Below are 230,686 nucleotides of genomic sequence, written 5' to 3' on the forward strand. Positions count from 1 at the left end.
TTAGCTGTTTCAGGTCTTAAACCAGTTAGAGTCACATGTACTCCGACAAGCTCCAATGCATGAACAACTTGATAAATATATGTTGCGATATATGTATCTATAAGAGGAACACCAGATACATCAATAAAAAGATAATCCAAATCTAATTCTGTACTTTGACTAAGAGAGGTCTCCATAATTAATTGGGCACGCGGGGTATCAATTTCTCCAACCAAAGGCAGTACAGCTACTCCCTCTGTAATCGGGACAACTGGAACTGAAAGCTCAGCCAAACGTGTGTCTCTACGCTCGGATTCAATACGAATGCTCTCAGAATATGTTTTACAAAATCGATTGGAGATATCATCTAATAAAAGGTTAATTGTTTTGCATACCTCAATAATTGTCCGCGAAGAGAATGCATCCTCCTCCAGTTCTTCTGCAAAAACCTCCCAAAGCGAACGTCTTACATAGTGTATGGTACGAAGAGATTGGTCAAGTTCAGCATCCTTCGTCACTTTATTTTCCGCTTCCCTGTCTGCCCACTTTTTCACTTTTTCAGCTGCTGATTCATCGCCTGATAAACTTTCCCCTATAAATGAGAATAACGCGGCCCAGTCAGCAGTGAACAGTGCCTCTTTTCCATACTCTTCTTTTTTTAATTTCTTTACTGACTTAGATAGATGCTCTTTATTTTTTATCACTTTATCAGCTATGTAGCCCATTTCTCTATTCATCTATACGATCTCCCCGTAACTATTATTTTTATATAATAAATGTAACATATCATAGATAAAAAATAATACTTTCACTATTACCTGATGAACTCTTTAATTTCATGGAGATACCAGGCTTACAAAGTAGACAATAAAAGCCCTCCCTAAGGGAGAGCTTTTTTTCAAGCATATCTTGGAAGGTCATATCGCCCAAACCATTGATGCCGGTGGGCTGAAAACCAGCGATATAGGGGGGAACCAATGAAATCAACCCCGGGTAATGACAGTATGATCCCGAAAACAGAAAATAACGGGAGGGCCAGAAGCAGTTTACGGATTGTCGCGAATCCTTCCTTAACCTCTCCCTGCTTGGTGAGCATATGGATTTCATCTAATGTGTTACGCCCTTCTAAGTACGGGTACTTCCCACCGCGTGTCGCTTCTTGGACAGAAACCCATTTGATTTGATCCAACCAATCAAATCTTCTAAATACTTTCTTTACATAAAAACAAAATGGACACTGAGCATCATAAAATACAATATGCTTCATCTCCCCACCCCTCCCATGATCTAAATTCCACATTCTTTCATACTGACCCTGACCCAACCACGGACAGCATTAATCATCCATATTTCTTCACATTGATTCAATTCATCCTTATGAATCACCTTTTCCTGAACTACTCCATCCTCGAGCAGCTTCTGCCTGTATGTACCCGCAAGCAAACCAGACGTAACAGGAGGTGTATAGTAATGATTGTTCTGTTTAACAACAACATTAGCAATGGTAAACTCAGTCAATTCCCCATTGGAATTCCACAATAGTGTGGAGGTGAATCCCGGGGACTGATGTCTTTCATACACTTCCCTGTGCGTCGTTTTATGAAACAAGAATGGATTCCCCTCATCCACTGGAGAAGCGGCCAACATACATTCAACATTTTGAGCAGGATGCTGTATGGGCTCCACTTCAATCGTCACTTCACCCGTAGATGCGATAAGAAGCCGGGTTTTATACAGACCGATTGAATAGGTTCCCGTTACTTGATGCAGCTGCTGTTCCAGCTCCTGCCGGGTTATCGGATATTGAAAGTATTGAGCTGATTTCAGCACCCTGTCTATATGATAAGACCATAGCGGAAATTCGCCTTCTTCCAATCTCATGGTTTCAAGAAGTTGAAAGGATGGACGATTTTCCGTCAGCACACTCGCTTTTGCATGCAGTTCCTCGAATTCTCCCTTAGGTGTAGAATCCCAGGTCACCCCTCCACCGGTTCCATATACGGCCTGCTTACTATTCTGATCAACCATCACCGTACGGATAGGAACATTAAATACAGCCTCTTTATCAGGCGTGAAAAACCCTATAGCACCACAATAAACCTCTCTTGGAGAATCTTCCAACCTGCTGATATAATCCATTGTCCTCACTTTAGGAGCCCCGGTAATGGACCCGCATGGGAATAAGGCGTGAAACAATTCATAGGTCGTGTAATGGTCAGGAAGGCTCGCTTCAATTGTCGAAGTCATCTGATGAACAGTCTGGTAAGTTTCTACTTCAAACAATTTTGGTACCCTTACGGTGCCGGGAACAGCAATTCTACCCAGATCGTTCCGAAGCAGGTCCACGATCATAAGATTTTCTGAACGCTCCTTATCAGAGGTACGAAGAAGTTCCTTTTGATGTTGATCTTCCTCATAAAAACGCCCTCGCTTTGCCGTTCCTTTCATTGGCTTTGTTCTTATTGCTTTTCCGTCAACCCTGAAGAACAACTCTGGAGAAGCAGATAAAAGACGGCGTACGCCCATATTTAGATAAGCTCCGTAGGAAGGCTGCTGGTTTCGAATCAACCGTCGGTAAAAAGAATAATCGTCTCCTGAAAAGAGAGCTTCAAGCCGGGTTGTATAATTCACCTGATACGTATCCCCGCGCTCAATCCCCTGCTTTACTTTCTCAATCCCCTCCTGGTAAACTTCAAAATCCCCTGTCATTTCCCATTTAGAGACGGAAAAATCTCCTTCATTAAAGTCTCTTATCTTCTTTGAGCAATCGGAAAAAATTCCAAACCACACAAGAGGCCACTGAGGGTCTGAGTGGACAGAAAAAGCATCATCAAAAGCAGGTGCCGCTTCATAAGAAACATACCCCGCTGCATAATATCCCTCCTCAAGAGCCTGCTCTACACGATCAAAAATACGTTTAATTTCATGTAGATCATAAGTCGTTAAGATTTCAACTGGACTTTCAAATACCCTCACATCAGGATTTCCTTTTTCATCTGTAAACTCATAAAGGAGGAAAGGCGCATTCATACCAGAACCCCCTCTTTCTGCTTCGAACGGAACTGCAGGGCTTGTTCATATTGATTCCATAACATTTCAAATCCATACTGGGTCAGAATGGACTCCGGGTGAAACTGTATGCCTTCGATCGGAAGTGAGCAGTGACGCACACCCATAATGACACCATCACCTGATGATGCACTCACTTCCAGAACCTCCGGTAAGTTCTGGCGGACAGCTTCCAGAGAATGATACCGGGTAACGTTTACCTGATTAGGTAAACCATGAAAGAGTGTACGGCCGTCATGAGTCATCTTTGAGACTTTCCCATGCATGGGACGTGCCCCTTTTTCAACTAACCCACCAAACGTTTCTACGATAAGCTGATGACCAAGGCAGATTCCAAGAATAGGGATGTCTTTCCCAAGGGATTGGAGCACTGCTTTACTTACACCCGATTCCTCCGGTCTGCCTGGACCGGGAGATAAAACAATTAAATCAGGATCGATGGCCTGAATTTCTTGAACTGACCACTCATCGTTTCTCTTCACGATGACCTCTGAGTCCATCTGCTGAAAGTATTGAACCAAATTATAGGTAAATGAATCATAATTATCGATGATTGTAATCATAGATGAGGCACCTTTCATCAAAATATATATACTTATTATACTATCCTGATCATTGAATACCATAGGGGGAGTCTCTGGAAATATACCACCCTGTGAACGCTGTAAAGGAAAAAAGGATCGAAAATAAACCTCGGATATATTAGAATGTAGAAAAAGATAGACAACTTCGAGGAGGGACAGCTGTGCCGGATCCTATTTTAAAATCAAAAAGCATATGGATTAAAACGGCTTTTATCCTCATAGGAATGACGATGCCTTTATGGTTGAGCGTGGAGCAGTCAGGATTAGCTGCCATTATTCATGATCTGGAAGAAAATCCTTCCGGCAGCACACTGATGATGGCTGCTTTTGGACTTGTTATGTTAAACACCGTCCGGGCTCTCCCCCATTACATAGGTGCTTTACTGCTCGGGGATGAACTTGGCCGGAAACTGCAGCGACCATGGTTGAAAATTGTTTTCCCACTTGGAATCATTCCCCTTGTATATGCAGTCATCAATGGGTATAATTCGATCAACTATCATTTTGGCGGACCCGCTGTATTTCTATTACTCTCTATTGCAGTTCTCCACTTCTTAGGAAAAGGACAGCTGAGGCCCGTATTTAAATCGTTTATCCTGGCTCAGTTATTATTCGGCTTTCAATGGCTCGATACGGTTCTATTTCTTGAGGCATTCGGTTTTGGCGGGGGATCGATATCTATGCAGGTGAAAGCCGCTGCCTTAGAGTTGGAATTTGGGAGTACATTAAGTTTTTATAGTCTTGTATTTTTTGCTGTATTTATTGTGAATGCTACATTTCTGGCTGTTTATTTAACAGTTTCAGAACAAAAGGCACGAATGAGACAGGACCTGGACATCGCCAGGCTGGATATGGTGGAGTCAAGATCCGGCAGGGAGGCGCTGCACCTGGTTCATGATTTAAAAACGCCTCTTTCCCTAATGGAAGGATTAAACTCACTTATTCAAATGAAGACTCAGGATAAGGAAATCCTTCAATATACAAATAAGATTTCTTCTTCTATTCAAGCAACGAGTGATATGGTCTCAGAGATTCTCTATCATGAGAAAAAGAACTGGTGTACCTTAAAGACATTGATTGAATATGTACGAGCGAATAAACTATCAGACTCTGAAACGATTTATTCTTTTCAATTAGAAGCGGACGAAGAAATAGAGATTTATATTAATAAGATCAGAATGACACGTGCAATCGTAAACTTAATTGATAATGCGAGCGACGCTGTTGAAGGTAATAAAGATGCCAAAGTAACCATCGCCACAAAAATTGATCAGGAAAGTATATGCATTGGAATCCAGGACAACGGTCATGGCATCAGCCAGGCCGATATCAACAAAATCTGGGCGGCCGGCTACAGTACAAAATCCCACCCGGGTGTCGGCTTGACATTCGTTAAGAATGTCGTTCGTGAACATGGAGCTGAACTGTCCATTGAAAGTGAGCAGGGCTTGGGAACAACTTTCTGGATACATTTACCGAAGGAGAGAGTAAGAAATGAAAATATTGATCATGGATAACGACGAATCCCTGCGCTATATGCTTACGGAGTTTTGCAAGCATGCTCAGTGGGATTCTGAAACGGCTTCAAACGGCCGCGAAGGTGTGGAAATGTTCTTAAAAGGAGATTATGATGTTATCCTTGTGGATTACCACATGCCGGAAATGGACGGCCTGCAGACAGTAAGAGAAATTCGAAAACATAACACAGTGGTGCCTATCCTCGTCCTTACAGTGGATGAAAGACAAGAAGTTGCTGACCGTTTCCTGGAAGAAGGAGCAACTGATTTCGCCCTTAAACCTGTGAAAGCTCCAGATTTAATCTCCCGCATTAAGCTGCATGCACAGATTGCGAATATGAAGAATGTTCAGGAAGAAGAGGAAGACGTCTTCACAGCAAAAGGAATTAGTAAAGGAACACTAAATTCAATCGCTAAGTACTTACAAGACCACCGTGAAGCTTATCCAGTGGATGTCATTTCAAAGGAAATCGGTCTCGCCTATCCAACCGTCTACCGTTATCTCATGCATTTGCTGGAAGAAGGAAAAGTCAAACAAGTCGTCAGCCACCAAAAAATCGGCCGGCCGAAGAAATTGTACAAATGGTACGCCCATTAGAGTTTAGTTACACATGTTTAATGGACGGGTAGTGTACAATAAATGTAAAGGAGGTTGATGATGATGAGAACCGGAAACCCTGTTCTTAAGAACGATACGTTCCAGCGCTCACGGGACGAAGGATCGTCCATGACTCTCAACGGAACCGTAGCCAAAATTTCACTTTTATTCTTATTCCTTATAGGAACAGCAGGATATACGTGGTACCAATATGCTCAAGGCGTAGATGTAACGATCATGATGCTGGCAGGCGCCATAGGCGGGCTCATTTTTGCACTTATTACTGTCTTCATTCCTAAAGCTGCACCCATTACCGCCCCTATTTATGCAGCATTAGAAGGTTTTTTTATAGGCGGGATCTCGGCTTTTGCAGAGAGTTCCTACAGCGGGATTGTAATCCAGGCCGTTAGTTTAACACTAGCTGTCATGGGTGCGCTGCTTCTCCTCTATGCAACAAGAGTAATTAAAGTGACCAGAAATTTCAGGCTTATGATCGTTTCGGCCACCCTAGGTATCTTTCTTGTTTACATGGTCAACATTGTACTGAATCTATTCGGCATGCAGGTTCCTTATCTTCACTCGAGCGGCCCTGTCGGGATCGGCATCAGCCTTTTTATTGTTGCAATTGCAGCTTTAAATCTTGTTCTGGATTTTGACTTTATTGAACAGGGAGTGAACCGGGGTGCTCCGAAGCATATGGAGTGGTACGGTGCTTTCGGCTTAATCGTAACTCTTGTCTGGCTTTACATTGAAATCCTGCGTCTATTGCAAAAACTTCGAAGGTAAAAAAACTGTCCCCAACTTAATGGGGACAGTTTTTTTATAAATTTAATATATAGCAGTCTAAGGGATCAGCAAACCCTACCAGAAGACGATCCGCACATGAAAGTAGACTTAAACACTTATTCGCTATGATAAAAGTTATGGTTCCTTAAAAACTTCACAACCTCTTCAACGAGTCCTTCTTTTAATGGCAGATCAGGATTTGTATAGGTTGCTAAATTTTCCTCTCTCTTTACTGGAGCGTCCTTCAACACGTGATTCATCCCTTCTAAAAGGACCAGTTCAGCCTCAGGCTTAGCTGCTTTCAGCCGCCTGGCCTCTTCTACTGATACTTGGAGATCATGCTCTCCATTAATAATTAATATGGGAACTTCGAGCCTGCTCAGTTGTTCAGAAGGATCATAAGCCATCCATGATCTAAGAAAGGGTTGAACATCTGGAGAAAATAATTGTTGCAAAGAGGAACGAACCTTGGTGACTTCCTCCCCTTTTCTCAGTTGTTCCAAAATCGTTTCACTCTCTTCATACAGATCCTCGGGCAGACTTTCCTTAAGCTGATCCTCCAAAACCCGATCAATTGGTCTACCCGCTCCAGCAAGGGAAACAAACGCATCTGTCGTCTCAGGTTCAGCAGCCATCATTCCGACAAGAGACCCCTGGCTATGACCAATGACAGCTATATTGGTAAAACGCTCCTCTTGTTTCAACCGTTCCAACCACTGTTCAGCATCGTTAACAAACACTTCGAACCTCATTTTATCCTCTTCCACAACAGCTTGAGCATTTCTACCTGCCCCTCGCTTGTCATATCTTAGAGAAGCAATCCCTTCCTCGGCCAACCCCTCAGCAAGAAGCTTCAGACTGTTATTTCCACGCGAACCCTGCGTATTGCCATTACGATCAGTTGGACCTGATCCTGGAATTATGAGCGCAACTGGAGCTTCCTCCACCCCATCAGGCATGAGCAGCTCTCCATATAATTTCCCTGTGGGCGTTTCAATGGATAGAAATGTTCCGGATTCACTTTCCTGCTTCTGTTTACCTTTCATCAAAGCGAAGGAATAACTCTGCCCCGCCTGTGTAAATGTACCGGATAACTTCTTCTCATTTACTGTGCCGTCAAACCGGAGGGCCTGCCCTGAAACCGGCATCTGAAACGATATACGATTTCCATCTATTTCAATATCAGCTAACGGATACGCTTCTACATTCTGTAAAGGGATACTAATCGTTCCCTCCCATTCTTCTTCTTTTTGAAACTGTACACTAATTTCCAATGGTTGATTCGGGACGTTAATTGTCCCTTCCCAGTATCCTTTCAGCAGCCCTTTCACCTCTCCTTCGGTTTGTTTCCCTTCAAGATCTCCTGAATTGCTGCATCCTGTCAAAAGGAAAATCAGCGTGATTATCATCCATCCCAGTTGCCTTTTCAATTCATACACATCCTCTCACCTCCTTAAATTTTACAATAAATAGAAAGAATATATAACACGCTCTCTAAAAAAACAGCCTCGTCAAATGTGTTGACGAGGCTGTTTTTTAACTTTGTGTCTGTGTGGATTTTTGACTGTTCATAAACAAGGTAGTGACAAACATAAGCGCAAGGAAAATAAGGACAATACTAAATCCGCCGGTTGTACCAAAAATCTCAGATGCCAGACCGACGATATAACCAGCAATCCCCCCGCCGAGCCCGGCAGCGATGTAAATCAAACCTAAGGCAGAACCGCTCGTTTTAGAAAGCTGCGTTCCAAAAGCTGTTGCGGTTGGGAACAAGGTGGAGAAGAACAATCCTGCACCCGCAAAAAGATATGGGAAATTTTCTGCTACTAGAAAGCTGATTCCCACCATAATAAGGGCGCCTGCAGAGAATGTTATAAGGATAATGCGCTCATTGATCCAATTCGTTAAATAGGCAACGCCGAGACGTCCGGCCATAAAGAAGATAGAGAAAACAGAAAGAATAGTAGCCACAAGGTCTTCCTTCTCGGCCTCTGGCATCCCACCTAAATCAAGCGACTTTAAATAAGTAGGAAAGAAGTTCGTAAAGGAGACTTCAGCAGATACCTGAAAGACTAGAAAAACCATTAAGAAAACGAACTGTGCATCTTTCAGCATGGGAATAAAGGCTTTCAAGTCAATCTTTTCTGCTTTGCCTGATGGAAAGGCTACACTTGTAATATAAATAATAACCAAGATTAAGGTCGCAGCAATTCCAATGTAAAAATACCGCCAGGAAGCAAATTGGAACATGTAGTTAAGGAATTGTGGAAACAGGACCATTCCAAGCCCATATACTCCCATCGCAAAGTTGAACATCTGATTCTGCTTATTTGGATAAGCAGCAGGTACAATCGCATTCGAAGCGACCCCCAATGCTCCAAGTCCAAAACCGACAATCATATAAAATCCAAGAAAGAACATGATGTTTGGAGCAAGTCCCGTACCAAGGAATCCCAGCCCCATAATGACAGCTCCAATAATTGTCATCGTTCGGAGCCCTTTTTTATCTGTATAATATCCAATCAGAACACTAGCCAATGTAAAACCGAGTTGAAAAATTAATACAACTAAGCCGAATTGACTCATATCCAGACCCAGGTCCTGCTCGACCTGATCGAGTACAATTCCTTTTGTATTTGTTACACCCCCGGATATAAACTGGGTGAACATAAGAATAATTAATGCATGTATACTTTTCCCCTTAGACATGATGGTACCTCCTGAAAATTTTATTGTTCGGGAACATTTTCAGGAAATTCCCCGGCTTTTTTTATTTAAAACTGCCTTTTTTTATGTAAACGTTTTTTTAATAAAACTTTTTCATGTAAGCGGTTGTCTGGGGTTTCTTAAGAAAATCATACAAGTGTGCAGGGGCTCTATGAGGGGAGTTTTTAAAAAGATTGGCTGCGAGGAAGGTACTTCGTGGTATGAGCTGCTTTTTCCGCTCAACAAAAAACAGGGGCAGTTCGATGCCAAACGTGCTGTACTTAATCAAACTTCATAAGGGAGACAATAGACCTGCTTCCAGCATCAAGGAAGATTGTCTCAGGCCCCCTCTAATTATAAGACCTCGTACACGTCTTAGACCCCTGTTTATTTGATCAACGAAAGGGTAAATTAAGACAAAGATTACAGGAGGCGGACTTTTTGGCTAAGAATTTAACGGTGCTCACCCTAAGTTACCTGACTGCGCTGATTGTTTTAACTGTACCTTTCCTTCTACCATAAGGAGGATTTCTTTCAAGTGATCCGCAGTGTCACAGGATTTGGACTAGCTCCTGCTGTTTTATTTTACGGAAACAGACATTCCCTGTGGTTCCGTCGTTCCTTCCGCTGGATGGTCAACTTGAGTCATCACTTATGGATATGTGCCGTTATTTTTGCAGCAGGTACACTTATAAGCTATGATTTGGCACTCCTTTTCCCCTACCAAATTGGGTTACCCTTACACTTATTCACACTGATCTGCTGTACGGTTATTTACTGGTCCCCTTTGCTGCTCCGATCATCTTTCCAACGACCCCTGCCTTTTATCCAACGTTTCGTCTACCTCATTCTTACGACTATGTTCTTTTTCATCTATCACGAGGCTGCTTACTCTTTCCATAACCTTTCATCAAGTCTTACTTTCATGACCACAGGTACTTTGGTTATGATTTTATATCTGTATCTATTTATTTCGGAGTGGACAAATGCAGAAAAGAAACCGGACCGCTTCCATGTGAAAGGGTACTTCGAGAAACTCACAGAAAAATAGCACACAAAAAAACAGAGATCATTGAGATCTCTGCTTTTTCATTTATCTTATCTTGGCGTCATAAACAGCTGGGTCCAGTACGTGTGGTAAGGTCCTTCTCCCTCAATGTAACCGACACCAATGTGGGTGAAGTCTTCGTGAAGGATGTTTTCCCGGTGGCCTTCACTGTTCATCCAGCCTTCAACCACTTCCTCAGGCGTACGCTGTCCTGCAGCGATATTTTCTCCCGCCGCGCGATATGTGAAGTCAAACTGGTCCATCATTTCAAATGGAGTTCCATACGTCGGAGAAGTGTGACTGAAATAACTTTTATTGGACATATCCTGTGATTTTATATCAGCAAGACCACTTAAAGAATTATGAAGAATTAGAGGTTCCAAACCCCGCTTCGCCCTTTCCTCATTGACAAGATCCACAACCTCTTTTTCATATTCGCCCGGTTCGTATTCAGCCAGGCTCTGCTGAGAAGCAGAAGGATCCTCAGAGGGTTCATCAGCTGTGGATTCATTCAATGGAGTTTCGTCAGGTGAAGTCTCAGGGTATTTCCATTCGATATCTTCCATAAACTCAAAAATAGACTGAAGGTCAGATGAAAATCCTTTCACTTCTTTTTGTATATCTGTGTCGGACACCCACCCTTGGATATGCTGGGAAACTTTTTCGTAGGAAGCTCTCGGTCCTTCTTTCCAGAAATCCTGGGCAGAGACTGGTGTCGCAATAACAATAATGACAAATAAGAAAATTAGAAAGAGAAAAAACTTTTTTATCATGATGGCTCTCTCCTCATTAAGACCAGTTGTTGTTTCTACTCTTTAGTATTCCACTCTCCCGTTCAGAAGGCAACTTCCAACTATTTACTATGATGATCACTTACTTCCCGGCGTTTTCTAATTCACCTTTGTAGATCATCTTTTTGTGAAGGGAAATGTTTAATTCACGGGCAAATTTTTTCAACCTTTTTTCTTCTACAGGGTTAACTAACGAAACAACCGTTCCTTCTGTAGATCCAATACGGCCTGTCCGCCCGGCTCTGTGAATATATGAAGTAACATCTTTTGGTACATCGAGATTGACGATATGATTAATTTCCTGAATATCTAATCCTCTAGCTGCTACATCTGTGGCTAACAGTAATGGGTATTCCCCTTTACGAAATTCTTTAATCGCTTTTGCTCGCTGTTCTTTCTTTGCATCACTATGCAGGAGTCCGATATCAAGGTTCTGATAGGATAATTTTTCAGCCATTACGTTTAACTTTGCAATGTCCTGCATAAAAGCAAGACCTTTAAAGCCAGCCATCCTGGCTAACTTCCGAAGGTTCTCTATTTTGTCGCGATCCTCACAAACAATATAGGTATGCGTGACTTCTGGTTTCTTCAGCTCTTCAGTTACGCGTACGACCTCTGCTTCTTCGTCCATAAAGGTCTGGGCTACATCAATGACTTCTTCTGGAAGCGTTGCAGAGAAAAGTAAAGTCTGCGTATCTCTTAAGGTACTTTTCAATATATTCTCTACCGTATTGATATGTTCAGGTACGAGAAGCTGATCAGCCTCATCCATAACAACACTTTTAATTTCATGTGCCTTCAGTTTCTTCTTCTTCTGCATTAATTCGTATATACGGCCTGGAGTCCCTATCACCACATGCGGTTTTTTCTTCAACTTATCAACCTGGCGTTTGACGTTAGCGCCGCCGATAAGCGTCATGCTTGTAATACCGCTTCCTTTCGTCCATGTTTGGACCTCCTGGTGTATCTGCATGACTAACTCATGAGACGAAGCCATAATTAATACCTGCGTATGCTTCTTCTCTGGATCTACCTTTTGAATAAGGGGAAGGACATAGGCAAGCGTCTTCCCGCTCCCTGTCGGCGCTTCTGCGAGTACGTCTTCTCCTTGTAAAATAAATGGAATCGTTTCTTCCTGTACTTTTGTAAGTGATTCATATCCAGAGGTCTGCCAAGCTTCTTTTGAAGAAGTCCTCAACTCCGCAAACCATGAATGATCCTTTTCAGTCATCTCAATCCGTCCCTTTCTTCTTTACAATATAAAAAATAGGCCTCTTCCCATATTGGATAACGGAGAGGCCTTTCATACATAATCCACAACTTATTTTTATTATATCACCATCAGCTTCAAGTTTCGATAAACTTCTTTAAGCGGCTTAAATGATCCTGGTCTTCCTTTTTTATGATTCTTTTAATTAATGGTTTCATAAGAGAGTTCCGAAGTCCTTGAGTGTAAAGCTCTCCCTTAAAATCTACACGGGTTCCGTCTTTCGTTTGTGTAAATGTATAATGATAACGTAAATCTAAATCGTACTGAACACTTCTTACTGAATATTGTTTATCCTTTTCATATGAGGTCACATTAATCGTAGAGGATACCTTTCTTCCTCTAATCTCCCTGGTCTCTTTAAATGAATACCCCTCTCTAACCGGTCCTTCGCTTAATAATTCAACCTTAACCACCGCGTCCATAATGTGGGGGCTGTTCCTGAAATCAGTCGCCATAGCAAACACTTCTTCCACTGGTTTCTTAATGATGATGGATTGATCCATAAAAGCCATACTACTCCTCCTCGCCTACTTCTTTTACCCTTTATTTCTTCATTTAAGATTGGAATCCTTTTTATCCCCTTTAGAATATATTTCTAAAAACGCACACATGCTACTAAGAGCATTCCACAAAGCGAGGTACACTTTTATGGGTTGGATTTCTGTTGTTCCCTTTGTTGTTGTAATTGTTGCTGCTATTTGGACAAAACAGGTGATTCCAAGCCTGCTTTTTGCTGTTGTCGTAGCTGGATACATCCTGGATCCTCATTGGCTCGGCGGGATGATTACCTCTTTAGGTTTCATCATTGAAGGTCTCACGGATAAAAACAATCTGAAGATCATCCTCTTCCTTTACGCTTTTTCCGCTTTGATCGGAATTATTAAAATGTCCGGAGGTATAAAGGGGTTTGTAAAAGAAGCTACCGAACGGATTGACCATAAGCGAGGGGCTTTTATTTTAACATGGCTCTCCTCTCTCGGTACTTTCAGTGCGCCAAGCTTCCGCATTGTTACCATCGGACCTGTGATGAAAGCTTTACGAAAAAATATTCCGATGACAAAACAAGAACTCGGGTTTGTCATTGAAACGACAGCCTCGCCTCTGGTTGTCTTAATTCCGATCGCTACTGCTTTTGTAGGCTATATGACATCAGTCATTGAGCTTTCCCTTCAACAGGCGAATACGGATGGAGACGCTTATTCTCTATATATTAAAAGCATCCCTTTTAATTTCTTTGCGTTTTCGATGCTGGCTGTAGGGTTTTATCTAAGTTTTTTTCATAAGAATAAAAAGCCTGCCACAGATGCAGAGAATATGGATCAGGAGAAAAGATCGGATGACGACCAGTGGGAAGACTGCCACCCAGCGGTGACAAAGGAACTCCCAGCTAAGCCATGGCACTTAATTATTCCTTTATTCAGTGTCATCCTTCTTACATTCTTCCTTATGTATAGACTTGGTGTGAAAAATGGAGAAACCGGCTGGGATGCCCTGATTAACGCGAATGTTCTCGATGCTATGGTATTAGCCGTGCTGATCACGTTAATTGGATTCGTCCTCTATCTAAAGCTGCGTTCACAGTCCTTGAAAAAAATGATGGACCACTTAATTGAAGGAGGAAATGAGATAATGGGCGTGATCCTCCTTTTAGCTATGGTATGGGGATTAAGCAGCGGCTCAAAAGCATTGAAATTTGCAGATACCATATCTTCTTCTTTTGACTGGATCCCTGCCGGGTATGTAGCTGTCATCACATTTGTAATTGGATGTGGTTTGTCTTACTTCATCGGCTCTTCCTGGGGGACATGGGGGATTCTTATGCCTGTTGGTGTTTCCGTCGCAGTCGCAGCCGGAAGTTCACTCCCTATGGTGATTGGAGCTGTTTTTGCAAGTGGAACCTTTGGAGCTTTTGCCTCCCCTTTAAGTGATGATACCAATACAACAGCGGGGATTTTGAACTTGAATCCTATCAAATATGCACGTTTTAAGCTTAAGCCTGCTCTAATTGCCGCAGGCGTGGCAGCCGCCCTGTACTTTGGGTTGTCCTTCCTTTTATAAAAGGTTTGTTCTAAATTAAACGCTGTTGTTACTTTGGAAAGACGCTGTGGTGATATCAGATCTTCTTCATCAAACAGAGTTTTTTTAGCTGAAAATGATCTATGACACACATTACAACATAGAAAATAAAAAAGCTTGCAGAGAAACGGTAGAGTTTCTCTACAAGCGGCAGGAAAGCACTCGTTTGCTTCCCTTTTATTTAATTGGTAAGTAAAGTCTGTAACTCGTCGAAGAACCTGTATAAGAGTGATATTCTTCAAAACCAAAACCATCCACATTGTCATATCCCTGATCTTTAATCCACTGATGCAGATAAGGATATGGGTTAAAATCATGAACAGAAGGATCATATTCAACCATTGCATACTTTTGAGCTGGTATTGTTTTTGTAATCATATCCTGAGGAATCTTCTCGAAGCTATCCACCTCTACAGCAGCAATCCAATAGAAAGCATCGTTCATCTCATCCCAATTCGGCGGGTCCACAAACATTCCAATTGAACGAGGAGCGTTTACTCGGTTCTTAACTTTCGATAACTTTGTCTTATGGAATTCTTCCATTAACTGCGGGATTTTAATTTCCCTTTCATCCATCATCGTTTGACAGTAAACACCGACCACCTTGAAATTCGATTTACGAACGACCTTAGGTTCCACAGCCGTTGTTAATTGCTCACTCATTGCATGGCCACTCCTTTAGTTTTTGATCACTCTCTCTTTCTAATTCAACATGAATCCTCTTTTCCCTTGTAAAAAATTGACGTTCGATGGTATTCGTAGCTTTTCGACTATCTTTTCAAGGAAATGACCCTGTTCCTTTATCATATTGTGGATGGCCCAGGAAATATGCTTAATTTTTAACCCCTCCCCATTGCAGCCTGCAGAATAGCCTTTTGGACATGCATTCGATTTTCAGCTTGCTGGAAAACAGCGGAGTGAGGACCGTCAATAATATCACCGGTCACTTCCTCCCCTCTATGAGCCGGCAGACAGTGCAGGAAGGAAACATCGTTTTTAGCTGTCATAAACAACTGTGTGTTTACCTGGTACCCGTCAAAGCTGCGCATACGCTCCTGTGCTTCTTCCTCCTGACCCATACTCGTCCAAACATCGGTGTAAATGACGTCCGCATCATGCACTGCTTTTTTCGGATCTTGTTCAATAACGACGGAACCGTTGTATTTCTCTGCCAGCTTTTTGGCTTCTTTAACAATGGAAGCTTTCGGTTCATAACCAGAAGGAGTAGAGATCACAACTTCCATTCCCATCATCGCCGCAAGAATCATTAGCGAATGGGCAACATTGTTTCCATCGCCAACATAGACCACCTTTACTCCAGCCAAGCGGCCCTTTAATTCTAAAATGGTAAAAAGGTCAGCAAGCGCCTGGCATGGATGATAAAGATCGCACAGTCCATTTATGACAGGCACTGAAGCATGAGCGGCTAATTCTTTTAATTTATCATGGGAAGTCGTACGATACATGATAGCATCCACGTACCCTGATAGAACCCGTGCTGTATCAGCAATCGTCTCTCCACGTCCTACTTGAATGTCTTTCGTATTCAAATAAAGCGCATGCCCCCCCATCTGCACCATACCCACTTCAAAAGAGACACGGGTCCTGGTCGAAGATTTTTCAAAAACCATCGCTAAATTTTTCCCTTGCAGAGCCTGCGAATACGGATTCTCTTTTATATGCTGAGCCCGGGCCAGCAAGTAAGAGATTTGAGACTGGTCATACTCAAGCCAAGTCAGGACATGTTTCCCCTGTAAGGAGGTATCGGTTGAATGCATCTGATCTATTAAGTTCATAACGAACGCACTCCTTCATCAATTTTTTTGGGTAACGGAAGAGGAATTACCTGCTCACATTCCAGTGATTGCAGATATGCTTTGTACGTCTTCCATTCACTAATCACAAAAACCCCATTCTTCACAGCCTGAATTCTCCGCCGGCGTGCCTCTTCTGTTTTCTGATCATTCACGTAGAGGCCGGATTCATCCAAAGTCAGCCAATCTTCAAAGGAAATGTCAGAAGAATGATCAACATCGGGATCATCCATTTCAATAAAACAGGAGTTACGATCCTGATAGAAATGAGGGAGGTGAGAAAATACTTTACGCAACGCTTCTTCTACCGTCCGCCCCAGACACATGCCCTCTCCTGTCGACTTCATGTTCGGGCCGAGTTTATGATCAATTTCCGTCATCGCATAGGATGAAAAAACAGGATATTTCACAGCGACATGTTCGAAGGAAGGCATTTCTAAATGGCCTAAAGGAAACGGATTGTCTTGAATCAAGGCTTTTACAGCCAGGTCAATCATCGGTACATCCGCTACCTTACTGACAATAGGGACGGTACGACTCGCCCGGGGATTGACTTCCAACACATACACCGTTCCCTTATCAATTAAAAATTGGATATTCATGATTCCCTTATAATGAAAGTGGGAAGAAATTCGGCGGCTGTAATCGGTAATTTTATCTTTAATGGCTGGTGAAATCCGGGACGGAAAAACAGCCAGACTGTCCCCTGAATGGACACCCCCGGGTTCAATGTGCTCCATGACTTCCGGCAGGAAAATATCGTGGCCGTCCGCTACAAGATCGACTTCCGCTTCCATTCCTTCCATAAATGAATCTAAAACAATAGGATAATGACGTTCATCTGTTTCGTTCAGGGCGTGCTCTAGTTCCTGCTTGTTCTCAATAATCATCATTCCCTGCCCCCCAATTACATAGGACGGGCGGCAGAGAAGAGGGAATGTATAGCTTTCGGCAGCTTCTAACGCTTCGATTTTCGTGTGGCAGGTCGTTCCGGTTACATGAGGGATGTCTAAACCTTTTAAAGCCTCATAAAACTTATCACGATCTTCGAGTGCATCCAGAACTTCGGTCGACACACCAGCTAAAGGTATCCCCATATCTTCCAAATCTGCAGCCATATTAATAGCTGTCTGACCTCCAAATTGAGTGAAGACAAGGTCAACATTCTCGTAATGAACAATAGAGGAAATGACTTCTTTTTGGATCGGTTCAAAGTAAAGACGATCAGCCGTTTCATAATCAGTGCTTACAGTTTCCGGGTTGTTATTAACCATGATCGTTGTCCATCCTTGCTGTTGTAAGCTCTGGATAGCTTTTACTGCGCTGTAGTCAAACTCTACTCCCTGGCCGATTCTTATAGGACCTGAACCAATAATTAACGCTTTCCTGGCCGCTTTCAAAGGCTCGATTTCATTGTTTCCAGCAAACGTGCTGTACACATAATTGGTGGCCGCTTCGAATTCAGCTGCGCACGTGTCGACTATCTTAAACGCGCGTTGAATTCCGTAAGCCTCTCGTTTTTCACTTATCTCTTCTTCAGAAACATTATGAATCTCAGCTATTTTCTGATCTGGAAATCCTGCAGTTTTTGCTCTTTTCAACAATGGTTCTGATAAGGTTTGAGCCGCCAGCTGCTTTTCAATATCCACAAGATTCTTTAACACTTGTAAGAAAAAGAGATCAATTTTGGTCACACGATGAATTGAATCCAGGGTCTCCCCTTGATGTAAAAGCTGCAGAATAGCGAAGTACCGGAGATCGGTAGGCTTTTTCAAATGGTGCCACTCTTCTTGAATGACAGGGATCTTCGTATCCAGTGATTGAATGGCTTTTTGGAAGGCTCCTTCTAAAGTCCGGTCAATAGCCATGACTTCCCCGGTCGCTCTCATTTTCGTTCCAAGGGCTCGATCAGTTTCAGAGAATTTATCGAAAGGCCATCGCGGAAATTTAACGACTACATAATCAAGTGCCGGCTCAAAGCTTGCATAAGTGTTTTGTGTCAGGGGATTTTTTAATTCATCGAGATTGTAGCCAAGCGCTATCTTGGTGGCTATTTTCGCAATAGGATAGCCGGTCGCTTTCGAAGCAAGTGCCGAAGACCGGCTCACCCGTGGATTAACTTCAATGACATAATACTGCTGACTGGATGGGTCGAGAGCAAGCTGAACGTTACAGCCCCCTATCACCTCCAGCGCAGATACGATGGTAAAAGCTGCTGTCCGTAACATTTGATACTCGACATCGGTTAACGTTTGAGATGGAGCAACTACAATAGAATCCCCGGTATGTACACCAACAGGATCGAAATTTTCCATGTTACAAACAGATATGCACGTACCATTTTTGTCACGCATAATTTCATATTCAATTTCTTTAAAACCTGCGATACTTTTCTCTACAATCACTTGATGGATCGGGCTTGCCTTTAAACCTGTCGGAATCAGTTCAATCAATTCTTCTTCACTGTGAACGATTCCACCCCCGCGTCCTCCGAGCGTATAAGCCGGCCGGCTGATAATCGGATACCCAACAAGGGACGCAAAAGCCTTGGCCTGCTCCAATGTTGTTATGACTTCACTTTCTGGAACCGGCTGGTCTAATTCATTCATTAACGAGCGAAACAGTTCTCTATCCTCACCCTGCTGTATAGAGTGGACACTTGTCCCCAGGAGTTCAACATTATATTTTGCTAAAACCCCTTCTTTTTCTAACTCGACAGCTAAATTCAGAGCCGTCTGACCACCCAGTCCGGCAAGTAGAGCATCTGGACGTTCACGTTCAATCACTCCAGCTATACTTTCCACTGTCAGAGGTTCACTGTAGACAATATCTGCAATATCGTAATCAGTCATAATTGTCGCTGGATTGTTATTAACGAGGACAACTTCACACCCTTCTTCTTTCAAAGCTAAACAGCCTTGAGTACCGGAATAGTCAAACTCAGCCGCCTGACCGATCATAATCGGTCCTGATCCAATTACTAAAACTTTAAGAGACATGTGTCTTCACCCCTTTGCTTTTTACCAATTTTATAAAATCATCGAACAACCATTCTGCATCCTTAGGTCCTGGGTGTGCTTCCGGATGAAATTGAGCAGACATGACTAATTTTGATTCGTGTATAAGCCCTTCAACGGAGCCATCATTGACGTTGCAGAATCTCTTAACTAAAGGTGTTCCTTCTAAACTATCTTCCATAACAACGTAATTGTGATTCTGGGAAGTGAGAAAAACGTTTCCAGTCAAGACGTCCTTTACCGGATGATTCGCTCCCCTGTGACCAAAATCGAGCTTAGTTGTATCTGCTCCATAAGCCAGCGCTATGACCTGATGGCCCATACATATCCCTAAAGAAGGATACTGTTCAAGAATGGCTTTATACTCAGGCAGCAGATCTTTTGTATCTTTCGGATCACCAGGGCCGTTAGATAGAATCACCGCATCTGGATTCAGATCATGTATAACACGAGCTTCAGTAAAAGGGATGACAGATACGCGGATATTACGATTTAATAAGGCATGAACAATTGATTTCTTCCAGCCGAAATCAATTAAACTGATATGAAGATCACCCTCACCATAAGTAGTGATATGGTCTTCCTTCACACCAAAGATCTGCTTATCCTCTGGATGCTCAAAGGTATAGTTTGAATGCTGACTAAGTGCTGCCTGTTGTGTGCCCTTCGAACGAATGGCTTTTGTTACTTCCCTTGTATCCACTCCCGTTATATATGGGACTTGGTTCTGATCCAGGTAGCTTCCTAATGAATGGGTCTTTTGATAATGCGAAGGGAAATCTGCACATTGATACATAACCACTCCGCTAACTTGTATCTCTTCACTTTCACCATCGTGATCATTCACCCCATAATTACCTATAAGAGGATAGGTGAAAACTACAATCTGTCCTTTGTAGGACGGGTCTGTAAGCACCTCCTGATAACCTGTCATTCCTGTAAAAAATACGATTTCTCCTTGGATATCATTGAAATGCGGAGAAGCCTCTCCTCTAAACGTTTGTCCGTCCTGCAATATTAAATTTCCGATCATTTGATCACCCCACAGAATGAATATTTATTAACTAATGCGTATTTTTATACATTCAATATCTACGAATGGCGGTGCATCATTAAAACCAATGTCACCGCCTCTTTATCTTAAGCTTTCTGTAAACTTTCTTCATGTTGTTGAATTGCCTGTTTTATTAAACGGACAGCTTGACTCATTTCTTCTTCCTCTACAGTTAGTGGAGGGAGAAGGCGCAATACATGTGGACCCGCAACGACTGCCAGCAGTCCTTGTTCCCTTAAAGAATGAACCAGCTGAATGGCTTCTGTATTTAAGGAGATGCCAATCATCAGTCCCTTCCCACGAACTTCATTGACGCTTGAGTAATCAAGGAGTTCCTCTTCTAACTTTTCTTTGAACTGAGTACCTTTTTCATCAACCCGGCTTAGAAAATCAGAAGTGAAAATCTGTTCAAGAGTTGCCTTCACAGCCGCTGAGGCCAGAGGATTTCCACCAAATGTGGATCCATGAGAACCTGCCGTAAACGTTTCTGCAAGCTCTGCTTTACCAATCATGGCACCGACTGGAAATCCACTTCCTAATCCTTTGGCAGAAGTTACAATATCTGGACTAAGTCCGTGATGCTGGAAAGCAAATGCCTTTCCAGTTCTTCCAATACCCGTTTGGACCTCATCAATAATTAGTAAGGCTCCTAATTCTCTGCACTTTTCTTCTACTGCCTGCAGGAATTCGGTCGTACCGGGAACAACACCACCTTCCCCCTGGATCACCTCTACCATGATCGCTGCTACATGACCATCGTGTACCTCCTCAATCGCCTGAACATCATTATAGGGAAAGTATTCAAAGGTTGGCAGCAGCTGGCCAAAGCCTTGATGAATTTTATCCTGTCCCGTCGCACTCATTGTCGCAAATGTCCGGCCATGGAAAGACTGTTTGAAAGAGATGATTTTGTCTCTTCCAGTATGCTTTCGTGCTAATTTGATCGCAGCCTCATTTGCTTCTGCTCCGCTGTTACAGAAAAACACATAATCTAATTCAGCAGCATTACTTAATTTTTCTGCCGCTTGTTCCTGAACAGGAATTTGATACAAATTAGATACATGCCACACCTGGTCTAATTGATTCTGGATTGCTTCCTGCACTCTTGGAGGGCGGTGCCCTAAATTACATACAGCAATACCCGATACAAAATCCAGATATTCTTTCCCCTGATCATCGAACACTTTTGTACCTTCACCGGAAACAATGGTTAAGGGGAAGCGGTTATAAGTAGGGAATAAACTCATTTGATTTTCTCCTTTCGTTTCGCTCTTATGGAAGTCCCTTTAATCTTATCTTCTTCAACTAAAGCGTCTTCCCCACTGACAATCAAGACCTCCTGCATATGATCAGATAAGGCATCAACAGCAGACTGCACTTTAGGAATCATCCCCCCGTAGATGATCCCTCCATCAATAAGACTCGAAATTTCTTCTGGAGTCGTATCTTGAATGACTTGATCGTCTACTAAAATTCCAGGTACATCAGTGACAAACAACAGCTTCTCTGCTTGAACCGCCTTCGCTATAGCCGCAGCTGCAACGTCAGCATTTATATTAACCGTTTGATGATCATCTGTTTTGCCAAAGGGAGAGACAACCGGGACGTAGTCTCCTTCAAGGAGGTGCTCAAGTAGATCAGCATTCACGTAATCCACTTTACCCACATAATCGAGTTTCTCACGATTCATATAGGTGGCCCTTAGAAGGGTCGTTTCGGATCCTTTGACTCCTACAGCCTTTACACCATGTTTCGCTAATTCACCTGTGATCTGGCCGCTGACCTTGCCTCCGAGAACCATCTCTACAACTTCTAATGTTTCCCTTGTTGTTTTACGAAGTCCCTCATGAAACTCTCCCTCAATATTTAACCGTCCCAACAGATCAGTGATTGAAGGTCCGCCTCCATGGACGACGATGCAGCGATAGTGTTTCAGTATATCTTGAAAGCTCGCATAGAAAGAGGTTGTCAGCTGGTCTAACATGCTGCCTCCAAGTTTAATTACAATGACTGGTTTATGTTCTGTAACTGGCATTGATTTTGATATAGTCATAGGTTAAATCACACCCCCATGCTGTCCCTGACCCATCACCTTCACCAAGATGAATGGCAATGGTCACTTCTTCTTTGTCCAGGTCTTCTGTTGCCTGCTCCTCTGAAAAAGAACAAGGGGTTCCGTTACTAAAGACCAGTTGATCTTCAATATATATATCACAGGCTTCAGCATTCACCTCTGCTTCACTGTGACCAATGGCTCCAACGATCCGGCCCCAGTTAGCATCTAAACCATAAACGGCCGTTTTCACTAAGCTGGATCCGACCACTTTCTTTGCTACAATACGCGCTTGTTCATTCGTTTTAGCTCCTGTGACATTCACTTCAATCAGCTTTGTTGCCCCTTCCCCATCTTTGGCAATCTGCTTTGCCAAATCTTCACATACAAGCTGAAGGGTCGATTGAAAAGCCCCCCAATCCGGGTGTTCTTCATGTAATTCCGAATGCCCGGCTTCCCCATTAGCAAGAGCCAGTACCATATCATTGGTCGACGTTTCCCCGTCCACTGTAATTTGATTGAAAGACTTATCAATCGAACGGCTTAATGCTTTTTGGAGAACGTCAGGTTCAATCCTGGCATCTGTTGTAATAAACCCAAGCATGGTTGCCATATTAGGATGGATCATACCAGATCCTTTAGAAGCTCCCCCGATAGATACCGTTTTCCCATCAATGGTCACTTGATAGCAAGCTGACTTTTGTCTGGTATCTGTAGTCAGAATGGCTTGTTGAAAACCTTCCTGTCCATCTTCGGACAAGTCAATCTTTTCGCACCCATATTCGATTTTATCCATAGGCAGCTGCTGTCCAATTACACCTGTAGAGGCTACCGCTACGAAATGATTGGGAATATCAAACCTTTGGGCAATCATTTCTCTCATGCGATAAGCATTAGCCAGCCCCTCTTCTCCTGTACAGGCATTGGCTACCGCGCTGTTGACCACAACTCCTTGAATTTTTCCCTGCTTTGCAATACTTTCTTGCGTTACTTTGAGAGGTGGTGCTTGAAAGTGGCTCTGTGTATACACGGCAGCAGCTGAGGCCGGTGTATCACTCATCACCAAGGCAAAATCTTTCTTACGGTACCTTAATCCACTGTGAATTCCTCCGGCTCGGTATCCTTTAGGTGTTAATATGGATCCATTTGCTACTTTTTCAATTTGATTCATTTCATCAGCTTGTATCAAGTCATCTCTCCCTCTCTTCCTTAAGGATAAACAGGTAAAGGTGTGAGCCCTGTTCGTTCATCTACATCAAATAATAGGTTCATATTTTGTACAGCTTGGCTAGCTGCACCTTTCATTAAGTTATCAATAACACTGACAATCGTGACCCGGTTCGTCCGGGGATCCAGCGTCAACCCAATATCGCAGTAATTCGAACCATATACATCCTTTGTGCATGGATAGCTCATGTCATCACGAAGTCTGACAAAAGGCTGGTTCCCATAATAAGACATGAAGATTGAACGCAGCTCTTCAAGCGTTTTTTCCTCTGTAAGCTGAAGATAGATGGTTGCCATAATCCCTTTTGTCATTGGGACTAAGTGAGTAGAAAAAGTCACGGGTTGAGAGCTTTCATTCCACTCATTCAACTGCTGCTCAATCTCAGGTATATGCTGGTGTTGATTCACTTTATAAATTTGAAAATTCTCCTGTACATGAGCAAAATGCGTGACAGGATTCGGATTTTTACCGGCACCGGATACTCCAGACTTTGCATCAATAACAATGCTCGATGGTTCAGCCAGCCCTTCTTTTACCAACGGACCAAGTCCGAGTAAAGTGGCTGTAGGATAACAGCCGGGGTTCGCAATAACATGGGCCGATTGAATTTCTTCTTTATTCCATTCCGGCAGTCCGTACACGGCCTCTTTTAACGTTTCCTCTGAAGCAGAAGGCTTTTTGTACCAATGCTCATAATCTTTCGCATTCTTCAATCTTAAATCGCCGGAGAGGTCAATAATCCTGGCTTTCCCTCCCCGCAATTGAGGAGTAAGTTTACTAGATACGCCTGCAGGTGTCGCTAAAAAAATGACATCCTGTTCCTGTACCATTTTCTCAGGGTCTAAATCTGCTAATCTATGAGATTCTTGATGATCCATTTGTGGATAAATATCTTCGAAGTATTCTCCTGCTTGAGAAGAAGAATAGAGTGTTAACTCATTGATAAGTGGATGTACAGTCAGAATACGGTATAATTCTATTCCACCGTATCCGGTCGCTCCAACAATTCCTGCCTTCAAACGTGATCACCTCTATGTATAAATATAATAACGTCTGTATATTTACAATATTATTAACCCTTAAACAGAATCTGTCAATAGGTTCCCCCCTTGACTTACTCTTTTTTTTCAGAGAATTATAATGAAATAGATACAAATCATCTTTTTCATATAAATTTGTTAAACATTGGTATATATTCGTCATAAGAAAGCCATCAAAATACTCTCATGATAGTAAAAGAAACTCTAATAGAACGGGACTGTTATAGTTATAAAATATGGGGTTCCGCCTTTTCTCTGCTCAGGTTTATAAAGTGAACGATCTATGTCAGACTAATAAATTCTTGTTACTTTCTTAGTCACATCGCTTAAAACAGCATTGTATAAAAAATCTAACCATAATATGAAAAGGATTTTATTTCATAAACCAGCTATTTATCATTGTTCTGTTTTGTGCGAAGTTTACCAGAGCCCTGCGTTTTGTATAGTGGGAGTATATATATACCCTTATACACATGTGGATAACCCATAAATCTGGTATAACTTGTCTTTTTTATTCACATATGCACACTTTTATACACATCATCCACATAAAAACTCCCCATGCGCAGCAGGTTCTGCGCATGGGGAGTTTATTTATACAGAAAACGTTTGAAAAATATTTTTCTCGTTCATTGGAAAGACTTCACGGCCGACAAGATGATTGATAATCACCTTATTTCGATGAATGGAAAGACCAAGGTTAGTGGATCCAACCCCGTGTGTATGAGAGATTCCGCTGTGAACGTATATCTCATTAGACGTTTCTTCATTTTTAACTAAACGATAATCGGCTGTTACTTTATAGCGGCCCTGCTCATCCCACTGAAGAAAATCTGCTAAGTGGTGAACAAAATCAGGCACATTGGGTTTATAACCGGTTGCAGCAATGACAAGATCACTTTCATGTGTGAACGATTCCTTTTGCTCATTATGAAAACACTCAAGCGCATATCCACCATCAGTCTTTCGATGGATGTCTTTTACTTCGCTTAATACCCGTAAACCCACATTCAACTCTTCGCGACCGACAGAATACTCATACAGCAGGTTATAAATATCATTAATGGTATGATTGCTGATCCCTTTGTAATAAAGTCCCTGTGTCGCAAAAATTTGATCCTTCTGTTCTTGAGGAAGCTGATAGAAATAGTTCACGTAATCCGGTGAAAAATGTTCAAGACTCAATTTAGATTCTTCCATAGACTCAAAGCCTGAAGATCGGGTAATCCAATCTAAACGATAGCCACATTCGCGCTGTTCTTTCAATAATTCACGGAACGTCTCTGCGGCACTTTGACCAGATCCGACAACCGTAATGGACTCAGCATTTCGACATCGCTCCTGATTGGGAAGGAAATCAGCTGTATGAAACACGCCCTCACCCGATACATCTTGGAAAGAAGAAGGCAGATTAGGGACACTTCCTGTACCCATAATTAAGTTTTTGGTACGAAGCCACTGCACTTGTCCACTATCTATATCTGTTACTTCTACTTCAAAATAATCATGGCTGTCTTTCTTATGATGGAGGTTCGTCACTCTCTTTCCAAACCTGCAGCTTTCCAGCTGACGTGCCACCCATTGGCAGTAATCATTGTACTCTCGACGCGGAATATCAAGTCTTTGTAAAAAGTAAAATTGGTACATCCGCTCGTTTTTACTAATATAGTTGAGAAAGCTGTATGGATTTGTAGGATCTGCCATTGTTACTAAATCAGCAATAAAAGGAACCTGCATTTTGGTTCCTTCAATCAGCATTCCCGGGTGCCAGTCAAACGTTTGTTGCTGTTCAAAAAATAAGGCTTCCACTTCATCTATCTGGTCCAATAATGCTGCTAAACTAAGGTTGAAAGGACCCACTCCAACCCCGATCAAATCATGAATTTTCTCTTGTTGTTCCATCCTCCACTACTCCTTTTCTGAAAAATACACGATTTCAGAAATCGATGCTCTTCCTCTATGGTATCATAACCACATCATAAGAATCATAGCCAATTGGAAAGGATGATACATGTGGCTCCAATTGAATTAAGGAATGTAGAAAACCGCGTTCCTTATCTAAACGATTTATTATTAGCTGATGAAGATGAATCTGTTGTAAAAACATATATTAATCAAGGAATCCTGTATGCGATAGCTTTAGATAAAAAAGAGGTCGGAGTCTGCTTATTTACTTTTCCCACCCCAAAGACCGTGGAGGTAAAAAATATTGCGGTACGGGAAGCCTTTAGAGGCAGGGGAATCGGTAAAGAAGTGCTCAAACAAGCTTTCAAGCGGTTTGCTCCTTCACACGAAAAGATGATAGTTGGAACATCCAACTCAAGCATAGATAATATTGCTTTTTACCAGAAAGCGGGATTTCGATTTCATCACATCAAAAAAGGCTTTTTCTTAAAATACTCAGAACCTTTTTATGAAAACGGGATCCAGGGAGTAGATATGATCGTTTTCTGTAAACAGCTCACTGAACTCAAATGAATCCATATGCGATCATACGCACACAAATACTTGTATTTCTAATTAATATAAAGCCTAGATTAAATGTAATGCTATTTACGGATAAACTTAGAATTAGGCATAACCTAAAACAAATGGACACTTATATAGTTGAGTCTAAAATATGGGTTTCATAAGACCCACTCTTATAAATACATATATGGGGATGATTTTTTGTCAGGGAAAATGAAATGGACTGTAATTATGTTAGGGGTTTTAACCTCAGTTGTAGTTGGAGCAATTTTAGGAGTAATACTCCATGATCCTTCAAAAATTAACTTGCTGTCACTTATTATTAATCTAGCAGGGACATTAATTGGGGCATTAGGCGGTGCCTTAGTAGGTGCAAAGTTAACTAGATTAGAGAATAAGAAATTTAAAACTGAAGAAGAAAAAAAGCAAGATACAGCTGTCTGGAATGCTTTAAGAGATGAAATAGATGTGAATTACTCTATCGCTAAAAGATGGTTAGGGAAAATAGAACAGGAATTGGAGCTTATAGAAACAAAAAAGGAAATAGATCTTCACACATTAGAGCCTTTTTATGAAAGTTTTTCTGAATACATGAGATTTCACATTCCTATGAAAATAAGAGATGACTATGATTTTTTCAAAGAATTGAGATATATAACTCAAATGTTTTACTCACTAAACATCCAAGGCCAAAGTAGGCAGAATTACAAAATTAGAACAGTTGGTATGGAAAACACTCTCACAGAATTAGAATCTTATAACAATCTTATTAAAGAAATGCTAATAGAAGTTATATTCAAAGTTGAAGAAGTAAGATTCAGATCCTACAAAGAATAAAACAATTTAATGTACTCATTATAATGAGAGTTGAGCAAAAAGACCCAATCAAATGAAAAAAATGGTGTATATCCCTTAATTAAGGACGATGAATACTAATATCCACTTTACATTATAAAAATAGCGGAGAACCATAAGTTCTCCGCTATTTTTATTTGTCTGATAACCCAGCCAATTAAGGACGGGAAGCCCGGAGGGTGAATTTATATTCATCGCTTTTAAAGTGGACTTCACTATATTCGAAGACGGTTCCGTCCGTAAATACACTATAGGATTGAATTTTCAAAACCGGCATCGTCTCTTCTACTGCCAAGGCTTCTGAGATATCAGGAGGAGGAAGTACTGGAATAACCTCTTGAAAACTATCTTTAATCTTCATCCCGATTTCTTTTTCAATATAATCATACTTTGATCCTGTCATAATCCCATAAGACAGATTAGGGAATAAGGAAACAGGCAGAAAAGTATCTTCAAGCACGTAGGGAATTCCGTCCACAAGCCGCTGCCTCCGCACATAAAATACTTTTTCCCCGTCTTCTAATTTCAGCACCCTTTTCACATGGGCGGACGGCTCCAGCAGCTGAAAGTCAAGCACCTTGTTGACCGGTTCTTTATCAAGGCTCCTCATTTCCTCAGTGAAGCTGATTAATTCAAAAATATTATGTTCGATCTTCTGCTCTTTTACATAGGTCCCGCTCCCCTGAACTTTTTCCAACAACCCCTCATCCACAAGCATTTTAACGGCCTGCCGGATCGTTACCCTGGATGCGGAATAGCGTTCTGATAAATGGTGCTCCGTGGGAATGGCTTCGCCCGCTTTCCAGTGGCCTTCCTCTATTTCTTCTTTTATTTTATGGGCAATTCTTCGATACAAAGGTGCTGCCATGAGTATTCCTCCTGTTTAATCACTATATCTATTATAACGAATCCATAAAAATCTGAAACATATGTTGACGCTTTCAGTTATATGTATTATATTCGTATTAAGTTAATTTTAATACAAATATAACACCTTTATGGAGGTCGATGTAATATGAATAAACAAAACCTTGTAGTTGTTGGTGGTGGAAGCACGTATACCATCGGAATGATCATGAGTCTTATTGCTGAAAAAGAACAATTTCCATTGAAAACGATTACCTTTTACGATACAAATGCTGAGAGACAGGAAAAGATAGCAAAAGCGTCTGAAATTATCCTTAGAGAAAAGTATCCGGAACTTGAAAGTTTCCGTTATACAACAGATAAGGAAGAAGCTCTTTCTAATGCGGATTTCGTTTTCGTACAAATTCGTACAGGCGGATTAGCCATGCGCGAACAGGATGAGCAGATTCCTTTGAATCACGGAGCTGTCGGACAAGAAACATGCGGTCCTGGCGGAATGGCTTACGGTCTTCGTTCTATTGGAGACATGATTGAACTTGTAAATGATATCAGGCACTATTCTCCGGATGCCTGGATCTTAAACTACACCAACCCGGCAGCCATTGTAGCGGAAGCCCTGCGCCGTGAATTCCCAGAAGATAAGAAGCTGTTAAACATCTGCGATATGCCTGCTGCAATTATGGTAAGTTACGCGGGAATTTTGGGAAGAGATGTATTTGACCTTGTACCAGAATACTTCGGTCTTAACCACTTCGGATGGTTTACAAAGATCTTGGACAAACAAGGCAACGATCATACGGATACCATTAAGCGGGCCATTACAGAAGACGGATTTATTCCCGAAGATGCTGAAATAGCAAATGACCCTTCATGGATCAAGACCTTTAAACAAGTGGAGCAAATGGTAACAGACTTCCCAGAGTATCTGCCGAATACGTATCTACAATATTATCTCTACCCGTCCCAAATGGTTGAAAAAGAGGATCCAGACAATACACGTGCTCGTCAAGTCATTAACGGAAGAGAAAAACGCGTCCACACGTTAGCAGATCAGATCATTGCAGACAACACGACCGAAAATGTCGAGCTTGAAGTCGACATTCATGGAAGATATATGATTCGAGTGGCTGCTTCTATGGCCTACAACAATGGAGATATCTTTATCGTAATGGTCGAGAACAATGGCACGATTGCAAACCTGCCGGACGACGCGATGGTTGAAGTTCCATCTATGATTACAAATCGTGGACCTAAGCCATTCTCCGTTGGAACGATTTCTACCTTCTATAAGGGGTTAATTGAAGGTCAGCTGGCTTATGAAAAACTTGTCGTTGATGCTTATTATGAGAACAGTTACGAGAAAGCCCTTCAAGCTCTAACCTTAAACCGTACAGTCATTGATGCCCCTCGTGCACGTAAGATTTTAGATGACATGATTGAAGCAAATCAGCAGTACTGGCCGGAACTTCACGCGAACAAACAAGCCGTAACTGCAAAATAGTCTTTGACCCCCGGCCCATTCCGGGGGTTTATCAAAACAAACAAGAAAGCGGTTACCCATGAGGAGGATCTAACAAGTGAAGAAATACTTTGGAAGCTTACAGAAGTTTGGAAAGTCACTTATGGTTCCTGTCGCTCTCCTTCCTGCAGCCGGTATTCTACTGGGGCTGGGAGCTGCACTAACAGGACCACTCGCTGAAACACTCACTTTTTTACAAAATGATATCATCCAACTTATTGGAAACGGCATGTTAGATATCGGAATTAGTATATTTAATAACCTTGCTGTTATCTTTGCTATTGGTGTTGCTATTGGTTTGACCGGCGGATCAGGTATCGCTGCACTGGCCGCGCTATTAGGATATATCATTATGAATAAAACGATATCCTTCGCTCTTGATATTACCCCGGATATGGTTAGTGAGAGCGGAGAATATGGAATGGCGCTTGGAATTCCTACGCTGGAAACCGGTGTGCTCGGAGGAATTGTTGTCGGTCTCCTTGCTGTTTGGATCTACAATAAATTCCATGAATTTGATCCTCCGGAGGTTCTTGGATTCTTCGCAGGAGATCGTTCTGTAGGAATTGCGATGGTCTTTTCTTCTATTTTCCTGGCTATTGCTATGATGATTGTCTGGCCGCCAATTCAGGGTGGAATTAATGCAGTGGCCAATATCATTGCTAACGGTGCGACAAATCCGCTTTATATTGGTCTATATGGCTTCCTTGAGCGTGCTCTTATCCCAACAGGACTGCACCATATATGGTATGCACCATTCCTTTGGACTTCTTTAGGTGGAACTACAGAAGTAGCCGGGGCGGCTGTTTCCGGTGACCAGTACATCTTTCTTGCTCAAATTGCAGAAGGCGTAGAAGTAACTGCGGGCCGTTTTATGGCTGGGAAGTTCCCTGTTATTATGTTCGGTTTATTAGGTGCTGCACTGGCTATGTATCACAGAGCAGATAAAAAGAACCAACCCGTTGTTAAAGGCATGCTGATTGCTGCAGCAGGTACGGCTTTCTTAACAGGAATTACTGAGCCAATTGAGTTCACATTCCTATTTGTGGCTCCCCTGTTATTTGTATTCCATGCATTTTTAGCTGGAATCTCGTTTGCAGTTATGTATATGCTTGATGTCCATCTCGGCTGGGCTGGAGGCTCAGGTTTGATTGACTACATTTTAGTTAATGCTCTTCCGGGTACAGGAAACTGGTGGATGAACCTTGTTGCAGGGGCTGTCTTCTTTGTCATTTACTATTTCTCCTTCTCGTTTGCCATTAAGAAGTGGGATTTAGCGACACCTGGACGCGGTGGACAAGAAAATAAACTATTTAAACGTGAAGATTTTAATGAACAGAAGAACGAGAAGAAAAAAGGTGGAAAATCCACACAGACGAAAGAAACGGCTGCTGCCATCATGGAAGCTCTTGGCGGTGAAGATAACTTAAAACATGTCGATGCCTGCTTCACACGATTGAGAGTCGAAGTTGGAGAAGTAAGTCAGATCAATGAAGATCGATTGAAGGAATTAGGGGCAGCGGGCGTTGTCAAAGTCGATCATAATATCCAGGCAATCTTCGGTGGACGTTCTGACCTTTATAAGAATGAAATCAACCGGATCATTAAAGAATCCAACGCTTCTTAACATGGAGTGTTAAAACGTAATAAAAACATATAAAAAAGCTCAGAGTTTCTCTGAGCTTTTTTATATGGGGAAAATACCCACCTCCCTGCCTTTCCTCACATAAGTGAGAAATGCATGATATTCCGTTCTATAAGAAATTCTCAGACCGGTCTGTTGTGGGAACATTTACTCTATCACATCCAGCCAGATTCTTTGAAGATCATCAGCCCCTGCCAGCCAAATTTCAATCCGTAATAAATTAACACGAGAGCTGCTGCATTCTGTACCCATTTCAGCACGGATAGTTTCATAAGGTATCTGCCAAAATGAACGAAGAAAGCAAGGTTCATATTCCATAGACCAATCCCGATAAAAACCATTGAACTAATTAAAAAAGACCGGAAAATATTCTCCTGCTGTAAAGCCCCACTAAGGACCGATCCATAAATACTTACCCAAAAGAGGATATTCATCGGATTGGTACATGCAATAACAGCCCCCTTCAAATAAGACGTGAGAGGAACGCCCCTTTGTTTTGTCCGCGCTTCTTCCACCGCAATCTCTGTGGATACCCTGCTCCATAAACTTGCTAAGCCTGAATGAACGAGTACAACACACCCCGTTAGCATGAGAACTACCTGCACCCACGTCCACGCTAAAATTGTCCCCAGTCCAAAGAACATAGCTCCCATCAAGAGAAGATCCGAAGACATGCCTCCTAAGCCTACACAAAGAGCCGGCCAAAACCCATAGGTAAGCCCCCTCCTCATTATTTCTACATTAATGGGTCCAACCGGCGCTGCAATGGATAACCCCAGGACAACCGAACTGACGATAAGCGTAATCATAAGCTTCCCCATTTCTCTTTTCGCTCTTTTTCAGTCCATTGATTCGTAGTTATAAACAGTGCCCGCTATGTTGAAGAATTATAGTAACGTGACCATCCACAACAAATTTCTACGCTTGAGTCTGCCTAAAAAGATTCTTATGTATGGGACCTCAAAAATCTACTAATCCACCTATTCCATTAAGAGATATGAAGAGAGACGAGTACTCGTCCCTCTTTAGGTCAGTCAACAACAATATAAGCGATCATCGGACCATCTGAGGCAATTTCTGAATGCGTGGTACAAATCATTCGATAAATTCCCTCTTCTTTAAATTGAAGATCCAATACTGTCTCCTTGCCTTGTTCTACTACACCTTTTATATCCGTCCCCTCGATATAAAACGGATGTTCTTTTCCATTCACACCATAAATACTTAATTTTACCGGCTCATCCTTATCTACAAATATCGTTCCAGGATCCCAGCGGTACGCCTCAATTTCCTTACCATCCGCAGTTTCTGCTTTAAATTCTCCTGTCACTAATTGAATAAGCCGCGGTTCACCATTCACGGGGGCCGTCGAAGTGGCAACCGCTCCTTTCCAAAAGAAACTCCCAATATAGTAGGCTGCAAATGCAATGATGATTGCCCCGATAATCAGCCCCATTTTCCGAGCAGAAAGAATCCATGCATCCAAACATATCCCTCCTCTGGTTTGTTACTCATGTATATGCACAAAGGGGAGGTGAACTTGTCTAATTTTTTTAGATTGTCTTTGTGACTGGCTGATCATGAGGCTGGGATTCACACGGTACAAATCATTCTTGAAAGGTCTTACAAACGACAAAAAAGCAGCCATCACCGGCTGCTTTTCTATTGACTCTATGACATCTTTCTGTTGATTTCATATAAGCCCACTTACCCTGAATATTTTATTTAGACATGCTTACAGCGTGTTAGAGCCTTTTCTGGAAGAACCTTACTAGAAAATCAGGAAATCAAACCTTCCTGAAGGTCCTTGTGTGGTTTCCTTTGAAGAATCACCAGAGCCTTTCTATTAATAAAACAGTTTCGGATCCAGCCACGCGTCATAATCTGATGAATCTTCGTCGTGGTCATTGATCAATAAAGATCCGCATGTTTGGTTAAAGTCAAAAGGAATGGCCTGCTGCTCATAGTCAGCTGGATGCAGATCTGCATTTTTGTAAACGGAAAATGGTAGATCCAAGCGTGATCCGCGTACCCTGTCTTTACTCAACTCGTCGACTACAATCTGGCCGATCTGCCGGCCAAGTCGAAGTCCCTCGTCGTTATCAACTGGATAATGCACCCCTGCATACAGGCGTGACTTTGCACACTCTTCAGCTAGGCTGCGGATTTTTCTTCTTTCAGCCGGGAAAAAGTAGCTTAAAATTACCTCAGCAGCACCTGAGATTGTTGCATGACCTGAAGGGTATGATGGATGCACAGGTGTACATATAACGGTAGCCAGTTTAGGATCTATCTGGTTCGGCCTTGGAACAAGCCACTTATACTTCAAATACCAGCAGACTACAAAAGCATCGTTCATTCCGCTGAATAAAGCCCCTAACATTCTCGCAGCACGAGGGGCTTCTACTCCATACGTATCAATCAAGCGATCGGCAATCGGGGACCATTGTTTAGAAGCAGCCCCCTCTCCCCAATACTTCGCTATTTTAATTTGTTCTTCAGACAGGTGTTGAAGTGTGTTCTTCACCTGCTGTAGTTCTTCCTGCCAGTTAATGGATTCAGGATTCCTGATGGCTAAACGAATCGGGCTTCCATCTTTCTTTTTAAACCCATAACGACGACTATGTTCAATAAAATACGTTTTCCATTGACCTGCTTCCACCTCTACAGCTGAATCCAGTGCAGGAGCACGCTCTTCACCAGCGTAAGGAAGCTCCGTCCATAATGGGTAGTTTTGATTTCGGGACATTTGTCTCTCCCCCTTTTATTACCTACCATATGTTACAAGCATCCCCGTGGTGTACGTACGATGGATTATCCCTGCTGTTTTATCCGAGCATCGTTTGACTGTGCATGAATGAATGCCGCATATTTCCCTCCTCTTCTCATTAGAACCGTATGATCTCCCCTTTCCATAATCCGTCCACCCTCCAATACGAGGATAATATCTGCTGAACGGATCGTATGGAGGCGGTGGGCGATGACAAAACTGGTCCGGCCTTTCATCAATGCAGTGAGTCCCTCATTAATCCTCATTTCAGTAACCGTATCAATACTGCTTGTAGCTTCATCTAATATCAGTAATGCTGGATCAGCTATCATCGCTCTCGCAATGGATATAAGTTGTCGTTGACCGTGACTTATACCTTTCCCGTCAGAATCCAATACCGTATCATATCCGTCTGGAAGGAAAGTGATAAAGTCGTGGGCCCGGGCAGCCTTAGCAGCTTGTTCTACTTCTGCATCGGTAGCATTCAAGCGGCCATACCGGATATTTTCCCTTATGGTTGTATGAAACAACGTTGCGTCTTGGAGAACCACTCCCATATGGCTTCTCAAGCTTTCCCTGGTTACGTTTTTCAAATCTACACCGTCTAATAAAATTGAACCTTCATCAGGATCATAGAAACGTGCCAATAAAGAAATAATGGTCGATTTACCAGCACCTGTCGGCCCTACAAGAGCAACCGTTTGACCAGGCTCAGCATGAAAGTTTATTTTTGATAAGATCTTCCTGTCTTCTTCATAAGAAAAGTCCACATTTTGAAAAGTAACCTCTCCTTTAATCCTTTGTATATCCATTGAATCATAATCATTCTTCTTTTCTACATCCTCATCCAATATTTGAAAAACCCTCTCTGCTCCAGCCACAGCAGATAAAATCATATTGAATTGATTCGCTAAATCATTTAATGGCCGTGTGAATTGGCGGGAATAGGTTGTAAAGGTTACGATCATACCAATCGTTAGATATCCATGAAGGGCCAAAATTCCTCCAGCCCCGACAATGATGGCAAAACTTATATTATTCAACAGATTCATGAGCTTGGGTATGAAACCTGTATAAACTTGAGCATAGTACCCTGAATGTTTAAGTGCACGATTTTTTTCTTCAAATTCTCGAATGACCCGGTGTTCTTTGGAGAACATTCGAATAATCGACTGACCGGAAAACATTTCTTCCACATACCCATTTAATACTCCCAAATTGCGCTGCTGTTGTTTAAAATACGTGCCGGTGCGCTTTGTAATCCATTTCATTCCCCCATACATCATAGGAATAATCGTTAAGGTTAGAAGCGTTAACAGCGGGCTGATCCAAAGCATAAAACCGATCGTCCCTAGGATAGTCAATACACTAGTAACAAATTGAACAATGGCGGAATTTAAAGTTCGGCTGATATTTTCGATGTCGTTGGTTAATCTGCTCATTAACTCCCCCTGCTGTATTTTTTGAAAAAATGGTAAGGGCAGAAGCTGAACATGTCTAAAAAGATGGGAACGGATTGCCTGAACGGTACTTTGAGCCATTCCGATCATCCAATAATTCTGCAGCCATAGAAAGAGAGAATGGAGCAAATAGATGGCGAAAAGAAGTATGAAACTTTTTAAAAGCCGGCGCGCTGAAGGATCACCCAGGACAAGGTCAACGGTTTGTCCTAATATATAGGGGCCGAGTAAAGAAAGTGATGAACTAACTACAATAGCTGAAAGAACCAGGATGAATGTCAACTTTTTGTCGGACATATACTGCCAAAGTCTTTTCATAGTAGGACGAATATGGTCTATTTTCTTATGCTTCAGTGACATTCCACTCGTGCTTGTATAATCCCGCCGGCTCATGGCATCACCTTTTCCTTTTGGGATTGATAGATTTCACGATAGTGCGCACTATCGTTTAATAGTTCTTCGTGAGTTCCCTGGGCTGCAATAGACCCCTGATGAAGCAGAAGTATTAAATCTGCACGTTCCAATGAACTAATTTTTTGGGCAACAATGAAGACCGTACATGGTTGATCATCCAATGTCGAAAGCAGCCGTTTCTCTGTATGAGCATCTAAAGCACTTGTACTATCATCTAAAATCAGGATGCGGGGCTCACGGATGAAAGCTCTCGCAATGGACAGCCTTTGTTTCTGTCCCCCGGAAAACACGACTCCTTTCTGCCCGATCTGTGTTTCATAACCTTTTGGTAAAGAGGTAATAAAGTCATGGATCTGCGCTTTTTTGGCAGCTTCGATTACATCTGAAAACGAAGCCCCCTCCTTCCCCCATTCAATATTCTCACGCACCGTTCCAGAAAAAAGGTGGGCTTCCTGTGGAACAAGGCCGATCTGATTTCTAAGGTGGTGGACCGGGATTTCCTCTACCGGAATTCCATCTACAAACAGCTCACCGGAGAGTTCCTCATACAGCCTGGGGATCAAATAAAGCAAGGAGCTCTTCCCTGAACCCGTTTCCCCTATAATTCCTACAGTTTTACCAGCGTCAATCTTAAATGAGAGATTGTGAAGTACCTTCCGGCCTGCTCTTTCAAAAGAAACATTCGAAAACCTGACTTTCCCTTTAATAGTAACTTTTTCAGAATTCGACTCTTCTGGTTGTACTACCTCCTGATTTAATACTCCTTCTATACGATTGGCAGATGCATACCCGCGGGAAACAATCATAACCAAAAAGGTAAACACGGAGAACGTAAACATTATCCTGGTCGCATAATTGATAACCGCTACAAGCTCCCCCGCTTCTACTGCACCCAGATTAAGAAACCGATTCCCTAAGAACAGAAGGAGCATAATGACCATATTCATCCCTAACATAACCGTAGGCATAGCCATCTCCATTAACCATAAAGCCCTCTTATTTTCTTCAACGAGAGATCGATTAACACCATTGAAACGCTGTTCTTCAAAAGTCTCTCGATTAAACCCTTTAATAAGACGGATTCCTGTTAAACTTTCTCTAATTTTGGTATTCAAACGATCAAGTTTGTGTTGAACTTTTCGAAAAGCCCGCACACCTCTTGTTAAGATAAAAAATAGAAACAATAAAAAAACAGGCACACTAACAAGAAGTACGAGAGCCAGCTGCTGGTTCAAAGTAAACACCATGGCGAGTGCAAAAATAACAAACAAAGGGGCTCTAAGACCGATTCTTACAAACATAAAAAGTAAGCTCTGCACCTGCATCACGTCATTCGTCATCCGTGTAACTAAGCTCGGGGTCGGCACCTGCTGAAAATTGTCATCAGAAAAGTACTGCACTTGTTGAAACAAATCCATACGCAGGTCAAACCCTGTCCCCTGACTTAGATGAGCAGCAAAGAATGAATTCGTCACCCCTGCAGAGAAAGCAAGCAAAGATAGAGCTAAGAGAACTCCTCCCCAGACAAATACAGCAGAGAAGTTTTCATCAAGGATACCGTTATCGATAATCTTCGCCATCAAGATCGGCTGAGATAATTCGATTACAAGCTCAATAAGCATGAGAAATACAGCTATAAAGGCGGACCGTTTATAGGGAAAAGTATAAGAGAAAATACGCCGCATTCAGAATTCCTCCAAACATCGTCCGGTGTATAATGAAGTGACCGCACAAGAGCTTAATTTAAGTCACTTTTTTCATTCTGCTCTTGATTAAAAATTATTACAGTATAACTTTTGTACAACATTAGGATAAGTCCATAACCTATCCAGAAAGCAAAATGCCGGTCTTATTGATTGATTGTCGGGTATATAATCAGTCATAATAGACTATGTAACAATAGCAAATGAGCACGCATTGGTGCTGTTAATGAAAAGGAAATAGAATAGCACTCCTATCATTTCCAGAATATTCAGGAAGGTGATCATTATATGGACGACATAAAACCTATTTTTCCCGTAACGGAAGAGTTACTCGAGCTCGTGGACTTATTAAACCAAGTCCCTGGTGCAGACGAGGGGCAGGTCATCCCACAAACGATGACTGTGCTTAATAAGGTTTATGCCCAAGGTATAATGGAAGGGTACGAGAAAGCCATAAAAAAACAGACGGCTAAAAAATAAACGAATGTGATGTGGGAAGAACTTTTCCGGAGTTGTTATTAATCACTGCACTCCAAGATATCACACACTATAAAGTAAACATGGCAGCTTAACGATTACACCGCTTCCTTAAAGCTTACATCTTCCTTTTTATCTACAATTTGAAGAAGCAAGGCAGGACAGTCCTTTTTCTTCAGACGTAACGATTACATTCGTACATAGGGCAGAACCCTGAGGGCTCAGGTGAAGTAGATAAACAAAATAGCGGACTGAGCTTTCACATGATCACGCACTCTAAGGTCAAAGATACAAACGCTGGACGGAAAAAGAGGCACTTTCATCTTCCAAGTGCCTCTTTCTGTCACGTTTTTTTATTGATCAGCAGGGTATACTAACCCGATCTGCCTCCGTGCCTCTTCCATGATTTTGGCAGCTTTAAGTGTGTTCTTTAACGAATTTATCGTGGACTGCTCTTTGTTTCCTTTAATAATGTCGATGAACTCTTTTACTTCATAGTACATAGGTGAATATTCATTATCATCTTTAAGATCCTCAGACGTTCCGTCCCGGAATAGAATCTTGATGTCTTTTGGTTCAGAAATATTGGGGATGATGATTGTCCCTTTTTCTCCTTGTATTTCAGAAGGTGCATGAGAATCAATAATCTTGGAATGCATGATGACGCCTTCCATTTGATCATATTTCGCAATGATACTACCCTGGCCATCTACACCAGATTCCAAAAATACACCGTCTGCTTTTACGGAAAGCGGCTCCCCAAACAAGACGACCATTGGATAAACTCCGTAAATCCCAAGGTCCATTAATGATCCGTTAGAAAGAGACGGATTAAACGCATTTAAAACTTCCCCTTGTTTGTAAGCATCATACCGGGAAGAGTATTTGCAAAAGTTCCCTACAAAGCGTCTGACCGGTCCAATTCTATGTAAATGTTCCTGCACACTTAAGAATCCAGGCATGAGAGTAGATTTAATGGCTTCCATCAATACAACTCGTTCTTCCTTAGCTACCTCAATCATTTTAGCAATTTCCTGCTGATTGGATGCCATTGGCTTTTCACATATCACATGCTTGCCCTTCCTCATCAAGGTCATTGCCTGCTCCGCGTGAAAGGCATTCGGACTTGCAATATAGACGGCATCAATATCATTATGCTCAGCCATGTCATTTAAATTAGTAAAGGTTAAAGGGGCTCCATGTTTCCCTGCGAAATCTTCAGCCCGCTCTTTTGTACGGGAGTAAACGCCCGTCATCTCAAAATCTTCATGCTGCTTTGCTGCTTCAATAAACTTTTCTGTAATAGTGTTCGTGCCAATTATACCGAAACGCACCATAACTCACCTCCATGTCATACACCTATTATACATGAATAGAGGAAACAGCCCCAAGATCATGCCTTGCTATTTAACATGCTTTAAAGCAAGCTTTGCCAGTACCTCCTGCCCCTTTTTAGTTGGATGAACATCCCCCTTTATTATATATTCAGGATGCCCGCGAAACGCTTTGTTGGCATTCACTAAGGATACAGAAGTAAAGTGTTTTAATAACTTTACCAAAGAGGCATACTGCTGATTGATATAAGCCAGAGGAGTATCCAATTTGTCACCGGCAGCTGGATATGGATTATAAATGTTATACACTAGAATCTTACCGTCTGTCAGTTCATCGATCTCAAGAATGGTTTCATACACATTGTAAAGCAGATCCCGTATGACAGGAGCAGCATCTTCCAACTCCACACCGTCCAGTCCACCATTCTGCTTCACAATATTTAATAAATCGTTCCCCCCTATATACACTATGACGTAATCTGCTTCCTTTAAAGCTTCCCGATAAATTTCATTTGACTTCACTGCACCCAGCAGTTCACTGGAGGTTATTCCAGGAATACTTAAGTTGGTAACTTCGAGGTTTCTTTTTTTGGCTATCAGCGAAGGAAAGGATCCATCAGGAGGCTGGCTGTTGTCTTTTTCCAGATTATATCCATAAGGAATTGAGTCCCCGACAGCCACCATTCTTTTCTCCTTATAAGCAGATGCCTGGTATGGGCTTACAGCATACGCGATTATAATAATAAAAATGATAAAAGATCTCATAATGATTGTCCTCTGCAAAGATTTTATGTAAAGATAGACGCCGGAAGAACCAGGCGTCTTATATCTTATTTGGCAATAAACATTTGAACCCAATAGTTTCCATCGCTTGAATATCCAACACCAATATGAGTAACATTTTTATTCATGATATTTTTCCGGTGACCAGAACTATTCAACCAACCATCCACTACAGATTGTGGAGACTGCTGCCCGGCAGCAATATTTTCTGCTGCTGTCGTGTAGTCCACTCCAAATTCTTTCAACATGTCAAAAGGACTTCCGTAATTTGGAGAAGTGTGGGAAAAGTAGTCATTCTTAGCCATATCTTCAGACTTCACTTGAGCTACTTCTTCTACATCGGCACTATTTTTTAGTGGTTTCAAACCATTTTTCTCTCGTGCTTTATTGGTTAGTTCAATCACTTTCTTCTGAAAATCTCCGCTTGCTGCTTGATCGCTGGTTTGTTTATTTGTCTGCTGCTTTTGAGCCTGATCTTGATCCGGGGCCTGATTTTGAGATGGTGCCGGCTGACTTTGTTCATAACGGCCGTCCTGATCAAAGAAATAAGGACCCTCCATCACTCCGTTTGGTCCATTCGGATTTAACCCTTCAAATGGAATATTAGCATCAAAACGATTCTGCCCAGTCATGTCATATCCATTTCCAACTGGACCGTTTTGCTGTCGTCCTTGATCCTCTGGGCCAAAACTTACTTTATTTAAGTTATTACGCTGACTATCACGCGCTTCTTCTTCTGTAGTATTACAAGCAGCCAGCATACCTATCAGCATGATTGCTGCTAAAAAGAACAACAGTTTATTTCTCATCTAACATCCTCCTCAGGAATATCATCACGCTTACTATTTGCTCCTTGACCGACATTATCCCTGAGAAGAAGTACCAGTTGAGAAGAGGTTTTCCCTCAAAAAAAGCCGTGGATAAAGATCCACAGCCTGAGGGAAATTAAGTTGTATGGCAGGACGGGCAGCAGTGTTCACAACCATTAACGACATCATAAGTATTTCTTGCAACTTCTAAAGCGCTTGAGCAGTCGGTATGACCACCAAGGTCCAGTAAGTTCTTCTCAAACGGCATGAAATTGCAGCCTTCAACATGAACTTCATGCTCTCCACCGGTCTGCTGGTTTTGATTCACATAGAATTGAGCCATGTCTTTTACCCCCTTTTAAGGGGTTATTACCCTGGAAGAATTCACTGAAACCTATTCTCCCGGTTAACGGCATGTTCCTTTTATCCTCTTTTTAAGTGTTAGAAAGATACAGCCTTGGAAATAATCTTTATTTATTTTCTGCATAAGCCGGCAGTGCTTGGAAGGCTTGGGCAAGATCTTGCTTTAAATCATCAATATCCTCAATCCCGGCTGAGTATCGGATTAAACCTTCTGGAATCCCCATTGCAGCGCGTTCTTCCGGTGTACACTCGACATGACTGGTTGTCCGTGATGGACCAACTACAGTTTCAACTGACCCAAGGTTCGCAGCGCGGTTGGCATATTTAAGTTTAGGAAGCAAATCGCGGACGGCTGCCACTCCCCCTTTTACCGAAAAGGATAACATTCCACCAAATCCGCTCATTTGATGCTTGGCAATATCATGATGAAGATGTGACTTTAAACCTGGATAAAACACATCTTCCACCATATCAAAAGACTGTAGATATTCAGCAATAGCGGCTGCATTTCGATTCTGCTGCTCCACACGGAGTTTAAGCGTCTTCATTCCCCTAATCAGCAAATAAGCAGCCATCGGATCAAGCGTCGCCCCATTTATTTCTCTATAGTGGTAGATGGAATCAACCAGCTTTTGTGAGCCACAAACAGCTCCTCCAAGTGCATCAGCATGACCTCCCAGGTACTTTGTAGCACTATGGATGACGAGGTCAGCTCCAAGTTCCAGAGGCTGTTGATTGACAGGCGTTGCAAAAGTATTGTCTACAACAACAACGGCTCCAGCCATTTTTCCAGCCTCAGCCATCCGTTTAATATCTGTAATTTTAACCGTGGGGTTTGTCGGACTCTCTAAGTAAAGAACTTTACATCCTTTAGCGACTTCATGTTCAATGACATCATGATCCCCTGTATCACAAAGGACAACCTCCACTTGTTGTCTTGGAAGGAATTCAGTGAATATTTTGTTTGTACCTCCATACGTGTCTTTTATAGAGACAATACGGTCCCCGGGAGCTAATAATGTGCTCAATGTATTACTGATCGCCGCCATGCCTGTCGAAAAACTTGTTGCTGCTTCTGCCCCTTCTAAAATACGGATCTTCTCTTCGAAAGCCTGTACGGTCGGGTTCGTATTTCTCCCATAAATGTGCCCTGGTTTGTTACCGACGGCTACTTCATACCATTCATCCATATCGTCATATCCAAAAGACACACTATGAACAACCGGGACTTGAGTAGCTCCGAAAGCTAATTGATCTCGTTCTCCGGCCCAGATTGATTTAGTACTAAATTTTGCTTCCTTCATATTAATCCTCCCTTTAGATCAATTATTACAGCAGCATTACAAGTGGGTATAAAGAATAGTCTCTGGCTGAATTTTCTCTCGTCAGCTTATCCGGCCGTTTAAGTCCAAATGATCCCTGATCAGCAATTCCTGTGGGTAGGTTGTAAAACACTCCGCTCCGCTCTCTGTCACACGAAAGGTCTCCGAAATTTCAATTCCATCTGTATCAAACCAGAGGGCAGGGATAAGATGAAAAGTCATATTCGGTTTAAGAATGGTTGGATCCCCTTTTCTGATACTTGCGGTATGCTCCCCCCAGTCAGGAGGATAATTCAAGCCGACGGAGTAGCCCAAGCGCGCTTCTTTTTCATAACCGTATTTTTTAATCGTCTTTCTCCAAACTTCTTCTAACTCTCCACATGTAACACCAGGCTTAGCAAAATTCAGGACGGTCTGAATTCCTTCCAGGACGACGGGAGCCACCTGCTTCATCTTTTCATTTGGCTGGCCTATTGACACTGTCCTGGCCAGAGGAACATGGTACCTTTTATAGCAGCCGGCCAGTTCAATAATAACCGCATGACCTTCAACAAAAGGACGGTCTGACCAAGTCAGATGAGGGATAGAGGTCTGATCTCCTGTCGGAAGTAAAGGAACAATTGCCGGATATTCTCCCCCATATTCAGGTGTTCCTTTAATTAATGCGTAGGAAATTTCAGCTGCTGTGTCACATTCCCGCACCCCGGGAAATATACTTTCCACCCCCATCTTCATAGCTGAGTCCGCGATTTTGGCGGCTGTTTTCATGTATTCAATTTCCTGGTCTGATTTAACCATTCTCACTTCATTGACGAGGAGAGTAGCATCCATAAAATGAGCGTCTGGCAGGCTTTTTTTCAAGATCTCCGACGCCCTGCCCGTAAAATAGTAGTGATCCATTTCCATTCCAATGTTTCGGCAGCCTTGTCCGATCTGCTTTAAAATATCAGCAATGAATTCCATAGGATGATGCTCTTTTGAATGAACATAATAATCAGGATAGGCAATTACGTTTTCATCATAAATCCATGTCGTCACTTTAGCTCCATTCGCATCCTGGTAACGACCAATCCAAAGCGGCTGTGGTTCATCGATGAGAATGACGAGCATTTGGTGTACATAAAAGGACCACGCATCATAACCGGATAAATAATTCATATTGGCAGGGTCAGTAATTAAAAGGACTTCAATTCCCCTGCTCTCCATCTGTTCTTTGGTTTGTTTCAACCTTTTCTGGTACTCCACGATATCAAAAGGAAGAACCATCCTACCCTCTCCTTTTTAGATAATTCAGACTTCTTGTTGTTTCTATTGTAGTGGAGGCTTTTTTCGAATGTAATGGGAAAAGTGTATGAAAAATCCTCCTTTCCTTTCTTACATTTGGTCCAACATAAAAGAACACAGACACGGGCTGCATGATCTTGTATTGGATTATGTTATGATGTTTATGAGAAAATTTGCAAAATGATTCAATAAGAGGGCATCGTCTACATGAGGAATGTAAGATAAGCGCTCGTTCTCTCAGTACGTCCACAGATCGTTTTCACTCCGGTGTCGATGAAAAAGGGAATAGCTTCTCTGCCAACCATACTCCTTGTAACTGGTCTCAAAAATGATTGGATGTTTCCTTTTGGCGAGGGGAACTTTTCCAAATAAAGATCAGGGATAGGATTGAACTGGTTCATTAAAAAAGAAAGAGGGATAAAATGGAACGCATACAGATAGCAGAAGATTTATCTTATTCAAGAATAATACACGGCTTATGGCGTCTTGCTGATTGGAAACAAAGCAAAGAAAAAACGTTGGAATTAGTTGAACATAATCTGGACAAAGGGATCACTACATTTGACCATGCAGATATTTATGGAGGGTATACGTGTGAAGCGTTGTTCGGGGAAGCTTTAAGTCTGAAGCCTTCCTTACGTGAAGACATGGAGATTGTTACCAAGTGCGGTATTGTCCTGCCTAATAAAAACCGTCCAGAACATAAAACCCATCACTACAATACAAGCAAAGCACATATTATCCAATCTGTTGAGAATTCTTTAAAGGGTTTATATACAGACTACATTGATACACTGCTGATTCACCGCCCTGATCCTTTCATGGACGGCGAACAAGTAGCTGAAGCCTTCACTCAACTGAAAGAGGAAGGCAAAGTCCGTTATTTTGGAGTTTCCAATTTTAAAGATCACCAGTGGAATATGTTACAGTCTTACCTTCCTTTTCCATTGGTTACAAATCAATTGGAATTATCCGCTTATAACCTTGAAAACTTTGAAGATGGTACACTAAATCTTTGTCAGGAAAAACGTGTCCCTCCTATGGCATGGTCTCCCCTTGCAGGAGGGAATGTCTTCACTGCACAAGATGAAAAAGCCGTCCGCCTTCGTGACACTCTAACAAAGGTGAAAGAAGAAATTGGCGCTGAAGGCATTGATCAAGTGATGTACGCATGGCTGCTCAATCACCCTGCCAAAATCATGCCTATTGTAGGATCTGGTAAAAAAGAGCGTATCGATGGCGCTGTTGAATCCTTAAATATGAAGCTCAACCACGATCAATGGTTTGAAATTCTTCAAAGCTCTATGGGCCATGACGTACCTTAAAACAAACAAAAAAAACAGAACCAGAGCATTCTCTGGTTCTGTTTTCTTTATAACTGTCTGACTACAAGGTTGATGTCCCTGGCTTTTGATATCGCTGAAACGACAGCCACACCATCCGCTCCTGCTTCCATCACCTCATATGCGTTCCCTGCATGAATTCCTCCGATCCCTACAAGCGGGATAGAGGGATGCTGTGATTTTACTTCCCTTATCCACTCCGGACCCACGACAGGGTCTGCATCTTCTTTCGTATTCGTAGGAAAGATGGGACCAATCCCAAGATAGTCCACGAGTGTAAGTGGACTACCTTGCAACTGTTCTTGGTTTGATACAGACAACCCGATAAAGGCCTGAGGATATGCTTCTCTAATAAAGGAAACACTTTGATCCTGCTGGCCGACATGAATTCCATCTGCACCAAGGGATTGATATAAATCAAGATCATCATTGACAATAAACCACACCCCAGCCTTATTACAGCGCTCTTTCAAACGTTCTCCAAACTTATATTTTGCGCCGCCAGCCAGAGCTCTTCTGCCCTTTTCTCTATACTGAAAGGCTGTGATTCCTGCAGCAATTGCTTCATCCAAAACGACAAGTGGATCTCTATCACAGTCCTGACTGCCCATAACAAAATACTTCCTTAGACGTTCACTCGTATTCATCGATTGATCTCCTCATGTTGAGACAAGGCATCAATAAAATGAGGAACAAAAGTCCCCGGTCCTTGTACCGCTGAATGGGAGGCTGCAAATTCCGCAGAAGCTCCGTAAAAATCCAGAATATACTGGACCTTCTGCATCGTTGATCCTTCAACAGAAAGACCAGCAGCGAGGATAGCACCTAGTAAACAACCAGTCCCTGTCACTCGGGATAACAAAGCGTGGCCTGTATGATTGACAGCTGTTTCACCAGCCTCGCAAATGACATCTTTCTCCCCTGTACAAACGACGGCCGTCTTATACTGATGGGCTGTTTCACGAGCAATGGTCTCCTGATCTGCAGACCCAGTGGAATCCACTCCCTTCATTTTCACATCCATCCCTACCAGATGAGCAAGCTCACCGGCATTTCCTTTAATGAGTGAAGGGGTAACGTTCTCTAATATCCGCCTGCAGACTCCTGATCGGTAAGAGGTAGCAGATGCTCCTACAGGATCAAAAACAACAGGGATACCTTTTTCATTTGCTGCTTTTCCCGCTGAAATCATCGATTCCACCTGTATATCATCCAATGTACCTATATTCAGCAGCAGTCCATCAGAAATCCTTGTGACATCAGCCGATTCGTTAATGGAATCAGCCATTATTGGCGATGCGCCGACTGCGAGTAATCCGTTGGCTGTAAAGTTCATCACCACGGTATTGGTCATATTATGAATTAACGGCTGTTTCGAACGAATTTTTTTAATAACGGTCCTGTTCATGTCCTTTCAACCTCCTCACGGACAGCAAAATGATTGGTCGGTCCATTTCCTTTCCCCAAATGAAGGGGATGGCGGATTGCTTCTGTGACGAAATGCTTTGCGCGGCCAACAGCTGTCAATAAATCGAAGCCCTGGCTTAAGTAAGCGGTAATGGCTGCAGAGTATGTACAGCCTGTACCATGAGTATTCTCTGAATCTATGCGTTCTGCTTCAAACACATGTAGTTGACGGCCATCGTACAAAAAGTCTATAGCTCTTCCTTCTAAATGACCACCTTTAACGAGAGAAGCCTTCGCTCCTAGTTCCTCTACAATCCTTACAGCAGCTTTCTGCATATCGTCCTCCGTATTCACTCGTTCCCCAAGCAGTGTCTCTGTTTCCGGTAGATTAGGAGTGACTAAGGCCGCCTCAGGAAGCAGCTGTTCTTTTAGATACCTTTGTTCTTCCTTTTCTACAAGAGGATCACCGCTTTGAGCGACCATAACAGGATCCATAACATAGGGGGTTTTTGATGTTTTCAGCCAATCCCTTATCTCCTCCATCATGGCTTTATTCGCAATCATCCCCGTTTTGACAGCATGAATGGGCATATCTTCAGAAACCACCTGTAGCTGCCGTTGAATAAACTCCGGCGTCAGATGATGAACATCCTTAACCCCCGTCGTATTTTGAGCGACAACAGAAGTCACGACACTCATCCCATAACTTTTCAATTCCTGAAACGTCTTTAAGTCGGCCTGGACCCCTGCTCCTCCAGTTGGATCTGTACCTGCAATCGTCAACGCACAGGATACATGTTTCACAGGATCACACCCTTTCCTGATAAAACCACTATATAAATACAGACATCATGGGATTTTGCATAAAGAATGTTTTTTGTAGAGACTGTCTTTTCTTTTTCTCTTCTGCGCAAGTTGACATGGTTACGCCTCCTGTTTTTATGGAAGCTACTTAGAGGAAAAATGAGGTCCCACTACTTCCCTCCGCTGGCATAACCCAGATCAGGTAGTAAGGGACTAAGGCTATTTTCCTTATCTCAGCGAATGCTCGCGCCCCTAGTAGATTCCGTGTATGATAGTTATAAGAGAAGGTTTTCATCTTTCATTCGACACAAAATAAATGCTTCGGTTATACAGTTGGAAAAGAGTCAGCCGATCTCAAAGAACTCCCCACCTTTCTCTACAAAGACCGGCGAAAAAACAAAAAGAGTCAGACCCTTAGAGGACCTGACTCAGAATGAAGAAAGCCGATATTATTTATCGTCTGACTACTTCCCTCCGCTGGTATTAACCAGATCAGGTACGTAAGAGTCAGAAAGCTTCTTTGCTTTCTTCTCAGCCTATTCAGGCTCCCCTAGTAGTTTCATAACCTTTATACACTTATTGTTGAATATCATAACAAAAAAGGATGATTCTGTCATGTAAGCCTGTCCCCTATCCAAAAGATTTCTTTAATCATGGAGGAGTGAGTATTATGAGAAGATGGTGGTTGATTGGGTGCCTTGTCATTCTCGTTTTACATGGTTGTGGAACAGCACAGACTTCAGAAGAGTATACACCTAACGATGAAAAAACGGTGTCGGAAACTCCTGATATTACGGGATTCGTCATGAATCAAAAGGAAGACCGCTTACTGGTTGTCACCCCTATGATTGAGGCATCGAAAACTGATTTCCGGGCTATGTGGGTCTCCGGTGTACCTAAAGGGACATGGGTAGGAAAACAGGTGGAGGTCTGGATAAATGGCGAAGCAGCCGAATCTTTTCCTGAACAAGCAGAAGCGGATAAGGTTCAAGAACTCGAGATGAGTGAAGTTCAAGGAGCAGATTTAAAAGCTTCCGAAGCGCTGTCAACAGCCTTAGCCGAGACAACAGACAACGAACAGATCTTTGCGGTTGAGCTTCTTTCTTTTAATGCTGAAACAGATCAATGGACCGTCGAGCTGCATCAAAAAGGATCCTCTGACGGAGATAACGTCAAGACAACAGTTAAAGATGAAAGATAGAGCATCGCTTTAAAGATGCTCTAGATATCTACTTTTTTCATTAACCATAGACGAACACTAAGTTCCATTAAAAAAAGGTCGTCCGACTCCAACAGGGAAAGTCCGGTTAAATGTTCAATGTTCCTTAATCGATGCAGTAAGGACTGACGATGTAAATTCAATGCACGAGCGGTCTGGCTTACATTGCAATTATGTTGATTGTAAACCGTAAATGTATGAATTAATTCTGTTTGTCTCTTTTGATCATAATCGATCAGCGGCTTTAACGTCTCTTTTACAATGTCATTGATTTCACTTTTGTGTGAAAGGGCCATGAGAAGCCTGTTCATGCGTGTATCGCTAAAGAAGGTCCTTCCACCTTCCGGATACTGTTGTTCCCCAATGCTTAATGCGATGGCAGCCTCTTCATAACTTTTATGGAAAGCATACATTTCCTCTTTATGAACAGAAATCCCCCAATACGTTTTAATATCTGCCACCCGTTCATGTAATCGTCTTTCTACAAGGTCAAGGAATTGATTGGCAGCCTCTTCACTCTTGATGCCGTCTGTTTCAAGAAAAATGATCATCTTTTGTTCATCAAAAGTTGTCATGACTGTCCGGCCAAGGACAGCACCAGCATAAATAACCTCTTTCTTAATCGCATAGTGTTGGTTGTGGAAGGTTGAGTCTTGATGAGTGAAAGAAAGGAAATCGTCCTCCGCCGAAGAAACAAACTCAAAAACCCCCGTCAAACATAAGTATGGCTTATCTAAGTCATATCCAAGCAGACTTGCTTTTGAGAGCATCCGCTTATCTACTCCTGTTTTCTGCTTAGCTAAATTAAGAAGAAAGTTTTCCTTCAATCGAATTTCTGTCATTTCAATGGCATTTTCCTTAACAAAGTATAACGCACAGGCAGTCAAGGCATGTTCTAAAATATGAAAAGCGAACCACGTTAACATGTCCGTGGTTTTTGGCTTAAACAGCAGGTACCCCTGTGTTTTATTATTGGATTGGATAGTCAGCTGATAACAAGATTCTCTGCCGATTTGAAAATGATCAACAGAACGGCTTAATGGATGATCACTCACTATAGATGGTCCTTCGAGACGCGCCTGCTCCTGTTTACGACCATTTAAGACATCAATAAAATAGCGGTCAAAATTCCGGGTCGAACGGATTTGCTGGTTACAGTCACTGACAGCATTCGGAATCCCTGTATGGTGATAAAGAATGTCAGCGATATCCTGAAGGCCTTTCCCATTCAGAACGCAATTCACCAGTTCCTGACGAATCTCTTCAGCATACTGCTGTTCTTTATCTTTTTTCTGATGAAGGAGCCTCAGAACATCCTGTAAAATATCACCGAACCTGACTTCCCAAGGAATTTCAACCATCACTACTTGGTTTTCCTCTGCCAATTTCAATATTCGATCGGGAATCTTATACATATACCGCCCCATAGCAAAAGCGATGACCGATGCTCTAGAGTAGATGACATCTTTCACATACTCCTCTAAGGCGTCAACGTCCTCTTTGCAGCCAATCCCTGTACTAAGCACAAATTCATGATCCCTTACAAAATTCTCTACAGGCGTTTCAATAACGGATATCCAATCCACCCGGCGCTGAAATAAACCAGTCTTTACTTTGGCGTCTTTCAAAATCGGAAGCTGTAATACTTCTTCTACACACACTCCCATATTTGGTCCCCCCTGTGCTGCCATAAGCGTTACAAACACGACCTTCGGAATCATAAAGTTGGAAGAAAAGATTCTTACCATTTAAAATATAATTTCTAAATATTCTGACTACCTCTATTATAGGCCTAGAAAGAAGATCAGAAAAGAAAAAAACCGATGAATAATCAACGGTTTTTTCCTCAGACAATATCCTATTTGAAAGTCCTCTTTGAACCATGCTTTCTTAAAATAATGGTAGTAGTAGACTACCCCCTTTGAACGCAAACCAACGGGTGCTCCTTTTTTGCATGTATAATTAACTGACTTGATACCGTTTGTTCAGAATCAAGAGGTTTTCTTCTTCCCTGACGTCGTCGTTTTTCGCTTCGTTGTTTTCTTTTTCTTGGAGGATCCTTTCGTCTTCTCCAGCGATTTCTCCAATGCGTCCATTAAATTAGTAACATTGTCTGGTTTCGGCTTATCCTGAGCCGTTGTCACTTCTTCATTATTTTTCTTCGCTTCAATCAATTCCATAAGCGCCGTCCTGTAATCATCCTTGTATTTTTCCGGTTCAAACTCAGCAGTAAGCTGGTCAATTAATGTCACCGCTGTGCTAAGCTCTTTCTTACTTAATTCCATTTCCTCCGGTACGTTCGGTACATCCTGGACATTGCGGACTTCATCCGGATAGTGGATAGTCTCCATCAAGAGCGTGTTTTGATAGACGCGTAAAACAGCTAACTGCTCCTTAGATCGAATAATGATTTTAGCGATTCCTATTTTTCCTGTATCCCCAAGTGCTTGACGCAGTAATCCATAAGCCTTTCCCCCACCTTCACTGGGCGAAATAAAGTAGCTCCGTTCAAAGTAAATCGGGTCAATTTCCTCGAGTTTAACAAAGTCCATGATTTCCACGGCTTTATCTTCCTGTTCTTTTTTCAGCTGATCCAAATCTTCCTTGTCGAGGACCACGAATTTATTTTTCGCATACTCATAAGCTTTCACAATTTCTTCATTTTCGATGTCCCTGTCGCACACTGGACAGCGTTTTTCATACTCCACAGGAGATTTGCAATCTTTGTGAAGCTGTCTCAGTTTTATATCTTTATTTTCCGTAGCCGCATGCAGTTTCACCGGGATATTGACGAGACCAAAACTGATTGTCCCCTTCCACATTGTGTGCATTCCGATCACTCCTTTTCCCGTAGTTTTCACGGAATATAAAAAAATATGTTCCTGTTAGATGGACAAACTATAAAGAAAAAGGATAAGAAAGGAGAATAGCGTGTGAAGCGACCGATGCTGCTGACTTCTGTAGATGATTTGCCTGACGGGAAAGACTGGATTTATGAAGTGAAATACGATGGTTTTCGGGTAATTTTAGAAGCAACAAAAGAAAGTGTCACACTCACAAGCCGAAATGGCAAAGATTTAAGTGACCGTTTTCCGGAAATCAGTACGCTTACTTTCCCTGACTCGTTCATTCCTTTTACACTGGATGGTGAGCTTGTCATACTCGACACCCCCTATCAGGCTAACTTTCAACAACTACAAAAAAGAGGGCGTATGAGGAAGGCCGAAAGGATTAAGTCTGCTGCGGCTGATCGTCCTGCAACCTTTATAGCTTTTGACCTTCTGAATAATCCAGACCTTCCTCTTTCTAAACGAAAAAAGCACTTAAGGAAATTAATTCAAGACCTCAACCAGCCTGTGATTCAAGAAATAGAGACCTTTGAGGACCTATCTAAGTTAATGGAGGCGGCTCTTTTACACCGCAGTGAGGGGATTGTGGCAAAAAGGAAGAAAAGCCTGTACCGTTTCGGAGACAGAGGACAGCAGTGGCTGAAGTGGAAACAGTGGAAAGATATCAGTGGTTATCTACTTCGGTTCAATCCTGATAATGGTTACTATGATATGGGTGTACAAAAAGAAGGAGAGGACAGACCTCTTGGCCGCTTCAAACATGGGTTAACGGACGAAGAAACGGAAACTCTTCATTCCTTTTTTAAGGAACATGGTGAAAAAAAGAAAGGGAAATGGGAATTAACTCCAAGCGTATGCGTAGACATTCACTGTTTAGATGCAGAGGGTGGAGAGTTTCGTGAACCTATTTTTCACCAATTCCGATTTGATCTTTCCCCACAGGAATGTACGGATGAAAAGCTGTCCTGGGACCTATCACTTTTCCCGCCGGAATTTGAACCCTCTCATGTCGATAAAAACCTTTGGCCTGGTGTATCAAAACAAGACTACCTCATCTATATCCGCCGCATCGCTCCTTATCTTCTGCCGTATATAAGAGAGAAAAAGCTGACGATGATTCGTTATCCTGACGGGGTTCATAAAGAGTCTTTTTTTCAGAAGCATTATCCTGATTATGCACCGGAGCACTTAAATATGTGGACAGAAGACGGAGAACAGTATATTTTATGTGACAAGCTTCACTCCCTTCTTTGGCTCGCCAATCAAGGTGCGCTCGAGTTTCATATCCCTTTTGAGAAGGCGGGGGCAGCTGAACCGGACGAAATTGTCCTTGATTTGGATCCGCCGGGGCGTGAACATTTCCGCCTGGCAGTGACGGCCGCTCAGATGTCTAAGCACCTTCTGGATGAACTGGGTGTCATCAGCTTTGTGAAGACTTCCGGTAACAAAGGGATGCAGATCCATATTCCCATTAAGGAGGGAAGTTTGGATTACAATGAAACAAGGAAGGTGACAGAAACACTGGCTGGTTTACTTGTTAAGGAGGAACCCGATTTGTTTACGATAGAACGATTGAAAAAGAAAAGAGGGAACCGCCTTTACATTGATTATGTACAACACGCGGAAGGAAAAACTATCATAGCCCCTTATTCAGCAAGAGCTACAGAGACAGCCAACATAGCCGCTCCGGTATTCTGGGATGAAGTAAACGATGACTTGTCACCAGAAACCTTTACGATTAAAACTGTTTTATCACGCTTAACTCATAAAGGAGATCCATTTAGGAATTATGAACAGGCAAGGCATTTACAACCAATCCAAAAATTGAAGCAGCTGCTTCACTAACTGTCGAAGATTGCCCGGGAAATAAGAACGCTGTTGGATGCGATATAAAAAAAGAGTGCCTGTAGATACAGGCACTCTTTCTACTCATTCCATCAGCGTTTTACTACGCTCTCTTAATTTAAATTTCTGCAATTTCCCACTGGCATTTCTAGGAAGCTCTTGAACGAATTCATAGCGTCTCGGCCGCTTATACCTTGCTAATCGGTTGCCAGAGGTACAGAATTCGTCCAATTCCTTTTCAGTAATGAGGCCTTCCTTTTGAACAATGAAGGCGACCACCCGCTCTCCCCACATGTCGTCAGGTTCCCCTACGACGGCAGCATCAAGAACATTCGGATGGCTGAATAAAACATCCTCAACTTCTCTTGAGTAAATATTTTCTCCGCCGGATATAATCATGTCTTTAACACGATCTCTGACCCAGAGATATCCGTCCTCATCATACGTCCCTATATCCCCCGTATGGTACCAGCCTTTATAAAGGGCTTCATCTGTCGCTTCCGGCCTATTATAATACTCTTTCATCATACTAGGCCCCCTCACGATAATTTCCCCGAGTTCCTGAGGCTTACACACCTGTTCCGGCTCTGCAGGTCCATGCTCATTCGTTCTGACCACCCTTACCTCATGGTTCAGCAACGCTCTGCCTGCCGATCCCGCTTTAGTAACCTGCTCTTCTTCTGTCAGCACTGTAATGGCTGGTCCCATTTCCGTCATTCCATAGGCTTGGAGAAGGTTAATACCAAGCGCATCATGCAGCTTCATCGTCAAAGCCGGCGCCATAGGAGCTCCGCCATACAACCCTTGTCTCAACGTCTCAAAGTCCTCTTTCGTAAAGTCCTCCTGGAGCATCATGTTCCACATTGTAGGAGCGGCAAAGATGGAAGTGACCTGCTCCTGCTTTACGGCTTCAATTACCTCAGGTGCATCAAAATGGTGCATAATCACGTTCGCTGCCCCGATCATAACCCGCGGGAAGAAAGCACAGTGCAGCTCGGCACAATGAAAAATAGGCGCTACCGTAAGGCCTCGGTCATGTTCTGTCAGCCTCAAGCAGGCCGTCATAATCAATGCTTGATCGACCATATCCCGATGACTGTGAATCACGCCTTTAGGAATACCCGTTGTTCCTGATGTATACATAATCGCATAAGGATCATTCTCGTCCAGATCGCATACCGGCCGCTCGCTTGTCACCCCTTCGATACGGTCATAGTAGTGGACCGCAAAGGGAAGTTCTTCATCTATAGACCAGAACTCCACATGCGGCATCTGCTTAGCTAATGGAGCAATCTGATCGGATGTTTCTTTCTCAAAGAGGACAACTTTCGGATCCGCATCTTTTAGAATAAAGGCAATTTCTTTTTCCATGAGTCTGAAATTAATAGGATTAAAGACAGCCCCGATCTTCATGCAGGCAAATAGCGTCGTAGCAAATTCAGCCGTATTATAAAGAACCGTTGAGACCTTATCACCTTTTTGAACACCGGATGCTTTTAATGCATTTGCCACTCGGTTGACCTCTTGATCCCATTCTGCAAATGTCCAACGCGCACCTAAACGAAGGTCCACCAAACCTTCTTCTTTTGGAAACTTGGCTACCGTCTGCTCAAACATACTTCTTAATGTTGGTCCCATCTTTCATCGACTCCTTTAGATTTTGTTGTTAAACCAAAAACCCATGGGTCAAAAATAATCTAGAAAACTCAACATCCCTCACCAGTTACTTTGGCTGCATACGAATGGCTCCGTCTAGACGGATCACCTCCCCATTAAGCATGGCATTTTCTATCACACTTAGAACTAACTGCGCGAATTCATAGGGTCTGCCTAATCGCTGCGGAAACGGGGTCATATTCCCCAAGGCGCTGCGCGCTTCCGGCGGAAGTTTTTGGAACATCGGCGTTTCAAACAACCCGGGTGCAATGGTCATAACTCGAATCCCGTAACGGGCAAGCTCGCGGGAAATCGGAAGTGTCATGCCGGCGACTCCACTCTTTGATGCACTATAGGCCGCCTGCCCAATCTGCCCGTCAAACGCAGCAATCGATGCGGTATTGATCATCACACCTCTTTCCCCTTCGTCATTCGGTTCATTGCTCTGCATTCTTTCTGCAGCAAGACGGATCACGTTAAATGTTCCGATTAAATTCACTTCTATGATTTTAGAAAAGGACGACAAGTCATGAGGGCCGTCTCTACCCAGCACTTTTTCCCCTGTGACAATGCCGGCACAGTTCACAACCACATTTATACTGCCAAAGGTTTTCACCCCTTCATCGAGCGCACTTTCTACTTCCTGGACAGCTGTCACATCTGTTTTCATAAAAAGGGCGTTCACCCCAAGCTCGTCCGCAAGAGCTTTCCCTTTCTCAACATCCTGATCGACAATCAGCGCCCGGCCTCCGTTTCTAACAATCTTCCTGACAGTCGCTTCCCCAAGACCTGAGGATCCACCTGTAACCATGGCTGTTATGTGTTCGGTTTCCAATGTTCAGTCCACCACCCTTTCAACAATCGTTCCATTAGCCATTCCATGTCCTTCACAAATGGCCAGAAGACCATAACGCCCCTCTCTTCTCTCCAACTCATGGATTAATGTCGTCATTAATTTAGCTCCGGTTGCGCCCAAAGGATGGCCAAGAGCAATCGCTCCACCATTTACATTCAGCTTTGAATGCGGGACCCCCGTTTCTTTCATCCAAAACAGTGGGACAGGAGCAAAGGCCTCATTCACTTCAAAGAGGTCGATATCATTTAAGCTCAGTCCAGCCTTTTGGAGGGATTTGTTTGTTGCAGCCAGCGGCCCTGTCAGCATTAAGGTTGGATCAGAACCTACGACCGTACGGGTTAATACTCTGACCCTGGGCTTCATCCCTAATGACTCCGCTTTTTGACGCGACATCAGTAACACAGCTGCAGCCCCGTCACTGATTTGGCTTGCATTTCCTGCTGTGATTTTTCCATCTTCCAAAAAAGCCGGCTTCAGCTGGGCTAAGGTTTCTACAGTCGTCCCGGGTCTTGGTCCCTCATCGATACGAAATGTACCGATTTCTCCATCGACCTGGACAGAGGCGGTCTCTCTGTCAAACCGGCCTTCTTCGATGGCCTGCAAAGCCCGTTTATGACTCTCAACCGCATAAGAATCAAGATCTTCTTTACTAAGTTCCCAACGGTCGGCAATCCTTTCTGCTGAGAGACCTTGATTAATCATTTCATACCGCTCTGTCAGCTTGTCGTTATAAGCCGCCCCCTGCATATTAGAAAACATAGGAACACGCGACATGCTTTCTACACCGCCGGCAATAACGACATCCATATCACCACAGGCTATTGCTTGAGAGGCAAAGTGGATCGCCTGCTGGCTTGACCCGCACTGACGGTCTAAGGTTACTCCTGGCACCTCAATAGGAAACCCTGCGGTTAAAGCGGCAATACGGGCAATATCCCCTGCCTGTTCCCCAACCTGGCTCACACACCCGGCAATTACATCTTCAATTTCAGACGGGTTTAAGTTTACACGTTCGACAAGCTGCTTGAGCACGTCAGCAAACAATAGATCCGGTCTAATCCCACTCAGGGAACCACCCCTTTTCCCTACCGGCGTACGGACAGCTTCTACAATGACAACCTCATTCATTTCACTTACCTCCTATCCTAAGTCCATCTTTTTGGCTATGATGGTTTTCATAATTTCATTTGAACCGGCATAGATCGCAGTCACAGGAGCATCACGAAACCTTCTCGCAATTTCGTATTCTTCCATATATCCATAACCGCCATGAAGGTGCATACATTCCATCGCTACTTTTTTCACAAGGTCTGTCGTCCACCACTTTGACATGGATACTTCTTTTACGACATCCTCCCCACGCATATGCGATTCAATGGTCCGATCTAAGAATGTACGTCCGATTTCTATTTCTGTGTGAAGTTCAGCCAGCTTAAACTGTGTATTTTGAAAAGAAGCAATCGTTCTGCCGAAAGCCTTCCGCTCTTTCACATAACCAACCGTCAACTCCAGCATCCGTTCACAGGCAGCAATTGCACCGATGCCTACGATTAATCGTTCCTGCTGTAATTGGTTCATAAGATAATAGAACCCTTCTCCTTCCTTCCCAAGGAGATTTCCAGCCGGCACCTCTGCCTCTTCAAAAATCAGCTCCGATGTATCTTGACTGTTCAGTCCGATTTTGTTTAATTTCCTTCCTCTGGTAAATCCCTTCGTGCCCCTCTCAATGACGATCAGGCTGATGCCTTTATAAGCAGGAGATGACTGAGGGTCTGTTTTGCAGACGACGATAATTAAATCTGCATGAATGCCGTTTGTAATAAACGTTTTTTCCCCGTTTACAATGTAATGACCGGATTCTTTCGACGCTGTCGTTCGAATGGAAGCAAGATCTGACCCTGCCCCTGGTTCTGTCATAGCAATAGCTGTAATATATTCACCTGTTGTACATTTGGGCAGCCACTTTTCCTTCTGTTCCTCTGTGCCATAGGCCTCGAGGTAGGGAACTACGATATCATTGTGCAGCCCAACCCCTATAAGGCCGGTTCCCACCTTTTCCATTTCTTCATTGATGACAACAGAGTATCCAAAGTCTGCTCCAACCCCTCCATACTTCTCATCAAGCCATGGACACAGATAGCCCTGCGCTCCAAGTTTCTTCCAGAACGACCTCGGTATCTCCCCCTGTTCTTCCCATGTGTTGTAAAAAGGGTACGCTTCTTTGTTAAGAAATTTCTTCAAAGAATCCCTCAACAGTTCATGCTCTTCTGTTATGTATCCTGCTTTCATAATCGCCCTCCCTGTCCATCTGCGCATCTTAGGTAAGTATTTCTCCTAACCTTGAGGAATTCCTCCCTAATCAGGAAAACGGTTACAATGTTTTGTATTTAGATGGATTTCGACATGCAGGAAGGTTAAACCACTCATGGAATCACAGGAAAAGAGTATAAAAAAAGGCCTGTAGAAAAACATTCGTTTCTCTACAAGCCTTAAACCAGTCTATGAATTATCCGATTACTTTTTCAATAGCAGCAGCAACGCCGTCTTCCGCATTGGAAGCTGTAACAAACGTTGCTTCTTCTTTCAAAGCATCCTGAGCATTGCCCATGGCTACTCCAATTCCTGCTTTACGGACCATTGCCATATCATTCATGCTGTCACCAACAGCCATAACCTGATCCATGGATAAATCAAGCCAGTCACATACTTTCAGCAATGCAGCTGCTTTATTGACACCGGCAGGGTTGATTTCAATATTTGTCGGGCTGGAGTTGGTGACCTCAAGCTCTTTATTGTTATTTAATTCGTTAAGAATGGCTTCCCGTACGGCATCATCTTCAATATCAAAACCGAATTTAAGCCAGTCATAGTCTTCTATCTCTTGATCGAAGGGGGACTGCGTATTATATAACCCCTGTACAGTTGAAGACCAGAAATATAATCCGTGCTCTTTTTTCAATTCCCACAAACGACTGACATGCTTATGAGGCAGTTTCGTCCGATCGACAAGATTGTACTCATGATCGTAGATCTCCCCGCCGTTGATGGTAACGATATAGGAAGAGCGGCCAAGATCTTCAGAAATGCTTCGGCATCTCGATAAAGACCGCCCTGTACTTAATACCACATGAATTCCTTTTTCTTTTGCCTTCTGAACAGCTTTTGCGTTAGCTTCCGAAACTTCTCCGGCATGATTTACTAACGTTCCGTCTAAGTCCAGGGCTATCAATTTAATATCTTCCGCCATGATGTTCACGTCCTCTCTATTTCTTTCTTTATTTTAATACATGGAAGGTCTCCTTACAATGAACAGCCCTTTTGGCATTTGATATCGATAAGCGACAGCATTTACAAATGTTCTTTATTATTTTTGATTAATCTTATACCTTAATGGGTATGTATAATTGTGAATGAATTTTAAGGAGGTATTTTCCCATGTTTCATTACACAGTAGAAACGAGTAAAGGACTGCAGGAAGCTGCTGAGAGTCTGGAAGCAAGTTTGAAAGAAGAACAGTTCGGTGTTTTATGGAACTTCGACATCAAAGATAAACTGAATGAAAAAGGATTAGCATTTGAAAAAGGTTTTAAAGTTCTCGAAGTCTGCAATCCAAAAGAAGCACAGCGTATATTAAATGAAAATATGATGGCTGGATATTTTCTTCCTTGTAAGATGGTCATATATGAAGATGAGGGAAAAACAAAAATCGGCATGCCTAAACCTACGGCCCTTACACAAATGGTGGAAGATGATAACATCCAGGCAATGGCCAGTGATATAGAAAGTCGTTTGATCCATTGTATAGATCAAAGTGTATAAGATATAAAGACCCGCAGACGGCGGGTCTTTTTTATTTAACTAAAACGATGTAAATGAGGTGGTCACTCTCAATGCTTAATTGGAGGTAAGTTATCCGTTTTCTCCCCTTTGATTGAAAACCTGAATTCCCCGCTGCTCGTAATTGCTCCATAAAAAATGTCCGACACCGCATAGTCCCCAAGCGCAGATTGAATCCATGACTGATCGAAATTCGTACGGTTTAAAATATCCGTCTGCAGCTCTCCATCTAATATGACCGGTATATCATAACCCCCACCCCTATTTAAAATAGACATATCTTCCCGTGTCAGCGCCTCTTTTTCCTGTTTTAATTTCACAGATAGCTGCCCATTAGGCTCTATAATAGCCAGTTCAACAGTATCAATTCCGAAGACCTTCTGCTCACGGAGCATGTGCGTAATATTATCAATGGAATAGCGTATACGTGAAACATTTTCATCGAGCATTTTTCCTTCATAAATGACAATCGTGGGTTCAAAGGTCAGCATCTTTCCTATTTTTCGGTGACGTAACTTTAACCAGATAATAAATTTCTGTAAGAGAGCAATCGTAATAATAGCGATTACCGTATGTATATGATTAATTTTAGGATCAGCTATATCAGCCCCGACGACGGAACCTAAAACAAGAATAACAAGATAATCAAACACAGGAAGTTCACCTATCGATCGTTTCCCCATGAACAAGCCTGCGGTAAGCAATAATGGCAGGATGGTTAAAATTCTTGCGATAACTAACAGCATGTCTTTCACTATTTCCATTGATCAACGCCTCCCTTCTTATCATGACACGGCATGAGATCCTTATCCCAAAATTCCAATCATGGGTGTTGACAATATACCTTATGGGGTATAATATTATCCATGTACTGCTCAACAGCAGCCAACAAATTCACAAGGAGGTCAGAGCCATGGAATATAATGACGCGATGAAAAACAGAGTCAAACGCCTGGAAGGCCAACTGCGTGGCGTATTAAAAATGATGGAAGAAAATAAAGACTGCAAAGATGTCATTACACAGCTTTCTGCTTCAAGAAGTGCGATTGACCGTGCAATTGGGCTTGTGGTAAGCTCCAACCTTGTGGAATGCATCCAAGAAGCTGAAGATCAACAATATAAAGAGGATTCGATTAACGAAGCCGTTCAATTGCTTGTTAAAAGCAGATAAATTTTTTTGCATTAGAATATACCCGTACATGTATATGTACTAACTATTGAGGAGGATCAGCATGACTGAAACAAAAAAGACGAATATCATTTTATTTAGTGGGGATTATGATAAAGCAATGGCTGCCTATATCATAGCGAATGGCGCTGCTGCCTACGATCACGAAGTGACTATTTTCCACACATTCTGGGGATTGAATGCACTCCGCAAGGACGAAAACATTCAAGTGAAAAAAGGATTTATGGAAAAAATGTTTGGAAAGATGATGCCGCGGGGTGCCGATAAAATGGGCATTTCCAAAATGAACTTCGCAGGCTTTGGACCGAAGATGATTAAAGATGTCATGAAAAAACACAATGCAATGCCTTTGCCTGAACTTATTGAAATGGCACAGGAACAAGATGTAAATCTAGTTGCATGTACGATGACGATGGATCTTCTAGGTCTACAAAAAGAAGAGCTGCTGGACGAGATTGAATACGCAGGTGTCGCTGCATATCTCGGAGATGCAGAAGACGGCAACGTAAACTTGTTTATTTAATAGGAGGAATCATTAATGAAAACAATGACTGCAAAAGAAGTAGAACAACAACTGTCTGAAGGTAAAAAGCTGAACATTATTGATGTCCGTGAAGACGAAGAAGTGGCAGAAGGGATGATTCCCGGCGCTAAGCACATCGCTCTTGGCAGCGTAGAAGAACGGGCCGATGAATTAAGTAAGGATAAACCATATATCATGGTCTGCCGTTCTGGCGGCCGCAGCGGCCGTGCTTCACAAATCCTTGAAGAAAAGGGCTTCGATGTAACGAACATGGAAGGCGGCATGATGAGCTGGGAAGGTCCGACTGAATAAAATTTCCAAATGATATACCTACAAGGGTAGAGGAGGAATGTAAGAATGGAACTGAAAACAGATCTTACGTTAGATGCCAAAGGATTGGCGTGTCCCATGCCGATTGTTAAGACAAAGAAGACGATGAAAGATATCGAAGCTGGGCAGGTTCTTGAAATTCAAGCTACAGACAAAGGGTCTAAAGCAGACCTTGAAGCGTGGGCGAAAAGCGCGGGTCATCAGTACTTGGGTACGATCGAAGAAAACGACGTACTCAAGCACTATGTCCGTAAAGCCGGCAGTGAAGAAAATGATGAGAAGAAACACCCAGATGTCGTTAATAATGAAGACTTAGACGCTATTCGAAAAAACACTGCTACCCTTTTATTAGATGTGCGTGAATCTGCTGAGTACGCTTTTGAGCATATTCCTGAAGCCGTATCAATGCCACTCGGTGAACTGGATGAGCGTGCAGATGAACTGGATCGTACGAAGAACATTTATATCGTCTGCCGTACTGGAAACCGTAGTGACCTTGCTGCACAAAAGTTAACAGAAAAAGGTTTTGAGAACGTTTATAACGTAGTTCCAGGCATGAGTAACTGGTCCGGTGAAACAACTAAGCTTTAATTATATTTTTTTCTTAAAAATAATACCCCAGGAGGTAATAAGATGACTGTGAAAAACATGACCATTAAAGAAGTTACGAATAAAGTGTTGAATAACGAAGAACTCTTCCTTCTTGATGTCCGCACAGAAGACGCCCATCAAGACTGGAAGATTGAAGGCGAGAATTTCTCTTACTTGAACGTCCCTTATTTCGATCTCCTTGACGGTGTCGAAGAAATTGCAGACCAGCTGCCAAAAGAAAAAGAAATTGCTGTCGTGTGTGCGAAAGGCGGATCCTCTCAAATGGTTGCTGAAATGCTTGTGGAGGAAGGCTTTGAAAATGTTTATTCTGTTGAAGGCGGAATGAAAGCCTGGAGTGAGCATTTGGAACCAGTGAAAGTAAACGATTTGAAAGATGGCGGCGCGCTTTATCAGTTCGTACGTATCGGAAAAGGCTGTCTTTCTTATATGGTCGTATCAAATGGTGAAGCAGCTGTGATCGACTCTACTCGTATGACAGACGTTTATGTGGAGTTTGCCAAAGAACTTGGTGTGAAAATTACAAACGTTTTTGATACGCACCTGCATGCGGACCACATCTCAGGCGGCCGTAAGATTGCAGAACAAACAGGTGCCGTTTACTGGCTTCCCCCAGAGGACGCTGGTGAAGTAACCTTTGATTACAAGCCTCTCCGTGATGGAGACCATGTCACCGTAGGAAGTACAAACATTGATATTCATGCCCTGTACTCCCCCGGCCACACGAAAGGATCAACTTCTTTCATTGTCGATGATCAATACTTGATGACAGGGGACATCCTATTCATCGATTCGATCGGCCGTCCAGATCTTGCCGGCAAAGCAGATGACTGGGTGATGGATTTGAGAGAAACCCTTTATACCCGCTATAAAGAGCTTTCTGACGAACTGATCGTCCTACCTGCTCACTTCATGATTATGGATGAGCTGAACGAAGACGGCACCGTTGCAGCAAAACTTGGTACTCTCTTCGAAAAAAATCATGGGCTGAATATTGATGATCAGGATGAGTTCCGAAAAATGGTCACCGAAAACCTGCCGCCTCAACCGAATGCTTATCAAGAAATCCGCGAAACAAACATGGGCAAAATCAGCCCTGACAATGAAGATCAGCGCGAAATGGAAATCGGACCGAACCGTTGTGCGGTACGATAAATAAAAACTATACGTGCACCCGGTCTCTACGGGTGCATCACTTAAAAACATTTTATGGAGGTATTTTATTATGAACGTAGCAAAAACACTAGATGCAACAGGACTGGCTTGTCCAATGCCAATCGTAAAAACCAAAAAAGCTATGAAAGAATTAGAAGCTGGTGAAATTCTGGAGATTCACGCGACTGACCAAGGCGCGAAAAGTGATTTGACGGCATGGGCAAAGTCCGGCGGTCATGAACTATTGCAAAACGAAGAAGACAACGGCGTATTTAAGTTCTGGATTAAGAAGGGTGAATAATCAGGGATCACCTGTTTGAATCAATAGGATAGAAGGGAACCTGCACGGTTCCCTTTTTTAGGAGGTACAGACTATGGAATTTGGATTAATCATCACGATCTTTCTCATCGGCTTCATAGGGTCTTATATATCAGGTATGCTCGGCATCGGGGGATCCATTATCAAATACCCCATGCTCCTTTATATTCCGCCCCTTGTAGGGTTTACAGCCTTCACCGCACACGAAGTTTCCGGTATAAGTGCCGTACAGGTCTTTTTCGCAACTATTGGTGGTGTGTGGGCCTATCGTAAAGGCGGATATTTAAACAAATCACTTATTATATATATGGGTGTAAGTATCTTAATCGGGAGCTTCATCGGAGGATATGGATCAAGGTTTATGTCCGAAGATGGAATTAATCTTGTCTATGGCTTTCTGGCGCTGATTGCTACTGTCATGATGTTTGTTCCCAAAAAAGGGATCGATGACAAGCCTTTGAATGAAGTCACGTTTAATAAGGCGCTAGCTGCTATTCTGGCTCTTATTGTAGGTGTAGGCGCAGGTATTGTTGGAGCAGCGGGTGCATTCCTGCTTGTCCCTATCATGCTCGTCGTTTTAAAAATCCCAACAAGAATGACCATTGCTTCTTCGCTTGCGATTACATTGATCTCTTCTATAGGAGCGACAATTGGTAAAATCACAACCGGTCAGGTTGAATATCTTCCTGCGGCCATTATGATTGTAGCAAGCTTGATTGCAGCACCATTGGGAGCTGCAGCAGGTAAGAAGGTAAATACAAGAGTTCTTCAGACTATTCTGGCTCTCCTTATCTTAGGAACCACAATAAAAGTCTGGATGGATATTTTTTAATTCTCCACGAGCAGGAACCGAACGAGAAGGTTCCTGCTCTTTTTTTACCGGTACACGTTAATGATTTATTTCAGTAGTAAACCCGCGTTTGGATGTTGACCCACGATATGCACCCGAGTTAAAACCAATACACTTATATAACCCAAATAAAAAACACCCTTGCTTGAAGCAAGGGTGTTCCTTTTACTCATTGGTTTCTGTCTGTTTATCTGAGTTCACCATTTCGGTTTCATCAAGATAGCGTAACAAGTCGCCATAAACAATGGAATCTGACATTTCCAGTTCTTCTTGTGCAGCATTAAAGCCTTCTTCACAAGCTTCCCCTTCGACTTCTTCCCCTGTTTCGCGGTTATAACATGCACCCTGAATACCAACATATTCTTCATTGGCAAAGTTTCCATCGCGTGTAATCATCAGCTGGCGACGGTCTTCATCTAATAAGTCATTTCCGAATTGAATCGGATTTTCATCATCAATACCTAATAGGTTCATCAGTGTTGGACGAAGGTCGACTTGACCACCAACCGTGTGATTCTGTTCTCCCTCAATTCCTTGACCAAAGATCAATAGAGGGACACGCTGCAATTGGAATTGTTCATAATCATTAATATCCTTACCTAAATACTCGCCCATGGCCTCCTGGTGATTTTCAGAGATTCCAAAGTGGTCGCCGTAGATTACAAGGATCGTATCTTCATAAAGGTCAGAGTTCTTGAAGTCCTCAACGAACTTCTTCAACGCTTCATCCTGATAGCGGATGGTCTGGAAGTATCGATTCAACGTACCGCTTCCTGTCTCACCTTCTTCGATCAACTTCTGTTCTTCACCCAGTGTGAACGGATAATGGTTGGTTAGTGTGATCATTTTCGTATAGAAAGGCTGGTCCATCTCTTTCATCTTGTTAAGAGAATCTTCAAAGAAATACTCATCAAGATAACCCCAGCCGTGGGATTTCTCAGGTGTAACGTTATAATCTTCTTTTGAAATAAAATCATCGAACCCAAGAGAATCATACATCACATTTCGGTTCCAGAATGTTTTATCATTGGCGTGCATAGAAGCTGTGTAATAGCCATTTTCTCCAAGAACACTTGGCATTGCATCGTATTCATTTCCAGAGTGAGTAAAGAATACCGCTCCACGGTTCAATGGATAAAGAGAGTTCGCTAACAAGAATTCCGAGTCAGATGTTCGTCCCTGCTTAACCTGATGGTAGAAGTTATCAAAATAGATCCCTTCCTCTTTTAAATCATTGAAGTAAGGCGTTAATTCTTCCCCGTGCAGCGTATTGTCAACAACAAATGTCTGCGTACTTTCAAGAGAAATGGCAATCACATTTTTGCCTTCGGCCGCCCCTTCAAGTTTATCGCTGTCTTCTGATTTATTTTCATTCAGATAGTTGATGACAGGTACAAGTTCATTACTGTCTGCCAGGGTTTTTTTCATTTCCGTCTTTCCTTGAAGAACGGCATCATACACGTGGTAGTTGATCACACCGATATATTTAACAAGCATGTTACGGTCAAACGTACGCTCCAGTAAATCTGTACGTTCTGTTTCCGCCCACTGCAAGTTAATCAGGAACAACGGAATAGCTACAATGGCAAGAATAATCCCTTCTTTACGCTTGGGTTTAAAAACCTGGAAGCGGGAGGGTTTTAAGTAGAATAATAGAAAAGCAGCCAAAAATACATCAATAAAAATGAATGTATCCATAGGACTGATAATTGTTGTAATACTTCCTCCTAAATCAGCCAGGTTGGCTACCTGATTCAGCATAGGAATAGTAATGAAGTCATTGTATTCCCGGTAGAAAAGAACGTTCACATACAAAAGTAGAGAACCAAGAATGTAGGAGACAAACATTCCCCGGCGCCCACCGAGTAAAATCCCTATACCAAATATCAAGAAAATACTGCTGAGCGGGTTATACGCGAGAATATTTGCTTCATTAGCGTTCTCCACATTTAATGAAAAGATATTAGTTTGTATATAGAACATTTTCAGCCAAAACAGCCCGATAATCAGAGCGTAGACAAAAAGTTTCATTCCGGTTTGTTTGTTCAGAAATTTCTTATTTGTAAACATTGTAAAACCTCCGTTAATTTTACATTACCCTATTTTAACCTATCTAACTAATTTTTTGTACCACCAGAATGATAGTTTTAATACTCTGACACTTCCCCGGCGCTAGTACCAAAGGTTTGAGGTTAAAAAATGAACATCATGACCTATGCAGCAAGGAATTCCTTTATTAAGATTTAGTAAATCACGTCATAAGCAGCTGTGATTTCGATGTCGGATTTTGTCCTTTTTTCTATTTATATAGTTTTCATAATCAGCCTCTATATTTCCCAGGAAATACAAAAAAAGAAGCAGCTGGAATAATATCCAGCCACTTCTTTTTTTATTCTTCTGTCTGAAGTTCTACCAGTATCGCACTGACAACAATAAACATAGGGATAACCGCTAAAGTAAATGCGAACGAAAAGGTCATGCCACTCTCCTCCTTTACCACGTTTGAAAACGACCTGATCCCGGCGGGGCGTGTTGTATCAAATCCGTCAGCGGAATAGTATAAGCGACAGCGATAAGAACAAAGGCAATGGCTATCCATATTTTCCAGTTCTCCAGAAATGTGGGTGTCGCTGATGAATCACTCGCAGCAATTGGAAAACTCTCAAGGTTTTCACCCTTACTTACCGGTGCGAACCACCACAGCTGAACGACAATAAAAACCAAGAGGACAGCCGACAAGAAAAGGATGGACCCACCGACAGCCATCGTCACATGATTGGACAAGACTCCATCAAACCAGGCAAGTGCGTCTTCGTGCGCATACCCTGTGTAAGCCGTTCGACGCGGCGCACCCAGCAGTCCCAAAAGATGCTGGGCTGTGCTCATAAGAATCATACCGATTGACCATGTAATGATCTGAATAAACGCCAGCCTTTGCAAAGATTTAGTAAATACCCGTCCAGTTAGATAGGGAACCAGCCAGAATGTAAGGCCGAAAAATGTCATAGCAACAGGAGTACCTACTGTAATATGAAAGTGGCCGACAACCCAGAGTGTATTGTGAATAACCTCATTCATTTGAAAACTAGCGTTAATTATTCCTCCTGCTCCCCCGGGTATGAAAAAAGCCATGGCAATGAAAATAGACGTAAAACGCACATCCTTCCATGGCAGTTTTCTAAACCAGCCAAATAATCCCCTGCCCCCTAATTCACGCCCCCGGACTTCGAAGGTTGCAAACATGGAGAAGGCAGTCATAAGTGAAGGTATGATGACCATAAACGTTAATACCGTCTGCAGAAACTTCCAAAAACTTGTGATGCCAGGCTCTGTTAATTGGTGGTGAAACCCAACAGGGATTGAAAACAAAATAAATAGGACGAATGATAACCGGGCCAGAGAATCACTGAATACACGCCCTCCAATAATCTTCGGCACAACCACATACCAGGCCATGTAGGCAGGAAGCAGCCAGAAATAAACAAGCGGATGACCGAAATACCAGAATAACGAACGACTCAACTCTACATTAATTCCATCCGTAATCCCGAATGCCCACGGGATGAATTGAAATAATACAGCTGCAACGACACCCAGGCACGCAATGACCCAAAGGATAATAGTAGCTACGGTCATGAAAGCAAATAACGGACTTAGCTCTCCCTTATGCTCCCTTCTCCAAACCCAATAGTGACCAACCAAAGCGAATCCCTGCACCCATGTACCAATTACAAATAAAGCTAATCCCACATAGAACAGGCCATGGGCTTGAAGAGGGGCATAAAACGTATATAAAACCGAGGCCTGCCCCGCAAGAATCATGATGACAACGAGCAAGGTCCCGAGTGAGGTGATGGCATAACCCACCCAGCTCCAACGAAGAACTTTACCCCCGAAGCTGCCAATTGTCCTGCTCATACCAGCTTGAAAGAAACCAAAAATGAAAAAGGTTGTAAACACAATCGCCAGCAGTAGACCATGGGCCGTCAACACTTGATAATAATCCAGCCAACCAGGCAGAGTCAGGGCATCGTTACGAATAAATACCTGGAGCAATCCACACAGCGTACCAATTAAAAAGGCGCTGTACGCAAAGCCGATGTTAGCCAGAGCAAGCTTTCTTTCTCCATTACCAATCTGTATGCTCTTCATTTCTCAACCACCTCCACTTCCGTACTCATAAAATGGTGACCAGAACCACAATATTCATTGCATACAACCAAATACGTCCCTGGTTCATCAAACGTATGAGCTTTATGATTCACCTGACCCGGTACGACCATCATATTGACATTTGTGCCCACAATAGAAAAACTGTGAACAACGTCTTCACTAGTAGCGGTGAAAGTGACCTGCTCTCCTGCCGGTACTTGAATTTTACCCGGATCGTAACCAAAAGCCTGGGCAATCATGACAACCTCATAGGTCCCATCTTCTTTCTGACGTAATCCGGTTTGATTAAACGGTGCAGTTTCTCTTACCTTTTCAGGGTCGACGCGCATATGTCCACCCGAGGGGGTATGTCCCTGATGAAAAGCACTGACTCCAACCACAGATAAAAATAATACGAGTGCAGCTATACCGAATACCAGCCATATCTTTTCAAATTTGTGCAAATGCATAAGGCTCCCCTCCTACAGGCGGTTGATATATAAAAAATAAACACTTACCCACATCACGATGATGACGAACCCAACAGCCATAACGCTGACAAATGTTCCTTTTAAGTTCGGTTGCGATGTTCGTTCTTTTTTCATTCCTCTGCCCCCTGACTCTTTATGAATCTACTTATATTTTACTGAAGAACATGGGCAGAAAAGTATTGGGGAATCCCCTCAAATTGGTAATAAAAGTCCCCGATTCATAGAATTTAAGTAATTTTCATTCCTACAACGTGCCTTCCTTTTCTTTTAGACACAAAAAAAGAAGCTTGATTGAAATCAAGCTTCTAAAGGGACCCTCACTTCTACTTTCGTTCCTTTATTTTTTGAAGATGTAATGCTTAAAGTGCCGCCGACAGCACGCGCCCTCTCTTCCATGCTGAAAAGTCCGACACCTTTTCGTTCAGCTTCTGTTGAAAAGCCTGCTCCATTATCTGAAATGGTTACATCCAACACACTTTCTCGTTCCTTCATCAGGACAGACGCCTTATGAACCCCGGCGTACTTCCGAATATTCGTTAATGATTCCTGAATGATACGATAAATATTGGTTTCTATATCAGATGAAAGCCGGGTTTTAATATCTGCCTGAAAATTTATTTCAAAAGAATAGGACCGCTCCATCCGGTTGATAAAGGAACGAATCGCAGGTAAAAGGCCAAGTTCATCAAGCGCTGATGGTCTAAGCTCCCAGGACATATCTCTGACGTTTTGAATCAGCGTACTGATCTCCTCCTTCACCTGGTGAATGAGAGGGTGATTGACGTCTTTTTCAAGGCGGTGCATGCTGATCAACAAACTATAGAGTTCCTGCCCTATTCCATCATGCAGTTCTCTTGATACATCCTTCCTTTCATTTTCCTGCACATTAATTAAACGGGTCATCATATGCTGCAATTGCTGCTCGACACGTTTCCGCTCTGTAATTTCATTTCTTATCGCCAGATATTGATAAGGTTTCCCCTTCTCATTTAAAAAGGGGACAATCGTTGTATCCACCCAGTAATAAGACCCATCTTTGGCCCGATTCCGCACTTCACCCTTCCAGACGTTCCCTGTTCCAATAGTCCGCCATAAGTCTTTAAAAAACGCTCTGGAATGGTAACCAGAATTTAAGAGCTTATGATCTCGTCCTATCAGCTCTTCTACTCCATACTGAGATATCTCTGAGAATTTCTTATTGACGTAACGAATAACACCACGCTGATCCGTAACCGCTACAATCGACGACTCATCCAGAGCGTATTTAATGTCCAGCAGTTCCTTCAGCGGCTCATACGTATGACGATCCAGTGTACTTCTTTCATAGAGGTTATGGATGCTGATGAAATAACATGGTTCTTCCCCTTGTAAAGAATCATGAATGACTAAAAAAACAGGATGAGGACTCCCACCTTGCGGGGTGATATAATGCTGAAGCAGAATGCCTTTATCACATCGATGCAGATCTTCTGTGGTTAGATGTAAAAAAAGATCATCAAGGACCACATCCGTGTGACTTAAGTGAAAGATGTTTCTTGCTTTATCATTAAGATCTAAGATTTCTCCGTTTTCTTTTACAACTATAAATCCTTCCTGTCTTTGAGACAGGACCGATATTGAAGATCCTTCCTCCATCATATGACCTCCCTTTCTTTCAAATACTTCATCAGATTCTGCACATGGTGCCGGTATTCCATAGAGGATGGCAGAGGGTGTGGCTGACGATAGCCGATAAGCAGGACCGCTCCCAGCACATTCGAAGTAGGAACTGGCAGGGCCGCAAATGCTTTTAATTTTTCAGCTAGTACAATCGGGTATTCATGAAGGGGATTCGGCAGCGTTTCTACATCATTACATAAAAAAGGAGCCCCTGTCTGTATGACTTTTCCGGCAACCCCTTTTCCATATGATATATACATTCTTGTATATTTATCGTTCAACGGCTGATCCGCAAACGTCCACACGATATTCATGGAAGCGGGAATATACTCTGCAATAGCAATTAAAGATGCATCAAAGGATATGGACATTTCCCTTACCATTTCCTCGAGTGTTTGTGCCACCCTGTCTGCCTCCTATCTTGAATAACCAATCAACCCTTTCTTCCAGGCGTACTCGACAAGTTCTGGCCTGGTTTTCATATGGAGCTTTTCCATCACTTTTGCCTTATGCGCTTCTACGGTCTTCACGCTGATCACGAGCTTTTCAGCCACCTCTTTGTTGGCATACCCTTTGGCTACTAATGCAAGAACTTCCCTTTCTCTGTCTGTCAACAGACGGTAGGTGTCCCCTTTATTTCCCTGCTTAGTTTTGTTCATATAGTCTTCCATCAGGCGCTTTGTTGCAGATGGATATAGGTAGGCATCCCCGCCGGCTACTTGCCGGATCGCTTTCACAAGTTCCTCATGTGGAGCATTCTTCAATATGCACCCGGAAGCTCCCAGTTCAATGGCTCTGAAGAGATACTCCTCATCATCATGCATCGTCAAAATTAAAATCTGAGTATCAGGATATTGTTTTTTTATTTCCGAAGTAGCTGATAAGCCGTCTTTGCCATGCGGCATTGATAAATCCATTAAAACAACCTGTGGACACTTCTCACTGACCTGTTCATACGCTTCATCTCCCTCTGAAGCTTCTCCTACGACGGCAAAATCATCAATGGAGTCTAATAGCATCGTTAAACCAGATCGTACGACCGCATGATCGTCCACTATCACTATCGAAATCATTCCATCCCCTCCTTTGCAAGCGTCCATCTCCATAAGTTACCCCTTCTTTGATGATGCAGCACCATATTGGTTTCTTTCTGCAAAATTTGCAGTAATTCCTTCTGTCTCATAGGGAAATGCAGGCGATCAGAGAAAAAAATAAAGATGATATGATCTTCGTTGGTTCGAACTTCCACTCCTGTTGTATCTGCCTCTTCGATAATCATCTGGATAATCAGTTGAAGGATGCGAAAGACCAATAGATTATGGGATTCGCCTGCAACAGGAAACATCCCCTCTTTATGAAGGATGACCGGCACTCCAAATCGCTTCTCGACTTCCTGTATATAGCGTTTAAAAGCAGGCCATGCACCGTACGGCCTTAACGAAAGAGGTGTGACCTCATTGGATATTCCCTTCATGTCGTCCACGATATGGGAAATTAGTTCTTTAAGCCGGGAGAGATCCTCTTCTTTTCTTAATAGGTGAATCATTCCAGTTAACAGGTGACTATATCGTTCGTGCAGGTCATAAGAAAGGGTATATAGCTTTTCTTCATAGAATTGGGAGATTAATTCTACAGGGGCCGTTGTTCTCGGTTTCATCCTCTTCCACCTCTCTAAAAGGGATTCTTATATTCATCATACCCCCTCTTCTCCAGGTTTGATATTAGGGCATTCCCCGATTTTCCAACATTCATAAATAAAGGATAAATGGGGAAAGTATGTATGGAGGTGAATCGATGCAGCCTTATTTATGTCCCGGTTGTAAAACAAACCGTTCACGCTTTAATTTAATTGAACAGCAGCCTACCCCGATTAAAATGAACCCTAAAACAGGCGAAGTGGATAACAGCTATTCCATGGAAAACATGGACCCTTTTCATATGGCTTATAAAGGGCCGGAAGTAAAAGTGCAGTGCGGAGCTTGTGGATTAATTGAAGATGAAAAGTCTTTCATTGCCTTTGCTGAACATAATCGTCTGGAATAACCCTCCGCTTTTAGGCAGAGGGTTTTTTATGGCGTTCATTTTCTAGAAATTCAATATGGATCAGCAGCGGAGTCCGATAAATTTCTGTTTCTATTATGGGAAAAATCACTTGAAGGCCACGAAAAATCCAGACATATAAAAATAAGCCCTCTCCGCTTATTCGGGGGGCTTATTTTCATCGGTTCATTCTTGAAAAGAAATCTCCGAGCATATCTTCATCTTCTTCCTCTTTATCGTCTACACTCACTTGTTCCTGCAGATCTTCCTGGATATTATCCAGGCTTAAATCATCCAGGTCAGAATCATCCTCAAGATCGAGCGTTGTCTCAGGCATTACGTTCTTTTCCTCGATGCTTTCTTCCATTTCCTCTTCACTTGCAGCAGTTTCTTCCTGCAAGTACAAAGCTTCTTCAATATCAATGGAATTGCTGTTCATAGATGCAAGAAGCGTAGTCGCACGGACAGGATCCATCATCAATTGATATAAGATACTTCCAATAAGTGCCTCTGAGTGCTCGTGTTTGATCCAATTACGCTGTTCCTTCGTTAACGCCTTTGGTAAAGGCACGGTAACTGTTTCTTTATCTTTCGTCAGAGATTCGTTTACTCCGTCTAAAACGAATTGTGCAATCCTGCTCGAGAAGTTCCTGCGTTCGTTTTCCTTTAGTTCGGATAGCTGCTTTAGTAAATGATCAGGTGTGTCCGAGGGGACACGGAAAGTAATCGATTGTCCCCTCTCCACACTTTTTCTAGATGAACTCATCTATCTCACCTTACTTTGATGATCCGGATTTTTGTTCAACTTTTTTATTTGATTTGTCATTTACTCTGGCATTTTTACGAACGAAGTCAGAAATGAGTTTGTAATAAGCGTTGGCCATCATCCAAATGCTCTCTTCTTCATCCTCGAAAAATTCAATGTTGAAGCCATCCAGCTTGTTATTCAAGGTCTTAATGTAATCTTTTAATACTGCGGATCCACCGCCCACAAAGTAGCAGATTTCTGACTGAGAATTCTTCTGCCAGACATTTCTCAAGAAGCGGTACTGTTTTTTCGCCAATTCAAGTAGAATGCGATCCGTTATATCATGGACGTTTGTACGACTACCGCGGACCATAATATGATGACGGTCATTTTTGCGCGTAATGATATCGACTACATCTCGTCGGCTGTCCAATTCAACGCCATGCTTAGTCAAGATTTCATCCCGGATCATCTCTAAAGATTCTGATACACCAAGATTAAAACCTTGGGCTTTATCATCATCTACATTGCGGTTGCGAATAACCGCGATATCTGTAGAAAGACCGCCAATATCCTGGATTAAAATCTGCTTGTCCACCAATTCCTTGTTGATAATGTTCAAGTCATTATCCATTACAAGATTGACATAAGCTGCAAATCCTTCAGGATACACTTTCACTTCGTCAAACTTTAAGTTAACTTTCATTCCCTGATACTTCGGTGTTACTAAAAATTCAACCTGGTGTACGGAACCGAGCAGCTGAGAACGGTAGCCTACATCTTTACCTTCTTTCACTTCGCGTAAAGGAAGCCCTGTACCTAGTGTGTAATTGGCTTCCACCACATTGTTCTTAGCAGACTGGGCATCTCTTCCTGTCACAGCGTCCATAGCTAAAGAAGCAAACAACATAATTAATGTTTGGTCTTCCTCTGATTTATAACTGCCAGGGTCTAATTCCGTTGAGTTTGTTGCTTTTGTAGCAAGATTACCTACACGATAAATGGCGTTATTCTCTCTTAGTGCTGGAGAATGCACTCGAATATGTAGATTATCGAGTGGGTTTTTATCATCTAAATCTTCAATACCAATGACCGGACGGTCCTCAAGATCACGAGCGATTACATTCGGGATATATAAAGAAGATTCTAACTTTCCGAAATTTGCCTTTACAGCATCATTACCTACATCTACAGCTGCAATTCTAGAATTCGTCATATAAAACAGCTCTCCTTTTAAATTTAATAGACTTGACCTCTCCTTATTAAAACTTATTAAACTATCAGAAAATAGTCAATCCTCCTTTTTACGTGTTCATAAATGCACACAAGAGTACAACTACGAATACATGCATTCAATTATGTATACATATATACAAATTTGCACACATCCCTCCAAATCAACATGCGTGCGCTTTTGTGTACATGTTTGCATATTTGTTTACAAGTAAACGCTATTGCACACAATAAGAATACTTTTTGTATGCATGTATACGTAAATGTATACATAGCAAATAAACCTAAAATTTTACAATATTATGGACAAAATAGCGGGCTTAGTTTTGTACCACTTTTCTATAAGCCGGTCTTAGTTTCATAATGAAATGAAAAAAGTAACGAAATACTTCTATGTATTTCAAAATGTATACATAATAACAAACTGACGTCTTAGTAGAAGGGTCTGAAAAAGATGAGTCTTTAGGACAACCATAACTGTGTGATTTACTTAAATAGCGATTCTAAGGAAAGTAGACTCAGGTAGAATATTGGTTTAGACCGTTAAGGTGAAATGCACCTCCCCTCCCCTACTTTGAGGTATGCTGTTCTGTTTAAAATGAGGGAGAGGTCAAGGGGAGGACTAAAAAGTCTACCAGTATCACTATATTTAACCTCAACTCTCTATTTATTTATGATTTTTCGTATAAACCAATCTGTCTTCAGTGAAAGAAACAAAAAAAACTGGATGGCTGTGTTCACCATCCAGGCCTTTCAACTATAATTTATTAAGTCTTGGTATACGTGCTGAATAACTCTTCTAATTTCTTTGTTAAAGCCAAGGTCATTAATCCGTTTCCTTCGGCTCGTTTAGAGTACCCCAAAGGAGTCGTTCGCTTAATTAATTGAGAGAATATTTCAGATTCAGTCATTGATCTTTCAAACTGTTTTTCCACAAGGGGGATAATCAGTGCCAGCCCTCCTGATACATGTGGTGTAGCCATAGATGTGCCCGAGAGCCTGGCATACTTCCCTTCCAAATAGGTGGAAAGGATATCAACACCTGGAGCAACTAAGTCAATTTGATTATTTGTATTTGTAAAGTCAGCCAAACGCCGTTGATGATCGACAGCCCCAACCTGAATGACTTCGTTATAGGCACCTGGATAGGCGTATTCCGGCGTTTCTTCCCTGCCATCGCCTTCATTACCTGCTGCACAAACCACAGATATATTCTCTCCAATCGCGTTTTTAATGGCAGTGCGGAGATCCTCTGAATCTTCTGGTCCACCAAGAGACATAGATATGATGCGGACCTTTTCCCCGTCAGGACCTTGCCACTGTGCAGCATATTGAATAGCTTCCACAATCCACTCGTAATTCCCACTCCCCTCTTCTGAGAGGACTTTAAGTATAAGGAGCTGTGCTTGAGGTGCCACCCCTATTACACCTTTTCCATTCTCTATAGCAGCAATTGTTCCTGCAACGTGTGTTCCGTGTCCGTTATTATCGTTGTAATTATCTGGATCACTTCCATAATCATCAGTAAAATTCCTACCGCCTATAATGTTATTCTTCAGCTCAGGGTGATCCATATGACACCCCGTATCGATAATGGCTACGACGCTCCCCTTCCCCTGATCGGCCTCCTCCCATAAACGCTCGGCCTCTACCATTTGTACTCCTTTAGGAAGCTCGTTTGTTGTATCCAGAATAGCTTCTGTACGATAGGGAATCAATTTCATTTCGCTCATTTTTCCGCCTCCTCAACGTCTTAATATAGAGTTTGTTAGAAGTCTGATCGTGCAGCGGATCTCCTTTAATTATAACATCAACTATTTCCAACCTTTTCAATCTAGTGGAAATGAGGACCAACTTATTACAAACTCCTATATTCCTTCTCTACCCTCAAAAAATGTTAGATATGTATGGCGTTATACCTATTAATGATAAATATAGAATACGAATTACAGCAGGATTCATTGGACAGGAGATTCATTTCTTTCAGGAGCGAAGGTATCCGGTCCTATATAGATCTACGTGAGTTCTCTTATTCTTTATAAAGAACATAAGTGTTTAGTTTCTAGGTAAAAACAACTATAATAAGTTTATACATTCTTCATAGAGAACGATATTATTAGTAAAGGATGAGATGAAAATGATTAAAAAGATTTGTCACAAATGTCATAGACCCTCTTTCAGTTCCAACACCTATCATGGCTGGCTTTGTCCTTTATGCAAAGAAGATTTAACAACTGCTCCTCCTTTACCAGCCCATATAAAGACCCCAAGATCATTTGTCATTAAACAGTACCTGAATCAATGCTCCGCGCATAATCTACCATAGGATAGGCAGAGTACTAAAACGATTAAAAGCCAGCAGAAGGACCTTTAAAAGCAATTTAACGGTGCTTATCACACGTTCATACACATCCCTCCGGCTTGATGATAAAACTTAAATTAAACGCATATAGATAGAAAAAGACCCCTATCCAATTGGATAGGGGTCTTTTACGAGCATCATATTAAGGCAGGTATTTTCTAGGGTTTACAGAATTTGAACGACTTCCATTCCAAGAACCTTCGTGGATTTCAAAATGAAGGTGCTGTCCGGTAGAGTCACCTGTGGTTCCCATATTTCCTAAGAACTGTCCTTGAGAGACTGTTTGTCCCGCAGAAACTGCTGGTGTACTTCTCATGTGTGCATAAAGTGTAGTGAATCTTTGTCCATTTATTTGGTGAGAAATAAAGACAACATTACCATAGCTTGAGGAGTAGTAAGCACGGATGACTGTTCCATCGGCTGCAGCGTGAATCGGGATTGTTCCACCGGCCGCGAGGTCAATACCAGAGTGCAGTCTCTTCGTTCCATATATCGGGTGCGTACGGTAGCCATACTCAGAAGTTGCTGAAACGTTAGCCGGCCAGCTGAATAACGCTCCACTGCTTTTCGGAGCTGACTGGCTTACAGTATTCGAGCTGGAACTGCTGCTTTCATTTGAACTGCTTGAAGAGCTTTCTGAGCTTGAATTATCAGCCGCAGCTTTTTCTTTTGCTGCTTGTGCTGCTGCCGCTTTTCTTTTAGCCTCTTCCTCAGCTTTTCTCTTACGTTCAAGTTCAAGCTGACGTTGACGCTCAATTTCTTTTTGAATGGCAGCTTCCTGAGCCGCCAGAGTAGCCTGCTCTTCTTCCACACTAATCATGTGATTATGAGCTTCCGCCTCTGCTTGCTCCAGACTTTCCATCAATTGATTTTTTTCCTGCTTTTTATTTTCCAGTTCTGCTTTTAAAGCTTCTAGTTCAGCCAGTTTATCTTCTAAAGAGGCCAGCTCTTCTTCAACTTCGGCTTTCTTAGCTTCAACGGCCTTTTTATCAGCAAGATGCTGCTCAAGAATTTCTTTATCCTGAGTGGCAATGGTATTTAAACTCATGACACGTTCCAGGAAATTGCCAAAACTTTCAGCACCCATGAGTACATCAAGATAATCAACGGCTCCACCATTCTGGTGCATTGATTTCACGCGATCTTTCAAAAGTTCATCACGTTCAGCAATTCTTTTTTCAAGTTCTTCAATTTCTACTTTTAACTGCTCAATATTTTCTCTAGTCTGAGCAATCTCTGCTTCTTTAGTTTGGATCTTATCCAACGCTTCCATTGTCTGCTGGTCTAAGCGGGCAATTTCTGCATCTACGCGATCCTGGTCTTTCTTAAGCTCTTCAATTTCTTTTTGCTTTTGTTGAATTTCCTGTTCATTTTCAGACTGCTCTTCCCGATTCTGTTCTAATTTCTCCTGATTTGATTCAGCGTTCACTGAGTTAGAAATAGGTAAACCAGACAGAACGAGGCTCGCAGTAAGAAAAGCTATCATAACTTTTGACTTCACTCTTCTTCCTCCCCCGATTCCTCACCTGTATCTAGTAGATCAATAGATTTAGACTTTTAAATATTTGCGAATAGACGTAAAACTTCCCCAAAGTCCAATTGTGACTCCCATTAGGACAAGGAGAGCGGACACTTCAAAAACAAACGGATAAGCCGGCAGTAAATCTATGAACAGCGTAGGATAACGCGTTGTGATTTCTGTATAAAGATAATCATAGCCGAAGATTAAGAGTGCAATCGGAATTACTGATCCTAAAATACCAATCAGGACCCCTTCAAAAAGGAAAGGCCAGCGAATAAACCAGTTCGTCGCTCCTACCATTTTCATAATTTCAATTTCACGCTTACGGGCGACAATTGTAATTCGGATCGTATTGGCTATTAAAAACATAGCCGTAAATAACAATCCGCCAATGATGGCAAATCCAACATTTCTTGCTACGTCCATCACGCTGAACAGTCGTTCCACTGTTTCTTTGGCATACTCAACCTTTTCAACCGTTTTAAAGTTCTCGATCGATTGAGCTACCTTAATGGTGTCTTCCGGCTGCTCGGTTTTCACGATATATACGTCATTCAAAGGATTCTCATCTTTCAGGGATTCAAAAGCTTCCCCTTCATCCCCAAGACTATCAATAAGATTGTTTAATCCCTCTGTCTTAGATTCAAACTCTACGGTGGAAACATCGGCTAACGCTTCGATTTTCCCTTTTAATTCTTCACGACTGTCCTCATCTGCTGTAATGTCGATGAAGACCCGGACTTCTACGTCCTCTTCTATCTGCTGTCCAATATCATTTAAGTTCAAAAGCAATGCGGCGAACACACCGACAAGTAATAGTGTGACTGTCACAGCCGAGATCGAGGCCACCGACATCCACCTGTTCCTGGTCAGGTTTTTTACGCCTTCTTTACCGTGACGACCAAACGTCTTAAGCTTCATACCTTAGGTCACCCCGGTGGTTCTGTTTTATTTGTTTATCGTTTTGAACGTTTTTCACCCTGGCTGCTGATGCTGGTTTGCGATGATGTCGATCAAACAATTTATATCACTTCCTACTAATCACTCATTTTGTGTCTCTATTTATATGTCGATTATATGTAGTCTTAGTCGTCTGCTTCATTTACCCTACTTATTATAACAAAGATATTCGCTAAATAAAGACAATTTATTATTACATTTTTGTTTCAATTCTTTACAAACCCTTATGATACCTGCATTTCTGTTCGACAAACTTCACGCGTACCCTGTCGTCCAAAGAACCCACCAACCTAATACTTAAGACCTAGAAGAGAATGCAAAAAAAGACAATCCTATATAGGATTGCCTTCCATTGTTTTTTATTTGTTTACTTTTTTCAGGGTTTCAAGTTCGTTCTTCAAACGAATATTTTCCTGCATGAGAGACTCATATTTTTCTGGTCTCTGCTTAACCGGCAGGAGATTAATTTCATACCATGATTTACTTAAAGCATCATTTACTTCGCTGGTGCGTTTCACTCTGGCCTTTGGATAGAAGGCCTTCAAACAGGAGACTTCTTTTTCGGAAAGTCGCAGCTCTCTGAAATACACACCTTCTTTAAATGATTCTGACAAAAACTGTTCAAACTCATTCTTTGTCATGACGCGCACCCCTTCGAAGAAATGATCTACAGTAATATATATGGGGGGTTTTAGACCTTTTATGACTTTTGATAAATGGATTCTTTCACCACTACATTTGCGACCACTTCCATCGGATCGATTAACGGAATAGGAAGGTGGTAAGGTTTCAAGACAAGTCCTATTTCTGTACACCCTGATATAATCAATTCAGCACCATTATCCAACAGTTCCTGTGAAGCTTCCTTCAACAGAGCAAGTGGTTCACCGTCTGTATTTCCGCTCTTAATCCCGTTGTCCCCATAGATCGCCTTCATAACTTTTTCATGTTGAGTGATCGGCGTGGGGTAGATCACTTCAAGGTGATCAAGATACTTTTGGAATAACCCTGTTTCCAACGTGCCTGTTGTTGCAAGCACACCAATCTTCTTAACAGAAGGATAGTGGTCACTGATGAACTTTTTCAATTCCAGAAAAGCATTTAACAGAGGAAATGAAACAGCCTTTTGAACTTCATCTATGAAGTAATGCGCGGTCATACACGGGATACAGGCGACTTCAACATTCACCTTTTCCAAATTTTTAGCAGCATCAATCATATCCGGCACAGGATTTCTTCCTCTTCCTGAAATCGCCTCTGTCCGATCAGGAATCTTTGCATTGCTGTCAATTATGACACGGTAATGATCCTGGTCTTTATGTGCGTTTGTTGCACGGATGATTTTCATATAACACTCAGCTGTAGCTTCAGGCCCCATGCCTCCAAGTATGCCGATGATTTTGTCATTCATTGTAACGCCTCCTTACGAAAGACCGGAACCCTGTGCTGATGATGATGAATTATAGGATCCCCGCTACTCTGTTTTTAAGGGGCTTAAATAATTTCTCTTCATCCATTTCTGGTCTAGTCTTGTTTAACTGTTCTAGTGCAATTTTCGCACCTGGATCCATACCTTGACAACCAGCTAACAGAACAACGTCATCTTCCCCTGCTTCTGAAAGAGCATGGTGAATCGCATCGTCTAATTCTTTATAGAGATCCACTTTTATCCCTGCTTCTTCCATCATTTCCTGAAAGACGCGTAGTTCTTCATCTGTAACCACGTCTTTTTCTGTAACATGTGAATGACTAACGGTCGCTATCACTTCTGTCAGACCAAGCTTTGGTGCCCATTCGACAATAGCTTTCGCATTTTCTCTATTCACAGTTACGCCGCGGCTTCCACGAATCGCATACACCAGTTTTAAATTAGAGTAGTCCATCTGTTGTAACGTGCTGAGCGTAACATTAATATTTCCATAATTGGCAAAGTGATCGTCAAGAATCTTGAAATCATCTTCAAAGACCATTTCAAAACGTCGCTCTACTCCTCCAAAACCTTTCAACCCCTGCTGAATAGTTGAAATAGGAATTTCACTTAATAACCCGGCAGCAACAGCCACCATGGAATTATAAACGGAATGATATCCAGGGGTGGAGAGTTCGATTGCAAATTCCTGCGGTTGGTAAGAAGTTCCTCCCGCCGTAAATGGTTTTCGAATTTCCACTGTAAACTTAGCCCGTCCAGTCGATAAGTCCAAATCCTTGCAGATAAGGTCCCCATCTCCGGTTTCCACACTGAACGTTAACACATGAGCTTTCGTTTCATCTATTAAAGAGGCAGAGTAAGGGTCGTCCAAATTAAGAATAGCCCATTTGTCCTCTCCTGCATTTCGAATCAAACTCGCTTTACTATTGAAATACTCTTCAAAAGAACCGTGCAGATCAATATGCTCACGACTAATATTGTTTAATGTCACAATATCAAAATCCACACTCCCAACACGGTTTAAATCCAGTGCGGAAGATGAGACTTCCATTGTCACATGAGATACATCCTGGTCTCTCATTTGAGCGAAATAGCGGTGCAGGTCCAGCGATTCAGGTGTTGTAAGCTTTGTAGGTTCAGAATAATCGCCATATTTAACGACCACCGTTCCGATCAACCCTGTTTTTAATCCATGCTCCTCGAGAATGGCATCTGTCATAAAGGACGTAGACGTTTTTCCGTTCGTTGCCGTAATTCCTATCGTTTTCATCGACTGAGACGGATGATGGTAGAACGCATCACTAAGAGCCGCGAGTGCCTTACGGCTGTCTTCGACACGGTATTGGGGAAGCGTGTCCCACCCTTCTTGTTGATCTTCAACAATGATAGCTGAAGCGCCGTTTTTAACAGCTTCTGCCACGTAGGTGTGACCGTCTGTCTTGAAACCTTTAATACAGACAAATACGTCGCCCTCATTCACATCTCTTGAATTATAAGCGAGTCCCTGAACATCAAGGTCCTTTTCATTCCAAGCGTCGAGAACGTGGATGGATTTTAGTAAATCATTTAGCTTAGCCATTCTTATCTCTACCTTCCCTGCAATTGTTTTGGCCGAATCTATTTTTTTATTTATTCAATGTCCGTACATAGCCTTCGTTGAATGGTTTGTTTTTCCTGCGGTATTCCCAAAAGATTCCCTTTTTAATGGAATCCAAACAAATCAGGAGCGTTTTGTCACCCTGCCGACAACTAAGTTCGCCATTTTCTTCCCAAAAGCTATGGCAGGCTTTGGATCTTTAGGATCCCAGATCGCATGAGCTTTCGGTCTGAAATAAGACTTTATTACTTTCTTTGGAGACAGCTGTTTGGTTTTAATATACTCTCTAACTGCCAGCAGATCTTCATAGGCATACCAGAACACGATATTCTTATCCTCTTTGACTGCTTTTGGCTCTAATGGACTGCCGGTGAGCTCCCGATACGTAATATAAGGAATGTTAATGCCCGTTTTTTGTAACAGGTGATTTAAATTGGTGATCCTCACATTAATTTCAATTAAGTAGAACCTTCCAGTTTCAGCATCCTTCTTAAATTCAATCTCTGCAAAACCTTTATAACCAATGCCTTCCAGGAATTTAGCGCCCAGTTCATAGAGTTCAGGCACATATTTCTGCTGCGTATAAACAGACGCACCATAGTTCACAGGAAATTGTCGAAGCTTTTGGCAGGTAACCCAGTGAGTTACTTTCGAATCCTGATCTAAATAGGCATCAAACGTGTACATGTGATCATCAAATCCCGGGATGATGCGTTGTACGATGACCTCGATATCCGCTTCCTTCGCTTGATTCACTTTTTCAAGCATTTCTTCTTTATTGTGAACTGTGAAAAGTTTACGCCTGAATTTGGAGACAAACGCAGGTGAATCTACAGGTTTAACCAGACATGGGTATTGTATTTCTTTGTCGACCCTTTCAATTAAATTCTCATCATCGACATGAACCGTCTCAGGGACGGCTACCCCATGTTCAGACGCTAATGTATGCAGCGTCCCTTTGTCCATTACTTTAGTATAAAGCCCCTGCTCTTTTTGAGGAATAAGAAAATGTTCCCTTAATTCCGGCAGATAGGCATCCAAAAATTCAACATAAGGATCAGCTGTTGGAATAAGTACAGGTGTTTCTTCCTGTTTTTTGGCATAGTCGATTAAAAAACTCACCAATCCTTCAGGATCTTCTTTGTAATGGGGACCAATGAGAGCTTCTGAGCAATATTTAGATTCGAGACCATACGCTCCTTCCCACGCATAGTCGACAGCTGCCACGTGGATGTCATGAATCCCTAAACATCGAATTGTACTTAACCCAATATAATAGTTCGCACCTAGTACGACTACTTTATTTTTCATGAGAAGTCCCCTTTTCCATCAGTGATATCAAGCTCGTTACATGTCATTCATTTATAGGATCGTTTAACTTTTTTCTTTAAGTATGTAAACATATCTATTTTACCACAAACGACACACCTACAAAACGCAGGAGATTCAACCCTTATTTTTCATGCCTGTCTGTTCGCGTATGTCCTATTAAGAAACAGGACTTCTTAAAAGAAAAGGCTGAAAAACAAAAGTCGTTTCAGCCTTTTTTGTACTAGAGTTTATGAAGATACCTGCACATGGTTTCAATCCCTTTGGTAAAATTCTCAATGTGGAAGTGTTCATTAGGGGCATGCAGGTTTTCTGACGGCAGACCGAAGCCCATCAAAACAACAGGCGCATCTAACACTCTACCGAAAACTTCAACAATCGGAATCGACCCACCCTCTTTTGGAAATAGCGGACGGACTTGATAAATATCTTCATAAGCTGATGCTGCCGCTTGAATAAACGGATTGCTGGAGTCAATTGCAACGGGATCTGCTTTTATATATTGCTGCAGGCTTACTCTTGCGCCTTGAGGTTTGTATTTTCTCACATGATGTTCAATGGCCTCATAAACTCGTTGAGGGTCTTGTTCACCAACAAGACGGCAGCTGATTTTTGCCCCTGCCTCTTTTGGAACAATTGTTTTTAACCCCTCCCCTTGGAAACCGCCTGTAATGCCGTTCACTTCCAAAGTGGGGCGGATCCCCGTTCGTTCCTTAAATGAGAATCCCTCCTCCCCGTACAAGGCATCAAGACCGAGACCTTTCTTCGTCTCTTCCTCGTCAAAAGGAAGAGCAGCAATTTCTCTTCTTACATCCTCTGTGGGTTCAGGTACCCCTTCATAAAATCCCTCCACGGCTATTTTCCCGTTATTATCATGGAATGAAGCCAGGAGTTTTACCAGGGCATGAATCGAGTTGGGGACCCCGCCTCCATACGTACCGGAATGAAGATCAGAGTCTGCTGTATCGATGGTCAGCTCCATAGCAAGTGCACCACGCAGGGAAGTACAGATTGCCGGCTGATTTTTATCACTAAAAGAAGTGTCACTGATTACAACTGCATCACAGGAAAGCTTATCTTGATGGTCGTTAATGAAAGGTCCGAGGTTTGGGCTTGCGACCTCTTCTTCCCCTTCAATGACAAACTTCACATTGACCGGCAGCTCCCCCTTTTCTTTCATTAAAAGTTCCACCGCTTTTATATGAATGAATAACTGTCCTTTATCATCTGTGGCACCGCGGGCATAAATCTTTCCATCACGAACGACCGGCTCAAAAGGAGGTGTCTCCCATAAATCTACCGGATCTTCCGGCTGCACATCATAATGCCCGTAAATAAGTATGGTCGGTTTATCCTCGGCGTGCAGCCACTCTCCATAAACAATCGGATGCCCTTCTGTCGGGACGACTTCGACGTTTTCCATACCGGCATTTTTCAACGCGTCCGCTGTCCATACTGCCGCTTTCTTCACGTCTTCTTTATGATCCGGTGAGGAAGAAATGCTTGGAATGCTTAAATACTCCTTTAATTCTTCTAAGTATTCATCTTTATGTAATTCAACCGCTTTTTTCAATGGAATACCCCCTCGAATAGATGTGATTATCATTATACATGAAAAAACTCACCTATCTTAAGGTGAGCATGGGTAGACCTTCTTCTACAATAACGAAATAATAAAGCTGATGACGACAATTAAACCGATAATCATTAGAATGGTACGAATCATAAAAACACCTCATTGTTTTATGGATTTCTAATACTTTTCCCTTTTTATATAGAGAATCAAACACCTTATAAGAAAATCATTCTTTTTCCCTGTCTACCTAACCCCTATATTGTCACTGAATGGAGAACTTGATACTGGTTTTGTTCCACGTATGTACGTTATTTGGCAGTCTTGATATCGGTTAAGGGAGGCGGGGATACGCCATTTCAACTATCAAACTTCTTGAAATAAGAGAGCTTATATGTGATCGACAGCCGTTTAGTTTAAAAAGGAGGTGAAGAACTTGTATGAATATATAATAGGCGGTTTCTATCAAATTAAAAAACCCCGGACGATTGTCCAGGGCTTTCTTCTATGCCATTACATCACGTTACGATCCCAGTGGCGATGAGCTGCCACGGCGTCTACGAACGATTTTGTAAACTGGTCCGTATCCCCGCCTGTCACAACACCGCTTTGGTTCTTCATGTTGGACTCCTCGATCCACTCGATCCCCTGGTGTGTAGCACCAATTGGTTTAAAGTGGGTGAAGGCTTCACTTAAGAATGCTCCTGCTTGTTTAGCAAAAGTATCTTTCTGATTGCTTCCACCTACAGCATATAAGGCGTCATAAAGAACGGAATCGGTCGTAAGGAAGGTATGGTCGACCTTCATTTCAGAATCATCGTTCCCTTTAAGCATCCCTTGTTTATCACTAATGATCTCCGTCATAATCCCCTGAGATTGCAGGTGTTCTAGAGACTGCTTAACATCTCCACCATTAAATCCATCCGCCAGAATCACTCCGACTTTACGCGTAGCCGGTTTTTTCACTGTATTGGCCTGGCTGAGCGCAGGAGAAGACTTCGTCACATCAGACCCGCCATTTTCAGGTGGAGTCACTCCGATATTATCTGCAAACCCTTGGGCAAGTTCCAGGCTTACATTAGCGAACATTTGAACTACTTCTTCCCGTACAGCTTCACTCTCAACTTTCCCTAATTCAAAGCTGAACGCTTTAATTAAGTGGTCCTTCTCATGCTCACTCATACTGTTCCAAAATAATGTGGCTTGGGAGAAGTGGTCCTTAAAGCTGTCGCTGCGCGCGCGAACCTTATGACCTTCTACTTTTGCCTGATAATGTGCATATCCACCCTCTTCTTCACTAGCTGGAGCAGGCGTGTTTTGCGCCAGAGAGTTTTTATGGTAGCTTACTTGTCCTTTATTGATCGTCTGGCGGCCGTATCCATCGCGCTGATTGTTATAGAACGGACAGACCGGGCGGTTAATCGGGAGTTCATGGAAGTTCGGTCCTCCCAGACGTATCAACTGGGTATCTGTATAGGAGTGCAGACGTCCCTGGAGCAGTGGATCATTCGTAAAGTCAATCCCCGGCACTACGTTACCAGGATGATAAGCTACCTGCTCATTTTCGGCGAACACGTTATCTACGTTACGATTTAACGTCATCTTGCCGACGATTTCCACGGGTACATCCTCTTCCGGCCACAACTTCGTTGGGTCAAGAAGGTCAAAGTCAAATTTGAACTCGTCCTCTTCAGGAATTACCTGGATACCGAGTTCATATTCAGGATAGTCGCCGTCTTCAATTGAGTTGTAAAGGTCGCCACGATGGAAATCCGGATCTTTCCCTGAAACCTTCTGCGCTTCATCCCAGACAAGGGAGTGTGTACCCAGCAGTGGTTTCCAGTGGAATTTGACAAAATGAGCTTTCCCTTCTTTGTTGACGAGACGGAAGGTGTGCACCCCAAACCCTTCCATCATGCGGAGACTTCTTGGAATGGCACGGTCAGACATCGTCCACATCACCATGTGGGCGGACTCCTGATTTTGAGATACGAAGTCCCAGAATGTATCATGGGCAGAAGCCCCTTGAGGCATGCCATTATGCGGTTCAGGCTTGACAGCATGAATAAGGTCCGGGAACTTTATGGCGTCCTGAATAAAGAATACTGGTATGTTATTGCCTACAAGATCATAGTTTCCTTCTTCTGTGTAAAATTTAGTAGCAAACCCACGCGCATCGCGTACCGTTTCAGCTGATCCTTTAGAACCGGCTACGGTTGAAAATCTTACAAATGTGGGTGTCGTTTTCGAAGTATCCGTAAGAAAATCGGCTTTCGTATACTTTTCGAGAGATTCATATAATTGAAATTCGCCGTGCGCAGAAAATCCTCTGGCATGAACGATACGCTCTGGAATCCGTTCATGATCAAAATGCGTCATTTTTTCACGAAAGTAAAAATCCTCCATCAGCGTCGGACCGCGTTCTCCGGCTTTAAGGGAGAATTCATCCTCTGAAACTTTAAGTCCCTGATTGGTCGTCATGTGCTTTCCGGAGTCTTCTACCCTAAACTGATCCAGCTGTTCATCTTTACTAGTTCTCTTCTCACTCATTGAGCTCCTCCTTGAAAAAAACATTCTTTAGAATGGAAAGTAGTAAATAAACATTACAATTTACTTACCCGGGGAACTTACTGAATAAACGCTTCACTACTATTCTAAGAAAACAACAGCCAAAGGAAAAAATACTACTTTCCATAAAAAAAGACACCTCTTAAGAGGTGTCTTAGATTACCTTATGGCAGCTGCGTACTTCCCATCATGTAGCGGTCACATTCTCTGGCGACTTCACGTCCCTCATTGATTGCCCACACAATTAAGCTTTGGCCGCGACGCATATCTCCAGCAGCGAATACACCTTCTACGTTTGTTGTGTATTTCCCATACTGGGCTGCAACATTTGATCTTACTGTCGTTTCAATGCCCATTTTCTCAATTAGATCCTGTTCAGGTCCGCTGAAACCAATGGCAAGTAAAACGAGATCTGCTTCCCAGACTTTCTCGGTTCCTGGAATTTCCGTACGAACTTTATTGCCATTTTCGTCATAAGAAAGAGCCACATCTATCGTGTGTACTTCTTTTATACGATTATTTTCATCGCCGACAAAACGTTTTGTCATGACTGCATAGGCACGAGGATCTGTGCCGAATTTGGCTTCGGCTTCTTTCTGACCGTATTCCACCCTGTGAATGACAGGGTATTGCGGCCATGGATTGGTTTCATTGTCACGAACAGAACTTTTCTTATCATAAATATCAAATTGGGTCAGGCTCTTACACTCATGGCGCATAGAGGTGGACATACAGTCTGTTCCTGTATCTCCTCCGCCGATAACGATGACATTTTTATCTTTGGCACTAATATAGTCCCCATCTGCATGATCAGAATCTAAAAGACTCTTCGTATTGGAGTGCAGGAAGTCCATCGCATAGTGGATCCCTTTCAGATTACGCCCATCCACATCAAGGTTCCTTGGAGTCGTAGCCCCTCCGCATAGAATGACTGTATCATACTCTTCATTCAGTCTGGATACAGGATAGTTACGGCCCACCTCTGTATTAGTCATGAAACGTATACCTTCTTCTTTTAAGATGTTCACACGTCTCTCAACAACAGAGTAAGGAAGCTTCATTTCGGGTATTCCATAAGTCAGTAAACCGCCTACACGGTCACTGCGCTCATAAACGGTAACCCAATGCCCCGCTTTATTTAATTGAGCTGCAGCAGCAAGGCCTGCCGGACCAGAGCCGACAACCGCCACGCTTTTTCCAGTACGATATGCAGGTGGTTCTGGTTTAACCCAGCCTTCAGCAAACCCTTTTTCTATAATCGACCGCTCCACGCTTCGGATTGCTACGGGCGGTTCATTGATTCCAAGCACACAGGCCCCCTCACATGGAGCAGGACATGCGAAACCAGTAAACTCAGGAAAGTTATTCATTTCGTGTTCTTTCGCCAGTGCTTCTTTCCATTGGCCTCGATAGACTAAATCGTTCCACTCTGGAATTAAATGATAGACCGGGCACCCCGTTGTAATCCCGTTAATCTCCATTCCCGAATGGCAGGTAGGAACGCCGCAATCCATGCAGCGTGCCCCTTGCTTTTGTACTTCTTCTTCTGATAGGGGAAGCGTGTAATCTTCCCAATCTTTTGTTCGTGTGGCAGGATTGCGTTCAGGTATAGATTGACGCTCATATTCCATGAATCCAGTAGACTTACCCATCAGATCTCCCCCTTATCTGTTATTTGACTGTTTCTACCGGCTTGTTTCTCTCTTCAAACGCGGTCATTTCAGCTTCGAACTTCTCAAGTCCGCTATCTTTCAGGTGCTGGATGCGTTCCTGCATAGCCAGGTAATCTCTCGGAATTACTTTTACAAACTTCGATACATACGACTGCCAGTTTGCTAGAATTTTCTGTCCGAGTGGACTGTTTGTATAAGAAACATGTTTATCAATCATGTCATATAATTTCTGAATTTCCTCTGAATCTTCCAATTGATGGAGATGGACAAGTTCCTTATTGCATTTGGTTTCAAACGAATGTCCTGTTTCATCAAGAACATAGGCGACACCGCCTGACATACCAGCAGCAAAGTTACGGCCCGTACCTCCCAGAACCACGACTTTTCCTCCGGTCATGTATTCACATCCGTGGTCCCCGACACCTTCTACAACAACTTCTGCGCCACTATTACGCACACAGAAACGCTCGCCGGCTAATCCATTGATATACGCTTCTCCGGCAGATGCGCCATAAAAAGATACGTTACCGATAATCGTGTTTTCTTCCGGTTTAAAGGACGACTTCGTAGATGGATGGACAATGATCTTACCGCCCGATAAGCCTTTACCGACATAGTCATTGGAGTCTCCAATCAGTCTCAGTGTCATTCCCTTAGGAATAAACGCACCAAAACTTTGTCCAGCCGATCCTTTAAAGGTAAGGTTGATGGTGTCTTCCGGAAGTCCTTCTGCACCGTAACGGCGGGTGATTTCACTTCCAAGGATTGTCCCGGTGACACGGTGGATATTTCGAATCGAACCTGTGCTTGAGATTGGATTTCCAGTTTCAATCGCTTCTCTGCAAAGCGGCAGCAATTCTTCCATATCCAACGTTTTCTCAAGGCCGTGATCTTGTTTGCGAACCGCATATCGACCATAATTATCAGGCACATCCGGCTGATAAAGAAGAGCGGACAAGTCTACGCCTTTCGCTTTCCAATGATCAACTGCCTTATTCGCTTCAAGGACATCTGTACGTCCAATCATTTCATTAATTGTACGGAATCCAAGCTCCGCCATTAACTCACGGGCTTCCTGTGCAATAAAGCGCATAAAGTTCTCCAAATGATCGGCTTCTCCTGTGAACTTCTTACGCAGCTCAGGGTCCTGAGTGGCTACCCCGACCGGGCAGGTGTTTAAATGACAAACGCGCATCATGACACAGCCAAGAACAACGAGTGGTGCTGTAGAGAATCCATACTCTTCAGCTCCGAGCAGCGAGGCGACAACAACATCTCGTCCCGTCATCATTTTTCCGTCTGTCTCGACCACAATGCGATCACGGAGACGGTCAAGTACAAGGGTCTGGTGCGTCTCAGCCAAGCCTATTTCCCAAGGTAGACCTGTGTGTTTAATACTTGTTCTTGGAGCAGCACCCGTACCTCCGTCATAACCACTGATTAATACGAGATCGGCACGCCCTTTCGCTACACCTGCGGCAATCGTTCCAACACCTACAGCAGAAACAAGTTTCACACTGACACGCGCCTTCGGATTGGCGTTTTTCAAGTTATAGATTAATTCAGCTAAGTCCTCAATGGAATAGATGTCGTGGTGAGGAGGCGGAGAGATTAACTCTACACCAGGTGTTGATCCACGTACTTCCGCTACCCATGGGTACACCTTTTTACCAGGGAGATGGCCCCCTTCACCAGGCTTCGCTCCCTGAGCGACTTTAATTTGAATTTCATCTGCATTCATTAGGTAGTGACTATTCACACCAAATCGTCCTGATGCGACCTGCTTAATCGAACTACGCTTTGAATCTCCGTTTTTTTCAGGTGTGAATCGTTTAGGGTTTTCTCCACCTTCTCCAGAGTTACTGCGTCCTCCAATTCTGTTCATCGCAACAGCAAGAGCTTCGTGAGCTTCCTCACTGATGGAGCCAAAGGACATCGCCCCTGTTTTAAACCTGCGGCAGATATCTTCTACAGACTCGACTTCTTCCACAGGAATAGATGGCCGTTTTTTAAAGGACAATAGTCCTCTTAGAGACTGTAGATTATTATTCTCATCCGTCAGCATCTTCGAATACTGCTTGAACAAGTCGTAATCATTTGATCGGCAGGCATGCTGTAAAGTCGCAATCGTCTGAGGATTGTACTGATGGTCCTCTCCGTTCTTGCGGTATTGATAGTCATCCCCTGCATCAAGGGTAGGATTCGTGCCACGCTTTTCATTGAATGCTGTTTCGTGGCGCATAAGAACTTCTTTTTCAATAATATCGAGACCAATACCACCGAGACGTGAAGCCGTACGAGTGAAGTACTCATCAACGACATCTTTTTGAATGCCTACAGCTTCAAAGATTTGAGCTCCACGATAGCTCTGGATGGTTGATATACCAATCTTGGAAAGAACTTTAATAATCCCATCGGTTGCGGATTGGATATACGTATCTACTGCTAGATTGTGAGACTCAATGTCGAGTTGACCGCGCTCCATGAGGTCTCTTAATGATTCGTATGCAAGATACGGATTGATCCCTTCTGCTCCATATCCTAACAACGTAGCAAAATGGTGAACCTCCCTTGCATCTCCAGACTCAATGAGAAGACTGACCTTTGTTCTGGTTCCGCTTCGAATTAAGTGATGGTGAAGACCTGAAACCGCGAGTAAAGAAGGAATTGCAGCATACTCCCCGCTTACTCCCCGGTCTGAAAGAATCAGCAAAGTAGAGCCTTCCTCGATGGCCTGATCAGCTTCTGCAAATAATTGGTCAAGAGCTCCTTTTAAACGGTTTTCCTTCGCTTCAAATAGAATAGAAAGATTTTTCGCTTTAAATCCTTCTACATCCTGCTGGCGCAGCTTTTCAAGCTGGGTGTTTGTAAGTATTGGTGTTTTCAGACGAATTTGACGACAGCTTTCAGGCTTTGGATCAACAAGATTCCCCTCAGGCCCAATGGTTGTTTCCACCATTGTGATTAGTTTTTCACGAATGGCATCAATCGGCGGGTTGGTTACCTGCGCAAATAACTGCTTAAAGTAGCTGTACAACAATTGCGGCTTCTTCGATAAAACGGCAAGCGGAGAGTCATAACCCATCGATCCAACAGGGTCTTTTCCATCTGTCACCATAGGCATAATGATTTTATTCAGCTCTTCGGTTGTATATCCAAACGCTAACTGCTGATCAATTAAGTTCTCTACCGAGCGATATTCCGCTACAGGTTCAGGAAGTTCTTCTAAATCATATTTATGTTCCTGAATCCATTCTTGATAAGGATGTTCGCGGGCAATCTGCAGTTTGATTTCTTCATCTGGAATGATTTTGCCTTCCTCAAGGTCGACAAGCAGCATTTTACCTGGAGCCAGACGATCTTTATAAAGAATATCATCTGCAAAGATATCCAGTGCCCCGACTTCAGATCCAAGGACGATCATTCCGTCTTTGGTTACATAGTAACGGGCCGGACGCAGACCGTTCCGGTCAAGACAGGCTCCAATCTGCTTTCCATCGGTATAAGCTACCGCTGCAGGACCGTCCCAAGGCTCCATTAAGCAGCTATGATATTCGTAGAAGCTCTTTTTATCTTCCTGAATCGTTTCATCATTTGACCAGGGTTCAGGAATCATCATCATAGCTGTGTGGGCTAGAGAACGACCGGATAAATATAAGAATTCAAAAGCATTATCAAACATAGAGGAGTCACTGCCGTTTGAATCAATAACAGGCAGAAGCTTCTCTAAATCATCATCACTGAAGTATTCGGAATGACATAGTTCCTGTCTTGCACGCATCCAATTAACGTTCCCGCGTAACGTATTGAACTCACCATTATGAATGGTGTATCGGTTTGGATGTGAACGTTTCCAACTCGGGAATGTATTTGTACTAAAACGGGAATGCACTAAAGCGAGGGCTGTTTTGAAATCAGGATGGTTTAAATCAATATAGAATGAATCCAGCTGTTCAGGAATCAGCATGCCTTTATACACAATGGTACGGGAAGATAGACTGCTGATATAGAAATCGTCAAATCCATCCCTTGAGGAAATTTCAATTTCCGCACGCTTCCGAATGATATATAAACGGCGTTCTAAATCCATTTGTGTTTGAATGTTTTCTGAAGGGGCAACAAAAGCCTGGCGGATAAAAGGCTTTGTTTTCTTCGCATCCTTACCGACGAAAGAATCATTGACAGGCACAGTACGCCAGCCGAGAAACTCCTGCCCTTCCTCAGCTACAATGCGTTCAAAGATTCTCTTACATTCCATTCTCGTATCATGGTCCTCCGGCAGGAAAATCATGCCTATGCCGTATTCACCAGCTTCAGGAAGGTAAATATCCTCTTTCTCACATTGTTTTTCAAAAAAGTAATGTGGAATCTGTGTTAAGATACCAGCCCCATCCCCTGTACTCACGTCAGCGGATTGTCCACCTCGGTGTTCTAAATTACAAAGGATCGTAACGGCATTTTCTACAATACTATGACTCTTTGTTCCATCTATGTTGGCAATCACTCCGATACCACAAGCTTCATGCTCATTTTCCGGATGATATAATCCCTGTGGAACAGGATATCCGTGTTTTTGCATATTCTTTCCCCCTAGCGGTCTTATTCTGGAAGGTTACAGGCAATAATAGAAAAATTCTGTCTTTTCAGTTTCTTACTAGTATACCATGAAAAATATGAGGATTCACGTTCATTCAGGCTCCGACTTGCTAATTTTCATTCAAATGCGACAATTTAAAATCACCCGCAAACCCGTACATTTACGCAATGTAAGCGCAACCAAAAATGTTTTTATAAACTCCAGAATTTTTTTAATTTTATTCATCAAAAAGAATAAAAAGCGATGTTTTACCTCAAATAAAGTATATAAATCCTCTCATTTGTATGAACATACACCAACAACAAATGAGAGATGTTTCCGTCAGCCTGCCTTTTTTTAAAAAAGAGAACAAAAAAATCGCCTTTACCTTTGTGGTAAGGCGATTTCTCTTAGGCGGCTTTCGTTCGGTCACCGTTTCTGCGCCGGTGATAAATGACATTGATTTCTGCGCCAATCATAAGAATCATTCCAGTCAGGAAAAACCATAACATTAAAATGATGATCCCGCCCAAACTTCCATACGTCGCGGAATAGTTCCCAAAGTTACTTACATAGAAGGAAAAGGCAAGAGAAATCAACTGCCATAGAACAGCTGTGATAATTGCTCCAGGTACAATGTGTTTAAATGGAATGTTTTTGTTAGGGGCGAAATGGTAGAGTGCTAATAAAACTAATCCAATAACAGCCATACTTATAACCCATCTAAGTACTTGCAGCAAGGCGGAAGCCTGATCCGGAAGGTTTACCATGTCAATAAGTACCTGCCCAAAAACGGGTAGGACTAATGCGACGACTATGGCTACAATCATACCAAGCGTCAAGGCGATTGAAAGGAGACGTACTTTTATAAACGATCTTGTTTCTTCCACGTTATAAGCTTGGTTCGTTGATTGAATAAAAGCATTGATCCCGCTGGAAGCAGACCACAGTGTCCCCAATATACCTACGGTCAACAATCCACCGCTTGGCTGCTCCACAACGGCTACAACATTCTCCCGAAACACATTAGCGGTATCGCTTGGAATTACATTACTCATTGCCTGAATAGCCGTTTCCGCCTCTATATTTAGATAAGGTAGAATCGAAAGGAGCAAAATGAGCATAGGTACGATCGACAGCAAGTAATAATATGCCTGCGCGGCGCCCAGTAAAGGGATCTTATCCTTTTGGAATTCTGCGATGACTGCCTTGGCATAGTCCATTATTTTCTTCACTCGTGCTTCCCTCCCATCGTCTTCTTTCTTGTCTATCCCCGTTTTTATGGATGGCTAACCTATGAAACGCAATTCGGCGCTTATCCTTCCTTACGGGCTTTTCTATTTGTCGATGAGGGAATATGTAAAGATTCACGATATTTGGCTACTGTCCGCCTTGAGACTTTAATGGCATGCTGTACTTTTAAAAGGTCTGCGATTTTTTGATCAGATAAAGGATGAGAGGAAGATTCGCTATGAATAAGCCGCTTGATGGACTGTTTAACCTCATGAGCGGATACACCCCCGCCTTTATCAACCTGAAAACCTTTAGCAAAGAAACTCTTCAAAGGATACAGACCCTCAGGAGTCTTCAGGAGTTTATTTGAAACCGTTCGACTTACAGTAGACTCATGTATATCTAATGTTTCTGCTACATTTTTCAGTTTCAGCGGTTTTAATGATCCTCCGTTCAAAAAATCTCGTTGATGGTTGATGATGACTTCCGCAACGTTCATCAAGGTAGCTTTCCGCTGTTTAATGCTTTGAACCAATCCTTGCGCCCGCTTATACCAATGATCTAGAAATTCGTAAGCCTTTCCGTCCTCTCTAGACATATGTAAAAGCTGGTCATCCCACTGGATCTGCTCCACCATGGAATAGGGGTCACTTAATAAATACCCTCCCGATTTTTTCTCTAAAATCAAATCCGGCATCCTCTCCTCAGCGGTCTGTACTTTTTTCATAATAGAAGGACGGGGGCTTAAGGTTTGGATGAAATCCATAGCTTCCTCGACTTTCTCCAAGTCCATCTCCATCTGAAAAGCGACATCGTCCCATTGATGTGCCGCTAAATCTTCAAGGTGGTGCTCAATAATCTTAGAGATCCACACTTTTTCAGGATGGTTTCGTTTCATTTGCAGCAGGAGAAATTCTTTAAGTCCATAACACCCTACCCCTATAGGTTCAAAGGTTAACAGACGCTGCCTGGCCTGTGTGACAGTTGTTCGATTGACACCCAAATGTTCGGCCGTTTCTATTTCTGTAACCGTGCAGTAGCCTTCATCATTTAAATTTCCAATTAAGAAAAGGAGTGCTTTTTTCATTAGTGGGTTCATGTTTAACCAATTGGCTTGCTCCACTAAGTCATTCCGCCAGTCGCTTTCGCCCTGGGCAATGTACTCTATTGGGTCATTATAGGGTTCCTGATGAGTGAAAGAAGAGGATGGAGTGTGAGATTCGTAGGTGAGAATAGGGTTTTCGTCCACTTCTTTTCTGATATATTCGAGTAATTCTGCAGACGAATATTGAAGCACATTCATAGATTGCCTCATCTCTGTAGTCATGATCAAACCTGTTGTTTGTTTATGAGTCAATTCGAGCTTCATTTTTCACACCCTCTTTTTTGATAGCGCTTTCTATTACTTACTATATTGGAGGAACAGAAGGTTTTTTTCAATATCTGCTGGATGATAAAAAGCCGCTGTTCCCCATCACCCTTATCAGGTGCAGAGAACAGCGGCTGATGTGCATACTCATTTAAGCATCTTGTGCTGCATTTATATGTATGTTTGGATTGTTGTGAAAAATATTTTCAGGATCATACTTTTCCTTCACCTTTAGTAAGCGTTGATAATTTTCACCGTACGTGCTCTCGGTAATTTGATCATCTGCTTCAATTCCATTTAAATAAGCTGCACCGTTGATTGATTGTGCTTTAAATGTCGTATAGAAGTTATGGATCCATTGATTCGCTGCTTCTTCCTGTTCTGGTGTATACATAAGGTCTAACAACAATAAGTATTTGCTGTTTCTCACCGCAAAAGCATTGTAGGACACATCTATTTGATTGACCTCACCATGATTCTCCCAAAGCTGGAACATTAGAGGACCCGGGGCTTTTTCCTTTTCAATCATCATCGCTTCGAAAACTTCTTCAGAGAGGTCTTCAAAGAACAACGAAGTTGGCAGAAAACGTTGCCCATGCGGGACCATAGGATCAAGTTTCTTCTGCAGGTCTACATATGGAATAACATCTGTGTTGTCGATGATCGGCTGAGCTAATTCTCTGAGCGGCCCGACAACTGACTTCCCTTCATCAGGAGATCCGGAATACATACCTGCTACTACCATCACAGACTTATAGTGTAGAAACTCAGGAAGCATCGGTTCTGGAGGCAGGTCCATAATGGTTAAGTTGACGCTTACCTCATCAGGAGCGTTTTCTAAATACTTGTTAAGTTCTCTGAATACCTGCTGCCCATCCTTTAGGTCATACATGACATCGAATGCGAGCACTTCCGGACCGATTTCGTGCAGTTGAAATTCAAATTCCGTAACGATTCCAAAGCTGCCGCCACCCCCGCGAAGGGCCCAGAAAAGATCTGCGTTTTCATGGTCACTTGTCTTCAAAACATTTCCATCTGCCGTAATTAAAGTGGCGCCGATCATCTGATCACAAGACAAGCCAAGCTTCCCTCTCAGGTAGCCAAAGCCTCCAGATAGAGCTAAACCAGCAATCCCTGTCTCTGAAACCGTTCCTGTCGGCATAGCTAACCCGTATTTTTGAGTTTCATGATCAATATCCGCCAGTGTAGCACCGCCCTGGACGTTGACCACTTTCTTCTCTTCATCAACCGAGACGTCTGTCATTTGTGAAAGGTCAATCATAATTCCGCCCTCGTTCAAGGCATATCCCGCTACGTGATGTCCACCGCCGCGAACTGAAATTTCCATTTGTTGTTCCTTTGCAAATCGCAGAGCCTCAATCACGTCTTGTTCATTCTTACAAACGACGATTCCAGCCGGCCGCTTCGTAATTCCTGCATTAAAAATCGCCCGCGTTTCCTCATACTTATCATCCTCAGGTACTACAATCTCCCCCGTCAGGACTTCACTTAAAGATTTCAATATACCTAGTAACCCCTTTCTTTTATGCACATTTATACTTAGTGCTTCTAATGCTATATTACTAGAAACAAGAAAGAAATTCCATATAAAATCCAGGGAAATTCACTAAGAAAGTTTCTAATAAATAGTGATGTAAATCATACGCAGGTAGATCATGTAAGCATATAAAAACCCTCCTGAAAACCGGTGATGAGGGGCGGGACAAAGCCGCTTACTCTCCACCAATCAGGAGGGCTTGTATGAGTTCAACGTAGAGAATAAATGCAGTTATGAAGGTAACAGATTCTAAATCAGACCACATTGTTATTGGAAACTACTGCATAAGGCGCAGAATCATATTTTCACAGGGATCTAATTTAACGGTTAACCAATGATTCTTTGAACTGAATATACTTTTCTTATTTTCTAACTGCTGCCACTTTCCTTTTTGAATAGGAATGTTTACTTCTCTTTTTTCCCTTAAATTCCGATTAAAAAGGAAAAGGATGCGTTCATCTGAAGCTTCATTCCCAAAATGATCGACTCCGTTATCGTTCCAGCGTTCAAAGCCGATGACATCGTGATCCGTTGCAAAGGACTTCCAGTGCCCTGTCCGCAGCACACTGTGTTCTTTTCTCCACTGTCCAATTTGACGATACCAATCCAGCAGCTCCTCATCCTCCCGTCCCCACGGGTATGGCTTTCGGTTATCCGGATCGGCGCCGCCGGTCACCCCCGCTTCATCTCCGTAGTATAGAGAAGGGACACCAGGAAAAGCGTACAGCCATAAACTGAGACCTTTGATTTGTTTAAAAATAAGGGATTTTTTTTCATCTTCAGAGAAATCATTGGCCATGTAACCTTCAAGCATCGTTATAATTCTTTCCACATCATGGCTTGAGAGCATATTCATCACCGCATAAAAATATTGCTTTGGGTAATGCTCACATAAAGTCATCAGTCTTCTGTGGACGGTGTAAGCATCCATTTCACCTTTCATAAAGTCCAGCATGATTCTGCGCATAGGGTAGTTCATAACAGAATCCAGAACGCCGCCTAAGAAGTAATTGCGCCGTTTCCCGTAGGCTGTTTTATTAGAGGCATCTTCCCATACTTCTCCCAGAAGTACGCTCGATTCATCTGTTCTCTTTAACTGGTGATAGATTTGACTGATCAAGTCGTCTGTTAATTCATCAGCTACATCCAGCCGCCAATGATTCATGCCGGACTTCTGCCACGTTTTAATGACACTATCATCATTGTGTATCAAAAAATTCTGGTAGTCCTGATTTTCTTTTCTTAAGGTCGGAAGCGTCCCGACTCCCCACCACGCGTCATATTCATCCGGGTACTTATGAAACGTATACCAGCTGTAATAGGGGGAGTTTTTAGACTGATAGGCCCCCAAAGAGTCATATTTACCCTCACGATTAAAATAAATACTGTTACTGCCCGTGTGGCTGAACACGCCGTCCAACATAATCTCTATCCCCCGCTTTGAAGCAGCAGCAATCAGTTCTTCAAAGTCTTCTTTTGTACCAAGCAGGGCGTCAATTTTATGGTAATCCCCTGTATCATACCGATGGTTACTTTCTGCTTCAAAGATAGGGTTTAAGTAAATGACCGTGATTCCAAGTGATTCAATGTAATCCAGCTTTTCTTCAATGCCCTTGAGATTTCCTCCAAAGAAATCCCAGCGAATGACCTCGCCACGTTCATTACGGATATAGACAGGGTCATTTTCCCAATGTGCGTGTACAAGACTTGTTTCCGGCGCTTTTTTCAAATCTACTTCTCCAGATGCATAAAAACGATCTGGAAAGATTTGATACATTGTCGCGTTCTTCCACCAGTCAGGTGTTTTATAAGCCGGATCATAAACGGTGATCTGCCATGATGGTGGGATATAGTCATAAACCTGTCCCTCCCCACTTTCATAGCTTTTTTCACGTCCATAATAAACCGTCCGGTCCTCCAAAATGATTTCAAAGAAATACCAGATCAACTGCGGCGTCTCCGGTGTCGTAATGGTTACTTCATAAGAGGTGCATTGATGTTCCTCACTGCACACATCCATTTCCTTTGTTTTCTCGTCGTCCGTACGATCCAATATATAATGGAGCATCACATGAGAAACCCGGTATCGATCGTCAACGTCAATTTTCAAAGTAACTTTGGAACCCTTCGGTGCAGCACCGAAAGGCTCCCTGTATGACTCCTCGAAACTATTGTGATACATCTCCTTTTGTCTCACACGTTCGCCCCCTTAAAACATCACTTCAACGCTTTCACACGCTGAATATTCCAAATATCACGGGCGTACTCCTGAATTGTACGATCACTCGAGAACACCCCTGATTGAGCAATATTGACCAGACTCTTCAAATTCCATTGACGTTTCCTCTGATAATCCTGACCGACCTTCTGTTGAGATAACAGGTAACCAGCAAAATCCTTCAGGACAAAATATTCATCATTATAGGTAAGCAGCGCATCATAAATCTCCTGAAATTCGGTTTCACCTTTGGAAAACGGACTGTAGTGGATCAATTGGTCCAGGGTGTGACGGATGCGTTCATCACTGTTGTACATCTCTCTGGATGAGTACGAGCCGTGGTTGTAGTGATCCCATACTTCATCTGACCTTAATCCAAAGATATAAATATTGTCATCCCCTACAAGCTCATGAATCTCAACATTCGCTCCATCCATGGTCCCAATCGTTACAGCCCCGTTCATCATGAATTTCATATTCCCCGTACCTGACGCTTCCTTTGTGGCCATGGAAATCTGTTCACTGACATTACTGGCAGGAATAATTCTTTCTGCCATGGAAACCGAATAGTTCGGCAGGAAGACGACTTTTATATAATCGTTCACATCAGGGTCCTTATTGACCACTTCTGCGATACGGTTAATCAATTGAATGACTTTCTTAGCAAAATGATAGCTTGGTGCAGCTTTTGCCCCAAAGAAGAACGTACGGGGGGCAATTTCCATAGAAGGGTTTGATTTTAATTCATTGTATAAATGCATAATATGAAGGGCATTAAGCAATTGGCGTTTGTAGCCATGTAACCTTTTAATATGGACGTCAAAAATTGAATTAGGATTAACAGTAATCCCCTGTGTGTCTCGAACCCAATTGGAAAAATCCACTTTATTTTTATGTTTAATTTCGTCCAGACGATCGAGAAACGCAAGATCATCTTTACGATTCATTAATTTAGTGAGCTGTTTAGGTTCATGAATCCATTCTTCACCAATGGTCTCATTAATTAATGCAGTCAACGGACGATTGCTGTGCATCAGCCATCTTCTATGAGTAATTCCATTGGTCTTGTTATTGAAACGGTCTGGGAATGTATTATAAAAGCGTTTCATCTCTCTTTGTTTCAAAATCTCCGTATGAAGTCTGGCCACACCATTGATGCTGTGGCTGCCTACGATCGAAAGATGCGCCATTTTCACTTGTCCATCAGCGACAATGGCTAAATCGGCAATGCGCTCAAAATCTCCCGGGAACGTCCGCCATAGTTCCTGACAGAAACGCTCATTGATTTCATGAATAATCATGAAAATTCTAGGCAGCAGGGATCGTACCATCCCGACAGGCCAGGATTCTAAAGCTTCGCTCAATGTTGTATGGTTCGTATAGGACACAGATGCCTGTGTAATTTCCCAGGCTTGTTCCCAGCCTACTCCTTTTTCATCCATTAGAATACGCATTAATTCCGGGATAACCAGGGCAGGGTGCGTGTCATTGATATGAAGGGCTACTTTATCCGGGAAGGATTCCCAAGGTACGCCGAGCTTTTCAAAAGAACGGACGACGGACTGGACCCCTGCTGAAACCAGGAAATATTCCTGCTTCAACCGAAGCCTCTTTCCATCTTCAGTAGAATCATCCGGATAAAGAAAGTTAGAGATCGACTCTAATGAACGTTTATGGTCTAGGAAATGTCCAAACTCACCTTCACGCTCCGCTTTAGACATCGTATTTTCTACGGTCGGTTCTGCCGACCAAAGCCGGAGGGTATTGACGGTTTCATTGTTGTACCCTACGACAGGAACATCATAAGGAACCGCTTGAATAGGTTCATAGTTTTCATATTTAAAATGCAGCTTCCCGTCTTTATTTCTCGTGGAGGATACGTGCCCATTAAACCTTACTTCAATGGCTTCATCAGGGCGGCGGACTTCCCAGATGAATTCCTTGGACAACCAATAATCCGGGAATTCCACCTGTTTTCCATCCATAATATGCTGATCGAACATTCCATATTTATAGCGTATTCCATACCCATGTCCAGCCAACTCCAAAGAAGCCAGCGAATCCAGGAAGCAGGCGGCCAGACGTCCTAAACCACCATTGCCAAGACCGGCGTCACTTTCTTTTTCTTCTAATTTTGAAAGAGAAAGCCCTAGATCATCCAAGCCTTCTTCCACAAGCGACAATACGTTCATATTCAGCAGGTTGTTGCCGAGCAGGCGTCCCATCAAGAACTCCATGGAAAAATAATACACCTGCTTTGTTTTGCTGAATTTATATTCCTGATTTGTACGAATCCAATTTTTGTTTATTTTTTCCGTTATTAAAGACCCTAACGCACGATACGTATCAAAATCTGAAGCTGTTTCCAAAGTTTTCCCCAACCGATCCTCCAGCTGCACCTTGAACTCCGCCTTGAACTCCTCTTTGTCACTGAACATCACCATTAAAGTTCCTCCTATCACCTCTGCTATTTAAACATGGTTTGATACAAGTCCATATATTGTTCAGCAGAGTTTTTCCATGTGAACTTACTCTTGCAAATATTCCTGGTAAGCGTCTGCCAAGAAGCAGGTTCATGATAGAGTGCGATCGCTCGGCGTATGGTGTAGAGCATATCGTGGGCATTATAGTTGGTGAACGAAAATCCGTTTCCTTCCCCTGTCTCTTCATTATATGGCTGAACCGTATCCGCAAGTCCTCCTGTTTCCCTGACAATTGGAGCAGACAAATAACGTAATGCAATCAATTGTCCAATGCCGCATGGTTCAAATCGGGAAGGCATCAGGAACATATCGCTGGCGGCGTAGATCTGTCTTGAGAAAGGTTCTGAAAAACGAATATGCGTTGACATTTTATCTGGATGTCGCTGCTGGACCCATTGGAGCATCTGCTCATATTGATATTCACCTGTACCAAGCAGAACAATTTGAACGTCGTCTTCATGAAGCAGTTCATCGATGACACGTCCAATCAAATCGAACCCTTTTTGTTCTACTAATCTGGAAACGATGCCAATTAACGGGACTTCTTTTCTTACCGGCAAACCTAATTCAGCTTGAAGCCACATTTTGTTCTGGGCTTTTTTAATCAGAGAACTGCGAAAAGGAAAAGCAAGCGCATCGTCTTTCATAGGATCATAGTTTTGCTCGTCGATGCCGTTGACAATTCCGACCAATTCATCTGTCCGCTTCCTTAGGACTCCGTCTAGGTTTTCCCCATAATAAGGAGTTTGAATCTCTTTTGCATAAGTTTCACTTACCGTTGTGATAAAATCGGCGTAGTTCAAAGCTCCCTTCATGAAGTTGATGTCTCCGAAAAATTCAAAGGCGTCCTCTGTCATCATCCCTTCATCAAAGTCCATTAAATCATGGAGCACAGACTGTGCATAAACCCCTTGATACTTTAAATTATGGATGGTGAACACGGTTTTCATACCTTGAAGCTTTTCAACTTCCTTATAATGGGTATGTAGGAACACCGGAATTAAAGACGCATGCCAGTCATGGCAGTGAAGAACGTCCGGAGTCCAATCCATCGCGCAGACCATATCCAGAACCGCGCGGTTAAAGAATACAAACCGTTCAGCTTCGTCGCCAAAACCATATAAATTTGAGCGCTTAAAGTAATATTCGTTGTCTATAAAATAGATAGGAATCCCGTCATATTCCAAATATTCAATACCTGCGTATTGAGTGCGCCATCCCAGCTGCACGTCCATTTCATTAAGGTGTGTCAGCTGCTGCTTCCAATGGTCATCCATATTTTCATATTTTGGCAGAACGACCCGGACATCGGCCCCTTGTTTTTTCAAAGCATGCGGCAGGGACCCTAGTACATCAGCTAATCCACCTGTCTTAATAAAAGGGGTACATTCAGAACCAATCATGAGTATATTCATTTTCATCTACTCCTTCTTAAAATTGTTCAATAAATCACTTAAACTCATATGATATGAAAGGGACTGTCAGAGTAATGAAATTCAGACAGTCCCTTTATTTTTTGTATTACATTGTCCTGCGCTTCGCTACGACAAAGGGTTTTTCAGGAGCCCCAATCAACGTCTTGCCATTTGAAATGTTACAGTCTTTATCCAAAATGACATTCTCCAGTACCGCATTGCTTTCAATCTCGCAGCGCTGCATGATAATAGAGTTCTTAATGACGGCACCTTCTCCTACTTTTACACCGCGGAACAGGATACTGTCCTCAACCTGGCCTTCAATGACACAGCCATTTGCAACCATGGTGTTTGTGACATTTGAAGTATGGGTATAATTCGATGGTGCTTCATTTTTAACTTTCGTGAAAACGGGAGCATCCTCTTTAAAGAGTTCATCGTGTTCCTGCGCATTAAGAAGCTTCGCGCTGTTGCGGTAGTAGCTCTCGACTGAGTTAATTAATGCATGCGTGCCGTGATATTCATAAGCGTGGACATGAATATCGTTAAGCTGTGATTTAATTCCATCAAGGAACAAATTCGTGCATCCGTGCGCAATACATTTTTCTATCAGGCTATAAAGGAAATCTTTCTCAATAATATACATATCCATATAAACATTTGAGTGGCCGCTTTCATTATGGATCGCTGTCACACGGTTGTTCTGGTCAATGTCCAGCTTGTGCGCCCGGTGATGTTCTGGATAAATCTCATCTACTTTTTTATAAATGACAGTGACATCAGCACCTGAACTTTTGTGCTCTTGGAGAACATCCTGGTAGTTGATGTTACATATATGCTGAGATCCAGTTACGACAATGTAATCGGCCAGCGTCCGCTTCACAAAATCGATATTATTATGGAAGTGCTGCAAGTCTCCCCTTGAAATGTCTGTTGGATCATTCCAGTCTGGAGGGAGTATGAATAATCCCCCGCGCTTACGGTCAAGATCCCACGCTTTCCCTTGTTCCAGGTGGTCCATAAGAGAACGGTATTTTCTTCTTGCGAAAACAGCTACGGAGTCAATCCGCGAGTTGGTCATGTTTGAAACAGCAAAGTCAATCATCCGGTAACGTCCGGCAAATGGCACGGCCGCTCCACAGCGGAAATAAGTCAATTCATCGAGCATATCTTGTTCATGGTCTAGGTTTATAATCCCGGCAATACGATCCATAATATCCTCCCTTAAATCAGTTAGTAGCAAAGCTGGTAGCCAGTACGCTTCCTTCATCGGCAACGAGTGTAATCTCACTATCTGGTGATGGATCTCCGATCACGGCCCCATCTTCAATGACACTGCCTTTAGCAATAATCGCCCGGTTGATTTTCACGTTTTTGCCGATTTTAACATCCGGCATAATGACCGAATCTTTTACAACAGCGGACTCATCCACATGCACCCCGTAAAAGATGATGGACGTATCAACAGTGCCGTAAATCCGGCAGCCTTCATTAATTAATGCATTTCTAACTTTCGATGAAGGTGCGATGTATTGTGGTGGCTGGTTTGGGTTCTTGGAATAAATGCGCCACTTGTTATCATTTAGATTCAGTTCCGGGTTTCTCTTCAAGAGATCCATATTGGCTTCCCAAAGACTGTCTACTGTGCCGACGTCTTTCCAATAACCTTCAAAGGTGTAAGCCATTAGTTTTTTATAATCATTAAGCAGAGCTGGAATGATATCTTTTCCGAAGTCATGAGAAGAATTTGGTTTTTCTGCATCTTCAATTAAGTAATGTTTCAGGACATCCCATCTAAAAATGTAAACGCCCATGGATGCAAGATTACTCTTCGGAAATTCCGGTTTCTCATCAAACTCAGTAATCTTGCCGTCTCCATCTGTATTCATAATGCCAAAACGGTTGGCATCTTCCCATGGAACCTCAATTACGGATATCGTAGCGTCCGCTCCGCTTTCCTTATGGTAATTAAGCATTTCGTTATAATCCATTTTATAAATATGGTCGCCTGAGAGAATCAGTACATGCTCAGGGTCATATTGGTTTAGGAATTTCAAATTCCGGTAAATCGCGTTGGCTGTGCCTGTGTACCAGCCTCCTCCTTCTGCTTCAACGAATGGAGGCAGCACAGAAACACCACCGTATTTACGGTCTAAGTCCCACGTGTCACCAATGCCGATATAATCATTCAGGATAAGCGGCTCATACTGCGTCAAAACGCCGACAGCATCGATGCCTGAATTCGTACAATTGCTTAATGGAAAGTCGATAATCCGGTATTTACCGCCAAAGTAAACGGCTGGTTTTGCGATTTGTTTTGTCAGTGACTTCAATCTGGTGCCTTGACCACCAGCTAGAAGCATAGCTACGCATTCTTTATTAATCATGATTTACCTCCTTGGAATCTGAAGTTCTTTTTAAGAAGCTCACACCTAGCGGGGGAATGGTCATGGTAATATGCTGCTCCTGCCCCTGCCATGCAGAAGGTACAGTATCAAGATGCAGACCGTTTGTCTGCCCGGAACCTCCAAAGTGTTCCGCGTCACTTGAGAAGATTTCCTTGTACGAACCGCTGCGGGGAACGCCCACTTTATAGTCGTGATAAACTTCTGGTGTGAAGTTGCACACGACCACCAGCTGGTCATTGGATGTACGGCTGTTGCGTGCAAAAGAGACGATACTCTGCTCATAATTGTTAGGATCAATCCACATAAATCCTTCTTCTTTATGATCAAGCTCCCATAAAGCAGGCATATCTCTATACAATTGGTGCAGCTGTTTCGTATACTCCAAGACCGAGGCGTGCGAATCATATTCAAGCAGTTCCCAGTCTAAGTCCTCCATATCTTTCCATTCATCAAACTGTCCGAATTCACCTCCCATAAAAAGGAGTTTCTTCCCAGGGTGAGCATACATATAAGCTAAGAACGCACGTAAGTTGGCGAACTTCTGCCAATAATCACCCGGCATTTTATTTAGTAACGATTTCTTACCATGAACGACTTCATCGTGAGAAATCGGTAATACAAAGTTTTCTGAGTACGCATAAAAAAGTGAAAAAGTAATGAGGTTGTGATGGTATTTACGGTGGATCGGATCCATTTCCATGTATTTCAACATGTCATTCATCCAGCCCATGTTCCATTTATAGTTGAACCCAAGACCACCGATATAGGTTGGTGCGCTGACGAGGGGCCAGGACGTGGATTCTTCCGCCATCATCAAAACATCAGGGACCTCTTCGAAGACAGCTTCGTTCATCTTCTTAATGAAGGAAACGGCCTCAAGATTTTCTCTTCCTCCGTATTCATTCAGTTCCCAATCGCCATCTTCTTTACCAAAGTCTAAGTACAGCATACTTGCGACTGCATCTACGCGAATCCCATCCAGGTGGTACTCCTTCAGCCAGTAGATCGCGTTCGAAATTAAGAAGCTCTGTACTTCATTTCTGGCAAAGTCAAAAGTCAATGTTCCCCATTGGGTTTTTTCAGCTTTGCTTGGGTTTTCATATTCATAGAGAGCTTCTCCATCAAACCGGCGCAGCCCATGTTCATCTTTACAAAAGTGTCCCGGAACCCAGTCCAATATGACACCGATTCCATGTTTATGACACTGATCGACAAAATACTTAAAGTCATCCGGGCTTCCGTATCGGGATGTCACAGAGTAGTAGCCCGTCGCCTGATATCCCCACGAACGATCAAAAGGGTGTTCTGTCAAAGGAAGCAGTTCGATATGCGTGTATCCCAGTTCTTTCACATAAGGGATAACCATCTCTGCGTATTCACGATAATTATAAAAAACTTCCTCCTCAATATACTTCCACGAACCCAGATGTAGTTCGTAAATGGACATTGGAGATTCATAAGGATTTCGCGCTTTCCTCTGGTTCATCCACTCCTTGTCCCCCCATGAATAATCACCTAAAGGGTAGACAACAGATGCTGTATTCGGACGAAGCTCACTGGAAGTCGCATAGGGGTCCGCCTTTAAACGGAGGTGTCCATGTGAGGTAAGAATTTCATACTTATACATCGTTCCTTTTTCCAGACCTGGAATGAATGCGATCCAAATTCCGTTATCATTAATTTTTTCCATCGGGTGCTCCCGACCGTCCCAGTTATTGAACATCCCTACTACACTTACTTGGACAGCATTTGGTGCCCAAACCGTGAATCGGATACCCTTTTCTCCATTTCTGGTGTCAGGATGAGCACCGAAAAGTTGATAACTATAACGGAGATTTCCTTCATGGAATAAATAAATATCATGCTCTAAAGATGTTTCTTGGACCACATCACCACTCCTCTTCTCTCTATACTTTTTTGTCGAAATAAGTCCTCAGTAAAGATCTCCTTGAGAACCATTTACTCGCCTATATCAATCATAAAATTAGCCTTGGTGTTTTACAATTGTTATTAGTTAAAATTTTCTGAGAAGTTTTGTCGAGTTCTGTCGAATCTTATAATTTACGGCTGATGTTCCCTTAAGAAAACGAATTGAATTTAAAGTAACCGCTTACATAATTAGGGAGTTCCCTTTCTTATTTATGGAGAAACCACATTCTGAAACAAATGTATAATTTTTGCTTTCCTGAACGACATTCGTGAGAAAATCACCCTGAGAAGAATTCCGTTTATAGTTCAAAGGAGAGAGTTTCAACAAAAAACATTAGTGGTATAGCTTTACAAACAATCTAAAAAGGGGGATTCGTCGTGTCATTGGCAGGAATTGGACTACTTATCATCGCCGTTGCTTTTGCTTTCATCAGCATTTATGTCGTTAAAACCTTAAAAGCAGCTTCCACTACAATGAAGAGTGTTTCACATACGTTGGAAAAAGTGGAAGGACAAATGCAGGGCATTACTTCCGAGTCAGAAAGTTTACTTAAAAAGACGAATAATATCGCATCAGATATCGAAGAGAAAACCCAGACATTGAATGGGCTTGTACACTCATTAAAGAATGTGGGCTCAACCGTAGGGAATGTAAATCAATCCTTTCAAGGTATTTCGGAAAGTGTAGCCCATGCTTCCCACCAGAGTAACGATGAGGTTGCGAAAGCCTTCCGCTGGGGCGATGCTGCGATCGAATTATACTTAAAGTTCAAGCGGAAGAAAGCCCAATAAAAGAAGGAGGGAATGGATATGGATTACTTAGGAATCGGAGTTTTAATTATCGGCATCGCTTTTGCCATCGTTTCAATCTTTTTAATTAAGGCCTTAAACAATCTCGCAGGCGTGTTAAGCGGTGTACAAACGACCGTTGACCAGCTCCCCGATCAGCTGGATACTGTGATAAAAGAAACAAGCGGCGTGCTTCATACGAGTAATGAAACACTAGCTGATGTGAATGAGAAGATGAAAGCCATCAGCCCGCTGTTTTATATCGTCGGGGACATTGGGGAGTCTTCCAGAAAACTGACTTCCTCTCTTGTTGATATGACTCAATCTCTGAAGGAAACCACACACGAGGGAGAACAAAAGATCAACGAAGAAGGATGGCGCGGCATTTACGGGGCTATTGCGATGACTTATTATTTCTCCCAAAAACGAAAAGCTTTGAAATCAGCAGCCCAACTGGATAGTCCATCCTCATGAAAACAAAGGAATGGATTATTGGACTGTCGGCGGGCCTGTGCAGTGGATGGATGATACGAAAAGTTGTAAGAGAACCATCCGTTACAAAGATGAAGTATAATCGAAAGAAGAAAGACTTTTATGAAACAGGTAAAAATCAGTATGAAGACATTCAGGCAACCAAAGAAAAACTTCGTATAGAGGCACACAAAAACCTAAATTAAGGAAGGGGAAAAATCATGCAGAATCAAGAAGTGAACCAACAGACAACTCCAAAAAAACGAGGAAACAAAAAGCTGCCGCTGGCCATTCTTACAGGAGCACTAATTGGAGGAGCTTTTGTTTTAATTAAAGATCCAGCCGAAAGAAAACGTCTGAAAGAAGGCACGCGTTCCAAGAAAGATGCTGTATCTGAGTATGCTTCTGAAGTGAAGGAAGACCCATCGGCCAAAAAAGATGACCTCGTCACACGCGTACGTAACGTAGTCAACATCGCAAGTGAAGCAGCAGCTACCATTCAAGAAGTCTTTAACAACCAAGGCAAAGAAATCACAGAAAAAGTGAAAGATATTAAAGAAGAATCAGAAGAAATTGTTTCAACAGCGAAAGAAGCTGGTGAAGAATTGCAGGATGTTGGAGAAAAGGCACAGGAAGCAAAGAATGAATTAACGGAGGATTCTGAGGAAACAGCCGGAGTCCCTCAGGAAAAAGTAGTAGAAGTAAATCCTCAACGATAAGGACAAGATAAGTTCAGGGCAGTTGTGCTCTGGACTTTTTTTGTCTCTGTTATTTGTTTCTTCACCTTAATTAGATAAAGGAGTACTTAAGAAGTGAATCTGGAATACATATGTTCGAGATCGTCAGGCAGTAAGGGCCGTGTGAAAAACTTTGTATAGCCATCATCTTTCCTACAAAGTCTTCACCCCGTTCAAAAAGAGCCTGTTCCAATAGGAACAGGCTCTTCCATTCAGGCCTCGCCTTTATAGCCTAAACGCTCGCGATCGATATATTCATTCGGTTCCTCGCCAAACCCAGTACTATGGTTTTTAAACTGGGCCTTACGTCCATTCCGATGCTCTCCATGACTTGTTCTTTCTTTAAACTGGTGGTCATGTTTTCGGTCTTTTTTACTCATCCTAATCACCTCATGCAGGACCTGATGTCTTACATGATTAGTTTGTTAAAAACGAGAGAAACTATGCATGAATACGGTAGGAAGGTTCACTTGTTCCCCACTTCTCCAGATGTTTACGGAACAAGGCCATAACCACAAGGTGGGCTTTTGCCTGGGTATATTTATAAAAAAACCACGGGAGAGAAGGCATATAATCATGGATCGCCACAATCGCTTCCTCTTTCTCTGGGATTTTGCGGAATTCCAGACGCCCCCGGACATTTTTGCTGCTATCAGCAAGACTGCCACCCGAGATGTAATAAAGGGCCCTGTCTTCGGTACTGCGTTCTGCTGAATAAGTAAGTTCAAGTAATGGTATTTTTTGAAAAATAATCCCAACCTTGCAGCAGTGGGCATCATCAACGGTCGTTTTCACCCATGGATTCAAGATTTTCTCCAGCCATTTGACGTAATACTTACCAATCCAATCGGCTGAATGTCCCTGTGGCAGTGGAATACGCTGAACCGAGCGCACGTCGTGCTGGACAGAAGCAACGGGACGCAGCCGTTTTTTACCGGATGATGATCGTTCTTCTTTTTCAAGCGCCTCCTTTGCGGCTTCTTCAAACGTCACCTTCCCTTCACTAATTCCTTCAACTTTGTTTTTGGAGTGCGTGACCATAGGATGAACAAGGCTTTCGATTAGCGGATACACCATTTCTTTTGAAGATCCCGTTACAAGACGCACCCATAATTTTGACAGTCCAATGGTTAAAAAAGGAACATCGATGGCTGCTGGTTTTCTTCCCATGACACGGGCTAATTTTTTCATCATCGTCTCGTATGTCATGACCTCCGGGCCTCCAACATCGATGGACCGGTTTTCCACGGTCTCATTGCCTATGCTCTTATCCATCGCACCAATGACGTCTGGTAAGGCAATGGGCTGGGTTTTGGTCTTTGTCCATTTAGGTAAAGCCATAAAAGGCAGACGTTTCACTAATTTCTTCAAGATTGGAAAGGAAGATCCACGTGGGCCTACAATTAGTCCTGCCCGAATCGTCGTAACGGGCACGCCGTAGGCTCCTAGTATTTTTTCTACTTCCAGACGGCTTCTTAAATGTCTGGAAAGCTCTTTTTGACTTTCTGGAATAATACCGCTCAGATAAATGATCTGCTTAACTCCTTTTTTATAAGCGGCTTGTGCAAAGTTGTCCGCTAAGATAACATCCATATCCTCAAACGTTCCCTGGGTGAGTTTGGCAGAAGGCATCATGGAGTGGACGAGATACACCGCTATATCTGCCCCTTCAAGCCCTTTTTCCGCATCCGCAAGTGAATATAAATCACAGGAACGCCATTCTATATGATCCGTGTCCTGTTTGGTTTCAACGTTTCTCGATAAAGCAATAATATCTGAATGCTGGGTTAATTTATTTATTAGATTTTGACCGATATATCCACTTGCTCCGGCTAGTGCTACGACTTTTCTCTCTTTATTCAGTATAGACACTTCCTTTACTCTTTTTTTATTATGTACCCTTGTCCATTTCGTGTGTAACTCAGCAATCGGTCCCTCCAATTGGTGGTTTCTTCCACAATCCACCCTGGTATTTTAAGGGTCACATTCCATTAATTTGAACGCAGTCACAGGAATCAGGACGCTATCATTGACACATAATCAAACATGCTTTATCTTATCCTAGTAATCACAAGTAATTTGATCAGCATTAACGGTATTAATATAAAATTATAGGAGGTATCACCATGAAATTCATCTGGGATAAATATACCAATGCTTCATTAATAAAGAAAATTTCATTCGCACTTATTTTAGGAATAATCATCGGACTTATATTCGGAGAAGATGCTTCTATCCTCGCTCCATTCGGGGATTTACTGCTTCGACTGCTCAAGTTTATCATCGTCCCTTTAATCCTGTTCACACTCATAGTCGGGGTAAATCAGACCAACTTAAGCAGTCTTGGCCGCATGGGAGGGAAGGTTTTCCTTTACTATTTAGGTACTTCCGCCATCGCTATTCTAGTAGGTGTCTCCATAGCCAGCCTGTTTAATCCTGGTTCAGGAATTTCGTTAAATGGAACGGAGAGTGTAGAGGTACCTGAAAATCCAGGTGTCGCAAGCGTTCTTTTAAATATTGTTCCAACTAACATTGTACAAGCCTTTACAGAGATGAACCTTCTTGGAATAATCTTCACGGCAATCGTCTTTGGTCTGGCGGTTTCCTACCTTCGCTCTTCTAAAGCCTTCAGCGAGGTTGGGAATCATTTATATAAAGTGATTGATGGTTTGAATGAAGCGACTCTTGCCGTCATGAAAGGTATTCTTCAGTATGTTCCTATCGGTATCTTTGCAATCATTGCGGAAGTCGTAGGAACACAGGGTGCGGACACGTTATTATCATTAGGAAATTTCGTTCTCGTCCTTTATATCGGATTGATCGTCCAGCTTGTGCTCTATATTGTGTTCTTATTTGTTACAAAGAGAAAACCATTGTCATTCTTTAAAGAAGCACGAACACCTATGATTACAGCCTTCGTTACGCAAAGCAGTTCAGGAACTCTTCCTGTTACGTTAAATGCCGCTCGTAATCTTGGCCTGAATAAAAGTCTATACGGATTCAGCCTGCCTCTAGGTGCCACGATTAACATGGATGGGGCAGCGATCCGGATTGCTGTGTCAGCTGTCTTTGCGGCTAATGTCATCGGTGACCCATTAAGTTTTGCAGCGATCATGCAGATTGTCCTCGTAGGAACCCTTGCATCTGTCGGAACTGCGGGCGTGCCCGGGGCAGGAATCATTATGATTGCTACAGTCTTTTCACAGGTAGGACTTCCAATGGAAGCAGTCGCTCTCCTGGCTTCTGTTGATGTGCTTATCGGCATGGGAGCTACAGCCTTAAATGTGACGGGTGACCTTGTCGGTACCTCTATCATCAACAAAACTGAAAAACACACAGAAGGAAAATAATTATATTACTTCACTCTAAAGAAAGCCACGGAACCGTTTTGGTTCCGTGGCTTTTCATTGGCATCCGTACAGCTGTTATCCGGGAGAGCTGATTACGTGATGTGTAGAGGATAGGGTCCTCGAAGTCATACATATGAATCTTCCTGCCTGATAACGAAGGAAAATATTAATCCATTGCAAAATACAGAATTATTGCGATTTCGAAAACTCTATTACCGTAATGGGGGACCTGGAAACTGCGAGACTCCTGCGGTAATGGACAGACTGGCGAGACCCCGGAGAGCGAAGCTCGAGGAGGCTTGCCTTCCTCCCCGCGGAAAGCGAGTAGTTTCCATCCCCCTCACACTTTACAAGCTTCTCGAAACAAAGCCTTTCAGTAAGAAAATCCTTTCCTTATATAAACAGCAAATAGGCCGCAACCAATACAAGAAGCAATCCAACCACAGAAGTCATAAAAACGATGATCCGGTTTGATGATTCAAAACGATTTTCGTTAATGTTTTTTCTCGTATGATAATAATTCATAGTCGCCCCGACGATCGTCATAAACCCGAGAAATAACGAAACAATACTGACCAAAAGCGCCAGATCATCCACGATCTCACCGGAATTGGGCAGAGCCGTTATCTGCAGGGTGGTGGCTAAGAACCCTACCCCGACTAAGGCGATGCTCGTTCGAATCCAGGCTAAATATGTACGTTCGTTCGCTAAATGCTGTTGAATTAAATTTCTCTCATCTGCCACAGGCTCATCTCCTTTTACTCCTTATCATACAACAGTGAAGCAGGCTCATACCTTATTCCTTTTAAAACCAAAAGAAGGCAAGCCTGTATCAGCATGCCTTCTTTTTCTGCCTATCACTTTTGGAGAGCTGATTTATAACGTTCATAATAGCTGTCCACGTTATTTAATAACAACAACTCCGTATACAAATAAGCTTTCATATTAAAATCAGAGAAATCGATGTTCGTCATCTCCTGAATTTGTTTAATCCGATAATTCAACGTGTTTGGATGGATAAACAGTTCCTGCGCTGTCTGTTTACCCTTTCCGTTATTAGCGAGATAGGCTTCCAATGTAAGCAGGAGCTCCGTCTGTTTGTTCATATCATTGCGAATCAATAGTAAAAGGTCTTCACTGTAATAATCTTCTGAGCTGTTTTTCTCATAAAGCGCAGCTAAGTACCTGTACAGACCAAGCTTGGCAAATTCACGCGGCATGGTTTCCGGGCGCGGACTGATGAAGTTGGCGGTCTCAATTACTTCAAGAGCTTCCAGGAAGCTCTTTCTCATGTAATAAAGTTTAGTATACTCCTTGCCGACACCAATTAAATAATGATAAAACTCTTCTTCCCCTGTCTCGAATTTCACTTCATCAATCAAATCACGCGCGATATCTCTTGAAGACATGTGCTTTTCCTTCCGTCCTTCTATGAAGAGAATCATTTGAAATTCTGTTTTCAAATAATACATGTGTTGATTCGCTCTGAAGCGGTTCACGATATCTTCTAAATGCTCAAGCATGAACTTGTATTGCGGGGCTGTCACGGAAAAGACCATAATAGAAAACCGGTCAGGGATCTGCAGTTTCGCTAAAGAGGCATCATGCCGAAACTGACTTTCACTACCATATTCATGATGAATGAGCTGCCAAAGCAGTTCCTCCTTACGGCCTTCTTTCGCATTTACCTTCATGAACTGATCATAAATGAGCTTACCCAGATGAGAGGTGATTTCTTCTAAAAACTCCAAATCTTCTTCAGCCAGCATTTCATTCGATTCTTGTATCCATACATACCCCATCGTATGGCCCAGATGCTTAGCCCCTATGACGACTCTCTGCTGAAATCCGAGTTCTTCTATAGGATCAACACGAATCGGGTGTGGTTTTGTTTCCAGGCTCTGAACGATCCCCTCTTTTTTCAACCGATCAATGATAAAAAGGGGACATTTCTTTGAAAGGATTGTTTTTTGCTGGGTCTGGTCAAAATCATCAAAGGAAGAACTGTAGGCTATTAATTCAAAGTTCTTATTTTCAATGATTACCGGCTTCTTTAACTTGGAACTGATCAGCTCTGTTGCTTTATGAATATCTTCTGCCTGAAGGATCAATTCTTTAACTTCCATAGGAATCCTAACCTTTCCGAGTAGGTTGAATGTCATCATTCGTTACCCTCCATTATATCGGTTGTTGTTGGAAAGAAAAAGAAATTAAGTAGATAAAAAGTGTAAGATCCTTCGTTTTAGACCGGCAAGCTTATCACATAGAGCAGCAAGGGGAGCTCCTCCCATTCAATTGAGGCGGCATTCTTCGTTTTTTATGGCTCTGTACCTATGCAGAGGCCGGCACCTCTCAATGACGGACCGTTTCAAAATACTCCCCTATCTCTCTCCTTTAAAAAAGCTCTCCCAGGTGTGGGAGAGCCTCAGGTGATTTTAAAACATTTCAGAGATCGTCTTCGCCTGCATATGCAGCGCCAGATAGTCCGGTCCGCCTGCTTTAGAGTCGGTACCTGACATTTTGAATCCGCCAAACGGCTGGTATCCTACGATGGCACCTGTGCAGTTGCGGTTAAAGTAAAGGTTGCCGACATGGAAATCGTATTTTGCTTTTTCCAGATGATCACGGTTGTCAGATATGACCGCACCTGTCAAACCGTATTCTGTATTATTGGCAATCTCGATGGCATCATCGAAGTCTTTAGCCTTTGTAAAGCAGACCACAGGGCCGAAGATTTCTTCCTGCTGCATGCGGGACTCTGGGTGAAGGTCTGCAAATACCGTCGGCTTGATGAAGTAGCCTTTTGAATCATCGCCTTCTCCACCTGTCACCAAGCGCCCTTCTTCTTTACCAATCTCCATGTAGCTCATGATTTTGTCATAAGCCCCTTGATCGACAACTGGTCCCATATAGACGTTTTCTTCAGAGGCATTTCCTACGGTTAACTGCTCTGTACGTTCTTTTACTTTTTCCAGAACTTCATCATAGACATCCTGGTGAACGACAGCGCGCGATCCAGAGGAACACTTCTGTCCGGAGAAACCGAAAGCAGATACGATAATGGCATCTACAGCTGTCTCGATGTTCGCCTCTTTATCAACCACTACGGTATCTTTTCCGCCCATCTCCGCAATGACCTGTTTCAAGTGATTCTGACCCTCTTGAATTTCAGCTGCACGTTTAATGATCCGCGTCCCAACATCACGGGAGCCGGTGAAGGAGATTAACGCTGTTTTCGGGTGGTCGACAAGGTAGTCTCCTACTTCTCCACCGCTTCCTGGTACAAAGTTCAGAACGCCTTTTGGAAGTCCGGCTTCTTCAAGAACCTCTACGAACTTCGCAGCAATCACCGGACTGTTACTCGCCGGCTTCATGACAACTGTGCTTCCTGTCACCAGTGGAGCGACTGTCGTACCTGCCATGATGGCAAAAGCGAGATTCCAAGGAGGAATAACGACAGCTACACCTGTGGATGTATAAATGTAACGGTTCTGTTCACCCGGGCGGCTTTCAACTGGTTTGCCTTCTTTCAGCTCGATCATTTGACGGCCATAGTACTCAAGGAAATCAATCGCTTCTGCTGTATCTGCATCTGCTTCTTTCCATGGCTTGCCGACTTCATAAACGAGATAGGCAGAGAATTCGTGTTTGCGGCGACGGATAATATGAGCAGCACGGAACAAGAGTTCAGCGCGGGCACGCGGATCCCATTTTCTCCAATCTTCAAAAGCGGTTGCCGCGGACTGTACCGCTTTTTCAGCTAGATCAGCATTGGCTTTCGATACTGTCCCTACGACCTGCTTTGTGTTGGCGGGGTTGGTAGATGTAATCGTATTGTCTGTTCGAATACGTTCTCCATCGATCAGAAGGTCATGATGCTGCCCTAGTTCTTCTTTCACTTGCTTTAATGCTTCTTCGAAAGCTTTCTTGTTCTCTTCTACTGTGAAATCTGTGAACGGTTCGTGTTTATAAGGCTGGACCATGATAAAATTCCCCTTTCTGATTTTAAAAAATTTATTTACTGAAAAATCCTCTGAGTGCAAAAGCAATATTCGCGGGTCTCTCTGCAAGACGCCTCATAAAATACCCATACCAATCTTCTCCATATGGCATATAGACGCGTACGTTATACCCTTCTTTAAGAAGGTCTTTCTGCATTTGAGTTCTCATCCCATAGAGCATTTGGAACTCAAAGCGGTCGTTTGGAATGTCATGCTCTTTTACTAACTGCTTTGTGTAATCCACAATCGCATCATCATGACTTGCAATAGCGGTATAGTTGCCATTGAGCAGGTTTTTCTTGATCAGATGCTTCAAGTTATCATCGACCAATTTTTTCTCTGGAAAAGCAACTTTGCCTGACTCCTTATAAGCCCCTTTTACAAGACGCAGATAAGGCTGGCAGTCATTTAAATTGTCTAAATCCTCATCAGAACGATAAAGGTAGGATTGAACAACCGTACCTAAATTCGGATACTCTTTCTTTAACTCTTGATAAATTTCTAATGTTGCTCCACATCTTGAGGAGTCTTCCATATCAATCGTAACGGTCAGGTCATGCTTTTGAGCTTCTTTTAAAATCAGCTCCATGTTTTCCATGACTAGCTCCCTGCTGATATCCAACCCCAAGGATGTTAATTTAAGAGATACTTCTGACTGTAATTGGTGGCTCGCTATCTGCTGGATGCTGCGAATGCATTCTCCCGCCCGATCCCTTGCCTCCTGCTCACAGTTTACAAACTCACCTAAGTGGTCGACAGTGACCACAAGACCTTCGTGGTTTAGCTGTTGAATTAATGGAATTGCCTGAGAGAAAGTCTCTCCTCCTACTATCTTGTCAGCCCCAAATTTAGCGCCAAAACGCTTAGCAAAGCGATCTAACAACTTGTTGTTGGAAAGGTATAAGAAAAAATTCTTACTGATGGCTTCCAAGATCACCACACCCTTTCATCATTCTCCTATTGATCACCATCCGGGTCTTTTAGGTGGAATGGAAGTATTTTTTAATTCTTAAGAAAATTATAACTAATAGCGTTTACATAGCACAACGTGTCGAAAACACAAAGATAAGGGCTCCGTTTTATAGTTTAAACACAAAAGCGGCCGGCGCCCGTTTAGAATAGGCGTTGAGCGGGAACATTCCGTGTCATTAAAACCTAAATTCAAAAGGCCGTAGACGTAGAGGAAAAAACACAAAAACATCCCTTCCGTTGTTATGGAAGGGATGTTTCTTTTCATGATCCTTAGGAGGATATGTCTTTGTCCTTAAAGTTCATTTCTATCGAGGGTAAAATGATAGTGTTGTACTAATTTGAACTCTTTTTCGTACTTTGTTCCATTCTCCTGTCCACATCTTTTCTATAAGGCATTCCCCCCTGTGCCCCAAACCCGGTTACGGAGAAAGAGGCCGCACAATTGGCAAAACGAATACTATCTTCTACGCCTTTTCCTTCAGCGATGGCTGTCCCAAAGGCCGCATTAAAGGTATCACCGGCACCTGTGGTATCGACTGCTTGTACAGGAAAGGCCGGAACGAGCACCTGGCTTTTGCCGTTATGATAGCGGACACCTGCCGCCCCCTCTGTGACCAGCAGCTTACCAGGGAACTTTTGAAGAGCATCAGACAGCTCCATTCCATTAAAAAGGACCGCTCCTTCGTGCTCATTTGGTGTGATGTAGGAAGCATAGTTGATCACCTCATCTGATATTTTCCGCGCCGGTGCAGGATTTAATAGGAGAGGCACACCAAGCTCTTTACAAAGTTCCGCTGCATACACGACCGTTTCTTCTGGTACTTCCTGCTGGATCATTACAAGGTCACAGGTCCGTAGTAAAGCCACGGATTCTTTAACGTAATCAGGCGTTACACCATCATTGGCCCCTTTGACGACAATAATGCTGTTATCCCCCTCGGCCAGAGTAATATGTGCTGTACCGGTTTCTACACCTGTCACCCGATCCACATAATCGGTGTTCACACCATTCCGTTTAAAATTCTCCAGGATTTCAGCACCATAAGGGTCATCTCCGACACAGCCAATCATATGAACGTCCGCTCCCACTCTGGCAGCTGCAACAGCCTGATTCGCCCCTTTCCCTCCTGGTACAGTCTTAAATGATTCACCAAGTACGGTTTCACCCGCGTTTGGACGCTTTGTTGAAGTGACAACAAGATCCATCGATGAACTGCCGATGACGGCCACTTTCGCTTTCTCCATTGTTTTCATTCCTTTCCCATTCCCCTGTCTATTTATCGTTAGAAAAACCCGTCAAAAAGACGGGTCCATTCACTTTATTTCATAATTAAAACCGGACAGGACGCATGCTGGACTACATTATTGCTGACACTTCCGAGAAATAACTGTTTTACGTTCCCAAAACCGCGGCTGCCTACAATAATTAAATCAACCGCCTTTTTCTTGGCATAAGCACAAATACTTAAACCAGGATTTTCTTCCACGTTACTCACAACCACTTCTGTAACAACATCCACACCCGGTGATTCCATCTGTTCTTTCAACACCTGCATTTCAGAGCGAAATCGGTCGGCCATCTCTTTTCCGATACTGCGCGAGACTGCGGCATTGGTCGCAGGTCCGGTAGGTTTAACAACAGATAAAATATAGATTTCTCTTTCAGGGGACTCACAAGCCTGATTTTTCGCTTCATAGACTGCCTCTCTGCTCAAATCGCTGCCGTCATAAGCGACAAGGATGCGCTTTGTCATAAAGAAACCCTCCTGAATAAAGTGGTCTTTCCACCTCTATTTTATCATAATGAAAGCGTTCCCTTAATGGTTGGACTTATGTTTATTCCATTATTTGTTCATCATCGTTGTTTCACGTGAAACAATAATACCTCCTAAGAATAGACAAACACCCATGACAAGTGTCATATAGATGACCTGACGTTTGTGTCTTATAAAATTCTCCCTTTTCACCTATCATAACTAATATGAACAAACGTGAAGGAGTCGTTTTTAATGAACAAAGAGAAACAAAAAGAGCTGAAGAAAAGCGTATCAACCTATGCGAAGCCTGACACAGCTGCAGGCGTCCGCCAGTTAATGAATACAATTGTACCCTTTGTTCTTTTGTGGTACCTGGCTTATGTAAGCTTATCCGTGTCTGTTTGGTTAGCCGTCCCTGCTGCCATGCTCGCTGGAGGGTTTGTCATTCGAATGTTTATTATTTTCCATGACTGTACACACTCTTCCTTTTTGAAAAGTCAAAAAGCCAACCGTATGATTGGGACCATTACCGGAATCATAACGTTGTTTCCGTTTGATAAATGGAAGAGAAGTCACTCCATTCATCACGCTACAAGCGGTAATTTAGACAAACGTGGAACGGGTGATATCTGGGTGATGACGGTCGATGAATACGTGCAGGCCTCTTTCAAAGAACGTATGGCCTATCGTATATATCGAAATCCACTTGTCATGTTCGGCCTTGGTCCGATTTATTTATTCCTTGTATCAAACCGGTTCAATCGTAAAGGCGCCAAACGTAAGGAACGCATCAACACATATGTAACAAACGCTGCCGTGGCTGTAATCTACAGTGCATTGATCTGGGCGATTGGATGGGAAGCTTTCTTAATCATTCAAATTCCGATCCTATACGTTTCTGGAATTCTTGGCATCTGGCTCTTTTACGTCCAGCACCAATTCGAAGACTCCTATTTTGAGGATGAATCAGAATGGGACTTTGTAAAAGCAGCCGTTGACGGAAGCTCCTATTATAAACTTCCGAAACTGCTCCAGTGGGTGTCAGGAAACATTGGATTCCACCATGTTCACCACCTAAGCCCAAGGGTTCCAAACTATATGCTGGAAAAGGCGCACAACGAAACACCGCCCCTTCAGCATGCAACAACGATTACACTGGCGACAAGCCTGGAATCGGTCCGCTTCCGTTTGTACGACACAGAAAATAAAACCTTCGTTTCATTTAAAGAAGTAAAGCCCTTATTAAAAAAGAAACGATTGTCTATGCTGGAAAATAACCAGCCGACTTTACAAAATGAGCGATGAGAAAAAGTCCATTCTGATGAATGGACTTTTTTCCATGATGACAGGGAACTTTTTTTCCCATATCCTTAAGAAAAGAACAGGAGGTGCCGCCCATGCAGAACTGGTATCATATCATTCCAAAAAATACAGGACTCAGCATTTATGTATGGATTATTTTTTGTCTGCTTCCCTTCTTTTTTATTTTCCGATCATCCTCGATGTATGAAATGATGATCGGCATTCTCATGACTTTGATTTTCTTTCTATCCTACCGGCTCTCCTTTATCTCCAACAGCCGGATGGTGTATTTATGGGTCAGCGTAGAGATGGCCATCAGTCTGACGATGACCGTTTTATTTGGATACATTTATTTCGCCTTGTTCCTGGCATTTTTTATTGGGAATATCAGACATTACGGTGGATTTTTATCCCTTTATATTGTCCATTTAACCACAACGTTAATTGCCATTACGATGACGTTCATTCATCAAATTGATTCTTTATTTCCCAATCTTCCGTTTATCATCATTACGGTGATCGGTGTCATCCTTCTGCCATTTACCGTTCGGTACAGAAATCAGCAGCAGCAGCTCGAAGACAAGCTGGAAGATGCCAATGAACGAATCTCCCAATTGATGGTGATTGAAGAGCGCGAACGAATTGCCAGAGACCTGCATGATACACTCGGGCAGAAGCTCTCCATGATTGGATTGAAGAGTGATTTAGCCGGGAAGCTGATCCCCGTTAAACCGGAGAAAGCAAGGCAGGAAATCGATGATATCAGAACGACTGCGAGAACCGCTTTGAAGGAAGTAAGGGAAATGGTATCGAATATGAGAGGTACGAAGCTTGAAGATGAACTCATACGCATTCAGCAGATTATTGAAGCGGCCGAAATGGACTTTTACTATGAAGGAGATCCTCAGTTAACAAACACGCCTCTGCTCGTCGAAAACGTGCTTAGTATGTGTTTGAAAGAAGCCGCCACCAATATTGTTAAGCACAGCGAAGCTTCATCCTGTCATGTATCTATCCAACAGTGCCCGACGGAAATCCTTGTCTCTATTGAAGATGACGGAAAAGGAATTCCTGAATCGATCGAGCCCTTTAAAGGCAACGGTCTGCAGGGAATGCGGGAACGATTGGAATTTGTGAATGGACGGATGGAATTGGAAAGCAGCGGAGGAACAAAACTGAAGCTGCATGTACCGAATGTGATTAAGAATAAAGAAAAGGAGGACAGCCAATGATTCGAATTGTCATAGCCGAAGACCAGCGGATGCTGCTCGGTGCCCTGGGTGCTTTACTGGACCTGGAAGATGGCATGGAAGTCGTCGGCAAAGCAAACAACGGACAAGAAGCCTGCGATCTGGTTCGCGAGTTAAAGCCGGATATCTGCATTATGGATATTGAGATGCCGGTGAAAGATGGTCTGGATGCAGCCGAAGAGCTTTATGATGAACCGTGTAAAGTCATTATCTTAACCACCTTTGCCCGCCCCGGCTACTTTGATCGTGCAAGAAGGGCCGGAGTCAGCGGTTATCTGTTGAAGGACAGCCCGAGTGAGGATCTTGCCACGGCGATACGAAAGATTATGGACGGGCAGCGGATCTTTGACCCTGAACTGGTCGACCTTGCCTTCACACAGCAAAACCCGCTGACAGAACGCGAGCGTGAAGTGATTCAGTTGATGGCTGATGGGAAGAATACCAAGGATATCTCTCAGGAACTTTTTATTACACCCGGAACGGTTCGAAACTATGTGTCTGTCATCCTGGAAAAGCTCGAAGTAAGCAACCGTATCGAAGCGATTTCCAGATTTAAAGAAAAAGGATGGTATAAGCGCCCCGGATCCTAGTGGAAGGGGACCATCCAAAAGCCTCCATCCCATTATGGGGGCTTTTTATTTTTGCTGTTAATCCAGCTCACGGAGTTCTTTAAATCTCATAAACGCAAACATGGAATACAAAGTAAGGAGAGAGGCTCCAATGGCCATGATGTGATGAATCGATACACCCATGGCTAGAACAGCAGAAGTGATTGCAAAACTGACAGGAATCAACCCCATGGATGCTAATGAAACAAGTCCCATCACCCGTCCGAGCATTTCCTCCTCAACGAGACTCTGCAGAGCAGCGATAAAAGGGATGTTGCACATAGACAGGGATATTCCGAACAAACTGAGACAAACAATACTCAGCCACAGTTCTGTTGTAAAACTTAAAGCAACAAAAGACACCCCGCCGAAAATTAGAGAAAGCAGACTTACCCGGCCGCGGTTGTGTTTGATATTCAACACTCCGACAACTACAGAACCAATCAGCATTCCGACCGCCATTCCCGACTCAAGAAAACTAAAATCAAGAGCTGATCCTTCCAGCTGTTTTTTCACAAACAGCGGCAGACCCATTGTCATCGGTCCTACGATAAATAGATTTATAAATATCGTCGTAGCAATGATTAGCGTAATCACCCGGGAACCCTTTACATACACCAGCCCTTCCTTGAACGTATCCCAGAACTTCTCCTGACCCTTTGAGTTATCGACCTTCGCCGGAGTACGCATTAAAAAGATAAGGAGACTTGCAATGACCAGCATGACGGCGGTAGTGATAAATACAATTTGATAGTTACCAAAGGCTATAATCGCCGCCGCTATCATAGGTGCCAGAATAAAAGAGGCCTGGTTCGTCATTTGAATAATCGAATTCCCCCTGGTCAACTGCTCCTTATCAATAATCGATGGAATAACCGCACTCTCAGCCGCCCAGAAAAAAGCATCCAGAATTCCAAAAAGAAAAGCGAATAAAACAAATGTCCATAACGTAATCCCGCCGAGAAAGAACCAAACGACAAGACCAACTAAAAGCAGCCCACGGATGAAATCAGATAAAAACATAATTTTTGTCTTACTGTAACGATCGGCAACCGTTCCACTAATCATCATAAATAATAAGCGCGGGATGCTCGAGGCAATATATAGAATCCCTAACGACGCTTCTAAACCGAGGACATTGACGACATACCAGCTTTCTGAAAATAAGAAGAAAGAAATCCCAAAGCTTGAAAGCAGGGCCGCTCCCCATAGAAGCAGAAAGTTTTTATTTTTAAACAGGGACGACTGTTCCCCCAGCTCATTCTCCAACCTTTGTACCGCACCATCTCTAACCGCCATTCCACTCACACCTTCTTTGTTTTTGTTAATCTAAGTGTATAAAAATGTAAAACAAAGCGCGATATCCCGAAGAATGAACTTATCTCCGCCTCGAGTTGGATTTTATCTGCTGGTTCTTTTAAAACTCGAAGGTGACTTTGAGATAAGGCCCCAGGGGGCGTGGAAGGATTTGCTTTCCGATCTACATGATAAAGGGTCGTTCGTTGCAGGCTATAGATATGCCGAACTTAATCGTCCCTTTTTCACTAAACATGCTTCCCCCTTCCCATCCTAAAAAGTATGTAAGAAGAAACAATATCTGCAGCGTATAACTTATAGCATTATTACTATTAAGATTCGTATGGTGCCGGGCAATTTCGAGCCCCTCACAAACATATGAGGGTTGGGAAAACGGGGAGGCTCCTGTGGGATGAACATGATCGGCGGGATCCCGGAAGGCGAAAAGCCTGAGGAAGCTCACTACATGCCCGCGGAAAGCAAGTCGTTTTCCCGGCCACCATATTACCGCCAAAATCTCGAAATCAGGTCTTACAAGACCACACATCTATTTGGGCGTATTTTTTTATGGAATTTTGTCGAATACTAAGAACTTACCTTATTTCTGTTGTATAGAATCATCAAATTTGTTAATATTTTTATAACTAAATAATTTCTTATTTCAAATTTTTTTGAAGTAAGGGTAGAGGTGCAATGACAAGAGTAGATTGGTGGAGGAGAATGAGCTCCTTTGAAACCAGTCGAAAGGGGAAATTGCCGAAGCTTAAGGAACCTCATGTTCCTGACGCTGGGTCTGTGGCTGAACAAGCGCAGGACTGTCATATAGGAAACTATATGGAGGGCTATCTTACGCAGGAACGGCATTAAAGTTTCTACGGCAGCAGCGGGCCCTCGTTGCTGTCGTTTTTTATGACCGTAGCCCTCACTACCTCGAACGTAAACTATAACTAGAAAAGGTGTGAGGTTAATGAAATTCGGGCAAGTACTAACAGCGATGGTGACTCCATTTGACGAAGAAGAAAACATTGATTTTGAAGCAACGAGAACGTTAGTCAATCATTTGATCAACAATGGTTCTGATGCACTGGTTATTGCAGGAACAACCGGAGAATCTCCGACATTAACAACAGAAGAAAAGGTAAGCTTATACAAATATGTTGTTTCCGTCGTTGATGGAAGAGTCCCTGTCATTGCAGGAACAGGTTCGAATAATACAAGAGCATCCATCGAATTAACGAAGCAGGCCGAAAACACAGGTGTGGATGCGGTTATGCTCGTTACCCCTTACTACAATAAACCTACCCAGGAAGGTCTGTACCAGCATTTCTCTACAATAGCCAACGCCACTTCCCTGCCCGTGATGCTTTACAACATTCCAGGAAGAAGTGTCGTGAACATGGAGCCGGCAACGATTATCCGTCTCTCTCAAATCGAGAACATCGTGTCTGTTAAAGAAGCAAGCGGCGATTTGGATGCTGCTACAGAAATCATCCGCGAAACGCCGGAAGACTTCTCTGTTTACAGCGGTGAAGATTCCAATACGCTGCCGTTTATGTCCATTGGAGGTACGGGGATCGTTTCTGTTTCCTCGCACGTCATTGGAAATGAGATGCAGCAAATGATCCGCAGCTTCTATGAAGGTGATTTCGCCTATGCTGCTCAAATGCACCAAAAACTCCTGCCTGTCATGCATGCCATCTTCTCGGCTCCTAGTCCTTCTCCTGTTAAAGCAGCCTTGAACAAGATCGGCGTCCCAACAGGAGGCGTACGACTTCCTCTTCTGCCATTAACAGATGCAGAAGCAAGCCATGTGTTTAACACATTGGAATCTATACGCTCTACAGATCAGCCTCAAATGCATTTTGCTGGTTAATCTAATAAAAGCCGTCATTCACTACTGAATGACGGCTTTTTCTATGCTGCCTTTGAATTTCAAGAATAAGGATCCGGTAAAGTTTCGTGTTGATATTACGAACAAAAAGAACTTCATGAGCATGGAAATTATTTTTCTTCCCCGAAGACGTGTTACCTTGGCTGGACGCCCTGCGATAAAAGCATAGGTATTTGGTTTTTCGATACTGGGGCGCTGAATAGAAAACCTTGATATTCCAGGCAGTTCTTTTCATTTAAATAATTTAACTGCTCAATTGTTTCCACACCTTCTGCAATCACACTCAACTCCAATCGATCAGCCATATCAATAATCGTATCAATGACAGCCTGATCCTTATTGCTGTTATATACTGTTTGGACAAAGGATTTATCAATCTTCAAGACATCCAGAGGGAAATCTTTTAAATACCTCAAGGAAGAGTAACCCGTTCCAAAATCATCTAGAGATAGCTTGACCCCCATATTTTTCAGGGTGTGCATAATAGGAATCGCTTCGTTTGAATCCTGAACGACGCTTTCTGTAATTTCTAATTCCAAACATTCGGGCTTCAACTGATTTTCCTCTAGAACTCTTTGAATAAGTTTCGCAAAGTCCGGTTCCCGAAATTGAAGGGAAGATATATTAATGGATATATGATCCAGTTTATACCCCTGATTCAGCCATTGTTTAAATTGACTGCAGGCCTCCTGTAAGATCCATTCTCCCATGGGTATAATCAGATTTGTTTCTTCAGCTAGTGGAATAAATTCTAATGGTGAAATTAATCCCAGCTCCGGATGATTCCACCGAATAAGAGCTTCCACCCCTTTAACCTTCCCTGTTTTGACATTCACCTGTGGTTGGTAATAAAGGAGTAATTCTTCTTTCTCTATCGCCTTTCGCAATCCGTATTCCAACTGCATTTTTTTTGAAATAAGTTCGTTCATTTCCTCTGTAAAAAAATAAGCCTTGTTATCCCCTTTTTGCTTCGACTGATACATCGCCGTATCCGCATTTTTTATTAATACATCTACTGTCGATCCATTGTCAGGAAAGATACTGATTCCTATGGCCATAGACATATAAATTTCTTTTCCAGCAATAACAAAAGGAGTACGAACAGCCTGAATAATGTCGTTAGCAAGATTTCCGGTTTTGTAAGTGGTTGTTTGAGGACAAACAATGACAAATTCATCTCCACTTTGTCTAGCCAGCATATCCTGCTCGGATAGATGCTGCTGGATCCGCGCAGATAGCTGTCTTAATAATTCATCCCCTGTCTTATGTCCATAGACATCATTGACTTGCTTAAAGCGATTCAAGTCAAGAAACATCACGCTGATGATTTCCTTCGTTTTCTTTGCATGTTGGACACATGAAGATAAGTGATCATATAACATTCGTCGATTCGGCAGATGGGTCAACTCATCTTTGTAAACCAATTCTTTGATTCGTTCCTGGCTTTTCATTCGTTCGGAAACGTCTCGAACCAAACCTGTAAAGTAAATTTCTCCTTCTTCCTCAATGGTGGATAAGGATAACTCAATTGGAAATACGCCATTATTCTTATGTAACCCTTCAAGTTGTACCGTTTGGTCAATAACCTGGGCTTTTCTTGCTTCTATGTAACTCTGAATTCCTATTTCATGGGCGGATCGATAGGAGGCCGGCATGATTGCTGTAAGAGGTTGATTTAACATTTCGTTGGCGTTGAAGCCAAAGATCTCCTCTGCAGCTTTATTCCAACTGAGAATCCTTCCCTCCTTATTTGCTGTGATTATGGCATCGTTGGCTGACTCAACAATCGACCGATAAATTTTATCAGCTAATGAATACTGATGATGTGTATCTTCTAATTTTCGATTGTAATAAACTAAGATGACCATAAAACCTAAAATGATAAGGATGGTGATCGCTATTAAATATCCGAGGGTGCCTTGTTGAACAACTGCTCTATTTTCTAGAGGGGCTGTCGTTTGTTTATCCATATAAAAAGAGGCAGAAGTCATTCCTGTGTAATGCATGCCGGAAATAGCTATCCCCATAAGCACAGCACTTCCCCACATAAGTACGGGTGTTGACCTTTTATTGTCCTTTTGCTGAGAAGTAAAAATGTATAGAGCGCCAAATGAAGCTAAAAGAGCAATAAGGACAGAGACCAGGACCATCCAGGGGTTGTAATCAATCCTTGCTCTCATCTGCATGGCTTCCATACCAATATAGTGCATAGACAAAATCCCGGTAGCAATGAACACAGCTGAAACTGACAAGGCTGCTCTATTCTTTAAATTCTTATTTATGATGAAAAAGGCGGTAAAACTGGATGCTCCAGCACAGATGATACTCCATCCGAGCATTGCTGAATCATAGGTGACCGTCATATCCATCTGGTACGCTAACATGGCTACAAAATGCATAGACCAAATTCCGCCTCCAAACGTCAAACTTCCAGAAATCAGCCACCCCCATTGTTTATTCTGCCGTTGGCTGAGCAGCATCCGTCGGACTATTAACAGCGAAGTATAAGAAGATACGATGGCTATTAACAAAGACACCAATACTAGTTCTATTGTATAAAACCCTGTTATTTCCTCCATATGGACTTCCTCTCCATGCGTTTTTATAAAGATTAATAAAAGTTAGAAAACATTCATCCCTTTCTATTATCGTCATCATCAAAGGGCTGGTTAACTATAAAACATGTAAAAGCCAAATAACTAAATTCAAGTTGAATGAAGAGTTGTCTGGGAATAACCCAATCAGGCGTCTTTTGATCCGCGTTCTCACTTTTTTTGCTTCTTGTTCACATATGTAGGTTGGAAATAAGAGATCCTTCCCTATAAAATGACTTACATAAAAACAACCTCAAGCCTTTTAGACTTGAGGTTGTTTAAATCATGATTAAACTTCGACGGTCCAGCCGTGAACGTCTTCTTTTCTTCCGCGCTGAATGCCCGTAATCGTGTCGTACAATTCCTGTGATAACGCTCCGATTTCGTGGTCGTTGATCACCATTTTCCTGCCAAGCCAGTTCAATTCCCCAACTGGAGAGATGACGGCCGCTGTTCCTGTACCGAACGCTTCTTCCAATTTGCCTTCTTCATACGCTTCGTACAGTTCTTCAATCGAAATCCGGCGTTCTGTAACTGGGACGTCCCATTTTCTCAACAGCTCAAGGATTGATGTCCGAGTAATGCCCTGAAGGATACTGCCGCTCAATGCCGGCGTGACAACTTCGCCATCGATTTTGAAAAAGATGTTCATGCTGCCGACTTCTTCGATGTACCGTTTTTCTACACCGTCAAGCCATAGCACATCCGCATTTCCTTCATCGACGGCTTTCGCCTGCGCCTGATACCCTGAAGAGTAGTTGCCGGCTGTTTTAGCCATTCCGGTGCCGCCTTTAACCGCGCGGGTAAATTGTTCTTCTACATTGATCGTAACCGGTTTAATGCCTCCAGAGAAATAAGGTCCAACCGGCGATAGAATGATCATCAGTTTATAAGATTTGGAAGGTGCAACAGCAAGGCTGGGTTCGGTTGCGATAATAAACGGACGAATATACAGGGATGTCCCTTCAAAAGAAGGTACCCAATCCTTCTCAAGCTCCACCAGTTCCTTTAAGTATCCCAATACTTCCTCCTCATCAATGGCCGGAATGCTGAGACGTTGGCTTGATAGATTTAAACGCTCAAAGTTTTTTTCCGGGCGGAACAAGAGCACGCGGTCATCATCTGTCCTGTAGGCTTTCAACCCTTCAAAAACGGTTTGTCCATAATGAAAAATCATAGCAGCAGGGTCTAACGTCAACGGTTCATATGGAAGGATCCTCGGCTCATGCCACCCCTTGTCTGATTCATAGTCCATCACAAACATGTGATCGGTGAATGTACGCCCAAAAGGAATCTCTTTGCTTTGTGGCTTCGCTTTTTTGTGTGTCGCTTCTATTTTACTTACTGTCATCATCAGAACTCCTTTTCCTAGGTGCCGGTGCCTTTTTCTATTACCGGTTATTTTACATAAACCAGTAAGCGCAGACGCTGCCTGTTCATTGGCCCGTCCATACCGGATGAATATTAGTATTCATTTTACGTGTAACCGGCAGAGATGAAAAGGGTATTTTATCGAATTATCAAAAAAGTTTCGCCACAGTAACGCATCAATGAATAAAACTGCGGGTAGATTCGTAATTTGCTATACTTAAAAAGGTAAATTTCGGAAAGTGTGAGGCATGATAGTGTTTAAGCTTTTACTCATTGAAGATGACGAGACTTTGTTTGAGGAAATCAAAGAAAGGCTGGCGCAATGGTCTTATGACGTGCATGGCATTCATGACTTCAGCAGAGTGATGGAATCCTGTTCAAAATAGCTGCCATGTATTACGCTGAAATTCATGACCAGGGTATTTATGAACGTATATGAACGGGGGGAGCCTATGAAAAAAAGAATGTGGCTATTACTCGGTCTTACCGGAATCCTTTTGTTTTCTTTATTTTATATTGCTGAACAAAAACCGGACGATGGCGATTTTAAGCGATGGATGGAACAAAAGTATTCCATCAGCTGTCTTGATTATAAGTGTGAAACCTTTCAAATACATACTACAGAGGACGGGGTGCCTATTGTGATGCAGAACGTTCATGGAAGCTACTCCCCCGGTACGTTTGTCATGGAAGTGGAACGGGCGTACCGAAATCTAGAGGACCCTTCCTATTACTTAGAAATAAAGGTGGAGGGGTTTATGGGAACTTTTACAACGAAAGAGGAAACGGTAAAAAATATTCGTGAAAGCTAAAGGAGACAGGTTAGAGGGGCTTCTTTTTCATAAGAAAGGGTAGACTCTGGTATAGTAAAAGAACGAGGTGAAATTATGGATCCGAAAACGATTTTCGACCAAGTAAAAAACCACGAGCCGTCTGTGCTCGGTCATGAACAATTTCGTAAGTTCTCTGTACTGCTTCCCTTAATCAAGAAGGATGGGGAAGTCCATGTACTCTTTGAAGTGCGATCTCACCAGCTTCGCAGACAGCCCGGAGAGATTTGTTTTCCAGGTGGAAAAATCGATCCGCATGATCCAACTCCTAAACAAGCCGCTATTAGAGAAACGGAAGAAGAGCTTGGAATTCATAGAGATGATCTCTCCTACGTGCATCCGCTCGACTATCTGATTTCTCCATTTGGGATGATCGTCTATTCGTTTGCGGGGTATGTGGATGTGGAGGAAGAGGATTTAAATAAAAATCCAGATGAAGTGAGAGAGGTCTTTACCGTTCCGCTGTCTTTCTTTATGGAAAACGATCCGCGTATTCACTATGTTCATTTTGAAGCGCAGCCTGAAGAGAATTTCCCCTATGAACTGATTCCAGGCGGGGAGAATTATAACTGGCGCACCCGTCAGCTTGAAGAATATTTTTATATTTATGGAGACAAAGTGATCTGGGGAATGACCGCAAGAATCCTCTCCCACTTTGTTGATGTACTAAAAAAACAAAGCTCCCTTTAAGTTTTTTTATTTCGTTCAACATAATGTGTTCCTTAATCAAAAAGCACAGGGAAGAGCGGTTCTAAGCTCTTTCCTGTGCTTTTTATATATTGGTGGTGTGAAAGTAAAGGTCCTACGGGGGACGAGTCGCTTTCCGCGGGAGTCTCCCCGTCCCCCTTTAAACCTTGCCTTATAAGGCAATTAAAACCTTATCTTCCCCGCGGAAAGCGGGTAGTTGCAAGGCCCCATAACACACTGCAAACATCTCGAAACCAGATATCCTAATAAGAGTGGGTATGTGGATTACTTTAAATCCGCATAGTTTTGAGAGATAAATTTGATGATTGTACCCATCGTTTTTCCTTTAAAGGAATCCGGGACTGACTCCCCTGTTGGATTGCTGTAATACAAATGCCCAATTTCCTCATTGTAGGAAAATCCGAGGGCAGCCAGACGGTTCTCGAGTTCTTCCGGGTTGTCTGCAAGGTCGGTCTGCTCTTTGAAATGTTCCGTCGGGTAAATCCAGACATCGACATCATCAGCTCCCGTGTGCACGATAAACAAATCGTTTTCGTACTGGGAAATCCACTGTCCTTTTGAGAAAAGAGAGACGCCGGTACCCTCAAGTCCTGCAATTCCCGTCAGATTAATGCCGAAGACAGCATTGATCATCTGACGCATATCGGCACCGTTCATTTTTCCATTAAAAGTATCTACATATAAGTCCATCACTTTCACTTTCGGTAACTCCATAATAAATGTGTCACTTACATCTTCTCCAAGCGACTGCCGTACACGTTCAAACACCTCTTGTGGGTAAGTAGACGTCTGTTTTCCAACCCCCAGTTCAGACACAGCATCAAGGTTAATCCCATAAACCTGGTCCACGACAAACCGCATCTCATCCGGTTTGACGTTTTTACTGTTTCGGTTCAGGTAGTGGTCCATGATCTGAACTTTATCCATCTGTTCTATCTCAACTAATGCTTCAGAAAGCGAAAAGGGGCCCTGCTTTTCTTTTCTTAGTGACTGGAGAACGCCTGCAATGATCTCATCAGGATATTCCAGATTCTCCTCTTGTGTGATCTCCTGCTTCAAACTCTTTGCATGAGCTTCTTCAGGCAGCAAGCCAACAAATCCTACTAGTGACAACACAGTAACTAGAACTAGAAACTCACTTCTTACAGCTCTTCTTAATACCGACATTCGTTCAGCCTCCATGTGATTTGGTAGAAGTAGTATTCTGCTGTAGACGGAATGATGATCAAGACTCTGAGAGGAAGGTGTCCACGGTTGTTTTATCTTATTCAAATATAACGGAACGTGTCGAATAATGGAAACCTCAGCCCCATAGAAACCGATTAAAAGTTTATCAACCGCACAGGGAGCGGGTAAACTAAAGGTATAAAAGGAGGACGATTTATGGAACGCTGTGCTTTAGTCTGGTTTAGAAACGATTTACGCGTACACGATCATAAGCCGTTACTCCGGGCCTTCCAAAGCGGCCGGCCTGTCATCGGCATTTATGTATTTGATCCTCATGATTACCGGGATCTTTCATATGGATTTAAGAAAACGGACCGCCACCGGGCTCAGTTTATCCGCGAGAGCATTCAAGATTTAAGGGATAACCTTTCAAGCTTAAACGTTCCCTTACTCATCAGACACGGGAGCACCCCTGCTGAGCTTTCCAAAATCGCCGGAGAAATGAAAGTGGATGCCGTTTATATGCATGAGGAATTCGGCAGTGAAGAGCAGGCGGTCGAAAAGCGTGTCCGCGAACAGCTTGGGGATGTCCCCTTTTATATTGATCACGGTCATAATCTGTATCCTCCAGAGGACCTTCCGTTTGCGATGGAAGATGTGCCTGATACATTCTCACAATTCCGCAAAAGGATTGAAAAAAGGAGGCTCTCTGCTCCTGCAGCCTTATCTCCCCCGCCTGCTCTCGACGGGGCATCCGTACCGCCTGCGTTAGAAGAAGGGCCTGTTCCGAGTCTCAAGGAGCTTGGCCTTGAAGAACTTGACCTTCCGCCCCGTTACCCGGGTGGATCAACGCATGCAAGAGAACGGCTGATTGAATACATTTTCACAAAAGACCGGTTAAAGGTTTATAAGGAAACGAGAAATGGCATGCTCCATGAGGATGACTCTTCCAAGTTTTCTCCCTATCTAGCCAATGGCTGTCTATCTCCTCGTATCGTCTATGAGCAGATTAAGAAATACGAGGAAACCTATGAGAAGAATAAGTCCACCTATATGCTGTATTTTGAACTGCTATGGAGGGATTACTTCCACCTCGTCCACCGCAGGTTTGGCGACCAAATCTTTTATTCGACCGGCATCAGCGGCACTCCCATTCCGTGGCATGAGAATGAGAAGCACCTGCAGGCATGGATGAATGGAGAAACCGGCTATCCGCTTGTTGATGCCGGTATGAGAGAGTTGAAGCAGACTGGCTTTTTATCGAATCGAGCGAGGCAGAACGTCGCAAGCTTCTTCACAAAAAACTTAGGTCTCGACTGGCGGATTGGTGCGGCCTGGTTTGAATCCCAGCTTGTCGACTATGATGTCAGCAGCAACTATGGAAACTGGCTCTATATTGCTGGTGTAGGGAATGATGCCGTTCCGTTTCGTGCATTTAACGTAGAAAAACAATCCCAGGATTACGACCCGGATGGAGAGTACCTACGTTATTGGCTGCCTGAACTGCGTGACCTACCCGCCCCCTGGATTCATAGGCCGCGCGATATGGGCATGATTGAACAGGAACAATACGGCGTAGTCATCGGTGAGGACTATCCGCTTCCGATTGTTGATTTATACGAGTCCATGCAGGCAAGAAAAAAAGAGTTTGCAGATGCAGGGCGTACTTCATGAAAAACCGGTACCTATTTTAAAAAGAAGGGTTGGTAGAGAAAAGCGTCAAGACGACTGTTTTTTCCGGCGGCGAATCACAAAAAGGATAGCAGCCACGCCCAGAACAGCAGCTATCGTCCATACGATATTTCGTATATTTGGCGCAGCCACCTCTACCATCATCTTCGTTTTTCCAGCCGGTTTAATGTTCCACTGCAGAACATTTCCATCGACCTTGTCCGCATTATGGTTTTTAGGTGAAATCGGCAAGTCCAGCGTAAACGTAACATCCACCTTGTCTGATACGAGCTGCTGCATGCCGCCTAACAGGCCGGACTGCTCAAGGTCAACTTCTGCATCCACTTTGTATGTATCGGTGAAAAAGCCTTCCTCCGTAGTTACATCGATAGGAATATCACTTAAAACAGCGTTCATCCCCGCTTCAGTGAGTCCGCCTGCTGCCGGCAGGGCGTCCATCTTCTGAATATCCTCAAATGATTTCTCTGCGATATAGCCGGCATACCCGTTTTCCGTGTAAGGTTTGACCACATATCCATTCTCTTGAAGACCGTCTTTAGCTGCCTCAATTAACCGCTCGCCACGCGATCCAAAGGAATCCGCCGACTCCTCGTCCACGCCGATCTTCACGGTACTTTTCCCACTGCCATCTTTGTTCACGGTCAGTTTATAATCCCCCTGGACACAGGACGTCAGAATCCCCATGACAAACAGGCATACTACCAGCAAACCGATTTTATTCTTCAATACGATTCCTCCCATTCTTTCCTTATTTGTTCCCCGAACCACCTGATGACCTCACTTCTCCCATAATGTCCATGACTCGTCCCGTGACGGTCCTTTTTGCCGCCCAGGCCTAGAAATTGTTCGGAAGGTTTGAAATGAAGTCCGATGACCGGAATCGCGTGATCCGGTAACTGTCCGATTCTATAACGTGCAGAAGGATAGCCCTTCACATGTGTGATCTCGTTAAACCGGACCTTATGCGCATACTCAAATTGACGGACATGTTCCTTTCCTAAAAGAACAATAAGAGAGGGAGCAAGAAATAATAGCATCCCCTGCATCCATTCTTTAATAAAAGTCGAATACAGCAATGTCTCTTTGTCCGCGATCTGTCCCATGGACCTTCTTGTAGGCAGAGGAAAGTGATCAACGTGAACGATAGGAGAATAAGAAGGAAGGTCATGAGAATAAAAAGAAGCTCCCATTCCGTTCATAAACCCTTCCAGTCTGCCTCCTTCCTTTTTCCCAAACCATCTTGTATACGTATTCCCGCCCTTAAAGTAGGACTGATAATAGTCGATGATCGCTTCCAGGTCACTGCTGCTTTCTTTAAGCTTCAAAAGCGTCTCGTAACTTTCACACGCAAAAGGGTGTTCTTTTCCATGGTGCTCTATATCATGGTCTATTGTCCGGTAGGCGTGAGAGGTAGGGTTTGTACCAATGGTGACGATGTTTCCTGTTTTTTTCTCCCCCAGCCAAAGGATAGGAGCAGCGCGGTCAATCAATTCCTTGACGAAGGTCGTTTCACTTAAAGCGATTTGATAATCGATGACGGCTGTTAAAAGCTCTTTTGCCTCTGCTGCCTCTTCAGGACTCATCCGAAGACCCTCCTCTCATAAAAGGATGAACATCACTATTTACCCTTCTTTAAAGGCCGGCAACCGCTCTTTCACCCCACCACCTGCCTGTCCCAAAGAATGCCCGAGCGTAAAAGGACGTTCATAAAAAAGAAAATCCGCCACTTCTTTTTTCGCATGATTGAGAAATGGATGGAAACGATAGGTGTAGGAGGGATCGTCATGAATGAGCAACCATTATCCATTGAAACGTTTGACCAGCTTCTTCAGCAGTGGAACGGCAGTGAAATAAAAATCACTAAACATGAACTTCAAGATGAAGACGTCATTACCATGCATTTAGAGCACATTACGTACGGGACAGATGAAACACGCTTAGATGAGTATATGCCTTTGCACGCTTTGTTTCTTCATGGAGAAGGTAGTACAGAAACAGACATGCAGCAAGTCGAACCGCTGCCGACGCCTTTTTACGAAATTCCGCTGCAGGATTCAACCCAATACCTTTATGATCACTCGTCTTTCTCCCTTAAGACCGACCGCGCCACCTACACAATTGAGCGTGTCTAATGGGAACAGGCCGTCTCCTGGTGGCCGTTCCTTTTTTTGATGCCAAAATAAAAACAGGGCATCCTCCCTGTTGTTAGAATTTATATCCGAACACCGCAGCATCCACCGCGTCCAGTCCCGATCCATGCTCAGCTTCTGCTTTAATCGTCAGCCCGACCCCTGGAACATCGTACGTTCTTGTAAACTGCTCTCCCGGTTCCACTGTAAACGTATCCAGCAACAAAAAGCTGACGCGGTTCACTTTCATAATTAATTTAAACGTCACAGCCCCTTCTGATACGACCCGGTTTCCTCCCGCTACACGAATCGTATAATATGGACTCACATCCATTCCTTCAGGAAAGGTTTTGGTCAGCTCCACGGACTCTCCCGCTTCAATCGTCTGCCCGCCAGGTTCAGTGATAAAAATAAGATTGTTTCCGCGAGAGATGGCATACGACATCTTCATTCCCCCTCTTATCATGCTGCTATATTCTATGACTCCACCTTCCATTTAGGAAGAAGATTTGCCGCTTTTCTTTCTCCCGCCTAAAAAACCATATAAAAAAAGCGAATGGACGCATCCATTCGCTTTTACTAGACATTATGAGCTTGAAGCTTCTTTTTCCAACGCAGGAACCAAATGCTCTTTTACAGCTGGTGCCAGTGTTCTGGAGTAGACCGTACTCAGATGGTGTTCATCACGATAGACGATGACATTGCCGATGACCGGCTTACATACATCTTCTCCGCAAAAGTAATCCGATAAATCGGCAAATGTTACATTGTCAGAGACTCCCTCAGCCGTCTCCCAAGGAACAACTTCTGATAAGGCTTCATCTCTAGGTACCGAACATTCTTCGAGTTGATCGCTTTCATCCACACAAAGCGGTGTATCGACTTCCATTCGCGGATTGTCACGAACAGCAAGGATTTCTGTGACCCCTTCAAGCTTCTCCCATTGTTTGATATACCCATCAGGGACGTCGGGCTGGCTATTGACCGTTGAGGTTGTAAAGATAAGGTCTGGAGGATCCTCCAGTAAGGCTGCCAGCACTTCCTCATTCCATTCCATACACGATTCATTAAGGAGCCCGTCAAAATCATCATCAGAGAAACGGCACGCGTCTTTATTGTACACATCAATCTGCAGGTTCAAGTCATCGGATAGTTCCTTTAAGGCCGGGAACCAGTGCCCCGAATGAGAACCGCCCACAAGCGCGACCGTATAATCCGGATTTTCCGTCTCCCCTCTCGAACACACCTTCATTTCTGGTTCGCTCGTGTAAGAGAAACAATCATGGTTATCATAAAAGGCCGGCAGCTGTTCCTGAACCTGAATGGTGGATGGGAACGGGTCTTTATCAGGAGCCGGTTCGACATTGTCTGAAATCGCACGCGCCCCCGGATAATCTTCCACCGTATACGCCTTACTCTGGTTACTCAAGAGATCCCAGGAAAGGTTGACGACAAGAACAGGGATCATAAACACCGTCAGAGCCGTAACAATTTTTTTCTTTGATGTTTTCACACTGAGACTCCGCACAGGGGTTTCGATAAAGTGAACCGATACATAAGCGAGGACACATGTAATCAAGATGATCGCAATCCCTGCCAGGGTAGAGATCGTATTGGTATCAAAGTAAGTGTAGTAAAAGATGAGCAGCGGCCAGTGCCACAAATAAAACCCATAAGAAATGCTTCCGAATTTCATCAGCGGTTTGGAGCCGAGGAATTTATCGACGCCAAAACGGCCGGTGTTCTCTGCTGAAATGATCACTAACATGACCCCGGTTGTCGGCAGAAGGGCCACATAACCAGGAAACACAGAGGAGACCGGTAAAACCATTCCCGTACATACGATAATGGCCAGGCCAAGCCAGCCCATCACGATTGAAACCGGCTTTTTAAATGAAAGGTAAGGAATCAGAATCGCCAGCATCCCGCCGAGGCTGAATTCCCAGACTCTTGCAAAGGTATCAAAATAAGCCCAGGGCTGATTAACCGCCGTTTTATAAATGGAATAGGACAACGAAACGGTAAACATCAGTCCAAGGACACCTAACAACGTCTTACGGACGGGTGTCTTCAATACTTTTCTTGCTATGTAATACGCGAGGAAAATGACAAGCGGCCACGTGACATAAAACTGGCCCTGGATCGATAATGCCCAGAAATGCTGAAACGGACTTGCCTGATTGTTCTGGGCTAAGTAATCAACAGAACTGAAAGCCAGCTGCCAGTTTTGGAAGTAGAGGCTTGATGAGAAACCTTCCGCTATAATCTGTTTCCACTGCGCTTGCGGCATGATCCAGATGGAACCTACAAGAATAAATAAAATAACGGTAAACGCTACCGGAAATAGTCTTCTCCCCAGTCCCAGCAGATACTCCTGAATATTTATTTTTCCCTCTCTCACCATTCTTGAAAGTAACGATGTGGTAATAAGGTAACCGGAAACGATGAAAAAGACATCCACCCCTCCTGAAACCGACCCAAGCCAGATGTGGTAAACCGCCACCAACAGCGCGGCAACAGCCCTTACTCCTTCGATTTCGGGACGAAACCTTTTTTCAGGTGCTCTTAAATCATTCAATGATCAACACTCCCTTATGTAATTAAAATACAATCTATCCATACGGTGAACGTCCTAAGTTTGTAAGGACATTTCTCTCAATTGTTCTATAAATCGAACCTATGTCTTTAGGTTACCAGACCAATTCTAACATTTATTTACTAGAATCGTGCGATTATGACGAGTTTTTTATAAGAAATTTACATTTTCTCCCTTCTTTTTTTGTCATTCTTTGAAATTCGACCATAAAAAAAGAACCGAGGGGAATCCCTCAGTTCTCTGCCTTCTTATTGTTCAATCGTTTGAGCCAGCTCAGCCAATGGGTCGGCCACATTCACTACATCCGATCCACCAAGAAGAATAAAGTTATGAATCTCTCGTTCTGTAATGGTTTTTTCCATAGCGGCAGGAATGTTATCTTCCCTGACTAAAAGAAGAGGAGCATTTTTCTTCGCTGCCAGGACAGAGCCGGTCAGGGCATCTGCATAGTTAAGGCCTGTCGCTACTAATGCCTGCTGACCGCCAAGATCAAACGTATCTATGATCTCAGAAGCGGTACTAAACCGGTTTTCTCCTGCAATTCTCTCAACGTTTGCTGAAAGGCCGGAGACAACAGAATCATTGACAACATCATTTCCACCAATGACATAGATATCCGACTTTCCTTCTACTGCCTCTTTAGTGGAAGCAGGGATGGAAGATGTTCTTGAAAGTAGAATTGGAATGCCATTTCGAGCCGCATACGGAGCAACAGCCAATGCATCTGGGTAGTTGACCCCTGTAGCAATAATGGCTTCCCCAGTTTCAGACCCCAATTCGTCTGCAATCATCTGAGCCGTTTCATAACGGTCTTTTCCGCCGATCCGCTCAACTTCATCAAGATTCATCGTCTCCAGTTCCCGTTCAACCGCTTGACTTACGGCTGCGTCACTTCCAAGAATAATGACACGATCAGCTTGAAGTCGTTTGATTTCTTCTTTCGTTGCAGGCGTCAATTCTTTTGTGCGCGTCAGTAATACAGGTGCATCCTGTTGATAAGCTAAAGGCGCCCCTGCCAATGCATCAGGGAAGTTAAACGCCTGCGCTAAGACAACCGTATCGGCACCGTTCTGCCAACCTTTTTGTGATATATCGACTGCGGTTTCCACACGCGTTGCACCTTTTAACCGTTCTGTAACCGGCTGAAGGGCACCTGAAGCAACATAACCTTCTCTTCCATCGTCCAGAGTCACTTGATAACGAACCCAGTGACGTCCAGGTGACTGGTCAGATGTATCATATAAAATCGTTGCATCCTTGATTTCAGCGACCTGACGTTGATCAAGCTTCTCGCCGCCCTGACCATTTTTCGTCGCTCTGAGCTTCGTTTCTTCTATCGTCAGCACTTTGTCTTCAGCGGTAAAGAGCTGTCTGGATGCTGTTAAAGGACCCGGTACTTCGTAATGCATCTTATTAAAAGTAATCGAAGCATCCTCATCAGAAGGATCATATACAAAGTCATCGTTTTCTAAAGGGAGGTCCTTCAACGATAATCCTCCATTAAATTCCTCTATGTAACTGAACACTTCCTCCTGGTAGGCATCTTCGTTCACATTCCCGGAGTCTTTGACGATTGGACTATTGACTTCCAATACGCCGTTATACGCCATAATTGCGAAATACCAGTTCTCAATCGTATCCTTAGAATTGTCGTTCACCGTGGGAATGACACCACGGATCCCAAGGTCCCATTTATCATTCAGGATATCAAGGCCGACACTGATATTGTACTGGATATCGTTTTTCAATTTCTCTACATCATATCCGCCATCCGTCACTTGCATGATACCCACACCAACACCTTTGGGACCATCATCTTTTAAATTCGGTTCTGTTTGAGCATCATCCACCCACTGCTGCCAGTTGGACTCAGCAAACGCTACAGCCTTTGCGACTTCTGGCGGGATGCCGCGTTCTAAAGCACTTTCCGTTAACATTTTGTTGATTTCACTACAGGTGACTTTTGCATCATCCGAGGCACATGGATAGTCATTACCTGCAAGGCTCACACCACTTTCAGCATCAACCGCAGCAAACGCCTGCTGGGGCAGGAAGCTAAAAACAAGAATGAGGGTAAATAGAAGACTCGTTATTTTTTTCATCGTTTCCCTCCTGAATATAAATTCACATCTACCATACTACCATTTCTGCTTATAAATGGAAGGAAAGTCCATTTATTTTACTAGATACTTCCTAATAAATGCTAGTTTTTCAAGCATAGACTGTTGGAAGAAACCAAAAAAAAGCCACCAGAAGTACCCGGCGGCTCTCTTTCACTTTATTTTAATACTCTTCTTAACGTTCATGTAAATCTTTCATCAGGTCGTCGTTTACACATGTCACAGTTATCTAAAAGAATTAGATACGGGATTTCGATTGCCTTATTCGGTAAGGTCCGAAGTGGGGGCGGGGAGACTCCTGCGGGATGAGCGGGGTAGCTGAGACCCCGGAAGACGAAGTCTGAGGAGGCTCAGCACACGCCCGCGGAAAGCGACTCGCCCCCGAAGGACCTTATTCTCGAACAAAAATATCGAAATTAGAAAAAACTAATTAAAAAACCTTCTTCAAATCCCATTTCTTCAAGCGGAACCCAGCTTTTTCGGAAGCCTGGAACGTGATGCTCTCGTCTTCAGGAGACGGATAGAAACGGGCGGTGAAGACGTGCTTTCCACCATTGATGAAAACTTCAACCGAAGAAGTGTCCACAAAGATGCGCAGATCATTAAGGTCCTCTAGCTCCACCTGGCGATTTTCTACCACACCATCGACATAACTCCGGCGTTCAAGCGTGAAGACGTTTTGGTCACTGGAATAGACGAGTCTGGCGTCATCCCCAATCATGACCGAGAACCAGCCCTTCTCCACTGCCACATCCTCAAGCACAAGCTCGACAGCTTTGCCCTGAACCCCTTCAAGCTTTCGTGTTTCTTGGTTCAGGTCGACCGGATGCTCCACAGGGGCTTCTTCACGAAGTTCTTCCAATTCTTTGACCGGCGTTTGATACACATAGCCGTCTTTCAGCTTCAACTCACGCGGAAGCGTCATGTTGTGCAGCCATTCGTGCTTCACCGTCGGGTGGTCCTGTTCGTTTTGATCCGGAACGCTCATCCAGCCAAACAGAATTCTTCTTCCGTGCTCATCTTCTGTCGTCTGTGGAGCATAGAAATCAAATCCACGATCGAGTTCATAGAAGTCTTCATGCTCATAGTGACCGGATTCAGCATCGAGTTTTCCGATGACATAGCCTGCCTGATAGACGTTTTGATACTTCATTCCTTCTGCCTCGAGTCCTTGAGGAGAAAAGACGAGCACATCTTTTCCGTCTAAGTGGAATAAATCCGGACATTCAAACATATAACCAAAGTCCGCAAGTTTCCCCTTTCCTCCGCCGGCAAGAATGCCAAGGTGCTTCCAATCCGTCATATCATCAGAGGTGAAGAGAGCGACGGCTCCTTTTAAATCCTCTGTTTGGGCTCCGATGACCATATAATACGCTCCGTCCTGCTCCCACACTTTCGGGTCACGGAAATGAGGCGTATAGCCTTCCGGAAGATGGACGACCGGTCCCTTTTTGTCAAAATGGATTCCGTCTTGAGAGACAGCGAGACATTGATAAGACGACCGGTTCCCTTCTTCATCTTTCACATTTCCTGTATAGAAGGCATACAAGTCTCCGTCATGTTCAATCGCACTTCCTGAGTAACAGCCGTTTTTCTCAAACCACTCAGAAGGTGTGAGCGCAATTTCTTCATGCGTCCAGTGCACCAGGTCTTCTGAGCTGTAGTGGCCCCAGAACTTGGCCCCGTGGCCGGTTTTAAACGGCATCCACTGATAGAAGAGGTGATACGTTCCTTTCCACTGGATAAATCCGTTCGGGTCATTCAAAAGACCGACCGGCGGCATAATGTGGTAATGAAGACGATACGGATCCTGTTCGACTAATGATTGATGCTTATCCACCGCAGCATATGCGTCGTTTCGCAGTTGTTGATCTTTAGACATAGCTTTACTCCCCTGACTTCTGAAGGTATTTTTTCACTTCATCCAATGTAGGAAGAGCGGTCATCGCGCCTTTTGTAGAAGCGGCAAGCGCACCTGATACAGCGGCGAATTTGGCCATGTTGACCGCTTCTTTTAAGGAAAGCTCACGAAGGTCTCCTTCATATTCGTTCACGGAATAAAGCATTCCAGATACAAATGCATCGCCGGCACCCGTGGTATCAACGGCTTGTACACGCATCGCCGGAACGTGTTCGATGCCTTCTTTTGTGCAGACGTAGCCTCCGTCTCCCCCCATCGTAATGAGAATCAGCGGAATGTTATAGTCTTTCAGCTTCTCAAGACCCGGCTCTATTTCTTTTTCACCGGTAATGAATTCAAGCTCTTCTTCAGACAGCTTTAAAAGATCCGCTTCGCCGAGCATGGAAATGATCGTCTCACGCGCCTGCTCTTCAGAAGGCCAGAGTGCCGGACGAAGATTCGGGTCATAAGAAACGACCATGCCCTTCTCTTTCGCCAGTTCTACAGCATGATGGGTCGCTTTTTTGACCGTTTCACCAATCATTGAAATCGAACCGATGTGAAGCACTTTGTGACGATCGAAGTCTGACTCATTGATTTCTGTCGTTTCAAGAAATTGATCTGCGCTTGGGTTGATATAAAAATCGAAACTGCGCTCACCGTCCTCAGCATTGGTAACGAATACGACGCCCGTGCGTACATCTGGTGTAAGCGGCATGCTGTGCGTCTGGACACCAAAGTCATCGAGCGTTGTTTTCAAAAATTGTCCAAGGACATCGTCGCCGACTTTCCCAAGAAATGTTGATTTCAAGCCAAGTCTTGATACACCTACAGATACGTTCGCAGGGGCGCCTCCCGGGCTTTTTTGATACGTCGTATTCTCTGCATCCAAAGGAATAAAATCAATCAGTGCTTCTCCTAGTGAAATGACACCACTTTTCATTATGTTCGTCCTCCTCAAAATTCGTTACATGAATCATACAAAACAAACCCTTACCAGACAAGGCTAGTAAGGATTTGATTGTTTGGCTTATTTTGTTTCTTCGTCCCATCCAAGAAGTAGTGTAGCAACAATCGCACTTCCGATGGCAACTAAACAGCCGATGCCGTAGTTGATTGGATCCTGTGCGATCGCGAACATTGGAAGCCCGGTCAGGCCAATTCCGTTTGCCATCACGTTTGTGAATACAACATACGCACCACCAAGGGCACCACCGATCGCCGCACCGATAAATGGACGGCGGTATTTCAAGTTGACACCAAAGATCGCGGGTTCCGTAATTCCAAGGAATGCGGATATTCCGGCTGGAAGAGCAATTTCTTTTGTCTTTTTACTTTTCGTTTTAAAGAATACAGCAATCGTCGCTCCACCTTGAGCTACGTTTGCCATCGCCCAGATTGGAAGCAGGTAGTTCCCGCCGACATTAGCCAGGAGTTCCGCTTCAATGGCGTGGAAACTGTGGTGGACACCTGTTAATACAATTAAGGAGTACAATCCACCAAACACAAGACCGGCAAGCGGACCTGCAGTATCGTAAATAAAGCCTAGCGCTGTCGTAATTCCGTTACCAAGCGTACGTCCAAGCGGACCAACAACGAGAAGCGCAACGAAACCAGTGAAGATAACCGTCAAGAACGGTGTTAATAATAAGTCAACGGCATTTGGTACAATCTTACGGAAGCCTTTTTCCAACCAGGCCATGACATAAACAGTCAATAGAACAGGGATAACGGTACCCTGGTACCCGAGCATTTCAATCGGGAAGCCGAAGAAATCAAGGGTGGACGGCTCTGCATTGGCCAGTCCCCATGGATTCAAAAGGTTCGGGTGCGTCATAATACCACCGATAACGGCACCTAAATACGTGTTTCCTCCGAATTCTTTCGCGGCACTAAAACCAATTAAGATTGGCAGAATGATGAACGCGGCAGAGGAGAACATGTCGAGCATGACGAACAGCCCGCTCTCCGGATCCACCCAGTTGTACGTATTCATTAAGCCGAGAAGACCCATCAGCATACCCGCAGCTACAATGGCCGGGATGATCGGAACAAAGATATTGGAAAGCGTACGCGCAAACCTGGCGAACGGATTCATTTTATTCTTTGCTGCATCTTTGTGAGAAACCTGCTTTTCATTTCCGTCTTCTTCTTCGACAGAAGCGCCGACTAGCGGACCAAAGTGCGCAAATACTTTATTTACGGTTCCTGTACCAAATATGATCTGATACTGCCCGGAACTTGAAAAAGCGCCTTTCACGCCATCAAGTTCTTCAACCGCTGATTTATCAATTTGACTCTCATCATCAATGACAAGACGGAGACGTGTCGCACAGTGAGTAGCACTTACGACGTTTTCTTTTCCACCCAACAGCTGAACGAGCTGTTCTGCTACTTCCTTGTGGTTCATGGTAATTCCTCCCATTTAATTTTATTCAATAAAAAAGACCTAAAACGCATAAAGCTCACACAGGTAATTGAAGAGTCACCTATGTCTCTTTACACATTTTAGGTCTTGCCTGCTTTACCAGTCACAATCCTACACTATTCGCTTGTGGGACGATTCTTATTCTATAACATGTAAACGCTGTCGTCAATTCCTTTTGCTTAGAAAATTAATTCATTAACCGCTGGATATGCAACGCAATGTATGCGACTTCTGAAGGAGGAAAATCAATGCCGTATTCCTCGTTCAAATAGGCGCTTACCGCTTTCGATGTTTCATAGGCTTTCTTATATTTCACCTGAATCAACTCGAGCATATCTTCATCAATCGGATCAAAATGGTTCCCCTCTTCCATACGATTTAAAGCAAACCGCAGGTGAGTAATCAACCGCTGATAGTTGATGCTCGTCTCTTCAATAGACAACCCCGTGATCTCTTCGACCTGCTCCACAAAATCACGCAGGATGGTAGCTGTCTGAAGCGTCTCTCTCATTGAAGGAGTATCCATCTTCGCCGTGTGTACGTGAAGAGCGATATGAGCGACTTCGTCCATCGGGATATCAATCCCCAGGTCTTTCTCGATCTCTTCCTTTGCCCAAAGTCCCACTTCAAACTCTTTTTTATAGAGAAACTTAATTTCATTCGTCAGCTTATTCTGGATGGTGTATCCCTGTTCAAGCCTCTCAATAGCAAAAGATAAATGGTCCGTTAGAGCGATATGGATATGATCGTTAAGCGGCGCTTCCAAATGGCCTTCTGCATAACTGATAATCCGTTCTGCGACCTCAATATGTTTCTCGGGTACGGTAGCCAGCAGCTGCTGGAACTTCTCTGAAGATTGATCTCTTAACAAGAAAATCTTCTCAATCTTATGTTTGGGCACAATGTCGTTTCTTTTCTTCTGAAAAGCAAGGCCCTTCCCCATCACAATCTTCTCCTGGGGGCCATCATAGACAACCACCGCATTATTGTTCAATATTTTAAAAATCCGCATAAAGCCCCTCCGGTCACTTAATTACTTCTTTAATATACCACGAACAAAGGTTACTATGACACACCTGCGCCTAGGCGATGTTCTGTATATAAATGAAGAAAAAGGATCTGTTAAACCTTTGTGTTGTTTCCATTTCATCACTTTTATCTCGAAGGCCTGCCCCAAAAATGTCTGCAGAGTGTTATGGGGATCACGAACCCCCAAAAGTATGAACGCTTTCCTTCTCCAGGAGGTAAGCATTCTTAAGTAGATTTCGAGTACCTTATTCGAGAAAGAGCGAAGAAAAGAGCCCATTATACCGCTTTCTTTCTATAATATTGTATTTACCCTCAAGATAAAAAAACGAAAAGCCTCAAGAACATCCTCAAAAAATTCTCTCAAACTTTTTAAATAACAGCGTTTTCAAAACTGAAAATCTATGTCATAATACTTGTATACAAGTATACTTGAACACTTACAAAGAAGGTGAACGCATGGCTGGAACAAACGAATATGTCTATCCAGAAAAATGGTTAAATAAAGCTTCAGCTGGTGATCGTGTCGCCTCTGAACTTCGAATGCGTATTATTTCAGGCCAAATTGAAAGCGGTTCAAAACTGTCGGAAAACCAGTTAGCTGCCGAATTTTCGGTCAGTCGATCGCCGATCCGCGAAGCACTTAAAGTTCTTGCTTCGGAGAATTTGATCCGTCTTGAACGGATGGGGGCGGTTGTCCTTGAGCTGACGGAAAAAGAAATTCAGGAAATCTACGATGTGCGCTTACTTATAGAAACCTTCGTCTTTGAGCGGCTGGTGAAGAAAGATAACCAGGAATTAGTCAAGGAATTAAGCAAGACGCTTGAAATGATGAAGATTGCAATTAAATACAAAGACCCGGATGATTTCTCGTTTCAGGACGTCTTATTTCACGAAACCATTATCCGGTCCATTGGTCACTCTCACATCTTTATGATTTGGAAGAACTTAAAACCGACTTTGGAAAGCCTTATCCTTCTATCGATGAGAATACGCTTCAAAGAAAAGTATGACGATTTCGACCGGATCATAAGAAACCATGAACTATATATAGAAGCCATTGATAAAAAAGACCGCGACCTTATGGTGAAATCCCTCCATCAAAACTTTGATGATGTACAGGGCAGCGTCGAAGATCTATGGACTTCCCAGCAGACATTCTCCAAAGGAGTCGAATAAGATGACCAACTATATGATGGGTGTCGATATCGGCACGACAAGTACAAAAGCCGTTTTATTTACCGAACAAGGAAAAATTATCGAAAAGTCGAATATCGGTTACCCCCTGCATACCCCGGATATGTCGACCGCTGAACAGGATCCGGAGGAAATTTTCCAGTCAGTTCTCGAGGCAATGACGCTCGTCAAACAGCCGCATCCGGATAAGACCGTCTCCTTCGTTTCGTTCAGCAGTGCGATGCACAGCGTAATCGCCGTTGATGAAAACGATCAGCCTCTTACGCCATGCATCACGTGGGCGGATAACCGCAGTGAAGCCTGGGCGCAAAAGATCAAGGATGAATGGAACGGCCATGAGGTGTACAGACGCACAGGCACGCCGATTCACCCGATGTCTCCATTGAGTAAAATCACATGGATGGTTCAGGAGCGGCCTGAGATTGCATCGAAAGCAAAGAAATATATCGGCATTAAAGAATATGTCTTTCATCAGTTTTTCTATCAGTACGTTGTCGACCATTCACTTGCTTCCGCTATGGGGATGATGGATTTGAAAAAGCTGGACTGGGATGAAGAAGCGTTAGCGATTGCCGGTGTGACACGCGATCAGCTTTCTACACTCGTTCCCACGACAGCGACGTTTAAGAATTTCGACGCTTCCTATGCGAAGCAGATCGGCCTTGATTCCAGCACACCTTTTGTCATTGGAGCAAGCGACGGCGTGCTTTCCAACTTAGGTGTGAATGCGATTCGAAAAGGTGAAATTGCCGTGACCATCGGAACGAGCGGAGCGATCCGCACGATTATTGATGAGCCGCAGACCGATGAGAAAGGACGGATTTTCTGCTATGCCTTAACGGAAAATCACTGGGTCATCGGAGGTCCGGTCAACAATGGCGGCATGATTTTACGCTGGATCCGCGATGAATTCGCATCAGCAGAAATCGAAACTGCAAAACGATTAGGCATCGATCCTTATGAAGTGCTGACAAAAATAGCCGAAGGCGTACGGCCGGGATCGAATGGACTTTTGTTCCACCCGTACCTGGCAGGCGAACGCGCACCGCTTTGGAATCCGGACGTCCGCGGTTCTTTCTTCGGACTTACGATGTCTCATAAAAAAGAGCACATGATCCGCGCTGCGCTTGAAGGCGTCATTTACAACTTATACACCGTCTTTTTAGCGCTGACCGAATGTATGGACGAGCCTGTGACCCGTATTCAGGCGACCGGCGGATTTGCCCGCTCGGATGTCTGGCGCCAGATGATGGCCGACATTTTTGAATCGGAAGTCGTCGTGCCGGAGAGTTATGAAAGCTCCTGCCTGGGCGCGTGTATCTTAGGTCTGTACGCAACCGGAAAGGTCGATTCGTTTGAGGTCGTCTCCGACATGATCGGCAGCACATATACACACACACCAAAAGAAGAAGCAGCAAAAGAGTACCGTCAGCTGCTGCCGATCTTTGTGAACCTGTCCCGAACACTCGCATCAGATTATACAAGTATCGCCAACTATCAAAGAAGCTTATTAGAGAGCTAAACATCAACTAGGAGGATTATCATGCCATTACTTATGGTTGCCATTGGAATTGTTGCACTACTTATACTGATTATGGGTCTTAAATTAAACACATTTGTTTCATTGATTATCGTTTCATTCGGTGTCGCTATTATGCTGGGGATGCCGCTTGATGAAATTGTCGGAACGATCGAAACAGGGCTTGGCGGAACCCTTGGCCACCTTGCTCTTATCTTCGGCCTTGGTGCCATGTTAGGAAAACTAATCACCGATGCCGGGGGCGCTCAGCGTATTGCTATGACCTTCGTCCACAAATTTGGCGAGAAAAACATTCAGTGGGCGGTTGTAGCGGCTTCCTTTATTATCGGAATTGCCTTGTTCTTTGAAGTCGGACTTGTCCTGCTTATTCCTATTGTTTTCGCTATCTCAAGAGAGCTGCGCGTTTCAATTCTTTATCTTGGAATTCCAATGGCAGCTGCCTTATCTGTCACACACGGCTTTTTACCGCCGCACCCGGGGCCGACGGTCATCGCTGGTGAGTACGGCGCAGATCTTGGTGAGGTCCTTCTATACGGTATTATCATTGCGATTCCAACCGTCATTATCGCTGGGCCGATCTTTACGAAGCTTGCGAAGAAACTTGTACCGGAATCCTTTAACAAGCAAGGAAATATTGCTTCTTTAGGTGAACAGAAATCCTTTAAACTTGAAGAGACACCTGGCTTTGGCATCAGTGTTTTCACAGCAATGCTGCCAGTTATTTTAATTGCATTCTCTACTATTATTACGCTGGTTCAAGAAATGATGGGCGTGGATACCAATGGTGTGCTCACAGTCATTAACTTAATTGGAAACGCATCCACAGCAATGGTCATCTCCCTGCTTGTCGCGATTTACACGATGGGAATCGCTCGTAACATTCCGATGAACACAGTGATGGACTCCTGTAAAACGGCCATTTCCCAAATCGGAATGATGCTGTTGATCATCGGTGGTGGCGGTGCCTTTAAACAGGTATTGATTGACGGCGGCGTCGGCGGTTATGTAGCGGAAATGTTTGAAGGGTCATCCCTTTCCCCGATCCTGCTTGCGTGGATCATCGCTGCCATCCTGAGAATTTCTTTAGGGTCAGCAACCGTTGCAGCCTTAACGACCGTCGGACTTGTCATTCCGCTCCTCGGAACAACCGATGTGAATCTTGCCTTGATGGTTCTATCTACAGGGGCAGGAAGCTTGGTAGCGTCTCACGTGAACGACGCAGGGTTCTGGATGTTTAAAGAATACTTCGGCCTGACAATGAAAGAAACGTTTGCTACTTGGACGCTTCTTGAAACCATTATTTCTGTTGCCGGATTAGGATTTATTTTACTACTGAGTCTATTTGTTTAATCAGAAAAGCCGCTGTTCATGAAACAGCGGCTTTTCTATATTTTTTCATCTGTTCTTTATTTAGAAGGTGTAATTGAGAAACCTCACTTCTTATGACTTCTAAATAATAGGACGGTCAAAACAATAACAACGATAATAAGAAAGCCGGCAATGCCGAGCAGCAGCACAGGTGGACCATTTTCTGATTCGTTATTCTGCGGTTGGGATGCAGCCATTTCCGGGTCGTCGCCACGGATCAGCCCCGCCATACCTATGGCGCTCACCCTTTCACCTTCCAGATCAAAATCAACGGAATCAGGCGCAGCCACAGCCTCCCCATCGTCCAGATTCAGCGTTCCTGTTGCATAGGCTTCTGCTGTAGGGAAGAAACCTGCGAGCATCACAAGAAGCCCGAGTATAAAAGCTGTTCGTTTTCTCATAATAAGTATCATCCTTTTCATCGAATCATGGATAAGCGTAAATAAATGCAGATTACTGGCAATTGAAGGGGGAATTGACCTACTATAATAGTATTGGAAAAAAATCCTCCCCACATGTAGCCATTCATCATAAACACATTTTGACCAAACAAGCTTATTCTATGAGAACACGTAAAGTCAAAGGATGGACGGTGATTCTCCCGTATCCATTCAACTGAAAGAAACGCTCATATAAAAAGGCGGACCCCATTTCAAACGTATGTTTCTGCTTTTTCGGAAGGCTCAAGACTAGAAAAAGAAAGAAAACTTTTCGACAAGATACTCCCTTTGTTGACAAACAACGATTTCTATATAATAATAGTTACTGAATTATAATTATTATAAATAGTTGTTTCAGACAACTTACTAAAACTTACACACACAGGAGGAACTTTAACTATGTCTCTAATCGGTAAAGAAGTACAACCATTCCAAGCAAAAGCATTCCAGGACGGCCATGATTTCATTGATGTAACAGAAGAAAACTTTAAAGGTCAGTGGAGCGTTGTATGCTTCTACCCTGCAGACTTCTCTTTCGTCTGCCCAACAGAACTTGAAGACCTTCAAAACAACTACGAAACTCTTAAAGAACTAGGTGCAGAAGTTTACTCTGTTTCTACAGATACTCACTTCGTACACAAAGGCTGGCACGACAGCTCTGAAAAAATCAGCAAGATCAAATACCCAATGATCGGTGACCCATCTCAGCAGCTATCCCGTCAGTTCGACGTTCTTAACGAAGAAGACGGCCTTGCTGACCGCGGTACATTCATCATCGATCCAGACGGCGTTATCCAAACAGTTGAAATCAACGCAGGCGGAATCGGCCGCGATGCTGATAACCTTGTAGGTAAAATCAAAGCCGCTCAATATGTACGCCAGAACCCAGGCGAAGTCTGCCCGGCAAAATGGGAAGAAGGCGAAGAAACGCTTACGCCAAGCCTTGATCTAGTCGGCAAAATTTAAGGAGTGAACAATCTATGGTACTCGATGCACAAATAAAAGCACAATTAGAACAGTATCTCCAGCTTTTAGAAGGTGACATCGAGCTGAAAGTCAGCGCGGGAGACGGTGATGTCTCCCGTGACATGCTGGCTCTCACCGATGAGCTTGCCTCCATGTCACCTAAAATTACGGTACAGAAAACAGAATTGAAACGCACACCAAGCTTCAGTGTGAACCGTCCTCAAGAGGAAACGGGCATTACATTTGCCGGTGTTCCGCTTGGTCATGAATTCACGTCCTTGGTTCTTGCTTTACTTCAAGTAGGCGGAAGAGCTCCTAAGGTTGACCAGACCATGATTGAGCAGATCCAAAACATCCAAGGGGAGTATCACTTTGAGACCTATGTCAGCCTAAGCTGTCATAACTGCCCGGATGTCGTCCAGGCCTTGAATATCATGAGCGTGCTGAACCCGGGGATTACTCACACGATGATCGATGGTGCAGCGTTCAAGGAAGAAGCAGAGAGCCAGAACATCATGGCTGTACCATCTGTTTTCCTAAACGGAGAATTCTTCAACGGCGGACGTACGACGCTTGAAGAAATCGTTGCAAAAATCGGTGACGGCCCATCTCCTGAAGAATTCGATAACCGCGAACCGTATGACGTTCTTGTGGTCGGCGGAGGTCCTGCCGGTGCCAGCTCAGCGATTTATTCCGCTCGTAAAGGTATCCGCACAGGTATCGTTGCCGAGCGCTTCGGCGGTCAGGTTCTTGATACGATGACGATCGAGAACTTCATCAGTGTGAAGAGCACAGAAGGACCGAAGTTCGCTGCAAGCTTAGAAGAGCACGTAAAGGATTATGAGATCGATATCATGAACCTGCAGCGCGCGAAAAGCCTCCACAAAAACGAAGACAACATGTTCGAACTTGAACTTGATAACGGCGGTGTCCTGAAGAGTAAGAGTGTCATCATCTCTACAGGTGCACGCTGGCGCCAAATCGGCGTACCAGGCGAAGAAGAATTCAAGAACAAAGGAGTCGCTTATTGTCCTCACTGTGACGGACCATTGTTCGAAGGCAAAGACGTAGCGGTCATCGGCGGCGGAAACTCCGGCGTCGAAGCAGCAATCGATCTTGCCGGCATCGTTAAAAATGTCACTGTCCTTGAATTCGCAGACGAACTGAAAGCAGATGATGTGCTGCAGGAGCGTCTGAACAGTCTTCCAAACGTCGAAGTCAAAACGAATGCCCAGACCACCGAAATCACTGGTGAAGAGAACGTCAACGGCATTTCCTACATCGACCGTGAATCCGGTGAAGAACAACACATCGACCTGCAAGGGGTCTTTGTCCAAATTGGACTTGTTCCAAACACCGAATGGCTCGGTGAGGAAGTCGAGACGAACAAAATCGGTGAAATCATTACCAATAAGCACGGCTCCACAAACATTCCCGGCCTATTTGCCGCCGGCGATGTGACGGACAGTCCGTACAATCAGATCATTATCTCAATGGGTGATGGTGCGAATGCTTCTCTTGGTGCATTTGATTACTTGATTCGAAACTAAATCTCTCAAATTTAAAGCCTCTCTACTGCTTATAAGGCAGCGGAGAGGCTTTTTTGTTGGACTTTTAAACAAATCAGATCGGCAATGGAGCTTTAGATGAAACAAAGCCACGTTCGACCAGTTCTATCCAGAACTTTGTCGGAATATCCCGCTGAATCATCTCCAGGTCCTCTTTAATACGGTCTGGGCGCGTCGATCCAGGGATTACCGATTTAACCGCCATGTGGGCCGTTGAGAATTGAAGCGCCGCTGCTTTTAGAGGCACATCGTATTTCTCGCCGATTTCTTTTAACTGATTGACCCTACCGATAATCGCAGCGTCAGCCTTCTCATAGTTGAAGTGATCGCCGCCCAGCAGGACGCCGGAGTTGTACGGACTACCAACTACGATATCAACGCCTTTCTCTTCTGCTGAGGTCATCATCCGCTCTAACGCGCGCTCATGCTGCAGGAGCGTGTACTGCGTTGCCGACAAACAGACGTCCGGACGCATTTCATCAAGCTCCATTGCGAGTTCAATCGGTTCAGTCGTATTTACACCAAGCCCCCAGCCACGGATGACACCTTCTTCTCTAAGACGTGTCAGCACGCGGAAGGCGCCTTTTCTTGCTTCATCAAACTTGGCAACCCATTCATCTCCGTGGAAATCAGGAGAAACATCATGAACGAAAACCATGTCTAAACGATCGGTCTTCAATCGTTCCAGGCTCTGCTCAATCGATTTTTTCGTTGCATCTTCCGTATAATCGGTAATCACTTTATTGTTACGGCCATGCTCGAACAGGCCTTCATTTTCTGTTGTATCTTCCGTCATATAACGGCCGACTTTTGTACTTAGTACGTAATCATCTCGGTTATATTTGGATAACACTTCGCCAACCCGCATTTCCGCTAATCCAGCCCCGTAAAAAGGAGCGGTATCAAAATAGCGGACGCCTTGATCCCAGGCGGTTTGAATCGTTTCCCGTGCTTCTTCTTCGGGAACGTCTCTAAACATATTTCCTAACGGTGCCGTCCCTAGACCCACTTTATGTTTTAGCGCATCTTCAAGTGATTTCATTCGTTCCATTCCTCCTAAAATTCAATGATATAGTTTTATATCCCGCCAAAGGGTCCATCAAACCTCCTGGATGTTTCAGTCAATCCTGTTGGTTTATGGAAATGAACAAGGGTATAATCAATACTGGATAAAATAAGGAGGGATTTTATGATAAAAAACCTGCCTCTACTCTTAGCGATGTTAAGTGTAGGGAGTATAGCCTTAACCATAAGCCAGACCACACAGGTGCCCGGACTGGTCGTGTGGGTTCTGATTATCATTGGGGTTGTTCTGAATATGTGGAGTGCTATAGGTTTAATCCTGCACGTGGGTTTACATAAACAAAGCGAATCTTAAGGCTGCCATTAGTAATCGTTTTTATAAAATCCAAATATGTATCTAAGGCTTCCGCAGAGATACAAAACCAGCGGAAGCCTCCAAGCTTTCTAAACAGACACTTTTTTCACAAAAAAATAACCTTCAATCCAGATACAGATTAAAGGTTGAACAGGAAGATTCAATTGTTTGGATTTCCGATCTTAATGGAAACCGATTAACTTAAAACCAACTCTTTTTCCTCGACCAGACCAAGTGCCCGGGAGGTTGTTTGATGAATCTCTTCGATCAGCTCTGGATTCTCAACCAGTGCCTGTCCATAAGAAGGAACCATTTCTTTCAGCTTCGGTTCCCATTCCGGCATATGCTGTGGGAAACATTTTTCTAACACGTCCATCATGACATGTACCGCCGTCGATGCACCAGGTGATGCACCAAGCAGGGCAGCGATCGATCCGTTCGCACCACTGACGACTTCTGTACCAAATTGAAGCGTTCCCTTGCCGCCTTCTTCTGTATCTTTAATGACCTGCACACGCTGACCAGCGACGACTAGATCCCAGTCTTCACTCTTCGCGTTAGGAATAAATTCACGTAACGCTTCCATACGCTGTTCTTTAGACATCAACACCTGTTGAATTAAATACTTCGTGAGCGGCATTTCTTTAGCTCCAGCCGCAAGCATTGTCAGGACATTGTTCGGCTTTACAGATGTGATGAGATCAAGCATGGACCCTGTTTTTAAAAACTTAGGTGAAAATCCGGCAAATGGTCCGAAAAGAAGCGACTTCTCTTCACCGATATACCGGGTGTCCAAATGCGGGACAGACATCGGTGGTGCACCAACAGGAGCTTTCCCGTAAACCTTGGCCTCATGCTTCTTGATTACATCCGGGTTGTTACACACCATAAACTGACCACTGACAGGGAATCCGCCAATACCTCTTCCTTCAGGAATGCCTGATTTCTGCAGCAAGTGGAGACTTCCACCCCCGCCGCCGACAAAGACAAAGTCAGCTTTGCGCACTTCCAATTTATCGTTTTTTGCATCAAACACTTTCACTTCCCAGTTTCCGTCACGCGTACGTTTCAGATCCTTCACGCTGTGGTGGTACTTAACCTCTACATCGTTTGACTCTAAGTGTTCAAACATCTTACGGGATAACGAGCCGAAGTTTACATCGGTTCCAGTATCCATTTTCGTTGCAGCTACCGGCCCGTGGGAGTCGCGGTCCTTCATAATCAGCGGAATCCACTCTTTCAGTTTTTCCGGATCCTCTGAATATTCCATCCCTTGAAATAAAGGATTTTGGGACATCGCGTCAAACCGTTTCTTCAAGAAATTTACGTTATCCTCTCCCCAAACTAAACTCATGTGAGGAAGCGGGCGGATAAACTCCTGAGGGTTACTCAGTTTTCCATGGTTTACAAGGTAAGACCAGAACTGTCTGGACTCTTGAAACTGCTCATTAATGTTTATCGCTTTACTTAAGTCGATCGATCCATCTGATTTTTCCTTCGTATAGTTCAATTCACACAACGCCGCATGACCTGTTCCGGCATTGTTCCACTCATTTGAACTCTCTTCTCCGGTCTTTCCGAGCTTTTCAAAAACAGTAACGTTCCAGTCCGGGGCTAATTCTTTTAAGAGTGAACCCAACGTCGCACTCATAATGCCAGCACCAATTAAGATCACGTTTGTATTCGTTTCTCTGCTGCTCATATTAACCATCCTTCTGTCTTTAATTTGTAGAAAAGATGCAAAGGATTATTACGCCGCACCCTTCCTGTCATCATTCGACTCCTTATTTTCTATGATAACGCTTAATAGATGAAAAAGTCACTATTATCTAATAATTATACACAATGATGAGTGGTAGAAAAAGGAACGCGCACTGCATTGCTAAAGCGTTATCCGGCTGGACTCTCAAAAAACAGCCTCTCCTGTCCGCTTTCCGTAAATGATTAGCGCTAGACTATAGACAAATCCGGCTCAAAAATTTCAACAACAAACGAGTGGGGGTTCCAAATAACCGAAAAGTTTCCCAGGTCATAGGGTGGAAAAAGCGACAGTCAGCACCGCTTCCCTATCTTCTTATACCGCTCTGTTTCCTCTGTCCGTCTGCGTCCTTCATCATGACTCGTCTCCTTACGTCCGGCTTCCACCTTCTACTTTGAGACAGCTCCCATTTGAAAAACACTTGCTATATAAATACTTCCACGATCGAAGGAATTCAAACCTTTCTATCTGCATAGGGAAGGCTCTGCCATACTCTTTTTCCATATAAAAAATCCCCCTCTTTAAGAGGAGGACACACCAAGCGCCAGCTTCAAATAATCCACCAGCATCTCCGACTGATCTTTCACCCGCACTTTCTCTTCCGGTAAAATGGCATGATCCAGCGCCAGACCATCAAAGAAAGTCACAATCGAACGCGCCACAAGCTCGCCTTCATAATAGTCACTGAACTCCCCGCTTGCCTGCCCTGCCTCAATCACTTTCCGATAAATGCTGAGCCCAAGATCGTATCTTTTCTCGCCATATATACGCCTGCGCTCATCGTTGCGCCCCGTGATAAAGAACTCAAGCGAACTTGCCGCAAGCGGATCCATCTCCGCATCCGGCACCGTCTCTCCCCCGAACATCACCTTCAACAACAGATTCCAGTAGGAAGACGCCTCCTCAAGCATCCGATCGGTCTCTTCTGCTGAATCTTCAAGTCTCTCTTCTAACACAGCTTCAAATAAATCCTCTTTATTCGCAAAATACTGATATAACCCACCACGGCTCACCCCGGCCGCCTCCATCACATGCTTCATCGTCGTCCGTTCATATCCGCGTTCCATAAACACCGCCACTGCCGCTTTTAACAGATCAGCGCGACGCTGCCTCAGGTGTTCCTCGCTCACTCGTGGAGCCATGCCCATTCCCCCGTTCTACGATCCTCTTTGTTAAAACTCCTATGATAGATAACAGTACAAGCAGACCCGCCGTAATCAGGAAAGTTGGAACTACCCCGATCTGGGTGGCGATCCAGCCCCCTACGAGCGGGCCGATGATCGTCGCCGTTGTCATCACACTATTAATGACACCAAACACGCGCCCCGTCATGTGCACAGGTGTATCTACCTGCACCGTCGCCTGAAATGGGACAAAGGTCAAACTTGCAGCAAAACCAGCGATAAATCCAAGTCCCGGGCCCCATATAATCGAATAGCCGAAATCATAAGACGTCAGTACCCCCATCATACCAAAACATCCCCCCATTCCAGCAACACCTAACAGCATAAGCGGATACGCGTTATAATCCGCTTTTTTAGCAAGCAGAAAGCCGGCCGTAAACATCCCAAGCCCTGAGCCTGTCACCAAATAGCCAAACAGATCAGGGGATGCTTGTGTAAGTTCTCGAATCAGGACAATCAGCTGAGAATCCGCTGACTGCAGGACGAGTAAACTCACACCGACAAGAATCAACCCTGTCATCAGGAACCGGTTGGATGTGAGAAAAGAAACCCCAAGCAAGAACGACTGCTTGAACGATTCGCCAGGCTTCTCCTGCTCCGCCGTTTCCAAAGCTTTCGCCTTTGGTACAAAGATTAGAATCAAAGCGGATATTGCAAAGGTCGCTGAATCGATGAAAAACACCTGCTGGGCCCCGAACAAAGCGACAAGCAGACCACTGACGAGCGGGCCAAGGATTTTCGTAGAGGACTCAATCATTGAGCTGATTGACATCGCCGCTTTCATATCGTCTGTGTCCACGACTTCCTTCAGCTTGCCGTTTTTCGCCGGAATAAACACCGCCGAAAAAATCCCCACCGCTAACAGTGTCACATAGACCATCCAAAGCGAGGAAGCGATCGCCAACAGCAAAATCAGCCCCGCACGTACCACATCCGAAACAATCATCAACGTCTTCCGGTTCCAGCGATCCGCCACCATCCCAGCTATCGGTCCGAATACAGCCATCGGCAAAGCAAGGCAGAGGAACACCAGGGATACTTCAAACGGTGTGGCCTCCCATTTCAATCCAACCAGTGTAATAATCGCAATAATACTCAGCCAGTCCCCTATACTCGATATTGCCTGTGCCGAAATCAAGGTCACATACCCGCGGTTTTTCCATAAACGATTCATCGAACGATCCCCTTTCGCGTTTATAACGACACAAGTGTCGTTTTGTTATTCTTATTATATCGACACGTTTGTCGTTTTGCAACTGTTCTTTTGTATATTTTTTCCTAAAACCTACCGAAAGGGTGATGGAAACCAAGAAGCACACATCGCCGATACGCGTCCGGGGTGTTTAAAGGAGAGGAGCACAATAAAAAAAGCTCTGATCCTTTACATGGATCAGAGCTTTTTCGTTTTCTTGACACCTTATAAAAGCAAAAGAGTTAAGCCGGGAGCTAAGACAGAAACAATAACTGCACTCAGTACCATCGCAATCGTACTGATTGAACCCTCAAGCGTATCCCGTTCCATCGACGCAGCCGTTCCAATCGCATGGGAAGCACTCCCCATGCCGACTCCACGACCGATCCGATGCGTCAAACCGCTGTAGCGCATCACAAGCGGGTGAATCAACATCCCGCCGATTCCGGCAATCATGACAAAAACAGCCGTCAGCGGCATGACCCCGCCGGTCGATTCTGAGATCGACATCGCCACAGGTGTCGTGACGGATTTAGGAACAAGTGAATGGATGATTAGATCGCTGAATCCTGCCCATTTACTAAGCAGTAAACCGGAACTGATTCCAACGACAGCGCCGACCATCGTCCCGGTCACCACCGGAACGAGCATCCTTTTCAAGATATCCCTGTACTGGTAAAGCGGGTAGGCAAGCGCCACGACGGCCGGTCCCAGCAGTTCATCGATCCATTTCCCGCCTGTCATATACGTTTCATACGGGATCTGAAAAACAAGCAGAAACAAGATTACAAGGATGGTAGATACAATCACAGGTGTTGTATAAACACGGCGGTGTTTCCCATAAATCATGACAGATACTCGATAGGCGGCAATCGTGAACAATACCATCAATAAAGCGAAGAACAAAGCCTTCATGCTTCTTCCCTCCTTCTGACCATCCACTGGGTGACAAGGCCTGATATGGCCATCACAAGCGCTGTACTCAAAAGGCCGATCACGATCAGAAGGAGGCCTTTTCCTTTAAATACATACGCATAGCTGATGACCCCGACGGTAGCCGGTACGAAAAAGAAAGGCAGATGGCGGATCATAAACGAAATTCCTTCTTTTAAAAAACGCTCAGGGACAATTTTCAAAGACAGTAAGATAAATAGTAGAACGAGACCGATTACGCTGCCGGGGATGAACAAATCAAACAGATTCTGAATCCCTCTGCCAGCTAAATAAATAAGATATAAACCAACAATTTGTATGATCATGATAGCTGTTTTATACAAGCTGAATCCTTCTTTCTATAGGTTCAAACGAACATTTTAATTTTCCTAAACTATGATAACTCTATTTCCACTAAATTTACAGGGGATATGCACGTCAAAAGGCTTTTAAATACTAAAGGATGCAAACCGTCTGTACACACCCCTTACTTAAGTAAAGATACATACAGAAATTAAAAGGCGTACGCATATTTAGTAGAGCACCCTAAGCACAACCACGGAATGGAGAGACCGAGCTTTTTAAAGCGAAAAAAGAGCGCTCCCACAACAAGGGGAACGCCCGTTTACTTAATTATTTATTTAAAAACGCCCGCATGATGCGGTTAACTTCTTCCGGCTTCTCATGATGAGGCGCATGACTGACCCCTTCCATACGATGAATTGTAAGGTCTCGTACATAATCTTCGACTCCATCAAGATTGCTGTTTTCAAATGCAGGGTCCGCATTGCCCCAAACAATTAACGTTGGCGATTCAAACATCTGATAAGGAAGATCGAGCGGCTCTTTCACGTGCTCTTCAAACGGATAAAATGAGGCTGCCCGGTAATAATGGAGCATCGACTTCATCGCTTCCGGCTGCATCCATGCCTCTATGTATTTCTGTTCATCGTCTTTCGTCAGATACCCTTTTCTCCGACCCGGAATGGTCATCATCTTCCGTAGACGCTCCGCGTTATTAGCAAGCAGCATTTCATGTGAGTCCGGACGTTGGAAAAAGCCCATATAACTGCTTGCTTCCCGCTGCCCCGGGTTTTCTTCTAATTCTCTTCTGAACGTGTACGGGTGCGGGGCATCGAACATAATCAACTGCTTGATATAGTCCGGTTCCGTATATGCGAGTGTCCAGGCAATGGCTCCACCCCAGTCATGGGCCACCAGCACGCAGTCCTTCTCCCCGAACGCTTCAATCAGCTGTTTCACATCCTCGACTAAAACGGACATGTCGTAGGAAGAGACACCTTCCGGCTTATCTGATAGATTGTAGCCTCTCATATCGACGGCCACCACACGATAATCCTTCGAAAATTCTTCGATTTGATGATGCCAGTTGTACCAGAAGTAAGGGAACCCGTGAAGAAACAGCATCAGTTCGCCTTCCCCTTCAGTGACATAATGCAGATTGACGTCATTCACTTTTACATATCCATCTTGCATGATTGAACCACCCTTTCTCCAGCTATTTGTATCATCGAGACACAATACTCTTCTTTTTATGGAATCGCAATGAAGAAGTCTCATTTTTTGGATAATTAGGAAATACAACCTAAAGAGTTTATAAGGGCACGCCAATATAATTTCTAGCATTTTTCTTGTTTTTGGAATTCATGGAAGCTCAGGAATGATAAAATTATACTAGTCACACTGAAATTTAGGAGAATTCGATGACTCATGAACTAATAGTTGAGAAAAAATCGTTCAATCGTCAAACCTTAGATGAAGTTAAAACCGTTTATCTGAATGATTACCCTGTAGTTTATATCCTTTATAACCACAAGCGTTCCGTTGCCTATATTGGACAAACAGTTCATAAAAACAGGCGGCTCCACGACCATTTGAATAATCCCAAACGAAAAATACATAACGAAACCATCCTGATTGGTCACGAGAAATTCAACCAGTCCGCTACCTACAATATGGAGTCGAATTTGATCAATTACTTTATCGCTGACAATCAATATAAACTCCAAAACGTCAGTCAGACAGCGAATATGCAGATGCATAACTACTTCAACAAACAATATTTCAATGATGAAGTGTTTTCGGAGTTATGGGAGAAGCTGAGGGAAGAAGAATTAGCAAGAGATACAATTGAAAATTTAAGAAATAAAGATATTTACAAGCTCTCTCCTTACAAACAATTATCCGAAGAGCAGCTGGAAATGAAAAACCGAATCCTTGAGTTCTGCCAGCAGAACATAAAGAAAGACGACAACCGCGTCTTTATTGTGGAAGGGGATGCTGGGTCCGGAAAGAGTGTCCTGTTAAGTTCTTTATTTAACACCATTCAGGACTACGCTGATTAGAAGAGTTCCAATTTATATGGCACGAATAACTATTTGTTAGTCAATCACAATGAAATGTTGAAGACGTATAAAAACATCGCCAACAGCCTTCCCAATTTGAAGAAGAAAAATTTTGAGAGGCCTACACGCTTTATAAATCGGATGGATAAAGAGATGGAACAAGCTGATATCGTATTAGTGGATGAAGCCCACCTCCTCTTAAGTAAAGAGGATGCCTATAACAACTTCCGCTACAACAACCATTTAGCTGAAATTATAAAACGAAGCAAAATAACCATCGTCATCTTTGATCCGAAACAAGTATTAAAGTTGAAAGGTTACTGGAATCAGCCGTTAATGGAGGAGATTACCGGCCACTATCATGCAGAAAGACTGAAGCTCACCAACCAATTCAGGATGAACGCAAGTCCCGATACAATCGAGTGGATGAACAGCTTCGTAACGAAAAAGCTCCTACCACTGCCAAGCAATGATGGGTATGATTTTGAATTAAAGATATTTGACGACCCTTCCCGATTCAAGGAGGCAGTCCGAAAGAAGAATGATGAACACAGCCTTTCGAGAATTGTCTCCACCTTCGACTTCACCCATAAAAAGGATGGAGAAATCTATTACGTCGATGAAGAGGGCGTCAATATGCCATGGAATATTACGAAAGACAACATGACCTGGGGCGAGGAAATCCATACGATCAATGAAGTCGGTTCGATTTATACGGTGCAAGGGTTTGACTTAAACTATGTGGGAGTCATTCTAGGACCATCTGTCAGTTATGATGAGAAAAAGGACAAAATTGTCATTGATCCTTCGAAGTACAAAGATAAAGGCGCCTTCACTGCAAGAAACGATATGGATCATGGGGAAACGGAAAAAGTGAAGGAAGAGATTATTTTGAACTCCATTAATGTCTTAATGAAACGCGGGATTTACGGACTTTATGTGTACCCCGTAGATCCGAAACTAAAAGCCAGATTGAAAAATTTAAGAGAGGAAGCTAACTATGACTCAAATTAAAAAACTGATTCAAACGATCAATGAATTCCGGGATGAGCGTGACTGGAAGCAATACCACAACCCAAAAGACCTGGCCATCTCAATGTCCATTGAAGCCGCTGAACTGCTGGAGGACTTCCAGTGGATCAGCAGTAAGGAAGCGGTTGAGAAACACAACGAAAACATCAAAGAAGAAATCGCTGATGTTATGATATATGCGTTGATGCTTTGTGACGAATTGGATTTAGATGTGGAAGAAATCATTAGAAGCAAAGTGAAGAAAAACGGAGAAAAATATCCCGCTCCTGCTCAAAGTAACCAGCAATGAAACGCCCCCCCATATGTAAGCAGCCCGCATGGACTATGTAGCCTTCCAAGCGAGCTGCTTTTCTTATGCTCTTCTATATTACAAATTTCACTTTTAAACCATTCCCCCTATTGAACCAGGGGTGAAAACATTTATTAAGACTTAAAAATACACCAAGATATCGAAAATACAGCTATCTTTTCCACCATTTATCCCCTTCTTCTCTAAGTATATTAATATATGTATAAATTATATAAAGTCCCGCTCCTATACAAATACCTTTATTAAAAACACGAGTGATTTGTTATAATTTACAATTGAATAGAATAGTAGAAGGTGGATGTAAATGAGTAAAAACGAAAAGAAAAAGGATTCCAAACAGGATAAAATCAAGAAGCTCATTCAACAAAGGCACCCGAATGCTATATTAATAGAAAATGCCAGCATTGGGAGTAAGCTGGATGTTAACGAGTACGGGGCTTTTCTTGAAGACTGTGTAGTTGTATACACGCTTAATCAGAGCGAGACCGGGCTGGTAAGAATCGGCCGCCTCCCGTGGTTTGAAGAAACAAAGGGCTTGGTTGACCACTTTGCGTTCAAATCTATCTTCGATCTCGACAATACAACGTTTGTAGTTGGGAATCACGGAAAAGTGATCGAGAAATTCTTAAAGGCTAACAAGCAGATGTCTCTTGAAGTCAAAGAACGGAAATGGCACGAAAAGATCTTAGGATTCAGAAGTGGCGCTATGTGGAAAAAGGTAATCGCATCACTGGCATACCTCTTTCTCTTTTTGACCGTAGTTGCCGCATTCTTACCAGAAGACTCCGGACCTGTCATTTTCGCAGCCAGCCTGCTGACTTTAGGTGTCGGACTTGCCGCTATGGGAATTTCTATATATAAGAAAAGAAGCTTAAAAATAAGTTCTATTATCTCACTAGCTGCTATTATCTTATTTTTCTTCAGTTTTACCTTCCCCACCGACAGTGAAAGGGCTGCGGTTGATGAACCAGATGAAATAGAGACAGAAATCGAAGCGGAGAGTACAGCCGATAAAGAGCCCGAAGCGGAAGAAGAAAAACAGATTGATGATAATAAACCATCTTCCACCGAAGAAAAGCCAGACGATGAAGAGAAAGAGAAAAGCGAGGATGATTTAACAGCGGCTACGGTCGTGAACATAGTGGATGGCGATACGATTGATATCAAGCTGAACGGTAAAAAGGAACGGGTACGGTTACTTCTCGTGGATACCCCCGAGACGAAACATCCGGACCTGCCCACCCAAAAGTTCGGCCCGGAAGCGAGTGCTTTTACTACAAGTACCTTATCCGGAAAAGAAGTGAAAGTTGAATACGATGGTCCCAAATACGATAAATATGATCGTTTATTGGCTTACATATGGGTGGACGGTGAAAACTTTAACCAGACCTTACTAGAGGAAGGCTTGGCGCGTTATGCCTATGAATACGATCCCCCTTATGAACATGCGGAGGAAATGAAGGAAGCACAAGCAGAGGCCAAAGCTGCGGAGAGAGGCGTATGGAGCATAGATGGATATGTAACAGATGAAGGTTTCAAAGTCGAAGAGAAAAAAGAAGTAGCGAAGAGCCCTGAGCCTTCTGATTCAGAACCATCTACACCAGAGGAGTCCAGCGAACCAGACCTGAAATATAATCCTTTTGGTCCGGATCGAGATTGTGGTGATTTCGATACACACGCACAAGCCCAGGCATTTTATATAGCAGCAGGCGGCCCCGGATCGGATCCCCACAGACTTGATGGACATGACAGCGACGGGCTAGCCTGCGAAAGTTTACCTTAAATTCGAATCCATGTAGGAAATTTTTTATTAGACTTTTATTAGACGAGTTCCCTAATTAGAAAATGCGTTTTAAAAAGCCTGATCCACCGTGGTGGATCAGGCTTTTTTATGTTATTCCATTTTTAAGCAACAAGGCGCTCCCGCTGATCTACAAACTTTTTCTTCAACTGATGATCAAGAATAAAATTCCCAAATGGGATAAACGCGACAATAAATGCCCCTGCCGCCCATTTAAATGACCAGCGCACCTTAAAGGTAACGTAAGCGACAATCAGCATGTACACAACAAACAATCCCCCGTGGATCATTCCGTTGACCGACACAGCTTCCGGCGTATCAAACATATACTTTAACGGCATGGAGATGAAAAGGAGAATTAAAAAGGACATCCCCTCTAAAAATCCCATCACTCGTAATTTCCCTATCGGTGTTTTCAGCATGTGAAATCTCCTTTATAACGAAATCAACTCTTTCTCATCTATCTTAATCTCTCATTCGAGAAGGCGCAATCTGTTATTAGAATGGAGATCGCAGGAAGCAGCTATCCCCGTCCTACCACTTCTTCAGGCTTTGATGGTTTAAATGCCGTCATAAATGGGCTCATCCATAACTTACGATTTGAAAGCTGCCGAAAAATGAATAGATAATGGGATTGTGACAATTCATTGAATAATAGCGAAATTAATAAACTTGTCTTTGGGGAGAGAGAAAAACGATTGTTATTGCCACCATGACCAAGAGGAAAACCTTCCTACACACCCACCTATACAAAGAGCATAAGATAAGAGAAACGTTGAACATTGGAGGACTTACAAATATGTGTTCACATCCTTTTTCTCACCACCCCGGTCCATATAACGGGAGTTACTATCACGCAAACCAAGACAGTCAAATTGTCAACGACATACAAAAAGCCATCCACGGAGAGTATAGTGCGATCGCCTGCTATGAGAAGTTAGCCAGACTTGCGCCAACACAGGAAGAAAGGAACAAAATTCTTGAGATCCAACAAGATGAAAAGCGTCACCTAGAAGAGTTCAGCAGAATTTATGCCTATTTAACTGGCTGTCAGCCAACTTATCAGATCACAGAGAAGTGTCCGGATGAGTATCTATCAGGAATTGAATTCGCTTTTAAAGATGAACAAGGAGCGGTGGATTTTTATTTAGACATTGCAGATAAGACTCAGCATGCTTTTATTAAAGATCGTTTTAAACGCGCAGCAGCAGACGAACAAAACCACGCGGTATGGTTTTTATCTTTTATAAGTAAGTCACACAGAACACGCACCCAGCGGCAAGTTGAAAACTACGGAGCTAAAGGGGCACTAAATTCTCCCACGCTGTCCATCCCCCAAATCCTGACGTATGCTCTTCAAGACGAATACCTGGCACAAGCGAGGTACGATAATATTCTAGGGACCTTTGGATATATTCCTACTTTCGCACGAATCAAACAAGCAGAATTGAGACATATTGATGCATTGCTTCCCCTGTTTGGACAGTACCAAGTGCCATTACCTGAAAATACATCCCAGTCATTCGTTTCAACTCCTGAGAATATTAAGGCAGCTTTTGGAGCCGGCGTACAAGGAGAAATAGACAATATTGCGATGTATGACAAATTCTTATCACTCGAAATTCCTAACGATATGAGAATCGTATTTACACAACTTCGTAATGCCTCAACGAATCATCTGGCGGCGTTTGAGAGGGGTCTGGAAAGGGGTAAGGAAATAGCTAACCTCGAGTATGTTCGTTTAAATAATAAACCCCTCTAGAAATATTTCTAGAGGGGTTTTTCACTGCTATTATATTCCTGGCAATGTCACAATTATCTATCCGGGCATCCAAATATCTTCGTATCCGTTCTGTATCGATTAATCATATAAATGAACCATTTTCTCTTATGTCATTACGTTCACACATCACGCTAAGATAATTATGGAGAGGAAGCTTTTAACTACAACCATTCAGTGCATTACTTGATAATGATGCCATTAATTATATAAAATTTCTTCTGGACGTCGATTTAATATCTCATATTTTGGTTTTATAGTCTCTAAGTATTTATATGTATCTGCAGTAAATGAGGGGTTCAACCCATTTTTTATCATTCTTTTAATAACTACTTCTGAGACCTCTTTTCCGTTTATAAGAAAAATTGGATAATCATCGTTTAGTAATTCTAGCTGTGCTTTTTCTCTAAATACCCCTGTTGTTACATAAGCACCGACCCACCCCCTTTTCAGTCTAGCTACCACTCTAGCAATGTTCTCTGCATTAATAGCTGCATCTGGTTTAATACACTTAGCTTGTCCCAAGGTTATAATTTTCATAGGCAGCACTCCGCTACTCCCTAAATTGATTCTCCCCACGAAATCTGTACCCCCATCCCCAGATTGTTTTGTTATCCATCCAGTAGAATATTTATCTATTATATACTTACATGAATGTGCTGCAAGAAACTCAAAATCATGCTTATTGTTATAATAATAATTATATATATCATCTAATACCTTCTTATTGATATTTTTAGCCTTTTGTTTTTCGGTGGGTTGAACTAGAATAGTATTGACGTTTCTTCGGATATTCTCTATCTTTTTTTCATTATTAACCCATTCCCTCCAAGACTTTGGAGCTTTTTTTAACATTTGATTAGTTGTTAATGAGCTATTCCTTCGATCGTTAATCCAACTCCAATCAAAAGATTCATTTTCTTCACGTGTATTTAAGACAACAAAATCAAAGGCATAATTAGTGAATGTCTGTCCAGAGCTATGCTTTTGCGACAAGAGTTCTACTTTATTAATAACTCCAAAACCCTGAAATTTATAAATACCAGTATCAATATTCTCAAAAAATAATATTGGAGGTGCTTTCTTTCTGACCTCTTTATCTGAGTCTTCATGCATCTCATATGCTTTCATTAAAATATTATTATTAGAAGTTTCAGGGGATTTTCCAGGGGTTTTATTATCTCCAAAGTATTTAATATACCCCCTATCTGGTTCAAAAATATCTTTCCAATGAGTCTTCCTTTTGCCAGCATTTTTTGGGTGCCCGAAAACTAATATTGCCGGTCTTATTTTTCCATCAGTTTTCTTAATCTCTTTATAAGGAAATATACCTGCTTGTGCGTTAATACAAGGATTGATTGAATCTCCTTTTTTTTCCCTCGGCATATATGTAGCATACTTTAACGATTTTATTACTTTTCCATCAAATGAACCGTAGCGACCACTTAATTTCCCTGTCCTCGGATTAAAATCGCATTCTTCCTTGTTTGATAAAATTTCTCCGATCATTATTTTGCTCATATAATCTTCACATCTCCTTCTTATTAAGTAAAAAGACAATTATGACTTATGTTCTTTCTATATCTCTTGTTAATTAGAGTTAAAGAATTCATTGTGAGAACCATGGAAAGCTAACTAATAGTAAACTTCAGTTGCTTTTACCTATTATTGATTGAAGATTGGTAAAATGAATTTCAAAAGGCTGCTACTGTAAAGTCTCTATCATCTTAAGAACCTGTTATTGATAAAAAACATTCGTATAATAATCCATTTGGAAGAAGTGCTCCCCATTCAATGCAAGCTATTCAAGGTTACTCCACCTGTATTACATCCGTCACTACTGATAACTAATATTTACCATGCGAGATTGGAATCTTTTATTTCTGCTTCCCAAAGGTCTTCTAGCTCTCCTTTCGTTTCTAGTGACAAATCACCCTCAGACGCAGACAGATTGTGTTTGAACTGCTCAATATCTCTAGCACCCGGAATCACCGTAGACACCCCTGTATAGGAAAGAATATATTGAAGCGCCGCCTGAACCATAGATTGATCATTCCCTATAATCCTTTGAACCTGTTTGACTAACTCTCCCCGTCTTTCAATTTCCTCTACACTCCACCTGCTTCTGATGCCGCCAAAACGACTAGTGGCATCATATTTCCCTGTCAGCCAGCCTGAGTCAAGAGGAACCTTAGCAATCACACCAACTCCATGTTTTTGGGCGGACTGGATCGCATCCGCAGGTTCTTGGTGGAAGATGTTGAACATGACCTCGATAATTTGACTGTCTGTTTTATGTAACAGCTCATTCATCTCTTTTCCAGTATCTACAGAAGCTCCATAGGCTCTTACTTTGCCCTGCTGTTTTAATTTTTCCAGCACTTCAAATTGAGGGCTGTTGCTATTCAGAGATTCGAATGGAGGGTTATGAAGAAGAAGACTATCCAGATAATCGGTTTGTAATCTTCTTAAACTGTCTTCCACCGACACCATTAATCTCTCAGGATCGAAGTCCTGTTCATCATTGGGATGATGGCCACACTTACTGCTGATGACGACTTGATCCCGTTTGTCTTTAAGGGCTTGTCCGATAAGCTCTTCACTTTTTCCGGATCCGTAGTTAGGTGCGGTATCGAAAAAATCACATCCCGACTCTACCGCTTTATTTACCAATTCAATTGCTTCTTCGTCTCTCATCTTGCCCCAATCTTTTTCATTACCTAACTGCCATGCTCCAAATCCAATCTCAGAAACTTGTATGCCGGTGTTTCCTAAGTCACGCTTCTTCATTACATTCTCACCCTTCTTTTATCGTTCTCCCTCCATTATCTAATTTTTCGTTTCTTTCTAAAAGTTTCTTGCTTTTTAAGGACACGTTCAGGAATCACAACGGAAATTAGAATACAAGTCATAAAATCCTTTTTATGTAAAAACGATTTTAAATTCTTTCGGATTCAACCCCACATGTATATTTGCAAACCTTGCTACGAGTTGCCTTAGCAAGGTTGTATAGTTGTTAAAGGCTGCTATTTTTCTAATAAAAGCGAACGGCAAGACAGGGCGAACCCATCCCTTGAACTTTTCTTTTAATACTATTAAAGTATATAATGGTTGAAATTTAGCCTAACTGGTAATGGATAGAATAATTAACGTTTTTACTTTTTAATTTTGGGAACATGATTCTCTTAAGGAAAGGGTTCAGATATATATGAAAGATAATTTTTGGCATGAGCTGCCGAAGCCGTTTTTTGTTTTGGCACCGATGGAAGCTGTGACCGATGTCGTATTCCGACATGTCGTAGCTGAAGCAGGCCGACCTGACGTGTTCTTTACAGAGTTCACGAACACGGAAAGCTACTGCCATCCGAAAGGAAAAGACAGCGTCCGCGGACGCCTGACGTTCACAGAAGATGAACAGCCGATCGTTGCCCATATTTGGGGAGATAAACCCGAATACTTCCGCCAGATGAGTATCGGTATGGCAGAAATGGGCTATCGCGGCATCGACATCAACATGGGCTGTCCTGTCCAGAACGTTGCGGGGAATGGAAAAGGTTCCGGACTGATCCGACGTCCAGAAGTGGCAGCGGAAATCATTGATGCAGCGAAAGCAGGAGGACTTCCTGTCAGTGTGAAGACCCGTCTCGGTTATACGAAGCTGGACGAATGGCGCCCGTGGCTCAAGCACCTACTGGAACAGGATATCGTCAACCTGTCCATCCACCTCCGTACAAAAAAAGAAATGAGTAACTTTGATGCTCACTGGGAGCTTATTCCAGAGATCAAGAAGCTTCGGGACGAAGTTGCCCCGCACACGCTTCTTACGATCAACGGCGATATCCCTGACCGTCAAAAAGGACTCGAACTTGCTGAGAAGTACGGCATTGATGGCGTGATGATCGGACGTGGAATCTTCCACAACCCGTTCGCTTTTGAAGAAGAGAAGAAAGAGCATAGCAGCGATGAACTACTTGATCTTCTGCGCATGCAGCTCGACCTTCACGATAAGTATTCAGAAGAACTGGAGCCGCGTCTTTTTAAACCGCTCCGCCGCTTCTTCAAGATTTACGTACGCGGATTCCGTGGAGCAGGTGAGCTCAGAAATCAGCTGATGAGCACAAACTCCACCGATGAAGTGCGTGCGCTGCTTGATGAGTTTACAGAGAAAGATGGAGTGAAAGAACAGGAAGGTTTTTCTGTTTCTTAAGGTTCTCGTTTGAATGGAATGATTTTATATATAGGAGAGGGAAGCCATTGGGGCTTCCCTCTTTTTTTATAGAAAGAATCGACCTAAATTTTCAATAGAAAAGTTTAGCCCGAAACAAAGCAAAAGAGGTGGAGAATTGTCTCCACCTCTTTTGCTAGATTCAAAACATTCCCGGATTAATCATTTCAGGGATATAGAAGGCAACTCCCGGGATAAAAGCAACAACAATCAATACGATGACAACCACAGTGATATAAGGCACGACCGCTTTGAAGGAACGTTCGATCGGTAGTTTTCCTATTTTCGCAGCGAGTAAGAGACACAATCCATACGGAGGTGTCACTAGTCCTACTGCGAGTGTCATAATCGTGATGATTCCGAGTAATATCGGGCTCACGTCAAAGGAAATCGCCACGGGCAGGATGACCGGAATGAACAGGATCATGGCCGGAATGGCATCCATGAAGGTACCCACAAATAAGAAGAATCCAATGATGATAAGCAGAAAGATCCATTTGCTGTCGATGTTGTTGGCAAAGAACTGCTCCGCCCAAACCGACAACTGGTAATAACTCATCAATTCTCCAAGCGCATTCGCAGCAGCAAGGGCGAACAGGGATAACGAGCTTAATGTCAGCGTATCAACAAGGATTTTCGGAAAGTCTTTCAGTTTAAGCGTCTTATAGTAGAACATACCTACGATGACCGTGTAAATCGATGCAAAGGCGGCCGCTTCTGTCGCTGTGAAAATTCCGGTGATGATTCCGCCGATCAAAATGACAGGCGTCATGAGAGCGGGAATGGTATCAAGGAATTGCTTCAGGAAATTGGATAAGGACGCCTTCTGATAGGTCGGGTACCCGCGTTTGAGCGCTAGTATGTAGACGATGCCCATCATGCTGAGACCAATCAAGACGCCAGGAATGATGCCGACTAAGAACAACGCTCCAACAGAGACATTAGTCAGTCCAGCATAGATAATCATCGGTATACTAGGCGGAATAATGACCCCGATCGTTGAGGAAGCAGCGGTGACTCCGACCGCGGTTCCTGTATCATATCCCTGCTTCTTCATGTTTGGAATCAATATTTTTCCGACACCTGCCGTATCCGCTTGAGAAGCTCCGGAAACGCCGGCGAAAAGCATCGATACGAGAATGTTCGCATGAGCGAGGCCGCCACGTATATGCCCGACCATAGATAAGGAGAAGTTAATCAACTTCTGTGAAATCTGTCCACTGTTCATCAGATTGGCCGCCAAGATGAAGAGGGGCACAGCCAGAAGGACGAAGGAATCGAGACCATTGAGCATCTTGACGGGGATCGTGACTTCAGGAATATAAGGGATATTAAAAATTCCGACCATCGCTACGATTCCGATCACAAAAGCAATCGGGATTCCGATAATCATTAAAAGGACAAATAAACCGACCAATAAAAGTCCAATCATTCCGCTACCTCCTCTGTGTTAAAGTTTTTCACGTTGCGAATGATATGAGCGATTGTATAAATGACCATCGTCCCTCCCATAATCGGAACGGAGATCCATACATATCCCATTTTCAGCTGCTGAAGGGAGACCCAATTGTAATTCCAAAAGTTCTGACACACTTCAATGCCATAAAAGAAAATAGCAAAACAAAACGCGAGAAGAATGAGGTCATTCAATAAATAAAGACTGTTTTTACCCTTTCCTTTTAACTTCTTCAACAGGAAGTCGAATTGAAAATGCTCTCTTCTATTCAACATGACCGCCGCTCCCATGAAGACGGACCAAATGAACGAATAGGTAGCGACTTCTTCTGTCCAGACAGCAGAAACGCCCATAAACCGGGTCATTACCTGAATGATGATCGTAACGAAAAAGGTGATCAAAAACAGGACCCCGATCGTCAGCTGGATTCTTTCTAACCATTTAATCAATTTCCGTAACCTCCTTGATTCGAAGAAGTTAAGAGGAAAGGGCACAAAGGACGTGCCCTTTTTTCTCTCTTTACTTCATGTCTCTAATTTTATCCAATAAGTCTTTCGCACCGATTTCTTCTGCTCGTGCATCCTGAATCGGTTTTGCCAGTTCCATGAATGGTTCACGATCGATTTGGTTCACCTTCGCTCCATCATCAATCGCCTGCTGTTTGTATTCTTCTTCCTGTTCATAAACAGCCTGACGTTCTTTCTCAACGGATGCAGCTGCGGCATCCATGATGGCCTGCTTCTGTTCATCCGTGTACTTTTCAAATTTCTTACCGTTGATCAAAAGAAAACGTGTCGTGTAATCGTGACCGGTTTCAGTGATGTATTTACCGTTGTCTGTTTTGTGGTGGTTCTGCTGAACGAAGTACGGATAAGAGTTTTCTGCTGCATCCACAACGCCCTGTTGAAGCGCCTGGTACAATTCACCCCAGGCAACAGATGTCGGTACAGCGCCTGTTTCTTCCCAGTAATTAGCGACAGCACCGGACGTTTGGGTGCGGTATTTCAATCCTTCAATGTCAGACATCGATTCAAGTGGCTTCTTGCCATAATAATGACGTACACCGGCAGACCAGAATCCTAGCATTTTAAAGTCGTTGTTTGATTTTTCGTTTACGATGTCAGCCATTTCTTCTCCGACTTCCCCGTCAACAACACTTTCCCAGTGGTCATAACTGTCAAATACATAAGGAAGGGCGAAAAGATCGATCTCTTCAATCCCTGTTTTGGACATGAATCCTGGAGATACAAGTACGACGTCCGCCGCACCAAGCTTCAATTTCTCAACAAGCTCGGATTCGCTGGTTCCGAGTGTTCCTGCGTGAACTTCGACTTCAATGTTGGCATCTGCACTCTCTGCGGTTTCTTTGAAAGCTTCCATACCGATTTGATAAGGGTTTTCTGGAGATGTTTGGTTGTGGGCTGCTACAATTTTCAGTTTGCCTTCACCCGTTTCACCGCTGGCTTCTTCTTCTCCCCCACTGCATCCTGCTAAAACAAAAACACCTGCGAACAACATAAACATGACTAGAGATAAGGTTTTTTTCATCTTTATTTCCTCCTTTTATAGTTGAATCCGCTTACAACTGAAGGGATAGTTGTTGATAGAACTTTTCTGCACGATCGACGTACATTTTAGCTTTTTCCGCTAACTCTTGATAGTCTGTTTCTGTGTTAAGCTGTGATGGTTTAACCAATTGACTTCCGATTCCGACCATTGCTGCCCCATTTGCAAAGTAGTCTTCCATATTATCCAGATGGATCCCGCCTGTCGCCATAATTGCCGCTTGAGGCAGCGGTCCTAATACATTTTTTATGTAAGAGGGGCCGACGGTGCCTGCTGGAAAGACTTTGACCATGCCCGCTCCCGCTTCTAGCGCCGTCTGGATTTCCGTTGGCGTAAACACCCCTGGTATACATGGAAGTCCGTATCGTTGAACAAGCTGGATGGTTTTAACGTTAAGTGTTGGAGCTACGATAAAGGTTGCACCTGCTGAAATCATCTCTCTGGCTGTTTCTGGATCAAGCACCGTTCCTGCCCCTACAAGCAGTTTTCCTTCGTAAGCATCCGCCACTTTACGGATGAGTTTGGCAGCATTCTTCGTCTCAGCGGTAATCTCAATGGCCTTGATGCCGCCTTGAACGAGTGCATCCGTGATATCCAAAATATTCGTTTCATCCGCTTGTCTGATGACCGGAATGACTCGTGCTTGTTTAAGACTCTCTGAAAGGTTCAATGCTCTCCCCCCTATTCCAAATTGGCATGTCGTGCCGTCATTTTTTCATTTGCATGTTCCTGATCTGCGGTCGCTCGAATAATGACCGCATCCAATAATAGATGAACGGATTGATCAAACTGATTGCCAAGTGGCTGGATAGTCTCTGGTTCATTCGGTAACCTCTTTTTAGTGGCTGCTGGAACCACAAGGATGTGATGACTGAGTTCAGCGATCGCAGATGATGGATTCGTGGTGACAGCTGCAATAATAGCCCCCGTTTCTTTCGCTTTTTCGGCAAATTGCTTCAATGAGGCGGTCGTTCCAGACCCTGAAATGACAACAAGTAAGTCACCGTCTTCAATACTTGGGGTGATCGTCTCCCCTGTTACATAAACGATGTAACCAGCGTGCATCAGACGCATCGCAAAGGCTTTCCCCATCAAACCTGACCGGCCCTCTCCGGCGACAAAGATCCGTTTGGCTTTTTTCAACTGAGCAGATAGCTCGGACGCCTCAGACTCATCCACTCTCGCTAACACCTGCTGAACTTCACTGCTGACTGTATCTACGATTGTTTTCATATTCGTTCATCACTCCTTTCATAGACTGAGCGGATTGGCTGCTGTCTTTTTGTTTTGTAATGGCGCTTCCGACAATGATTGTATCGGGACCTTCTCTCAAGACTCTTGGCAGGGACCCTGAGTTGATGCCGCCAGCGACAGCCACTTCAAGTCCGGAGTGTTCCTTGATTAGCGAAAATAAGTCCTCTTCCTTCATCTCCCCGGATTCCTGCATATCTTTGCCAAAATGAAGGCTGACAAGGTCGACACCAAGCTGAGAAAGCTCTTCGATGCGTTTGGAATCTGTAATTCCAAGAAGGTCAATCATGACTCTTCCTCCTGATTCATCCGCAACCTTCAGCGTATCCCTTATCGTCTGGTCGGCTGAAAAAGCCATGACTGTCGTAATGTCAGCACCAGATCGGAAGGCCTGAGCTGCCTCGTGCTTTCCTGCATCACACGTCTTCATATCCGCTACGATAATTTTCTCAGGGTACGCTTGTTTGATTTCCCGGACAATCGCCATCCCGTACTCCTTGATAACTCCTGTCCCCACTTCGATCCAGTCAATGCTCTCTTCCGTTTCTGCTAACATGCGAAAGCATTCTTCTTTTGTCATGCGGTCCAAGGCTAACTGGAGGTTCATCCTTCCACCTCACCTTTCAATTAATTCTCGTTCACCCAATTGAACATGCACTTCCTCTAATTCCGGAAGCCCTTCATTATCTCCGTACACACTCACGACCATCGATCCGATCGTATTGGCGAACTGTAAGGTCCGCTTCAAAGACCATCCCTGCAGGACCCCGTAAATGAATCCGGCATCAAAACCATCCCCGGCTCCGACGGTATCGACCACCTTCTTCGGTGGAACAGCAGGGAGTTGGAGTGTTTCCCCATCCATATAAGCAAAAGCTCCAGCTTCCCCCTGCTTGATAGCGACTGTAGAGATTCCGTACCGCTTGCACGCGTCTACGATGTCCTCACTCTTATCCACGCCGAGTAACAGTTCCGCTTCCTCGACTCCCGTCAGCATAATATCCACATAAGGCAGCAGCTGTGTGAGCGATTTTCTCGCGTCTTCTCTGTTCCATAATTTCAGGCGGATGTTCGGGTCGAAGGAAATGAGTGCACCATGATCTTTAGCGATCGTGACGGCTCTTTTCAATAAAGGCACGTTCTTCTCAGGTTCAATAGCCGCAAACACGCCGGAAATATGTAAGACCTTCGTTTTCCTTAACGCTTCTGTGTCCAGTGTCTGTTCGGTCAACGTTTTGGTTGGGGAGTCGCTTCTGTAGTAAAACGTGCTCCCACTTCCATCTTCCTTGATTTCTTTGAAATTCAGGGACGTGGGATAGCCATCCATCAGCTTGACTGATGAAATGTCGATCCCTTCTCCCCGGGCGAAATTTCTAATGTACTTGCCAAATTCGTCATTCCCAAGGCGGCTGATCCACCCGGTGTTCAACCCTAAGCGGGCACAGCCGATCGCAAAGTTGAATTCGGCTCCTCCTGCTTTCCTTTCAAATGTATGGACATTTCGTAAGGGACCATTCTTGGATGGATCGAAGGTGATCATCGCATCACCGATCGTCATAACATCCTTCATTTTCATTCCTCCTCCCTTTGACTAAACAGAATCTCTGACCATCAACTTCGGTTCAAACCGATACGATGGATTCATCTTTTTATCTTTTTTCTCGATCTTATCCAATAACAGTTCGGCTCCCATTTTGCCCATTTTGAATGTCGGCTGGGCGACGGTTGTAATTGAAGGCGTGTAGAAACTTGCGAAAGATACGTCATCAATGCCAATGACAGCCAGGTCTTCTGGAACTTTTAACCCTTTATGTTTCACGTATTTAAGAATCTCGATTAATACCAGATCGTTTCCTGCAAGAATGGCTTCCGGCGGGTTGTCCAAATGCAATAAATCCTCCAAAGACTCTTGAAGATGATCCGGTTCTGCACTGATGATGTAATCCTCATGAACGGTGAGGCCATTTCTGTTTAACGCTTTTTTATATCCTTCGATACGTTCCAGCCTTGGTGACACGTGATTAAATATCGAAGTCGTCACCATACCGACTCGCTTATACCCCTTCTCAGCAAAATGGTCCACTGCAAGCTCCGCTGCCCTTTGGTTGTCGAGCATCACAGCAGTCACCGGCATCTCCTCGACGTTTCTATCCAAGAAGACGACTGGATAGGAGGCATCGAGCATTTGCTGGTACAAGTCCCGGTTATTGCCTGTTGGAAAAATAATCAGTCCATCGACTTGTTTCGCCCGAAGCATTTCAATGTAATGTTTTTCTTTCACAGGATCATCATCCGCATTACAGATAATGGTGTGAAAATCTGCCCCGTGACAGGCATCTTCAATAGCCCTTGTCACTTCTGTTGTAAAATTGTGCAAGATGTTGGCGACAATCACACCGATTGTTTTCGTCGACTTCTGCTTTAAGCTCCGGGCGACGAAGTTCGGCTGATAGCCTAATTGTTCAATCGCATTCTGGATGCGCTTCTTCGTTTGTTCTCCCATGTAGTCATATCGCTTATTCAAGTACTGTGAAACCGTACTCTTTGATACTTCTGCCTGCTTGGCAACATCAGCGATGGTTACTTTTTTCATTGGTATCTCCACATTTCTGTTTTACTAAATCGGTTTAGTAAATCGATTTAGTTGTATTATAGACGTAATGTAAGCGCTTTACAACCCCTTCAAGTAATTTTTCTAAATTTAAAGATAATTCCTCTGTTAAGGTGGATGTATAAAGACACTTTCGATAAACAGAAAAAGGCGTGCGACTCAAACAGCCGCACGCCTTTTTCTTTACCACGTTTCCCATCCATACGTCTTGTACTCATGGGGTACAGGGAGGTGATCGTCTCCTCGAATGACCTGACTTCGCAGCTTCATTCTAAAGCTTTTTTGCTTAAAACGACGCTCACTCTTTTCTTCATTACCTAAGCGAAGATAATAAACTTTTCTCCATTTGAATAACCTTTCTCTCTCGGGGTCTTTGTAATGCTTCTCCGTTTTCCAGTGGTTGAAACGCCGTTGATCAATACCCTCTTCCCATCTGCGAATCTCTTCTTCATCGAACACGATTATCCCTCAGGGACGACTTGAAATTTGCACACGTCCTATCGGTGCAGGCTGTCTGTCCCTTAAGGATCGTGCTGGCCGATATACATGATATCACCTACCTTTTTGTTCGTACATAAAACAGTGACGATTGTATTTTTCATCAACCGTTTCAACCCTATAGCCGTTATTACCTTCATTTTATCATGCTTCATAAGCATTTAAATTATATAAAATTCTGAAACATATATTCTTCTGCATACGTATAAGAAGTATCTTATAAACGACATAACCGTGTTTTAGGAAGGGGATATCATTGTGATTGATGTACAGCATGTCAGTAAGCACTATGGACCGATTCATGCGTTAGATGACATCAGTTTTCAAATTCATAAAGGTACGTGCTTTGGACTTGTCGGACCGAATGGAGCCGGGAAATCAACGCTTATGAAAATTTTATCAGGCATTCTTCTGAATTTTGATGGGGACATCGGCGTGAACGACTGGAAGGTTTCTAAAGATCGTACGAAGATCAAGCAGCAAATCGGCTATATCCCTCAGGAAATTTGTCTCGAGGAGACGCTGAACGCCCGTGACAACCTAATTCTGTTTGGCAATATGTATGGACTGAAAGGGAAAAACCTGCAGGTGCGCATGGACGAGGTGCTTGAGCAGATTGGGTTAACAGACAGGAAGAAAGATAAAGTCATGACGTTTTCCGGCGGCATGAAACGCAGACTGAATATCGGTTGTGCGCTGCTACATAAACCGGCTATCGTCATTATGGATGAACCGACCGTCGGCATTGATCCTCAATCCCGGAATTCCATTTTTTCGCTGATTCATCAGCTGAAGGCAGAAGGCAGCACAATCATCTACTCTAGTCACTATATGGAGGAAGTCGAGCAGCTCTGTGACAGCATCGGCCTCATTGATAAAGGGCAGCTGATGGAGTTCGGCCGAATGGAGGAATTGTTAGATAAACACGGCAAACCCTCCTTATTCATTGCTGGAGATGACATTGGGGAAAAAATGCTCCAAGAGTTTGGTGAGGCGGAGGCAAAAGGAAATGGCTATTTATTAAATAGTGATGAACCCCTTCTCACCCTGGAAAAACTGGTCACGCACTGTCGGGAACATCAGTTAGAACCACGCCGACTTGAATTGTATCAGCCAAGACTCGAGGATATTTTCTTCAATTTGACCGGCACGCAGTTAAGAGATGCGTAAGAAAAGGAGGAACCAGTCATGTGGGCGATCGCTCGTACGGAATTGAAAAAGACAGTGCAGGACAAAGGATTGTGGTTTTGGACGTTTGTGTTGCCGATTGTATTTATTGTTGCTTTTGTAGCGATTTTATCCGGGGAGGAAACGAGCTATAAGGAGCTTGTCACCCAGATCATCCCGGGCTACACCATCATGTTTGCCTTTTTCATCATGATTTCGATGGTCATTGTCTTCGTTAAAGATAAAGAACGCGGGATGGTCGCAAGAATCGCCAGCACCCCGCTTTCCACTCACCAGTACTTTTTCGGAAAATGGCTGCCGTTCATGATCGTCGTCCTCGTCCAAATCACCGTCCTCTTCGGGTTTGGCGTCATCGTCTATGACCTACCGCTCGGAGATCCGCTGTCGCTCATTCTCTTATCCCTCGCCCTCGCTTTTATCGTGACCGGATGGGGTATGGCGCTCGCTGTCAATGTGCGGACAGAAAACATGGGCATCGCGATGACACAGATCATCGCCCTCGGTGGTGCGCTGCTCGGCGGTCTCTGGATGCCTGTGGAATTTATGCCGGAAACCGTCCAGAACATAAGCAAGGCCCTGCCGCAGTATTGGGCGCTTCAAGGCTATAAAGACATCATTCTATCCAACGGTGGACTCGCTGATATTTGGCTGAATCTATTGATTTTGATTGTGGCTGGAGTCGCGGGAGGAATTCTAGCTTTAGTGTCCTACCCTCGCTTTTTGCGGCAGTCTCGGAGCTGATAGTAAAGCCCTCAAGGTGAGCTTGAGGGCTTTACTATTGGTCAATAATAGTCTTCATAAGCTTAATGCATACCAGGGAATATATTGAATATTCACAATATTTAAGGTCTGGTTGTTGCCAATTTATTGAAATTCATCTAAACTGAATGGTAATACATTACATTCAAGCTGAAAAATTAGTAACTAGACTTATATTTTGGAGGGGATACTATGAACACTTACTTGTTTAGAACTAGAGGTATCGATAACAGTTATTATCCAGATAAAGAGGATAAATATGCTTTTAATGAAGATGCTCCTAATTGCAATAAGTTAATAGACGATATAAAAACTAACTCTAGTGGAATTAAATATTATTTATACCTAATACCCACTGGAGAAATTGTCGAAAAAGGGATAGTTAATAATTGTACTTCTAAAAATAATATGTACTATGCCATTTATGAAGAAAGAGAGCCCCTTAAACCATCAAAAAAACTACCAAAATGGCCATCTCCAGAAAAAGGGATTATTCCTTTATCTAAAGAAGAAATTAAGGAAATTGAAAACTCAATATAATATATGACTTATATAAACTTGTATTTATCAATCTAGCAGTTACTTATCTATAAGTTATAGTGAACGTATTTAATAATGTTTAGATTACCCTGTTTACAGTCTCCTTTTAGTACAGATTAGATGAAAGTTCCTGTCCCCATTACGTTAACACTTTATCGCAATGGGGGACAGGAACTTTTTTGGTAACATGTTTCTGTCAAATTTTTAAGAGGAAAACGGAATCTATGGAGCAAGTTTCCTTATCCACAGAACCCTTCACGATAAACGTCTACTTTAACAAAATATAGAGAGTTGATTATTCTTCCGATATTTATCAATACTATTGGCCATCAGGAGCAATGAAGGTCAAATTGAGGTCCAATCCCATCAAACTTCCCATAATCTTTCTTAAACTGTAATTCTACTTTCCCGACAGGACCATTCCGCTGTTTCCCGATAATCAGTTCCACCTTGTCATTATTCTCCTGCCATTTGTAATAGTCTTCCCTGTACAGAAAGGCAATCAAATCGGCGTCCTGCTCGATATTTCCGGATTCACGTAAATCAGAAAGAAGCGGTCGTTTATCCTGGCGCTGCTCGACACTTCGGGAGAGTTGAGACAATAGAATGATCGGAATTTCCAGTTCAAGCGCTAATAGTTTGAGTTCTCTTGTGATCTGACCGATTTCGAGGTCACGGCGTTCGGAGCGTGTTGTAGAAGAGATAAGTTGAAGATAATCGATGACCACCAGGTGGTTTTCTGCTTTTTCTTTTTGTATATAGGATCTTACTTTCGAGCGGATATCACCGGCTGTCCGTACCTGGGTATCAATGCTTAATGACCACTCAGATATCGGACCAATTCTATTGATGACATTTATGTAATCCTGGTTATTAAAATCATTCGTGCGCCATTTTTGACCGTCCACAAAGGCTTCTGATGAAAGAATTCGCTGAATTAACGGCAATTTCCCCATTTCCAGACTGAAGATCTGTGTGCTCCCTCCTTGCTTACAGTGATGAGTGGCAAGGTTTAATGCGAAAGCTGTCTTCCCCATGGAAGGTCTTCCTGCAAGGATGATTAAATCCCCTTTCTGCGTGCCGCCCGTCATCTGATCCAATTCTTCATATCCGGTTGAAAAACCTGTCATCCCATCCTTCGATGGATATTTCATTCTTTCTGCAACTTCCACAAGAATTTCTCTTATCGTTCCCTCGCGATCCTGCCCCTTCAATTCCCGGTGAGATTCCATCTGCTCACTTAACGCATCATACTGGTCTTCATCAGGGTCCTTCACGTATTTGATAGCCACCTCTCTTGTGACACGATGACGATAAGCATCCAGGACAAGCCGCTGGTGGTTGTTGAAGGTCACTGTCGTGGGAATGGATGAAGCCAGCTTAGTCATATACGTCACGCTTCCCACCTCCCTTATACTATCTTTCAAAGCTGTCGTTACCGAAACGATATTGATAGGCTCATTCGCCTCATGCACTGTCCTCATCGCCTGAAAAATCTTGAGATGCTTCTTATCGGAAAAGTGCTCAGGCAGCAGGATCACATCATCCATAAGGGTGCCCTCCATTAAAAGTGTACCAATCACCGACTGTTCTGCTAGATAGTTGCTAATCATTGCGACACCTTCCTTAACAATTCATTTACTTTCTCTTTAAACATCTGTTTGGTCTCATCTGATACTTCATCAGCTTCTTTTTTCCACTGCTTCATCTTTTCGAGTGTCTTGTTCTCAGGAACCTTATAAACAGCGATATCGGCTAACTTTGGTGGAAATGGAGATTCCGTCACATGCTCGCTCAAGCGGTTCATCACTGGCTCATAGTCCATCTTCTCAAGCTGCGCAATCATCAAAGCAACCTTTCTCTTCGTCAACGGAAATTGATCTCCATACACCTCTTCAATGGTTTTCAACACTTCGACTGCTTCTTGATAAGTCATGACTGTCTCTCCTTTCTGATTTCTTCAAAAATATCGTCCGCTTTCTCCTTCGTATCCTTTAAAGCCGATCTATGATCCTGAGCTGCAACAGCTTCCAGAGTGTTTATCCCTGCTGCATGCCAGCGGCGCAATATACCCTCACAATATTTGAAAAACGGTTTATTATGCTGCAATGCCCGCTGCATCGACTCAATGACCAGTTCATCCGACAGTTCTTCACACCATTCCGTAATCTGTTCCGCAATAAAGGCATTCAGAATCCCAATGTTCTGTTCGTAAAACTCATGAGGATTTAAATAAGCAGCATCCGCTTCGTCATTCATCTCTTTTCTTTTCTTATTATTTCTTTTAATTAAAGGGCCCGCTCCAACGTCCGTCCCTCGGCTCACACCTGGGTCCATTTCATGGTTCATCTCTTGGCTCACTCCATGGTTCACACACGAAATCATTTCATAGACAGGAGCCCGGTTTCGGTTGATAAATGTGTGCTTGATGTAACCTTTTTCTTTGAGTTCGGTACGTGCCCGTTTAAACGAACTCCTAGTAATCCGGGCTTTGATTATGAGAGCTTCTGTCGGAACGGAAAATTCCTTTTTCCAGCCTACTTTGTTGTTGAAATGCATCAAGGTAATCCACAGCATCGAAGCAGACACGGACAGCTCCTCCAATTCAATCTGATCTAAAAACGCGTTCATTTCTTTTAAGTAATTCATTTTTCTCCTCCTTTTTTGAAGGCATAAAAAAAAGACCTTCTTAATTCTATAATCGAATAGAGGTCTAGTTTGGTGTCACGTTTCTTAAAATTTTTTATAAAAATTTTCCTGCGTATAATTCATCTCATTATTGATGGAGGTTTAGAAAATTCCTTGTAAATAAATTCCGAACAGATTTGAAGCTTAAATTTATATGCATGAAAATTTCGTCAACAAAAAATATTTAAGAGGATAAGCATGTATTCAAACTAACTCAATAAATAAATCCTATGCTGATGAAAGTTTAATGCACCTCATCAGCATAGGATTCATCTTCTACTCTTCTTTTAAATCACAATTCGTAATCGTGGATATAATATTTCGTACCGCGTCATTCTTGTTGGCATACAACAAAAAAGAAGTGTAAGGCTGCTTGTGCTATCATAAATGTGTATCACACTTATGATTCGGAGGTTTATCATGAAGAAAACAGTTACAGTCGTTGCAGCTATCATCGAAAACGAAAAGAACGAAATCCTGTGCGCCCTACGATCACCAGAGATGTCCATTCCTAACCAATGGGAGTTCCCTGGTGGAAAAGTGGAAGAAGGAGAGAACCTTCAAACAGCATTAGAACGCGAGATTGAAGAAGAACTATCCTGTAACATCGAAGCGAAAGACATTTTTAACGATCACACGCATGAATATGACGCCTTCATCATTCGTCTCATCGCTCTAAATGCTGACCTTAAAGAGGGCCAACCTCAAGCGAGTGAACACTCTAAACTCATATGGCTGCCACGTGAGAATCTAAACTCTCTAGACTGGGCACCAGCAGATATACCAGCTGTAAAGCAGCTGCAAGCAGAAAAGGTGTAGCCCGTTAATCGAGCTCCACCTTTTCTGTCAGTTCAATATATAAAGCTTCTGGCACCTCTTGCTCCAGCTCAAATTGAAATTCAATTGGCCGATTGTTTTGATACGTCATCGTGTTACCTTTTCCGATATAAATGAACGGCTCACGATAGCCCTTCTCGATTTCTTTGTATTTCCTTACAAACAGATGAAGGTTAATTTCCTTTTCCACACTGTGAATAATGCTTTGTCCCGTCTCAGAAGATTGAGCTGTTTGGTTCGGTGACTCCCATTGAAACTGTGTTCGACTGATGAATTGATCATTATATTGAATGCTTTCCTCAATATCTGCTTCTTTATGAAGGTCAATAAATAAGAAGTATTCGTTCCCATTCCTCAGTAACCCAGACCCCCTGAAGGCAGAATGTGTTTTTCGGTAATTGGAAAGCAACGCAACCTCTGCCATGGTGTATTGCTCATACAATTTGAAAAAAGGTTCCCCGTAGTTAATATGTCCGAATTCCCGTTCATAGCGGAACAGACCATATTCAATCACGTCGTTCAAATAGCCCTGGTACACGGGGTGAGAAAGCAATTCCGACCATAACGACGTTTGTTTCAAGGCATCTCCATTCCTTTCAAATAACGGGGGCACAAGATTTTTCTCCTTCGTATCGAAGTATGTTTGGTCCAAATACTCCACTGCATGACGGACGCTATCGTCAGCCACATCTTCCATCCACTTCAGGATCTCCCTCTTCGCCTGCTCTAGTGTGACCTTTTCATGCTGCAGCAAGTAACGCATGATTGCGAAATCAAACGGGCGTTTAAGAGGAATTTGCTTGGATAGCCACCTCAATGTCTTCTCGAACATTTCATTTCCGAGCAGCTGTGTTAGTTGTTGGTCTTTTTCCGCTTTAGCTACAAAGTTCAAATACGTACCATCTTTTTTGATAAATTTAACGGGGTCTGGGGACCCGTCATATTTGTAATAGTCCATCAGCCAATAAGGCACTTTTCCTTGGCGAATTTTCTTGAATTCCTGATACTGTTCTCTCAAATACTTAGCCGACATGAACTTTTCCTGATCAATCTGAGCTAGAATACGATCCGCCGAAATCTTGTCCATTTGAATATGGGTCGCACCAGGCAGATGGGCAAAATCAGTAGAAATCGCCACCTTTAAACTTTCTTTATCGTAATAACGCTGGCCATTCAACGCAATTGCAATCAAGAAGGCTTTGGTATGGTTTCCGATAAAGTCTAGTACCGTCAAAAATTGCTTCTGCTTATACTTTCTCAGCCCACGACCTAACTGCTGAATAAACACAATCGGAGATTCTGTCGGTCTAAGCATCAGCACCGTATTTACAGAAGGAATATCGACCCCTTCGTTGAAAATGTCCACCGTAAATAAGAACTGGAGCGGGTGGGCATCGTCCTCCAACTTTTCAATCGCCTTCTGCCTCACTTCACCAGAATCTTCACCAGATAAAAATTCACTCCAATAACCACGAACATTGAACTGCTCAGCCATAAAGCGAGCATGATCCCGGTTAGCACAAAAGCCGAGCCCCTTACGTTTTTCACCATCATGACCGTAAAAACACATCTTCTCAATGATAAAGTCAACGCGCTCATTCACCTGCAACCTTCTGGCTATCTCTTTCATATCATCGATGGCCACATCACTGAGGTCGACCTCTTCAATGTCCGTAATGCCGAAATAGTGAAAGGGCACGACAATGTCATCCTCAAGCGCATCATGCAACCTCACTTCAAGCGCGACATTCTGGTCGAAAAGATCAAAAATAGACCGACCATCGCCCCGTTCTGGTGTCGCCGTCATGCCCAACATGAAGGTAGGGTTGAAGTGGTCGATCACCTTTTGGTAAGAGTCTGCCGTCGCATGGTGCGCCTCATCATAAATGATGTAATCAAATTCGTGTGGATCAAACCGCTCGTAATGATTCGAAAGAGTATGGATATTAGCAAAAATATAATCCGACTGCATATCTTTCTGAGTCCCAGTCAAAAGTCCGAACGTGACATCAAATCCGTGCATCAACTTCTCAAACGTCTCTTTCGCCTTTTGCAGGATCTCTTCCCTATGGACAACGAACAACAGACGTTTCGGTCGCAAACGGCGGACATCAAACGCTGACATGTACGTCTTTCCCGTACCTGTCGCAGCAATCACTAGCGCCTTCTGCTCCCCCGTTGCTCGAAGCCTGTTCAAATTCTCGATCGCACGCTTCTGCATCGAGTTTGGCGTAATATAGGCAGCTTTTTCATAAATGCCTTGATTTTGCTCTGTCACCTGTCTCAAATTATGAAAGAATTCACTGTAGTCACGGAGAAACTCATCCGTCGCATCGCTGCTACGCTCCCACAGGCTATTGAACTCCTTGATCACCTGCTTGGTAAAGCTCGCATCCTGCTTCGAAATCACTTCCACATTCCACTCCACATTGCTCTTCAAAGCCGACTGCGTAATATTCGACGAGCCTATGATCACCTTATAACTATCCTTATACTCAAATATGTATGCCTTCGTATGAAACCCGACCGTCTGATCCGTGACAAACACCTTCAAATTCACATTCTCAAACTCACGAACTTTCTGAAGTGCTTTCGGGTCCGTGAAGTTCAAATAGGTAGAAGTCATGATTCTGCCTGCAACATCACGATTCTTCGCTTCTTCCAACGCATCAAGCAACAGCTGAATGCCGCTGAAGTTCATGAATGCCACGCTGAAATAAAAGCTTTCGCATGTCTCGAGAGAGGAAGTGAGCTCTTTTAAAAGGTTTGTTGATTCAGAGTTTACGATTAATTTGTTCTCTTTATCCATTCCACTCGTCCACCTGACTTTTGATTTGGTGCTATTGTACCATCTTGTAGTTTGTGGATCGAGGCAAGTGACCAGTCTGGAACTTAGTAGATTTCTTATTTATAATTTCTTAAAATATCTTCTGAATATGACAATAATAAGGCGAAAGTGATTGCCGTAGATTTGAACGATGATAAATTAACTTTTTCTTCATAAACAAGTTCGTCTTGTCGGAATTGACGGCATCGACGACCATTTCAGAAATTGTTCCTATTGGTAGAAATGCAAGCCTTAAATCGTAAGCCCCTTCTTCTTAGCCTCTGCATCCTTCCCTGATCCAACCGCTACGCCCATCGCTAGCCCCAGACACAGCCCTATCGCTAGGTTATCAAACACCGTCAGTCCGAGAGTGGTACCAATGCTGATTCCAATCGCCATAAACAATCCTACATTCTGACCTTCAGAGACTAATTTGTGTGTTTTTTGCAGGTGAGAAATCATTCCCCTTTTCACTTTTTTTAGACGCTCAAAATCCTCACGACCAAGCTCATTCTTCTCAAGCAAAGTATCCACATTCTCTCCAAGAATTTTCCAATATTTTGCACACGTCTCACACTCAGAGGAGAACTGCTCAAGCCGCTTCAAAATCCGCTCTACTTTATCCAGTTCCAACTTTTTCTCTTCTTTTGGAGTCACTTTGTTGCGTAGTTCATTGATTCGGTCAGCCATTTCGGTCTCTCCCTTTATTTCTATATATACTTATTGGAGGTGAAAAGGTTTCAAATTTCAATTCCTAGCTTGAAGAGAGTGCTACATAAAGCATTGATGGTTTTAGGTCATTACTTATGATAAGGTTCATTCCGATTAATCTTAAACGCCCGATACACCTGCTCCACTAACATCAACCGCATCAACTGGTGCGGGAACGTCATGTTCGAAAACGACAACCCGAAATCACTCCGCTCCAGTACTTCATTACTAAGGCCTAAGGATCCGCCAATTACGAACACGACTTTACTCTTTCCGTATGTCGCAAGCTCGTCCATTTTTTTGGCGAGCTTTTCTGATGTCAGCTGCTTGCTGTTGATTTCAAGGGTAATGACGTAGCTGTCCTGGGAGATTTTTGAGAGAATGCGTTCGCCTTCCTTCTGCTTCACTTCAAGCATCTGTGCTTCGCTTAAGTTTTCCGGTGCTTTTTCATCGGGGACTTCGATGACATCGACTTTGGCGTAGGGGCCGAGGCGTTTAACGTATTCGGCGATGCCCTGCTTTAAGTATTTTTCTTTCAGTTTTCCGACTGTGACAATCGTTAATTTCATGGTGTGTTCCTCCGTCTCGTTTCGTTTGTCTTCATTTTACCATGAATCGTTTTTCCATAGAAAAACACCACAGAGGGGCCTGTGGTGTTGGTTTGTTCTTATAGAATACCAATGCTGTTCAATAGAATGACAACAGCAACTGAAATGACCGGAATCAGCAGGGCGACGACAAAGATATCGCGGTAGCTGTCTTTATGGGTCATGCCGGTGATGGCAAATAAGGTTAGGACGGCTCCGTTATGGGGCAGGACGTCCAGGCCTCCGGATGATAGGGAAGCGACGCGGTGGAACGCTTCCGGGCTGATGCCGGAGTTTTGAGCGATTTCGTAGTACTTACTTCCTAGTGCTTCAAGCGCGATGCCGAGACCACCGGAAGCTGAACCAGTAGCACCGGCTAGAATGTTGACGGCGACCGCTTCTGAGATGAGCGGGTTTCCTTTGATACCGACAAGCAGCTGGGTCAGGCGTTCAAAGCCTGGCACCTCACGGACAACGGTACCAAACCCGACCGCGGCACTGGTGTTAATAATTGCGATCACCGACCCGCTCGCGCCTTTATTGATCGATGTAACGAATTTCTTAAACAGCATAATGTTCAACAGCATAATCAAGATGATACCGGCGATCAGAGCGGTGACGACGTCCCACTCCAATAGATTTAAAGTTAAAAGCACGGTCAAAAGTGGGAGAATCGACAGGATGAAGTTCGGTTTACGATCGACTTCATCGATGATTTTCGCATCATCCGGTTCTACGAACGTTTCCCCTTTGGCTTTCAGCTCTTTTTCCCGGTAGCGTAAATACAGATAGCCGCCGACCGCCATAATGATCGCAGCGACAATTCCCATCGCAGGCGCAGCTGCGGCGGTGGTCTTGAAGTATTCCATCGGGATTAAGTTTTGAATCTGCGGGGTTCCCGGCAGGGCGGTCATCGTGAAGGTGAACGCGCCGAGTCCCACGGTTGCTGGAATCAGCTTCCGGCTGATATCGGCTTCTCTAAACAGTGACAAAGCGAGCGGATAGACCGCGAATACAACGACAAACAAGCTGACTCCGCCATAGGTTAAGACGGCGGCAGAGACGAGTACGCCAAGAATCGCACGGTTGGTGCCGATGACTTTTGTAAAAGCGACCGCCACCGAGCGCGCCATGCCTGTGTCCTCCATCAGCTTACCGAAGATGGCTCCGAGCATGAATACCGGGAACCAGGATTTGGCGAAGGCGACAAAGCCGCCCATATACGTATCTTTATAAGCTTCTAATAAGTCCAACCCGCCGGTGATAGCAACAACACCCGCGGCGATCGGCGCCACCCAGATGATCGACCAGCCGAGATAGGCAAGCGTCATCAGGACGACGAGACCGAGTAGTATACCGAACATAATTTATCCCCCTAGTGACTTTTCATAGCTTTAAACGATCTTCACGACCATGGCGATCCCTTGTCCGCCTCCAATGCACAATGATGCCACACCATAACGGCCGCCGCGGCGCTTTAATTCCTTGATCATCGTATACAGGACGCGCGTACCGCTGGCACCGACCGGGTGACCGAGCGCGATTGCACCGCCGTTGACGTTTACTTTCTCACGATCAAGGCCGAGCTCTTTTTCGACCGCTAAATATTGCGAAGCGAAGGCTTCATTGACTTCAACTAAATCCATATCCTCTAAAGCGAGTCCGGCTTTTTGAAGTGCCTGACGGATGGCAGGGGCAGGACCGATGCCCATATAAGCAGGATCCACACCGGCTACCGACCAGGAGAGGATTTCTGCGAGCGGCTGGATGTCGTTCTCACTGACAAACGTTTCATCCGCTAAGACGACCGCTCCCGCTCCATCATTAATGCCGCTTGCATTGCCGCCGGTCACCGTACCGTCTTTTTTGAAGGCAGGCTTCAGCTTGGCGAGCGCTTCAGCATTCGTATCTTCTCGGATATGCTCATCCTGATCGATCACCTTTGTTCCTTTACGCGTAGAAATCTCAACAGGCGCAATTTCATCAGCGAACTTCCCAGATGAGCGGGCTTCTGTTGCGAGTTGGTGACTGCGGACGGCGTATTCGTCCTGCTGTTCTCTTGTGATTTCATATTTCTCTGCCAGGTTCTCACCCGTCACACCCATGCCCGCTCCGATATATTCATCGGTGAGCGCCGACCACAGCATGTCATCGACTTTCGGGGCGGACAGTTTGGTACCAAAGCGGCTGCCACGCAGGGCATACGGCGCAAGACTCATGCTGTCGACACCGCCGGCGATCGCGGTCTGTCCTTCGCCGAGCTGAATCGACTGAGCGGCCGATACGATCGACTGCATGCCGGATCCGCACAGGCGGTTGACGGCAAGCGCCGGGCTTTCCATCGGCACACCGGTTTTTAAAGCGATATGTCTCGCTAAATAGGGCGCGTTATTGGAGGAGTGAATGACATTTCCCATCACGGTAAAATCAATGTGATCGGCTGTGATGCCGCTTCGCTTTAACGCTTCTTTACTTGCAGTAACACCTAAATCAGTTGGATCGACGTCTTTTAACGCTCCTCCAAATGTTCCGAACGGGGTCCGTGCACCTTCTACGATATAGACTGATTTCATCTCACATTCTCCTTTCCTTTATTGGGTCGTATAGCCGCCATCAATGACAGCTGCCTGTCCGGTAATGCCTTTGGCCTGTTTACTTGCTAAAAAGAGTGTGTAATCGGCGATTTCCTGTACCTGTAAGAGACGCTTCTGAGGCACAAGCGGATAAATCACTTCCTCCAACACTTTTTCAAGAGACACGTCACGGTTTTTCGCTAAATCCTCAAGCTGGTTTCTAACAAGCGGTGTATCGACATACCCTGGGCAGACGGCGTTGACGGTGATGCCGTACTCCGCTCCTTCAAGGGCCGTGACCTTCGTCAGGCCGATGACGCCGTGCTTGGCACTGTTGTAGGCGGACTTACCAGCAAATCCAATCAGGCCGTTAATGGAGGACATGTTGATAATCCGGCCGAACCCCTGCTTTTTCATAATCGGGAACACATGCTTTGTCGCCATAAAAGGCGCGACGAGCATAATCTTGGTAATCAGCTCAAATTTCTCTGTCGGAAATTCTTCGATGGATGCGACATGCTGAAGTCCGGCATTATTGACAAGTACATCTAAACGGTCAAAGTGTTCCACCGTCTGATCGATCGCGGATTGGATGTGCTCTTCTTTGGTGACGTCACAGACAAGTCCGATCGCTTCAAGACCTTCCTGGTTCAATCTTTCCGCGGCTTCTTTTACCTTCTCTTCATTGATATCCGTAAGCGCGACTTTCGCGCCGTTGCGCGCAAATTCCGCTCCGATTTCATAGCCGATGCCGCTGGCTGCTCCTGTAATAAAGACGACTTGATTTTCTACCATTGCTCTTCCCCCTTAGTTGCTTGTCGTTAATAGATCTTCACGAATGATGAGATCGGGTTCTGTGGATGCTTGAATTTCTTCCACAGTCCATCCCTCAGCGATTTCCACGAGTTGAAGTCCTTCTTCTGTTACGTCAATCACCGCGCGTTCGGTAATAATCCGGTCGACGACACCTTTTCCTGTCAGTGGCAGGCTGCAGGATTTCAAAATCTTCGGTTCACCGTGCTTGTTGACGTGATCCATAATGATGACGACTTTCTTTGAGCCGTGGACGATATCCATCGCCCCGCCCATGCCCTTGATCATCTTCCCCGGAATCATCCAGTTGGCAAGGTCGCCATTCTCCGCGACTTCCATGCCGCCTAAAATCGCGAGATCCAGGTGCTCCCCGCGGATCATGCCGAACGATTCGGCACTATCGCAGTATGAAGCTCCGATAGAAGCGGTCACCGTTTCTTTTCCTGCGTTGATCAAGTCAGGGTCGACCTCTTCCTCATACGGCGAGCGTCCGATGCCAAGGAGACCGTTCTCTGATTGAAGCACTACTTCTTTATCCGGCTGAATATAATTGGCCACCATCGTCGGCATCCCGATGCCTAAGTTAACGTAGTAACCGCTTTCAATTTCCTGTTCAGCTCTTCTTGCGATTGTTTCTCTCACTGCTTTTTTATCCATTTGTACAGCCATTTGATTCCCTCCTGTTTAGGCTTTCGCTTTGACGGTATAGCGTTCGATTCGTTTTTCCTGCTGTCCTTCAATCAGCCCTTGCACGTAAATGCCGGGCGTGTGGATGCCGTCTGCTTCCAATTCTCCTGGCTCAACAAGGTGCTCCACTTCTGCGATCGTGACGCTTCCAGCAGCCGCCATCATTGGATTGAAGTTGCGGGCGGTCTTGTTGTAGACAAGGTTTCCGTGACGGTCGCCTTGATAGGCCCGGACGAGACTGAAGTCTGCCGTTAATCCCGTCTGCAGCAGATAGTCCTTGCCATCAAACGTCCGTACTTCTTTTCCTTCTGCAATCGGTGTACCGACACCAGCAGGCGTATAAAAGGCTGGAATGCCTGCTCCGCCTGCGCGAATTCTTTCCGCTAATGTTCCTTGCGGCGTAAGCTCAACTTCCAGTTCGCCAGCCAATACCTGGCGTTCAAATTCTTTATTTTCACCCACGTAGGAGCCAATCATTTTATCAATCTGTTTATTTTGTAAAAGCAGTCCCAGTCCCCAATCGTCCACTCCGCAGTTGTTGGAGATGACTGTCAGGTGCTTCACGTTGGATTCGACGAGAGCGAGAATTAAGTTCTCGGGAATGCCGACAAGCCCGAACCCGCCTACCATAATGGTGGAATAGTCTTTGATTTCTTTTACCGCTTCATGAAATGATGAATAGATTTGTTTCATGATGAGTCACATCCCTTCTACCCTACTACTAGCAAGTTTCATGCCAACTTTAAAAGCCTGGTTTGGAGCGACTTGGATAATGAATGATTCCAGGTTTCTGGAAAAACGCGTCCACCCTTTATGAAAACCCTTACATAACGCGCGAAAAAAGCCATTCCAGATTTCTGGAACGACTTCCGGAATTCTGGAATGGCTTAAAGCTCGTACTTTTTCACTTTTTCATAAAGACTTGATTTACTGATTCCGAGCTGATCGGCGGCTTTGCCCTTATCACCATCGTTCGATTTCAGAGCATTCAGGACCGCCCGCTTCTCCGTTTCTTCAACGATTTCCTTCAATGTATGTCCCTGTGGCAATTGAGTCTGTGACTGTAGGTGAGCAGGAAGGTCGCCATATTCAATGATTTCCCCGTCCGTCATATGAACAGACGATTCAATGACGTTTTCTAGTTCTCTCACGTTGCCCGGCCAGTGGTACGTTTGAAAAACTTCTTCGACCTCCGGAGAGAATTCCCTCACCCTTTTTCCTGTGCGTTCACTTATTTTTCTCAGGAGAAATTTGGAGAGTACCTTTTGGTCGTTCTGCCGCTTCCTGAGTGGTGGAATATCAATCTGAACCACATTAATCCGGTAAAAAAGATCCTCGCGGAAGCGCTGGTCTTTGATTAATGTCTCCAGTGACTGGTTGGTGGCCGCAATGATCCGCACGTCCACTTCCTGGGGCTGGACGGCACCAACAGCTTCCACCTCCCCCTCCTGCAGGACGCGGAGAATCTTCACCTGGGCATGGATCGGCATATCACCGATTTCATCAAGAAAAAGTGTGCCGCCGTGGGCGAGCTGGAATTTCCCCGGCTTCCCGCCTTTTCTTGCTCCTGTAAATGCTCCTTCCTGATAGCCGAACAGTTCTGCTTCAATTAAATGCTCAGGAATCGCGGCACAGTTGACCTTAATGAACGGTTTGCTGCTTCTTTCACTTAAGTGATGAAGGCTGTGGGCGAATAATTCCTTGCCTGTCCCGCTTTCTCCTCTCAAGAGGACCGAAACGTCGCTATGGGCGCTCTTGCGGATTTTCTCTTTCAATTGAAGGATCTCAGGCGAGCCTGTAATGATATCGTGCAGCGAATATTTCGCTCCGTTCACATGCTGCATTTGATTGCGGTAGGATTCTAGTTCGAGCAGCAAATCCTTAATGTGTGTGTTCATGATCTTCCATTCATCGGTGTCACGAAAAAGCACCATGCCAAGGGCACCGATAATCTCGTCCCCTTCACGAAGCGGAATCCGGTGGGCGATCATATAATCGCCGCGGATCTGCTGAAGATCGGCCATTTCTTCCTCCCCGGTCTCAACGACAATGTGCATGCGGGTGTTTTCAATGACGTCCGTGACGTGCCGGCCTTTGACTGTCTCTTTTTCAATATCAAGGAAACGGCAGTAGCTTTCATTCATATAGGAGATATGCCCGTTTGCATCAACAACGACGATGCAATGGGTCACATTGCCAAACAGTGTTTCTAAGACATGGTTTTGATAATCTTCAAGCATTGAAAGCAACTCTTCCACTCTCCCTTATCCCTCACAAGTATGTGAACGCTTACAGTACTATCTATTTTAAGTCTATCAAAACACGCAGCTGCATACTAGATGGAGATAAAAAGGAGAATCTCAGATTGTTTCCTCACGTGTAGTTCAATAGGATGCTCATAATAATCTGCTGAAATCTCTTTTTAATGTATGGGAATGCTATATTTCATCCTTTAACACTTTCATCACAGGGACAGGAACAAATTCCAGTATAAATGCTGAATTTAATCATATACATTACTAGCTTATTTCTTTATTTACAGAAGAAGGGGACGATTGTATGCTATTCAAAACGTTGTTATCCATTCACATCCTTTCGGCAATCATCGGTATTGGTGCGACATTCATGTTTCCACTCATTCTTGCTATGCCCAAGACCCTGAAAGGAGTACAGTCAGCCGTACAAATCGTTAATAAAGGAGCCAATTATCCAAAAATCGGATCGGTTTTATTATTATTAACAGGATTGGGAATGGGGCTTATTAAAACAAGTCTTTTCCAACAAGGATGGTTTATTACAGCCATTATATTGCTGTTGACTGCCGTACTTATCTATGTGCTACGCATTTTACCACGGCTGAAAGAGGCACAACATCTGGTGGATGACGTGGAGGGAGACGTCATCCCTGAGCCCTATTACGTCATAAAAGCCAATATTAAACCATTTATGATTACGGCTTCCACCATCGACATTGTCATTATTCTGCTTATGATATGGAAACCTTTTTAATTAGAACGACATAAATATTAAATCAGCCCTTCCTAAACAAGCACTTAACATGACCTATCCCTTCTTGGGGCAGGGCTGCTTATTTGATCTAGTTAAGGAACCCTTATGGTACGTCTGATTTTGGTTGAACCTCAAATCCCGGCTTGTCTGCTTCCCTTAGTCCACCATGGAGGGCAAAAACTTCTCATAGAAAAAACCGGATGTCCCTGCGTGGGGCATCCGGTTTCTTTTATTCCTCTTTCACATCAACACTATAATTCTCGAGCATATAGATCCGCTCCATCATCGTCGGATGACCGTAGCGCAGGTATTTCACAAGCGCCGGCGGGTGGACGTCACTCAATCCGTTCACCGTCAGTTCCTGAAACGAACCGATGGCCGCTTCCGTGTCACCCGTCATTTCAATCGCATATTTGTCCGCATCGGTTTCGGCATTTCTTGAAACTGCGAGTTCTACGGGATTTGCGATAAACGAGAGCAGCGTTAAGATCAGATAAAACATCGGCAGGCTCGCAATATCAGAGACTTTTGTGAAACCTAGTTTATCGCCCCACTTCCGCACACTCTTCCTAAGCAGGTAATACGTGAACAACAGGCCGAAGAAGGTGGAGATGATCACGCCGGCCAGGTTCCAATACAAGTGGTTCATGACGTAATGGCCGATTTCGTGCGCCATAATAAACAGCACTTCATTGTCCTGTAGCCGGTTTAACGTCGTATCCCACAGCACGATCCGCAAATTCGATCCGATGCCGTTCACGTACGCATTCATACTGTTGGTTTTCTCCGACATATTGACTTCATAGACCCGTTCGGCGGGGATATCCGCTTCATCGGCGAGTGTGAGGATTTTTTCTTCGAGCTGTTTATCCTGCAGCTCCGTGAAGTCGTTGTACAACGGATCGATGACGACCGGCTGTAAGTACATCATAAAAAATAAGAACGGAATCATTAAAAACCAGGCGATCAGCCACCAGCGCTTTTCGAACTTTTTCATTAAGAAGTACAAGACGGTAATTAACAGCGCCATAATGATAAACCCGACCCAGAAGCTGATCAGCTCATCCTTCATCCAGCTCGAGAAGCTCTGGGTGGAGATGCCGTACTCGACCGACAGCCATCTCCGTGCGTAATCGAAGGGAAACAACAGGAAGGTAGTCAGTGTAGAAAGCAACAGGACAAACAACGGAATCTTAATGATTGAAAAGCGCGAGACCTTCTCTCCGAAGTCTTTAAAAACGACAGACACCCCAAAGATCATTACGCCGAGGTAAATGATCCACTCGACAGGCTCAGCGAGAAACGAGAGGAAGTTCTGGTATCTCGAATATTCCTGACTGAGCTGCAACTCCCGCTCGGTCATAAACGTTGCAGGGTCCGCGGCGCTTCCTTCATAGGCAGGCGGCACTCCGATATCTGTCCACTGGAAGAAATAAAGGCCTAAGAGAAGACCGTAAATGGCATAAAGAACAAGCGTCCAGGTGACGAATCGTTTTTTCACTGCTTCACCTCCAAAAATATCACTGCTAGTATTGTACGAGCCTTCCCCACCGCTTAGAACCGTCCAACATCTTCAAGAATCTTTTATCCTTACGAATGTTTCACGTGAAAACATTTCTTCATATAAAAGCAGTCATGGACCACTCGTTCGATTGATTCATCTTCATCCATTTTTCCCTTTGCGTCTGATTTTAACCCCGTCATCATTCCTCTTATGTATTTAAACGGTAGACTAATCAACCAATAAAATAATCTTTATAATAGATAATGGTTAAGATGAGTGCCGCTACGGTGTAGCCAATCGTGGTATAGAAGACAACTGTAGGATTGAATTCGCGTTTTTCCTCTTCCATTTTCATTCCTGTACGGGCTTGGATGCGTAACCGGACCCTATTGGAGCTGTAGCCACCCTTTGAGTTGAAAAATTGTACGAGGCCTATGATCATCACACCAATCAAGAAGGAGTATTCAAGAAATTTCCCCTCGAGCAGCTCGGCGACACCCCAGTTGATAAGCAGCATAATCATAACCGTCCCCGTCGACCAAAAGATATTCTTCACCATCCATTCCCCTCTCCATGAAATCCGTTCTTTTCTATCCTTTTACCTACTCTACTTACGAGGGGGACGAATAAAAAGTTCCAATTTTCTGTTTTTTATCTTTTGCCTTTATTCTTATATAAAGACTTGGATTTATATCCCCTGGTGCCAGTCAGAATGAAAAACTAAAATACCCCCGGTGCCATCGTTCTGATGGCCCGGGGGTGGGAATCTGCTTTACCAGATCTGCTCGACATATTCAGGATGGTCGATGAATGGATTACGGTTGCCTTGATAGTCGGTGTAAATGACTTCATTCCGGCGGCGTTCAAAGTCATCCACCGGATCATTCGCATGCCAGGACTTAAGCGTGGATAGTTTTCCTAAGAATGGACCGCTTGTTCCTGTAGTGTCGGCCACTTCAAGATCGAGTTCCCCTGAATCGCCTTCATAACGGACCGCCATATAAAAGACCATCCGCGCGACATCGCCCTTTACCTCATCACGGGGCTCCCAGGAATCGCCGTCTGAATACGTATCAGGCGCATCGTAATAAGCAGAACCGCCGTTATCAAAATCCAAATTGCCACGTGCAGAGTTGACGCTGACATCAGTTGGTCTCAAATGGTGAAGATCGGTGCCCGCGCCCATACTTGTGCCGAAATCGCCGTGCGACTTCGCCCAGACGTGCTCGCGGTTCCAATCATCTACATAACCACCGTTGTCATATTTCGAATAGGAATCACCGGAATAGAGCAGTAGAACGTTCCCTGCGTTATTCGGATCTTCATCGGTATGTCTGAGCGCATCCCAGACCGCTGAATAAGAAAGTTCGGTATGATCATCAATCAAGTTGTGAAGCGACTGCTTCAGCGCCGCTCCGCTTTGACCGGCCGCTGAACTGTAGTATCCGTTTGAGTCACCTGTACCTGTGTCCCCGCCGGAACCTGAAGCTGCAATCGTCATATCTGTTACGCTTTTCACCCCGTCGTGGGCGAAATAATCCTGCTTCGTTCCCATGACACAGAGTTTCTCTCCCATTAAATCAGGGTTTGTATGTAATCCGAATGCACTGCGGTACGCTGAATCGATTTGGACAAACACCATGTTCTGTTCATTGGTTTCTGCCGGATCATCCGCAAGAGCCAGAGCATAATCATTGGAGAAGTAATCCTGTTCCACCCGATCAACGCCGACCGGTTCTCCGACCACATACCCCTCAACAGTCACATTCGTACCATTTGTTGTACCTAAAGCATCTGTCACAGAGATCGATGTCGCCGCATACACAGTTGGACTTACTGCAGCCAACATCAACAAAAGAACCATTACAACCATCTTTTTCATTGTCTGACACTCCTTCGTTGTTTTTTCTCACATGGCTAAATTCCCTGTGACTTTCTAATTTCCTGCCCTGTTTTCACAATTCATACAAAACTCACACTGGCTTTACAATGCATAAGGCAGACCTCTTCTTCAGCTGTGACTATTCACCCAGAATCGGAGGAATCTCCCTTTTTCACTCATACCTGAAGCTTTGGGACATAGATATGAAGAGTAAGCCATTAATTCCTAAAGAGGAGATGAGACCATGAGCAACGAAAAGAATAACAACTACTCTAAGGAAAATGAACAGTCAGGTAAAAAAAATGATGGCTTCATAAAAGGTGTGTCCAAAGAAGCCAATGACTTCGTTCACAATACGGTAGACACATCTGGAAAAATCATAAAATCGATTACGGGTGAAGGCGGATTGATCGGAAAAACCATCGATTCCTCCGGCAACATTGTGAAGAAAGCTTCTGAAAAAGGTTCGGGTGCGATCGATAAGACCGTAGATACTTCATCTAAAGCCTTCAAAGCCATTAAAAACAAAGCCTTTAACAAGAAAGATAAATAGGAAGACAGAAAAAACCCGTCATCTGACGGGTTCTTTTTTCTTTATCAGAGGATGTCCTTCTACTTTTGCAAAATTATTATGTGAAATATTGAGCAAGTGTATTGAATTCCTTATAGAATCGTTTTATACTAGGTACATAGTAAACATGTGAAATATTTCACATGAACAACCAAGGAGGATTTCATCCATGAAAATTGCAGTCATCGGAAGCACACACGCAGGTACAGCTGCGGTTAAAAATATGGCAGATCTTTATCCTGAAGCAGAAGTCACCGTCTATGAACGAAATGATAATGTCTCCTTCCTTTCCTGTGGTCTCGCATTATATGTCGGAGGCGTCGTCGAGGATCCGCAGGGGTTATTCTACTCTTCTCCTGAACAGCTGAAAAGTCTTGGTGTCACGATGAAAATGCAGCATGACGTGGAGAACATCGATACCATAAACAAAACAATTACAGCGAAAAACCTGGTTACGGGAAAAACCTTCGAGGATTCCTATGATAAATTAGTGATGACAACAGGATCCTGGCCCGTTACTCCGCCGATTGAAGGCATCGACTTAGAGAATATCCTGCTTGCTAAAAACTACAACCAGGCCAACACGATCATTGAACGTTCAAAAGATGCCCGGCACGTAACGGTCGTCGGTGCTGGTTATATCGGTGTCGAGCTCGTCGAAGCTTTTGAAAAAGCCGGCAAAAAAGTCACCTTAATTGATGGCGCGGACCGGATTTTAAATAAATATTTAGACCAGGAGTTTACGACTCTTGTAGAAGAAGACTTCCAGTCCCGCGGCATTACACTCGCAATGAATGAAACCGTTCAGCGCTTTTACGGAGCTGACGGACGCGTTCAAAAAGTCATCACCAATGAGAGTGAAATCGAAACGGACCTTGTGATTATGTGTGTAGGATTCCGTCCAAGCACCGACCTCTTAAAAGGAAAAGTCGATATGCTTGATAACGGAGCCATCAAAGTGGATGAATATATGAGAACAAGCCATCCTGACATCTTAGCTGCAGGCGACTGCTGTGCAGTGAAATACAATCCGACTGGCGGACATGCCTATATCCCACTTGCTACCAATGCGGTTCGTATGGGAACACTTGCGGCACGTAACCTTATGGAGCCGGTTCAGAAACATGTCGGCACTCAAGGAACCTCAGGGCTGCACATTTATGACTTAAATATGGCGTCCACCGGATTAACCGAAACATCAGCTAAACTTTTAGACGTTCATGTGAAAAGTTTCACAATAGAAGATTTCCACCGCCCGGGCTTTATGCCGACCTCAGAGAAGGTCATGCTGAAAGTGACCATAAATCCAGAAACGAGAGAGATCCTTGGTGCGCAGGTGATCTCAAAAGCAGATGTAACCCAATCCATCAATACGATGAGTGTCTGCATTCAAACAGGTATGACAATCGATGAACTGGCGTATACCGATTTCTTCTTCCAGCCGCATTTCAATCAGCCATGGAACTTTTTAAACAAAGCCGGACTGGAGGCACAGCGTCAGGAACCTGTCCGTTCCCCGCAGTTCGTTTAAATAAACAATCCCCCATGATAACCATGGGGGATGTTTTTATTCCGGCAGACTGCCTTTTTCCCGGTTGGTTTTTGTACGCCTTAAATGCATGCCGAGTTCATCAAGGGGGATGTTGTCGTTTAAGTAACTTTCCTTCTCAAACAAATCCGCAAATTCTTCTTCATGGGCTGACTGGACACGTTCCTTCCGTCGACCTTCATCTACATCCGCGATGGAAGCCACCTCCCAGGTTTGTTACTTGTTAAATACCCGGAGGAAGCATAGGCGGTAACGATCCAGTATGCCAATCAGCACATAGCAGATCTTCAGGCACGTTTTCTGAGAAATTCACTAGCCCCAAACAAAATGATAAAGAAAACGACGAAAGAAATAAGCAAGGAACCTGGTACATCAAGTTGAACTAAAGCCACCGTGCCCGCAATGACTCCCCCGATTCCAAGCGTAATGAAAATAAAAAACAGGAAGATGCTCTTATTTCGAGTACTTTTTGACATGGATTTGCCATACCGCCACAAGAGCCCACCCAGAATAAGAATGATTATAATACTTATAGCCGTATTCATCTGACCTTGCCTCCCTCATTAGGATTTACTTTATTTTCCTATACCCGGGATAAAGAATATCTATCCTTCCTTTCCCTCAATGAGCACTCCATCAGATGCGAAATTTTATGAGGGAACGAAACCTTTGACCCCCGACGTGCGTATGATTGAAAGAAATGTAGTCGCTACAGAAGATTTGCTATGGGAGGGATAATATATGATTGGTTTTATCCTGCTTGGTTTTATCGGTTTATTAGGGCTGGCCTTCGCCACAAGCGCTGTTCATCACAAAATTCGTCTGGCTAAAGAGAAAGGTTCCTTTATCCCCATAGGACAGATCGTTGATGTGGATGGTCACAACATGCACGTCTACCAGGAGGGACACGGGAAAGAAACGCTTGTTTTCATGTCAGGAAACGGCACAAGTTCTCCAGTATTGGATTTTAAGTCCCTTTTTTCACAGGTTAGCGATCAGTACAAAGTTGTCGTTGTAGAGAAGCAGGGATACGGATTTAGTGATATCACCGATAGTCCCCGCGACATGCAGACGATGTTATCCCAAACCCGTAAAGCCCTCGCCGAAGCAGGTCTTCAAGGACCTTTTATTTTAGTTCCACATTCCGCATCAGGACTCGAAGCCTTGTATTGGGCCCAGAATTATCCTGAGGAAGTAAGAGCTGTTATCGGACTTGATATTGCGGTCCCTGCTTCTTATCAGGATTTTAAAATTAATATTCCGTTGTTCCGTTTTGCCTCCTTTTTAGCCGATATGGGGATCACCAGGTAGATCCCGACGGCAGCAGAAAGTTCTGCGAGCAGGCATGGAAACCTCATTACTAAAGAAAAAGAATTAGACAAGATCATTTTTTACCGGAGAACCGCAACGAAAAATATGTTGAATGAAGTGAAACAAATCCATTCCAATGCCGAGAAGGTAGCAAGTTTTGATCCACCGGAAGTTCCTATTTTATTATTCGCCTCTAACGGAACGGGTACCGGGTGGGATAAAGAGACGTGGTCTGAGAAACAAGCGGCATTCATCCAATCTGTAAAGCATGGAAAGATGATTCAATTGTCCTCTTCTCACTCCGTGCATACCATTGACTATCAAAGAATCGCAGCCGAAATTAAAAAATTTTTAAAACAGGAATTGTCTGTTTAAGTTTCTCTTAGATCACCAAAAACGAATAAAAAAGCCTGATTCCCTTCCGCTCAAATATGAACGGTATAGGAATCAGGCTCTCGTTCGTTTATCGTTTCCCAACACTTTTCTTATATCTCTTCGTTCTCTTCAAATGCCTTCCCAACTCATCTAACGGTATTCCATCAACAAAACGGTCCTTAAGAAACAAATCAGCAAACTCCTCTTCTTGAGCAGACGGACGTTTTTTCTTTTGTTGACTCTTCTGGATCTCCGCTATGGAAGCCACCTCCAAAGGTTTAATACCTCTTTTATACCCCTGAACAAGCAATGAAAAACGCGAATAAACATTACCCTTTATATTTGGAAACGATACGGTCAACTGCCACGTCAATGTCTTTGGTTGAAACATCATAATTCGTGACGAAGCGAACCGTTTTCGGTCCGTATGGCACCGCTAAAATCCCTTCTTCTTTCAATTCTTCTAGAAAAGAGTGTGCCGTATGACCGAGTCCGTCCACGTGGACAAGAATCATATTGGTCTCTACATCTTCGACGCGGAGTCCCTCAATATCCTTGATCCCTCTGGCAAGACGGGTGGCATTGGCATGATCATCCTTTAAGCGGTCCACCATTTCTGTCAGTGCCACATACGCCGGTCCGGCAACAATGCCTGCCTGGCGCAGTCCGCCACCAAGACGCTTCCGCCATTTACGGGCCTTTTTAATAAAATCAGCCGGTCCGGCAATGATCGATCCGACCGGTGCCCCAAGTCCCTTAGACAGGCAGACTTGAACGGTGTCGGTCTGATCGGCATAGGTTTTAAGTGGAATACCGGAAGCCACTGAAGCATTAAATAAGCGCGCGCCATCCAAGTGGACAGGAATCTGCTCTTCTTTTGCAATTGCATAAATCTTCTTCATGTTCTCAATAGGTACGACCACCCCGCCCGCTTTGTTGTGTGTATTCTCGAGGCAGATCAGTCCGGTTTCAGGAAAATGAATATCGTCTGGACGAATGGCAGCCCTGACTTCTTCCGGGTCCATCACTCCCCGCTCCCCCTGAATGGTGCGCGGCTGTACCCCTGCAAAAGCAGAAATCGAAGCCCCTTCATAAACAAACAGGTGCGCATTCGCTTCCATCAACACCTCATTTCCCGGCTGACAATGTGTGAGAACAGCAATCTGGTTCCCTTGAGTGCCGCTCGTCACAAATAAGGCCGCCTCTTTCCCCAGCATTTCTGCGGCTTTCTCTTCTAATTTTATGACCGTAGGATCCTCTTCATACACATCATCTCCAACTTCCGACTCAAGCGCCGCCTGCCTCATCGCCAACGTCGGTTTCGTCACCGTATCACTTCGCATATCAATCATATGTAGGCCCCCTTTCCTTCTATTGTACGTAATCATATGGAATATTTGGAAGGTTTCTCTGGATTTATTTAAACAGAAAAAATGAATCTAACCTAAACTTTGGTTGAGAGAGGGGTTGATCGGGCTTCTAATGTAGATAGAAGCGCCCTTTCCTACTTGAATAGAGCGGTTAGCGTGAATGTAAATCTGTCGCTCTTCCCCCTTTTAAGTCATTCCGTTAATACGAATAAACACAAGGAGGGACGGGAAATTGCGAGACTCCTTTGGGATAAGCGGGACAGGTGAGACCCCTGAGGACGTAGTCCGTGGAGACTCACCGCCCGCCCAAGGAAAGCGAGTAATTTCCCGTCCCTCCTTCTCCTAACCCAGCAAACGGAACTACATCAATCATTTTATTTATCCATTATGGAAAGAATAGGTTCAAAAGCACTCTCTACAGCACCTTTTAAGATTTTTAAAATCAATTATAAAATTCAATAAATGTGCTTGCTGTAAAACGTTTGCACATGCGATACTCTTTGTTATGGTCAAATGATAAAGAAAGAAAGGATTCTATCCATGCAGCCGTTGACTGATATATTTATAGAAATTAATAACTTTTTATGGGGTCCGATTATGCTTCTGTTTCTTTTAGGTACAGGGGTATGGCTGACCTTGCAGCTCCGCTTTATTCAAGTCCGTTATTTAGGCAGAGGGTTTAAACAGACCTTTGCGCCTTTATTTAAGAAAGAAAAAGAAGAAGGCATTCACTCCTTTAAAGCGCTAGCCACTTCGATTTCCGCCCAGGTCGGTACAGGAAACCTGGCTGGTGTCGCAACAGCGATTGCTGCCGGTGGTCCCGGGGCGATCTTCTGGATGTGGATCAGTTCCTTTTTCGGGATGGCGACCATTTTTGCTGAAGCCGTCCTTGCTCAAATTTATAAAGTGAAAAAAGGTGACCAGACCCACGGTGGCCCGGCGTATTATATCCGCGACGGCCTCGGCAGTAAGTGGCTGGCCGGATTTTTTGCGATTGCGATCATTATCGCTCTCGGATTTGTCGGAAACATGGTGCAGTCCAATGCGATTGCAACAGCGATGAATGAAGCGATCGGAACGACTTCTTTCTCCCTCAACTTAACGCTTGGGATTGTAATTGCTGTTCTGATCGGATTAATTTTATTTGGCGGCATTAACCGCATCTCTACGTTTGCCGGAAACGTTGTCCCCGTCATGGCGCTGCTTTATATTATCGGAAGCCTCGTCATTATGGTTCAATACTGGGATCAGGTACTGCCAACACTGCAGTTGATTGTACAGGCAGCGATCAGTCCGGAAGCCGCCGGCGGTGGTGTTCTTGGTGCCACCATTAAAGAAGCGATCCGCTACGGAATTGCGCGTGGATTATTCTCCAACGAAGCAGGAATGGGTTCCACACCTCACGCACACGCGGTCGCCAATGTAAAACGACCTTCCCAGCAGGGGCTTGTCGCTATGGTAGGGGTATTTATTGATACCGTCATTATTTGTACGATGACAGCCATGGTGATTTTACTCACGAACGCTCACCAAGCCGGGCTTGAAGGCAGTGCCATCACCCAGGAAGGGTTTGCCCGCGGACTTGGTGAATTCGGTATTCCATTCATCGCCATCTGTCTGCTCTTCTTCGCCTTTACAACGATTTTAGGCTGGGCATTCTTTGGTGAAGTGAACGTGAAATTCCTGTTTGGAGAAAAAGCCGTTCCCGTTTACCGCTTTATTGTCCTAGTATTTATCGTACTCGGAGCGATCGTCCAGGTAGAATTCGTATGGCAGATGGCCGACACATTTAACGCACTCATGGTCATCCCCAACCTGATCGCGGTTCTAGCCCTGACCAAACTAGTCAAAACCACATGGAAAAACGACCGCCCCTTTTCCTGAGTTATAGAATTTAATCTAAAAAGCGACTTCTCTAATATTAGAGAAGTCGCTTTTTTTATGTGAACATTTTCACCTCATATGTTTTTTAGCGTGACTTATACATGACTCATCTGACAGCAGAGTGTTCGCCGCCAGCACACTCATACACACGGTTTCTTAGTCAAACGTCACGCGGATATTCTCACCTTTGTAATGAGGGACAGGAAACCGCGACACTCCTGCGGGAAAGAAAAGGCTGGCGAGACCCCGGAGGTTGTTAAACCGAGGAGGCTCGCCGTCTTCCCCGCGGAAAGGGAGTGGTTCCAGTCCCTCATTCGCACCTATAATAATTAGAGAATGCTTTTCAATACTCACAAATAATTTCTAAAATAAGAAAGGACTTTCTCCCCAACACAGAGTATGTATAGAAAGAAGAGAAAGGAGAGGAATCGCTTGTCACTATTTTCAGTGCTGTTAACCATTCATATCCTCGCAGGGTTCACCGCCCTCAGTATCTTTTGGATTCCCATGATCACAAAAAAAGGCGGGAAAAACCATAAAAAAATCGGGTGGGTCTATGTCGGAGCGATGTATACCGTCGCAGGGACAGCCTTGTATATGGGATTGTACCGCCTGCTCATAGATCAAGGAACAACAGCGCCCGAGAAGGCTTTTGCTTTCTTTCTGTTATTTATCGCCACTTTAAGTGCCGCCACCGCCTGGATGGGCATCCGTGTTCTACGATTTAAACGAAGAGTGAAAGCCCACCGCAACCCTTATGATCTTGGTATTTCAGGCCTGCTTGTAGCGATGTCCATCCTCACCATAAGCGTCGGTTTTTATTACCGTTTTCCTCTGCTACAATACTTCCCGCTGCTAGGTATTTTCCTTGGCGGTGGACAGCTTTACTACTGGTTAACCCCGCCAAAAGTTAACATGCATTGGTACTTTGAACACTTTGGAAACTTAATCGGCTGCTCGATCGCGACGATTACCGCATTTGTTGTTTTTGGTGCTCCAAGGCTCCTCAACATTTCCAGCGTGAGTATCTGGCTGTGGTTTATGCCGGCTGCAATCTTAACACCGGTTATCTATCTATTAAACGCTTATTACAGGAAGAAATTTAAAATAAAACCGGTGAACAAAAGCGCATAAAAAGAGAGTATCGGGAGACGTTAGAATTAGACATCTTTTTTATAAGGATAGAAAGTGGAAGAGCCGAAAAATAATTAAAAATCACGGTTACGATTTATTCACATGTGGAAAACAAGTACTAACGATTATAGTTACCCACAATTGTCCACAGACTTATGCACAAAAACTGTTAATTTTCTGATATTCACAGGTTACCCCAAAATATAAACAGGTTATCCACAAAATCCATCCACATATTCACAACAGGTGAAGATATATGGTGGCGAACATATTTTCTGCTACCATATATGACAGTTATCCAGAATACTATTCACACCCTGTGGATAGTTTGAAGGCGATAAAAATCGAAAAAACTCGATTGTTGACGATGAAAAAAGAGTACCTTCTGAAGGTACTCTTTCTTTTTCCACTTATTCTTGTGAACCAAGGGTAATCGTTGTCGTTTGTTTCTTGCCATCTCTATAGTACGTCATTTCTAATTGATCTCCTGCATCCTTTTCGTTATACAAATATTTACGAAGATCTATAATGTCCTCCACGGGTTCTCCGTCCAGAGCTGTTATAACGTCCAGTGGTTTTAAGCCTGCTTTGGCAGCTGGAGACATTTGACGGACACTTCGAATATATAATCCGCCTTCTACTTCATTAGGAAGGTTTAAAGTATTGCTCCACTCCGATGTCGGCACTTCATTCAGACCATACGCTTCAATCCCAATGTACGGGCGGTCAACCTGTCCATATTGTTCCAGTTCATCAATGATAGGCTTGGCTGAATCAATAGGAATGGCAAAACCGATTCCTTCCACAGCGGACTGAGCAATTTTCATCGAGTTGATTCCGATGAGCTGGCCATCTATGTTAATCAAGGCCCCGCCACTGTTTCCAGGGTTAATGGCTGCGTCGGTTTGAATAACTTCTGCCTGCCAATCGTCTAATCCATCTCCGTTAAAATCCTGTGGAATCGCGCGCTCTTTACCACTGATGATGCCTTGTGTCACTGAACCTGCAAAGCTGAGTCCTAATGGGTTCCCAATGGCAATGGCCGGCTCTCCTACTTTTAAGTTCTCGGATGTACCAAGTTCCACAACCTTCTCCACTTGATCAGCGGACATCTTAAGAACAGCTAAATCAGTAAATAAATCACTGCCCACCAATTCTGCTTTCACACGGGTTTCATCAGCAAGGACCACTTCAATTTCACTGGCACCTTCAATGACATGATTGTTGGTGACCACATAAGCGGTTCCTTCTTCTTTTTTATAAATGACACCAGAACCTACACCCGCCTGACGGGAAGAATCACTGTTCTGCTGCCGCCAGAAATTTTCCTGCGTCTGAAGATTGACGACCCCGACCACAGATGGTGTGACTTCATCGACCACTTTCGTAATCTGTGTCGTTACATCAAGCTCTACGTTCTTCGTTGTGCCTCCTGTCAGACCCTGGTCATCCTGGACGAGTCCACTTTCATCTTCAGGAATCGTCATATCATAAGGCAGCAATTCCGTCTGGACCAGTGCGGGGAGCGCCAGTAAAACAAGAACTGCTCCGAGAATCCCTCCGACGAGAGTCGGCATGACCCACCGGCGCCTGTTCCGCTTCTGCTGACTGGATGGTGAATGATCATCATAATAGCCCACGCCTCTTCACCTTACCTTTCCTTTCGTTCCTCATAAACTTCTTAGGTATTGTTACCTTATTGTTTACTATTTAAAACCTTTTAAACCTCGAATATAGGGGTGGCTTCATAAGGATCCGTATCCATCAGCTGAATCCGGGTCCCCAGCTCAAACCCTCTTTCCTCCAACACGTTTTTCACAGACATATGGGCTAAGTCTTTCATGTTGTTGTCCAGGCTTAAGTGAGCCAGGTAAATGCGTTTCGTCTGATCCGTAATGACATCCGTCAGGGCAAGGGCGCAGTCTTCATTCGAAACGTGGCCGGAATCCCCGAGGATCCGCCGCTTCACATTCCAAGGATAACGTCCCATCCTAAGCATACTCACATCATGATTGGATTCAAAAATATAAGCATCCGCACCTTCAACGGTCTTTTTAATCCGTTCAGAGACATAACCAAGGTCTGTCACAAGCGCCACCTTTTTTCCGTCCTGATGGAACGTATAGAACATCGGATCCGCAGCATCATGAGAAACGGCGAAGGATTCTACATCAATTCCGCCGAACGTGCGTGTCTCTTCCATTGAAAAATGAAACTTCTGATCAAGCGAAAGCTTCCCGATCTGCCCTTCCATGGCATCCCATGTCTTTTCATTCGCATAAATCGGAAGGTTATAGCGGCGAGCCATGATTCCGAGCCCTTTAATGTGATCACTGTGCTCATGAGTCACCAGGATGCGTGACAAGGAGTTAGGATCGACATCCGCCTGCGCAAGCAGCCCTTCCAGCTTTTTGCCGCTTAAACCGGCATCCACAAGAATTTTCTCGTCTCCGGATTCAATATAAAACGCGTTTCCAGTACTTCCTGATGCCAGGACACTAAAGCGTAAGGTCATAAACGACACTCCAATTAATTTGTTTCACTATTGTTACTCTCCTCAGTGGAAGAGTCCTCATTCAAAGATTCTTCCGGTTTTAACTGGTGTTTATTTAAAATGTCTTCAATAAACGATGATTCTTTTACTTCGGCAACCGTACCCGTAAAGGCATATAAGAACAGGTCGCGCTCTCCATTAATGGTCACTTTCCATGTAGGTGCAAAATACTGCGGGGCATTTTCCACATCAAGACCCAGATCATAACTGGTGTGATAGCCGATATTCATCGACGTCACTTCATCCCCTGACCGGATCAGCCCGTAATCATACAGATTTTCAATCGCACTCCAAGGACGGTTCATTTCCCCCGATTGTGATGAGTCCTCAACAATGGACTCTCCTTCCGGGAAGGTTAATAAAGTAGCGACATAACCCGTGATTTTCCCATCTGCAATCGTGACTAATAAGTAACCACCACTGTTAAAATAGATGGTCTGATCATTCACTTTTTGAAAAAACAAAGCCACCCCTTCTTCTTTATTCCAACCCCAGTACGAATACTGGGAAGAGAAAGGAACCAAAGAACTGACCTCACCGACGAGGGTATCTTCTGTCACCTCGACCGGTTCATCAAGCGTCACTTTTAACGCCTGGTCTTCAATACTGATTTCCTGCGTGCTTTCATCCAGACCTTCCACCTGTGCAAGTATCTCTTCAGGTACAGCATTCCCTTTCGACTTCAAGCTTGGAATACTTGGGACATCTTCAGGGATCGCCCCTTCTGCAATCGTTACATCCGCATTTTCAAGTTCCGTTTCAATATCTTCTGCAACCGTGGAAATCTGTCCTAAGGCGTCTTGCTGCTGCTTAGAAAGAAACTGCTGCAATAAGAATAAATCGAGAATCAAGAAGCTGAGGATGAACAATAATTTAATTTGACCCCATTGCATAAGCTCACGCCTCCTTGATTACGATAATTCTTCATTTTGATTCGGCTCTCTCTCTTCAAATAACCGCGTCCAGTCCGTTGTGTTCGTGCGGTAATACCATTCCGGAATCAGGCTGTACGCTAATTTACTCGGCTGTTCTTCAAGCGTATAGCGGACTTCCACCCCTAGAATTTCATCAAAACTCAAGCTCTCCATTTGCTGAAGTGTGGCAATGACTTCTTCTGTTGACTCCATCTCAGGTCTAAAGTTATCCCCTGTTTCAAATCGCTTGAATTTCACGAGGGGACGAACGTATCTCTGAATCTGCCCTTCCTGATATTCCTGAGTAATGGACGGAAGATGATACGTGTCTTCTACCGCCATGACCGGCGTATCATTGTAGTACATCCGGTATTGAATATTTCCCGCAGCTGCTGATAACGAATCGAGACGGAAATCTTCCGTCCAGCCCCAGTGGCTGTTTATGTCCTGGACGCTGCGGACCAGCAGTTCATACTCTTTTAATTCTTTCTGATTCACACTATTGGGAACGAGCCACACATACTCCATCAGGCGGCTGTCATCATAGATATCCATGAGACGTTCGTTGGTTTTCTTCCGTTTATATTCATTCGTCTCATACGTAACCCCACTCTCAGGAGACGGGAATAGGTCATTTTGTAAAGGAGTGACCGGGATGGCATCCGTTTGTAATACAACCTCAGGAAGAGGATTTACCTCTTTTGGGAGATAAATATGACCGGATCTCAACCAGTCTGGATCTGCCTCTTCAAACGTCTCGGATAAGGACATAAGCTCCTGCAGGTCGCTTTTACTCTCTATCTTGCTTAACGCCTGCTCTCCTGCATTCGCATTGATATTCGCCCGAAGCGTCAAATCGGAATGATCTGAGCCGGACTGAATGAACCATAATTCGTACATCGTAGCAGCCGATGGATCCGATAATCTGGCTAATATGATCCGGTCATAGTTCTGCTCAACATTCTGCAGCACCGTTTCATCATTGATTACAAAAAGGTCACCAATCGTCTGCAGCGGGATCGATTCGGGAAAGATGATTTCTACCGCCCGATCGACATTCCTTGTTCCTCTAGGACCCGGACTAATGTCTATATTTGTAAGGTTCCACTCCTGCATCCGTTTGAAAAAGGATGTTTTATCCTCTATATCATTAAAAGTAAAATGTGACGTCTCTTCATGAAAAATAATATCATCTGGAACAATGACATCTGAAACCTTCGCTGTTTCCCCGAGACCTTCCAGTTTGGTGTCTTCGATGACCCCATCATCCTCAAGTGTCTCTGTAGCCGGCTGGTACTGCCATAAGGCCACAGTCAACACAAGGCTGAACGCAATTAAGATCACTAATATAATGGATTTCATCGTTTCCCTGTTCATGACTTATTCCCCCGCTTTTGATTCATGAGTGGCAGCGTAAAGTGGACCGTCGTCCCTTCGCCTTCCCGGCTCTCCGCCCATATCTGTCCATGGTGAGCTTCAATCATTTCCCGGGCAATAGCCAGTCCAAGTCCAGTGCCTCCCATTTCTCTCGCACGGGATTTATCTACACGATAAAAACGATCAAAGATTTTATCTACAGTATCTGGAGGCATACCAAGGCCTTCATCCGTCACGCTCACCCGCAGTTTTTTCTTTGTGGAAGAGGCGCTGAAGGTGATTCTTCCTCCTTCAGGAGAATACTTAATAGCGTTTGAAATGATGTTATCGAGCACTTGAGTGATTTTGTCTTTATCGATCCATACGTACATGTTCTTTTTGGATAATTGGCGGACAAACTCGACTTTATCGTCTTTGTTCATTTCAAAACGATCAATGATATGGTGATAAAAGCCGACAAATTCGACCCGGTCCTTCATCAGAGGTGTTTCCTTGTGATCCATTTTTGTTAATTGCAGCAGATCATTAACCAGCCGGATCATCCGGTCGGTTTCGTTTTGGGTGACATCTAAAAACCGGGGGGCGATATCTGGGTCCTGCCAGGCCCCATCATTTAAAGCTTCAATATAACTTCTCATGGTAGTTAGAGGTGTCCGCAGTTCATGCGAAACGTTGGAAACGAATTCCCGGCGCTCCTGTTCGACCCGCTGCTGTTCTGTGACATCACTAATCACCGTGATGAAGCCGTCCATCTCATTGTTTTCATCTTCCACTACAGAGAAGTTCGCCTTAAGGAGCAGATGGTTGTCATCACTGCTTAAATCAATAATCATCGAACCCGTTTCCTGAACTTCGTCCATTTCTTCTACCTGTTCATTTAAATCGAACACATCAATCAGCGACTGTCCCTGGACGTCTTCAAATGTCTGCCCGATTAACCTTGAGGCAGGCGCGTTCATTAAAACTATCGCGCCGAGACGGTCGGTCGCTATGACTCCATCCGACATATTCGACAGGACAGAGCTTAATTTACGCCTCTCCCCTTCGGTTGTCGCCTGCGCCAGCTTCAGTTTGTCATTCAAATCGTTAAACGCATAGCCAAGCTCTCCAATTTCGTCATTTCCTTTGACGTCCACTTTTTGCGAAAAATCACCAGTCGCCATAATCTGCGCTTGTTTTTTCATTTCTGTCAAAGGACGCGTGATGGTCCTGGCGACCAAAATCCCGAGCAGAGCCGTAACGGTAATGGCTAAGATCGTCCCTTTGGCAAAAATGCTGTTAATGGCTTGAAGCTGGGTATAGATCTCATCGGTATAAAGTTGATAATGAAGAACGCCTATGACTTCTTCGCCTGTTTCATCTGTAATCGGTTTTGAGCCGACATAAATCCGCTCATTCGTCTCTTGATCACGCATAAACTTAGGCTCAGTCGGGTCCCCGAAGAGGAACACTTTCGTAATTTCCTGTTCATTGACCTTCTTACCGATCGTTGAGGAGTCTACTTTATTTCCCAGGGAAGCAATGACGTACGTTTTATTATCAATGACCTGAAGCTTCCTAAGATTCACATCATCGCTGAAATCCTCGATTAAGTTAGCGACTTCCATTCGTAATGTAGGGCTGTTTTCGTCTCTTTCAGCATTAAACGCGTTCTGTAAGCTGAAGGTCAACGAGTTGAGCTGGCTTTGAACAGAACTGGTATAGTTGTTCGTCAGCTGTTTCTCCAACCGCTCAACAAAATAGGCCCCAATCACTTGGATGCCTAGTAAGAGTAGTAAAATGTATACGACAATCAATTTCAGCCTAACCGACTGAAAAAAGCCAACCTTCTTCATTCAAGCTACTCCTGTTCTGGGTTTCTCAAGTAGTAGCCGACCCCGCGTCGTGTCACGATCCACACAGGATTGCTCGGGTTCTCCTCAATTTTCTCACGCAGACGTCTAACCGTTACGTCAACGGTACGTACATCTCCATAATAATCATAGCCCCATACCGTTTCCAGAAGGTGCTCACGCGTCATGACCTGTCCGATATGACGGGCAAGGTAGTGAAGCAGCTCAAATTCACGGTGGGTAAGCTCAATATAAGTACCGTCACGAGTGACCGTATACGCATCCGGGTGAATCGCCAGACGCCCAATTTCAATATCTCTCGTCTGCTGGGATGTATCTTCCGGTTCCTGCTGTTGACGACGCAGGTTCGCTTTGACACGTGCGATCAGTTCACGGTTGCTGAATGGTTTAGTCACATAATCATCTGCGCCCATTTCCAATCCAAGCACTTTATCAATCTCTGCATCTTTTGCCGTCAACATAATAATCGGCATATTGTGACGCTTTCTTACTTCACGGCATACTTCGTTTCCGTCTTTATTCGGAAGCATAATATCCAATAAGATCAATTCCGGTTCTTCTTCGTCCGCCTTTGTAATGGCTTCATCCCCATCGTAGGCACAGACGACCTCATACCCTTCTTTTTCTAAGTTGAACTTTAATATATCAGCAATTGGTTTTTCATCATCTACGACTAAAATTTTTTGTGCCATCCTTCGTCACATCCTTTTCATCGACTTCGATTCTTACCTTCATTCTAACTTATTTCTATATAATTGTCCTACTTCACCTCGAATCACAAAGGTAAAATCATCCGTTCATCCTACAAACTCCCGCCTTCTTATCCTTTTCCGAATAGAAGAAAAAAACCGCTATGTTTGATCATAGCGGTCTCATTTAAGAGAAACGTGTGAAAGTGGATTTTCAAGCGCTCCATTTTTATGAACTTCAAAATGGAGATGAATGCCTGTGGAATGACCTGTCGTACCCATGACACCAAGAGATTCCCCTTTTTGTACAACATCCCCGACGTTGACGTCTATGGAAGAAAGGTGGGCATACAACGTTTCATACCCATTTCCATGATCAATGACGACCTTGTTCCCAAAACTGTTCCGATAACCCGCTTCGATGACTTTACCGTTGTCAGCGGCTTTAATTGTCCGGTTGGAAACGCCGGCAATATCAATCCCTTTATGCTGCCTTCCCCAACGCTTTCCTTGTTTACTTGTAATCGTTCCGCCGACAGCCGGCCATACAAAGTTTCCAGTTCCTATAGAAGGAGGCTGTTTGGTTCCCTTTAAAATGACTTTCGTCACGGGCTCCTGCACCATTTCTTCTTCAAGGATCGTCTCTTTCTCCTGTTCGCCATTCCGGGTTACGGTTCGAACCAAGCGTTCCTTCACCCCATCTTTTCCGGACTGGGTGACTTTGGACTCCCCAACATACAGGTCATCTGTATTTTTAACCTCAACGCTGTGCTCAATGGTTTCTTCCTGCCGCTCTCTTTCATAGACCATTACATCAAGCATCGGATCGTGGCTGGATTCGACAAGGGGTGATGTCGGAAGAGCAGCTGTCTTTGCTTCTATACTTGCCCCATTTTCCAGTCGGTCCATAGCTTCGTCTACAGAATCCATGTACAAAGGAGAAATCTTTTCGTCTTCATACGTCACAACACCCGTTAAACGAACATCAGTAACCATAGCTTCTCCTGCTGCCACCTCTTCTGACTGACTATCTTTCTCCACCATCTCTAAGTCCTCTGCATCGACGTACTTTTGTTTCATTTTTGTCACCACTTGCTTCGCTTCTGCCTCATTCGGCAGAAAGGCAACAGGCTGACCGTTCACGTTCAGCATTACAGCCTCAGCAGCAATGGAAAGCTCCTTTTTGAGTTCATTCATCACTTTATTGTCTTCTGTATCCGCAGAAAACACCTTATCCTTTTCGTAAGTGACATCTTCCATTAAGGATATTTCCCAATCTTTATGTTTACTTTCAGCTTCATCGACATAATCTTTTACGTACTCTTGAATTTGTTCTTTGTTCTGAATCGTCCCAATCTCTTGTCCGCCTATATAGACATGATGAACCGTTTGGAGAGAGTTTTCTGCATAGACGGATCCCACGCCAAGCGTAACGACAGATAAGGCTGTAATCACTGCTTTCTTCCACATCTTCCATTTCCTCCTGAAATCTCTTACATTTATATTAATTGTTTGATTTATTTTTCACTATACTAACTTATCACAGTCAAATATCCTATAAAACCATTTTTACATATTGTAAAAAATATATAATTTAACTACCATAATAAAGAATTTCATAAAGTTATTATCAATAAAACTATATATTAGTAACAAAAATAACAAATGGTTTGAAAGGTATATTATTCCTAAACTAAAAAAGCGCAAGAAAAAAGCTTACGGGGTTTATACCGTAAGCTTCTAGTAGTGGCTCGGGACGGAATCGAACCGCCGACACACGGATTTTCAGTCCGTTGCTCTACCGACTGAGCTACCGAGCCATATTAAAATATAGTAGTGATGGTATTTCTCGCTCCAAGTCTTGTTTCGAAGCTTATTCAAAGATGTTCACGGCTTCTCTATGGACTGAACTGCCGAGTTAAAGTTATAGCCAAATAATTATTTAACGTTTATTCGACTTAATCCCTTCCTTTTCTAAACACAAAGCGTGTGTTTTCGACTGTAGGGGATGGTATAATAGAAGTGGCGGTCCGGACGGGACTCGAACCCGCGACCTCCTGCGTGACAGGCAGGCATTCTAACCAACTGAACTACCGGACCAAGAACGGCTTGTTTACCGCAACGATATTAATCTTATCACATGGGGATTAGAGAAAGCAATAGATTTTTTCATAGGTTTTAAGATTTTTGCCTTCAGCTTTTAAAGAAAGGAGGATTCATGTGAAGAAAACCCTGCGCCATACCGTCTACGCCCTTATCTTTTTATTCATTCTATCCATCGGCTACTTAAAATTCAATCCCCCTTTTGAACATGGTTCAATCGGGGCGACAGAAGATAAACATACCATTATTGTATCTGTTGGGAACAAGAGTTTTCTCGGGGACATTCATATCACAGACGTCTCAATCAATAATAACCAGCGCCCTTCCAACATAGCCGTTCAGGTTAGTAATACAGAAAAAGGATTTATACTTACAGATAATCATGCTCTAGTGAAAGATGAGTATACAATTGAAGATTATCAATCGATTGCCCTGGGTCCTGATACTTCTCCCCACCGCCACCTGACGAAATCCGTCGCTGCTGCAGCAAAAGAAGAACCGACCACGATTTATGGTTTGAGCATCTCTGAGGATACATCCATAGACAGCATCAAGGTCACTTATCGATACATGGGTCTTATCTTTTTCAAAACCATTCAAGTATAAAAAGTCGAGCCCTGGCGGCTCGACTTTTATACTTTCGACATCATATCCGCAATCAAATCCTCGGCATTAGAAGAGTTCACAATCAGGCTTCGATTATCTTCTGAAATAAAGCCGGCCTGAATCGCATGATGGACTAAATCAACAATCGGAGTGTAATACCCTTGAATATCAAAGAGTCCTACAGGCTTTTGATGCAGACCGATCTGCGCCCAGCTGACGGTTTCAAACAGTTCTTCAAATGTACCAAAACCACCCGGCAGCGCAATGTATCCATCCGCAAGTTCGCTCATTTTCGCTTTCCGCTCATGCATCGTATCGACTTCAATCATCGTTGTGATGGAGGGATGGACAATTTCACGATCGAATAAGTTTGTGGGCATCACGCCAGTTACTTTTCCACCGCGATCCAGCATTTCATCGGCTATGACGCCCATAAGGCCGCTTTTTGCACCACCATACACCAATTCAATCCCTTTTTCAGCCAGCACGCGGCCCAACAATTGCGTCTGCTCCACAAAGGCAGGGTCATTCCCACGGCTCGATCCAGCAAATACACATATACGTTTCACAAGAAACACTCCTTTCTCTTCTCTATCATAAACAAAAAACACCTGACTGAGACAGCCAGGTGCTTCTTTTATTCGCTATAGACGCTGCGGACAACATTTGTCTGCGAACGGTCTGGACCAACAGAAAAGATGGAAAGAGGAATCCCGGTCAATTGGGAAACACGCTCAATATAATGACGCGCATTCTCCGGAAGATCACTCAAGGATTTCGCTCCTGTAATGTCTTCTGTCCAACCCGGCATTTCTTCATATACCGGCTCACACTCTGCAAGTACTTTTAGACTGGCAGGGAATTCTTCCATGATCTCACCTTTATATTTATAGGCGGTACAAATCTTTAATGTTTCAATACCTGTCAAAACGTCAATGGAATTGAGAGACAGATCTGTAATCCCGCTGACACGGCGTGCGTGTCTTACAACGACACTGTCAAACCAGCCCACACGGCGCGGACGTCCGGTTGTCGTTCCGTATTCACGGCCTACTTCACGAATTTGATCTCCGGTCTCGTTATGAAGTTCTGTCGGGAATGGACCATCCCCAACACGGGTCGTATAGGCTTTCGATACACCTACGACATGCTTGATTTTTGAAGGTCCTACTCCTGAACCGATCGTTACTCCCCCGGCAATCGGGTTGGAGGAAGTCACAAACGGGTAGGTTCCCTGGTCAATATCCAGCATAACCCCCTGCGCTCCTTCAAACAGCACGCGGCGTCCTTCATCAAGATTATCATTCAGAACGACAGATGTATCACGAACGTAGGAAGCAATCTGCTGTCCATACTCATAATACTCTTCTAGAATCTCATCTACAGTGAATGGTTCCGTTTCGTAGACTTTCTCAAACAGACGATTCTTCTCAGCTAGATTCTGCTCCAGCTTTTCACGGAAGCTCTCTTTATCCATCAAGTCTGCAATTCGAATCCCTGTACGAGCCGCTTTATCCATGTAAGCAGGGCCGATGCCTTTTTTCGTTGTTCCAATCTTATTGTCGCCTTTATCTTCTTCCTGAAGGGCATCCAGTTTCAAGTGGTAAGGAAGAATGACATGGGCACGGTTGCTGATACGCAGGTTATCCGTTGATACCCCTTTATCGTGTAGATACTTGAGCTCCTCAAGCAGCGCCTTCGGATCAATGACCATCCCGTTACCCAGGACGCAGATTTTATCATCAAAAAAGATCCCGGAAGGAATTAGATGAAGCTTATATGTTATTCCATCAAATTTGATTGTGTGACCGGCGTTATTTCCGCCTTGATAACGTGCAACGACTTCTGCATTTTGTGAAAGAAAATCGGTAATCTTGCCTTTTCCTTCGTCCCCCCACTGGGTTCCGACAACTACTACTGAAGACATAAGGCACCTCCGCTAAAAAATTTAAGTTCAGTTGATTTCTACGGTCAGTTTACCAATTATTCCAAACGAAGTCAACGCTAATTCCGAACATTTATTTTTATTGTAATAATAATGTTCGATAATAAGCTATATTAACTACTTTCTCACCCACATTATGGTTGTTTTTCAGAAGTTCACTTTTGTAACACATTTTATTTTTCCTATTGAAAAGGAAAACATACTTATATCAAAAGATACCTGCAGTTAATTTTAACAAAATAAAACTTAAATTTACTTAATTTTAATTGAAATAAATAAGTTGACTACTTATAATTACTTATAATAGGATAGATATGGAAGGAGAATTCCCATGTATCAAGAAGAACGACTCATTGGGGTGATCCAATACTTAAAAGAACATCGGCGCATTTCCATTGAGCAGATGTGCGATATGTTTGATGTTTCAAGGGACACAGCAAGAAGGGACCTTGTAAAGCTTGAAGAAAGAAAAGCAATCGTGAGAACACGGGGAGGAGCCATCCTGCCAAAATCCCATGCAGGAATTCAGGACTATACGCATCGTCTGAAGACCGTCTCATTGGAAAAGCAGCGAATTGGAACGAAAGCAGCTTCCCTTATTGAATCCGGAGACAGACTCATTCTGGATACGTCCACGACTGTCCAGGCATGCGCCAGTCAAATTCCTCCGATCGACCTTACCATCATTACGAACTCCATTCACCAGGCAGGCATTCTTTCAAGTGTTGGAGACATTTCAATTCAACTGTTAGGCGGTTATTTACAGAAGGAACACCAATTTCTATATGGTGCCTCTGTTATTGAACGTTTAAGAAATTACCACGTGGACAAAGCATTCATCGGGGTCGTCGGCATATCCGAATCTGGTTTATCAATAGGCCATGAGGAAGACGGCATGGTGAAAAAGACGATGATTGAGCAGGCAGAAGAAGTCATCGTGCTTGCTGACCACACAAAATTCGGGGTCACGGAGTTCTTTTCATTCGCGGCGCTGGATGATGTCGATATCATCATCACAGACCGCCACCCAACAGAAGCGTTTCAACAAAAGCTCCTTGAGCATCACGTTGAACTAATTGTGACGGAAGAGGAAGACATTAACCCCTGGTCTTAAAACGCACCACTGACTTAAGGATCATCCATGGTCCAGCGTGACTCTCTGGGAGGCGTAATGGACCATGATGCATCATAGATGGCCGTTCAGGCCAGTATCCACCTAAAAGGATCCAAAAAAAGACGCTCGGCCAGATTTCAGTCTGGTTCGAGCGTCTTCTTCTACGCAGGCGGAACATCGGCATCGGTGTAACGATGATCCAAGTCCACGAATTTGTTGTATTCTTTCACAAAGGCAAGCTCCACGTTACCGACCGGACCGTTACGCTGCTTGGCAATAATGATTTCAATGATGTTTTGGTTTTCTGATTCCTGATCATAATAGTCATCACGATAAAGGAAGCCGACAATATCCGCATCCTGCTCAATGGAACCCGACTCACGCAGGTCCGACATCATCGGGCGCTTATCCTGACGGGACTCTACTCCACGGGACAACTGAGACAGGGCGATCAGCGGTACATTTAACTCACGTGCCAGACCTTTCAAGGAACGGGAGATCTCAGATACTTCCTGCTGACGGTTCTCCTTAGAGTTCGCACTTCCCTGAATGAGCTGCAGGTAGTCAATCAGGATCATTCCAAGGCCGTGCTCCTGAGCGAGGCGGCGGCATTTAGAACGAATCTCACTCACGCGGACACCCGGCGTGTCGTCAATATAGATGCCGGCATTGGATAAGCTACCCATCGCCATCGTCAGTTTATTCCAGTCTTCTGTTTCTAAATGACCCGTTCTTAACCTCTGGGCATCGATATTCCCCTCTGCACACAGCATACGGGAGACAAGCTGGTCTGCTCCCATCTCCAAGCTGAAGATCGCCACGTTCTCATCCGTATGAACAGCAACGTTTTGAGCGATATTCAACGCAAACGCTGTCTTACCCATGGAAGGACGGGCGGCGATGATAATTAAATCATTTCGTTGGAAACCAGATGTGATATGGTCGAGGTCACGATACCCAGTCGGGATCCCGGTCGTGTTTCCATCGTTATGATGCAGCTGCTCGATGTTATCATACACATCAATCAGAACATCTTTAATGCTTTTGAAGGCACTGGAATTCTTACGTTGGGATACTTCAAGGATATCTTTCTCCGCTGCGTTAAGGACATCCTCTAAATCCTCTTCCTCAGAATAACCCGTCGTTACAATGTTGGTAGCTGTTCGGATCAGGCTTCTCAACGTCGACTTTTCACTAACGATACTCGTATAGTAGGAGATATTGGCAGCTGTCGGAACAGAATTTGCAATATCGGTTAAATAGGAAACCCCGCCGACTTCTTCCAATACTTTATTATTGGAGAGAGCCGTGGTGACCGTAACCAAATCAATCGGCTCGCCTTTATCTGAAAGCGTGAGCATCACCTCAAAAATACGCTGGTGACTCGCTCGGTAAAAATCTTCGGGTAGCAAATATTCTGCGGCTGTAGACATCGCTTCAGGTTCTAAAAAGACCGCACCGAGAACCGCCTGTTCGGCTTCTATATTATGGGGCGGGGTACGATCATTCCACATTTCACTCACTAGCTTTTCCTCCTCTAAATCTATAAACACTTCAATGACTGCCATATTCATAAGCTTTTACAGCTAAGCAGGGGCAGTCAAAATAGAAGCGCCCAAGAAATCCATGGCGATGGACTGGGCGCTTGATGATCGTGCACTTACTTCTCTTCGATATGGACACGGATCGTACCTGTTACTTCAGGGTGAAGTTTTACCGGTACATTGCTGTATCCTAACGTACGGATCGGGTCATCAAGCTCGATCTTACGTTTATCAATCTTGATCTGGTGATCTTTTTTCAGCTGTTCGGCAATCTGCTTACTTGTAATGGAACCGAAAAGACGGCCATTGTCACCAGATTTAGCTGATAGTTTCACTTCCAGGTTCGCAAGTGTTTCTTTCAACTGCTTCGCTTCTTCTACTTCTTCCTGTGCTTTCTGCTCCTGCTTGGCATCTTTCGCTTTTTGAGCCTGCACGTTTCCTTTAGTGGCTTCTACAGCCAGGTTATTTTTAAGCAGGTAGTTGCGGGCATAGCCGTCATTGACTTCTTTAATCTCGCCCTTTTTCCCTTTTCCTTTTACATCCGCTTTAAATATTACTCTCATTCTGTGTCTCCCCCTTCAAAATATTCATCAATAATATCTTGCAGCAACGCGCGCGCATCTTCAATCGTTGTGTCTTCTAGCTGGGTGGCCGCATTCGTTAAGTGGCCGCCGCCGTTCATCTTCTCCATGATGACCTGAACGTTGATATCACCGAGAGAACGTGCGCTGATTCCAATCCTTCCGTCTTTACGCTCGGAAATGACAAATGAGGATACAATTCCGCTCATCGTAAGCAGGGTATCCGCGGCCTGGGCAATGATGACCGGGCCGTATGTTTCTCCGTGATCTCCTGATGAAATGGCGATTCCGTCCCGGTAGACAGATGCCCGTTCAATCAATTTACTCCTGCGTATATAGACATCCAGGTCTTCTTTCATAAACTTCTGTACTTGTACGGTATCGGCTCCTTTTGACCGTAAGTAGGAGGCCGCATCAAAGGTCCTTGACCCCGTTCGTAACGTAAAGCTTTTCGTATCGACGATAATCCCGGCAAGCAGCGCTGTCGATTCCAGCATCGATAGTTTCAGTTTCTTCGGCTGATACTCGAGAAGTTCTGTCACTAGTTCGGCTGTAGAAGACGCGTATGGCTCCATGTAAACGAGCGTCGGATCAGCTATGAATTCTTCCGCTCTACGGTGGTGATCGATGACAACGACATGTTCGGTCTTCGACAACAATTTCTCCTCAATGACCATCGATGGTTTGTGGGTATCCACGACAACCAGCAGCGTATCATTTGTCACCATTTCCATTGCATCCTCCGGCGGGATGAAATAATGCCAGAGATCTTCATCTTTCTCAATTTCTTCAACCATGCGTTGAACACCCGTATCAATATCATCCGGATCCAGCACAATGGCTGCTTTTTTATCGTTGGCCTGGGCAATCTTCAGAATACCAATCGACGCACCCACAGAATCCATGTCCGGGGACTTGTGTCCCATGATCAGCACTTTTTCACTTTCCTGAACCAATTCTTTCATCGCATGGGAGATGACACGGGCACGGACTCTTGTACGTTTCTCCATCGGGTTTGTTTTCCCGCCGTAGAACCGGACTTTACCAGAGTCATCCTTGATCGCTACCTGATCTCCCCCACGGCCTAAAGCTAGATCGAGGCTGGACTGAGACAACTCCCCTAATTCTGGAAGACTGACAGGACCGACGCCGATACCAAAACTCAAAGTCAGCGGTACATTTTGATCGGTAATCAATTCGCGGACATCATCAAGAATCTCAAACTTGGCTTTTTCCAAGGTGTAGAGAATCTCCTGATTCATGACCGCCATAAACCGCTCTTGAGACGTACGCTTCAAGTAGATGCCGTAGTCGCCCGCCCATTTATTTAAAATAGACGTAACCTGGGAATTGATATGGCTTTTGGCTGTATCATCCATTCCCTGTGTAATTTCTTCATAGTTATCCAGAAAGATAATGGAAAGGACGGTCTGCTCACTTTGATAAAGATTATGAATCTCTGTCTGCTTCGTACGATCAAAGAGATAAAGCAGACGCTCTTTACTTTTAATGACCGTTTGAAATTTATAACCGTCAACGGTAATCCAAACCTCACCCTGTTCATCTTTCACTGACGGAATCAATTGGTCGGACAACTTCTTCAACGATTCTCCGACAATCGTATCCTCATCTGTAAATTGATTCATATAAGGGTTTGCCCATTCAATCATATAGTTCTCACTATAAAGGATGATTCCAATAGGCATTTCCAGTAATGCCTCTTCCCCCACTTTTTTCACGCGATAGGAGAGGGTGGAGATATATTCTTCTGTTTCATTAATCATGTTCTGTTCTGTACGGACACTATAGAATATAGATGCTGCCAGAAAGAGCGTCATCATAAGTCCAAGCATCCATTGATAGTACCAGATAAACGAAAGCAGAATTAAAGAGATCAAATAAATGATCCATAAATGTCCGCTCATTGTCGATTTTTTAAAGAAATTTGGCATTACATTCAGCTCCTACCGTCTTCTCCGAGCTAACTTTCCTTCTTCTGAGCAATCCGATCCCTTAATGGGAATCCTGTATCAATTATACCTAAGATTCTTACAAGATACAGTAGGATTCCAGGAAGAAGTAACGAAAAAACAACGACTAAAATCGGAATTGCTTTCGACCAGTTTTTCACGGACGCATAATAAAAAACAAACGAAAAACCTTGAATAACAAGAAGCGTTCCAGTCACAATCATCACGTTGATGGCTGCGAGGTATAACAAACCCTGGCCGTCACCAGCTGCCATATTTAAAATCATAGAAAGTAAGTAATACCACAATATGGAAGTCGGCAAACGGAACTGGTTGAATTTCGTGAAGGAAAAGGATTTATTTTCAATCCGGTTGATCAATTTATACGAAAGCCACTGACTGACAAAAGCAAAAATAACACCAGTCATCACGAGAATACTTGGAATTAAATCAGGAAGGAAAGCTACAAATTCCCGTAACTCCTCAATTCTAGCTTCCATTTGATCGGCCTGCCCAAGCATCGAGAAGATTCCTTCAGACATAGCAAAGGATTGATCAAAGGCTTTCATCACTTCATCTGCGAGATTGACACCCATGACCATCTGTATAAGTAAATACGTACTTAAAAGAGAGAAGATAAAGCCAATGGAACCAATCGCGAGCGTTTCATAAGGGGATCTTTTTTCATTTAACGTACCGCCTAAGGCTATACCTCCGACACCCGCAAGCAGTGTGAACGGCAGCGCAACAATATTTGCAAATAATATAGTGAAGACCGTTGCACTAATAAACATGAGAAGGCCGGATTTCCAACCATGACGGTAACTATATAAAACAAACGGAACGGGTAATACGAGTAGCAAAAGGGAGCCGACAATCCCGGGCATGAAAATAATTACCAATAACAATAGCAGATATATGCCGGTCATTAAAGCCCCTTCGGTTAATCTTTTTGTGTTGTTCATGATCTGTAAAGCACCTCTATTTCTCTGCGTCTAACCCTAACCACCCTATTTTAACATACTCCTCCCATTGTCTTCTCCCCTCAGCCTCCAAATCCCTGTCGGTCATTTTGGTGATTTTTACCGATTTTTGTTATGATAAATGAAATTCGAGTGAGGAGGGCAATTATGCGGACAGACTACCATGTGCATATGGCGGAAACCGGAAACTTAGATGTCGACTACCTACGAACGTACATAAACAAAGCTAAGGAAGAGGGCATTCAGGAACTAGGCATTTCAGAACACGCCTACTTCTTTCAGGAAACGAGACCTATTCTTTCTAATCCATGGGTGGAAAATCGAAGGACGCTTGATTTCGATACCTATCAAAAAATGTTCGATGAGGCGCGTGAAGAAGGATTGCAGATAAAAATGGGTGTGGAAATGGACTATATGCCGGGAAAAGAAAAAGAGATGGAAGCGTTCATCTCCGCCCACCCCTTTGATTACGTGATTGGGTCTGTCCATTGGATTGATGATTGGGGCATTGATCTTGCCATTTACCGTGATGAATACGAGAAGAGGGACTTAAAGGAAGTCTACCGACAGTACTTTGACCGTGTCGTTACACTTGCCGAGTCCGGCCTTTTCGACTTTGTGGGCCACATTGACGTCATTAAAGTGTTTGGCTACCGCCCCGAAGACCGGGATTTTCTTAACGAGCAGTACCGGCGTGCTGTTAAGGCTCTTGCTAAAACAAACACTTGTATTGAAATCAGCACAGCTGGATTAAGGAAACCTGTAGGCGAATTGTATCCGGATCCTGATCTGCTCCGCTTATGCAAGGAGGAAGGCGTCGGAATCGTTCTCTGTTCTGATGCTCATAAACCCGATCACATTGGCTACCGTTACGACAAAGCCATTGAACTGGCTAAATCAGCCGGGTATACCCATGTCCACACCTTCTCGAATAGAGAAGCTTCGATCCATCCGATAGAGGAAGAGTAAGATGAGGTTATTGGATAAGCAGTTAGGGATGGACTCATCTGAAAAAGCAGGGTACCCGGTTAAACAAAGGACAGCCGTCAGGGCTGTCCTTATTCAAGACGGAAAAATCCTTATGGTGAAATCGAACCGTGGCGATTACAAACTGCCCGGCGGGGGCGTGGAAGAAGAAAGTACAGAGGAAGCTCTCATACGTGAAATAGCAGAAGAAACCGGATTTCTTAACTGCACCGTACATGAGTACCTGGGCGGGGTGGTAGAAAGACATATCGATATCTATGACGCTTCGTTTGTATTTGAAATGACTTCTCACTATTATCTTTGCGAGTGGTATGGGGACAAAGGTTCTCAGCAGCTGGAAGAGTATGAAGCAGAGGAAGAGTACACGCCTGTATGGGTCGATGTAAACGAAGCTGTTTCAGAAAATGAACGTGTCCTTTCTCAATCCGAACAAACGCCATGGATTACGAGGGAAAATTATGTGCTGGCTGAATTAAGAGATAGTTCTCTTTTTCAAGAGGCTCTTAAACCTACCTATTGATTTCATTTCATCCGTAAGACCTGCTTTCACGTACCGTGAACTGATTTTTCTGAAACGAAAAGACTAATGATTCGTATGTAAGGGAGAAGCAGCTTTCACCTGGAGGTGTTTACGATTTTCTTTATTTTTACGATTCTTTTTGGGTTATGCCTCTTATTTTTCCCCTTACAAGGAATCAAGAATATTAAAACGGAGAAAACAAGTTACAAAGTCATCCGGCTTGTTTTCCTAGGATTAGCTCTTATCCTCATCACAGCAGGTGTTATTGACTTATTTAGCTTTATCAACAACCCGGAAGATTACTTGTGATGAGGTAAATAAGTGCAACTTGAAAAATATTAAAAAAGCGCAGCGTCCAACAGACGCTGCGCTTTTTTCATTCGTTTTAATAACTAATCGGTGCTCCTGGTCCAACAGGAATACCTAAGGACCTTATTACACTCTGTAAAACTACTTATAACGTAAGATACTGGACCTGGTTGATTTCCTCAATAGCTGCCAAACGCTCAGCACTTTCCTCTTCAACCTCTTTATCCACCGTCAACACCATCACAGCTTCTCCACCTTCGTTCGTACGGCCAACCTGCATCGTTGCAATGTTTACCTGTTGTTCAGCAAGCAGACTTCCCACTCTGCCGATTGCACCAGGCTGGTCGGTATGGCGGATGACAATCAAATGGCCATCCGGAATCACATCAATAGAATATTGATCCAACTGAAC

Annotated in this window: 209 protein-coding genes, 2 tRNA genes, 2 pseudogenes and 3 riboswitches (2 of these 216 cut by a window edge); of the genes and pseudogenes, 63 read left to right on the forward strand and 150 right to left on the reverse strand. The window is 43.6% G+C overall.

Annotation, left to right across the window (positions count from 1 at the left end):
* The 4 genes from LC036_RS10180 to LC036_RS10195 all read right to left on the reverse strand — a co-directional run.
* Nucleotides 1–716 carry the 5' portion of an STAS domain-containing protein gene (locus LC036_RS10180; RefSeq protein WP_226581752.1) on the reverse strand. 103 nt of this gene lie to the left of the window's left edge, so the window shows 716 of its 819 coding nt (coding positions 1–716); it begins with the start codon at nucleotides 714–716; its stop codon lies beyond the left edge, outside the window.
* A 161-nt stretch (nucleotides 717–877) separates the two neighbouring features.
* A complete protein-coding gene (locus tag LC036_RS10185; protein WP_226581754.1) occupies nucleotides 878–1,246 on the reverse strand; it encodes a thiol-disulfide oxidoreductase DCC family protein in 369 nt (122 codons plus the stop codon).
* A gap of 20 nt (nucleotides 1,247–1,266) precedes the next feature.
* Entirely contained in the window at nucleotides 1,267–3,009 is a 1,743-nt protein-coding gene (gene pabB / locus LC036_RS10190) for an aminodeoxychorismate synthase component I (protein ID WP_226581756.1), read from the reverse strand.
* A complete protein-coding gene (locus LC036_RS10195; RefSeq protein WP_226581758.1) occupies nucleotides 3,006–3,611 on the reverse strand; it encodes an anthranilate synthase component II in 606 nt (201 codons plus the stop codon). Before LC036_RS10195 ends, pabB begins: the two co-directional genes overlap by 4 nt.
* 182 nt (nucleotides 3,612–3,793) lie before the next feature.
* Between LC036_RS10195 and LC036_RS10200 the strand changes: the two genes are divergently transcribed.
* The 3 genes from LC036_RS10200 to LC036_RS10210 all read left to right on the forward strand — a co-directional run bounded on the left by LC036_RS10200 (nucleotide 3,794) and on the right by LC036_RS10210 (nucleotide 6,533).
* Entirely contained in the window at nucleotides 3,794–5,149 is a 1,356-nt protein-coding gene (locus LC036_RS10200) for a sensor histidine kinase (RefSeq protein ID WP_226581760.1), read from the forward strand.
* Nucleotides 5,127–5,747: a response regulator gene (locus tag LC036_RS10205; RefSeq protein ID WP_226581762.1), complete on the forward strand. Its 621-nt coding sequence runs from the start codon at nucleotides 5,127–5,129 to the stop codon at nucleotides 5,745–5,747. Before LC036_RS10200 ends, LC036_RS10205 begins: the two co-directional genes overlap by 23 nt.
* 63 nt (nucleotides 5,748–5,810) lie before the next feature.
* Entirely contained in the window at nucleotides 5,811–6,533 is a 723-nt protein-coding gene (locus LC036_RS10210) for a Bax inhibitor-1/YccA family membrane protein (protein ID WP_226582511.1), read from the forward strand.
* A gap of 116 nt (nucleotides 6,534–6,649) precedes the next feature.
* On the opposite strand, the gene LC036_RS10215 is transcribed toward LC036_RS10210, so the two are convergent.
* Together LC036_RS10215 and LC036_RS10220 are read right to left on the reverse strand one after the other, a co-directional pair.
* Nucleotides 6,650–7,972, reverse strand: coding sequence for an alpha/beta hydrolase (locus LC036_RS10215; protein ID WP_226581763.1), 1,323 nt, complete (start codon nucleotides 7,970–7,972; stop codon nucleotides 6,650–6,652).
* Between the two features lie 97 nt (nucleotides 7,973–8,069).
* Nucleotides 8,070–9,242, reverse strand: coding sequence for an MFS transporter (locus LC036_RS10220; protein WP_226581765.1), 1,173 nt, complete (start codon nucleotides 9,240–9,242; stop codon nucleotides 8,070–8,072).
* 535 nt (nucleotides 9,243–9,777) lie between these two features.
* On the opposite strand from LC036_RS10220, the gene LC036_RS10225 reads away from it, so the two are divergent.
* Nucleotides 9,778–10,290: a hypothetical protein gene (locus tag LC036_RS10225; protein ID WP_226581767.1), complete on the forward strand. Its 513-nt coding sequence runs from the start codon at nucleotides 9,778–9,780 to the stop codon at nucleotides 10,288–10,290.
* Nucleotides 10,291–10,337: 47 nt separating this feature from the next.
* Here LC036_RS10225 and LC036_RS10230 read toward each other — a convergent pair whose 3' ends face one another.
* The 3 genes from LC036_RS10230 to LC036_RS10240 all read right to left on the reverse strand — a co-directional run bounded on the left by LC036_RS10230 (nucleotide 10,338) and on the right by LC036_RS10240 (nucleotide 12,860).
* Entirely contained in the window at nucleotides 10,338–11,060 is a 723-nt protein-coding gene (locus LC036_RS10230) for a CAP domain-containing protein (protein WP_226581769.1), read from the reverse strand.
* A 100-nt stretch (nucleotides 11,061–11,160) separates the two neighbouring features.
* Nucleotides 11,161–12,309 (reverse strand): DEAD/DEAH box helicase, encoded by a 1,149-nt coding sequence (locus tag LC036_RS10235; RefSeq protein ID WP_226581771.1) that lies wholly within the window; start codon nucleotides 12,307–12,309, stop codon nucleotides 11,161–11,163.
* Between the two features lie 116 nt (nucleotides 12,310–12,425).
* Nucleotides 12,426–12,860: an SRPBCC family protein gene (locus LC036_RS10240; protein WP_226581773.1), complete on the reverse strand. Its 435-nt coding sequence runs from the start codon at nucleotides 12,858–12,860 to the stop codon at nucleotides 12,426–12,428.
* A 136-nt stretch (nucleotides 12,861–12,996) separates the two neighbouring features.
* Here LC036_RS10240 and LC036_RS10245 point away from each other — a divergent pair, with 136 nt between their 5' ends.
* A complete protein-coding gene (locus LC036_RS10245) occupies nucleotides 12,997–14,406 on the forward strand; it encodes a Na+/H+ antiporter NhaC family protein (protein ID WP_226581776.1) in 1,410 nt (469 codons plus the stop codon).
* Between the two features lie 195 nt (nucleotides 14,407–14,601).
* Here LC036_RS10245 and LC036_RS10250 read toward each other — a convergent pair whose 3' ends face one another.
* The 9 genes from LC036_RS10250 to LC036_RS10290 all read right to left on the reverse strand — a co-directional run bounded on the left by LC036_RS10250 (nucleotide 14,602) and on the right by LC036_RS10290 (nucleotide 26,532).
* On the reverse strand, nucleotides 14,602–15,087 hold the full coding sequence (locus LC036_RS10250; RefSeq protein ID WP_226581777.1) for a GyrI-like domain-containing protein: 486 nt from the start codon (nucleotides 15,085–15,087) through the stop codon (nucleotides 14,602–14,604).
* Nucleotides 15,088–15,263: 176 nt separating this feature from the next.
* Nucleotides 15,264–16,202: an ornithine carbamoyltransferase gene (gene argF / locus LC036_RS10255; protein WP_226582513.1), complete on the reverse strand. Its 939-nt coding sequence runs from the start codon at nucleotides 16,200–16,202 to the stop codon at nucleotides 15,264–15,266.
* 14 nt (nucleotides 16,203–16,216) lie between these two features.
* Nucleotides 16,217–19,237, reverse strand: coding sequence for a carbamoyl phosphate synthase large subunit (locus LC036_RS10260; RefSeq protein ID WP_226581779.1), 3,021 nt, complete (start codon nucleotides 19,235–19,237; stop codon nucleotides 16,217–16,219).
* Nucleotides 19,227–20,288 carry a carbamoyl phosphate synthase small subunit gene (locus LC036_RS10265; protein WP_226581781.1) on the reverse strand — a complete coding sequence of 354 codons (1,062 nt, stop codon included), beginning with the start codon at nucleotides 20,286–20,288 and terminating at the stop codon, nucleotides 19,227–19,229. Before LC036_RS10265 ends, LC036_RS10260 begins: the two co-directional genes overlap by 11 nt.
* Nucleotides 20,289–20,395: 107 nt before the next feature.
* Entirely contained in the window at nucleotides 20,396–21,556 is a 1,161-nt protein-coding gene (locus tag LC036_RS10270; RefSeq protein ID WP_226581783.1) for an acetylornithine transaminase, read from the reverse strand.
* Entirely contained in the window at nucleotides 21,553–22,344 is a 792-nt protein-coding gene (gene argB / locus LC036_RS10275) for an acetylglutamate kinase (RefSeq protein ID WP_226581786.1), read from the reverse strand. The genes LC036_RS10270 and argB overlap by 4 nt, the downstream gene beginning before the upstream one ends.
* Nucleotides 22,325–23,533 carry a bifunctional ornithine acetyltransferase/N-acetylglutamate synthase gene (gene argJ / locus LC036_RS10280; protein ID WP_226581788.1) on the reverse strand — a complete coding sequence of 403 codons (1,209 nt, stop codon included), beginning with the start codon at nucleotides 23,531–23,533 and terminating at the stop codon, nucleotides 22,325–22,327. The genes argB and argJ overlap by 20 nt, the downstream gene beginning before the upstream one ends.
* 38 nt (nucleotides 23,534–23,571) lie before the next feature.
* Entirely contained in the window at nucleotides 23,572–24,609 is a 1,038-nt protein-coding gene (gene argC / locus LC036_RS10285; protein ID WP_226581790.1) for an N-acetyl-gamma-glutamyl-phosphate reductase, read from the reverse strand.
* Nucleotides 24,610–25,224: 615 nt separating this feature from the next.
* The gene (locus LC036_RS10290; RefSeq protein ID WP_226581792.1) at nucleotides 25,225–26,532 is read right to left on the reverse strand and encodes a lysine N(6)-hydroxylase/L-ornithine N(5)-oxygenase family protein; all 1,308 of its coding nucleotides are present in this window, start codon (nucleotides 26,530–26,532) and stop codon (nucleotides 25,225–25,227) included.
* Nucleotides 26,533–26,643: 111 nt separating this feature from the next.
* Between LC036_RS10290 and LC036_RS10295 the strand changes: the two genes are divergently transcribed.
* Both LC036_RS10295 and LC036_RS10300 read left to right on the forward strand, forming a co-directional pair.
* Nucleotides 26,644–27,108, forward strand: coding sequence for a GNAT family N-acetyltransferase (locus LC036_RS10295; RefSeq protein ID WP_413229869.1), 465 nt, complete (start codon nucleotides 26,644–26,646; stop codon nucleotides 27,106–27,108).
* 192 nt (nucleotides 27,109–27,300) lie between these two features.
* Nucleotides 27,301–27,936 carry a hypothetical protein gene (locus LC036_RS10300; protein ID WP_226581795.1) on the forward strand — a complete coding sequence of 212 codons (636 nt, stop codon included), beginning with the start codon at nucleotides 27,301–27,303 and terminating at the stop codon, nucleotides 27,934–27,936.
* Nucleotides 27,937–28,111: 175 nt separating this feature from the next.
* On the opposite strand, the gene LC036_RS10305 is transcribed toward LC036_RS10300, so the two are convergent.
* Nucleotides 28,112–28,822 (reverse strand): GntR family transcriptional regulator, encoded by a 711-nt coding sequence (locus tag LC036_RS10305; RefSeq protein ID WP_226581797.1) that lies wholly within the window; start codon nucleotides 28,820–28,822, stop codon nucleotides 28,112–28,114.
* A gap of 147 nt (nucleotides 28,823–28,969) precedes the next feature.
* On the opposite strand from LC036_RS10305, the gene LC036_RS10310 reads away from it, so the two are divergent.
* A complete protein-coding gene (locus tag LC036_RS10310) occupies nucleotides 28,970–30,322 on the forward strand; it encodes a 6-phospho-alpha-glucosidase (protein ID WP_226581799.1) in 1,353 nt (450 codons plus the stop codon).
* Nucleotides 30,323–30,398: 76 nt separating this feature from the next.
* Nucleotides 30,399–31,967 (forward strand): PTS transporter subunit EIIC, encoded by a 1,569-nt coding sequence (locus LC036_RS10315; protein ID WP_226581801.1) that lies wholly within the window; start codon nucleotides 30,399–30,401, stop codon nucleotides 31,965–31,967.
* A 173-nt stretch (nucleotides 31,968–32,140) separates the two neighbouring features.
* Here LC036_RS10315 and LC036_RS10320 read toward each other — a convergent pair whose 3' ends face one another.
* The 5 genes from LC036_RS10320 to LC036_RS10340 all read right to left on the reverse strand — a co-directional run bounded on the left by LC036_RS10320 (nucleotide 32,141) and on the right by LC036_RS10340 (nucleotide 38,314).
* Entirely contained in the window at nucleotides 32,141–32,806 is a 666-nt protein-coding gene (locus LC036_RS10320) for a LysE family translocator (protein ID WP_226581803.1), read from the reverse strand.
* Between the two features lie 209 nt (nucleotides 32,807–33,015).
* Nucleotides 33,016–33,471 (reverse strand): hypothetical protein, encoded by a 456-nt coding sequence (locus tag LC036_RS10325; protein ID WP_226581805.1) that lies wholly within the window; start codon nucleotides 33,469–33,471, stop codon nucleotides 33,016–33,018.
* A 360-nt stretch (nucleotides 33,472–33,831) separates the two neighbouring features.
* Nucleotides 33,832–34,734: a vanadium-dependent haloperoxidase gene (locus LC036_RS10330; RefSeq protein WP_226581807.1), complete on the reverse strand. Its 903-nt coding sequence runs from the start codon at nucleotides 34,732–34,734 to the stop codon at nucleotides 33,832–33,834.
* 65 nt (nucleotides 34,735–34,799) lie between these two features.
* Complete coding sequence (locus tag LC036_RS10335; RefSeq protein WP_413229870.1) at nucleotides 34,800–36,608, reverse strand: ABC transporter ATP-binding protein; 1,809 nt, start codon at nucleotides 36,606–36,608, stop codon at nucleotides 34,800–34,802.
* Nucleotides 36,605–38,314, reverse strand: a complete 1,710-nt coding sequence (locus LC036_RS10340) for an ABC transporter ATP-binding protein (protein ID WP_226581812.1) — start codon at nucleotides 38,312–38,314, stop codon at nucleotides 36,605–36,607. The genes LC036_RS10335 and LC036_RS10340 overlap by 4 nt, the downstream gene beginning before the upstream one ends.
* Before the next feature lie 306 nt (nucleotides 38,315–38,620).
* On the opposite strand from LC036_RS10340, the gene LC036_RS10345 reads away from it, so the two are divergent.
* The gene (locus LC036_RS10345) at nucleotides 38,621–38,812 is read left to right on the forward strand and encodes a hypothetical protein (protein ID WP_226581814.1); all 192 of its coding nucleotides are present in this window, start codon (nucleotides 38,621–38,623) and stop codon (nucleotides 38,810–38,812) included.
* Nucleotides 38,813–39,162: 350 nt separating this feature from the next.
* On the opposite strand, the gene LC036_RS10350 is transcribed toward LC036_RS10345, so the two are convergent.
* From LC036_RS10350 to LC036_RS10375, 6 genes are all read right to left on the reverse strand, one after another.
* Nucleotides 39,163–40,146, reverse strand: a complete 984-nt coding sequence (locus tag LC036_RS10350; protein WP_226581816.1) for a Gfo/Idh/MocA family protein — start codon at nucleotides 40,144–40,146, stop codon at nucleotides 39,163–39,165.
* 66 nt (nucleotides 40,147–40,212) lie between these two features.
* A complete protein-coding gene (locus LC036_RS10355) occupies nucleotides 40,213–40,827 on the reverse strand; it encodes a GDSL-type esterase/lipase family protein (protein ID WP_226581818.1) in 615 nt (204 codons plus the stop codon).
* A gap of 146 nt (nucleotides 40,828–40,973) precedes the next feature.
* A complete protein-coding gene (locus tag LC036_RS10360) occupies nucleotides 40,974–41,735 on the reverse strand; it encodes a CAP domain-containing protein (RefSeq protein WP_226581821.1) in 762 nt (253 codons plus the stop codon).
* 136 nt (nucleotides 41,736–41,871) lie between these two features.
* Entirely contained in the window at nucleotides 41,872–42,078 is a 207-nt protein-coding gene (locus LC036_RS10365) for a hypothetical protein (protein WP_226581824.1), read from the reverse strand.
* A 127-nt stretch (nucleotides 42,079–42,205) separates the two neighbouring features.
* A complete protein-coding gene (locus LC036_RS10370; RefSeq protein WP_226581826.1) occupies nucleotides 42,206–43,402 on the reverse strand; it encodes a cystathionine gamma-synthase family protein in 1,197 nt (398 codons plus the stop codon).
* Nucleotides 43,403–43,483: 81 nt separating this feature from the next.
* Nucleotides 43,484–44,686 carry a M24 family metallopeptidase gene (locus tag LC036_RS10375; RefSeq protein ID WP_226581828.1) on the reverse strand — a complete coding sequence of 401 codons (1,203 nt, stop codon included), beginning with the start codon at nucleotides 44,684–44,686 and terminating at the stop codon, nucleotides 43,484–43,486.
* Between the two features lie 440 nt (nucleotides 44,687–45,126).
* On the opposite strand from LC036_RS10375, the gene LC036_RS10380 reads away from it, so the two are divergent.
* Nucleotides 45,127–46,029, forward strand: coding sequence for an aldo/keto reductase (locus LC036_RS10380; RefSeq protein WP_226581831.1), 903 nt, complete (start codon nucleotides 45,127–45,129; stop codon nucleotides 46,027–46,029).
* 47 nt (nucleotides 46,030–46,076) lie between these two features.
* Here the strand turns inward: LC036_RS10380 and thiE are convergent, their stop codons facing one another.
* The 3 genes from thiE to thiD are packed head-to-tail and all read right to left on the reverse strand — an operon-like array spanning nucleotide 46,077 to nucleotide 48,258.
* Nucleotides 46,077–46,694 (reverse strand): thiamine phosphate synthase, encoded by a 618-nt coding sequence (gene thiE, locus LC036_RS10385; RefSeq protein ID WP_226581833.1) that lies wholly within the window; start codon nucleotides 46,692–46,694, stop codon nucleotides 46,077–46,079.
* Nucleotides 46,691–47,455 carry a hydroxyethylthiazole kinase gene (gene thiM / locus LC036_RS10390; protein WP_226581835.1) on the reverse strand — a complete coding sequence of 255 codons (765 nt, stop codon included), beginning with the start codon at nucleotides 47,453–47,455 and terminating at the stop codon, nucleotides 46,691–46,693. The genes thiE and thiM overlap by 4 nt, the downstream gene beginning before the upstream one ends.
* Nucleotides 47,452–48,258 carry a bifunctional hydroxymethylpyrimidine kinase/phosphomethylpyrimidine kinase gene (thiD, locus tag LC036_RS10395; RefSeq protein ID WP_226581838.1) on the reverse strand — a complete coding sequence of 269 codons (807 nt, stop codon included), beginning with the start codon at nucleotides 48,256–48,258 and terminating at the stop codon, nucleotides 47,452–47,454. The genes thiM and thiD overlap by 4 nt, the downstream gene beginning before the upstream one ends.
* A 158-nt stretch (nucleotides 48,259–48,416) precedes the next feature.
* A riboswitch (TPP riboswitch) is annotated at nucleotides 48,417–48,522 on the reverse strand.
* Nucleotides 48,523–48,710: 188 nt separating this feature from the next.
* Nucleotides 48,711–48,820, reverse strand: a riboswitch (TPP riboswitch).
* A 108-nt stretch (nucleotides 48,821–48,928) separates the two neighbouring features.
* Between thiD and LC036_RS10400 the strand changes: the two genes are divergently transcribed.
* Nucleotides 48,929–49,459 (forward strand): DUF3221 domain-containing protein, encoded by a 531-nt coding sequence (locus LC036_RS10400; RefSeq protein ID WP_226581840.1) that lies wholly within the window; start codon nucleotides 48,929–48,931, stop codon nucleotides 49,457–49,459.
* Nucleotides 49,460–49,479: 20 nt separating this feature from the next.
* Here the strand turns inward: LC036_RS10400 and LC036_RS10405 are convergent, their stop codons facing one another.
* Complete coding sequence (locus tag LC036_RS10405; RefSeq protein WP_226581842.1) at nucleotides 49,480–51,225, reverse strand: PucR family transcriptional regulator; 1,746 nt, start codon at nucleotides 51,223–51,225, stop codon at nucleotides 49,480–49,482.
* 243 nt (nucleotides 51,226–51,468) lie between these two features.
* Nucleotides 51,469–52,308 (reverse strand): Ku protein, encoded by an 840-nt coding sequence (locus LC036_RS10410; RefSeq protein WP_226581844.1) that lies wholly within the window; start codon nucleotides 52,306–52,308, stop codon nucleotides 51,469–51,471.
* Nucleotides 52,309–52,410: 102 nt separating this feature from the next.
* Between LC036_RS10410 and ligD the strand changes: the two genes are divergently transcribed.
* A complete protein-coding gene (ligD, locus tag LC036_RS10415; protein ID WP_226581845.1) occupies nucleotides 52,411–54,171 on the forward strand; it encodes a DNA ligase D in 1,761 nt (586 codons plus the stop codon).
* An 84-nt stretch (nucleotides 54,172–54,255) separates the two neighbouring features.
* On the opposite strand, the gene LC036_RS10420 is transcribed toward ligD, so the two are convergent.
* The 5 genes from LC036_RS10420 to LC036_RS10440 form a co-directional block, all read right to left on the reverse strand.
* Nucleotides 54,256–55,809 (reverse strand): fatty acid--CoA ligase, encoded by a 1,554-nt coding sequence (locus LC036_RS10420; RefSeq protein WP_226581847.1) that lies wholly within the window; start codon nucleotides 55,807–55,809, stop codon nucleotides 54,256–54,258.
* 85 nt (nucleotides 55,810–55,894) lie between these two features.
* Nucleotides 55,895–56,662 (reverse strand): 3-hydroxyacyl-CoA dehydrogenase, encoded by a 768-nt coding sequence (locus tag LC036_RS10425; protein WP_226581849.1) that lies wholly within the window; start codon nucleotides 56,660–56,662, stop codon nucleotides 55,895–55,897.
* Nucleotides 56,663–56,665: 3 nt separating this feature from the next.
* On the reverse strand, nucleotides 56,666–57,811 hold the full coding sequence (locus LC036_RS10430) for a thiolase family protein (protein ID WP_226581851.1): 1,146 nt from the start codon (nucleotides 57,809–57,811) through the stop codon (nucleotides 56,666–56,668).
* Between the two features lie 12 nt (nucleotides 57,812–57,823).
* Nucleotides 57,824–58,972, reverse strand: coding sequence for an acyl-CoA dehydrogenase family protein (locus tag LC036_RS10435; protein WP_226581852.1), 1,149 nt, complete (start codon nucleotides 58,970–58,972; stop codon nucleotides 57,824–57,826).
* A 217-nt stretch (nucleotides 58,973–59,189) separates the two neighbouring features.
* The gene (locus LC036_RS10440; RefSeq protein WP_226581854.1) at nucleotides 59,190–59,930 is read right to left on the reverse strand and encodes a Cof-type HAD-IIB family hydrolase; all 741 of its coding nucleotides are present in this window, start codon (nucleotides 59,928–59,930) and stop codon (nucleotides 59,190–59,192) included.
* Between the two features lie 188 nt (nucleotides 59,931–60,118).
* On the opposite strand from LC036_RS10440, the gene LC036_RS10445 reads away from it, so the two are divergent.
* Nucleotides 60,119–60,502 carry a DUF302 domain-containing protein gene (locus LC036_RS10445; protein ID WP_226581856.1) on the forward strand — a complete coding sequence of 128 codons (384 nt, stop codon included), beginning with the start codon at nucleotides 60,119–60,121 and terminating at the stop codon, nucleotides 60,500–60,502.
* Between the two features lie 68 nt (nucleotides 60,503–60,570).
* Here the strand turns inward: LC036_RS10445 and LC036_RS10450 are convergent, their stop codons facing one another.
* Nucleotides 60,571–61,284 carry a DUF421 domain-containing protein gene (locus LC036_RS10450; protein ID WP_226581858.1) on the reverse strand — a complete coding sequence of 238 codons (714 nt, stop codon included), beginning with the start codon at nucleotides 61,282–61,284 and terminating at the stop codon, nucleotides 60,571–60,573.
* Nucleotides 61,285–61,433: 149 nt separating this feature from the next.
* Here LC036_RS10450 and LC036_RS10455 point away from each other — a divergent pair, with 149 nt between their 5' ends.
* From LC036_RS10455 to LC036_RS10485, 7 genes are all read left to right on the forward strand, one after another.
* Nucleotides 61,434–61,691, forward strand: a complete 258-nt coding sequence (locus tag LC036_RS10455) for a metal-sensitive transcriptional regulator (protein WP_226581860.1) — start codon at nucleotides 61,434–61,436, stop codon at nucleotides 61,689–61,691.
* Nucleotides 61,692–61,752: 61 nt separating this feature from the next.
* Entirely contained in the window at nucleotides 61,753–62,232 is a 480-nt protein-coding gene (locus tag LC036_RS10460; RefSeq protein WP_226581863.1) for a DsrE/DsrF/DrsH-like family protein, read from the forward strand.
* Between the two features lie 15 nt (nucleotides 62,233–62,247).
* Entirely contained in the window at nucleotides 62,248–62,544 is a 297-nt protein-coding gene (locus LC036_RS10465) for a rhodanese-like domain-containing protein (RefSeq protein WP_226581866.1), read from the forward strand.
* 45 nt (nucleotides 62,545–62,589) lie between these two features.
* Nucleotides 62,590–63,153, forward strand: coding sequence for a sulfurtransferase TusA family protein (locus LC036_RS10470; protein ID WP_226581868.1), 564 nt, complete (start codon nucleotides 62,590–62,592; stop codon nucleotides 63,151–63,153).
* A gap of 42 nt (nucleotides 63,154–63,195) precedes the next feature.
* Nucleotides 63,196–64,326, forward strand: coding sequence for an MBL fold metallo-hydrolase (locus LC036_RS10475; protein WP_226581871.1), 1,131 nt, complete (start codon nucleotides 63,196–63,198; stop codon nucleotides 64,324–64,326).
* Nucleotides 64,327–64,396: 70 nt separating this feature from the next.
* A complete protein-coding gene (locus tag LC036_RS10480; RefSeq protein WP_226581875.1) occupies nucleotides 64,397–64,627 on the forward strand; it encodes a sulfurtransferase TusA family protein in 231 nt (76 codons plus the stop codon).
* A 73-nt stretch (nucleotides 64,628–64,700) separates the two neighbouring features.
* The gene (locus tag LC036_RS10485) at nucleotides 64,701–65,477 is read left to right on the forward strand and encodes a sulfite exporter TauE/SafE family protein (protein ID WP_226581878.1); all 777 of its coding nucleotides are present in this window, start codon (nucleotides 64,701–64,703) and stop codon (nucleotides 65,475–65,477) included.
* 183 nt (nucleotides 65,478–65,660) lie between these two features.
* On the opposite strand, the gene LC036_RS10490 is transcribed toward LC036_RS10485, so the two are convergent.
* The 8 genes from LC036_RS10490 to LC036_RS10525 all read right to left on the reverse strand — a co-directional run bounded on the left by LC036_RS10490 (nucleotide 65,661) and on the right by LC036_RS10525 (nucleotide 73,454).
* The gene (locus LC036_RS10490; protein WP_226581883.1) at nucleotides 65,661–67,565 is read right to left on the reverse strand and encodes an LTA synthase family protein; all 1,905 of its coding nucleotides are present in this window, start codon (nucleotides 67,563–67,565) and stop codon (nucleotides 65,661–65,663) included.
* 423 nt (nucleotides 67,566–67,988) lie between these two features.
* Nucleotides 67,989–69,647: a b(o/a)3-type cytochrome-c oxidase subunit 1 gene (locus tag LC036_RS10495; protein ID WP_226581886.1), complete on the reverse strand. Its 1,659-nt coding sequence runs from the start codon at nucleotides 69,645–69,647 to the stop codon at nucleotides 67,989–67,991.
* Nucleotides 69,644–70,117 (reverse strand): cytochrome c oxidase subunit II, encoded by a 474-nt coding sequence (locus LC036_RS10500; protein ID WP_226581888.1) that lies wholly within the window; start codon nucleotides 70,115–70,117, stop codon nucleotides 69,644–69,646. Before LC036_RS10500 ends, LC036_RS10495 begins: the two co-directional genes overlap by 4 nt.
* A 12-nt stretch (nucleotides 70,118–70,129) precedes the next feature.
* Nucleotides 70,130–70,252: a cytochrome C oxidase subunit II gene (locus tag LC036_RS10505; protein ID WP_226581891.1), complete on the reverse strand. Its 123-nt coding sequence runs from the start codon at nucleotides 70,250–70,252 to the stop codon at nucleotides 70,130–70,132.
* Nucleotides 70,253–70,435: 183 nt separating this feature from the next.
* Nucleotides 70,436–71,773: a PAS domain S-box protein gene (locus LC036_RS10510; protein ID WP_226581894.1), complete on the reverse strand. Its 1,338-nt coding sequence runs from the start codon at nucleotides 71,771–71,773 to the stop codon at nucleotides 70,436–70,438.
* Nucleotides 71,773–72,201 carry a GAF domain-containing protein gene (locus LC036_RS10515; RefSeq protein WP_226581897.1) on the reverse strand — a complete coding sequence of 143 codons (429 nt, stop codon included), beginning with the start codon at nucleotides 72,199–72,201 and terminating at the stop codon, nucleotides 71,773–71,775. The genes LC036_RS10510 and LC036_RS10515 overlap by 1 nt, the downstream gene beginning before the upstream one ends.
* Nucleotides 72,202–72,213: 12 nt before the next feature.
* Nucleotides 72,214–72,870: a response regulator transcription factor gene (locus tag LC036_RS10520; protein WP_264188234.1), complete on the reverse strand. Its 657-nt coding sequence runs from the start codon at nucleotides 72,868–72,870 to the stop codon at nucleotides 72,214–72,216.
* Nucleotides 72,867–73,454, reverse strand: coding sequence for a hypothetical protein (locus LC036_RS10525; protein WP_226581900.1), 588 nt, complete (start codon nucleotides 73,452–73,454; stop codon nucleotides 72,867–72,869). Before LC036_RS10525 ends, LC036_RS10520 begins: the two co-directional genes overlap by 4 nt.
* 137 nt (nucleotides 73,455–73,591) lie before the next feature.
* On the opposite strand from LC036_RS10525, the gene LC036_RS10530 reads away from it, so the two are divergent.
* A complete protein-coding gene (locus LC036_RS10530; RefSeq protein WP_226581903.1) occupies nucleotides 73,592–73,840 on the forward strand; it encodes a DNA alkylation repair protein in 249 nt (82 codons plus the stop codon).
* 175 nt (nucleotides 73,841–74,015) lie between these two features.
* Here LC036_RS10530 and LC036_RS10535 read toward each other — a convergent pair whose 3' ends face one another.
* From LC036_RS10535 to glgB, 22 genes are all read right to left on the reverse strand, one after another.
* A complete protein-coding gene (locus tag LC036_RS10535; RefSeq protein ID WP_226581906.1) occupies nucleotides 74,016–74,603 on the reverse strand; it encodes a hypothetical protein in 588 nt (195 codons plus the stop codon).
* A gap of 10 nt (nucleotides 74,604–74,613) precedes the next feature.
* A complete protein-coding gene (locus tag LC036_RS10540) occupies nucleotides 74,614–75,801 on the reverse strand; it encodes a ParM/StbA family protein (RefSeq protein WP_226581909.1) in 1,188 nt (395 codons plus the stop codon).
* A 784-nt stretch (nucleotides 75,802–76,585) separates the two neighbouring features.
* Nucleotides 76,586–77,551: a S8 family peptidase gene (locus LC036_RS10545; RefSeq protein WP_226581912.1), complete on the reverse strand. Its 966-nt coding sequence runs from the start codon at nucleotides 77,549–77,551 to the stop codon at nucleotides 76,586–76,588.
* 771 nt (nucleotides 77,552–78,322) lie between these two features.
* The gene (locus tag LC036_RS10550) at nucleotides 78,323–79,681 is read right to left on the reverse strand and encodes a murein hydrolase activator EnvC family protein (RefSeq protein WP_226581914.1); all 1,359 of its coding nucleotides are present in this window, start codon (nucleotides 79,679–79,681) and stop codon (nucleotides 78,323–78,325) included.
* Nucleotides 79,682–79,729: 48 nt separating this feature from the next.
* Nucleotides 79,730–80,623, reverse strand: a complete 894-nt coding sequence (gene ftsX, locus LC036_RS10555; protein WP_226581917.1) for a permease-like cell division protein FtsX — start codon at nucleotides 80,621–80,623, stop codon at nucleotides 79,730–79,732.
* A gap of 398 nt (nucleotides 80,624–81,021) precedes the next feature.
* Nucleotides 81,022–81,303, reverse strand: a complete 282-nt coding sequence (locus tag LC036_RS10560; RefSeq protein ID WP_226581920.1) for a hypothetical protein — start codon at nucleotides 81,301–81,303, stop codon at nucleotides 81,022–81,024.
* Nucleotides 81,304–81,362: 59 nt separating this feature from the next.
* Nucleotides 81,363–82,073 carry an aspartate/glutamate racemase family protein gene (locus LC036_RS10565; RefSeq protein ID WP_226581923.1) on the reverse strand — a complete coding sequence of 237 codons (711 nt, stop codon included), beginning with the start codon at nucleotides 82,071–82,073 and terminating at the stop codon, nucleotides 81,363–81,365.
* 49 nt (nucleotides 82,074–82,122) lie between these two features.
* The gene (locus LC036_RS10570; RefSeq protein WP_226581925.1) at nucleotides 82,123–83,670 is read right to left on the reverse strand and encodes a Mur ligase family protein; all 1,548 of its coding nucleotides are present in this window, start codon (nucleotides 83,668–83,670) and stop codon (nucleotides 82,123–82,125) included.
* Nucleotides 83,671–83,811: 141 nt separating this feature from the next.
* Entirely contained in the window at nucleotides 83,812–84,999 is a 1,188-nt protein-coding gene (locus LC036_RS10575; protein WP_226581927.1) for a carboxylate--amine ligase, read from the reverse strand.
* A 241-nt stretch (nucleotides 85,000–85,240) separates the two neighbouring features.
* A complete protein-coding gene (locus LC036_RS10580; RefSeq protein ID WP_413229871.1) occupies nucleotides 85,241–86,623 on the reverse strand; it encodes a dipeptidase in 1,383 nt (460 codons plus the stop codon).
* A 480-nt stretch (nucleotides 86,624–87,103) separates the two neighbouring features.
* Entirely contained in the window at nucleotides 87,104–89,140 is a 2,037-nt protein-coding gene (locus LC036_RS10585; protein ID WP_226581931.1) for a catalase, read from the reverse strand.
* 182 nt (nucleotides 89,141–89,322) lie between these two features.
* The gene (locus LC036_RS10590) at nucleotides 89,323–90,810 is read right to left on the reverse strand and encodes a glutamate synthase subunit beta (RefSeq protein ID WP_226581933.1); all 1,488 of its coding nucleotides are present in this window, start codon (nucleotides 90,808–90,810) and stop codon (nucleotides 89,323–89,325) included.
* 19 nt (nucleotides 90,811–90,829) lie between these two features.
* A complete protein-coding gene (gltB, locus tag LC036_RS10595; RefSeq protein WP_226581935.1) occupies nucleotides 90,830–95,410 on the reverse strand; it encodes a glutamate synthase large subunit in 4,581 nt (1,526 codons plus the stop codon).
* Between the two features lie 407 nt (nucleotides 95,411–95,817).
* Entirely contained in the window at nucleotides 95,818–96,642 is an 825-nt protein-coding gene (locus LC036_RS10600; RefSeq protein WP_226581937.1) for a YihY/virulence factor BrkB family protein, read from the reverse strand.
* Nucleotides 96,643–96,722: 80 nt separating this feature from the next.
* Nucleotides 96,723–98,009 carry an RNA polymerase factor sigma-54 gene (gene rpoN / locus LC036_RS10605; RefSeq protein WP_226581940.1) on the reverse strand — a complete coding sequence of 429 codons (1,287 nt, stop codon included), beginning with the start codon at nucleotides 98,007–98,009 and terminating at the stop codon, nucleotides 96,723–96,725.
* 151 nt (nucleotides 98,010–98,160) lie between these two features.
* Nucleotides 98,161–99,531, reverse strand: a complete 1,371-nt coding sequence (locus LC036_RS10610; protein WP_226581943.1) for an FAD-binding oxidoreductase — start codon at nucleotides 99,529–99,531, stop codon at nucleotides 98,161–98,163.
* 313 nt (nucleotides 99,532–99,844) lie between these two features.
* Nucleotides 99,845–101,764 (reverse strand): glycoside hydrolase family 13 protein, encoded by a 1,920-nt coding sequence (locus tag LC036_RS10615; protein ID WP_226581946.1) that lies wholly within the window; start codon nucleotides 101,762–101,764, stop codon nucleotides 99,845–99,847.
* Nucleotides 101,765–101,784: 20 nt separating this feature from the next.
* Nucleotides 101,785–104,223, reverse strand: coding sequence for a glycogen/starch/alpha-glucan phosphorylase (locus LC036_RS10620; RefSeq protein ID WP_226582519.1), 2,439 nt, complete (start codon nucleotides 104,221–104,223; stop codon nucleotides 101,785–101,787).
* A gap of 29 nt (nucleotides 104,224–104,252) precedes the next feature.
* On the reverse strand, nucleotides 104,253–105,683 hold the full coding sequence (gene glgA / locus LC036_RS10625; protein ID WP_226581948.1) for a glycogen synthase GlgA: 1,431 nt from the start codon (nucleotides 105,681–105,683) through the stop codon (nucleotides 104,253–104,255).
* Nucleotides 105,684–105,789: 106 nt separating this feature from the next.
* On the reverse strand, nucleotides 105,790–106,896 hold the full coding sequence (glgD, locus tag LC036_RS10630; RefSeq protein WP_226581951.1) for a glucose-1-phosphate adenylyltransferase subunit GlgD: 1,107 nt from the start codon (nucleotides 106,894–106,896) through the stop codon (nucleotides 105,790–105,792).
* Nucleotides 106,897–106,912: 16 nt separating this feature from the next.
* Nucleotides 106,913–108,070, reverse strand: coding sequence for a glucose-1-phosphate adenylyltransferase (locus tag LC036_RS10635; protein WP_226581954.1), 1,158 nt, complete (start codon nucleotides 108,068–108,070; stop codon nucleotides 106,913–106,915).
* Nucleotides 108,063–109,979: a 1,4-alpha-glucan branching protein GlgB gene (glgB, locus tag LC036_RS10640; RefSeq protein ID WP_226581958.1), complete on the reverse strand. Its 1,917-nt coding sequence runs from the start codon at nucleotides 109,977–109,979 to the stop codon at nucleotides 108,063–108,065. Before glgB ends, LC036_RS10635 begins: the two co-directional genes overlap by 8 nt.
* Before the next feature lie 419 nt (nucleotides 109,980–110,398).
* On the opposite strand from glgB, the gene LC036_RS10645 reads away from it, so the two are divergent.
* From LC036_RS10645 to LC036_RS10660, 4 genes are read left to right on the forward strand one after another with little or no spacing between them, the layout of a single operon-like run.
* Entirely contained in the window at nucleotides 110,399–110,812 is a 414-nt protein-coding gene (locus tag LC036_RS10645; RefSeq protein WP_226581962.1) for a DUF948 domain-containing protein, read from the forward strand.
* A gap of 18 nt (nucleotides 110,813–110,830) precedes the next feature.
* Nucleotides 110,831–111,283 carry a DUF948 domain-containing protein gene (locus tag LC036_RS10650; RefSeq protein WP_226581965.1) on the forward strand — a complete coding sequence of 151 codons (453 nt, stop codon included), beginning with the start codon at nucleotides 110,831–110,833 and terminating at the stop codon, nucleotides 111,281–111,283.
* Nucleotides 111,280–111,486, forward strand: coding sequence for a hypothetical protein (locus tag LC036_RS10655; RefSeq protein ID WP_226581968.1), 207 nt, complete (start codon nucleotides 111,280–111,282; stop codon nucleotides 111,484–111,486). The genes LC036_RS10650 and LC036_RS10655 overlap by 4 nt, the downstream gene beginning before the upstream one ends.
* Nucleotides 111,487–111,501: 15 nt before the next feature.
* Nucleotides 111,502–111,999 (forward strand): hypothetical protein, encoded by a 498-nt coding sequence (locus tag LC036_RS10660; RefSeq protein ID WP_226581972.1) that lies wholly within the window; start codon nucleotides 111,502–111,504, stop codon nucleotides 111,997–111,999.
* Between the two features lie 230 nt (nucleotides 112,000–112,229).
* On the opposite strand, the gene LC036_RS10665 is transcribed toward LC036_RS10660, so the two are convergent.
* Complete coding sequence (locus tag LC036_RS10665; RefSeq protein ID WP_226581975.1) at nucleotides 112,230–112,397, reverse strand: hypothetical protein; 168 nt, start codon at nucleotides 112,395–112,397, stop codon at nucleotides 112,230–112,232.
* Nucleotides 112,398–112,458: 61 nt separating this feature from the next.
* Complete coding sequence (locus tag LC036_RS10670; protein ID WP_319004458.1) at nucleotides 112,459–113,889, reverse strand: NAD(P)H-binding protein; 1,431 nt, start codon at nucleotides 113,887–113,889, stop codon at nucleotides 112,459–112,461.
* A 254-nt stretch (nucleotides 113,890–114,143) separates the two neighbouring features.
* Here LC036_RS10670 and LC036_RS10675 point away from each other — a divergent pair, with 254 nt between their 5' ends.
* Nucleotides 114,144–115,367 (forward strand): dicarboxylate/amino acid:cation symporter, encoded by a 1,224-nt coding sequence (locus LC036_RS10675; protein ID WP_226581977.1) that lies wholly within the window; start codon nucleotides 114,144–114,146, stop codon nucleotides 115,365–115,367.
* A 393-nt stretch (nucleotides 115,368–115,760) separates the two neighbouring features.
* Here LC036_RS10675 and LC036_RS10680 read toward each other — a convergent pair whose 3' ends face one another.
* The 6 genes from LC036_RS10680 to LC036_RS10705 form a co-directional block, all read right to left on the reverse strand.
* On the reverse strand, nucleotides 115,761–116,111 hold the full coding sequence (locus LC036_RS10680; protein ID WP_226581979.1) for a YidH family protein: 351 nt from the start codon (nucleotides 116,109–116,111) through the stop codon (nucleotides 115,761–115,763).
* Between the two features lie 113 nt (nucleotides 116,112–116,224).
* Nucleotides 116,225–117,532 carry a PucR family transcriptional regulator gene (locus tag LC036_RS10685; RefSeq protein ID WP_226581981.1) on the reverse strand — a complete coding sequence of 436 codons (1,308 nt, stop codon included), beginning with the start codon at nucleotides 117,530–117,532 and terminating at the stop codon, nucleotides 116,225–116,227.
* A gap of 270 nt (nucleotides 117,533–117,802) precedes the next feature.
* Nucleotides 117,803–119,350 (reverse strand): L-glutamate gamma-semialdehyde dehydrogenase, encoded by a 1,548-nt coding sequence (pruA, locus tag LC036_RS10690; RefSeq protein WP_226581983.1) that lies wholly within the window; start codon nucleotides 119,348–119,350, stop codon nucleotides 117,803–117,805.
* Between the two features lie 31 nt (nucleotides 119,351–119,381).
* A complete protein-coding gene (locus LC036_RS10695) occupies nucleotides 119,382–120,299 on the reverse strand; it encodes a proline dehydrogenase family protein (protein WP_226581985.1) in 918 nt (305 codons plus the stop codon).
* A gap of 374 nt (nucleotides 120,300–120,673) precedes the next feature.
* Nucleotides 120,674–121,585, reverse strand: a complete 912-nt coding sequence (gene rbsK / locus LC036_RS10700) for a ribokinase (protein ID WP_226581986.1) — start codon at nucleotides 121,583–121,585, stop codon at nucleotides 120,674–120,676.
* A gap of 74 nt (nucleotides 121,586–121,659) precedes the next feature.
* Nucleotides 121,660–122,094, reverse strand: coding sequence for a universal stress protein (locus LC036_RS10705; RefSeq protein ID WP_226581988.1), 435 nt, complete (start codon nucleotides 122,092–122,094; stop codon nucleotides 121,660–121,662).
* A gap of 255 nt (nucleotides 122,095–122,349) precedes the next feature.
* Between LC036_RS10705 and LC036_RS10710 the strand changes: the two genes are divergently transcribed.
* The 3 genes from LC036_RS10710 (at nucleotide 122,350) to LC036_RS10720 (ending at nucleotide 125,239) form a co-directional block, all read left to right on the forward strand.
* Nucleotides 122,350–123,402 (forward strand): fatty acid desaturase, encoded by a 1,053-nt coding sequence (locus LC036_RS10710; RefSeq protein WP_226581990.1) that lies wholly within the window; start codon nucleotides 122,350–122,352, stop codon nucleotides 123,400–123,402.
* Nucleotides 123,403–123,494: 92 nt separating this feature from the next.
* Complete coding sequence (locus tag LC036_RS10715; RefSeq protein WP_226581993.1) at nucleotides 123,495–124,631, forward strand: histidine kinase; 1,137 nt, start codon at nucleotides 123,495–123,497, stop codon at nucleotides 124,629–124,631.
* A complete protein-coding gene (locus LC036_RS10720; protein WP_226581997.1) occupies nucleotides 124,628–125,239 on the forward strand; it encodes a response regulator transcription factor in 612 nt (203 codons plus the stop codon). The genes LC036_RS10715 and LC036_RS10720 overlap by 4 nt, the downstream gene beginning before the upstream one ends.
* 57 nt (nucleotides 125,240–125,296) lie before the next feature.
* On the opposite strand, the gene LC036_RS10725 is transcribed toward LC036_RS10720, so the two are convergent.
* A complete protein-coding gene (locus LC036_RS10725) occupies nucleotides 125,297–126,556 on the reverse strand; it encodes an MFS transporter (protein WP_226582001.1) in 1,260 nt (419 codons plus the stop codon).
* Nucleotides 126,557–126,965: 409 nt separating this feature from the next.
* Here LC036_RS10725 and LC036_RS10730 point away from each other — a divergent pair, with 409 nt between their 5' ends.
* Both LC036_RS10730 and dapA read left to right on the forward strand, forming a co-directional pair.
* Nucleotides 126,966–127,142 carry a hypothetical protein gene (locus LC036_RS10730; RefSeq protein WP_226582004.1) on the forward strand — a complete coding sequence of 59 codons (177 nt, stop codon included), beginning with the start codon at nucleotides 126,966–126,968 and terminating at the stop codon, nucleotides 127,140–127,142.
* 86 nt (nucleotides 127,143–127,228) lie between these two features.
* Nucleotides 127,229–127,406: riboswitch (Lysine riboswitch) on the forward strand.
* 114 nt (nucleotides 127,407–127,520) lie between these two features.
* A complete protein-coding gene (dapA, locus tag LC036_RS10735) occupies nucleotides 127,521–128,426 on the forward strand; it encodes a 4-hydroxy-tetrahydrodipicolinate synthase (RefSeq protein ID WP_226582007.1) in 906 nt (301 codons plus the stop codon).
* A 152-nt stretch (nucleotides 128,427–128,578) separates the two neighbouring features.
* On the opposite strand, the gene LC036_RS10740 is transcribed toward dapA, so the two are convergent.
* Together LC036_RS10740 and LC036_RS10745 are read right to left on the reverse strand one after the other, a co-directional pair.
* Nucleotides 128,579–131,023, reverse strand: a complete 2,445-nt coding sequence (locus tag LC036_RS10740; RefSeq protein WP_226582010.1) for a bifunctional diguanylate cyclase/phosphodiesterase — start codon at nucleotides 131,021–131,023, stop codon at nucleotides 128,579–128,581.
* A 304-nt stretch (nucleotides 131,024–131,327) separates the two neighbouring features.
* On the reverse strand, nucleotides 131,328–132,389 hold the full coding sequence (locus tag LC036_RS10745; RefSeq protein WP_226582012.1) for a branched-chain amino acid aminotransferase: 1,062 nt from the start codon (nucleotides 132,387–132,389) through the stop codon (nucleotides 131,328–131,330).
* Between the two features lie 274 nt (nucleotides 132,390–132,663).
* On the opposite strand from LC036_RS10745, the pseudogene LC036_RS10750 reads away from it, so the two are divergent.
* The 3 genes and pseudogenes from LC036_RS10750 to LC036_RS10760 form a co-directional block, all read left to right on the forward strand.
* Nucleotides 132,664–132,780: pseudogene (locus LC036_RS10750) on the forward strand (DNA-binding response regulator); the annotation flags it as partial.
* Between the two features lie 81 nt (nucleotides 132,781–132,861).
* Nucleotides 132,862–133,221: a hypothetical protein gene (locus tag LC036_RS10755; RefSeq protein WP_226582015.1), complete on the forward strand. Its 360-nt coding sequence runs from the start codon at nucleotides 132,862–132,864 to the stop codon at nucleotides 133,219–133,221.
* Nucleotides 133,222–133,296: 75 nt separating this feature from the next.
* Nucleotides 133,297–133,929: an NUDIX hydrolase gene (locus LC036_RS10760; protein ID WP_226582019.1), complete on the forward strand. Its 633-nt coding sequence runs from the start codon at nucleotides 133,297–133,299 to the stop codon at nucleotides 133,927–133,929.
* 282 nt (nucleotides 133,930–134,211) lie between these two features.
* On the opposite strand, the gene LC036_RS10765 is transcribed toward LC036_RS10760, so the two are convergent.
* Nucleotides 134,212–135,114, reverse strand: coding sequence for a hypothetical protein (locus LC036_RS10765; protein ID WP_226582022.1), 903 nt, complete (start codon nucleotides 135,112–135,114; stop codon nucleotides 134,212–134,214).
* A 216-nt stretch (nucleotides 135,115–135,330) separates the two neighbouring features.
* On the opposite strand from LC036_RS10765, the gene LC036_RS10770 reads away from it, so the two are divergent.
* Complete coding sequence (locus LC036_RS10770; RefSeq protein ID WP_226582026.1) at nucleotides 135,331–136,788, forward strand: DASH family cryptochrome; 1,458 nt, start codon at nucleotides 135,331–135,333, stop codon at nucleotides 136,786–136,788.
* A 45-nt stretch (nucleotides 136,789–136,833) separates the two neighbouring features.
* Here the strand turns inward: LC036_RS10770 and LC036_RS10775 are convergent, their stop codons facing one another.
* The 3 genes from LC036_RS10775 to LC036_RS10785 are packed head-to-tail and all read right to left on the reverse strand — an operon-like array spanning nucleotide 136,834 to nucleotide 138,602.
* The gene (locus tag LC036_RS10775; protein WP_226582029.1) at nucleotides 136,834–137,532 is read right to left on the reverse strand and encodes an LppM family (lipo)protein; all 699 of its coding nucleotides are present in this window, start codon (nucleotides 137,530–137,532) and stop codon (nucleotides 136,834–136,836) included.
* The gene (locus LC036_RS10780) at nucleotides 137,529–138,389 is read right to left on the reverse strand and encodes a hypothetical protein (protein WP_226582032.1); all 861 of its coding nucleotides are present in this window, start codon (nucleotides 138,387–138,389) and stop codon (nucleotides 137,529–137,531) included. Before LC036_RS10780 ends, LC036_RS10775 begins: the two co-directional genes overlap by 4 nt.
* A gap of 39 nt (nucleotides 138,390–138,428) precedes the next feature.
* A complete protein-coding gene (locus LC036_RS10785; RefSeq protein WP_226582035.1) occupies nucleotides 138,429–138,602 on the reverse strand; it encodes a hypothetical protein in 174 nt (57 codons plus the stop codon).
* Here LC036_RS10785 and LC036_RS10790 point away from each other — a divergent pair.
* Nucleotides 138,591–138,938 (forward strand): hypothetical protein, encoded by a 348-nt coding sequence (locus LC036_RS10790; RefSeq protein ID WP_226582038.1) that lies wholly within the window; start codon nucleotides 138,591–138,593, stop codon nucleotides 138,936–138,938. The genes LC036_RS10785 and LC036_RS10790 overlap by 12 nt on opposite strands.
* 73 nt (nucleotides 138,939–139,011) lie before the next feature.
* Here LC036_RS10790 and LC036_RS10795 read toward each other — a convergent pair whose 3' ends face one another.
* The 7 genes from LC036_RS10795 to LC036_RS10825 form a co-directional block, all read right to left on the reverse strand.
* A complete protein-coding gene (locus LC036_RS10795) occupies nucleotides 139,012–139,380 on the reverse strand; it encodes a hypothetical protein (protein ID WP_226582041.1) in 369 nt (122 codons plus the stop codon).
* Nucleotides 139,381–139,521: 141 nt separating this feature from the next.
* Nucleotides 139,522–141,513, reverse strand: coding sequence for an acyltransferase family protein (locus LC036_RS10800; RefSeq protein WP_226582044.1), 1,992 nt, complete (start codon nucleotides 141,511–141,513; stop codon nucleotides 139,522–139,524).
* Between the two features lie 266 nt (nucleotides 141,514–141,779).
* Nucleotides 141,780–143,633 carry a cell wall-binding repeat-containing protein gene (locus tag LC036_RS10805; protein WP_226582047.1) on the reverse strand — a complete coding sequence of 618 codons (1,854 nt, stop codon included), beginning with the start codon at nucleotides 143,631–143,633 and terminating at the stop codon, nucleotides 141,780–141,782.
* A gap of 448 nt (nucleotides 143,634–144,081) precedes the next feature.
* Nucleotides 144,082–145,533 carry a glycoside hydrolase family 32 protein gene (locus tag LC036_RS10810; protein ID WP_226582048.1) on the reverse strand — a complete coding sequence of 484 codons (1,452 nt, stop codon included), beginning with the start codon at nucleotides 145,531–145,533 and terminating at the stop codon, nucleotides 144,082–144,084.
* A 4-nt stretch (nucleotides 145,534–145,537) separates the two neighbouring features.
* Nucleotides 145,538–146,494, reverse strand: coding sequence for an aminoimidazole riboside kinase (locus LC036_RS10815; protein ID WP_226582051.1), 957 nt, complete (start codon nucleotides 146,492–146,494; stop codon nucleotides 145,538–145,540).
* A gap of 87 nt (nucleotides 146,495–146,581) precedes the next feature.
* Nucleotides 146,582–147,961: a sucrose-specific PTS transporter subunit IIBC gene (locus tag LC036_RS10820; RefSeq protein ID WP_226582054.1), complete on the reverse strand. Its 1,380-nt coding sequence runs from the start codon at nucleotides 147,959–147,961 to the stop codon at nucleotides 146,582–146,584.
* 205 nt (nucleotides 147,962–148,166) lie between these two features.
* Nucleotides 148,167–148,991 (reverse strand): PRD domain-containing protein, encoded by an 825-nt coding sequence (locus LC036_RS10825; RefSeq protein ID WP_226582057.1) that lies wholly within the window; start codon nucleotides 148,989–148,991, stop codon nucleotides 148,167–148,169.
* Nucleotides 148,992–149,464: 473 nt separating this feature from the next.
* Between LC036_RS10825 and LC036_RS10830 the strand changes: the two genes are divergently transcribed.
* From LC036_RS10830 to LC036_RS10840, 3 genes are read left to right on the forward strand one after another with little or no spacing between them, the layout of a single operon-like run.
* A complete protein-coding gene (locus LC036_RS10830; RefSeq protein WP_226582060.1) occupies nucleotides 149,465–150,184 on the forward strand; it encodes a GntR family transcriptional regulator in 720 nt (239 codons plus the stop codon).
* A 1-nt stretch (nucleotide 150,185) separates the two neighbouring features.
* A complete protein-coding gene (gene gntK, locus LC036_RS10835; RefSeq protein ID WP_226582063.1) occupies nucleotides 150,186–151,724 on the forward strand; it encodes a gluconokinase in 1,539 nt (512 codons plus the stop codon).
* 21 nt (nucleotides 151,725–151,745) lie between these two features.
* Nucleotides 151,746–153,092 carry a GntP family permease gene (locus tag LC036_RS10840; protein ID WP_226582066.1) on the forward strand — a complete coding sequence of 449 codons (1,347 nt, stop codon included), beginning with the start codon at nucleotides 151,746–151,748 and terminating at the stop codon, nucleotides 153,090–153,092.
* 83 nt (nucleotides 153,093–153,175) lie between these two features.
* Here the strand turns inward: LC036_RS10840 and LC036_RS10845 are convergent, their stop codons facing one another.
* A complete protein-coding gene (locus tag LC036_RS10845) occupies nucleotides 153,176–153,511 on the reverse strand; it encodes a hypothetical protein (RefSeq protein ID WP_226582068.1) in 336 nt (111 codons plus the stop codon).
* Between the two features lie 438 nt (nucleotides 153,512–153,949).
* On the opposite strand from LC036_RS10845, the gene ahpC reads away from it, so the two are divergent.
* Both ahpC and ahpF read left to right on the forward strand, forming a co-directional pair.
* Entirely contained in the window at nucleotides 153,950–154,516 is a 567-nt protein-coding gene (gene ahpC, locus LC036_RS10850; protein ID WP_226582071.1) for an alkyl hydroperoxide reductase subunit C, read from the forward strand.
* A 14-nt stretch (nucleotides 154,517–154,530) separates the two neighbouring features.
* Nucleotides 154,531–156,066: an alkyl hydroperoxide reductase subunit F gene (ahpF, locus tag LC036_RS10855; RefSeq protein WP_226582074.1), complete on the forward strand. Its 1,536-nt coding sequence runs from the start codon at nucleotides 154,531–154,533 to the stop codon at nucleotides 156,064–156,066.
* Nucleotides 156,067–156,139: 73 nt separating this feature from the next.
* Here ahpF and LC036_RS10860 read toward each other — a convergent pair whose 3' ends face one another.
* The gene (locus tag LC036_RS10860; RefSeq protein WP_226582078.1) at nucleotides 156,140–157,126 is read right to left on the reverse strand and encodes an aldo/keto reductase; all 987 of its coding nucleotides are present in this window, start codon (nucleotides 157,124–157,126) and stop codon (nucleotides 156,140–156,142) included.
* A 147-nt stretch (nucleotides 157,127–157,273) separates the two neighbouring features.
* On the opposite strand from LC036_RS10860, the gene LC036_RS10865 reads away from it, so the two are divergent.
* Nucleotides 157,274–157,462 (forward strand): hypothetical protein, encoded by a 189-nt coding sequence (locus LC036_RS10865; RefSeq protein ID WP_226582081.1) that lies wholly within the window; start codon nucleotides 157,274–157,276, stop codon nucleotides 157,460–157,462.
* Between the two features lie 196 nt (nucleotides 157,463–157,658).
* Here LC036_RS10865 and LC036_RS10870 read toward each other — a convergent pair whose 3' ends face one another.
* The 7 genes from LC036_RS10870 to LC036_RS10895 all read right to left on the reverse strand — a co-directional run bounded on the left by LC036_RS10870 (nucleotide 157,659) and on the right by LC036_RS10895 (nucleotide 164,027).
* Entirely contained in the window at nucleotides 157,659–159,164 is a 1,506-nt protein-coding gene (locus LC036_RS10870; RefSeq protein ID WP_226582083.1) for a malate:quinone oxidoreductase, read from the reverse strand.
* Nucleotides 159,165–159,590: 426 nt separating this feature from the next.
* On the reverse strand, nucleotides 159,591–159,725 hold the full coding sequence (locus LC036_RS18500; RefSeq protein ID WP_264188235.1) for a hypothetical protein: 135 nt from the start codon (nucleotides 159,723–159,725) through the stop codon (nucleotides 159,591–159,593).
* A gap of 17 nt (nucleotides 159,726–159,742) precedes the next feature.
* Nucleotides 159,743–160,351: a TetR family transcriptional regulator gene (locus LC036_RS10875; RefSeq protein ID WP_226582086.1), complete on the reverse strand. Its 609-nt coding sequence runs from the start codon at nucleotides 160,349–160,351 to the stop codon at nucleotides 159,743–159,745.
* Entirely contained in the window at nucleotides 160,317–161,579 is a 1,263-nt protein-coding gene (locus tag LC036_RS10880) for an MFS transporter (protein ID WP_226582089.1), read from the reverse strand. The genes LC036_RS10875 and LC036_RS10880 overlap by 35 nt, the downstream gene beginning before the upstream one ends.
* A 243-nt stretch (nucleotides 161,580–161,822) precedes the next feature.
* On the reverse strand, nucleotides 161,823–162,512 hold the full coding sequence (locus LC036_RS10885; RefSeq protein ID WP_226582092.1) for an LrgB family protein: 690 nt from the start codon (nucleotides 162,510–162,512) through the stop codon (nucleotides 161,823–161,825).
* Nucleotides 162,509–162,856 (reverse strand): CidA/LrgA family protein, encoded by a 348-nt coding sequence (locus tag LC036_RS10890; protein ID WP_226582095.1) that lies wholly within the window; start codon nucleotides 162,854–162,856, stop codon nucleotides 162,509–162,511. Before LC036_RS10890 ends, LC036_RS10885 begins: the two co-directional genes overlap by 4 nt.
* Nucleotides 162,857–163,163: 307 nt before the next feature.
* Nucleotides 163,164–164,027, reverse strand: coding sequence for an alpha/beta fold hydrolase (locus LC036_RS10895; protein WP_226582098.1), 864 nt, complete (start codon nucleotides 164,025–164,027; stop codon nucleotides 163,164–163,166).
* A 227-nt stretch (nucleotides 164,028–164,254) separates the two neighbouring features.
* Between LC036_RS10895 and LC036_RS10900 the strand changes: the two are divergent.
* The 3 genes and pseudogenes from LC036_RS10900 to LC036_RS10910 all read left to right on the forward strand — a co-directional run bounded on the left by LC036_RS10900 (nucleotide 164,255) and on the right by LC036_RS10910 (nucleotide 168,021).
* Nucleotides 164,255–165,910 (forward strand): annotated as a pseudogene (locus LC036_RS10900) (DUF2075 domain-containing protein).
* Complete coding sequence (locus LC036_RS10905) at nucleotides 165,897–166,217, forward strand: nucleotide pyrophosphohydrolase (protein WP_226582100.1); 321 nt, start codon at nucleotides 165,897–165,899, stop codon at nucleotides 166,215–166,217. The pseudogene LC036_RS10900 and the gene LC036_RS10905 overlap by 14 nt, the downstream one beginning before the upstream one ends.
* 325 nt (nucleotides 166,218–166,542) lie before the next feature.
* The gene (locus LC036_RS10910) at nucleotides 166,543–168,021 is read left to right on the forward strand and encodes a thermonuclease family protein (RefSeq protein ID WP_226582103.1); all 1,479 of its coding nucleotides are present in this window, start codon (nucleotides 166,543–166,545) and stop codon (nucleotides 168,019–168,021) included.
* Nucleotides 168,022–168,143: 122 nt separating this feature from the next.
* Here LC036_RS10910 and LC036_RS10915 read toward each other — a convergent pair whose 3' ends face one another.
* Nucleotides 168,144–168,461: a DUF3817 domain-containing protein gene (locus LC036_RS10915; RefSeq protein ID WP_226582106.1), complete on the reverse strand. Its 318-nt coding sequence runs from the start codon at nucleotides 168,459–168,461 to the stop codon at nucleotides 168,144–168,146.
* A gap of 290 nt (nucleotides 168,462–168,751) precedes the next feature.
* Between LC036_RS10915 and LC036_RS10920 the strand changes: the two genes are divergently transcribed.
* Nucleotides 168,752–169,801 carry a ferritin family protein gene (locus LC036_RS10920; protein ID WP_226582108.1) on the forward strand — a complete coding sequence of 350 codons (1,050 nt, stop codon included), beginning with the start codon at nucleotides 168,752–168,754 and terminating at the stop codon, nucleotides 169,799–169,801.
* 219 nt (nucleotides 169,802–170,020) lie between these two features.
* Here LC036_RS10920 and LC036_RS10925 read toward each other — a convergent pair whose 3' ends face one another.
* On the reverse strand, nucleotides 170,021–171,340 hold the full coding sequence (locus tag LC036_RS10925; protein WP_226582111.1) for a restriction endonuclease: 1,320 nt from the start codon (nucleotides 171,338–171,340) through the stop codon (nucleotides 170,021–170,023).
* A gap of 333 nt (nucleotides 171,341–171,673) precedes the next feature.
* The gene (locus LC036_RS10930) at nucleotides 171,674–172,609 is read right to left on the reverse strand and encodes an aldo/keto reductase (protein WP_226582114.1); all 936 of its coding nucleotides are present in this window, start codon (nucleotides 172,607–172,609) and stop codon (nucleotides 171,674–171,676) included.
* Between the two features lie 418 nt (nucleotides 172,610–173,027).
* On the opposite strand from LC036_RS10930, the gene LC036_RS10935 reads away from it, so the two are divergent.
* Nucleotides 173,028–174,026 carry a tRNA dihydrouridine synthase gene (locus LC036_RS10935; protein WP_226582117.1) on the forward strand — a complete coding sequence of 333 codons (999 nt, stop codon included), beginning with the start codon at nucleotides 173,028–173,030 and terminating at the stop codon, nucleotides 174,024–174,026.
* A 160-nt stretch (nucleotides 174,027–174,186) separates the two neighbouring features.
* Here LC036_RS10935 and LC036_RS10940 read toward each other — a convergent pair whose 3' ends face one another.
* From LC036_RS10940 to LC036_RS10985, 10 genes are all read right to left on the reverse strand, one after another.
* The gene (locus LC036_RS10940) at nucleotides 174,187–175,476 is read right to left on the reverse strand and encodes a TRAP transporter large permease (RefSeq protein WP_226582120.1); all 1,290 of its coding nucleotides are present in this window, start codon (nucleotides 175,474–175,476) and stop codon (nucleotides 174,187–174,189) included.
* The gene (locus tag LC036_RS10945; protein ID WP_226582123.1) at nucleotides 175,473–175,949 is read right to left on the reverse strand and encodes a TRAP transporter small permease; all 477 of its coding nucleotides are present in this window, start codon (nucleotides 175,947–175,949) and stop codon (nucleotides 175,473–175,475) included. The genes LC036_RS10940 and LC036_RS10945 overlap by 4 nt, the downstream gene beginning before the upstream one ends.
* Nucleotides 175,950–176,019: 70 nt before the next feature.
* On the reverse strand, nucleotides 176,020–177,048 hold the full coding sequence (locus tag LC036_RS10950; protein WP_226582125.1) for a TRAP transporter substrate-binding protein: 1,029 nt from the start codon (nucleotides 177,046–177,048) through the stop codon (nucleotides 176,020–176,022).
* A 31-nt stretch (nucleotides 177,049–177,079) separates the two neighbouring features.
* A complete protein-coding gene (locus LC036_RS10955; protein ID WP_226582127.1) occupies nucleotides 177,080–177,736 on the reverse strand; it encodes a bifunctional 4-hydroxy-2-oxoglutarate aldolase/2-dehydro-3-deoxy-phosphogluconate aldolase in 657 nt (218 codons plus the stop codon).
* A gap of 11 nt (nucleotides 177,737–177,747) precedes the next feature.
* Entirely contained in the window at nucleotides 177,748–178,299 is a 552-nt protein-coding gene (gene hxlB, locus LC036_RS10960) for a 6-phospho-3-hexuloisomerase (RefSeq protein ID WP_226582131.1), read from the reverse strand.
* Nucleotides 178,268–178,924, reverse strand: coding sequence for a 3-hexulose-6-phosphate synthase (hxlA, locus tag LC036_RS10965; RefSeq protein WP_226582134.1), 657 nt, complete (start codon nucleotides 178,922–178,924; stop codon nucleotides 178,268–178,270). Before hxlA ends, hxlB begins: the two co-directional genes overlap by 32 nt.
* Before the next feature lie 9 nt (nucleotides 178,925–178,933).
* Nucleotides 178,934–179,887 carry a sugar kinase gene (locus LC036_RS10970; protein WP_226582135.1) on the reverse strand — a complete coding sequence of 318 codons (954 nt, stop codon included), beginning with the start codon at nucleotides 179,885–179,887 and terminating at the stop codon, nucleotides 178,934–178,936.
* A 21-nt stretch (nucleotides 179,888–179,908) separates the two neighbouring features.
* Nucleotides 179,909–180,910 carry a LacI family DNA-binding transcriptional regulator gene (locus tag LC036_RS10975; protein WP_226582137.1) on the reverse strand — a complete coding sequence of 334 codons (1,002 nt, stop codon included), beginning with the start codon at nucleotides 180,908–180,910 and terminating at the stop codon, nucleotides 179,909–179,911.
* Between the two features lie 201 nt (nucleotides 180,911–181,111).
* Complete coding sequence (locus tag LC036_RS10980; RefSeq protein ID WP_226582139.1) at nucleotides 181,112–181,387, reverse strand: hypothetical protein; 276 nt, start codon at nucleotides 181,385–181,387, stop codon at nucleotides 181,112–181,114.
* Nucleotides 181,388–181,449: 62 nt separating this feature from the next.
* Nucleotides 181,450–181,587, reverse strand: a complete 138-nt coding sequence (locus LC036_RS10985; protein ID WP_226582141.1) for a hypothetical protein — start codon at nucleotides 181,585–181,587, stop codon at nucleotides 181,450–181,452.
* Nucleotides 181,588–181,684: 97 nt separating this feature from the next.
* On the opposite strand from LC036_RS10985, the gene LC036_RS10990 reads away from it, so the two are divergent.
* The 3 genes from LC036_RS10990 to LC036_RS11000 all read left to right on the forward strand — a co-directional run bounded on the left by LC036_RS10990 (nucleotide 181,685) and on the right by LC036_RS11000 (nucleotide 183,913).
* On the forward strand, nucleotides 181,685–182,596 hold the full coding sequence (locus LC036_RS10990; protein WP_226582143.1) for an ATP-binding cassette domain-containing protein: 912 nt from the start codon (nucleotides 181,685–181,687) through the stop codon (nucleotides 182,594–182,596).
* A gap of 18 nt (nucleotides 182,597–182,614) precedes the next feature.
* Nucleotides 182,615–183,355, forward strand: coding sequence for an ABC transporter permease (locus LC036_RS10995; RefSeq protein WP_226582145.1), 741 nt, complete (start codon nucleotides 182,615–182,617; stop codon nucleotides 183,353–183,355).
* A 210-nt stretch (nucleotides 183,356–183,565) separates the two neighbouring features.
* Entirely contained in the window at nucleotides 183,566–183,913 is a 348-nt protein-coding gene (locus LC036_RS11000; RefSeq protein WP_226582148.1) for a hypothetical protein, read from the forward strand.
* 329 nt (nucleotides 183,914–184,242) lie between these two features.
* On the opposite strand, the gene dnaB (LC036_RS11005) is transcribed toward LC036_RS11000, so the two are convergent.
* Genes dnaB (LC036_RS11005) through LC036_RS11015 form a run of 3 tightly spaced genes read right to left on the reverse strand, consistent with a single transcriptional unit; the run spans nucleotide 184,243 to nucleotide 186,562 of the window.
* Nucleotides 184,243–185,526: a replicative DNA helicase gene (gene dnaB, locus LC036_RS11005; protein WP_226582151.1), complete on the reverse strand. Its 1,284-nt coding sequence runs from the start codon at nucleotides 185,524–185,526 to the stop codon at nucleotides 184,243–184,245.
* Nucleotides 185,523–185,849 carry a hypothetical protein gene (locus LC036_RS11010; protein ID WP_226582153.1) on the reverse strand — a complete coding sequence of 109 codons (327 nt, stop codon included), beginning with the start codon at nucleotides 185,847–185,849 and terminating at the stop codon, nucleotides 185,523–185,525. Before LC036_RS11010 ends, dnaB (LC036_RS11005) begins: the two co-directional genes overlap by 4 nt.
* Nucleotides 185,846–186,562 carry a DnaD domain-containing protein gene (locus tag LC036_RS11015; RefSeq protein ID WP_226582156.1) on the reverse strand — a complete coding sequence of 239 codons (717 nt, stop codon included), beginning with the start codon at nucleotides 186,560–186,562 and terminating at the stop codon, nucleotides 185,846–185,848. The genes LC036_RS11010 and LC036_RS11015 overlap by 4 nt, the downstream gene beginning before the upstream one ends.
* A gap of 459 nt (nucleotides 186,563–187,021) precedes the next feature.
* Here LC036_RS11015 and LC036_RS11020 point away from each other — a divergent pair, with 459 nt between their 5' ends.
* The gene (locus LC036_RS11020; RefSeq protein WP_226582159.1) at nucleotides 187,022–187,420 is read left to right on the forward strand and encodes a (deoxy)nucleoside triphosphate pyrophosphohydrolase; all 399 of its coding nucleotides are present in this window, start codon (nucleotides 187,022–187,024) and stop codon (nucleotides 187,418–187,420) included.
* A 4-nt stretch (nucleotides 187,421–187,424) separates the two neighbouring features.
* On the opposite strand, the gene LC036_RS11025 is transcribed toward LC036_RS11020, so the two are convergent.
* The 9 genes from LC036_RS11025 to LC036_RS11065 all read right to left on the reverse strand — a co-directional run bounded on the left by LC036_RS11025 (nucleotide 187,425) and on the right by LC036_RS11065 (nucleotide 197,876).
* A complete protein-coding gene (locus LC036_RS11025) occupies nucleotides 187,425–190,247 on the reverse strand; it encodes a DEAD/DEAH box helicase (protein WP_226582162.1) in 2,823 nt (940 codons plus the stop codon).
* 270 nt (nucleotides 190,248–190,517) lie between these two features.
* Entirely contained in the window at nucleotides 190,518–190,955 is a 438-nt protein-coding gene (locus LC036_RS11030) for a hypothetical protein (protein ID WP_226582165.1), read from the reverse strand.
* Nucleotides 190,956–191,065: 110 nt separating this feature from the next.
* Nucleotides 191,066–191,545 (reverse strand): 23S rRNA (pseudouridine(1915)-N(3))-methyltransferase RlmH, encoded by a 480-nt coding sequence (rlmH, locus tag LC036_RS11035; RefSeq protein WP_226582168.1) that lies wholly within the window; start codon nucleotides 191,543–191,545, stop codon nucleotides 191,066–191,068.
* A 98-nt stretch (nucleotides 191,546–191,643) separates the two neighbouring features.
* Nucleotides 191,644–192,927: a GntP family permease gene (locus LC036_RS11040; RefSeq protein WP_226582171.1), complete on the reverse strand. Its 1,284-nt coding sequence runs from the start codon at nucleotides 192,925–192,927 to the stop codon at nucleotides 191,644–191,646.
* 30 nt (nucleotides 192,928–192,957) lie between these two features.
* The gene (locus LC036_RS11045) at nucleotides 192,958–194,136 is read right to left on the reverse strand and encodes a thiolase family protein (protein ID WP_226582174.1); all 1,179 of its coding nucleotides are present in this window, start codon (nucleotides 194,134–194,136) and stop codon (nucleotides 192,958–192,960) included.
* Nucleotides 194,137–194,154: 18 nt separating this feature from the next.
* Nucleotides 194,155–194,931 carry a 3-hydroxybutyrate dehydrogenase gene (locus tag LC036_RS11050; protein WP_226582176.1) on the reverse strand — a complete coding sequence of 259 codons (777 nt, stop codon included), beginning with the start codon at nucleotides 194,929–194,931 and terminating at the stop codon, nucleotides 194,155–194,157.
* A gap of 12 nt (nucleotides 194,932–194,943) precedes the next feature.
* Nucleotides 194,944–195,618: a 3-oxoacid CoA-transferase subunit B gene (locus LC036_RS11055; protein WP_226582179.1), complete on the reverse strand. Its 675-nt coding sequence runs from the start codon at nucleotides 195,616–195,618 to the stop codon at nucleotides 194,944–194,946.
* Between the two features lie 15 nt (nucleotides 195,619–195,633).
* Nucleotides 195,634–196,329 carry a CoA transferase subunit A gene (locus LC036_RS11060; RefSeq protein ID WP_226582182.1) on the reverse strand — a complete coding sequence of 232 codons (696 nt, stop codon included), beginning with the start codon at nucleotides 196,327–196,329 and terminating at the stop codon, nucleotides 195,634–195,636.
* Nucleotides 196,330–196,523: 194 nt separating this feature from the next.
* Nucleotides 196,524–197,876: a sigma-54 interaction domain-containing protein gene (locus tag LC036_RS11065; RefSeq protein ID WP_226582185.1), complete on the reverse strand. Its 1,353-nt coding sequence runs from the start codon at nucleotides 197,874–197,876 to the stop codon at nucleotides 196,524–196,526.
* A 319-nt stretch (nucleotides 197,877–198,195) separates the two neighbouring features.
* On the opposite strand from LC036_RS11065, the gene LC036_RS11070 reads away from it, so the two are divergent.
* On the forward strand, nucleotides 198,196–198,645 hold the full coding sequence (locus LC036_RS11070; RefSeq protein ID WP_226582187.1) for a DUF2269 family protein: 450 nt from the start codon (nucleotides 198,196–198,198) through the stop codon (nucleotides 198,643–198,645).
* A 229-nt stretch (nucleotides 198,646–198,874) separates the two neighbouring features.
* Here the strand turns inward: LC036_RS11070 and LC036_RS11075 are convergent, their stop codons facing one another.
* From LC036_RS11075 to LC036_RS11085, 3 genes are all read right to left on the reverse strand, one after another.
* On the reverse strand, nucleotides 198,875–200,146 hold the full coding sequence (locus LC036_RS11075; protein WP_226582189.1) for a M48 family metallopeptidase: 1,272 nt from the start codon (nucleotides 200,144–200,146) through the stop codon (nucleotides 198,875–198,877).
* Nucleotides 200,147–200,381: 235 nt separating this feature from the next.
* The gene (locus LC036_RS11080; RefSeq protein ID WP_226582191.1) at nucleotides 200,382–200,705 is read right to left on the reverse strand and encodes a hypothetical protein; all 324 of its coding nucleotides are present in this window, start codon (nucleotides 200,703–200,705) and stop codon (nucleotides 200,382–200,384) included.
* Between the two features lie 216 nt (nucleotides 200,706–200,921).
* Nucleotides 200,922–202,031, reverse strand: coding sequence for an endonuclease (locus tag LC036_RS11085; protein ID WP_226582194.1), 1,110 nt, complete (start codon nucleotides 202,029–202,031; stop codon nucleotides 200,922–200,924).
* Between the two features lie 244 nt (nucleotides 202,032–202,275).
* Here LC036_RS11085 and LC036_RS11090 point away from each other — a divergent pair, with 244 nt between their 5' ends.
* On the forward strand, nucleotides 202,276–202,584 hold the full coding sequence (locus LC036_RS11090; protein ID WP_226582195.1) for a hypothetical protein: 309 nt from the start codon (nucleotides 202,276–202,278) through the stop codon (nucleotides 202,582–202,584).
* Between the two features lie 187 nt (nucleotides 202,585–202,771).
* Nucleotides 202,772–204,133 carry an FAD-dependent oxidoreductase gene (locus LC036_RS11095; protein WP_226582197.1) on the forward strand — a complete coding sequence of 454 codons (1,362 nt, stop codon included), beginning with the start codon at nucleotides 202,772–202,774 and terminating at the stop codon, nucleotides 204,131–204,133.
* 36 nt (nucleotides 204,134–204,169) lie between these two features.
* Here the strand turns inward: LC036_RS11095 and LC036_RS11100 are convergent, their stop codons facing one another.
* Together LC036_RS11100 and LC036_RS11105 are read right to left on the reverse strand one after the other, a co-directional pair.
* Nucleotides 204,170–204,355: a hypothetical protein gene (locus LC036_RS11100; RefSeq protein WP_226582199.1), complete on the reverse strand. Its 186-nt coding sequence runs from the start codon at nucleotides 204,353–204,355 to the stop codon at nucleotides 204,170–204,172.
* 83 nt (nucleotides 204,356–204,438) lie between these two features.
* Complete coding sequence (locus tag LC036_RS11105) at nucleotides 204,439–204,696, reverse strand: hypothetical protein (protein ID WP_226582201.1); 258 nt, start codon at nucleotides 204,694–204,696, stop codon at nucleotides 204,439–204,441.
* A 196-nt stretch (nucleotides 204,697–204,892) separates the two neighbouring features.
* Here LC036_RS11105 and LC036_RS11110 point away from each other — a divergent pair, with 196 nt between their 5' ends.
* Together LC036_RS11110 and LC036_RS11115 are read left to right on the forward strand one after the other, a co-directional pair.
* Complete coding sequence (locus LC036_RS11110; protein ID WP_226582204.1) at nucleotides 204,893–205,462, forward strand: alpha/beta fold hydrolase; 570 nt, start codon at nucleotides 204,893–204,895, stop codon at nucleotides 205,460–205,462.
* A 105-nt stretch (nucleotides 205,463–205,567) separates the two neighbouring features.
* Complete coding sequence (locus LC036_RS11115; protein WP_226582208.1) at nucleotides 205,568–205,837, forward strand: hypothetical protein; 270 nt, start codon at nucleotides 205,568–205,570, stop codon at nucleotides 205,835–205,837.
* Between the two features lie 88 nt (nucleotides 205,838–205,925).
* Here LC036_RS11115 and LC036_RS11120 read toward each other — a convergent pair whose 3' ends face one another.
* Nucleotides 205,926–206,105, reverse strand: a complete 180-nt coding sequence (locus LC036_RS11120; RefSeq protein WP_226582210.1) for a hypothetical protein — start codon at nucleotides 206,103–206,105, stop codon at nucleotides 205,926–205,928.
* A 61-nt stretch (nucleotides 206,106–206,166) separates the two neighbouring features.
* A complete protein-coding gene (gene ltaE, locus LC036_RS11125) occupies nucleotides 206,167–207,189 on the reverse strand; it encodes a low-specificity L-threonine aldolase (protein ID WP_226582212.1) in 1,023 nt (340 codons plus the stop codon).
* A gap of 558 nt (nucleotides 207,190–207,747) precedes the next feature.
* Between ltaE and LC036_RS11130 the strand changes: the two genes are divergently transcribed.
* The gene (locus LC036_RS11130) at nucleotides 207,748–209,091 is read left to right on the forward strand and encodes an alanine/glycine:cation symporter family protein (protein WP_226582214.1); all 1,344 of its coding nucleotides are present in this window, start codon (nucleotides 207,748–207,750) and stop codon (nucleotides 209,089–209,091) included.
* 447 nt (nucleotides 209,092–209,538) lie between these two features.
* Nucleotides 209,539–210,225 carry a DUF2306 domain-containing protein gene (locus LC036_RS11135; RefSeq protein WP_319004461.1) on the forward strand — a complete coding sequence of 229 codons (687 nt, stop codon included), beginning with the start codon at nucleotides 209,539–209,541 and terminating at the stop codon, nucleotides 210,223–210,225.
* Between the two features lie 410 nt (nucleotides 210,226–210,635).
* On the opposite strand, the gene LC036_RS11140 is transcribed toward LC036_RS11135, so the two are convergent.
* The 9 genes from LC036_RS11140 to LC036_RS11180 form a co-directional block, all read right to left on the reverse strand.
* Nucleotides 210,636–211,865 carry a S1C family serine protease gene (locus LC036_RS11140; RefSeq protein WP_226582219.1) on the reverse strand — a complete coding sequence of 410 codons (1,230 nt, stop codon included), beginning with the start codon at nucleotides 211,863–211,865 and terminating at the stop codon, nucleotides 210,636–210,638.
* An 80-nt stretch (nucleotides 211,866–211,945) separates the two neighbouring features.
* Nucleotides 211,946–212,740: an MBL fold metallo-hydrolase gene (locus LC036_RS11145; RefSeq protein WP_226582224.1), complete on the reverse strand. Its 795-nt coding sequence runs from the start codon at nucleotides 212,738–212,740 to the stop codon at nucleotides 211,946–211,948.
* Between the two features lie 14 nt (nucleotides 212,741–212,754).
* Nucleotides 212,755–213,672, reverse strand: a complete 918-nt coding sequence (gene yycI, locus LC036_RS11150; protein WP_226582227.1) for a two-component system regulatory protein YycI — start codon at nucleotides 213,670–213,672, stop codon at nucleotides 212,755–212,757.
* Between the two features lie 18 nt (nucleotides 213,673–213,690).
* The gene (locus LC036_RS11155) at nucleotides 213,691–215,070 is read right to left on the reverse strand and encodes a YycH family regulatory protein (protein ID WP_226582231.1); all 1,380 of its coding nucleotides are present in this window, start codon (nucleotides 215,068–215,070) and stop codon (nucleotides 213,691–213,693) included.
* The gene (gene walK, locus LC036_RS11160) at nucleotides 215,067–216,905 is read right to left on the reverse strand and encodes a cell wall metabolism sensor histidine kinase WalK (protein WP_226582233.1); all 1,839 of its coding nucleotides are present in this window, start codon (nucleotides 216,903–216,905) and stop codon (nucleotides 215,067–215,069) included. The genes LC036_RS11155 and walK overlap by 4 nt, the downstream gene beginning before the upstream one ends.
* 5 nt (nucleotides 216,906–216,910) lie before the next feature.
* Nucleotides 216,911–217,615 (reverse strand): response regulator YycF, encoded by a 705-nt coding sequence (gene yycF, locus LC036_RS11165; RefSeq protein ID WP_226582236.1) that lies wholly within the window; start codon nucleotides 217,613–217,615, stop codon nucleotides 216,911–216,913.
* Nucleotides 217,616–217,795: 180 nt separating this feature from the next.
* The gene (locus LC036_RS11170; RefSeq protein ID WP_226582238.1) at nucleotides 217,796–219,082 is read right to left on the reverse strand and encodes a peptidoglycan DD-metalloendopeptidase family protein; all 1,287 of its coding nucleotides are present in this window, start codon (nucleotides 219,080–219,082) and stop codon (nucleotides 217,796–217,798) included.
* Between the two features lie 277 nt (nucleotides 219,083–219,359).
* Nucleotides 219,360–219,432: transfer RNA gene (locus tag LC036_RS11175), tRNA-Phe, on the reverse strand.
* A gap of 203 nt (nucleotides 219,433–219,635) precedes the next feature.
* Nucleotides 219,636–219,712, reverse strand: a tRNA-Asp gene (locus LC036_RS11180).
* Between the two features lie 120 nt (nucleotides 219,713–219,832).
* Here LC036_RS11180 and LC036_RS11185 point away from each other — a divergent pair.
* Entirely contained in the window at nucleotides 219,833–220,321 is a 489-nt protein-coding gene (locus LC036_RS11185; RefSeq protein ID WP_226582240.1) for a hypothetical protein, read from the forward strand.
* A 26-nt stretch (nucleotides 220,322–220,347) separates the two neighbouring features.
* On the opposite strand, the gene LC036_RS11190 is transcribed toward LC036_RS11185, so the two are convergent.
* Both LC036_RS11190 and LC036_RS11195 read right to left on the reverse strand, forming a co-directional pair.
* Nucleotides 220,348–220,890 carry a TIGR00730 family Rossman fold protein gene (locus tag LC036_RS11190; RefSeq protein WP_226582242.1) on the reverse strand — a complete coding sequence of 181 codons (543 nt, stop codon included), beginning with the start codon at nucleotides 220,888–220,890 and terminating at the stop codon, nucleotides 220,348–220,350.
* Nucleotides 220,891–220,958: 68 nt separating this feature from the next.
* Nucleotides 220,959–222,248, reverse strand: a complete 1,290-nt coding sequence (locus LC036_RS11195) for an adenylosuccinate synthase (RefSeq protein ID WP_226582244.1) — start codon at nucleotides 222,246–222,248, stop codon at nucleotides 220,959–220,961.
* A gap of 349 nt (nucleotides 222,249–222,597) precedes the next feature.
* Between LC036_RS11195 and LC036_RS11200 the strand changes: the two genes are divergently transcribed.
* The gene (locus LC036_RS11200) at nucleotides 222,598–223,380 is read left to right on the forward strand and encodes a DeoR/GlpR family DNA-binding transcription regulator (protein ID WP_226582246.1); all 783 of its coding nucleotides are present in this window, start codon (nucleotides 222,598–222,600) and stop codon (nucleotides 223,378–223,380) included.
* Between the two features lie 161 nt (nucleotides 223,381–223,541).
* Here the strand turns inward: LC036_RS11200 and dnaB (LC036_RS11205) are convergent, their stop codons facing one another.
* The 4 genes from dnaB (LC036_RS11205) to LC036_RS11220 form a co-directional block, all read right to left on the reverse strand.
* Complete coding sequence (dnaB, locus tag LC036_RS11205; protein WP_226582248.1) at nucleotides 223,542–224,903, reverse strand: replicative DNA helicase; 1,362 nt, start codon at nucleotides 224,901–224,903, stop codon at nucleotides 223,542–223,544.
* A gap of 137 nt (nucleotides 224,904–225,040) precedes the next feature.
* Nucleotides 225,041–225,487: a 50S ribosomal protein L9 gene (gene rplI, locus LC036_RS11210; RefSeq protein ID WP_226582251.1), complete on the reverse strand. Its 447-nt coding sequence runs from the start codon at nucleotides 225,485–225,487 to the stop codon at nucleotides 225,041–225,043.
* Complete coding sequence (locus LC036_RS11215; protein ID WP_226582254.1) at nucleotides 225,484–227,457, reverse strand: DHH family phosphoesterase; 1,974 nt, start codon at nucleotides 227,455–227,457, stop codon at nucleotides 225,484–225,486. Before LC036_RS11215 ends, rplI begins: the two co-directional genes overlap by 4 nt.
* Before the next feature lie 29 nt (nucleotides 227,458–227,486).
* Nucleotides 227,487–228,440: a YybS family protein gene (locus tag LC036_RS11220; RefSeq protein ID WP_226582257.1), complete on the reverse strand. Its 954-nt coding sequence runs from the start codon at nucleotides 228,438–228,440 to the stop codon at nucleotides 227,487–227,489.
* 165 nt (nucleotides 228,441–228,605) lie between these two features.
* Here LC036_RS11220 and LC036_RS11225 point away from each other — a divergent pair, with 165 nt between their 5' ends.
* Both LC036_RS11225 and LC036_RS11230 read left to right on the forward strand, forming a co-directional pair.
* A complete protein-coding gene (locus LC036_RS11225) occupies nucleotides 228,606–229,427 on the forward strand; it encodes a histidinol-phosphatase HisJ family protein (RefSeq protein WP_226582260.1) in 822 nt (273 codons plus the stop codon).
* 1 nt (nucleotide 229,428) lies between these two features.
* Nucleotides 229,429–229,965 (forward strand): NUDIX hydrolase, encoded by a 537-nt coding sequence (locus LC036_RS11230; RefSeq protein ID WP_226582262.1) that lies wholly within the window; start codon nucleotides 229,429–229,431, stop codon nucleotides 229,963–229,965.
* A gap of 454 nt (nucleotides 229,966–230,419) precedes the next feature.
* On the opposite strand, the gene serA is transcribed toward LC036_RS11230, so the two are convergent.
* Nucleotides 230,420–230,686, reverse strand: the 3' end of a protein-coding gene (serA, locus tag LC036_RS11235; protein WP_226582264.1) for a phosphoglycerate dehydrogenase. The gene runs 1,317 nt beyond the window's last position; 267 of the gene's 1,584 nt are visible here — the last part of the coding sequence; its start codon lies off the right edge, out of view; its stop codon occupies nucleotides 230,420–230,422.

Origin of the sequence: Halobacillus litoralis, from assembly GCF_020524025.1 — a bacterium.
Classification (GTDB): domain Bacteria; phylum Bacillota; class Bacilli; order Bacillales; family Halobacillaceae; genus Halobacillus; species Halobacillus litoralis_D.

Excerpts from the sequence above, each read along its gene's own strand:
- LC036_RS11085 (WP_226582194.1), bottom strand. The coding sequence starts at position 202,031 with ATGAAAAAGATGGTTGTAATGGTTCTTTTGTTGATGTTGGCTGCAGTA.
- LC036_RS10480 (WP_226581875.1), top strand. The coding sequence starts at position 64,397 with ATGAACGTAGCAAAAACACTAGATGCAACAGGACTGGCTTGTCCAATG.
- LC036_RS10565 (WP_226581923.1), bottom strand. The coding sequence starts at position 82,073 with ATGAATGACAAAATCATCGGCATACTTGGAGGCATGGGGCCTGAAGCT.
- LC036_RS10890 (WP_226582095.1), bottom strand. The coding sequence starts at position 162,856 with ATGATCATACAAATTGTTGGTTTATATCTTATTTATTTAGCTGGCAGA.
- LC036_RS11010 (WP_226582153.1), bottom strand. The coding sequence starts at position 185,849 with ATGACTTATCAAGAAGCAGTCGAAGTGTTGAAAACCATTGAAGAGGTG.
- LC036_RS11000 (WP_226582148.1), top strand. The coding sequence starts at position 183,566 with ATGAACACTTACTTGTTTAGAACTAGAGGTATCGATAACAGTTATTAT.
- LC036_RS11220 (WP_226582257.1), bottom strand. The coding sequence starts at position 228,440 with ATGAACAACACAAAAAGATTAACCGAAGGGGCTTTAATGACCGGCATA.
- LC036_RS10590 (WP_226581933.1), bottom strand. The coding sequence starts at position 90,810 with ATGGGTAAGTCTACTGGATTCATGGAATATGAGCGTCAATCTATACCT.
- LC036_RS10840 (WP_226582066.1), top strand. The coding sequence starts at position 151,746 with ATGCCATTACTTATGGTTGCCATTGGAATTGTTGCACTACTTATACTG.
- LC036_RS10780 (WP_226582032.1), bottom strand. The coding sequence starts at position 138,389 with ATGAGTCCTGAAGAGGCAGCAGAGGCAAAAGAGCTTTTAACAGCCGTC.
- ahpF (WP_226582074.1), top strand. The coding sequence starts at position 154,531 with ATGGTACTCGATGCACAAATAAAAGCACAATTAGAACAGTATCTCCAG.
- LC036_RS10660 (WP_226581972.1), top strand. The coding sequence starts at position 111,502 with ATGCAGAATCAAGAAGTGAACCAACAGACAACTCCAAAAAAACGAGGA.
- rplI (WP_226582251.1), bottom strand. The coding sequence starts at position 225,487 with ATGAGAGTAATATTTAAAGCGGATGTAAAAGGAAAAGGGAAAAAGGGC.
- LC036_RS10635 (WP_226581954.1), bottom strand. The coding sequence starts at position 108,070 with ATGATTAATAAAGAATGCGTAGCTATGCTTCTAGCTGGTGGTCAAGGC.
- LC036_RS10185 (WP_226581754.1), bottom strand. The coding sequence starts at position 1,246 with ATGAAGCATATTGTATTTTATGATGCTCAGTGTCCATTTTGTTTTTAT.
- LC036_RS10885 (WP_226582092.1), bottom strand. The coding sequence starts at position 162,512 with ATGAAGGCTTTGTTCTTCGCTTTATTGATGGTATTGTTCACGATTGCC.
- LC036_RS10545 (WP_226581912.1), bottom strand. The coding sequence starts at position 77,551 with ATGAGCGAAATGAAATTGATTCCCTATCGTACAGAAGCTATTCTGGAT.
- LC036_RS10485 (WP_226581878.1), top strand. The coding sequence starts at position 64,701 with ATGGAATTTGGATTAATCATCACGATCTTTCTCATCGGCTTCATAGGG.
- LC036_RS10910 (WP_226582103.1), top strand. The coding sequence starts at position 166,543 with ATGAGTAAAAACGAAAAGAAAAAGGATTCCAAACAGGATAAAATCAAG.
- LC036_RS10220 (WP_226581765.1), bottom strand. The coding sequence starts at position 9,242 with ATGTCTAAGGGGAAAAGTATACATGCATTAATTATTCTTATGTTCACC.
- LC036_RS10365 (WP_226581824.1), bottom strand. The coding sequence starts at position 42,078 with ATGGCTCAATTCTATGTGAATCAAAACCAGCAGACCGGTGGAGAGCAT.
- gltB (WP_226581935.1), bottom strand. The coding sequence starts at position 95,410 with ATGCAAAAACACGGATATCCTGTTCCACAGGGATTATATCATCCGGAA.
- LC036_RS10650 (WP_226581965.1), top strand. The coding sequence starts at position 110,831 with ATGGATTACTTAGGAATCGGAGTTTTAATTATCGGCATCGCTTTTGCC.
- LC036_RS10420 (WP_226581847.1), bottom strand. The coding sequence starts at position 55,809 with ATGGGACCAACATTAAGAAGTATGTTTGAGCAGACGGTAGCCAAGTTT.
- LC036_RS10585 (WP_226581931.1), bottom strand. The coding sequence starts at position 89,140 with ATGAGTGAGAAGAGAACTAGTAAAGATGAACAGCTGGATCAGTTTAGG.
- LC036_RS11045 (WP_226582174.1), bottom strand. The coding sequence starts at position 194,136 with ATGAAATCAGTCTATATCGTAGAAGGTGCACGGACCCCGTTCGGAACA.
- glgA (WP_226581948.1), bottom strand. The coding sequence starts at position 105,683 with ATGAATATACTCATGATTGGTTCTGAATGTACCCCTTTTATTAAGACA.
- LC036_RS10755 (WP_226582015.1), top strand. The coding sequence starts at position 132,862 with ATGAAAAAAAGAATGTGGCTATTACTCGGTCTTACCGGAATCCTTTTG.
- LC036_RS10470 (WP_226581868.1), top strand. The coding sequence starts at position 62,590 with ATGGAACTGAAAACAGATCTTACGTTAGATGCCAAAGGATTGGCGTGT.
- LC036_RS10400 (WP_226581840.1), top strand. The coding sequence starts at position 48,929 with ATGAGAAGATGGTGGTTGATTGGGTGCCTTGTCATTCTCGTTTTACAT.
- LC036_RS10375 (WP_226581828.1), bottom strand. The coding sequence starts at position 44,686 with ATGGTTCTTCCTTTTGATATCGTGGAGTACCAGAAAAGGTTGAAACAA.
- LC036_RS10790 (WP_226582038.1), top strand. The coding sequence starts at position 138,591 with ATGAATGAGCAACCATTATCCATTGAAACGTTTGACCAGCTTCTTCAG.
- LC036_RS10345 (WP_226581814.1), top strand. The coding sequence starts at position 38,621 with ATGGACGACATAAAACCTATTTTTCCCGTAACGGAAGAGTTACTCGAG.
- LC036_RS11070 (WP_226582187.1), top strand. The coding sequence starts at position 198,196 with ATGCTATTCAAAACGTTGTTATCCATTCACATCCTTTCGGCAATCATC.
- LC036_RS10370 (WP_226581826.1), bottom strand. The coding sequence starts at position 43,402 with ATGAAGGAAGCAAAATTTAGTACTAAATCAATCTGGGCCGGAGAACGA.
- LC036_RS10250 (WP_226581777.1), bottom strand. The coding sequence starts at position 15,087 with ATGAGTGAGCAATTAACAACGGCTGTGGAACCTAAGGTCGTTCGTAAA.
- LC036_RS10920 (WP_226582108.1), top strand. The coding sequence starts at position 168,752 with ATGACCAAGAGGAAAACCTTCCTACACACCCACCTATACAAAGAGCAT.
- rbsK (WP_226581986.1), bottom strand. The coding sequence starts at position 121,585 with ATGGAGAAAGCGAAAGTGGCCGTCATCGGCAGTTCATCGATGGATCTT.
- LC036_RS11030 (WP_226582165.1), bottom strand. The coding sequence starts at position 190,955 with ATGGCTGACCGAATCAATGAACTACGCAACAAAGTGACTCCAAAAGAA.
- LC036_RS10530 (WP_226581903.1), top strand. The coding sequence starts at position 73,592 with ATGCAGCCTTATTTATGTCCCGGTTGTAAAACAAACCGTTCACGCTTT.
- LC036_RS11055 (WP_226582179.1), bottom strand. The coding sequence starts at position 195,618 with ATGGCTGTACAAATGGATAAAAAAGCAGTGAGAGAAACAATCGCAAGA.
- LC036_RS10795 (WP_226582041.1), bottom strand. The coding sequence starts at position 139,380 with ATGTCGTATGCCATCTCTCGCGGAAACAATCTTATTTTTATCACTGAA.
- hxlA (WP_226582134.1), bottom strand. The coding sequence starts at position 178,924 with ATGAACCTCCAGTTAGCCTTGGACCGCATGACAAAAGAAGAATGCTTT.
- glgD (WP_226581951.1), bottom strand. The coding sequence starts at position 106,896 with ATGGATCGTATTGCCGGGATTATAAACCTAGACCATGAACAAGATATG.
- LC036_RS10195 (WP_226581758.1), bottom strand. The coding sequence starts at position 3,611 with ATGATTACAATCATCGATAATTATGATTCATTTACCTATAATTTGGTT.
- LC036_RS10455 (WP_226581860.1), top strand. The coding sequence starts at position 61,434 with ATGGAATATAATGACGCGATGAAAAACAGAGTCAAACGCCTGGAAGGC.
- LC036_RS10465 (WP_226581866.1), top strand. The coding sequence starts at position 62,248 with ATGAAAACAATGACTGCAAAAGAAGTAGAACAACAACTGTCTGAAGGT.
- LC036_RS11170 (WP_226582238.1), bottom strand. The coding sequence starts at position 219,082 with ATGTGGAAGAAAGCAGTGATTACAGCCTTATCTGTCGTTACGCTTGGC.
- LC036_RS10870 (WP_226582083.1), bottom strand. The coding sequence starts at position 159,164 with ATGAGCAGCAGAGAAACGAATACAAACGTGATCTTAATTGGTGCTGGC.
- LC036_RS10880 (WP_226582089.1), bottom strand. The coding sequence starts at position 161,579 with ATGAATCGTTTATGGAAAAACCGCGGGTATGTGACCTTGATTTCGGCA.
- dnaB (WP_226582151.1), bottom strand. The coding sequence starts at position 185,526 with ATGATTAGCAACTATCTAGCAGAACAGTCGGTGATTGGTACACTTTTA.
- LC036_RS10710 (WP_226581990.1), top strand. The coding sequence starts at position 122,350 with ATGAACAAAGAGAAACAAAAAGAGCTGAAGAAAAGCGTATCAACCTAT.
- LC036_RS11195 (WP_226582244.1), bottom strand. The coding sequence starts at position 222,248 with ATGTCTTCAGTAGTAGTTGTCGGAACCCAGTGGGGGGACGAAGGAAAA.
- LC036_RS11115 (WP_226582208.1), top strand. The coding sequence starts at position 205,568 with ATGTTGAATGAAGTGAAACAAATCCATTCCAATGCCGAGAAGGTAGCA.
- gntK (WP_226582063.1), top strand. The coding sequence starts at position 150,186 with ATGACCAACTATATGATGGGTGTCGATATCGGCACGACAAGTACAAAA.
- LC036_RS10860 (WP_226582078.1), bottom strand. The coding sequence starts at position 157,126 with ATGAAATCACTTGAAGATGCGCTAAAACATAAAGTGGGTCTAGGGACG.
- LC036_RS10450 (WP_226581858.1), bottom strand. The coding sequence starts at position 61,284 with ATGGAAATAGTGAAAGACATGCTGTTAGTTATCGCAAGAATTTTAACC.
- hxlB (WP_226582131.1), bottom strand. The coding sequence starts at position 178,299 with ATGAAAACAATCGTAGATACAGTCAGCAGTGAAGTTCAGCAGGTGTTA.
- LC036_RS10350 (WP_226581816.1), bottom strand. The coding sequence starts at position 40,146 with ATGGTGCGTTTCGGTATAATTGGCACGAACACTATTACAGAAAAGTTT.
- LC036_RS10240 (WP_226581773.1), bottom strand. The coding sequence starts at position 12,860 with ATGGCTTTTATGGATCAATCCATCATCATTAAGAAACCAGTGGAAGAA.
- dapA (WP_226582007.1), top strand. The coding sequence starts at position 127,521 with ATGAAATTCGGGCAAGTACTAACAGCGATGGTGACTCCATTTGACGAA.
- thiE (WP_226581833.1), bottom strand. The coding sequence starts at position 46,694 with ATGAATACGAGTGAACGTCTAAGGAAGTATTTTGTTATGGGCAGTCAG.
- LC036_RS10320 (WP_226581803.1), bottom strand. The coding sequence starts at position 32,806 with ATGGGGAAGCTTATGATTACGCTTATCGTCAGTTCGGTTGTCCTGGGG.
- LC036_RS10540 (WP_226581909.1), bottom strand. The coding sequence starts at position 75,801 with ATGACGAATTCTAGAATTGCAGCTGTAGATGTAGGTAATGATGCTGTA.
- LC036_RS11065 (WP_226582185.1), bottom strand. The coding sequence starts at position 197,876 with ATGCTTGAAGATTATCAAAACCATGTCTTAGAAACACTGTTTGGCAAT.
- LC036_RS10560 (WP_226581920.1), bottom strand. The coding sequence starts at position 81,303 with ATGACAAAGAATGAGTTTGAACAGTTTTTGTCAGAATCATTTAAAGAA.
- LC036_RS10435 (WP_226581852.1), bottom strand. The coding sequence starts at position 58,972 with ATGAAAGCAGGATACATAACAGAAGAGCATGAACTGTTGAGGGATTCT.
- LC036_RS10290 (WP_226581792.1), bottom strand. The coding sequence starts at position 26,532 with ATGGAACAACAAGAGAAAATTCATGATTTGATCGGGGTTGGAGTGGGT.
- LC036_RS10655 (WP_226581968.1), top strand. The coding sequence starts at position 111,280 with ATGAAAACAAAGGAATGGATTATTGGACTGTCGGCGGGCCTGTGCAGT.
- LC036_RS10725 (WP_226582001.1), bottom strand. The coding sequence starts at position 126,556 with ATGGCGGTTAGAGATGGTGCGGTACAAAGGTTGGAGAATGAGCTGGGG.
- LC036_RS10260 (WP_226581779.1), bottom strand. The coding sequence starts at position 19,237 with ATGTCTCTTAAAGTTTTAGTAATTGGATCAGGACCGATTATGATCGGT.
- LC036_RS10490 (WP_226581883.1), bottom strand. The coding sequence starts at position 67,565 with ATGTTTACAAATAAGAAATTTCTGAACAAACAAACCGGAATGAAACTT.
- LC036_RS10915 (WP_226582106.1), bottom strand. The coding sequence starts at position 168,461 with ATGCTGAAAACACCGATAGGGAAATTACGAGTGATGGGATTTTTAGAG.
- LC036_RS11225 (WP_226582260.1), top strand. The coding sequence starts at position 228,606 with ATGCGGACAGACTACCATGTGCATATGGCGGAAACCGGAAACTTAGAT.
- LC036_RS11230 (WP_226582262.1), top strand. The coding sequence starts at position 229,429 with ATGAGGTTATTGGATAAGCAGTTAGGGATGGACTCATCTGAAAAAGCA.
- LC036_RS11095 (WP_226582197.1), top strand. The coding sequence starts at position 202,772 with ATGAAAATTGCAGTCATCGGAAGCACACACGCAGGTACAGCTGCGGTT.
- LC036_RS10430 (WP_226581851.1), bottom strand. The coding sequence starts at position 57,811 with ATGAATGAGGTTGTCATTGTAGAAGCTGTCCGTACGCCGGTAGGGAAA.
- yycF (WP_226582236.1), bottom strand. The coding sequence starts at position 217,615 with ATGGCACAAAAAATTTTAGTCGTAGATGATGAAAAACCAATTGCTGAT.
- LC036_RS10845 (WP_226582068.1), bottom strand. The coding sequence starts at position 153,511 with ATGAGAAAACGAACAGCTTTTATACTCGGGCTTCTTGTGATGCTCGCA.
- LC036_RS10665 (WP_226581975.1), bottom strand. The coding sequence starts at position 112,397 with ATGAGTAAAAAAGACCGAAAACATGACCACCAGTTTAAAGAAAGAACA.
- ftsX (WP_226581917.1), bottom strand. The coding sequence starts at position 80,623 with ATGAAGCTTAAGACGTTTGGTCGTCACGGTAAAGAAGGCGTAAAAAAC.
- LC036_RS10705 (WP_226581988.1), bottom strand. The coding sequence starts at position 122,094 with ATGACAAAGCGCATCCTTGTCGCTTATGACGGCAGCGATTTGAGCAGA.
- LC036_RS11200 (WP_226582246.1), top strand. The coding sequence starts at position 222,598 with ATGTATCAAGAAGAACGACTCATTGGGGTGATCCAATACTTAAAAGAA.
- rpoN (WP_226581940.1), bottom strand. The coding sequence starts at position 98,009 with ATGAAGCTCGAATTGACTCATAAACAAACAACAGGTTTGATCATGACT.
- LC036_RS10330 (WP_226581807.1), bottom strand. The coding sequence starts at position 34,734 with ATGTCCCGAAATCAAAACTACCCATTATGGACGGAGCTTCCTTACGCT.
- LC036_RS10235 (WP_226581771.1), bottom strand. The coding sequence starts at position 12,309 with ATGACTGAAAAGGATCATTCATGGTTTGCGGAGTTGAGGACTTCTTCA.
- ltaE (WP_226582212.1), bottom strand. The coding sequence starts at position 207,189 with ATGATTGATATGCGAAGTGATACGGTGACGAAACCGACGTTGGCGATG.
- LC036_RS11215 (WP_226582254.1), bottom strand. The coding sequence starts at position 227,457 with ATGCCAAATTTCTTTAAAAAATCGACAATGAGCGGACATTTATGGATC.
- LC036_RS11145 (WP_226582224.1), bottom strand. The coding sequence starts at position 212,740 with ATGACCTTACGCTTTAGTGTCCTGGCATCAGGAAGTACTGGAAACGCG.
- LC036_RS10940 (WP_226582120.1), bottom strand. The coding sequence starts at position 175,476 with ATGATTGGACTTTTATTGGTCGGTTTATTTGTCCTTTTAATGATTATC.
- LC036_RS10740 (WP_226582010.1), bottom strand. The coding sequence starts at position 131,023 with ATGGAGGAAATAACAGGGTTTTATACAATAGAACTAGTATTGGTGTCT.
- LC036_RS10730 (WP_226582004.1), top strand. The coding sequence starts at position 126,966 with ATGAACATGATCGGCGGGATCCCGGAAGGCGAAAAGCCTGAGGAAGCT.
- LC036_RS10310 (WP_226581799.1), top strand. The coding sequence starts at position 28,970 with ATGAATAAACAAAACCTTGTAGTTGTTGGTGGTGGAAGCACGTATACC.
- LC036_RS10985 (WP_226582141.1), bottom strand. The coding sequence starts at position 181,587 with ATGCTTATGAAGCATGATAAAATGAAGGTAATAACGGCTATAGGGTTG.
- LC036_RS10475 (WP_226581871.1), top strand. The coding sequence starts at position 63,196 with ATGACTGTGAAAAACATGACCATTAAAGAAGTTACGAATAAAGTGTTG.
- LC036_RS11130 (WP_226582214.1), top strand. The coding sequence starts at position 207,748 with ATGCAGCCGTTGACTGATATATTTATAGAAATTAATAACTTTTTATGG.
- LC036_RS10805 (WP_226582047.1), bottom strand. The coding sequence starts at position 143,633 with ATGAAAAAAATAACGAGTCTTCTATTTACCCTCATTCTTGTTTTTAGC.
- LC036_RS10340 (WP_226581812.1), bottom strand. The coding sequence starts at position 38,314 with ATGCGGCGTATTTTCTCTTATACTTTTCCCTATAAACGGTCCGCCTTT.
- pabB (WP_226581756.1), bottom strand. The coding sequence starts at position 3,009 with ATGAATGCGCCTTTCCTCCTTTATGAGTTTACAGATGAAAAAGGAAAT.
- LC036_RS10495 (WP_226581886.1), bottom strand. The coding sequence starts at position 69,647 with ATGAAGAGCATACAGATTGGTAATGGAGAAAGAAAGCTTGCTCTGGCT.
- LC036_RS10505 (WP_226581891.1), bottom strand. The coding sequence starts at position 70,252 with ATGAAAAAAGAACGAACATCGCAACCGAACTTAAAAGGAACATTTGTC.
- LC036_RS10820 (WP_226582054.1), bottom strand. The coding sequence starts at position 147,961 with ATGAACCACAAGGAAGTAGCAGAACAGCTCGTTCAGCTGTTGGGTGGA.
- LC036_RS10975 (WP_226582137.1), bottom strand. The coding sequence starts at position 180,910 with ATGAAAAAAGTAACCATCGCTGATGTTGCCAAGCAGGCAGAAGTATCA.
- walK (WP_226582233.1), bottom strand. The coding sequence starts at position 216,905 with ATGAAGAAGGTTGGCTTTTTTCAGTCGGTTAGGCTGAAATTGATTGTC.
- LC036_RS11090 (WP_226582195.1), top strand. The coding sequence starts at position 202,276 with ATGAGCAACGAAAAGAATAACAACTACTCTAAGGAAAATGAACAGTCA.
- LC036_RS11060 (WP_226582182.1), bottom strand. The coding sequence starts at position 196,329 with ATGAAACAAATCTATTCATCATTTCATGAAGCGGTAAAAGAAATCAAA.
- LC036_RS10360 (WP_226581821.1), bottom strand. The coding sequence starts at position 41,735 with ATGAGAAATAAACTGTTGTTCTTTTTAGCAGCAATCATGCTGATAGGT.
- pruA (WP_226581983.1), bottom strand. The coding sequence starts at position 119,350 with ATGGTCCAGCCTTATAAACACGAACCGTTCACAGATTTCACAGTAGAA.
- LC036_RS10675 (WP_226581977.1), top strand. The coding sequence starts at position 114,144 with ATGAAATTCATCTGGGATAAATATACCAATGCTTCATTAATAAAGAAA.
- LC036_RS10950 (WP_226582125.1), bottom strand. The coding sequence starts at position 177,048 with ATGAAAAAAACCTTATCTCTAGTCATGTTTATGTTGTTCGCAGGTGTT.
- LC036_RS10895 (WP_226582098.1), bottom strand. The coding sequence starts at position 164,027 with ATGCAAGATGGATATGTAAAAGTGAATGACGTCAATCTGCATTATGTC.
- LC036_RS10535 (WP_226581906.1), bottom strand. The coding sequence starts at position 74,603 with ATGAGTTCATCTAGAAAAAGTGTGGAGAGGGGACAATCGATTACTTTC.
- LC036_RS10305 (WP_226581797.1), bottom strand. The coding sequence starts at position 28,822 with ATGGCAGCACCTTTGTATCGAAGAATTGCCCATAAAATAAAAGAAGAA.
- LC036_RS10830 (WP_226582060.1), top strand. The coding sequence starts at position 149,465 with ATGGCTGGAACAAACGAATATGTCTATCCAGAAAAATGGTTAAATAAA.
- LC036_RS10355 (WP_226581818.1), bottom strand. The coding sequence starts at position 40,827 with ATGGTGGCTGTCGGGGACTCAATTCCTTATGGATATAATCTGGAAAAA.
- LC036_RS10925 (WP_226582111.1), bottom strand. The coding sequence starts at position 171,340 with ATGAGCAAAATAATGATCGGAGAAATTTTATCAAACAAGGAAGAATGC.
- LC036_RS10245 (WP_226581776.1), top strand. The coding sequence starts at position 12,997 with ATGGGTTGGATTTCTGTTGTTCCCTTTGTTGTTGTAATTGTTGCTGCT.
- LC036_RS10930 (WP_226582114.1), bottom strand. The coding sequence starts at position 172,609 with ATGAAGAAGCGTGACTTAGGAAACACCGGCATACAAGTTTCTGAGATT.
- argB (WP_226581786.1), bottom strand. The coding sequence starts at position 22,344 with ATGCCAGTTACAGAACATAAACCAGTCATTGTAATTAAACTTGGAGGC.
- LC036_RS10760 (WP_226582019.1), top strand. The coding sequence starts at position 133,297 with ATGGATCCGAAAACGATTTTCGACCAAGTAAAAAACCACGAGCCGTCT.
- LC036_RS10825 (WP_226582057.1), bottom strand. The coding sequence starts at position 148,991 with ATGCGGATTTTTAAAATATTGAACAATAATGCGGTGGTTGTCTATGAT.
- LC036_RS10270 (WP_226581783.1), bottom strand. The coding sequence starts at position 21,556 with ATGAGTTTATTCCCTACTTATAACCGCTTCCCCTTAACCATTGTTTCC.
- LC036_RS10440 (WP_226581854.1), bottom strand. The coding sequence starts at position 59,930 with ATGGCGGAAGATATTAAATTGATAGCCCTGGACTTAGACGGAACGTTA.
- ahpC (WP_226582071.1), top strand. The coding sequence starts at position 153,950 with ATGTCTCTAATCGGTAAAGAAGTACAACCATTCCAAGCAAAAGCATTC.
- LC036_RS10815 (WP_226582051.1), bottom strand. The coding sequence starts at position 146,494 with ATGAAAAGTGGTGTCATTTCACTAGGAGAAGCACTGATTGATTTTATT.
- LC036_RS10205 (WP_226581762.1), top strand. The coding sequence starts at position 5,127 with ATGAAAATATTGATCATGGATAACGACGAATCCCTGCGCTATATGCTT.
- LC036_RS11015 (WP_226582156.1), bottom strand. The coding sequence starts at position 186,562 with ATGAATTACTTAAAAGAAATGAACGCGTTTTTAGATCAGATTGAATTG.
- LC036_RS11110 (WP_226582204.1), top strand. The coding sequence starts at position 204,893 with ATGATTGGTTTTATCCTGCTTGGTTTTATCGGTTTATTAGGGCTGGCC.
- argJ (WP_226581788.1), bottom strand. The coding sequence starts at position 23,533 with ATGAATCAAATTGAAAAAGTAGCAAATGGATCCATATTAACACCTAAA.
- LC036_RS10445 (WP_226581856.1), top strand. The coding sequence starts at position 60,119 with ATGTTTCATTACACAGTAGAAACGAGTAAAGGACTGCAGGAAGCTGCT.
- LC036_RS11040 (WP_226582171.1), bottom strand. The coding sequence starts at position 192,927 with ATGTTCGGTATACTACTCGGTCTCGTCGTCCTGATGACGCTTGCCTAT.
- LC036_RS10720 (WP_226581997.1), top strand. The coding sequence starts at position 124,628 with ATGATTCGAATTGTCATAGCCGAAGACCAGCGGATGCTGCTCGGTGCC.
- LC036_RS10810 (WP_226582048.1), bottom strand. The coding sequence starts at position 145,533 with ATGTCTAAAGATCAACAACTGCGAAACGACGCATATGCTGCGGTGGAT.
- LC036_RS10510 (WP_226581894.1), bottom strand. The coding sequence starts at position 71,773 with ATGGAGGAAGGATCTTCAATATCGGTCCTGTCTCAAAGACAGGAAGGA.
- LC036_RS11050 (WP_226582176.1), bottom strand. The coding sequence starts at position 194,931 with ATGGTAGAAAATCAAGTCGTCTTTATTACAGGAGCAGCCAGCGGCATC.
- LC036_RS10995 (WP_226582145.1), top strand. The coding sequence starts at position 182,615 with ATGTGGGCGATCGCTCGTACGGAATTGAAAAAGACAGTGCAGGACAAA.
- LC036_RS10570 (WP_226581925.1), bottom strand. The coding sequence starts at position 83,670 with ATGGCTAAGCTAAATGATTTACTAAAATCCATCCACGTTCTCGACGCT.
- LC036_RS11105 (WP_226582201.1), bottom strand. The coding sequence starts at position 204,696 with ATGAATACGGCTATAAGTATTATAATCATTCTTATTCTGGGTGGGCTC.
- LC036_RS18500 (WP_264188235.1), bottom strand. The coding sequence starts at position 159,725 with ATGGAAAAAGAGTATGGCAGAGCCTTCCCTATGCAGATAGAAAGGTTT.
- LC036_RS10905 (WP_226582100.1), top strand. The coding sequence starts at position 165,897 with ATGACTCAAATTAAAAAACTGATTCAAACGATCAATGAATTCCGGGAT.
- LC036_RS10620 (WP_226582519.1), bottom strand. The coding sequence starts at position 104,223 with ATGTTCAGTGACAAAGAGGAGTTCAAGGCGGAGTTCAAGGTGCAGCTG.
- LC036_RS11155 (WP_226582231.1), bottom strand. The coding sequence starts at position 215,070 with ATGAACAGGGAAACGATGAAATCCATTATATTAGTGATCTTAATTGCG.
- LC036_RS10265 (WP_226581781.1), bottom strand. The coding sequence starts at position 20,288 with ATGATCGGAAATTTAATATTGCAGGACGGACAAACGTTTAGAGGAGAG.
- LC036_RS11020 (WP_226582159.1), top strand. The coding sequence starts at position 187,022 with ATGAAGAAAACAGTTACAGTCGTTGCAGCTATCATCGAAAACGAAAAG.
- LC036_RS10715 (WP_226581993.1), top strand. The coding sequence starts at position 123,495 with ATGCAGAACTGGTATCATATCATTCCAAAAAATACAGGACTCAGCATT.
- LC036_RS10460 (WP_226581863.1), top strand. The coding sequence starts at position 61,753 with ATGACTGAAACAAAAAAGACGAATATCATTTTATTTAGTGGGGATTAT.
- LC036_RS10575 (WP_226581927.1), bottom strand. The coding sequence starts at position 84,999 with ATGAAAAATAAAGTAGTCGTACTAGGTGCGAACTATTATATTGGGTTA.
- argF (WP_226582513.1), bottom strand. The coding sequence starts at position 16,202 with ATGCATTCAACCGATACCTCCTTACAGGGGAAACATGTCCTGACTTGG.
- thiM (WP_226581835.1), bottom strand. The coding sequence starts at position 47,455 with ATGAACAGGACCGTTATTAAAAAAATTCGTTCGAAACAGCCGTTAATT.
- LC036_RS10580 (WP_413229871.1), bottom strand. The coding sequence starts at position 86,623 with ATGATAATCACATCTATTCGAGGGGGTATTCCATTGAAAAAAGCGGTT.
- LC036_RS10230 (WP_226581769.1), bottom strand. The coding sequence starts at position 11,060 with ATGATAAAAAAGTTTTTTCTCTTTCTAATTTTCTTATTTGTCATTATT.
- rlmH (WP_226582168.1), bottom strand. The coding sequence starts at position 191,545 with ATGAAATTAACGATTGTCACAGTCGGAAAACTGAAAGAAAAATACTTA.
- LC036_RS10685 (WP_226581981.1), bottom strand. The coding sequence starts at position 117,532 with ATGATGACATTCAACCTACTCGGAAAGGTTAGGATTCCTATGGAAGTT.
- LC036_RS10210 (WP_226582511.1), top strand. The coding sequence starts at position 5,811 with ATGAGAACCGGAAACCCTGTTCTTAAGAACGATACGTTCCAGCGCTCA.
- LC036_RS10770 (WP_226582026.1), top strand. The coding sequence starts at position 135,331 with ATGGAACGCTGTGCTTTAGTCTGGTTTAGAAACGATTTACGCGTACAC.
- LC036_RS10410 (WP_226581844.1), bottom strand. The coding sequence starts at position 52,308 with ATGCACACAATGTGGAAGGGGACAATCAGTTTTGGTCTCGTCAATATC.
- LC036_RS10970 (WP_226582135.1), bottom strand. The coding sequence starts at position 179,887 with ATGAAGGATGTTATGACGATCGGTGATGCGATGATCACCTTCGATCCA.
- LC036_RS10405 (WP_226581842.1), bottom strand. The coding sequence starts at position 51,225 with ATGGTAAGAATCTTTTCTTCCAACTTTATGATTCCGAAGGTCGTGTTT.
- LC036_RS10525 (WP_226581900.1), bottom strand. The coding sequence starts at position 73,454 with ATGAAACCGAGAACAACGGCCCCTGTAGAATTAATCTCCCAATTCTAT.
- LC036_RS10500 (WP_226581888.1), bottom strand. The coding sequence starts at position 70,117 with ATGCATTTGCACAAATTTGAAAAGATATGGCTGGTATTCGGTATAGCT.
- LC036_RS10335 (WP_413229870.1), bottom strand. The coding sequence starts at position 36,608 with ATGAGCCGGCGGGATTATACAAGCACGAGTGGAATGTCACTGAAGCAT.
- LC036_RS11025 (WP_226582162.1), bottom strand. The coding sequence starts at position 190,247 with ATGGATAAAGAGAACAAATTAATCGTAAACTCTGAATCAACAAACCTT.
- LC036_RS10380 (WP_226581831.1), top strand. The coding sequence starts at position 45,127 with ATGGAACGCATACAGATAGCAGAAGATTTATCTTATTCAAGAATAATA.
- LC036_RS10865 (WP_226582081.1), top strand. The coding sequence starts at position 157,274 with ATGATAAAAAACCTGCCTCTACTCTTAGCGATGTTAAGTGTAGGGAGT.
- yycI (WP_226582227.1), bottom strand. The coding sequence starts at position 213,672 with ATGCAATGGGGTCAAATTAAATTATTGTTCATCCTCAGCTTCTTGATT.
- LC036_RS10520 (WP_264188234.1), bottom strand. The coding sequence starts at position 72,870 with ATGATTTCGATAGTGATAGTGGACGATCATGCGGTCGTACGATCTGGT.
- LC036_RS10765 (WP_226582022.1), bottom strand. The coding sequence starts at position 135,114 with ATGTCGGTATTAAGAAGAGCTGTAAGAAGTGAGTTTCTAGTTCTAGTT.
- LC036_RS10935 (WP_226582117.1), top strand. The coding sequence starts at position 173,028 with ATGAAAGATAATTTTTGGCATGAGCTGCCGAAGCCGTTTTTTGTTTTG.
- LC036_RS10745 (WP_226582012.1), bottom strand. The coding sequence starts at position 132,389 with ATGACAGTAAGTAAAATAGAAGCGACACACAAAAAAGCGAAGCCACAA.